Source organism: Hydrogenophaga laconesensis, from assembly GCF_031457235.1.
Taxonomy (GTDB): Bacteria; Pseudomonadota; Gammaproteobacteria; order Burkholderiales; family Burkholderiaceae_C; genus Hydrogenophaga; species Hydrogenophaga laconesensis.
This window is the reverse complement of the sequence record NZ_JAVDWE010000014.1, coordinates 1-172,642: the sequence shown is the minus strand read 5'-3', so window position 1 is coordinate 172,642 and position 172,642 is coordinate 1. Positions and strand designations below refer to the sequence as shown.

General features: G+C 63.5%; 157 protein-coding genes and 5 pseudogenes. 93 read left to right on the top strand and 69 right to left on the bottom strand.

The window, feature by feature from the left end; translation table 11 throughout:
- Positions 1 to 519: 519 nt before the first annotated feature.
- Positions 520 to 1,974 (top strand): tyrosine-type recombinase/integrase, encoded by a 1,455-nt coding sequence (locus tag J2X09_RS21405; protein ID WP_204734751.1) that lies wholly within the window; start codon positions 520 to 522, stop codon positions 1,972 to 1,974.
- A gap of 385 nt (positions 1,975 to 2,359) precedes the next feature.
- On the top strand, positions 2,360 to 2,809 hold the full coding sequence (locus J2X09_RS21400) for a helix-turn-helix domain-containing protein (RefSeq protein WP_310309289.1): 450 nt from the start codon (positions 2,360 to 2,362) through the stop codon (positions 2,807 to 2,809).
- 247 nt (positions 2,810 to 3,056) lie between these two features.
- Here the strand turns inward: J2X09_RS21400 and J2X09_RS21395 are convergent, their stop codons facing one another.
- Positions 3,057 to 4,727 (bottom strand): sensor histidine kinase, encoded by a 1,671-nt coding sequence (locus J2X09_RS21395; RefSeq protein WP_204734752.1) that lies wholly within the window; start codon positions 4,725 to 4,727, stop codon positions 3,057 to 3,059.
- Positions 4,728 to 5,226: 499 nt separating this feature from the next.
- Between J2X09_RS21395 and J2X09_RS21390 the strand changes: the two genes are divergently transcribed.
- From J2X09_RS21390 to J2X09_RS21380, 3 genes are all read left to right on the top strand, one after another.
- The gene (locus J2X09_RS21390) at positions 5,227 to 6,057 is read left to right on the top strand and encodes a hypothetical protein (protein WP_204734753.1); all 831 of its coding nucleotides are present in this window, start codon (positions 5,227 to 5,229) and stop codon (positions 6,055 to 6,057) included.
- A gap of 398 nt (positions 6,058 to 6,455) precedes the next feature.
- Entirely contained in the window at positions 6,456 to 6,752 is a 297-nt protein-coding gene (locus J2X09_RS21385; RefSeq protein ID WP_204734754.1) for a hypothetical protein, read from the top strand.
- Positions 6,753 to 6,897: 145 nt separating this feature from the next.
- A complete protein-coding gene (locus J2X09_RS21380; protein WP_204734755.1) occupies positions 6,898 to 7,176 on the top strand; it encodes a hypothetical protein in 279 nt (92 codons plus the stop codon).
- 92 nt (positions 7,177 to 7,268) lie between these two features.
- On the opposite strand, the gene J2X09_RS21375 is transcribed toward J2X09_RS21380, so the two are convergent.
- Positions 7,269 to 7,637, bottom strand: a complete 369-nt coding sequence (locus J2X09_RS21375) for a hypothetical protein (RefSeq protein ID WP_310309286.1) — start codon at positions 7,635 to 7,637, stop codon at positions 7,269 to 7,271.
- A gap of 111 nt (positions 7,638 to 7,748) precedes the next feature.
- On the opposite strand from J2X09_RS21375, the gene J2X09_RS21370 reads away from it, so the two are divergent.
- The gene (locus J2X09_RS21370; protein ID WP_204734756.1) at positions 7,749 to 7,967 is read left to right on the top strand and encodes a hypothetical protein; all 219 of its coding nucleotides are present in this window, start codon (positions 7,749 to 7,751) and stop codon (positions 7,965 to 7,967) included.
- A 27-nt stretch (positions 7,968 to 7,994) separates the two neighbouring features.
- On the opposite strand, the gene J2X09_RS21365 is transcribed toward J2X09_RS21370, so the two are convergent.
- Complete coding sequence (locus J2X09_RS21365; RefSeq protein ID WP_204734757.1) at positions 7,995 to 8,366, bottom strand: phage integrase central domain-containing protein; 372 nt, start codon at positions 8,364 to 8,366, stop codon at positions 7,995 to 7,997.
- A gap of 51 nt (positions 8,367 to 8,417) precedes the next feature.
- Here J2X09_RS21365 and J2X09_RS21360 point away from each other — a divergent pair, with 51 nt between their 5' ends.
- Entirely contained in the window at positions 8,418 to 9,065 is a 648-nt protein-coding gene (locus J2X09_RS21360; protein ID WP_204734758.1) for a hypothetical protein, read from the top strand.
- Positions 9,066 to 9,357: 292 nt separating this feature from the next.
- On the opposite strand, the pseudogene J2X09_RS21355 reads toward J2X09_RS21360, so the two are convergent.
- Positions 9,358 to 10,041 (bottom strand): annotated as a pseudogene (locus J2X09_RS21355) (DUF2130 domain-containing protein); the annotation flags it as partial.
- Positions 10,042 to 10,223: 182 nt separating this feature from the next.
- Here J2X09_RS21355 and J2X09_RS21350 point away from each other — a divergent pair.
- Entirely contained in the window at positions 10,224 to 11,198 is a 975-nt protein-coding gene (locus J2X09_RS21350) for a nucleotidyl transferase AbiEii/AbiGii toxin family protein (RefSeq protein WP_310309284.1), read from the top strand.
- Here J2X09_RS21350 and J2X09_RS21345 read toward each other — a convergent pair.
- From J2X09_RS21345 to J2X09_RS21325, 5 genes are all read right to left on the bottom strand, one after another.
- Complete coding sequence (locus tag J2X09_RS21345; protein WP_204734759.1) at positions 11,175 to 12,065, bottom strand: hypothetical protein; 891 nt, start codon at positions 12,063 to 12,065, stop codon at positions 11,175 to 11,177. The two genes, J2X09_RS21350 and J2X09_RS21345, sit on opposite strands and share 24 nt — an antisense overlap.
- A 1,430-nt stretch (positions 12,066 to 13,495) precedes the next feature.
- Complete coding sequence (locus J2X09_RS21340) at positions 13,496 to 13,714, bottom strand: hypothetical protein (RefSeq protein WP_204734760.1); 219 nt, start codon at positions 13,712 to 13,714, stop codon at positions 13,496 to 13,498.
- On the bottom strand, positions 13,711 to 14,514 hold the full coding sequence (gene istB, locus J2X09_RS21335; RefSeq protein WP_204734761.1) for an IS21-like element helper ATPase IstB: 804 nt from the start codon (positions 14,512 to 14,514) through the stop codon (positions 13,711 to 13,713). Before istB ends, J2X09_RS21340 begins: the two co-directional genes overlap by 4 nt.
- Complete coding sequence (gene istA / locus J2X09_RS21330; protein WP_204734762.1) at positions 14,507 to 16,021, bottom strand: IS21 family transposase; 1,515 nt, start codon at positions 16,019 to 16,021, stop codon at positions 14,507 to 14,509. The genes istB and istA overlap by 8 nt, the downstream gene beginning before the upstream one ends.
- Positions 16,005 to 16,472, bottom strand: coding sequence for a hypothetical protein (locus J2X09_RS21325; protein ID WP_204734763.1), 468 nt, complete (start codon positions 16,470 to 16,472; stop codon positions 16,005 to 16,007). The genes istA and J2X09_RS21325 overlap by 17 nt, the downstream gene beginning before the upstream one ends.
- A gap of 625 nt (positions 16,473 to 17,097) precedes the next feature.
- Here J2X09_RS21325 and J2X09_RS21320 point away from each other — a divergent pair.
- From J2X09_RS21320 to J2X09_RS21310, 3 genes and pseudogenes are all read left to right on the top strand, one after another.
- Positions 17,098 to 17,946: pseudogene (locus J2X09_RS21320) on the top strand (IS701 family transposase); the annotation flags it as partial.
- Positions 17,947 to 18,153: 207 nt separating this feature from the next.
- Positions 18,154 to 18,597, top strand: coding sequence for a helix-turn-helix domain-containing protein (locus tag J2X09_RS21315; protein ID WP_204734764.1), 444 nt, complete (start codon positions 18,154 to 18,156; stop codon positions 18,595 to 18,597).
- Complete coding sequence (locus J2X09_RS21310) at positions 18,480 to 19,268, top strand: IS630 family transposase (protein WP_310309280.1); 789 nt, start codon at positions 18,480 to 18,482, stop codon at positions 19,266 to 19,268. Before J2X09_RS21315 ends, J2X09_RS21310 begins: the two co-directional genes overlap by 118 nt.
- A gap of 94 nt (positions 19,269 to 19,362) precedes the next feature.
- On the opposite strand, the gene J2X09_RS21305 is transcribed toward J2X09_RS21310, so the two are convergent.
- On the bottom strand, positions 19,363 to 20,610 hold the full coding sequence (locus tag J2X09_RS21305; protein ID WP_204734766.1) for a CaiB/BaiF CoA transferase family protein: 1,248 nt from the start codon (positions 20,608 to 20,610) through the stop codon (positions 19,363 to 19,365).
- A 143-nt stretch (positions 20,611 to 20,753) separates the two neighbouring features.
- On the opposite strand from J2X09_RS21305, the gene J2X09_RS21300 reads away from it, so the two are divergent.
- From J2X09_RS21300 to J2X09_RS21290, 3 genes are read left to right on the top strand one after another with little or no spacing between them, the layout of a single operon-like run.
- Complete coding sequence (locus J2X09_RS21300) at positions 20,754 to 21,629, top strand: IclR family transcriptional regulator (RefSeq protein WP_310309277.1); 876 nt, start codon at positions 20,754 to 20,756, stop codon at positions 21,627 to 21,629.
- Positions 21,630 to 21,659: 30 nt separating this feature from the next.
- Positions 21,660 to 22,421 carry an enoyl-CoA hydratase-related protein gene (locus J2X09_RS21295; RefSeq protein ID WP_056272141.1) on the top strand — a complete coding sequence of 254 codons (762 nt, stop codon included), beginning with the start codon at positions 21,660 to 21,662 and terminating at the stop codon, positions 22,419 to 22,421.
- A 7-nt stretch (positions 22,422 to 22,428) separates the two neighbouring features.
- Positions 22,429 to 23,835, top strand: a complete 1,407-nt coding sequence (locus J2X09_RS21290; RefSeq protein WP_204734767.1) for an MmgE/PrpD family protein — start codon at positions 22,429 to 22,431, stop codon at positions 23,833 to 23,835.
- Positions 23,836 to 23,894: 59 nt separating this feature from the next.
- Here the strand turns inward: J2X09_RS21290 and J2X09_RS21285 are convergent, their stop codons facing one another.
- The 5 genes from J2X09_RS21285 to J2X09_RS21265 all read right to left on the bottom strand — a co-directional run bounded on the left by J2X09_RS21285 (position 23,895) and on the right by J2X09_RS21265 (position 28,197).
- The gene (locus J2X09_RS21285) at positions 23,895 to 24,722 is read right to left on the bottom strand and encodes an alpha/beta fold hydrolase (protein ID WP_204734768.1); all 828 of its coding nucleotides are present in this window, start codon (positions 24,720 to 24,722) and stop codon (positions 23,895 to 23,897) included.
- 44 nt (positions 24,723 to 24,766) lie between these two features.
- Complete coding sequence (locus J2X09_RS21280) at positions 24,767 to 25,999, bottom strand: acyl-CoA dehydrogenase family protein (protein ID WP_204734769.1); 1,233 nt, start codon at positions 25,997 to 25,999, stop codon at positions 24,767 to 24,769.
- Positions 26,000 to 26,015: 16 nt separating this feature from the next.
- A complete protein-coding gene (locus J2X09_RS21275; RefSeq protein ID WP_204734770.1) occupies positions 26,016 to 26,417 on the bottom strand; it encodes a Zn-ribbon domain-containing OB-fold protein in 402 nt (133 codons plus the stop codon).
- Positions 26,418 to 26,422: 5 nt separating this feature from the next.
- Entirely contained in the window at positions 26,423 to 27,592 is a 1,170-nt protein-coding gene (locus tag J2X09_RS21270) for an acetyl-CoA acetyltransferase (protein ID WP_204734771.1), read from the bottom strand.
- A gap of 122 nt (positions 27,593 to 27,714) precedes the next feature.
- Positions 27,715 to 28,197, bottom strand: coding sequence for a MaoC family dehydratase (locus J2X09_RS21265; RefSeq protein ID WP_008905492.1), 483 nt, complete (start codon positions 28,195 to 28,197; stop codon positions 27,715 to 27,717).
- A 128-nt stretch (positions 28,198 to 28,325) separates the two neighbouring features.
- Here J2X09_RS21265 and J2X09_RS21260 point away from each other — a divergent pair, with 128 nt between their 5' ends.
- Positions 28,326 to 29,135, top strand: coding sequence for an SDR family NAD(P)-dependent oxidoreductase (locus J2X09_RS21260; RefSeq protein ID WP_204734772.1), 810 nt, complete (start codon positions 28,326 to 28,328; stop codon positions 29,133 to 29,135).
- A gap of 8 nt (positions 29,136 to 29,143) precedes the next feature.
- On the opposite strand, the gene J2X09_RS21255 is transcribed toward J2X09_RS21260, so the two are convergent.
- The 19 genes from J2X09_RS21255 to J2X09_RS21165 form a co-directional block, all read right to left on the bottom strand.
- The gene (locus J2X09_RS21255) at positions 29,144 to 30,649 is read right to left on the bottom strand and encodes an AMP-binding protein (RefSeq protein ID WP_204734773.1); all 1,506 of its coding nucleotides are present in this window, start codon (positions 30,647 to 30,649) and stop codon (positions 29,144 to 29,146) included.
- 20 nt (positions 30,650 to 30,669) lie between these two features.
- A complete protein-coding gene (locus J2X09_RS21250; RefSeq protein WP_008905489.1) occupies positions 30,670 to 31,542 on the bottom strand; it encodes an alpha/beta fold hydrolase in 873 nt (290 codons plus the stop codon).
- A gap of 22 nt (positions 31,543 to 31,564) precedes the next feature.
- Complete coding sequence (locus J2X09_RS21245) at positions 31,565 to 32,791, bottom strand: ABC transporter substrate-binding protein (protein WP_204734774.1); 1,227 nt, start codon at positions 32,789 to 32,791, stop codon at positions 31,565 to 31,567.
- A 51-nt stretch (positions 32,792 to 32,842) separates the two neighbouring features.
- Complete coding sequence (locus J2X09_RS21240) at positions 32,843 to 33,544, bottom strand: transglutaminase-like domain-containing protein (RefSeq protein WP_008905487.1); 702 nt, start codon at positions 33,542 to 33,544, stop codon at positions 32,843 to 32,845.
- Position 33,545: 1 nt separating this feature from the next.
- Positions 33,546 to 34,427, bottom strand: coding sequence for an SDR family oxidoreductase (locus J2X09_RS21235; RefSeq protein ID WP_008905486.1), 882 nt, complete (start codon positions 34,425 to 34,427; stop codon positions 33,546 to 33,548).
- A gap of 24 nt (positions 34,428 to 34,451) precedes the next feature.
- A complete protein-coding gene (locus tag J2X09_RS21230) occupies positions 34,452 to 34,886 on the bottom strand; it encodes a PaaI family thioesterase (protein ID WP_008905485.1) in 435 nt (144 codons plus the stop codon).
- On the bottom strand, positions 34,883 to 35,359 hold the full coding sequence (locus J2X09_RS21225; RefSeq protein WP_204734775.1) for a PaaI family thioesterase: 477 nt from the start codon (positions 35,357 to 35,359) through the stop codon (positions 34,883 to 34,885). The genes J2X09_RS21230 and J2X09_RS21225 overlap by 4 nt, the downstream gene beginning before the upstream one ends.
- Entirely contained in the window at positions 35,356 to 36,417 is a 1,062-nt protein-coding gene (locus tag J2X09_RS21220; RefSeq protein WP_204734776.1) for an MBL fold metallo-hydrolase, read from the bottom strand. Before J2X09_RS21220 ends, J2X09_RS21225 begins: the two co-directional genes overlap by 4 nt.
- Before the next feature lie 2 nt (positions 36,418 to 36,419).
- Positions 36,420 to 37,565: an acyl-CoA dehydrogenase family protein gene (locus J2X09_RS21215; RefSeq protein WP_056278176.1), complete on the bottom strand. Its 1,146-nt coding sequence runs from the start codon at positions 37,563 to 37,565 to the stop codon at positions 36,420 to 36,422.
- The gene (locus tag J2X09_RS21210) at positions 37,562 to 39,586 is read right to left on the bottom strand and encodes an ATP-binding protein (protein ID WP_204734777.1); all 2,025 of its coding nucleotides are present in this window, start codon (positions 39,584 to 39,586) and stop codon (positions 37,562 to 37,564) included. The genes J2X09_RS21215 and J2X09_RS21210 overlap by 4 nt, the downstream gene beginning before the upstream one ends.
- A 25-nt stretch (positions 39,587 to 39,611) precedes the next feature.
- On the bottom strand, positions 39,612 to 40,409 hold the full coding sequence (locus tag J2X09_RS21205) for a crotonase/enoyl-CoA hydratase family protein (RefSeq protein ID WP_069047281.1): 798 nt from the start codon (positions 40,407 to 40,409) through the stop codon (positions 39,612 to 39,614).
- A 10-nt stretch (positions 40,410 to 40,419) separates the two neighbouring features.
- Positions 40,420 to 42,015 carry an acyl-CoA carboxylase subunit beta gene (locus tag J2X09_RS21200; protein ID WP_204734778.1) on the bottom strand — a complete coding sequence of 532 codons (1,596 nt, stop codon included), beginning with the start codon at positions 42,013 to 42,015 and terminating at the stop codon, positions 40,420 to 40,422.
- 82 nt (positions 42,016 to 42,097) lie between these two features.
- Entirely contained in the window at positions 42,098 to 42,295 is a 198-nt protein-coding gene (locus J2X09_RS21195; RefSeq protein WP_056278186.1) for an SDR family oxidoreductase, read from the bottom strand.
- Positions 42,296 to 42,345: 50 nt separating this feature from the next.
- Positions 42,346 to 42,459, bottom strand: coding sequence for a hypothetical protein (locus J2X09_RS21190; protein WP_291470069.1), 114 nt, complete (start codon positions 42,457 to 42,459; stop codon positions 42,346 to 42,348).
- A gap of 173 nt (positions 42,460 to 42,632) precedes the next feature.
- Entirely contained in the window at positions 42,633 to 43,622 is a 990-nt protein-coding gene (locus J2X09_RS21185) for a hydroxymethylglutaryl-CoA lyase (RefSeq protein ID WP_182118929.1), read from the bottom strand.
- Positions 43,623 to 43,640: 18 nt separating this feature from the next.
- Positions 43,641 to 45,638: an acetyl/propionyl/methylcrotonyl-CoA carboxylase subunit alpha gene (locus J2X09_RS21180; protein WP_204734779.1), complete on the bottom strand. Its 1,998-nt coding sequence runs from the start codon at positions 45,636 to 45,638 to the stop codon at positions 43,641 to 43,643.
- A 66-nt stretch (positions 45,639 to 45,704) separates the two neighbouring features.
- Complete coding sequence (locus tag J2X09_RS21175; RefSeq protein ID WP_056278196.1) at positions 45,705 to 47,312, bottom strand: carboxyl transferase domain-containing protein; 1,608 nt, start codon at positions 47,310 to 47,312, stop codon at positions 45,705 to 45,707.
- A 40-nt stretch (positions 47,313 to 47,352) separates the two neighbouring features.
- Positions 47,353 to 48,141 (bottom strand): enoyl-CoA hydratase/isomerase family protein, encoded by a 789-nt coding sequence (locus J2X09_RS21170; protein WP_056278198.1) that lies wholly within the window; start codon positions 48,139 to 48,141, stop codon positions 47,353 to 47,355.
- Positions 48,138 to 49,304 carry an acyl-CoA dehydrogenase family protein gene (locus J2X09_RS21165; protein WP_204734780.1) on the bottom strand — a complete coding sequence of 389 codons (1,167 nt, stop codon included), beginning with the start codon at positions 49,302 to 49,304 and terminating at the stop codon, positions 48,138 to 48,140. Before J2X09_RS21165 ends, J2X09_RS21170 begins: the two co-directional genes overlap by 4 nt.
- A gap of 156 nt (positions 49,305 to 49,460) precedes the next feature.
- Between J2X09_RS21165 and J2X09_RS21160 the strand changes: the two genes are divergently transcribed.
- The 23 genes from J2X09_RS21160 to J2X09_RS21050 all read left to right on the top strand — a co-directional run bounded on the left by J2X09_RS21160 (position 49,461) and on the right by J2X09_RS21050 (position 75,410).
- Positions 49,461 to 51,515: an NADPH-dependent 2,4-dienoyl-CoA reductase gene (locus J2X09_RS21160; protein ID WP_204734781.1), complete on the top strand. Its 2,055-nt coding sequence runs from the start codon at positions 49,461 to 49,463 to the stop codon at positions 51,513 to 51,515.
- A gap of 18 nt (positions 51,516 to 51,533) precedes the next feature.
- Entirely contained in the window at positions 51,534 to 52,700 is a 1,167-nt protein-coding gene (locus tag J2X09_RS21155) for an acyl-CoA dehydrogenase family protein (RefSeq protein WP_056278207.1), read from the top strand.
- 81 nt (positions 52,701 to 52,781) lie between these two features.
- Positions 52,782 to 53,948 carry an acyl-CoA dehydrogenase family protein gene (locus J2X09_RS21150; protein ID WP_204734782.1) on the top strand — a complete coding sequence of 389 codons (1,167 nt, stop codon included), beginning with the start codon at positions 52,782 to 52,784 and terminating at the stop codon, positions 53,946 to 53,948.
- A complete protein-coding gene (locus J2X09_RS21145) occupies positions 53,945 to 55,114 on the top strand; it encodes an acyl-CoA dehydrogenase family protein (protein ID WP_204734783.1) in 1,170 nt (389 codons plus the stop codon). Before J2X09_RS21150 ends, J2X09_RS21145 begins: the two co-directional genes overlap by 4 nt.
- Positions 55,111 to 55,518, top strand: a complete 408-nt coding sequence (locus tag J2X09_RS21140; RefSeq protein ID WP_204734784.1) for a Zn-ribbon domain-containing OB-fold protein — start codon at positions 55,111 to 55,113, stop codon at positions 55,516 to 55,518. The genes J2X09_RS21145 and J2X09_RS21140 overlap by 4 nt, the downstream gene beginning before the upstream one ends.
- A gap of 61 nt (positions 55,519 to 55,579) precedes the next feature.
- On the top strand, positions 55,580 to 56,737 hold the full coding sequence (locus J2X09_RS21135) for a thiolase family protein (RefSeq protein WP_204734785.1): 1,158 nt from the start codon (positions 55,580 to 55,582) through the stop codon (positions 56,735 to 56,737).
- A gap of 30 nt (positions 56,738 to 56,767) precedes the next feature.
- A complete protein-coding gene (locus J2X09_RS21130) occupies positions 56,768 to 57,688 on the top strand; it encodes an SDR family oxidoreductase (protein WP_204734786.1) in 921 nt (306 codons plus the stop codon).
- An 11-nt stretch (positions 57,689 to 57,699) separates the two neighbouring features.
- Positions 57,700 to 58,557, top strand: coding sequence for a MaoC/PaaZ C-terminal domain-containing protein (locus J2X09_RS21125; protein WP_008905466.1), 858 nt, complete (start codon positions 57,700 to 57,702; stop codon positions 58,555 to 58,557).
- A gap of 57 nt (positions 58,558 to 58,614) precedes the next feature.
- The gene (locus J2X09_RS21120; RefSeq protein ID WP_069047288.1) at positions 58,615 to 59,418 is read left to right on the top strand and encodes an enoyl-CoA hydratase/isomerase family protein; all 804 of its coding nucleotides are present in this window, start codon (positions 58,615 to 58,617) and stop codon (positions 59,416 to 59,418) included.
- A 67-nt stretch (positions 59,419 to 59,485) separates the two neighbouring features.
- Positions 59,486 to 60,652 (top strand): acyl-CoA dehydrogenase family protein, encoded by a 1,167-nt coding sequence (locus J2X09_RS21115; protein WP_204734787.1) that lies wholly within the window; start codon positions 59,486 to 59,488, stop codon positions 60,650 to 60,652.
- Between the two features lie 9 nt (positions 60,653 to 60,661).
- Positions 60,662 to 61,879: a CaiB/BaiF CoA transferase family protein gene (locus J2X09_RS21110; RefSeq protein ID WP_204734788.1), complete on the top strand. Its 1,218-nt coding sequence runs from the start codon at positions 60,662 to 60,664 to the stop codon at positions 61,877 to 61,879.
- A 190-nt stretch (positions 61,880 to 62,069) separates the two neighbouring features.
- Entirely contained in the window at positions 62,070 to 62,867 is a 798-nt protein-coding gene (locus J2X09_RS21105) for an ABC transporter ATP-binding protein (protein ID WP_204734789.1), read from the top strand.
- Positions 62,854 to 64,797, top strand: coding sequence for an AMP-dependent synthetase/ligase (locus tag J2X09_RS21100; protein ID WP_204734790.1), 1,944 nt, complete (start codon positions 62,854 to 62,856; stop codon positions 64,795 to 64,797). Before J2X09_RS21105 ends, J2X09_RS21100 begins: the two co-directional genes overlap by 14 nt.
- A 3-nt stretch (positions 64,798 to 64,800) precedes the next feature.
- Complete coding sequence (locus J2X09_RS21095; RefSeq protein ID WP_204734791.1) at positions 64,801 to 65,688, top strand: branched-chain amino acid ABC transporter permease; 888 nt, start codon at positions 64,801 to 64,803, stop codon at positions 65,686 to 65,688.
- Positions 65,689 to 65,819: 131 nt separating this feature from the next.
- Complete coding sequence (locus J2X09_RS21090) at positions 65,820 to 66,767, top strand: branched-chain amino acid ABC transporter permease (RefSeq protein WP_310309253.1); 948 nt, start codon at positions 65,820 to 65,822, stop codon at positions 66,765 to 66,767.
- Positions 66,768 to 66,777: 10 nt separating this feature from the next.
- Entirely contained in the window at positions 66,778 to 67,629 is an 852-nt protein-coding gene (locus J2X09_RS21085; protein WP_374726524.1) for an ABC transporter ATP-binding protein, read from the top strand.
- A gap of 126 nt (positions 67,630 to 67,755) precedes the next feature.
- Positions 67,756 to 69,012, top strand: a complete 1,257-nt coding sequence (locus J2X09_RS21080) for an ABC transporter substrate-binding protein (RefSeq protein WP_008905457.1) — start codon at positions 67,756 to 67,758, stop codon at positions 69,010 to 69,012.
- A gap of 93 nt (positions 69,013 to 69,105) precedes the next feature.
- Positions 69,106 to 70,362 carry an ABC transporter substrate-binding protein gene (locus J2X09_RS21075; protein WP_204734793.1) on the top strand — a complete coding sequence of 419 codons (1,257 nt, stop codon included), beginning with the start codon at positions 69,106 to 69,108 and terminating at the stop codon, positions 70,360 to 70,362.
- A gap of 248 nt (positions 70,363 to 70,610) precedes the next feature.
- Positions 70,611 to 71,408, top strand: coding sequence for an SDR family NAD(P)-dependent oxidoreductase (locus J2X09_RS21070; protein WP_204734794.1), 798 nt, complete (start codon positions 70,611 to 70,613; stop codon positions 71,406 to 71,408).
- A gap of 59 nt (positions 71,409 to 71,467) precedes the next feature.
- On the top strand, positions 71,468 to 72,259 hold the full coding sequence (badI, locus tag J2X09_RS21065; RefSeq protein WP_127806045.1) for a 2-ketocyclohexanecarboxyl-CoA hydrolase: 792 nt from the start codon (positions 71,468 to 71,470) through the stop codon (positions 72,257 to 72,259).
- A 96-nt stretch (positions 72,260 to 72,355) separates the two neighbouring features.
- Positions 72,356 to 72,988, top strand: coding sequence for a TetR/AcrR family transcriptional regulator (locus J2X09_RS21060; protein ID WP_204734795.1), 633 nt, complete (start codon positions 72,356 to 72,358; stop codon positions 72,986 to 72,988).
- 144 nt (positions 72,989 to 73,132) lie between these two features.
- Positions 73,133 to 73,642, top strand: a complete 510-nt coding sequence (locus tag J2X09_RS21055) for a MaoC family dehydratase (RefSeq protein WP_127806047.1) — start codon at positions 73,133 to 73,135, stop codon at positions 73,640 to 73,642.
- A gap of 61 nt (positions 73,643 to 73,703) precedes the next feature.
- Complete coding sequence (locus tag J2X09_RS21050) at positions 73,704 to 75,410, top strand: electron transfer flavoprotein-ubiquinone oxidoreductase (protein WP_204734796.1); 1,707 nt, start codon at positions 73,704 to 73,706, stop codon at positions 75,408 to 75,410.
- Positions 75,411 to 75,530: 120 nt separating this feature from the next.
- Here the strand turns inward: J2X09_RS21050 and J2X09_RS21045 are convergent.
- Positions 75,531 to 75,996, bottom strand: a pseudogene (locus J2X09_RS21045) (IS30 family transposase); the annotation flags it as partial.
- Positions 75,997 to 76,623: 627 nt separating this feature from the next.
- Here J2X09_RS21045 and J2X09_RS21040 point away from each other — a divergent pair.
- From J2X09_RS21040 to J2X09_RS20980, 13 genes are read left to right on the top strand one after another with little or no spacing between them, the layout of a single operon-like run.
- Positions 76,624 to 77,415 carry an ABC transporter ATP-binding protein gene (locus J2X09_RS21040; RefSeq protein WP_008905448.1) on the top strand — a complete coding sequence of 264 codons (792 nt, stop codon included), beginning with the start codon at positions 76,624 to 76,626 and terminating at the stop codon, positions 77,413 to 77,415.
- An 8-nt stretch (positions 77,416 to 77,423) separates the two neighbouring features.
- On the top strand, positions 77,424 to 78,206 hold the full coding sequence (locus tag J2X09_RS21035) for an ABC transporter ATP-binding protein (RefSeq protein WP_182118915.1): 783 nt from the start codon (positions 77,424 to 77,426) through the stop codon (positions 78,204 to 78,206).
- Positions 78,203 to 80,071, top strand: a complete 1,869-nt coding sequence (locus J2X09_RS21030; RefSeq protein WP_204734798.1) for an AMP-dependent synthetase/ligase — start codon at positions 78,203 to 78,205, stop codon at positions 80,069 to 80,071. The genes J2X09_RS21035 and J2X09_RS21030 overlap by 4 nt, the downstream gene beginning before the upstream one ends.
- Entirely contained in the window at positions 80,071 to 80,943 is an 873-nt protein-coding gene (locus tag J2X09_RS21025) for a branched-chain amino acid ABC transporter permease (RefSeq protein WP_182118913.1), read from the top strand. The genes J2X09_RS21030 and J2X09_RS21025 overlap by 1 nt, the downstream gene beginning before the upstream one ends.
- Positions 80,943 to 81,989, top strand: coding sequence for a branched-chain amino acid ABC transporter permease (locus J2X09_RS21020; RefSeq protein WP_204734799.1), 1,047 nt, complete (start codon positions 80,943 to 80,945; stop codon positions 81,987 to 81,989). Before J2X09_RS21025 ends, J2X09_RS21020 begins: the two co-directional genes overlap by 1 nt.
- A 41-nt stretch (positions 81,990 to 82,030) precedes the next feature.
- Positions 82,031 to 83,233, top strand: coding sequence for an ABC transporter substrate-binding protein (locus J2X09_RS21015; protein WP_204734800.1), 1,203 nt, complete (start codon positions 82,031 to 82,033; stop codon positions 83,231 to 83,233).
- A 55-nt stretch (positions 83,234 to 83,288) separates the two neighbouring features.
- Positions 83,289 to 84,497 carry an ABC transporter substrate-binding protein gene (locus tag J2X09_RS21010; RefSeq protein ID WP_204734801.1) on the top strand — a complete coding sequence of 403 codons (1,209 nt, stop codon included), beginning with the start codon at positions 83,289 to 83,291 and terminating at the stop codon, positions 84,495 to 84,497.
- Between the two features lie 43 nt (positions 84,498 to 84,540).
- Positions 84,541 to 86,010: an acetyl-CoA carboxylase biotin carboxylase subunit gene (locus J2X09_RS21005; RefSeq protein WP_182118910.1), complete on the top strand. Its 1,470-nt coding sequence runs from the start codon at positions 84,541 to 84,543 to the stop codon at positions 86,008 to 86,010.
- Positions 86,011 to 86,012: 2 nt separating this feature from the next.
- Positions 86,013 to 86,513, top strand: a complete 501-nt coding sequence (locus tag J2X09_RS21000; protein ID WP_204734802.1) for a biotin/lipoyl-containing protein — start codon at positions 86,013 to 86,015, stop codon at positions 86,511 to 86,513.
- Positions 86,514 to 86,523: 10 nt separating this feature from the next.
- Positions 86,524 to 88,122 (top strand): acyl-CoA carboxylase subunit beta, encoded by a 1,599-nt coding sequence (locus J2X09_RS20995; protein WP_182118909.1) that lies wholly within the window; start codon positions 86,524 to 86,526, stop codon positions 88,120 to 88,122.
- A gap of 9 nt (positions 88,123 to 88,131) precedes the next feature.
- Positions 88,132 to 88,995 carry an SDR family oxidoreductase gene (locus J2X09_RS20990; protein ID WP_008905438.1) on the top strand — a complete coding sequence of 288 codons (864 nt, stop codon included), beginning with the start codon at positions 88,132 to 88,134 and terminating at the stop codon, positions 88,993 to 88,995.
- Entirely contained in the window at positions 88,992 to 89,870 is an 879-nt protein-coding gene (locus tag J2X09_RS20985) for an SDR family oxidoreductase (RefSeq protein ID WP_008905437.1), read from the top strand. Before J2X09_RS20990 ends, J2X09_RS20985 begins: the two co-directional genes overlap by 4 nt.
- Positions 89,867 to 90,310: a PaaI family thioesterase gene (locus tag J2X09_RS20980; RefSeq protein ID WP_182118908.1), complete on the top strand. Its 444-nt coding sequence runs from the start codon at positions 89,867 to 89,869 to the stop codon at positions 90,308 to 90,310. The genes J2X09_RS20985 and J2X09_RS20980 overlap by 4 nt, the downstream gene beginning before the upstream one ends.
- Positions 90,311 to 90,474: 164 nt before the next feature.
- Here J2X09_RS20980 and J2X09_RS20975 read toward each other — a convergent pair whose 3' ends face one another.
- From J2X09_RS20975 to J2X09_RS20920, 12 genes are all read right to left on the bottom strand, one after another.
- On the bottom strand, positions 90,475 to 91,575 hold the full coding sequence (locus tag J2X09_RS20975; protein WP_204734803.1) for a CaiB/BaiF CoA transferase family protein: 1,101 nt from the start codon (positions 91,573 to 91,575) through the stop codon (positions 90,475 to 90,477).
- A gap of 47 nt (positions 91,576 to 91,622) precedes the next feature.
- On the bottom strand, positions 91,623 to 92,483 hold the full coding sequence (locus J2X09_RS20970; RefSeq protein WP_204734804.1) for an ABC transporter ATP-binding protein: 861 nt from the start codon (positions 92,481 to 92,483) through the stop codon (positions 91,623 to 91,625).
- Positions 92,477 to 93,706, bottom strand: a complete 1,230-nt coding sequence (locus J2X09_RS20965; RefSeq protein WP_182118907.1) for an ABC transporter substrate-binding protein — start codon at positions 93,704 to 93,706, stop codon at positions 92,477 to 92,479. The genes J2X09_RS20970 and J2X09_RS20965 overlap by 7 nt, the downstream gene beginning before the upstream one ends.
- A gap of 71 nt (positions 93,707 to 93,777) precedes the next feature.
- Positions 93,778 to 94,830, bottom strand: coding sequence for a branched-chain amino acid ABC transporter permease (locus tag J2X09_RS20960; RefSeq protein WP_008905432.1), 1,053 nt, complete (start codon positions 94,828 to 94,830; stop codon positions 93,778 to 93,780).
- 3 nt (positions 94,831 to 94,833) lie between these two features.
- Positions 94,834 to 95,721 carry a branched-chain amino acid ABC transporter permease gene (locus tag J2X09_RS20955; RefSeq protein WP_204734805.1) on the bottom strand — a complete coding sequence of 296 codons (888 nt, stop codon included), beginning with the start codon at positions 95,719 to 95,721 and terminating at the stop codon, positions 94,834 to 94,836.
- A complete protein-coding gene (locus tag J2X09_RS20950) occupies positions 95,718 to 97,670 on the bottom strand; it encodes an AMP-dependent synthetase/ligase (RefSeq protein ID WP_310309232.1) in 1,953 nt (650 codons plus the stop codon). The genes J2X09_RS20955 and J2X09_RS20950 overlap by 4 nt, the downstream gene beginning before the upstream one ends.
- On the bottom strand, positions 97,667 to 98,467 hold the full coding sequence (locus tag J2X09_RS20945; RefSeq protein WP_182118906.1) for an ABC transporter ATP-binding protein: 801 nt from the start codon (positions 98,465 to 98,467) through the stop codon (positions 97,667 to 97,669). Before J2X09_RS20945 ends, J2X09_RS20950 begins: the two co-directional genes overlap by 4 nt.
- Before the next feature lie 3 nt (positions 98,468 to 98,470).
- The gene (locus tag J2X09_RS20940) at positions 98,471 to 99,631 is read right to left on the bottom strand and encodes an acyl-CoA dehydrogenase family protein (protein WP_204734806.1); all 1,161 of its coding nucleotides are present in this window, start codon (positions 99,629 to 99,631) and stop codon (positions 98,471 to 98,473) included.
- 31 nt (positions 99,632 to 99,662) lie between these two features.
- Positions 99,663 to 100,430, bottom strand: coding sequence for an SDR family NAD(P)-dependent oxidoreductase (locus J2X09_RS20935; protein ID WP_204734807.1), 768 nt, complete (start codon positions 100,428 to 100,430; stop codon positions 99,663 to 99,665).
- A gap of 9 nt (positions 100,431 to 100,439) precedes the next feature.
- Positions 100,440 to 101,687, bottom strand: a complete 1,248-nt coding sequence (locus tag J2X09_RS20930; protein WP_204734842.1) for a thiolase family protein — start codon at positions 101,685 to 101,687, stop codon at positions 100,440 to 100,442.
- Positions 101,688 to 101,721: 34 nt separating this feature from the next.
- Positions 101,722 to 102,567 (bottom strand): enoyl-CoA hydratase/isomerase family protein, encoded by an 846-nt coding sequence (locus J2X09_RS20925; protein ID WP_374726523.1) that lies wholly within the window; start codon positions 102,565 to 102,567, stop codon positions 101,722 to 101,724.
- A 14-nt stretch (positions 102,568 to 102,581) separates the two neighbouring features.
- Positions 102,582 to 103,760, bottom strand: coding sequence for an acyl-CoA dehydrogenase family protein (locus tag J2X09_RS20920; RefSeq protein WP_204734808.1), 1,179 nt, complete (start codon positions 103,758 to 103,760; stop codon positions 102,582 to 102,584).
- A 179-nt stretch (positions 103,761 to 103,939) separates the two neighbouring features.
- Here J2X09_RS20920 and J2X09_RS20915 point away from each other — a divergent pair, with 179 nt between their 5' ends.
- The 16 genes from J2X09_RS20915 (at position 103,940) to can (ending at position 119,174) form a co-directional block, all read left to right on the top strand.
- Positions 103,940 to 104,104: a hypothetical protein gene (locus tag J2X09_RS20915; protein WP_204734809.1), complete on the top strand. Its 165-nt coding sequence runs from the start codon at positions 103,940 to 103,942 to the stop codon at positions 104,102 to 104,104.
- Entirely contained in the window at positions 104,101 to 104,343 is a 243-nt protein-coding gene (locus J2X09_RS20910) for a hypothetical protein (protein WP_008905422.1), read from the top strand. The genes J2X09_RS20915 and J2X09_RS20910 overlap by 4 nt, the downstream gene beginning before the upstream one ends.
- A 71-nt stretch (positions 104,344 to 104,414) precedes the next feature.
- Positions 104,415 to 105,599 carry a lipid-transfer protein gene (locus tag J2X09_RS20905; RefSeq protein WP_008905421.1) on the top strand — a complete coding sequence of 395 codons (1,185 nt, stop codon included), beginning with the start codon at positions 104,415 to 104,417 and terminating at the stop codon, positions 105,597 to 105,599.
- A gap of 33 nt (positions 105,600 to 105,632) precedes the next feature.
- Positions 105,633 to 106,076 (top strand): MaoC family dehydratase N-terminal domain-containing protein, encoded by a 444-nt coding sequence (locus tag J2X09_RS20900; protein WP_008905420.1) that lies wholly within the window; start codon positions 105,633 to 105,635, stop codon positions 106,074 to 106,076.
- A 10-nt stretch (positions 106,077 to 106,086) separates the two neighbouring features.
- Positions 106,087 to 106,503 carry a MaoC family dehydratase gene (locus tag J2X09_RS20895; protein ID WP_204734810.1) on the top strand — a complete coding sequence of 139 codons (417 nt, stop codon included), beginning with the start codon at positions 106,087 to 106,089 and terminating at the stop codon, positions 106,501 to 106,503.
- A gap of 62 nt (positions 106,504 to 106,565) precedes the next feature.
- Entirely contained in the window at positions 106,566 to 107,393 is an 828-nt protein-coding gene (locus J2X09_RS20890; protein ID WP_204734811.1) for an SDR family NAD(P)-dependent oxidoreductase, read from the top strand.
- A gap of 29 nt (positions 107,394 to 107,422) precedes the next feature.
- Positions 107,423 to 108,604: an acyl-CoA dehydrogenase family protein gene (locus J2X09_RS20885; protein ID WP_204734812.1), complete on the top strand. Its 1,182-nt coding sequence runs from the start codon at positions 107,423 to 107,425 to the stop codon at positions 108,602 to 108,604.
- Positions 108,605 to 108,612: 8 nt separating this feature from the next.
- Complete coding sequence (locus J2X09_RS20880; RefSeq protein WP_008905416.1) at positions 108,613 to 109,752, top strand: acyl-CoA dehydrogenase family protein; 1,140 nt, start codon at positions 108,613 to 108,615, stop codon at positions 109,750 to 109,752.
- A 46-nt stretch (positions 109,753 to 109,798) separates the two neighbouring features.
- Positions 109,799 to 111,406: a carboxyl transferase domain-containing protein gene (locus J2X09_RS20875; protein WP_204734813.1), complete on the top strand. Its 1,608-nt coding sequence runs from the start codon at positions 109,799 to 109,801 to the stop codon at positions 111,404 to 111,406.
- Between the two features lie 23 nt (positions 111,407 to 111,429).
- The gene (locus tag J2X09_RS20870; protein WP_204734814.1) at positions 111,430 to 112,623 is read left to right on the top strand and encodes a CaiB/BaiF CoA transferase family protein; all 1,194 of its coding nucleotides are present in this window, start codon (positions 111,430 to 111,432) and stop codon (positions 112,621 to 112,623) included.
- A gap of 20 nt (positions 112,624 to 112,643) precedes the next feature.
- On the top strand, positions 112,644 to 113,804 hold the full coding sequence (locus tag J2X09_RS20865) for an acyl-CoA dehydrogenase family protein (RefSeq protein ID WP_204734815.1): 1,161 nt from the start codon (positions 112,644 to 112,646) through the stop codon (positions 113,802 to 113,804).
- Positions 113,804 to 114,613: an enoyl-CoA hydratase/isomerase family protein gene (locus J2X09_RS20860; RefSeq protein WP_182118899.1), complete on the top strand. Its 810-nt coding sequence runs from the start codon at positions 113,804 to 113,806 to the stop codon at positions 114,611 to 114,613. The genes J2X09_RS20865 and J2X09_RS20860 overlap by 1 nt, the downstream gene beginning before the upstream one ends.
- 1 nt (position 114,614) lies before the next feature.
- Positions 114,615 to 116,618, top strand: coding sequence for an acetyl/propionyl/methylcrotonyl-CoA carboxylase subunit alpha (locus J2X09_RS20855; protein WP_204734816.1), 2,004 nt, complete (start codon positions 114,615 to 114,617; stop codon positions 116,616 to 116,618).
- 82 nt (positions 116,619 to 116,700) lie between these two features.
- The gene (locus J2X09_RS20850) at positions 116,701 to 117,621 is read left to right on the top strand and encodes an MBL fold metallo-hydrolase (protein ID WP_008905410.1); all 921 of its coding nucleotides are present in this window, start codon (positions 116,701 to 116,703) and stop codon (positions 117,619 to 117,621) included.
- A 93-nt stretch (positions 117,622 to 117,714) separates the two neighbouring features.
- Positions 117,715 to 118,503 (top strand): enoyl-CoA hydratase/isomerase family protein, encoded by a 789-nt coding sequence (locus J2X09_RS20845; protein ID WP_182118897.1) that lies wholly within the window; start codon positions 117,715 to 117,717, stop codon positions 118,501 to 118,503.
- Between the two features lie 20 nt (positions 118,504 to 118,523).
- Complete coding sequence (gene can / locus J2X09_RS20840; RefSeq protein ID WP_182118896.1) at positions 118,524 to 119,174, top strand: carbonate dehydratase; 651 nt, start codon at positions 118,524 to 118,526, stop codon at positions 119,172 to 119,174.
- 14 nt (positions 119,175 to 119,188) lie between these two features.
- On the opposite strand, the gene J2X09_RS20835 is transcribed toward can, so the two are convergent.
- Positions 119,189 to 120,050 (bottom strand): IS5 family transposase gene (locus tag J2X09_RS20835; RefSeq protein WP_108605374.1). Its coding sequence is split into 2 segments (ribosomal slippage): positions 119,189 to 119,636 and positions 119,635 to 120,050, totalling 864 coding nucleotides; the frame shifts between segments, so codons are not numbered across the junction.
- Between the two features lie 92 nt (positions 120,051 to 120,142).
- Between J2X09_RS20835 and J2X09_RS20830 the strand changes: the two genes are divergently transcribed.
- Genes J2X09_RS20830 through J2X09_RS20815 form a run of 4 tightly spaced genes read left to right on the top strand, consistent with a single transcriptional unit; the run spans position 120,143 to position 124,959 of the window.
- Positions 120,143 to 121,567: an MmgE/PrpD family protein gene (locus tag J2X09_RS20830; RefSeq protein WP_008905407.1), complete on the top strand. Its 1,425-nt coding sequence runs from the start codon at positions 120,143 to 120,145 to the stop codon at positions 121,565 to 121,567.
- Positions 121,567 to 122,736, top strand: a complete 1,170-nt coding sequence (locus tag J2X09_RS20825; protein WP_204734818.1) for an acyl-CoA dehydrogenase family protein — start codon at positions 121,567 to 121,569, stop codon at positions 122,734 to 122,736. The genes J2X09_RS20830 and J2X09_RS20825 overlap by 1 nt, the downstream gene beginning before the upstream one ends.
- A 60-nt stretch (positions 122,737 to 122,796) precedes the next feature.
- Positions 122,797 to 123,966: an acyl-CoA dehydrogenase family protein gene (locus tag J2X09_RS20820; RefSeq protein ID WP_182118894.1), complete on the top strand. Its 1,170-nt coding sequence runs from the start codon at positions 122,797 to 122,799 to the stop codon at positions 123,964 to 123,966.
- Between the two features lie 15 nt (positions 123,967 to 123,981).
- Positions 123,982 to 124,959, top strand: coding sequence for an acyl-CoA dehydrogenase family protein (locus J2X09_RS20815; protein ID WP_008905404.1), 978 nt, complete (start codon positions 123,982 to 123,984; stop codon positions 124,957 to 124,959).
- A gap of 66 nt (positions 124,960 to 125,025) precedes the next feature.
- Here the strand turns inward: J2X09_RS20815 and J2X09_RS20810 are convergent, their stop codons facing one another.
- A complete protein-coding gene (locus J2X09_RS20810) occupies positions 125,026 to 125,937 on the bottom strand; it encodes a LysR family transcriptional regulator (protein ID WP_008905403.1) in 912 nt (303 codons plus the stop codon).
- A 189-nt stretch (positions 125,938 to 126,126) separates the two neighbouring features.
- On the opposite strand from J2X09_RS20810, the gene J2X09_RS20805 reads away from it, so the two are divergent.
- The 3 genes from J2X09_RS20805 to J2X09_RS20795 all read left to right on the top strand — a co-directional run bounded on the left by J2X09_RS20805 (position 126,127) and on the right by J2X09_RS20795 (position 127,785).
- Complete coding sequence (locus J2X09_RS20805) at positions 126,127 to 126,366, top strand: CDGSH iron-sulfur domain-containing protein (RefSeq protein WP_008905402.1); 240 nt, start codon at positions 126,127 to 126,129, stop codon at positions 126,364 to 126,366.
- Positions 126,367 to 126,375: 9 nt separating this feature from the next.
- Positions 126,376 to 127,203, top strand: a complete 828-nt coding sequence (locus tag J2X09_RS20800; RefSeq protein WP_204734819.1) for a DODA-type extradiol aromatic ring-opening family dioxygenase — start codon at positions 126,376 to 126,378, stop codon at positions 127,201 to 127,203.
- Between the two features lie 111 nt (positions 127,204 to 127,314).
- Complete coding sequence (locus J2X09_RS20795; RefSeq protein ID WP_204734820.1) at positions 127,315 to 127,785, top strand: luciferase domain-containing protein; 471 nt, start codon at positions 127,315 to 127,317, stop codon at positions 127,783 to 127,785.
- 54 nt (positions 127,786 to 127,839) lie between these two features.
- On the opposite strand, the gene J2X09_RS20790 is transcribed toward J2X09_RS20795, so the two are convergent.
- A complete protein-coding gene (locus J2X09_RS20790; protein ID WP_008905399.1) occupies positions 127,840 to 129,810 on the bottom strand; it encodes an AMP-binding protein in 1,971 nt (656 codons plus the stop codon).
- Between J2X09_RS20790 and J2X09_RS20785 the strand changes: the two genes are divergently transcribed.
- The 5 genes from J2X09_RS20785 to J2X09_RS20765 all read left to right on the top strand — a co-directional run bounded on the left by J2X09_RS20785 (position 129,809) and on the right by J2X09_RS20765 (position 134,781).
- Positions 129,809 to 130,594, top strand: a complete 786-nt coding sequence (locus J2X09_RS20785; protein WP_164868400.1) for a nitroreductase — start codon at positions 129,809 to 129,811, stop codon at positions 130,592 to 130,594. The two genes, J2X09_RS20790 and J2X09_RS20785, sit on opposite strands and share 2 nt — an antisense overlap.
- Before the next feature lie 47 nt (positions 130,595 to 130,641).
- Positions 130,642 to 132,279: a class I adenylate-forming enzyme family protein gene (locus tag J2X09_RS20780; protein WP_204734821.1), complete on the top strand. Its 1,638-nt coding sequence runs from the start codon at positions 130,642 to 130,644 to the stop codon at positions 132,277 to 132,279.
- A 23-nt stretch (positions 132,280 to 132,302) separates the two neighbouring features.
- Positions 132,303 to 133,502 carry a thiolase C-terminal domain-containing protein gene (locus J2X09_RS20775; RefSeq protein ID WP_008905396.1) on the top strand — a complete coding sequence of 400 codons (1,200 nt, stop codon included), beginning with the start codon at positions 132,303 to 132,305 and terminating at the stop codon, positions 133,500 to 133,502.
- On the top strand, positions 133,499 to 133,930 hold the full coding sequence (locus J2X09_RS20770) for a Zn-ribbon domain-containing OB-fold protein (RefSeq protein WP_008905395.1): 432 nt from the start codon (positions 133,499 to 133,501) through the stop codon (positions 133,928 to 133,930). The genes J2X09_RS20775 and J2X09_RS20770 overlap by 4 nt, the downstream gene beginning before the upstream one ends.
- Before the next feature lie 575 nt (positions 133,931 to 134,505).
- Positions 134,506 to 134,781 (top strand): hypothetical protein, encoded by a 276-nt coding sequence (locus J2X09_RS20765; protein WP_008905394.1) that lies wholly within the window; start codon positions 134,506 to 134,508, stop codon positions 134,779 to 134,781.
- Between the two features lie 32 nt (positions 134,782 to 134,813).
- On the opposite strand, the pseudogene J2X09_RS20760 reads toward J2X09_RS20765, so the two are convergent.
- The 16 genes and pseudogenes from J2X09_RS20760 to J2X09_RS20685 form a co-directional block, all read right to left on the bottom strand.
- Positions 134,814 to 135,889 (bottom strand): annotated as a pseudogene (locus tag J2X09_RS20760) (aminotransferase class III-fold pyridoxal phosphate-dependent enzyme); the annotation flags it as partial.
- Between the two features lie 41 nt (positions 135,890 to 135,930).
- Complete coding sequence (gene panD / locus J2X09_RS20755; protein WP_008905393.1) at positions 135,931 to 136,347, bottom strand: aspartate 1-decarboxylase; 417 nt, start codon at positions 136,345 to 136,347, stop codon at positions 135,931 to 135,933.
- 49 nt (positions 136,348 to 136,396) lie between these two features.
- Positions 136,397 to 137,443 carry a biotin synthase BioB gene (gene bioB / locus J2X09_RS20750; RefSeq protein ID WP_310309208.1) on the bottom strand — a complete coding sequence of 349 codons (1,047 nt, stop codon included), beginning with the start codon at positions 137,441 to 137,443 and terminating at the stop codon, positions 136,397 to 136,399.
- Between the two features lie 85 nt (positions 137,444 to 137,528).
- A complete protein-coding gene (locus J2X09_RS20745; protein WP_008905391.1) occupies positions 137,529 to 138,317 on the bottom strand; it encodes a citryl-CoA lyase in 789 nt (262 codons plus the stop codon).
- 34 nt (positions 138,318 to 138,351) lie between these two features.
- Positions 138,352 to 139,191 carry an HpcH/HpaI aldolase/citrate lyase family protein gene (locus J2X09_RS20740; protein ID WP_204734822.1) on the bottom strand — a complete coding sequence of 280 codons (840 nt, stop codon included), beginning with the start codon at positions 139,189 to 139,191 and terminating at the stop codon, positions 138,352 to 138,354.
- Entirely contained in the window at positions 139,188 to 140,558 is a 1,371-nt protein-coding gene (locus J2X09_RS20735) for an MmgE/PrpD family protein (RefSeq protein ID WP_008905389.1), read from the bottom strand. Before J2X09_RS20735 ends, J2X09_RS20740 begins: the two co-directional genes overlap by 4 nt.
- 16 nt (positions 140,559 to 140,574) lie before the next feature.
- Positions 140,575 to 141,735 (bottom strand): CaiB/BaiF CoA transferase family protein, encoded by a 1,161-nt coding sequence (locus tag J2X09_RS20730; protein WP_127806081.1) that lies wholly within the window; start codon positions 141,733 to 141,735, stop codon positions 140,575 to 140,577.
- Positions 141,736 to 141,764: 29 nt separating this feature from the next.
- The gene (locus J2X09_RS20725) at positions 141,765 to 142,922 is read right to left on the bottom strand and encodes an acyl-CoA dehydrogenase family protein (protein ID WP_008905387.1); all 1,158 of its coding nucleotides are present in this window, start codon (positions 142,920 to 142,922) and stop codon (positions 141,765 to 141,767) included.
- A gap of 52 nt (positions 142,923 to 142,974) precedes the next feature.
- The gene (locus tag J2X09_RS20720; protein ID WP_008905386.1) at positions 142,975 to 143,760 is read right to left on the bottom strand and encodes an enoyl-CoA hydratase-related protein; all 786 of its coding nucleotides are present in this window, start codon (positions 143,758 to 143,760) and stop codon (positions 142,975 to 142,977) included.
- 32 nt (positions 143,761 to 143,792) lie between these two features.
- Positions 143,793 to 145,775 carry an acetoacetate--CoA ligase gene (locus tag J2X09_RS20715; RefSeq protein ID WP_204734823.1) on the bottom strand — a complete coding sequence of 661 codons (1,983 nt, stop codon included), beginning with the start codon at positions 145,773 to 145,775 and terminating at the stop codon, positions 143,793 to 143,795.
- Positions 145,772 to 146,995 carry a CaiB/BaiF CoA transferase family protein gene (locus tag J2X09_RS20710; protein ID WP_085942575.1) on the bottom strand — a complete coding sequence of 408 codons (1,224 nt, stop codon included), beginning with the start codon at positions 146,993 to 146,995 and terminating at the stop codon, positions 145,772 to 145,774. Before J2X09_RS20710 ends, J2X09_RS20715 begins: the two co-directional genes overlap by 4 nt.
- Positions 146,996 to 147,009: 14 nt before the next feature.
- Positions 147,010 to 147,798 carry an enoyl-CoA hydratase/isomerase family protein gene (locus J2X09_RS20705; RefSeq protein ID WP_008905383.1) on the bottom strand — a complete coding sequence of 263 codons (789 nt, stop codon included), beginning with the start codon at positions 147,796 to 147,798 and terminating at the stop codon, positions 147,010 to 147,012.
- Between the two features lie 229 nt (positions 147,799 to 148,027).
- Positions 148,028 to 149,620 carry an AMP-binding protein gene (locus tag J2X09_RS20700; RefSeq protein ID WP_246330766.1) on the bottom strand — a complete coding sequence of 531 codons (1,593 nt, stop codon included), beginning with the start codon at positions 149,618 to 149,620 and terminating at the stop codon, positions 148,028 to 148,030.
- Positions 149,621 to 149,719: 99 nt separating this feature from the next.
- Positions 149,720 to 150,658 (bottom strand): electron transfer flavoprotein subunit alpha/FixB family protein, encoded by a 939-nt coding sequence (locus J2X09_RS20695; RefSeq protein WP_008905381.1) that lies wholly within the window; start codon positions 150,656 to 150,658, stop codon positions 149,720 to 149,722.
- Positions 150,658 to 151,407, bottom strand: coding sequence for an electron transfer flavoprotein subunit beta/FixA family protein (locus J2X09_RS20690; protein ID WP_008905380.1), 750 nt, complete (start codon positions 151,405 to 151,407; stop codon positions 150,658 to 150,660). Before J2X09_RS20690 ends, J2X09_RS20695 begins: the two co-directional genes overlap by 1 nt.
- Positions 151,408 to 151,471: 64 nt before the next feature.
- Entirely contained in the window at positions 151,472 to 152,077 is a 606-nt protein-coding gene (locus tag J2X09_RS20685; RefSeq protein WP_310309198.1) for a TetR/AcrR family transcriptional regulator, read from the bottom strand.
- 145 nt (positions 152,078 to 152,222) lie between these two features.
- On the opposite strand from J2X09_RS20685, the gene J2X09_RS20680 reads away from it, so the two are divergent.
- From J2X09_RS20680 to J2X09_RS20615, 14 genes are all read left to right on the top strand, one after another.
- Positions 152,223 to 153,359, top strand: coding sequence for an acyl-CoA dehydrogenase family protein (locus tag J2X09_RS20680; RefSeq protein WP_204734825.1), 1,137 nt, complete (start codon positions 152,223 to 152,225; stop codon positions 153,357 to 153,359).
- 70 nt (positions 153,360 to 153,429) lie between these two features.
- Positions 153,430 to 154,638 (top strand): acetyl-CoA C-acetyltransferase, encoded by a 1,209-nt coding sequence (locus J2X09_RS20675; RefSeq protein WP_008905376.1) that lies wholly within the window; start codon positions 153,430 to 153,432, stop codon positions 154,636 to 154,638.
- A gap of 45 nt (positions 154,639 to 154,683) precedes the next feature.
- Positions 154,684 to 156,816 (top strand): 3-hydroxyacyl-CoA dehydrogenase NAD-binding domain-containing protein, encoded by a 2,133-nt coding sequence (locus J2X09_RS20670; protein WP_204734826.1) that lies wholly within the window; start codon positions 154,684 to 154,686, stop codon positions 156,814 to 156,816.
- A gap of 51 nt (positions 156,817 to 156,867) precedes the next feature.
- Positions 156,868 to 158,487 carry an acyl-CoA carboxylase subunit beta gene (locus J2X09_RS20665; protein WP_008905374.1) on the top strand — a complete coding sequence of 540 codons (1,620 nt, stop codon included), beginning with the start codon at positions 156,868 to 156,870 and terminating at the stop codon, positions 158,485 to 158,487.
- A gap of 8 nt (positions 158,488 to 158,495) precedes the next feature.
- Positions 158,496 to 160,457 carry an acetyl-CoA carboxylase biotin carboxylase subunit gene (locus tag J2X09_RS20660; RefSeq protein ID WP_310309195.1) on the top strand — a complete coding sequence of 654 codons (1,962 nt, stop codon included), beginning with the start codon at positions 158,496 to 158,498 and terminating at the stop codon, positions 160,455 to 160,457.
- A 55-nt stretch (positions 160,458 to 160,512) separates the two neighbouring features.
- Positions 160,513 to 161,676, top strand: coding sequence for an acyl-CoA dehydrogenase family protein (locus tag J2X09_RS20655; protein WP_204734827.1), 1,164 nt, complete (start codon positions 160,513 to 160,515; stop codon positions 161,674 to 161,676).
- Positions 161,677 to 161,689: 13 nt separating this feature from the next.
- Positions 161,690 to 162,850, top strand: coding sequence for an acyl-CoA dehydrogenase family protein (locus J2X09_RS20650; protein WP_204734828.1), 1,161 nt, complete (start codon positions 161,690 to 161,692; stop codon positions 162,848 to 162,850).
- Positions 162,822 to 163,790, top strand: coding sequence for an AAA family ATPase (locus J2X09_RS20645; RefSeq protein WP_204734829.1), 969 nt, complete (start codon positions 162,822 to 162,824; stop codon positions 163,788 to 163,790). The genes J2X09_RS20650 and J2X09_RS20645 overlap by 29 nt, the downstream gene beginning before the upstream one ends.
- A complete protein-coding gene (locus tag J2X09_RS20640) occupies positions 163,774 to 165,204 on the top strand; it encodes a vWA domain-containing protein (protein ID WP_204734830.1) in 1,431 nt (476 codons plus the stop codon). The genes J2X09_RS20645 and J2X09_RS20640 overlap by 17 nt, the downstream gene beginning before the upstream one ends.
- 31 nt (positions 165,205 to 165,235) lie before the next feature.
- Positions 165,236 to 166,861 (top strand): MBL fold metallo-hydrolase, encoded by a 1,626-nt coding sequence (locus J2X09_RS20635; protein WP_204734831.1) that lies wholly within the window; start codon positions 165,236 to 165,238, stop codon positions 166,859 to 166,861.
- 38 nt (positions 166,862 to 166,899) lie between these two features.
- Positions 166,900 to 167,391 (top strand): PaaI family thioesterase, encoded by a 492-nt coding sequence (locus J2X09_RS20630; RefSeq protein ID WP_204734832.1) that lies wholly within the window; start codon positions 166,900 to 166,902, stop codon positions 167,389 to 167,391.
- A 30-nt stretch (positions 167,392 to 167,421) separates the two neighbouring features.
- Positions 167,422 to 169,203 (top strand): acyclic terpene utilization AtuA family protein, encoded by a 1,782-nt coding sequence (locus tag J2X09_RS20625; RefSeq protein ID WP_204734833.1) that lies wholly within the window; start codon positions 167,422 to 167,424, stop codon positions 169,201 to 169,203.
- 38 nt (positions 169,204 to 169,241) lie between these two features.
- Positions 169,242 to 170,435 carry an acyl-CoA dehydrogenase family protein gene (locus J2X09_RS20620; protein WP_204734834.1) on the top strand — a complete coding sequence of 398 codons (1,194 nt, stop codon included), beginning with the start codon at positions 169,242 to 169,244 and terminating at the stop codon, positions 170,433 to 170,435.
- 108 nt (positions 170,436 to 170,543) lie between these two features.
- Entirely contained in the window at positions 170,544 to 171,233 is a 690-nt protein-coding gene (locus J2X09_RS20615) for a TetR/AcrR family transcriptional regulator (protein ID WP_310309189.1), read from the top strand.
- A 39-nt stretch (positions 171,234 to 171,272) separates the two neighbouring features.
- Here the strand turns inward: J2X09_RS20615 and J2X09_RS27105 are convergent, their stop codons facing one another.
- The 3 genes and pseudogenes from J2X09_RS27105 to J2X09_RS20605 form a co-directional block, all read right to left on the bottom strand.
- A complete protein-coding gene (locus J2X09_RS27105; protein ID WP_204734835.1) occupies positions 171,273 to 171,434 on the bottom strand; it encodes an integrase core domain-containing protein in 162 nt (53 codons plus the stop codon).
- 1 nt (position 171,435) lies between these two features.
- Positions 171,436 to 171,597: pseudogene (locus J2X09_RS20610) on the bottom strand (IS6 family transposase); the annotation flags it as partial.
- Between the two features lie 520 nt (positions 171,598 to 172,117).
- Entirely contained in the window at positions 172,118 to 172,525 is a 408-nt protein-coding gene (locus tag J2X09_RS20605; protein ID WP_204734836.1) for a PIN domain-containing protein, read from the bottom strand.
- Positions 172,526 to 172,642 lie beyond the last annotated feature (117 nt).

The window sequence follows — 172,642 nt, the reverse complement described above, 5'->3', positions numbered from 1 at the left end:
GGGCGGTCACGTTACCGAAACGGCGCTGAGAACATCGCTCAGCCCACCGGTCACGATGCGCCGAAATGACCGGTCACATTCGCCGAAATACGCAGGTGGACACAAGGGAGAAGGAGACGCCGCAGAAAAGTCATGCAGTGAAGTAGGTCAACTTGGGCAGTCACGAACTGCCTCGGCCTGGCCACCCACCTCATTTGGCTCTGTCTGAGACCCAGACAGTAACCCCCCCGGCGATCAATGAGGTCTCCGGGGTGCCCATCCATCAAGGATGGTGGTCACACAGTCTCCCGCTGTGCCGACAGGAAAGCTTGCTAACGAACCGGGATCTGAAGACTTGATGGCCGTGCGCAGGGCCTTGTACTGGCGAGAGGTAGCTGTGAAGGTGCTGGCGCGAGCTGGCACGAAAGCGCTTGGGATTGGCTGAAGCCGCTATCCGGTGTGGGTGTTCGAAACGCCCACACCGGATAGCGGCTTAGGTGGTGATCTCTGGAATTGAAAGTTGCAACCGACAGGAGTTTTATGGACAAGCAGATTGGGTATGGCCGTTGGAAGGCACCGGCCGACGTTATGGCCAGGGCGATGGCGCGGATGCGCGAGCGTGAGCGCGCGGGTGGGCCACGCAAGGCCGTGATCGGTAGCGGGAAGGAAGCCTTGGCCGAGGCAATCCGCCGGTATCCGAACGATCCGCTCCGGCAGTTGGCGATGTTCCTTGACGCATCGCCCTTGCCGGCATTGATCGGGCGAGCGCGGGAGGTTTCGGCCAAGACGCGCACGAACCATGGCGACATGCTGCGTGGAGCGATCGGCGACCTGAAGGCGATCAACATGAAGGTTCAAAGGCTGGATCAATTGAACCGGCGTCAGGTGATGGCCCTTGCAGCGTACTGGACCCACGAGAAAGGCCAGACGCCAGGAACGGTGGCGAACAAGCTGAGTGCGCTGCGCAAGTTTTTTACACAGGTGGGTCGCCAGGATGTGGTTCCGAAACGTGAAGCGCTGTACGAGGCGCTGGCTGTCACCGGTGTCAGCCAGCAGATGGTGACACGCCAGCAGGTTGCCTTGGATACCAAGGCGTGGACACCCAAGGGGGTGGTGCCGCTGGAGGTGATTGAGGAAGTCCGCGAGACCTACCCGCATGAGGCGCTGCTGATGGAATTGATGCTGGCGTGGGGACTGCGAGTTTCAGAGGCACTCGGCCTTCGTCCGCACTCGTCGGACACCCCGAACTTTCTGCTGGTACACCGGGAGACGAAAGGTGGTCGGTGGCGCAAGGTCCCCTACATGAAAGATGCGCAGAAAGCCGCGTACCAGCGTGACGTACTGAACAGATGCCGCCAGTGGGCCGAGAAGTCACGCCGGCTGGAGATGGGGTATCCGAAGTTGACGCTCCAGCAAGCGAGAAGTCGCCTGTACAACGTCATGGCAGAGATTGGCGTAACTCTGGAACAACGGGGGGTGGTGTGCCATGGCCTGCGGCATGAATTCGCCGGGGACATGTTCTTCGACATCACGAGGCATCGTCCTCCGAGCGAGAACGGTGCAGACTCGGACTGGTACAAGCAGAACAAGACGTTGGTGGCAGATGCCTACCAGCAAGTGTCAGAGGCCCTGGGTCACTGGCGGCGCGAAATATCCTCGGCCTACCTGGGCTCGCCCACCAAGATGAGCAAGGCACAGCGAGAGCGTATGGAGCAGTCGATGCAGCTGATTGCGGGCAATCCTGACGTGAAGCAAGGACTGGTAGCTGCAGGTGTCGAACAGTTCTGGATCACGGGGCCGGCCGCGGACGGAGTACTGCTGCGCGCTGGAGAGGCGATGCAGGTCGCGGGGCGATTTCAAGAAGGCTGGACGGCGGAGAACCTCAAGCAGGTTCACGAGGTCCTGCGCGCAGGGGTGGCCAGGCCGATCCAGTTCGTGGTGTCCCTGGAGGCGCAGCCGCAGGGTGAGACGCTTGAGATCTTCCTGGACAGGTGAGCAGATGCACAGTGCAGCAATGCCAGTAGAGCAACCCCGGCCCAGTGCGGAACTAAGCTTCATAGATGGATAAATGACACGCCCGGAACGTGCGGAATCGGAGGCTCGAACGAAGAGAGCAGGGGGGTGGCCGTCGTAGAGTCATTTGCGCGACAGATCGATTGCAGGCGCAGATTCGACAACATATGTTTCTTATTGGCATGGCTGAAACCTTGCCGACCACAACGCGCTTTGCACTCGTTCCGAGGCCACACGGCTCAGGGCGGCTTCTTTTCCTGGGCCGTGGATCGCAGCACGCACAGGCCATAGACTCGACGCGCCCCTAGAATGCCCATGTGTTCACGCAAAACGAAAGAGTTCTCTGATGGCGTCATTTGCAGAATCCATGAAGCGCGAGATCGCCCGCGTTGCGCGCAAGGAAATCAAGGGCGAGATTTCAGCGCTGCGCAAGGCAAGCGCATCGCACCGCAATGACATCGCCGCCCTGAAGAAAATCGTCAAGGCACAGGACACGCTATTGCGCCAGTTCGTGCGAATGGCCAATCGGGCTGATCGGGCAAGCACAGCCCACCACGGCACGTCCGAAGCTGCCGCACCGAGCGCGCCACGCGCACCGCGAGTCGAAGCAGCAGCGTTTGACCACCAGGCGTTCGCTGCCCACCGCAAACACCTGGGCCTGACCCAAGGGCAAATGGCAAAACTGGTCGGTGTCTCCGCCCTGTCGATCTACAAGTGGGAGAGCGGTAAGGTCATGCCGCGCGCCGCCCAACGCGAGGGCGTTGCCCAAGCACTCAAGCTCGGCAAGCGCAAGGCTCTGGCCATCGCCACAAGTTGACTTTCCGCCCTGGAAGGGCCGATACGCCTTCTGGGCAGATCAAGGCCGCTGCGCAGGCAGGCAGGCAGGCAGGCTGCGTTTGGCGTGACCACCAGGAAGGCTCATCTGCAGCTGCGCGCGCACGCCGAGGCCAACTCGAGCTTCGAGCTTCGAGCTTCGAGCTTCGAGCTTCGAGCTTCGAGCTTCGAGCTTCGAGCTTCGAGCAACGGGCCGGGCCGGCCGCAGTCTGCGTCATCCCCGCGCTCGTTCAACCAGCCAGCCCAAGCGGCAGATCTGCGAGCGCGCCCGGTGCTGAAGTGGATTGGGCCCTATCCACCGGGAGCGTGAAGTACACCGTGCAGCCCGTATTGGGCGAGCTGTCAGCCCAGATCCGGCCGTTGTGCCGCTGAACGATGCGTTGCGCAATGGCCAATCCTGTCCCGTCGCCAGCGAAGTCGATGGAATGATGCTGGCGTGCGAACATCACGAACAGATTGCTCGCTTTGCTCACGTCGAAGCCGACGCCGTTGTCGACCACGAAGAACTGCCCGAGGCCATTGCCCTCAGGGCTCCAGCCGACCTGCACCTCGGGTGAGCGCGCTAGGGCGCTGAACTTCACCGCGTTGTCGATCACGTTGAACATCAGCTGGCTCAGCATCTTGGGATCCCCGATGGCCACAGGCAGATCACCTTGCACGACGAAGCTCACAGCCACGTTCGGATGAGCGCAGCGCACGCGCTCAATGGCGCTGTGCACAAGGGCAGACACCGCAAGCGTGGCGGGTTGCAAGTCGATGCGCCCCAGGCGGGCATAGTTCAGCAGCGACTCCACCATGTTGTCCAGGCGCCTCGTACCCGTGCGCAGTCCTTCTCGAAAGCGCTCCAGTTCCGCGTGAGACGACAGGTCATTGCTCCCCTCGATGATCAGGCCCGCAAAGGTGTTGATGTGCTGAAGCGGCGCGCGCAGATCGTGCGTGATGTGATGGGTGAAGACATCCAGATCGCGGTTGGGCATCAGGTACTGGCGCACCCGCTCGGACACGCGCCGCTCGAGCTCCGCATTGAGGTCATTCATGACCCGGTCCAGGTCACGGGCAACCGTCATGTCGCGTGTGATGCAAGACAGGCCCTCGATCGTGCCGTCCTCGCCCCGCAAGGCGGTCAGGAGGGTGTGACCCCAGAAGGGCTCGCCGATCGCGCGTCGCCGCCAACCATGCACTTCCCACTGCCCCCGTTCTGCAGCCAGGCGCAATGCGTCGTGACTGGAGACTTCTTCTTCCTCACCATGCAGACCCACGTGCAGCACGCTCAAAGGCATGCCCTGGATCTGATCGCGGGTGAAGCCATGCAAGCGGTGCGCACTCGCGCTCCATTCGCTGATCTTGCCCTGCACATCGACAAAGAAGATGCAGGAATCCTGTAGCGCGTCGGCCATCAGCCGAAAGCGCCGTTCCGCCTTGAACAAGGCTTCGTCGGCCTGCACGCCTTGGGCGCCGAGTAAGCTATCTGCGACCGGTTCGGCAACTGGAATCAGACTGACGTAGGCGCCGGCCAGCGAGCCCGACGGCGTCTGCAATGCGCCTACCGTGGCGCTGACGTGCACCGGCGCTCGCGGATTGCGCAACAGGACCAGAGTCAGCGTTGGCGAGACCTCGCCGGCAAGCGCTCGTCCGATGCGCATGCGCAATGCCTGGGCACTGGCCTCATCACGAACATCCAGCACCTTCACTGGATCAGTACCGTTGGCAAGGCCTTCGTCGGTAGGTGCGCCAATTTCCTGAAAAGCCCGGTTGTACTTGACTACCTTCCCTTGCGCATCGAGCAGCAACGCGGGATAGGGCGCTGCGTCAAAGAAAGGCTGTTGCTCCCAGGTGGAGCTTGTTGTGTGGAGGAGCGAGGAGTGAGCCGCTGAGGTAAGAAAGGGCGGGGCAGGATCCATGTGCGAGAGGTCTCGATCTTGGGTGGGGATGCGCGATAGGCCGCAGCGCCAAGAAAGAGGCGAGACATCGAACTATTGGCAGCGAGCCGCGATTCTGTCTTGGATCGAGCAGGCTTTTGGCGCCAATTCGGAAAAAAACTGTGCAGCGCGCAGCTTGAACTGCTCGTATCCTGATGGCCGCACCCCTCACAGCCCAACACTGCCCAATAGGAAAAACGGCAGGCCCTTTCCTTTTGGGTGCAAACCGGTTTGCGCATCGATGCTATGGTGACGTAGCGCCAAAGCAGTACGCGATCGGGCTCTTCCCGATTCAACAGGTGAAAACGGCTTCGATGGCGGGAGATCAACACGCTGTGGTGGTCCAACAATTCACGCCACGCGCACGGGACTGCGACTTTTGCGTACCGGGAAGCGGCGCATACCGCCCCGTCTGATCGTCGTCGCCAAAACCACCAAAACAGCAGGGGACACCGATTCGAAATGCGCGACCTGTGAGGCTGTGCAGCAGTTGCGCCACGAGCAAGCGTCACAGCAGTTGCCCGCGGCACTGCAGCAGGGCCAGGAAAGCGCAGAGCAAGCCGCCCCGAGTGACCAGCTCACCACCCTGGCCAAACGCGCCGAGGTCGAAGCCGCTCAGACGCCGCTTGCTCCCTTGAATGTGCCGCTTCCACCGGCTCCCGGAGCTGTCCCCGAACAGGTTAGCGACGAGTGCGCAGAGTACGCTGACGTCGATGCCAGCCTGGACAGCATCGATATCGAAGATTTCCTCACGCACCCGCATTGGGAGCGGATGGACGAGGAGCTACATCGCCTGGTCGAGCACGTCCCGCAGACAAGCCAGCGCTGCGAGAGGACCACCATCCTGTCCTGGCTGTACCAGCGCGAAGGCGTGAGCACCTTCACGATGCTCGCCGACCGCATCAGGGGCATTGAATCCCAAATCATGCGCAAGCGCGCAATGCGCCGCACGTTGCGCACGATGGAACGCCTCAACCTCGTCTCGGTCATCACGTTTGCCGAGTCCAATAAACTCACGGACAAGCAGAATGAAGAGCTCGGACGCAACAGCATGATCACCCTCACCTGGACGGGAATGGTGTGGATGCGCCGCGCATGGCAAGCACGCGCCAACCTCGCGCGCAATCAGCATTCCATCCTGCAAGCCCACGAGATGCTGGTCGCGGAGGAGGAAGAGGGCCGGGGCGACGAGCCGATCTGGGTCGAGGGCCTTGCAGGCGTCACGCCTGAGGAGGCCAAGACCAGTGTGAGGGCAATCACGATCGGTCGTGGGCACATAACATCGGTCTTCGATCTGGGAATGAAGCGATAGCAGTACCGCAAAAGCCTCTGTACACCTCGCCAACAAGGCCGTTTCGGTCGTTCGAGCAGAACTCAAGAGGACAAGTTTGCAGAGCGCCAGCGCAAATCGATTTGCATGTGATCGGCCTGTACCAAGTGGCTCGTACAGAGGGAAAAGAAGTCGCGATCCGGTTCATGTGGCGGCTGAACCAAGTGCAAACCAGTTTGCGCTGTTCACGTTTGGCGAAGCACCCCAAGTGAACCATGTGAGCTGACACCAATCCAGCGGGGTGCTCCAATCGCTTCACCTTTGGAGTTCACTCCAATTCGTCGGCAAACGCCGAACTTCACCCACCCGGACGGGAACCACGGTTCCCTCATGGGGCGTATGTGGAACTCGTCTCCTTTCCCTTTAACGGAGATTGAGAAATGATGAACGCCGCATACGAATCGGACTACGCTTCCGCCCTTGACCACATGGACTTCATCGTGACGTCCCTGGCCGAAAAGCCTGGTCGCGCAATCGCTCTTGCCGTCGAACACGGTGGTGAGAACGCGGTGCAGGCCTTGTTCGACGCCGTGATGGACAAAGGCCACCGCATGGTGCTGGTCCATGCGCTCGGCGCTCCGTCCCTGCCGGATTGGGTCCGCGAAAAGCTCGGAGTCTTTCTGTACGGCCAGAACCGCCAAGTTGCGGCGCTGTTCAGCAGGAAGGTTTTGCACTAAACGCAAATCAAAAAATTGGGCCACTCCTTCGCGGGTGGCCCTTTTGCTATGTTTGACCGCACTTGAAACTCGCGAACCCAGCGCTACCATGCAGACAGGAGCAACGCCCGCAACAAGGGCGGTACCAGCTCACCAGGAGAGAAAGATGATCGTTTCCAACGGACACCGTGCCTGGCGGGTGCTTCATGAGGGCGAACGAGACATCCATGGCGGCTTCGAAGTACAGGGTGTACGAAACGAGCTCCTCGTCGCTCGTGTGTTCCGGAAGATCTACCCCGCCTATTTCCACGCCCCATCCGTTGGCCTTGGCCAGTTGGAACATGGTGGCGAGGTAGGGACCCTTGGCATATTTGTGGCGCATTTGAGCGATTCCTTTCTGTGCTTCCAAGCTACAGGAGGTCCGCCCAGTGTCAAGGCGACGTGATGAATATTCTTGCGCGCGCGCCCACGCGATGCTTCACGTCTCGTGTCCACATCCTGAGCCTGGTAGAAAGGCTCAGGGCGGGGCAGCATTGATCAGTTGCTCTTCTTGCCAACAAGGTAGCGGGCCACGCCGGTGAAGAGGGCGCATCTTTTTGATGACGTGTTCGCAGTTTCCGCACGCTGCAGTGCTTTGGCTTTTTGCTCATGCTCAGGACTCCCATTGTTGAAGAAGTCAATGCATACACCTGCGCTCATTGCCACCTGTTGTGGCTGGAGGTGGGGTAGCATGGGCACTGCCATGCAGCCACGGAGCAAGTTCCAGATGCAGCGGTGGGCCTCCCGGTTTGCCAATACGCCTCTCGGGTTAAGGGAGGAATGGCCGGCGTGCACAAGCACCATTGCTACGCTGTCGATGGCCGGCAATTTACATCCCGATTTCGCGGCGCGGTGGTGAAGTGCCAAGGGAATGCAACGCAATTGTGCTCCAGACCTTGAGGGAGGTTTGTTGACGAAGCCTGGTAGCGTTTCAAAGCATCTTCACAACCGTTTCCCTGCGTACCCAGGAGTGTGGCCATGACAGAGGATCAACCAGTCCACCGATTCATAGCGCTGTTCGAGCAAAAGGCGCAAGTGCTCGATGCTGCGTGCGTGTCCCCGGATCCAGACGCAGCCATTGTGATGCTCGCCCAGTGGCTCGATATTCGACACGAAAACCTGACAGAAGACGATCTGATCGTCCTCTCAGACATTGGGGCACTCCTCTATCGCGACGGCTTGATTCGGCGTCTATGACGCCGGAGTGAACCATATCTCTCATTCTCACCAGGAACTTCTGGCTGCCGCCTTGCGCCCTGCAGTCTTGCTCCTTAGTCGGACCGCCTCTGCTGACAAGCGCCAGGTCGGGGCAGGGTGGTTCGTCTGCTTGCGCCTTTTCATGACGCGCAGGGGCGGCACGGGATTGTTCTCCATCAACCCGGAATCGATTGCGTACTCAAACATGCCCCAGAGATGGTTCCGAAGGTAGCGGGCCACCTCGGGAGCGCGTTTCTCGACATCCTTCAGCAGCGCGGTCAGCTTCAGGCGGGTGATGCTGTCCATCGGGTGGTTCTTCAGCTTCGGCATCAGATCGTTGTCGATCTCGCGCTGAAACACGCTAAAGCGATGGACGATGCCGATGATGAGGGGAAACACCTGGCTACCCCGAACAACCGAGAGAGAGCCCATCTCCATTAGACTGCCACGATGACCGATCGTGATCCGCCCAAAACAAAGTTGGAGCCGCTCCAAGGCGAAAGCGTCTGGGCGGCGATGGCACGTGAGCTGGCCAGCAACCCGGACAGCCCTGCTTCATTGAACATCATGTCGGCCGTGGGCCAGGCCATGAGGCCGCGCACTCAGGCGGTGGACCAGGTTGTGGCGGCACTTGAAGAGCAACTGCGTGAAGATGGTGAGCCGGCGCGTGCTGCGCTTCAAGCCGCTATCCAATACTGGGAACGCGAGTGCGGCACGCAAATGGACAGCCCACTTCTGGAGGATCTCCAAAAAATCGCGCGTGAGCGCATCGAACGCAAGCTTCGGCAGCCCCCGTCGATGGAAAGCATCCTGTCGAGTCGACCGACGACGACGGATACCGGGTACCAGCTGGGCATTCACCTCGAAGGCCTGGAAGGGACCTGGCATCGTCTTTGGGGAATCATCAGTCTGGTGTTTGGCTTCGGCGACGACATTGAAACGGACGAGGGCGTTGCAGCGGTACGGATCCAATTCGAAGAGCTGCTGGGCCGCACAATGACGTCGCCGGAATGGGCCACCCTGGTAGCGCATGCAAAGAATCACCACGAAACGGTTGTCAAACCATCTATGGCCAAGGGCGATACCGGCAAATCGTAGCCCCTCCGGACTGCTCTACGGACGCTACCTAGTCTGTGACGTCCAGACCACTCACCTCAACAGCCTGATGCAAAAAAACGGCCACAGACGCCTGTTGACACTGAGCTTTGATCTCGCGAAATCCAGTCTTGGTGCCCCTTGATTGGGTATACCGTACAAAAAGACGGCTCCACCACTGATTTCACGCCACATGACCGAGCGTGTCAGGCAAATGCAGCTGTAGCCGCGGCATTGAGCTGCATCTGTGCCGGCCTGTTAGCCAATGTCTCGCTACATGCCGCCGCACCCCTTGTCAGTTTGACTCAGCAGGGCCCCCGTTCTTCAATTCAGCAAACTTTTTGGCCATGGTTGGGTTGCCACGAGTCAGCTTCTTGACGGTGAGATCTTCGGCCTTGTCGTTGGCCAGTCGCAGATTGTTGGCGGACTTGTAGAGGGCGTCCTTGGTCTTTTCCAAGTCCTTGATGGCGTCGTCGATGCGCTTGACGGCTTCCTCGAACCCTTCGGAGGCAAGACGCCAGTTGCGACCAAACGAGGTCTTGAAGTCTTCCAGCTGGGTCTCGAAACGAGTGATGTCTACGTTCTGCGCTTTCACTAGGGCCAGCTCGGACTTGTACTGCAGCGAGTTCAAGGCCGCATTGCGCAGCAGTGTGATCATGGGAATGAAAAACTGCGGCCGCACCACATACATCTTCGGGTAACGGTGCGACACATCGACGATGCCGCTGTTGTACAGCTCGTTGTCAGGTTCCAGCAGTGACACCAACACCGCGTACTCACAAGCTTTTTCCGAACGGTCCTTGTCCAGTTCCTTGAAGAAGTCCTCGTTCTTCTTCTTCGTGGCCGTCTGGTCGTTCTCGTTCTTCATCTCGAACATGATGGAGACGATCTCGGTCTGGGCATCGTCCACGTCGCGGAAAATGAAGTCTCCCTTGCTGCCACTGCTGGCGTCGCTGTCCTTCTCGAAGTAGGCACGGGGAGGGGCGTTCAAGGCCCCAGGGAAATGTGGGCAGAAGAATTTTGGCGCACAGTTTGACACGGCGCAGGGCTGGCCGAAGACGACCTAATCGTCTTCTCAGAAATTGGGGAACTCCTCTATCGCGACGGCATGAGTGGGCGTCTATGACGCCCGTTTGCTGCGTTGGCACTAGTTCCGACGGGATGGAGGCCTTCGCCAAGTGGCTGACTGCTTCGGCGATCAGCTTCGATAGCGGCTGTGCTACTGTTCTTGTCATGAAGAAAGCTGATGTGAAAGCGTCCGAGGCTGCCGCGTTGCTGGACAGGATAAAGATCCTTGCAGTTCAGGCGATGTTTTCGGATGATGAGCTGCTGGAGCAACTGGTCCTCAAGGGTGGCAACGCCATGGCCCTGGTACATCAAGTGAGCGCGCGCGCCTCAGTTGATCTGGACTTTTCGTTGAAGCAGGACTTCGGCGATGACGTGGCAGGTGCCGAGACTCGTATCCACAAGGCTTTGACGGAGACCTTTCGCGCAAGTGGGTACGAGGTGTTCGACTTCCGCATGCTTGAGAAGCCGCAGGCGATCTCTGAGGACATGCGCCATTTCTGGGGCGGCTACGCCGTCGAATTCAAACTGGCGAACGTCGAGGTATTCGCGGAGCATCGCGGCGACTTGGAAGTCTTGCGCCGGCGTGCGGTCAACCTCGGTCTGGGCACCAAGTTCCTGATTGACATCAGCCGCTTTGAGTACGTCGAAGACAAGCAGCCAGTCGACTTCGAGGGCTACATGATCTACGTGTACTCGCCCGTCATGATCGTCTGTGAAAAGCTCCGGGCGATTTGCCAACAGATGCCTGGATACGGTCCTTTCATCAAGCGGGATCGCGCCGGCAGCGCTCGCCCACGAGACTTCGTTGACATCTTCGTGCTGATGGATACGTTGAAGTTGGACCTGACGACAGACAAGACGGTCCAGATCTTGAAGTCGATGTTCGAGGTCAAGAAGGTGCCACTGGCCTTCCTCGGCAAGGTGCCGGAGGTGTACGAGTTCCATCGGGCTGGTTTCGCCGCAGTGGAGGCGACCGTCACACCGGGGTTCGACCTCAAGGACTTTCGCTTCTACTTTGACTATGCGGTGGCTCTGATCGACAAACTAAAACCCGCTTGGGACGTGTAGTCGCCAATCGCTGTCGTAGCGCGTATCGTTCATCTCGTGCGTCAGATAGAAGTCCTGCGCGATGGGCAGGCGCCGCACCAGGTCAATCTGGCTAGATTTGTAGCCCGCGCGCTGCAGGTAATAGCCGACGGCCTGGTGGTAGGGATAGACAAACTTCAACTTGTGCAGCATCGCCACCAGCTTGTTGATGGACGCGCGCTCCTTTGCGAGCTCGTACGCTTTGGCCACTTCAAAGACGCCGCCCGCATAGACCGGCCGCACTGTGATGTCGATCAAGGTTCGTTCGAGATTTGTCACCCGAGCTTGGACCTCGGCCCCGCTTTCGTCGGTCATCAGTTCGGTGACGACGCCCAGGTGGCCGGTGTCGGCACCGTTCAGCAAGTAGATCTTCTTGTCGTCGTACTCCACCCAATTGCTGGAGGCGCGTGCCGGTTTTTTGAAAGCGCTGTCAATGTCTGCCTGGCTGATCTTGCTGTCGCGTTCGCTTGCATGCGAGGTGGTTCGCTCGTCGGTGAGATAGATGGACTTGGGAGACTGTTCGGTCAAAGCGAGTGCGCGCATTGCCGTGTAGTGGCTGAAGTGCAGGTCCTTTCTGAGGCCCAGCAAGATGGCGAGCAAAGGGGCCTGGTCCCAGACATAGCACGTCTCGGCTCGTTGAGGGAAGAGAAACTCATACTGTTTGAGCTTCGAGTGCTTCTGCAGAAACTCGATAAATCGCTCCGCCGTTGTGGCTTGTGCGAGCCGCCAGAAATTTCGCTGTTCCGCGAGGATTGCGTAGATCTCTTTCGGCTTCAGGACACGATCGGGAAGCGCGTCAAAGTGCCGAACGATGTCGGGCTTTGCGATCTGGATTCGAGTGCGGTTCATCTGACTGAGTCGGCACGCGGATTGACGCAATCTTCGTACTTGGCAGCATATATGCTGCCAAGTATAAAAACGACAAAGCAAGGCCGCAAGCCACTTGCTTTGAAGTCGATAGGGGAAATGCAGCTCTTTGTCATAGTGCTATGCAGCGATATCGCTGCATAGCATAACATTGATATTCTGAATCGTCAAATCGCACTCGCCTATGAACCTGGTCGACGTAGCGTTTACTGGGGACTCGCTGGCTGTAGGCTCGAGCATGCATGCCCTGGCCTACAGCCAGCTCGCCACTCTGTGCTTGCAATTTCTCTCCGTATATATTACGCTACGAAGCGCTAGCGCTTCGTAGCGCCATATTTTAATTACGCGCATCTGGTCAGCGAATCTAGGAAATAGTCATGACCTTGGCGAGACGGTAGCCGGCTGGAGGCTCGCTTTCAGCCAGCCGTGTCGCCGCTCAAAGACTGAAAAGGTACACCGCCCATGCCTACGATGACCACCGCCGACGCATTGCGACTTGCGATCAATGTCCTCAGAGATTGTGCTGAGTCGGGCCGAATGCCCTGCGGGATTGATCTCGATGCGAACGCTATCACTCTCCATGCGGAGGCAGCAGAGACCTTGGAAGAAGCGCTCGATGCTCTCCGGGGCCGAGAATAGCGCCGTCGCGCCTGGCCCGGGCAAGTGTCGACAGTCACTTTGACCGACAACTATGGTCGAAACTCACGACGTGCCGCCCGCGCTTCGGAAGCGAACTTCACTTGCTGTATCACGGCAGCGATCCCGATGCGGGGTCGATCGAATTGGCAGCGAAGTCGGCCTGGAACCCCAGGGAACTGGTCGCAAAAGGCGCACGAAGTCACCATCACTGCCGCGAAACCGAACAATGTTGCTACCGTCGTGCACGCATACGTCTAATTCCAAGAATTTGTTCCCGCGCACGCGTCCAACTTATTGATTCAATTGACACCCAGCAGTCATAGGTTCAGTATTGGTGGCGGACCGTGTCTCAGAAAGACGGTCCGCTCTTGACGCGGATCTAAAATTGTTCCCGACTCGACGGCGCGTGTGGCAGGCGCTTCGCACCTGCGGCAGGGCCGAGCGGTGTGAAGAGCAAATTTGTGAAGAAACCGCGAACAAATTTCAGGAGTTGATCGCTGAGAGTGCTGCGCGCAAGCTCGCAGGCATTAACTATACATAAGGTAAATCGTGGAATATATGAACTTCAAAATCTGTCAACGCACCCGGAAAAATCATAATCCACAGGCCTGCGGTTCGAGTCATGGACGCGCCACCAAATCAAAGGCTGGGCTGTTGACGCCGGCGTAGATCCGCCTCTATTCGCTGGTGAGGTGGCGGTTTTGTATTTCGTGGCGCCCACGAATGCCGAAGGCCCCGCGAGGGGCCTTCGGCTTGTGGATCACGCGGTCTGCTCAGAACGGCTCGTCCGGATCGAACTCAGGTGGCATGCCCGGCATGAGTTGCTCGCGCCAGGCCTGCTGCACCTGCGGGCCGTAGGCCTGCCACAGGGCCTCGCGCAGCGCTTGCAGGCACTCGAACACCGCCAGGGCCTGCTCGGGCGTCCAATGCTGTGGGATGGGCGGTGCCGGTGGTGCCGTGACGCGCCCACCCGGCGGGATCGGCGCGCTCATGGGGCCTCCTTGCGCACCCGTGCGGCCGGCGTCTTGACGGCCCGCTCGGCCTGGCGCAGCGCACTGCGCTGCGCGGCCTCCTTGGCCCGGTAGGAATCGCCCTCGATGCGGATCACCTCGGCGCGGTGCATCAGCCGGTCGATCAACGAGACCACGCAAGCCGCATTGGGGAACACCTCGCCCCATTCGGCAAACGCCCGGTTGGTGGTCACTACCGTGCTCTTGTGCTGGTAACGCCGACTGACCAGCTCGAACAAGAGATCGGCGTGGCGGTTGGAGTACGACAGGTAGCCCACCTCGTCGATCAGCAGCAGGTCGGGCGCGGCGTACTTGCGCAGCCGGCTGCGCAGGGCCGAGTCACTGTCCAGCGCGGCCCGCTCGCCCAACAGATTGCCCGCCGTGATGAACAGCGCCGTGTGCCCGGCCAGCACCGCCTGGTAGCCCAGGTTGCAGGCGCACATCGTCTTGCCCACCCCGTTGGGGCCGACCAGCACCACGTTGGCGGCCTCCTTGAGGAAGTCCAGCGTCATCAGTTCCTCCACGGCGGCGCGCTCGATGCTCTTGGGCCAGGTCCAGTCGAAGTCGGCCAGCGGCTTGAAGCGCCCGATGTGCGCATCGCGCAGACGGCGCTCCAGGCTGCGCCGGCCGCGTTCGGCGCCCTCCCAGGTCAGCAGCTGCGCCACCCAGCGCGCCTGCTCGGGCTGCGCGGCCACCTCGGCCCAGTGGGCCAGCAGGCCGTGCAGGCGCAGTGCGCCGGCCTGCGCGCGCAGTTCGGCCTGGGAGGGATCGGGGTCATGCATCAGAGTTCTCCGGTGGCGACGACAGCGACGGCGGCGTGCGGTCGTAGGAATCCAGGGCGTGGGGCCGCACCGGTGCATCACGGCGGGCCACGTGCTCGGGCAGCACCAGCGCCACCGGCGGCGGCTGGCCGGCGGCCTCGCGGGCGCGCTCCAGTGCCAGCCGCACGGCGTTGGGATGCGGCACCCCGCGCGCCAGCGCGTCCAGGACGGCCAACTGCAGCGCGCCGGCCCCGTAGCGCTCCAGCAGGCGCGCCAGCGCCGCCGTGATCGAGCCCAGGTTCTCGCCGCGCGCTGCAGCGCGCTCCAGCAAGGTGGCGCTGGCTGGCGCGGCCTGCGCCAGGCGGTCACACGCCCGGTGCGCGCGGGCCGCACGCTTGTGCTCGACCAGCTGCTCCACGTGCGCGGCATCCTCCACCTGCTGGCCCCGGTCCCAACAGCGGGCGTGGCGGGCCACTTCGCTGGCACCCATCAGGATACGCACCGTGTGCTCGTCGGCCAGCACGGCCAACGTGCGCCGCACTTGGGTGTGGGGCACCGAGTAGTCGTTCAGGTCGAAGCGCACGTAGGGCGTCTTGCCCACCGTCACGGCCACGCGCTCGCCCAGCGCGAAGGCGTGCTCGGGCAGCGCCCGAAGGCGGCCCCGCTCGGCTTCGAAGGCCTGGCGCACGGTCCATGCGCCGTCCTCGGGCCAGCGCCGATCAGCGGCCGTGCCCAGGCACCAAGCCTGGGCCTGCGCGTTCAGATCATCCAGATCGGTGAAGCTGCGCCCAGCGAAGAAGCTGTCGCGCGCGTAGCGGATGGCACGCTCCACGCGGCCCTTCTCGTTGCCCCTTGCCGGCGCCACCGGGCGGGGCTCGAAGCGGTAGTGCGCGGCCAGCGCCAGCAGCGCCGGGTTGAAGCGGATGGCGTCAGCGTGACGCTGGAGCACGGCGCTCTTGAGGTTGTCGTACAGCACGACGCGGGTGACCCCGCCGAACCCGGCAAACGCCTCCAAGTGGCCACGCAGGAAGGCATCGATGCGGGCATCCAGGAAGAAGCGCAGGAAGACCATGCGACAGTGGCTGAGCACCATCACGAAGGCCATCAGCGGGCGGCGCGCGCGCCCGATCTGCAGGTGGCGGAAGTGGGCCCAGTCGACCTGCGCCTGCTCGCCGGGCAGGGTGCGTAGGCGCAGGTAGGCCTCGGGGATCGGGCGCGGACGCAAGGTGGAGACCAGGTGGCGGAAGTGCGAGGCCCCGCCCACGTAGCCGCGCTCGGCGACCATGGCGTGCAGCCGCGCGGCGGTGAGCGTGGGGAACTTGGCCAGCGTGGCTTCGATGAAGGGCCGGTACGGGTCGATGCGGCTGGCCCGCAGGGGCCAGGCGTGCACCGGTGCATGGTTGCCGGCCAGCACGCGCCGCACGGCGTCGCGATGCACGTGCAACTGCCGTGCGATGGTGCCCACGCGCCACTTCTCCACCGTGTGCAGGCGCACGATCTGCGCCACCAGGTCAGGGGCCAGGGTCATGGCGGCGCCCCAGCGGCAAGCCGTGCCGCACGAAGCCTTGGCGCAGCGCTGGCGGTTGTGGGGCGCCGCAGCGTCGGCACCTCCAGCAGGGGGCTGCGTCGACGGATGGCGGCGCGCTCACCACCGTTGTGGCGGGCAGTTCACTGCAGGTGCTCTGGGGTGTCCATGCTGCCAGTGGAGCAGCCACCCCAGGCGCCGGGGAACCCTGATGCGTCACTTTGTGCGCGCCGCAGCCCGCGTCGGCACCGGCACGACGTTGGCGCCAGCGCTGCGCGCGCTGTGCGTGGGCCATGCGACCACGCCATGATCGCTGGTAGCGCTGCGCGGCCGCATGCTGGGCCTGGCGCCCGCAGGCGCGGCCACAGTAGCGGTTGCCGCGGTCACAGCGGCTGCACAGCACGACCTGCGCGTGGCAGCGGGCGCACAGGTACAGGCGGGCGTGTTGTTCCATGCGCACCCCGGTACGGCCGAAGTGCTGGACGGATGCGTCCCAGCGCGCCACACTGACGTGGCACCGCCTTCATCGCACGGTGTCGGGCGCGCAACGGTCCTCAAGCTTGCCGGCGTTCAGACCGATGTTGCGCCCACCTTCTTCGGCTTCGATCCGCGTTGTACCGCGGCCGGCCATCGGCCACTCCAGGCGCCAGCACACAGGCGCAGCGTGTCCAGCCACCTTAAACGCCGCGCCGGCCCGGCCGCCCTGCAGGGCGGCCGGGCCGGCGCGAACACCGCTTCATGCAAACACCCTTGCTCCCTGAGCAAACCTCCCCATCTACAAAACCGCCACCTCACCGGCGAATAGTGGCGGTTCTTGGTCAGCGTTCACACTGGGCGGCTGGTGGGACACGCATCATGCGTGAACCATGGGATACGTGTGCCCGAAACGGGCACAACGGCCTGCAAACAGGCCGTGATGGCCGCTGCAATCGCTGCGCAGACCAGTTTGGGCGACCCGTTTCTTCAAAATCCACGACTCTGGTGCGTTCGATGAGCATTTTTTCAACGGCCTGCTAGTCTTACTGTGTCATAAAAAGTAAGGCATGATATGTCCATCTTTTCCCTGTGATGGGGGTGCGATGGACATACCCAAAGAGTTTGGTCTCTACATGGCCCACCTAGCCGACGGACTGGGTCATGCCGACCGTCACGCAGGATTGGCCGGGTATTGCACCGGTCTGATGCTGCCGCTGTCGCGCAAGAGCGTCGAGCCCATGGCCGCCCGCGTCGATCCGCTGCGCGCCAGCGCCCGGCACCAGGCCCTGCATCACTTTGTCGCCAAGGCCCAATGGAGCGACCAGCAACTGCTCAATCGCGTGGCGCAGTGGGTGGTCCCGCACATGGACTTCAGCGCTGGCGGCTGGTGGATCGTCGATGACACGGGCTTTCCCAAGAAGGGCGTCCACTCGGTGGGCGTGACACGCCAATACTGCGGTGTGCTGGGCAAGCAGGACAACTGCCAAGTGGCCGTCAGCGTCTCGCTGGCCTGCGAACAAGGCAGCCTGCCGGTGGCCTGGCAGCTGTACTTGCCCCGCAACTGGGCCGAAGACGCCGAGCGCAGACTCAAGGCCGGGATTCCCGAAGACATCGAGTTTGCGACCAAGCCTCACATTGCCCTGCAACAGTTACGGGGCCTGCTCTCTGAAGGAGCACCCAGGCACTGCGTGCTGGCCGACGCCGGCTACGGGATCGACTACGCGTTTCGTCAGGGGCTGACCGATCTGGGCTTGCCCTACGTGGTCGGGATCACCTCGGCCGTGGTGGTCTGGCCACCCGGAGTGGAGCCCCTGCCACCGAAGCCCTACAGCGGCATGGGCCGTCCACCGGTGATGCCACGACGCACCGCCAAGAGACAGCCGGTGAGCGTCAAGGCATTGGCGCAGTCCTTGCCCGACAGCGCATTCCAGAACATCAGTTGGCGCGAAGGCATCACGCCAGCCTGAGCATCGCCGCGTATGGCTTCCTGATGGCCCAGCGGCTGAAAGTCGGCAGCGATGCCGGCGGTAAAAAAAACTTCGTCGAACCAGTACACGTTCGACTGCGTTTATGACACAGTAAGACTAGTATATTGACACGAAAGTAACGGAACATGAATTCACTCTCGTCATCACTGCTTGATGCTCGGAGGTATTGCCATGCGCCAGACGGAATTGCATTTGACCGACGAGGACCGCGCGCTCGTGGACGAGATTCGCAGCAAGGGGCAGCACCAAGCGCGGGAAGTCAATCGGGCTCATGTCCTGTCCTCGCTGGACCGGGGCGTGCCAGAGGCCCAGATCATGGCGGTGCTGGGAGTGGGGCGCACGGCCGTATGGCGCACACGGGCCGCGTATCTGCAGGGCGGTGTGGAGTTGGCGGTCTTCGACGTGGCACGCTCGGGGCGCCCTCGCCAGTATGGGACGGACGACGAAGCGCGAGTGACGGCGTTGGCCTGTTTGAAGCCGCCTGCGGGCCGGCAGCGATGGACCATGGTGGAGCTCGAGCGGGTCGCACGCCAGGAACCTGGCATGGCCAACGTGAGTCGGGAAACAGTGCGGCGCATGCTCAAAAAAACGATCTCAAGCCCTGGCGCAAGCTGATGTGGTGCATTGGCGAACTGACTGAAGAGTACTGCAGTCGCATGTACGCCTTGCTTGAGTTGTATGCACGGCCGATGTCGTGTGCAGAGCCGGTCATCTGCATCGACGAAAAGAGCTTGCAACTAATCGGACACAGCCGTGCACCGCTGCCGATCAACTCGCGCAATCCAGAAAAAGTGGACTACGAGTACGTGCGCAACGGCACGACCAACCTGTTCGTGGCTGTCGAGCCCAAAGCCGGACGGCGGACTGTCTCGGTCACAGAGCGCCGGGGCAAGGCCGACTTCGTTGCCTTCGTCGGCGACTTGCTGACCCGCACGTATGCCAAGGCACGGTGCGTTCATCTGGTTCTGGACAATCTGAACATCCACTTCAGAAAGTGCTTCGACGACGTGTTGGGCAAACGCGCTGCGACCAAACTTTTGCGCCGGGTGCAATTCCACTACACGCCCAAACACGCGAGTTGGCTGAACATGGCGGAGATCGAAATCGGCATCCTCAGTCGCCAGAGTCTGGACCGGCGCATTGAAAGCCGACACCGTCTGCAATGCGAGGTTGACGCGTGGCAGCAGGCTCGAAATGCCTCTCAGCGAACCATCGAGTGGACGTTTACTCGCCAGGATGCGGACATGAAGCTCGGTCAGCATTTCGTTTCGAAACTTGCGTGTTGACGTACTAGGGCCTATTAACACATCCTCAGTCCATCAGCGACGAGTGCGAAGCTGATGAAACCCAGGAACATTAGTCGATTCAATGCCGGAACCCTCATTCTGACACCTCCGCATCGGCGAGGACCGGAACCGCTGCGCCACTGACCAGCAAGGAGGCCAGCGCACCTGCATCAAAGCCGCATTCGCGCAGCACCGATTCGGTGTGCTCCCCCAATCGCGGCGCGGGCGCCAGCTTACTGACGTCGTAACCCACCCAGCGCGCCGGAGCGCCAAAGGTACGCATCGCTCCTTCGCTCGGGTGCTCGACCTGACGAAAGAAGCCCACCGCCGCCAAGTGCGGGTCATCCAACAGTGATTCAACGGTGTTCAGAGGCGCCGCCGGCACGTCGATGTCTTCGAACAGCGCCAACCAGTGCGCGGTGCTTTGCACGCATAGTGTCTGGCCCAGAAAGCCGTACACCTCGTCAATGTGGCGGGTGCGGCTGGCCAGGTCGGTGAAGCGCGGATCGACCCGCAAATCGTCGCGCTCGATGGCATGCAGAAAACGCTGCCAGTGGCCGTCGTTGTATACCAGCGCGCAGATGTAGCCGTCGCTGGTTTCGTATGGCCGGCGCCCGGGCGACAACAGCCGCACGTAGCCAGCGTCACCACTGGGCGGCTCGAAGGTGTGCCCATATAGGTGGTCCGAAAGCACCACGCTGGCCATGGTTTCGAACATCGGCACATCGATGCGGCAGCCGCGTCCGGTGCGCTCGCGCCCGTACAGCGCCATGGCCACGCTGTGCGCTGCATGCAGGCCGACCATGCGGTCGGCAATCGTCAGCGGCACGTAGTGCGGCTCGCTCGCCCCGCTTTGCTGCTGTAAGGCGGCGATGCCGACCGCGCCCTGGATCAGGTCGTCATAGGCCGGGCGGCCGGCGTAGGGACCGTCCTCGCCGTAACCGTACACGCCGCACCAGATGATGCGTGGATTGATCATCGAGATGCTCTCGTAGTCCAGCCCGAGCCGGGCGATGGAGGCCGGGCGGAGGTTGTGCACGAAGACATCGGCGCCTTCGATCAGGCGCCGCATCGCAGCCGCGCCCTCCGGCGATTTGAGGTCAAGCGCCACGCTGCGCTTGTTGCGGTTCAGGTGCAGGAACAGCGGACCCATGCCGGGATGGCGTCCGGGGCCGATCCAGCGTGTCGAGTCGCCCTCAGGGGATTCAATCTTGATCACGTCCGCGCCATGGTCGCCAAAGATCTGGGTGGCGTAGGGCCCCATCAGCACCGCGCTGAGGTCGATCACCCGCACGCCCTCGAGTGGCCCGGCGGGTGCTGCCTGCTTGTGTTGGCTTGTCATCTGTGTCCCCTCTGATTTCTAGATGCCAGGCTGCCTCAGCGCCGAGTGCTGAGGAAAAACCGGATTGACGGCCGTCCATCCTAACGATATTCTGATTTCCAAACAAATGTTCCCATATCAGAACACAAGAAAGCTTCGATTCTATGAACATGCCCACGGCCAGCTTGCGCGAATGCACGGGCATCAATACCCGCGCGGAGGCTTCTCCCATGGCCGTGACCCGCGTGCTGCGGCTGCTGCGGATACTGGCCGACCGCCCTGCTGGCTTGGCCCTGACCCCGTTGTGCTTGGCGTTGAATGCACCAAAAACCAGCGTACTCTCGCTGTTGCGCGGCCTCACGGCGCATGGCTACCTGCAGCGCAGCAATGACCTGTATGAACTGGGCCCCGAGGCGTTCTCACTAGGGGCATCTCTGGTGTCGGCCCGCTCGCTCGACGTTGTGACCCTGCCCTTCCTGCGGGAGGCAGTGGCGCGATCCGGCGAGACCGCCCTGATCGCCAGAATCGACCGCACCGCAGATCGGCTCGTCTACAACCCGATCTTCGAGAGCACCCGGACGATTCGATACGCCGTGCCAGTCGGCACGACACGGCCGCTGTTTGCCTCGTCCGCCGGGCGCGTGCTGCTCGCGTTTCAGGAAGAGGCATGGCGGCGTGACTACCTGCGCCGGGCCGATCTGCGGGCCATGACCGAGCACTCGGTCACCGACCCGGCGCAACTGGCGCGGATCATCGACGAAGCCCGGGTGAGAGGGGTGGCGGTCACATTCGGAGAAGTGACACCTGACGTTGCCGGCTTTTCGGCCCCGATCTTCGAACCTGACGGGCGCGTGAACGCAGCGCTGATCATCGCCGCGCCGATCGAGCGCGGTCGCGCCGTCGCCGATGCGCTGCAGCACCTGGTGATGGAACTCGCCGCAAGCATCTCGGGGGCGCTCGGCTACCGTGCGGGACCGGAATCGCGTGAGGTGGCAACGAATCAAACCAGACCAATGCCCCAGACCCGCCGCTCGCGGTAATAGGCACAAACTTCAAAAGGAGACACCCCCATGAACAATGAACTGCTTTACGAAGTGAACGACGGCATTGCCGTCATCACCATCAACCGGCCCGAGCGCCGCAATGCGCTGAATCGCGCCGTGCGCGAAGGCTTTTTTGAGGTCTGGCGCCGCTTCGAAGCTGACGGGCAGGCGCAGGTGGCCATCCTCACCGGCGCCGGTGACAATTTCTGCGCCGGCATGGACCTGGTGGAAGCTGCAGACACTCAACTGCGCATCCCGCCAGCGGGCTTCATCGCCGTGCTCGGCGACAACATCGAGGTCACCAAGCCCGTCATCGCTGCCGTGCAGGGCTATGCCTATGCAGGCGGTTGGCTGCTCTCGCAGATGTGCGACCTGTGCGTGGCCGACGAAACCGCCAAATTCGCCATCACGGAGGCCAAGGTCGGGCGCGGCATGCCGTGGGCCTCGCCGGTCATCCACATGCTGCCGCAGCGCATTCTGATGGAAGTCGCGATGACCGGCGACCCGCTGACAGCGCAGCGCGCCTACGAACTCGGCTACATCAACCGCCTGATGCCCAAGGGGCAAGCATTGCAAGGGGCCAAAGAGCTGGCGACCCGGCTCATGGCCAATGCGCCACTGACGGTGCGCGCGGCCAAAGAAATGGTGCGCCTGTCCACCGAGATGGGCCGCACCGCTGCGCTGCGCGCCTCCAACCGAGCGTTTGATGCCGTCTACCTCAGTGAAGATGCCCTGGAAGGCCCGCAATCTTTCCGGGAAAAGCGCAAACCGGTCTGGAAGGGGCACTGAAATGAGCATGACCACAACCAGAAAACCCGCACCGTCGTCCGCTATCCAAACCGCTGACATCACGGGGGAACTGGCCGCGCGCTGCGCTGCCCTGTGCTACACCGATCTCCCGGAGGACGTGCGCCTGCGGGTCCGGCAATGCCTGCTCGACTGGATCGGGGTGACGCTGGCTGGCGCGTGCGAGCCACTGGTTCACATGCTGGCCGAAGAAGCCCGTGAACAGGGTGGGCATGCCCAGGCCACCGTCGTCGGGCACGCCATGATGACCTCCAGCCGGCAGGCGGCATTGATCAATGGCTCGGCCTCGCACGCACTCGACTATGACGACGTCAACATGGCCTGCACCGGCCACCCCTCGGTGGTCCTGATCCCGGCCTTGCTCGCCCTGGCCGAATCGCGCGGCGCCAGCGGACGCGACTTCATGACGGCCTTCGCCGCCGGCTACGAAACCATGTGCCAGTTGGGGTTGGTGTGCGGCGACGCACATTATTCCAACGGCTTCCACACCACAGCCACGCTAGGCACGCTCGGTGCGGCCGCCGCCTGCGCACGCTTACTGCAACTCGATGCCGACGACACCGCGACCGCGCTGGGCATCGCCAGCACCATGGCGGCTGGGCTGAAATCGATGTTCGGCACCATGTGCAAACCCTTGCATGCCGGGCGGGCGAGTGCCGACGGCCTGCAGGCGGCCCAGTTGGCCGCACGCGGCTTCACCAGCCGTGCCGATGCGATTGAATGTCCGCAAGGCCTCATCGCCACGCACGGTGGCACCGCATCGCTGGGAGCTGCGGTGGCCACGCCGAACGGCGGCTGGCATCTGCGCCACAACCTGTTCAAGTTCCACGCCGCCTGTTATGGCACACATGCCGCCATTGAGGCCGCGAGCCACTTGCGCCTGCAACACGCACTGCGGGTTGATGGCGTATGCCGCGTGACGGTGCGTGCCAGTTCCGCATGCGAGGGTGTATGCAACATCGCGGAGCCGCGCACCGGGCTGGAGGCCAAGTTCAGTCTCCGTCACACGGTGGCGATGGCGCTGGCCGGGGTCGACACCGCCGGATTGAACGCGTTCAGTGACGAAGCCGTATCCGCGCCCGAGGTGGTGGCGCTGCGTGATCGGGTGCAGGTTTTGCTCGCACCTCAATGCCCGGACCTCACCCTCAGCGAGGTGGTGATCGAGACTCAGAGCGGCACAGTGCTGCGCCAACGCTACGACAGTGGGCGCCCAGCCAGCGACCTGCTGGAGCAGCAGCAGCGCCTGGAGGAAAAGTTTCGCCTGCTGGTCAAGTCTGTGCTCATACCTGACGAGTGCGACGAGCTGATAGACTTGGTGGCACGGCTCGACGAACTGACCGACCTCTCGCCGCTGGCAGGCATGCTGGCTAGCCAAGCGTGTGCTGATCGATACTAACAGCGTTTATTGGTGCGGGCAGGCTGGCGGGCGGAAAAAAAGGAGACGTGCAATACCCCTCACTGGTCGGCGGTTTTGCTCTCCGCGGAAGGGCTGCGCCCAATGCGGCAAACCAAGCGCTGCAACATGCTCCTGGTCTCCCCACGGGCCCGCTGCTGCGGATGGTGACCAACTCCAGGTAGCGCCGTCACTTCAAGCGGCATCAGACCGTGGCGAACCAAGGCAATCGCGCTGGGCCGCCAGCCATATTCATCGTCATTGCCGAACAACACGGAGACCGGACAACGCACTGCGGCAAGCTCGACGCTCATGTCCCATTGAAGTGCTTGCGGGCTGGCCCAGGGCTCGTACCAGCCCCAGAACATGGTGTCGGTGTTGTCGCCATGGTGGCGCCGAAGTTTTTCACGCAGGCCGTCTTGCTCAAACGCGCGCCGCGCGACGGCCATTGCATCCACCATGAACTGATCCACAGCCATGGTTGGCGAGCAAGCCAGAACGCCGCATACCAGCTCAGGATGCGCCGCCGCAGCCAGCACCGACATGGCTCCTCCATCACTGTGGCCGAACATCAACGCCTCTTGGATTCCGAAGTGGCGCAACACCTCGCCAAGCACCGGCCCGGCCTCTTCACGCCGGTAACTGGGCTCGCGCCCACCCACCAGACGCTCGGATCGCCCATAACCATACCGGTCATAGGCCAGCACCGGCCAGCCGCTGGCTTCGGCCAACCCCTGAGGCAGATCTTTCCAGGTGGTGATGCAGTCCAGCCCGCCATGCATCATCACGATGCTCGGCTGCCCGTTGCCCACATCACCCCAGGTGGTGGCTGCCAGCCGATGGCCTCCCGCAAACAGTTCGTGTTCCTTCATTTCGTGCTTTTTCATCATGTCAATCTGCCTCCGGGTTGGGCATTGCAGAGGATCCACACAGCCTACAGGTCGGCCTGTCCAGTCAGCAACTGGCGCGCGACGGTGCGGCGCTGGATTTCGCCCGTACCGTCGGGTATGCGCATCACGCGGGCGAAGCGGTAGCCCTCTTCCAGGCGCAGTTCGTTGGCCAGGCCCATGCCGCCGTGGATCTGGATGCTGCGGTCCATCACGCGCCCCAGCATCTCGGTCGAAAATGCCTTGACCATGCTGACCTGCGCGGTGACGGCGCGGCCGCTGTCCAGGCGCCAGGCACAGTTCTGGATCATGGTCTTGGCGGCGTAGATGTCCATGGCGCTGTCGGCCAGCATGAGCTGGATGGCCTGGTGCTCGGCAATGGGCACGCCAAAGGTATTTCGCACCTTGGCATAGTCCACAGCTTGGTCCAGCGCCCATCGGGCCAGGCCCAGGCAAGATGCCGCCATGCCCATGCGCCCGGCGTTGACGCCGTCCATGGCCACCGCCAGTCCGCGCCCGACTTCGCCGAGTCGGTGGTCGTCGCGCACACGCACGCCGTCGAGCACGATGACGCCGGTGTCGCCGCCCAGGTGGCCCATGGTGTTGATGATGCGCGGCACGGAAAAACCGGGCACGCGCGTGTCGACGAAGAAACCGGTGACGCCGCCCTTGTGGCGCGCCGCGGCTTCGGGGTCGGTCAGCGCGAACACCATGGCGTAATCGGCGTAGGGCGAGTTGGTGATCCACTGCTTGGTGCCGGTGAGCACCCATTCGTCACCGTCGCGCACGGCGCGGGTTCGCATGCCGAATACATCGGAGCCTGCATCGGGCTCGCTCAGACCAAAGCACAGGGTCTTGTCGCCGCTGGCGATGCGATCGCGGTATTGCGCGAAGATGTCCGGCTTCAGGTGCCGCAGCACCGGCGACAGACCGTTGGTGAAGGGCGATGGCAGCACCACCGTCTGCACAAGAGGCTGGGCCGGACCCACGCGGTGGTTGAGCACCTCCTGCACATGGGCCATGACCTGCGCGCCCTGCCCGCCGCCGCCCAGTGTTTCGTCGCCAAACAGAGTGTAAAAACCCAACTCGGCCGAGCGCCTGCGCACCTGCTGGCGCAGCGCCAGCGCCTCGGGCACATAACGACCGCTGGCATCGAACAAGCTGCGTTCGCTGCCCAGCAGGTCGTGGTGGCGCTGCTGCAGCGGCAGCACTTCGCGTTCCACGAAGCGCAGCACTGCCTCGGCAATCGCCACGGTATCGGGATCGATGGTGAAGTCCATATGGGAAACCTCGGCGCTACAACTGCCGGAACTTCGGCAGCGTGACCTCGTCGGTCACATCGTCGTACTGCACCGTCACACGCTGGCCGATGCGCACCGCCTCCACATCGTCGGTGACGATGTTGGTCATCATGCGCGCGCCCTCGTCGAGGTCGATCACCGCCACCACGTAGGGGGTGTCGGCCTTGAAGGCCGGACCGGCCGGCCGACGCGCGATGGTGTAGCTGTAAATGGTGCCGGTGCCGCGCGCATCGACCCATTCGACGGCGTCGGAATGGCAGTGCGGGCACAGGACGCGCGGATAGAAATGGTGCTTGCCACAGTCATGGCAGCGCTTGAGTGTCAGGCGATGTTGTTTCAGGGCGTCCCAATAGGAGCGGCTCTCGCCATCGATGACGGGCAGGGGTTTGTCGTACATGGTGTTCACCGGGTGGAGAGAATGCAAGTGGCACCGCTGGAGAGCGTGCCGCCGGTGCCGTGGACCAGGGCGGTCACGGCGTCCTGAATCTGGCGCGGGCCGCATTCACCGCGCAACTGGCGCACCGCCTCGATCAGCAGGAAGATGCCGTACATGCCTGGGTGTGCGTAAGACAGACCGCCGCCGTTGGTGTTAAGCGGGAATACACCGCCCGGCGCGGTGCGCTGGTTGGCGACAAAGGCTCCACCCTCGCCACGCTTGCAAAAGCCCAGCGCTTCGAGCGTCAGCAGCACGGTGATGGTGAACGAGTCATAGACCTCAACCACGTCAATGGCGTCATGCCGGATGCCCGCCATGGCAAAGGCGTCCCGACCGGCCACTTCGGCGGCCGTCAGGCGCGCTAGGTCGGCCATGGCGGCGATGGTCCAGTGGGTGTGTGATTCGCCGTAACCGCGCACGAACACCGGCTTGCGACCGAGCGCCTTGGCGTGCTCGGCGGTGGTCATGACCACCGCGCCACCACCGTCGGTGACCAGACAGATATCGAGCAGGTGCAGCGGGTCGGAGATCATCGTGCTCTGGAGCACATCCTCGATCGACAGCGGCTCGCGCATGGTGGCCGCCGGATTGAGCGCCGCCCACTTGCGCGTGGCCACCGCGATCTCGGCCAGCTGCTCGGAGGTGGTGCCATATTCGTGCATGTGGCGCTTGGCCGCCATCGCATAGCCGCCCACCGGCGTGGGCATGCCCCAGGGGGTTTCGTACTGCATGGTCAGCACCGCCGAGCGCCCGGCGAGGTTTCGGCTCATCTCGCTCTTCTGCAGGCTACCGTAAGTGATCAGCGCCACCTCGCAGCGGCCAGCCTCGATGGCGGTGGCGGCATGCGCCACATGCGCCTCGAAGGCCGAGCCGCCGATGTTGGTGCCGTCGACGAAGCGCGGCGTAATCCCCAGGTACTCCGACAGCGTCACGGTCGGCAACTGGCCCGGGCCGGGCACCCCCCACATACCGGCGGTCAGCAACCCATCGACTTCGTGCATGGCGATGCCGGCGTCCTTCAAGGCGTCGCGGGCGACCAGCGCCTGGGCCTGCAGGACCGACATGGGCGCAAGGACCTTGCCGTCCTTCAGTGGCAGGTCGGCAACGCCGACGATCACAGCTTCTCGTTTTGTCATATGTAGAAATCTCCTGGTGTTGGATATCCCGGTCTGTGCGGTCTGTACTATTGATCCGGCCATTTGACGTCGCGAGTCGTGGACGGGCTGCCACAGGCAAACGACTCACGAAAGTTCAAAATTCATGGAGCCGGAGCAGCAGGCAAAAAAGTAATGGTTTCAGTGAAGTCGGCAATGGTTTCGCCACGCTGATTGATCACCAAATGTTGCAACTCCATCAGGGTATAGCCGCGCGAGGTCGTGGGGAGCAGTCGGGCCTCCCCTTCGACATGAATGGTGTCGCCCGGAAACAGCGCACCGCGCAGGCGTGCCTGTACGCCGGTCATACCGCCGAACGGGCCAACCTCGCGCCCTTCTAGCACCTGCTTGATGATTTCGGACACATAGGTTGCCAGCAGCCCCATGCCGAGCGAAATGACCATCGGGCCGGGCGCAAAGCGGCTGCGATGCGATCCGGTCATGTTCTCCCGGATGTACTCCATGTCGATAAAAAATGGTTCATGCAAGCCGACCACATTGACGAAGGTGACGATGTCGGTTTCGGTGATGGTGCGTCGGTGCGTCTTGAAATGATGCGACTTGGCGCTGTCGGTCAGGTTGGCCATTTTGAAGTCCGGTGATTGATGGGTGGTGATGGATGAAAGTGGTTCTCTGCGGGCAATCCTTCTATCGGCCTGGCCCGCTGTTTTGACATAATTGGGTTTTTATGTCGTCTAGCGCAGGAGAACAGCGGATGAACCCAGCACCCTTGCTTGGCGGTCAACTTCAGGGCCAGATCGCCCTCGTCACCGGTGCCACGGCCTTCATCGGTCGTGCCATTGCGCTGGAGTTGGCGCGGCGCGGCGCGCACGTGATCGTCAACGGCCGCAATCCCGAAGCCGGACAGGCAGTGATCAACGAGATCGCTGCGAACGGCTACTGCGCCGCGTTTGAACAAGCCGACCTGACCCATAGCGACGCGGTTCGTGCCATGGTGGATCGAGTTGCCGAGCGCCACGGTCGCCTTGACATCCTGGTGGCCAGCGGCGCAGGCGCCAGTGCCGACTCGCCGTCCTTTCGCCTTTTCAAGGAAATGAGCAACGGCGACTTCGACAACTACATCCGCGCCCACTGGCTCACCCGCGCATTTGCGATCCAGGCTGCCGCCCGCGTCATGGCACTGCACGGCCGCGGCAAGATCGTCGCGGTTGGCACCGACGCGGGCCGCGTGGCCACGGTCGGCGAATCCTTCATTGGCGGCGCCACCGCCGGCATGATGCAGATGTGCCGCGTGCTGGCGCGTGAACTGGGGCGCGACGGCATTCGGGTCAACGCGGTGGCGATGAGCTACATCTGGGATGCCGAGCCGCGCTGGGGCCCGGGCTCGCCAGCGCTCGAAGGCGGTCACGGCAAGGGCATGATCGAGAACCTGCGCAAGCGCATGCTGTTCCCCGTGCACTGCCAGGACATCGCCAACGCGGCGGCGTTCTTGGCCGGACCGGAGTCCGATGCCATCACCGGCCAGACCCTGAGCGTCAACGGCGGTTTGAGTACACCGGGCTGACATGGCCATCAGGCGCCACCGTGCGCGGCCTTGACGGCCGCGCGGTCAATGCTATCGGCACCGCCCAAGGGGAGTGCCGGTACAAACACCACGTGCTTGGGTTTTTTGTAGCGTGCGATGCGACCGCCCACAAACTCGATCAACTCCTCGGCACTCAGCGTGCACCCTGCCTTCAGCACGCAGACCGCCTTGACCGCCTCGCCCCACTGAACGTCCGGCACACCGAGGACCACCACCTGCGCCAGCGCCGGGTGCTCCAGAATGGCCCGCTCGACTTCAGCCGGATAGACGTTCTCGCCCCCCGGCTTGATCAACTCCTTGGCCGGTGAACGCCCGCTGTACCAAAGGTAGCCCTCGGCATCGATGCGCCCCATGTCGCCCGTGTGGTGCCAGCCGTTGCGCAGCGCGAAAGCGTTGTCTGCTTCGCAGCGCCAGTAGCCCTGGAACACCATCGGACCCCGCACCACGATCTCGCCGGTGGCGCCGGTGGGCAACGGGCGGTCCAGTTCGTCCACCACTGCGACCGTGTTCAGCGCGGTGGGCCGCCCGGCGCTGCCGGGGCGCTCGTCAAATGGCGCCAGACTGACCGAGCCCGAGGTCTCGGTCTGGCCGTAGGCACTCCAGAAAGTCGCCTGGGGGCAGGTGGTGCGCAAGCGCGCGATGGTCTCGGGCACGTCGATTCCCGACACCACGCGCAGGCTGTCCAGTGCCGAGCCCTGGGCCGCTGCGGCGTCCAGCAGGGCGCCCAGCATCGGCGGGAAGGTGCCGATCAGGCTGCCGCCGTCCTCGTCGATATGCTTGACCAGGCTGGGCGGATCGAAACGTGTCAGCAGCAGCGTCGCCCCGCCCGCCTGCTGCGTGGCCAGCATGAAGCCGATGGCGGCCACGTGAAACAGCGGCAAGACGCCCAGATTGACATCTGAAGTGGTCAACTGCCAGGCCAGTTGCGTCTGCAGGCTGGCGGCGATCAGGCCGCGGTGCGAGAGCAGCGCGCCGCGCGGCCGCCCGCCCACGGCGGCGGTGTGGATGATGACGAGCCCCTCATCGTCATTCAGATCGGCGGGCGGCACGGTGCGATCGAGATACAAGGCGCTGACGGGTTGCAAGGGCGCTGGCGCGACGCCCAGCGTGTAGCGCAGCTTGTCGTCCAGGCCGCTCTGCGGCAGCAGGGCCTGGAACTCATCGGCGACGATCAGCACCCGCGGCGCCACGTCCTCGATGACATAGGCCACCTCCTCGGCCGACAGCCGCCAGTTGATCGGCACCACGATCACGCCCAACTGGGCGGCTGCGCCGAACAGGTCGACATATTCCAGGCAGTTGGGGGCCAGTATCGCCAGCCGGTCACCCTGGCCCACGCCTGCGGCCGCCAGACCAGCCGCCAGGCGCGCCGTGCGCTCGGCATACTGGGCGTGCGTGACCCGCTGATCGCCGAACACCAGGGCGGTGTTCGATCCGTACAAACGCGCGTTGCGCTTGATGAGATCGTGCAGCGTAAAAGATCGCAAACTCATTCCATGCTCCTCGTTCAGATTCAGCTTCGACTCGCCGGAGGTGGCGCCGGCGGCATTACTTCGTGCAGAAACGCCGCCACGCTGGCGGCGAAGGCGTCGTTGGCATCACCGGCGATCATGTGGCCGGCGCCCTTGAGGTCGACAAAGCGCGCCCGCGGCAGGGTTTGCACCAGGGCGCGCGCATCTTCTTCGCTGATCACGTCGCTGCGTTGGCCGCGCAGCAGCAGGGTGGGCGCCTGCAGACCGCGCAAGGCGCGCTCGTAGCCCTCCGCGTCGCGCCGGTGGTTGTGGTTGGCCTCGCTCATCAGTTGCGGGTCCCAATGCCAATTCCAGCGGCCTTGCACATTCATACGCAGGTTCTTCTTCAGGCCCTCGATCGGTCCTTCCATTGGCCGCCCACGGTAGTCAGCGATGTGTTGCGCGGCTTCTTCCAGCGACGCAAAACCATCGGGCCGCGCCCGCATGAAACTGACGATGCGCTCGACACCGGCTTCTTCCATGCGCGGCGCAATGTCCACCAGCACCAGCGCGTTGATCGGCGGCGCATCGACGCGGCCGACTGCGGCCATGCTGATGAGGCCGCCCAGTGAAGCGCCGACCACCGCCAGCGGCGTGCCCAGTTCGCGCCAGATGCAGCACATGGTGTCGGCCAGCGTCTCGATGCGGTAGTCGCCATCCGTGGCCCAGGCACTGTCGCCGTGGCCCGGCAAGTCCAGCGCCACGGTGTACCAGCCGGCATCGCCCAGCACCTGCGCCGCCTTGCCCCAGGCATGGCGGGTTTGCCCGCCACCGTGCAGCAGCAACACCGCTGGAGCGCCGACCGGGCCATACACCTCAGCGACGAGGGCTCCCCCGTCGAAAGCAAAAAACTCTCGCCGCTCAGTAACGCTCATGTGGAAGGTTTGTTTCTTCATTTCAGTAGACAAATAGCGAGCCGCCGGGCTTGATCATGGTCATCTCGACATAGGTCGAACCATGATGCTTTTCCGGACCAAAACGCAAGACATAGCCCCCAAGATCCATGTTTTTTGCACTTTCGATGGCGCTCATGAACTTCTCACGGGTCAAGTCCGGCCCTGTGAGCCGGAGCGCTTCAACGAAGGCTTTGGCCGAAACAAACCCCGTCATGGATGCATAGCCGACGTGCTTGTCCTTGCCGTTGGAATTCATCAGTTTGTTGAATTCGCGCGACACGCCGAGCTTGTTGGAGAACGGCGCCGGCATCGTCTGGGTGACGATGATGCCAGTCGCGTCCTTGCCGAACTGATTGACCAGGAGATTGGTGTCCGCCACCGACAGCAGCAGCAGTTGTGCTGCTACTCCGGTCTTCTTAAACTCGCGAATGAATTCGATCGTCGCCTTGCCGGCCGTCGTCAAAATGACCGCTTGCGGTCGCGCGAGAGCAATTGTTTGCGCCGCAACTGCGGCGTCCCGAGCGTCCGTCGCAATCGCCGCACTCGCTATCGGGGCTACTTGTCGGTCCTTCATAGCCGCCTGCACGCCCGCAAGCCCCTCCTGTCCGAAAGCGTTGTTCAGGTATGCGACGGCGATGGACTTGATCCCTGTCGTCGTCAAATGCTGAACCATTTTTTCTGTTTCACTACCGTACGAAGCCATCACGGTGAACAGATACCGGTTCGGCGTGCGGCGCAGGCTGTCTGCTCCCGTGAACGGCGCAAACAATGGCACACGGTGTTGCTCCAGTAGCGGCAGCACACCGGTGACATTGGCCGTTCCCAGGTTCCCGACCAGCGCGAATACCTTGTCCTCACCAATCAATTTTTCGGTATTGGCCAGTGATCGTTGGGGAACATACCCGTCGTCCATTAGCACGAGCTTCAACCGGCGGCCGAAGACCCCGCCACGGCGGTTCACCTCGTCGATGTACGCCTTGAAACCTTCGCTGAAATCGTTGCCGATTTCTGCAAGCGGCCCGGTCAGCGACACACTCTGACCGATCAGGACGGTCTGTGCTGTTACGCCAGTCTCTGCTCGCGCAAGCCCGGTCCCCAACAGCGTCACACAAAGCGCGGCAATAACCTGCACAGTTTGCAGGGTTGCCCGCACGTTTGGCAGCCGAAGCTGAAGCCCCGACCGAGGATCGCTCAACGCGTTTGCGAATTTCGATTTGCTCAGGTTCATGGCTATCTCTTTTTGGCTGTTTAAAAATTTTGTCAACTCACTTCATGGTGATCACGATCCCGAGCCCACTTCTTGTTCAAAGTCGGCACCATTGCCTGCAACCTGACCCCAGTCGGCGAAGCTCTTGTAGTGCTCGCGCCACGTGGCCAGCAGTTCCTCGCGCGGCAGATCGGCGTAGGCGCCGCGGTCCTGCACATACTCCATGTGACGTCGGCCGCTGACATCAAATTCATGAAAGACCGAATCGGCGCTGCCGTCGAACTCCAACGGGTGGATACCGGCTTTCTCGCACAAGGAGCGGTTGAAAGCGGGCGTTGCCTTGAGCCACTGGCCGTCGACCCACAGCTCGGTGTAGCCATGAAAGACAAACAAGTCGGTGCCCATCAGGTCTTGCAGGCGTTTGCTGGTCAGGTGGTTGCGAACGTCGGCATAGCCCACCCGTGCCGGCACGCCCAGCACACGGGCAGCCGCTGCCAGCAACGCCGCCTTGGGCACGCAAAAGCCACGCCCAGCCTCGATCACGTGGCTGCCCTTCAAGCCCTCGACCGTGGTGTCAAAGTAGTAGGGGTCGTAGAGAAACTCGTCGCGCACGGCGTAATAGAGCTTGACCGCGATCTCGCGCGGCGTCAGGCCGGGGTCGGCCACCCGGCGCGCGAACGCGATCACCGCCGGGTGATCGCTGTCCACGTAGCGGCCGGGCGCGAGATAAGCCGACGGATCGTTCGTGTTTGTGGTTTGCGTCGTCGCGTCCATGTCATTCATCCTTGGCGCTCAGGCACTTCGGCGGCTTGGCCAGGGCAAAGCCGTTGAAGGGTTTGGAGCGATCCGTCGGCTTCAGCTTCCAGGTCTGACGGGCATTGGGCACACCGCCATCGACGCGGATGAAGGAGCCGGTGATGTAGGCCGCCGCCTCGGACAGCAGGAACACGATGGCCGCCGATACTTCGGCCTCGGTGCCATAGCGCTGCAGCGGCACACTCTTCATCAAAATGCGGAACTTGGCCTGCATCTCGGGTTCGTAGGTGTCAAAGCCGCTGCTGGCCACAAAGCCCGGCGCCACCGCGTTGACGCGCACGCCCGACTCGCCCCATTCGCAGGCCGCCGTTTCGGTGAACGACAGCATGCCGGCGCGCGCGGCGCCGCTGTGTCCCATGGTGGGCATGCCCATCCACATGTCGGCGATGATGTTGACGATGGAGCCGCCGTGCGCCTCCATCCACTGCGTGTAGACCTCGCGGGAGACTAGAAAGCCTCCGGTCAGGTTGCTGCGCACCACCGCCTCCCAGCCCTTGAGGCTGATGTCCTTGACCGGCTGCGGGTACTGGCCGCCGGCGTTGTTGACCAGGCCATCGATCCGGCCGTGCTGCGCAATCACGTCGGCAACCAGGTCCTTGACGCCCGGCTCGTCGCGGATGTCGCAGACATGGATGCTGGCTTTGCCACCCGCCGCTTCGATCTCGGCCTGCACCGCCTGCAGCTTCTCGATCTTGCGGCCCACCAGCGCCACGCTGGCGCCCAGGTTGGACAACTCGTGCGCAGTGCAGCGGCCGATGCCGCTGCCACCGCCGGTGACGATCACCGTCTGACCGGCAAAGAGGCCGGGGCGAAACACGGATTTGTAAACAGATTGGCTCATGGATTTGTCTCCTTCGTAATGAGCTCAGGCACGCAGCATGAAATTGCCGTGGCCAAGGGCGATGGGCTTATCGGGGCTGGATTGCCATGCCTGGATGCGCAGATTCGCCACACGCTGGCCCAGCTTGACCATCACGACGTTGGCATAGGTGTCCTGCGGACGGCCCGAGCGCAGGTAATCAATGTTGAAATCGATGGTCTTGGGCAAGTCCCGGCTGTCCATGTGCCACAGCAGGTAGAACAATCCGGCGCACTCCAGAAACCCCCCGGTGGCTCCGCCATGCAGAGCCGGCAGGATGGGGTTGCCTATCAGTTTTTCCTGGAATGGTAGGACGCAGGTGAACTCCTCGCCCTTGACATCGATGCGCAAGTCCAGAAAACGCGCAAAGGGCACCGCCCGGATCACTTCGCTCCAGTCACCCTGGGCGCGCGCATGGTCAATTTGTTCGGTCCATTTCATCGTGGCACATCCTCGTTGCGCAATACCGGTCGCCCGGAAGTAAACATGTAAATGCCGACGGCGGTGGCAATTGGGTCGTCCGGCGTGTCGTGGTAAGCAGCGCCTCGGACGAACGCCAGTTCTGCAGTCAGCTTGTAGCAAACGGCCCCTCCCAGAATCGCACGCCCGGGCGTGGCGGGCTTGAGGTAGTCGATGCGCAAGTCCAGCGTGGCCATCGGCCGTATCTCCGGCAGCTTGACGAAGATCGCGAATCCGAGCGCGGCGTCGAGCAGCGCAGTGATGACTCCGCCATGCAAAACCCTGGTCTGCGGATCGCCCACCAGTGCTTCCTGGTACTCGACTTTGAGCACGCACCAGTCGGTGTGCACCGCGTGCGGCAGGAAGCCCAGTTCGCGGTTATACGGCGACACATGGGCGAACTTTTGCCATCGCTTGGCGATTTCTTCTTCTTTGATGATGTGTGTTTCTGTCATCTCGACATGTCTCCAGACAAGGTGAGGGTGGGCTCTTCGCTGGCCGCCGTCACCGGATACCAGCGGGTCGCGGCTGGCGTTTCTTCATGGCGCACATGGCCGGCACGCTGCAGCCACAGCAGGTGCGCCAGGGTTTCGCCCATGGCCAGGTAAGCATGCAGCGGGTCGCTCTGCGCGCCATAAACGGCGTAGCCGAGTTCGGTGGCATTCATGCCCCCCTCGCCCAGACGCGCCAAGAACTTGCGCAGTGCCCTCTGGTGGTGCGCCACCAGTCCATGCGCGCGCTCGACCCCGGCGTGGTAGACGCCGTGGTGGGCTGGCAAGACGTACTCGATGTCCAGTCCCGCAATGGTGCGCAGGCTATCCAGGTAACGTGGCAGCGGATCGGTTTCGCCATAGGGCCAGACACCAATGTTGGGTGTGATGCGCTCGAGCAACTGGTCGCCCGTGAGCAGCAATTTCAGCTTGGGCTCGTACAAGCAGATTTGGGCAATGCTGTGTCCACCAAGCACCAGCACGTCGAAAGCATGATCGCCGATGTGCAAGGTCTGGCCGGCTTCGAGCGGCTCGACGCGAGTCGGCACGGCACAGGCCATATTGCTTTGCAACACCCCGCCCACCACCTGATGCGCATCTTCCGGCGCCACCCCATGGCGGCACATGAAGTCGATACAGTAAGCGCGGTCATCGATGCTGACCACGTGCGTCTGCCGCGCCACCGCCACCTCCTCCTCGCGGATCAGGATCGGAGCCCCGGTGCGCTCGTGCAGCCACACCGCCAGCCCGAGGTGGTCGGGGTGGTGGTGCGAGACGATGATGCGCGTCAAGCCAGCCGCCAGCGGGCCTTCCAATGCGCGCAGCCACAAGGCCCGCGCCGCCTCGCAATCGGCACCCGTGTCGAATAGGCACCAACCCTCGCTGTCGCGAATCAGGTAGATGTTGACGTGGTCGATGCCATAATCCACCGGCAGCGTGAACATCAGGATGCCGGGCAGGACCTCCTTCAGAGGCAGCTCGACCAACCCGTCAATGACTGAAGTAGCTCGAGAGGTGCTCATGTTCACAACCGTTTCGCCACTTCTTCGAGCATGACCTCGGTGGCACCGCCACCGATAGCTTGGACGCGTGCGTCGCGCACCATACGCTCGATCGCGGCCTCGCGCATGTAGCCGAAGCCGCCGTGGAACTGCTGGCAGTCATAGACCACATCGTTGACCAGCTCGCCGCACAGCGCCTTGACCATCGACACCTCCTTGACGCAGTCGCGCCCCTGCGCGTCCAGCCAGGCCGCGTGGTAAACCAACTGGCGGGCCGCCGCCACCTGCGCTGCCCGCATGGCCATGCGCTGGCGAATCGCCTGCTTGTCCCACAGCGTGGCGCCGAAGGCCTTGCGCTCGCGCACATAGGCCAGCGTCAGCTCGATCGCGCGTGCGGCCTCGCCCATCACCTGCGCACCTAGCACCATGCGCTCGTTCTGGAAGTTGCGCATGATCTGGTAGAAGCCCTTGTTCTCTTCGCCCAGCAGGTTGGCGGACGGCACGCGGCAGTCCTCGAACACCAGCTCGGCGGTGTCGCTGCACAGCCAGCCGCTCTTGTTGAGCGCACGCCCGACCCGAAAACCCGGGGTGCCCTTCTCGACGATGAAGATCGAGATACCGCGCGAACCCTTGGCGCTCGGATCGGTCTTGGCGGCGACAAAGTACACGTCGCCATGCACGCCGTTGGTGATGAACATCTTGCTTCCGTTGATGACCCAGTGCTCACCGTCGCGCACCGCGCGTGTGCGGATGCCGGCCACGTCGGAGCCGGCATCGGGCTCGGTGACAGCCACAGCGCAGATCTTCTCGCCACCGATGATGGGCGGCAGGTAGCGTGCGAGCTGCTCTGGCGTGCCAAAGTTGGCCAGGTGCGGCGAGGCCATGTCGGTGTGCACCATCACCGTCACGGCGAAGCCGCCGTAAGTGGAACGGCCGAGTTCTTCGGCCAGGATGGCGCTGTACACGGTGTCGAGTTTCGAGCCGCCGTACTTTTCGTCGTAGCGTATGCCCAGATAGCCCAGTTCGCCCATCTTGCGCAGCAGCGCGCGCGGCACCATGCCCTGATCTTCCCAGAGCGCGGCGTGCGGCACTACTTCCTGCTCGACAAAGCGGCGCAGGTTGTCCCGGAACTGCCGGTGTTGCTCGTCAAAATAAATCGGCTCGTTCATTGCTTTTCCTCGGATTCGATTGTTTCCATGATCGCCAGCACATCACCACCGCGCACCGCGTCGCCGACGCGGCAACGCAGCTCGGCCACACGTCCCGGCGCTACCGCGCTCAGCGTATGCACCATCTTCATAGCTTCCATCTGCACCAGCGTGTCGCCCGCGTTCACACTCATGCCTACACTGACCTGCACCTGCGTCACCAGACCGGGCATGGGGGCGAGCAGGAGATTGCCGCCCAGCTCATCGGCACCCGCCGCGCCCTTGAGTGCGCGCTGCCAGCGATCGAGCCGGCGCCAGGCCCACGTGCCGCTCGGGCCAGAGAGCCACACGCGTTCGCCTTGCTTGGCGTGCTGCTCCACCGCCACCGTGAAGCGAACCGTCAGGCCGTCGCGCTGCAACGCCAGGGTGTCGCCGGCCAACACCGCCGCCAGGGTCAACTCCCGATCGCCGACGCACACACGCCAGCTGTCACCCTGCGGCGAGACGCTGACTTCATGCACGCAGCGCTGCTCGTCTTCGAGCAGCACCTGTGTGCTGCCAGTGCCACTCCCAGCGCCGGCCGCGCGCCAGGCCCCGAGCGACTGCCAGGCCGAGCGCCCGGCCGTCGCCTGTTTGATCAGCACGCCGTGCAAGGCGGCAGCCGCGATGGCCAGCCCATCGTCCGTGCGCGGCTGCCAGCCTGTGGGAAAGGCGCGTTCGATGTAATGTGTGGTGAGTACTTGCGCGAAGTGGTCATGGCGCAGCAGATCGGCCAGAAAACCGAGGTTGCTGTGCACGCCGAGCAGCACCGTGTCGTCCAATGCCGTGGCGAGCCGCCGTGCGGCGGTCGGCCGGTCGTCGGCATGGGCAATTACCTTGGCCAGCATCGAGTCGTAATAAAGCGTAACGTAACTGCCGTTGCGCACGCCGCTGTCGACCCGAACGCCCTCGCCGCGCGGCTCGCGGTAGTCGATCAGGGCGCCGATCTCGGGCGCAAAACCCGCCGCCGGATTCTCCGCGCAGACACGCGCCTCGATCGCGCAGCCGCGCTGCGTCAGGTCCGGCTGGGCGAAGCCGAGCGGCTCACCAGTGGCCACCCGCAGCTGCCATTCGACCAAATCGATACCGACCGTCAACTCGGTCACCGGGTGCTCGACCTGCAGCCGGGTGTTCATTTCCAGGAAGAAGGTGTCGCCGCTGCGGCTGTCGTGGATGAACTCGATGGTGCCGGTGCTGTCGTAGCCGATGGCGTGCCCGATCGTCAGCGCGTGCGAAAACAGGGCCTCGCGCACGGCGGGAGGCAGGTGTGGCGCGGGCGCTTCCTCAATCACTTTCTGGTGGTTGCGCTGGATCGAACATTCGCGCTCGAACAAATGGACCAGATGCCCGTGCTTGTCGCCCAGCAACTGCACTTCGAGGTGGCGTGGCTCGTCGAGGTAGCGTTCCAGCAGCACGCGGTCGTCGCCGAACGAAGCCTTCGCTTCGCGTCGCACGGTATCCAGCGCGGCCGAGAAGTCAGCCGCGCTGCGCACCACCCGCATGCCCTTGCCGCCGCCGCCGGCCGAGGCCTTGATCAGCACCGGGTAGCCGATGCCCCCGGCCGCCGCCTGCAAGACCGCAGAGTCCTGGTCGTCGGCGTGGTAGCCCGGCACCACCGGCACGCCGGCTCCGAGCGCGATGCGCTTGGATTCGATCTTCGAGCCCATGCGCCGGATCGCTTCGCGCGAGGGGCCCACAAAAATGAGCCCGACGGCTTCGCAGGCGTCAATCAGGGCCAGGCTTTCCGACAAAAAGCCGTAGCCCGGATGGATGGCCTGCGCACCGGCGGCACGCGCCGCGGCCACGATGGCAGCGGCATCAAGGTAGCTGCGCGCGGCCTCCGGCGCTCCGATGCGCACGGCCGTATCGCACAGGGCCACGTGCAGCGCCTCGCGGTCGGCGTCGGAATAGACCGCCACCGTGCGCAAGCCCATGCGGCGCGCGGTGCGGGCGATGCGGCAGGCGATCTCCCCGCGATTGGCAATCAGGAGGGTGTTAAACATCAGTCGCACGCCTTCATGCCAACACTCAGACCTGCCGCCACACCGGCAGCCGCTTGCCAAAAAAGGCTGCAATGCCGTCGCGCCCTTCTTCGGTTTCCCAGGCGTCGGCCAGCTTGTCAGCGGTGTAGATCATGTTGGTGGGCAGATCGTGCGCCTGCACATAGGCCACCAGCTTCTTGGTGGCCGCCACCGCGCCGGGCGCGCACTGCAGCAGGTCGGCGAGTTCGCGTTCAATGGCCGCGTCGAGCTGATCGGCCGCCACCACTTCTGAGAGCAGGCCCAGGCGCTGCGCCTCTGCCGCGCTCATGCGGCGCGCCGTCAGAAAGGTGCGCCGGGCGTTGGCTTCACCCATGCGCGCCACAACGTAGGGCGCGATGTTGGCAGGCAGCAGGCCCAGGCGCACCTCGGTCAGCGAGTAGATGCCGGTATCGACCGCGATCGTGATGTCACAGACCGAGATCATGCCGACGCCGCCGCCATACGCGGGGCCATTGATGCGGCCAATGACGGGCATAGGCAGCTCGTTCAAGGCGCGCAGCATGAGCGCCAGATCGCCGCTTTCGCCCACGCGCTCGGTCCGGCTCTTTTTCATGTTGTCCTGCATCCAGCCCAGGTCACCACCGGCGCAAAAGGTCTTGCCGGTGCCGGTGAGCACCACCGCGCGCACGCCCGGCGCTACGGCCAGCCAATCGACGGCACGGCGCAGCTCGCTGATCAGGGTGGCGTTGAGCGCGTTATGAGTGTCGGGGCGGTTGAGCGTGAGGCGGGCTACGCCGCGCGCGTCGACGACCAGTTGCAGGGTCTCGTAGGTGGGGGTGTTCATAGAGGTTCTCTTACATGCGGTAAACAGGGGTTGCCGTACTCGGCAACGCACGGCGCGCCGCCAGCGCCAGCGCCAGGCCCAGCACGTCGCGCGAGGCCGAGGGTTCGATCAGACCGTCGTCCCACAGCCGGGAGGTGGCGTAATAGGGATCGCTCTGGCGCGCGTACTGCTCGCGTACCTTGCGTTCGATATCCAGCAGCCGCGCCTCATCAGCCGGGCCGCGCAGGTTGGAACGCGCCAGCTCGACCATCACGTTGCTAGCAATGTCGGCGCTCATCGTGGCAACTCTGGCACTGGGCCAGGCGAACAGGAATTCGGGCTCAAAGCCGCGGCCGCACATGCCGTAGTTGCCGGCGCCATAAGAGCCGCCAACCACCAACGTGAGCTTGGGCACGCGCGCGCAGGCCATGGCATACACCATCTTGGCGCTGTGCTTTGCAATACCGCCACGCTCGGCCTCGGTGCCAACCATGAAGCCGGGGATGTTCTGCAAAAACAGCAGCGGTACTCCGCGCTGGTTGGCCAGTTCGATGAAATGCGCGCCCTTCAGAGCCGACTCGGCCAGTAGCGCGCCGTTGTTGGCGAGGATGGCGACCGGCTGGCCGTGGATCGCGCCAAAGCCGGTCACCAGCGTATCTCCCCACAACGGTTTGAACTCGTGGAAAGCGCTGCCGTCGAGCAGCCGCGCAATGATTTCGCGCGCGTCGTAGGGCTGTTTGGGGTCGACCGGTACGACGCCATCGAGCTCAATCGGGTCGTAACGTGGTGCGCTGGGCGGCAGCGGCGGCACCATGGGCGGCTCGCGCGGCAGGCTGGCGACGATCTGACGCAGCATGGCCAGCGCCTGATGCTCGTCCTCGGCCAGGTGGTCGCTGACACCGGAGACACGGCTGTGCATCTCCGCGCCGCCCAGGGTTTCGCCGTCGACCACTTCGTTGATCGCGATCTTGACGATGGACGGGCCACCCAGATGAATGCGTGCGTTACCGCGCACCATCACCACTTCGTCCGACAGCGCGGGAATGTAGGCGCCGCCCGCGGTGCAACCGCCGAACACGGCCGAGAGCTGCGGCAGGCCAGCCTGCGACATGCGGCACTGGCGGTGGAAGCTGTTGCCGAAGTGGTCCTTGTCGGGAAACACGCGGTCCTGCTCCGGCAAAAAGGCGCCGCCGCAATCCACCAGGTACAGGCAGGGCACGCGCAGGCGCTGGGCAATCTCCTGCGCCCGTATGTGTTTTTTGACGGTTTCATGGAAGAACGAGCCGCCCTTGACGGTGGCATCGTTGGCAATGAACATGCAGGGCCGCCCGGCCACCATCCCGACGCCGGTGACGATGCCCGCACCCGGCACCTCGTTGCCATACTGATCCCAGGCCGCCAGCGGCGAGAGTTCCAGGAAGGCGCTACCGTCATCGACGATGAAGTCGATGCGCTCGCGCACCAGCAGCTTGCCGCGCTCGCGGTGGCGCTGGATGTGCGCGTCGCGCCCGCCGGTGGCCACCTCGGCCAGGCGTGCGCGCAGAAGAGCGATCTGGCCCGCGTGGTGTGCAAGGTTGTCGCGGAAGCCCGGACCTTGCACATCGACCAGCGTTTGAATCACGGACATCCTGTTTCGTCCTTTGAAGCGCGGTCAGACCGCGGCGTAGCCACCATCGACCACCAACTCGGCACCCATGACGGTGGACGACTCATCGGAGGCCCCGGAACAGCACCACCGCCGACACTTCCTGATGCTGCACCGCCCGCCCAATTGGAGTGGTGCCGAGCAGCGATTTGTGATCGGCCGGATCGCTCAACAAGTCCTTGGTCATCGGCGTCTCGATGGCGCCAAGGTGAACCGAATTGACACGAATATTGAAAGGGGCGAGATAGGGCGCGCTGGCCATACTGAACAGCCGTACCTCGCCCTTGGAAGCCCCATAGGCACAGGGTGCGCCTAACGGCCGTAGATAGACTGGATGTTGATGATCGAGCCACCACCTGCCTGCTTCATCGTCGGCACCCCCGTCCGCGTGCCGAAAAAGGGGTAGCGCACGTCGACGTTGAACATGCGGTCCCACTCCGCCGCGCTGACGAACGCCCGCCGCGACGGTTTCGCCAATCCCGGCGTTCATGTCCGCGACAGGCAGCTCGCAGTGGACCTGGCCCATGCCCATCGCACTGCCCGTCACCAGAATGACCTTGTCCTGTACTCGACCAATGACCTTCTCCTTGTCATGTGATTCAGCGCACCGCCCCACAAATCTCTTGCATTCGCTGGCCGGCGCGAAATCCCTTGAGCGAGCCGCTGTGCATCACACGGCCCGACAGGGTGCGGCCGATGACGCGTTCGGCCAGAAGGGACGCCTCGATCAGCGCCTCTAAATCGATGCCGGTCTCGATGCCCAGTTCCTGGCACATGAACACCATGTCTTCGGTGCAGATATTGCCGGCCGCGCCACCGTGCGTGTGACCCGCGAACGGACAGCCGCCCAGACCGGCGACCGAACTGTCGAACAGCCGCACGCCCATTTGCAAGGCGGCATAAACGTTGGCACCGCCGACGCCGCGCGTGTCGTGCAGGTGCAGGCCGATCTGAGCCTCCGGCACGATCGCGCGCACCGCGCCGACGCGGCGCTTGATCTCCTCGGGATTTGCCCAGCCCATGGTGTCGGCCAAGTAGACCGCCGGCAGCGGCACACGCCGGTCGGCGCAGGCATCGACCAGCCAGCGGACCTGATCGGTGAGGACCGACAGCGGCACGGCGCCACCGAGATTGCAGCCAAAGGCCGTGATCACGTAGGCCTTTTCCACCGGAATGCCCAGGGCGATGTAGCGGTCCAGCCAGCCGAGCTGGCGTTCACGCATCTCGGCCACGCTGCAATTGTTGTTGCGCTGCGAAAACGGCTCGGTCGTGTAGAACATCAGCTTGCCGTCCAGATCCACCTGTTCACAGGCGCGCGCCCGCTCGAAGCCGTTGTCGTTGAGCCAAAGCGCCGTGTAGCGGGTTCCAGGGCGCTTGATGATGGCGGCGAACAATTCGGACGTGTCGGCCATCTGCGGCACCGCGCGCGCACTGACAAAGGACGCAACCTGGATCTGCCTCAGACCCGAGAGGCTCAAAGCGTCAATCAGCGCGGCGCGGTCCGCCCGCGGATAGGTTTTTGGCTCCATCTGGAAGCCCTCGCGCGGTCCCTCCTCATGGAACTCGACGGAGGTAGGCAAGTTGCTCATCGCTTGTACTTCCTTCGATCAAGCTGGGCTGACTTCGGCCAGCACTTGGTGGCGCTCAACCATGTCGCCGACCCGGCAGCGCAGGCTGCTCAGGCTGCCTTCGAATGGCGCCATGACGTGCAGCTCCATCTTCATCGATTCGAGCACGATCACGGTCTGGCCGATGGAAACCTTCTCACCGACCGCCGACTTGACCGCCACCACCTTGCCCATCATTGGCGCGCCCAATTGACCGCTGGCGGCAGCGTCACCGGCGCCCCCCCCCAGATAGGGTCGTGCCGTGAACAAGCTGCTGCCCAACGCGCTGGCGAGCTCGGCCTGCCACGCGTCGCCCCGGATCGTCAGTTCCAGCGCCCGCCCACCACATTGCAGCAGGAAGCGTCCGCCCGCGAGCGGCTGCAGCGTAGCGCGCACCTTTTGCTCGCCAATGACCAGCGCACTGCTGCCCTGGTCATCGCGCATCGAAAACCGCACGGGCCACTCCGCCGCGCCCGCCTTCAACACAAGGACCGGCTGGGGTGCGGCCTGAATCGGCCCACTGCTCAGGCGCCAGCCCGTGAAACCGTCCCAGAGGGTCCAGCAGCCCAGCGCGGACGACTCGGCACGCCGTTGCGCCAGCCAGTGCAGCGCGGCAGCAGCCAGATGCTCAAGAGGCGGCGCGGCGGGAGCCACCACGCCGCGCTGCGCGTGGCGCTCGTCGATCAGGCGGGTGTGAAATGTGGCATCGCGGGTCTCCGGCCATTCCAGCAGTTCATGCAGAAATTCCAGGTTGGTGACCAGGCCGATCACCGTGCTTTCGCGCAATCCGGCCACCAGCGCCCGGCGCGCCGACTCGCGGTCGGGCCCGTGCGCGATGAGCTTGGCGATCATCGAGTCGTAGTGCGGCGAGATTTCGTCGCCACTGTCTACCCCGGACTCGACGCGCACGCCCGCGCGCGAAAAATCGACCACCTGCAACCGCCCGGTAGCCGGCAAAAATCCCGCAGCGGCGTCTTCAGCGCACAGCCTGGCCTCGAAGGCGTGACCGGTGCACCGCACGTCGGCTTGCGCCAGCGGCAGGCTGTCCGTGTCGGCAATGCGCAGTTGCAGTTCGACCAGATCGAGGCCGGTGACTTCTTCGGTCACCGGGTGTTCGACCTGCAAGCGAGGATTGACCTCCAGGAAATAATATTCTTCACCCGTGACGACAAACTCAACCGTGCCCAGGCCGCGGTAATTCACGCCAGAGGCCAGCTTGACCGCATCGGCCAGGATAGCTTCACGCAGACGCGGGCTCAGTCCGCTTGACGGCGCTTCTTCGATCACTTTTTGATGGCGTCGCTGCAAGGTGCACTCGCGCTCGAACAGGTGAATGGCGTGGCCCTGGCCGTCACCGGCCACCTGCACCTCCAGGTGGCGCACATGCGGCAGGTAGCGCTCGACGATCAGTTCGCCGTTGCCGAAGGCTTTTTCGGCCTCACGCATGGCACTCTCGATGCGCGACTCCAGCCCCTCCAGCGTCTCGACCACCGCCATGCCACGGCCACCGCCACCAGCCACGGCCTTGAGCAGCACGGGCAGCTTCATACCGCGCACCAGATTCAACACCTCGGCTGGGTCGGTCATGCCGCTTTCGCTGCCGGGAATGACCGGCACGCCGAGACGGGCTGCCTCGCGCTTGGCACTGGCTTTGCCGCCGACGCGCTCGATGGTGTCGGCCCGGGGTCCGATGAAGGTCAAGCCAGCCGCATCCAGTGCGCGCACAAAGGCCGGATTTTCCGAGACAAAACCGTAGCCCGGATGAACGGCGTCGGCGCCCACACGCCGGGCCGCCGCGATGATGGCATCGATGTTCAGATAACTCTCGCTGGGCGCTGCACCCCCGAGTTCGACCGATTCACCGATCTCACGCACATGGCGGGCAAACCGGTCGGCACTGGAGTGCACGGTGGCCACTTCCAGGCCGAGCTTGCGGCAGGTGCGGGCAATGCGGCAGACGATCTCGCCGCGGTTGGCAATGAGGACTTTCTTAAGCATGCCCAACTCCTGCGGCGAAGTGGGTCATCAATACGGTGTGGATGCATTGCATGGCTGGCGTCCTGGTTAAAAACGGAAGACACCGAACGGCGTCGGTTTGGCGGCAGTCCGGGATGCGAGGTCGAGCAGCAGTCCCATGGCGTCGCGTGTTTCCACCGGATCGATGATGCCGTCCACCCACAAATTCGAGGAGAAGTTCGCAGCAGGCTGGAAGTCTTCGTAAATCTTGCGTACCGGCGCCTTGAACGCCTCTTCTTCCTCGGGCGTCCACTCTTTTCCCTCGGTCTTGTTGATCTGTCTGCGCACCAGTGCCATCACCGTGGCGGCCTGATCCGGACCCATGATGGCCGCGCGGCCGGTCGGCCAAGCAAACATCGCGGTCGGGTTGAACGGGCGGCCACACATCGCCAGGTAACCTGCACCGTAAGAGGCGCCCATGATGATGGTGTACTTGGGCACGTTGGCCGAGGCCATCGCCGTGATCATCTTGGCCCCGGCTTTGGCAATGCCAGCCTGCTCGGCGGCGCGCCCGACCATGAAGCCGGTCACGTCGGCCATGAACAGCAGAGGGATGTCTCGCTGGCAGCACAGATCGATGAAGTGCGCCGCCTTCATCGCGCTTTCCGGGAACAGCACGCCCTGGTTGGCCAGGATGCCGACCTCGTGGCCATGGATGCGAGCAAAGCCGGTCAGCAGGGTGTCGCCGTACATCGGCTTGAATTCCTGGAACCGGCTGTCATCGACGAAACGCGCCAGAATCTCGCGCGTGTCGGTCGGGATTTTGGTGTCGCGGCTGATGATGCCGTAAATCTCGCGCGGATCGAAGCGCGGAGGCACCGACGGCTGACGCGTCCAGCGTGGCTTGGGCTGCTCACCCAGGTCCCGTACGATTTCACGCGTGATGGCCAGCGCGTGGCGGTCATCTTCGGCAATATGATCAGTGACACCGCTGACGCTGCAGTGCATCTTGGCGCCGCCCAGCGACTCTGCATCCACCGTCTCGCCGGTGGCGGCAAAGGTCAACTCGGGGCCACCGAGGTACATATAGCCTTGTTCCTTGACAATCACCGCCTCGTCGCACAGCGCCGGGATGTAGGCGCCACCCGCCGTGCAAGGCCCCATCACCACGGCAATCTGCTGGATACCCTCGGCCGACATGCGTACCTGGTTGTTGAAAATGCTGCCGAACTGCCCCACATCGGGAAAGATGTTGGCCATCTCAGGCAGGAAGGCGCCACCGCTGTCCACCAGCGTGATGCAGGGCAAGCGGTGTGCCCAGGCAATTTGCTGCGCCCGCACATGCTTCTTGCAGGTCATGCCGTAGTAGGTGCCACCCTTCACGGTGGCATCGTTGGCAATGATCATGCACGGACGGCCCTGCACCAGACCGATGCCGGTGATGATGCTGGCACCCGGCGGCACGCCGTCGTACATGCCCTCGCCGGCAAGCATGCCGACCTCTAGGAAAGGCGAACCTGGATCGAGCAGCACTTCGACGCGATGGCGCGGCAGGATCTTGTTGCGCGCCAAGTGTTTTTCCCGCGCTTTCGGGGGGCCTCCGGCCAGCGCCAGTTGGCGACGGCTTTGCAGGTCCGCAATCACGGCCTGGTAGGCTTTTTGGTTGAGCCGAAATTCGTCGTCGGAAGTCGATATGCGGGAGGAAAGGATGGTCATATGTGATTGCGCCTATTCGCGAGACAAAGCATTCAGCCGCTCAGGCCTTGAACACCGGTGTACGGCGTGCCTCGAAGGCCGCCAGACCTTCGCTGACGTCGTCATCGAGCAGAGCCGCGCTGGCCAGGTCTTCCTCAAGCTGCAGACCGACCTCCGACGAACCCTCCATGCCTTGCCGTGCCAAACGTTTCATGGTGGCCATGCCGATGCGGCTGCGCGTGGCGATCTTGCTGCAATACGCCAGCGCCGCTTCACCCAACTGCTCAGGCTCGACCACATAGTTCACCAGCCCCCACTGCTCGGCGGTGGCGGCATCGATCCAGCGCGCCGAAAAGAACAGGTCCAGGCCACGGCGCAGACCCGCAATGCGTGGCATGCGCTGGCTGCCGCCCCACCCGGGAATCAGGCCGAACTGGGCATGCTGGTCGCCAAAGCGCGCGTCCTTGGCCGCAAAGATGATGTCGCAGGCCAGCATCAGTTCGCTACCACCGGCCAGGGTCAGACCCTGGCAGGCCGCCACCACCGGCAAATCGCTGCGTTCCAGGCGCTTGAGCACGCTGTGACCATAGCTGATGAAGTGCTTGAGCCTGGCTGGATCGCCACGCAGCGACTTCACCTCATCCAGATCGGCGCCGGTGCAGAAGTGCTTGCCTTGCGCCCGGATCAGAATGGCGCGCACACCGGAGTCGGATTTCTCGAATCCGTCGATGGCGGCCTCGATGGCCGCATGAACGGACATCGACAGGCAATTGAATTTTTCGGGGCGGGCTAACTCGATAATTCCAACGGCGCCGGCACGGCTGATCTCCACTGGGGATGTCTGAATCATTTCTTGCTCTCCTTGGCGTACTGCACGGCGGCGCGTCCCACGCGCTCGCGGGCAACGATCAGCTTCATGATTTGCGCCGTTCCGTCGCCGATTTCCAGGCCCATCACATCGCGCAGGCGCTGCTGGTGAGGCAGGTCCATCGACCAGCCATAGTGCCCAAAGGTCAGCAGGCACTGGTGAATCGCGTCAAAAGCGGTCTTGGGGCCCATCCACTTGACCATGGCCGCTTCCGCGGTGTGCGGCTGACCGGCATCGCGCAGGGCCAGGCCGTGGTAGCAGAGCTGGCGGCAAGCGGCGATCAGGGTCTCGAACTCGACAAGGGGAAAGCTCACGCCCTGGTACTGCGCCAGCGGCGCGCCAAAGGTCTGGCGTTCCTTCACGTATTCCCAGGCTTCGTCGATCGAGGCCTGCGCGGCGGCCACGCACTGCAGCGCGATCAGGATGCGGCTGAAGTCAAAGCCCTGCATCACCTGCGTGAAGCCTTTGCCCTCCTCGCCCAGCCGGTTCTCGACCGGCACCCGCACATCGTCGAAAAACACCGAACCACGGCCGATGATCTTGCTACCAACATCGTTGAAGCGCGTGCGTTGCACGCCGGGCTGAGTCAGATCGACCAGGAAGGCGCTGATGCCTCGTGCGACATCCTCGGGCTTTCCGGTGCGTGCGAACAACACCATGGCATCGGCCTGGTCGGCAAAAGTGATGGAGGTTTTCTCGCCGGAAAGCACGTACTCGTCGCCCACGCGACGCGCCTTGAGTTGCAGATTGGCGGCATCCGAGCCGCCCCGTGGTTCGGTCAGACCCAGCGCGACGATTGCCTCGCCCGCCACGATCCGGCTGTTCCAGGTGCGCGCCAGCTCGGGGGACGCATTGGCATGGATGATGGCGCCCATCAGCGAACTGAGCAGCTGCATGTAGCTGACGTTGAAGTCACCATAGGCAATTTCCTCGGTGATCATGCCGGCAGTGACGCCACTGAGGCCCAAGCCGCCATATTCCTCGGGCAGATCAACACCGATCAGACCGAGCGAACCCATTTCCTTGAACAAGGCCCGGTCGATGCCAGGTTGCGATTCGCGCTTCTGGTAATCGGGCCTGAGCTTCTCTCGTGCAAAGCGGCGCGCCACGTCACGCAGCGCAATCTGGTCATCGTCGAACATCATGGGTAAATCTCCTGACTGACTGTTGTCGAAATCGCCGCCTGCATCACACCGTCAATCCGGACGAAGAATTTGAGGTGCTCGCCAATTGCATGGCTGGTCGTTGTCGCATGATATCATCGAACAGGTGTTAGTTAGATTTTTAAAGAGGCGTTCCCCATGTCCACCGAAGCCACTGTTTTCTTTCCGACGCTACTCTCCGTCCTGAAGGTAGGCGCGCACACCCTTCGCAACCGAACGCTGATGGGATCGATGCACACACGTCTGGAGTCGCTGGACCGGTCGATCGACCGGCTGTCCCTGTTCTATGCCGAGCGCGCACGCGGCGGCGCGGGCCTGATTGTCACGGGCGGCTATGCCCCCTGCCAGGATGGCCTGCTGGATGAAACGGGTCCCCTGCTTATCACGACGGCACAAGCCGATGTGCTCAGACCGATCCCTCAGGCGGTGCACGCCGAGGGCGGCAAGATCATTCTGCAAATCCTGCACACAGGGCGCTACGCAAAAGTCGCCAGGCCAGTGGGCGCTTCTGACATCCCCTCCCCGATCAACTCCCGCGCGCCTCGCGCCTTGAGCACGGCCGAAGTCTGGCAAACGGTGGAAGACTATGTACGCTGTGCCGAACTGGCGCAACGCGCCGGCTTCGACGGCGTCGAGATCATGGGCTCGGAGGGCTACCTGCTCAACCAGTTCACCGTCACGCGCACGAACAACCGCAGCGACGAATTTGGCGGCAGCATGGAAAATCGTCATCGCCTGCCGGTGGAGATCGTGCGGCGCACGCGCGAACGCCTGGGGTCGCAGTTTCTGCTCATGTATCGGGTTTCGGCGCTCGATCTGGTCGAGGGCGGTGCCCCGGCTGACGACATCATCCAGCTCGCCCAGGCGGTGCAGGCCGCAGGCGCTGACATCCTCAATACAGGCATCGGCTGGCACGAAGCGCGCATCCCGACCATTGCCTACGTGGTGCCGCGCGCGGCGTGGCGCTTTGCGGCGGCCCGCATCAAACAAGCAGTGACGATTCCTGTCATCGTCTCCAACCGGATCAACACGCCCGATCTGGCCGAAGAAATCCTGGCCAGCGGTGACGCCGATATGGTGTCGATGGCGCGCCCCTTCCTGGCCGATGCCGACTTCGTACGCAAGGCGGCGCAGGGCCGCGCCGATGAGATCAACACCTGCATCGCCTGCAACCAAGCCTGTCTCGACTACATCTTCGCCGACCGCCCCGCCACCTGTCTGGTCAATCCACGCGCCGGGCGCGAGCTGGAGTTCTCGCTGATGCCGTCACGGGCCATGCAGCGCAAGGTGGCGGTGATCGGTGCCGGCGCGGCCGGACTGGCCTGCGCGCTGACTGCGGCGGAACGCGGTCATGCGGTCACCCTGTTCGAGGCTGGACCCGAGATTGGCGGCCAGTTAAACCTGGCCCGGGCCGTGCCGGGCAAGCAGGAGTTCAACGAACTGTTGCGCTATTTCAGGCAAGGCGTGGCTCGGCATGGCGTGACGCTCAGGCTCAACAGCCGGGCGGATGCCCCATCTCTCGCTGCCGGTCACTACGACCGCATCGTGATAGCCACCGGCGTGCGCCCGCGCCTGCCGCAGCTCCTGGGCATGGCTCACCCGAAAGTGATGAGCTATGCCGATCTGCTGTCGGGTCGGGTGCAGGCAGGCCGCCGGGTCGCGGTGATCGGCGCCGGTGGCATCGGTTTCGATGTAGCCACCTTCCTGCTGCATGACGAGCATGAGGGTAACGCTGCCAACGTGCCTCAGGCGCTTGAGCAGTTTTACGCTGAATGGGGCGTCGATACCTCGCCCGCAGCTGCGGGTGGCCTCAAACCGGCACAGCCAATCAGCGCGCCACGCGAAGTCACCCTGTTGCAGAGAAAACCTGAAAAGCCTGGACGCAGTCTGGGTATGTCCACTGGCTGGGCACTCAAGGCCGAGCTGGCGCGGCGCGGCCTGCGCACGCTGCCAGGATGCGTCTATGAACACATCGATGACGCCGGGCTGCACCTGCGCGTCAACGGTGTACCGCAGACGCTGAACGTGGACACCATCGTGATTTGCGCCGGCCAGGACAGCGAGAACGCGCTGGTCGCCGAATTGCGCGCGCTCGGCCTGGCGCCCGATGTCATCGGCGGCGCCGAGCTGGCCGCCGAACTCGACGCCTTGCGCGCCATTGACCAAGGCACACGCCTCGGTCTGGCGATTTGAGTCCACTGGAACACCACCATGGATTTCGCCCACAACCAGGAACATGAAGCGATACGCGAAGCAATCGGCAAAATCTGCGCTCGCTTTGACGACAGCTACTGGCTCGAACGGGACCGGCTGGGCGGCTTTCCGCATGAGCTGCACCGCGCTCTAGCCGACGGCGGCTGGCTCGGCGTTTGTCTGCCACAGGAATATGGCGGCGTCGGACTGGGCATCAGTGAAGCGACCGTGATGATGCAGACCATCTCACAGTCGGGTGCGGGGCTGTCTGGCGCATCGGCGGTGCACATGAACATTTTCGGCTTGCAGCCCGTGGCGGTGTTTGGCAACGAGGAGCAGAAACGCCGCATGCTGCCTCCGCTGATCCAGGGCAAGGAGAAGGCCTGCTTCGCCGTCACCGAGCCCAACACCGGCCTGAACACCACCCGTCTGAAAACCCGCGCCGAACGGGCAGGCGACCACTATGTGCTGTCTGGCCAGAAGGTCTGGATATCGACCGCCCAGGTGGCAGAGAAGATGCTCATTCTGGCGCGCACCACTCCGATCGAGGACTGCAAGAAACCGACCTTCGGCCTGAGCCTGTTCTACACCGACCTCGACCGCAGTTTTGTCGAGGTGCGCGAAATCGAAAAGATGGGACGCAAATCGGTCGACTCGAACGAACTCTTCATCGACGGCTTGCGCGTGCCGGTAGGAGACCGCATCGGCGAAGAAGGCCGCGGCTTTGAGTACATCCTGCATGGCATGAACCCGGAGCGGGTGCTGATCGCGGGCGAGGCCGTCGGCCTGGGTCGGGCGGCGCTGCAGGTAGCCGTCAAGTACGCCCGCGAGCGCGTGGTCTTTGACCGGCCGATCGGGCAGAACCAGTCTATCCAGCATCCGCTGGCGCAATCATGGATGGAGCTTGAGGCCGCTGAAATGATGGCGATGCGCGCGGCCTGGAAATACGACAACAGCCTGCCCTGCGGCGCCGACGCAAATGCTGCCAAGTACATGGCGGCCGAGGCTGGTTTCAACGCCTGCCAGCGCGCCATGGCCACGCTGGGCGGCTATGGCTATGCCAAGGAATACCACGTCGAGCGTTATCTGCGCGAAATGATGATTCCGCGCATCGCGCCGATCAGCCCGCAACTCATCCTGTGCTTCATCGCTGAGAAGGTGCTGGGCCTGCCTAAATCCTATTGACATTCACGAGCTCGCGACCGATTTTCTTCCCGCTGAGGCCAGCAATACCCAATTTTTACCCAGGCCAGCACCCACCCCATCATGACTACCACCCACGACAGCGAACGCGCTGAACAACTGACCATGCTGCGCGAAAGCGCGCTAAGTTTCGTCACCAAAGAATCACCACTCAACCGTGCCCGCGCCCTGCGCCAACAGTTGCCGGGCTACGACCGCCGCTTCTGGAGCGCCCTGGCCGAGCAGGGCTGGACCGGGCTGCTGGTGCCCGAACAATTGGGCGGCTACGCCCAGGGTTTCGCTGAGATGGCCGAGGTGGCGGCCGCCCTGGCTTCTCAGGTCGCGCCCGAACCGGTGGTGCCGGTGCTGGTGTTTGCCGGCCGGCTGCTGTCCCATGTGGGTGCCACCGAGCTATCGATGCGTCTCTTGACCGAACTCGCCGAGGGTCGCACGCTACCCGCCGTGGCCTGGCAGGAAGATGTAACCGGCGCGAAAGACCAGCCCGGTCTGGCCGCGACCCGGCTGGAGCGCCAGGGCGACTCCCTGCTGATACATGGCTACAAGCGCCATGTACGCCCCGGTGCCGGGGCCGACGGCTACATCGTCAGCGCCACCAACCCACAAGGTCTGGTCCTGGTGTGGGTGCCGGCAGATGCATCCGGCCTTACCCTGTCGAGCCAGCCGCTGGCCGACGGCAGCTATGCAGCACAGCTCAACTTGAACAGCGTTCGCCTGCCCGCCAGCCACCTGCTGGCCGAAGGGGCCGCCGCCGCGGCCGCGCTGACCCGCGCCTACGACGAAACCCTGGTACTGGCCAGCGTTGAACTGCTGGCCCTTGTGCGCAGCATGCTGACCATGACACAAGACTACCTGCGAACGCGGATCCAGTTCGGCAAGCCGATAGGCAGCTTCCAGTCACTGCAGCACCGCACTGTGGACCTGTTGATTCAGCAGGAACTGACTGCCAGCGTGGTGACGCAGGCTCTGGCCCTGCTAGATGACCCGGCCGCCGACGCCAGCGCGCGCTCTGCCCTGGCAAGCCGCGTCAAGTCGCGCGCGTCGGATGCGGGGCTGCAGGTGGCGCGGGAGGCAGTGCAACTGCACGGCGCCATCGGCGTCACCGACGAATACGACCTGGGCCTGTATCTGCAGCGTGCTCTGGTGTTGGCCGCCTGGCTGGGCAATGGCAACCAGCAGCGCCGCCGCTACGCCAACCTCACCCAAAACGCCACCGCGCAGGAGCACGCATGAACACCACCGCCTCCACTTCCACTGACTGGAATGCGTTCGACAACGCCAGCTTTCGCGCCACACTGCGCGAATTCTTTGAAGAACATTTCCCCAGCGAATGGCGCTACCCGCAACGGCGCCTGCGCTGGTCCGAAATCGGCCCTTGGTACCTGAGGCTTTCAGAAAAAGGCTGGGTCGCGCCGAGTTGGCCCACGCAGTACGGCGGCATGGGACTCTCACCCGAGAAACTCATCATCTTCATTGAAGAGCAGGAGCGCTGGGGCGTGGCGCGCGCGCCCGACATGGGCATCACCATGGTCGGCCCGCTGCTGATCAACCATGGCAACGACGCCCAGCGCGCCTACTACCTGCCCAAGATCATTTCCGGTGAGCACATCTGGTGCCAGGGTTACTCGGAACCCAATTCGGGCTCCGACCTGGCCAGTCTGCGCACCGAGGCGGTGGTCGATGGCAGCGATTTTATCGTCAACGGGCAAAAGACCTGGACCACGCTGGCACAGGACGCCACCCACATTTTCCTGCTGGTGCGCACCGACAAATCGGCCAAGAAGCAGGAAGGCATCAGCTTTTTGCTGGTCGACATGAACACGCCGGGCATCACGGTGCGCCCCATCCGCAACATCGCGGGCAGCGAAGACTTCTGCGAGGTCTTCCTGGAAAACGTGCGCGTGCCGCGCACCAGCATTGTCGGCGAGCTTAACAAGGGCTGGACCATCGCCAAGGCGCTGCTCGGATTCGAGCGCATCTTCCTGGGCAGCCCCAAACAAAGCCAGTACGCGCTGGCGCGCGTGCAGGAAGCCGCGCAGCGCCTCGGCCTGTTCGAAGACACCGGCTTCGTGGACCGCTACACGAAGCTGGCGCTGGACGTGTCCGACCTGGGCGCGCTCTATGGCCGTTTCATCGATCAAGTCAAGCGCGGCGAAACCCTGGGGCCCGATGTCTCCATGCTCAAGCTGTTCGCCACCGAAACCTATTCGCGGCTGGCCGACCTGCTGGTCGATGTCATGGGATCGAGTGGCGGCACGCCCGGCTCCACAGCCCTGCCCGGTGGCAAAACCGATGCGTTGACCAGCTTCTACAACGCGCGCCCAGCCACCATCTACGGCGGCAGCAACGAGGTGCAACGCAACATCCTGGCTGCCAGCGTGCTGAAGCTACCGTCATGAGCGCATCGGGCTATCCGGCATTTGACGGCCCCGGCCCGGACGCTCAGTTCGTGCAGGAGCTGGCGCAAGGCCGCTTTCAGATCCAGCACTGCACGGCCTGCGGCCAGCATGTGTTTTATCCGCGCGCGCTGTGCACCCATTGCGGCTCGGCCCAGCTCGACTGGATTGAACCCAGCGGGGTCGGCTGCGTCTATTCCAGCACCACGGTGCGCCGCAAACCGCAAGCCGGTGGCGACTACAACGTGGCGCTGGTGGACCTAGCCGAAGGGCCGCGGCTGATGTCGCGCATCGATGGCATTGCACCCGACCAGGTGCGCATCGGCATGCGGGTGCAGGCGCGCGTGATCGACGATCCTGCCAAGGGCAAGTTGCTGGTCTTCATCCCCGAGGGCGCCACACCATGAGCGCCGCGTCGGGCCGTTCCCAAGCAAGCTCGCACCGCAGTGCGCAGCGCGAAGGTCCTCCATGAGCACCATCTCTCCCCTGCGCGGCGCGGCCGCCATCGTGGGTGCCAGCCTGGGCGGCGTGCCCATGGCCCCCGGTCGCAGCGCGCTCGAAATTCTGGGCGAAGCGGTGCACGGCGCGCTGGCCGATGCCGGCTTGAAGCTGTCCGATGTCGATGGCCTGTTCACCGGCTCGTCCTACCACTTCCTCGCCGGTCTATCGGTGGCCGAATATCTGGGCATCCATCCCAAGTTCTGCGAAGCCACGATGGTTGGCGGCTCGTCTTATGTGGGCCACCTGCTTACCGCCGCCATGGCGCTGCACACCGGCCAGTGCGAAGTGGCGCTCATTTGCTACGGCAGCAACCAGGGCTCGGGCTTTGGCAAACTCAAGTCGATGGCCGAAACGCCCTTGTACGAGGCGCCCTACGAGCCGCGCTACCCGATCTCCAGCTACGCGCTGGCGGCCGCGCGCCACATGCACCAGTACGGCACCACGCGCGAAGACCTGGCGCACATCGCGGTGGCGGCGCGCCAGTGGGCGCAACTCAATCCGCTGGCCCATGCACGCGATCCGCTCAGCATCGAGCAGGTGCTGGCTTCGCGTCTGGTGAGCGATCCGCTGTCGGTGCTCGATTGCTGCCTGGTCACCGACGGCGGCGGCGCCCTGGTGCTGGTGCGCAGCGAGCGGGCGAAAGACTTTCCCAAGCCACCGGTCTATGTGCTGGGCGCGGCTGCGGCCACCTGGCACCGCCAGATCGGCTGCATGCCCGACCTGACGGTCACCGCCGCCGCCGAGTCCGGGCCGCGCGCCTTCGCTATGGCCGGGCTGGCCCCGAAGGACGTGGACGTGCTGGAGTTGTACGACGCCTTCACCATCAACACGCTGCTGTTCCTCGAAGACCTGGGCTTTTGCGCCAAGGGCGAAGGCGGCGCTTTCGTGCGCAACGGGCGCATCGCACCGGGGGGCGCGTTGCCGGTCAACACCAATGGCGGCGGCCTGTCGTGCTGCCACCCGGGCATGTACGGCATGTTCCTGCTGATCGAGGCCATGCAGCAACTGCGCGCCGAGGCCGGCGACCGCCAGGTGCCGAATGCGGAGATCGCCCTGTGCCACGGCAACGGCGGCGTTCTTTCCAGCCAGGTGACGGCCCTGCTGGGCACGGCCGCCACTGTCTGATTTTTCAAATCAACAACCAGGAGTCATTTCATGAGCAAGGGCAACATGCTGCAAGACAAAGTCGCCGTAGTCACCGGCGCGGGCCGGGGCATCGGCCGCGACATCGCACTGATGATGGCGGCGCAAGGCGCCAAGGTGGTGGTCAACGACATCGGCGCCTCGGTCGGCGGCGAAGGCAATGACGCCAGCCACGGCCAGCAGGTGGTCAACGAGATCAAGGCCGCTGGCGGCCAGGCCGTTCTCAGCACCGACAGCGTCTCGACCTGGCCCACGGCCAACCGCATCATCGAATGCGCGGCCGACACCTTCGGGCGCATCGACATCGTCGTCAACAACGCCGGTATCCTGCGCGACCGCCTGTTCTTCAACATGTCGCCCGAGGATTGGAGCGCCGTCATCGACGTGCACCTCAACGGCAGCTTCTTCACTTCGCGAGCCGCCGCCCCGCACTTCAAGACGCAGAAGTCGGGTGCCTATGTGCACATGACTTCCACGTCCGGCCTGATCGGCAACCTGGGCCAGGCCAACTACGCCGCTGCCAAGCTGGGCATCGTGGCCATGTCGCGCCACATCGCCGGCGACATGCAACGCTACAACGTGCGTTCCAACTGCATCTCGCCGTTCGCCTGGAGCCGCATGATCGGCGCCATCCCCACCGACACACCCGAGCAGCAGGCACGCGTGGAAAAACTAAAAAAACTCGGTACCAAGCAAATTGCGCCCATGGCCACCTTCCTGGCCAGCGATGCCGCAGCCGACGTCACGGCCCAGATCTTCGCCGTGCGCGGCAACGAGATTTTCCTCATGAGCCAGTCGCGCCCGATCCGCGGCATGCACACCGCCGAGGGCTGGACACCCGAGACCATCGCCGAGCGCGTGTTGCCCGCCATGAAGCAGAACTTCTATCCGCTGGAGAGCTCGAACATCGTGTTCTCCTGGGATCCCGTCTGACGTCATCTGCCATGGCGATCAACTACGAGAAACTGATGGCATGGCCGTTCGAGGACGTTCGCCATCGCTACACCCAGCGCGACACCATGCTCTACGCATTGGGCGTGGGCCTGGGCACCGACCCGACCAACGAGACCGAGCTGCGCTTTGTCTATGAAAAGAACCTGCTGGCGCTGCCCACTCTGCCGGTGGTGCTGGGCTATCCCGGCATGTGGCTCAAGGACCCGGCCACCGGCGTTGACTGGGTGCGGCTGGTGCATGGCGAACAGGGCTTGCGCCTGCACCGGCCGGTGCCGCCCGAGGGTGAAGTGATCGGGCGCACGCGGGTGAGCCAGATCATCGACAAGGGGCCGGACAAGGGGGCTCTGATCTACACCGAGCGCACGGTGACGGACGCCACCAGCGGCGAACTGCTGGCCACGCTGACCTCGACCACCTTCTGCCGCGCCGACGGTGGTTTTGGCGGCCCGGCCGGGCCGGTCAAAACCGTGCATGAGCTGCCCACGCGCGCGCCTGATCACAGCGACGATTTCGCCACCCAGCCGCGTGCCGCGCTGATCTACCGCCTCTCGGGCGACTACAACCCGCTGCACGCCGAACCCGCGGTGGCAAGCGCCGCTGGTTTCAAGCAGCCCATCCTGCACGGCCTGGCCACCTACGGCATCGCCGGCTGGGCACTCACCCAGCGCGTCTGCGGCGGCGACCCGAGCGCCCTGCAGTCGCTGGATGTGCGTTTTTCGTCACCCGTTTACCCCGGCGAAACGATACGCACCGAGCTCTGGGTGGATGGCAAGGTCGTTTCCTTTCGCGCCCGCGCCGTCGAACGCGACATCGTCGTGCTGAACAACGGACGCGCCGAGCTGCGCTGACCGTCCTTTGCCTTTCATTTTCGTTTTCGTTTTCAATTTTTTTCAAGGAGCCTCAACATGAACTACGCTGACTTTCAATTCCTCAAGTTCGACCACAAGCCCAACGGCGTGCTGGTCATCACCATCAACCGCCCCGAGGTCATGAATGCCACCAATGGCCGGCTGCACTGGGAGCTGACCAAGATCTGGGGCGTGGTCACTGACGATGCCAAGACCAAGGTGGCGGTCATCACCGGCGCGGGCGACCAGGCCTTCTCGGCCGGCGGCGACCTGGAATGGGTGGCCGGCATGGTCGGCAACCCGAAGGAAATCGCCAACACCATGACCGAGGCTTCGGACGTGGTCTACAACATGATGGCCTGCGACAAGCCCATCATCTCGGCCATCAACGGCGTGGCCGTCGGTGCCGGTCTGGCAGTCGCCTTCCTGGCCGACATCAGCATCATGGCCGAGGAGGCCAAGATTACCGACGGCCATGTCAAGATCGGCGTCGCCGCCGGCGACCACGCTGCCATTCTGTGGCCGCTGCTGTGCGGCATGGCCAAGGCCAAGTACTACCTGATGACGGCCGAGTTCGTGAACGGCAAGGAAGCCGAGCGCATCGGTCTGGTCAGCCTGTGCGTGCCGCGCGCCGAGCTGATGGACAAGGCCATGGCCGTGGCCAACAAACTGGCCAATGGCAGCCAGCAGGCGATCCGCTTCACCAAGCGCTCGCTCAACGGCTGGATGAACGTGGCGCGCCCGATCTTCGAGAGCTCGCTGGCGATGGAAATGCTGTGCTTCCTGGGCGAAGACGCCAAGGAGGGCGTGGCCTCAGTGCGCGAGAAGCGCGCGCCCGAGTTCCCCTCGGCCCAGAACTGATTGAGTTCGCTCCTTCTCCCTCTCGGGGAAGGAGCCTGAATTTCCCAAGTACACAGGAGAACACCCCATGGATTTCGCGCTGACCCAAGAACAACGGATGATCTACGAGTACGGCGACCGTATCTCGAAGCAGTTCGACCACAATTACTGGCGCGGCTACGCCAACAAGAACGAACGCCCCACCGAGTTGTACGAGCAGATCACCAACGACGGTTTTCTCGGCATCATGGTGCCCGAAGCCTATGGCGGTGCCGGCCAGGGCATGACCGAGATGCTGCTGTTCATGGAGGGACTGGCCAACAACGGCATTCCGCTGCTGAACCTGGTGGTCGGACCGACCATGACCATGGGTCTGCTGGCCAAGCACGCCAGCGAGGACATGAAGCGCCGCTTTCTGCCGGGCGGCTGCACCGGCGACATCAAGTTCTGCTTCGCCATCACCGAACCGAACGCCGGCTCGAACTCGATCGAGATCACCAGCATCGCCAAGTCCGACGGCAAGGGCGGCTTCAAGCTCAACGGCCAGAAGGTCTTCATCACCGACGCCAACTGCGCCGACTACGCCATGGTCGTGACCCGCACCACAGCGCGCGCTGACGTGAAAAAGAAGACCGACGGCTTCACCATCTTCATGGTCGACATGACGAAAAAAGGCATCAGCAAGACGCTGATTGAAGTTGCCTTCCCGGTGCCCGAAACACAATGGCAACTGTTCTTCGACAACGTGGAGCTCACCGAGGCCGATGTGCTGGGCGAAGTCGGCAAAGGCTTCAACATCCTGTTCGACACGCTCAACCCCGAGCGCATCATCCTGTCGGGCTTGTGTACCGGTGTCGGGCGCTTCGCCTTGAAGAAGGCGGTGGCCTACGCCAACGACCGTAAGGTGTTCAACAACACCCCCATCGGCGCCTACCAGGGCGTTCAGCACCCGCTCGCGATAGCCCGCAGCGAGATCGAGATGGCCTCGCTGATGGCGCTCAAGGCCGCCTGGGCCTTCGACCAGGGTCTGCCTGCCGGGGAGTTTGCCAACATCGCCAAGTACGCGGGTGCCGAAGCCGGCATCCATGCCGTTGACGCGGCCATCCAGACCCATGGCGGCAACGGTTTCACCAAGGAATACGGCATTTACGACTTGTACGGTCTGGTGCGGCTGCTGCGCACGGCTCCGTTGAACCGCGAGTTGGTGTTGAACTACATCGCGGAGCATGTGATGGGCCTGCCGCGCTCCTATTGACAGGCAACCATGGGTAACAACGCTCCCCTGCCAGCCTTTGGTGCCCTGGCCGGCCTGAAGGTGATTGACCTCTCACGCGTGCTCGGTGGCCCGTACTGCGGACAGATTTTGGCCGACCACGGCGCGCAGGTCATCAAGGTCGAGCCGCCCGCTGGCGATGAGACCCGCGCCTGGGGCCCACCCTTTGCCGACGACGGCACGGCGGCCTACTACAACGGCCTGAACCGCAACAAGCGCGACATCGTGATCGACCTGTCCAAGCCCGAAGGGCGCGAGATCGTTCTCAAGCTGCTGGCGGACGCCGACGTGCTGATCGAGAACTTCAAGATCGGCACGCTGGAGCGCTGGGGGATCGGCTATGAACAGACGCTGCGCGAGCGCTTCCCGCGCCTGATCCACTGCCGGGTCAGCGGCTTCGGCGCCGATGGGCCGCTCGGCGGCGCGCCTGGCTACGACGCGGTGGCACAGGCACTGGGCGGCCTGATGAGCGTCAACGGCACGCCGGACACCGGCCCGCTGCGGGTCGGTGTCCCGGTGGTCGACATCACCACCGGCCTGTCGGCCGTGATAGGCGTGCTACTGGCGGTGATCGAGCGGCAGCGCTCCGGGCGAGGGCAGTTCGTCGAGGCCACGCTGTACGACACCGCCGTGTCGCTGCTGCATCCGCAAAGTGCAAACTGGTTGCAGTCGGGCCAGACACCCAGGCTCAGCGGCAATGCGCACTCCAACATCGTGCCCTACGACAAGTTGCCGACCCGGACCTGCGAGGTCTTCCTGGGCATCGGCAACAACGGGCAGTGGGAAAAACTGTGCGAGTTCCTCGGCCATCCCGACATGGCCAGCGAGCCGCGCTTTGCCACCAACGCCGAGCGTTTTCGCCATCGCGACGAACTGCGCGCCTTGCTAGAGGCGCAGTTGCAAGAGGTGGATGGCGAACAGCTGTGCCGTGACCTGCTGGCCGCCGGTATTCCGGCCGGCGCAGTCAGGGCCATTCCGCAGGTATTGACCGACCTCCACACCCTGCATCGGGACATGGTGGTGCAGGTCGAGGGTGTGCCTGGCATCGGCATCCCGGTCAAGCTGTCACGCACACCGGGGCGCGCCCACAGCGCGCCGCCGCGCTTCGGCCAACACACACGCGAACTGCTCACGGAGCACGGCTACGGCGCCGCCACCATTGATGCCCTGATCGCACGGGGAAGCATCGTAGAACACGTTGCGAAATGAACTCTGCCTGCCAGAGACTAGGGGAACCCCCTATGTGCCTAACTATTGTTAGGTACCATAATGAAAAACCTTTATGCAGAAAAGAAAATCGGCTCGGCAAACTGCGCACAGGCAGGTGGTCGACCGTGCTATGTCATAGGCACCCTCAGTGATAAACACCATCAGTACCAAAGAGCAGCGGCCAACTCCGATGAAAGCCAGCAACGCGGCGGCAGTGCCCGCCCTCGAATGCCGAGGGCTGGAGCGGCGATTCGGCGGCCTCGTCGCGTTGAAGGATGCCAATTTGCGCATTGAGCGTGGGGAGATCTTCGGCTTGGTTGGCCCCAACGGCAGCGGCAAGACGACCATGACTAACGCCATCACCGGCTTCTTTCCACCCCAGGTCGGCAGCATATGGCTCAATGGCCGCGACATCACCGGCATGGCGCCGCACAAGGTCGCAGCTCTGGGCGTCGCGCGCACGTTCCAGAACCTGGCGCTCTTCAACGGCATGAGCGTGCTTGACAACATCCTGCTGGGGCGTCACATCCACATGAAGCCCGGCGTGGCAAAAACCGCCCTCTACTGGTGGCTGGGTCGCAAGGATGAGATGGCGAGCCGGCTCAAGGTCGAAGAGATTATCGATTTCCTGCAGCTGCAGAGCGTGCGCGACGAGCTGGTGGACAGCATTCCGATCGGGCTGAAAAAGCGCGTCGAACTGGCACGCGCGTTGGTGGCCGAACCCAGCTTTCTGGTTCTTGACGAACCGATGGCTGGCATGAACCAGGAGGAAAAGGAATACATGGCCCGTTTTATCCTCGATGCGCGTGCCGAGCGCAATGTCACTGTGCTGCTGATCGAGCACCACATGGATGTGATCATCGGTATCTGCGACCGCATGATGGTGCTCAGCTATGGTGAAACCATCGGAACCGGTATTCCTGCCGACGTGATGAAGGATGAACGTGTGATCAAGGCCTACCTGGGGGGTGCGCATGCAAAGCACTGAAACCAATGCTGCCAAGGGCAGCAACACCACATGGGATATGGGCACCGACACCACCCTCATCCACATTCTGGCTCGCAACGCCGAGTTGCTGGGCAATCGCGTGGCCATGCGCGAAAAGCACCTGGGAATATGGCAGGAGATCACCTGGTCGCAGATGCTGGATACCACGCTCGCCTGCGCGGCCGGCATGGAAAGCCTGGGTTTTAGCGCAGAGGATGCCTTGCTGGTCCTGGGCGACAACCGACCCCGGCTCTACATGGGCATGCTCGCGGCCGGCGTGCTGGGCGGCTACGCGATGCCCGTCTACTCTACTGCAACACCCGACGAAATCCGTCACTTCATGCATGAGACGCATGTCCGCTTTGTCCTGGCAGAAGACCAGGAGCAAGTCGACAAGGTGCTTGATCTGGGCGATCAGGGTGCAACGATCAAGAACATCATTTACGACGAGCCACGCGGCTTGACCAACTATTCGAATCCCGGACTGATTTCGTGGGAAAAGTTGCAGGCCATCGGTGCAGATCGCTTGCGTGCCGAGCCGAAACTGCGAAATGCCTTGATCGAACGGGCGCTGCCCGACGGACCGGCGGTGTTCGTGCACTCGTCGGGGACCACGGGCAAGCCGAAGGGCGTGGTACTGAGCCACCGCAATTTCCTCGCGGGGGTGCGCAACGCCCATCGCGGGGGCGCCTTCACATTTGGCGAGACCATCCTCGCCTATCTGCCCATGGCCTGGGTGGGCGACTTTGCCATCACGGTCGGCGCCGGTGTTGCGCTGCACTTCACCATCAATATCCCCGAACGCCAGGAAACGGTGCTGCACGACCTGCGCGAGGTGGCTCCCACTTTCTATCTGGCGGCACCGCGCAGCTGGGACAACATGCTGACCACCATCCAGGTTCGCATGGAGGATTCGACGCCGCTCAAGAAATGGCTCTACGATGTTTTCATGAACTCGGCGCTGGCGTCCGAACGACGCAAGCTCGAGGGAAAACAGCCCAGCCTGACAGAGCGTCTGATGCGGCAACTGGGAGAGTGGTTGATCTTCGGACCGATCAAGGACCAGTTGGGCCTCACCCGCCTGCGAGGTGCTTTCACCGGCGGCGAGGCCATTGGCGAAGACACTTTTGTTTTTTACCGCGCACTGGGCGTGAAATTGCGACAGTTTTATGGTCAAACTGAAAGCAGCGCCTTCACTGCCTTGCAGGACACCGAAGAAGTACGCCTGCACACGGTCGGCAAACCGCTGCCCGGTGTGGAAGTCAAGATCGGCGACAACGGAGAGGTCTTGATTCGCTCCGGGAGCGTGTTTTCCGGTTACTACAAACTTGAAAATGCCACCCGTGAAGCACTTGAGGACGGCTGGCTGCACACGGGCGATGCAGGTTATATCGAGCCTGATGGACACATGGTGGTGCTCGGACGGTTGTCGGAGGTGGTGTATACCTCCAAAGGCGAACGCTACATTCCGAACTACATTGAGAACCGCCTCAAATTCAGTCCGTACATCAAGGATGTGGCCGTGCTCGGGAGCGGCCGCGACACGCTGGCGGCCATCATCTGCATCGACATGGAGCCGGTGGGCCATTGGGCTGAGGTACGGGGCATTTCCTACATGTCCTATGCCGACCTGTCGCAAAAACCCGAGGTGATCGAACTGGTCACGGCAGCGGTCAAGCGCGTCAACAGCATCCTGCCAGACGGGTTGAAACTGCATCACTTCGTGTCCTTACACAAGGAGTTCGACCCCGACGACGGAGAGGTCACGCGAACCCGCAAGCTGCGCCGCAACGTGGTCGAGGAGCGTTATGCGCCCATCATAGATGCGATCTACGGCGGCCAGCAGACGGTCACGATGAAGGCGCAGATCACGTATGAATCCGGTGAAGTCGGCACCATCGAGCGCCAACTCTCGGTGCAGGAGATTTAAATTATGGATTTTTCACTGTTTGCCGAATTGGCCATCAATGGCGCGCTGTCGGGGCTCATGTATTCACTGGTCGCCATGGGCATCGTGATCATCTACAAGTCATCCTCGGTGCCTAACCTGGCGCAAGGTGCGATGACCATGCTGGGTGCCTATGTCGTGCTGGCCATCGCCAATGGATTGGGCGTGTCGATGTGGGTCGCCATCCCGCTGGCCATGGGAACGATGTTCTTTGTCGGAATGGGCATCGAGCGGGTGGCGTTGCGCCGGCTGGCGGGCCGCCCCATCATCATGATCCTGATGATGACACTGGGGCTGGACATCTTTATACGCGCGACAACAATGGCCATCTGGGGCGGCTCTGGCCTTCCGCTGTCCATTGGCATCAGCGACGACCCGCTGTTTCTGGGGCCGGTGCTGCTCAGTCGGGCTTATGTGGTGAGCGCCGTGGTGGCCATCGCGCTGTTTTTGGTCTTGATGTTCTTCTTTCGCACGCGCAGGGGCATTGTTCTGCGCGCCATCTCCGACGATTACATCGCATCGTGGTCGATCGGTATTTCGGTTGAACGCGGGGTGGCGTTTTCCTGGGCCATGTCCTCGGTTCTAGCCACCACGGCCGGCGTGTTGTGGGGCTCGGTTCAAGGGGTCAGCCAGGCGCTGGCGCTGCTTTTGCTCAAGGGCTTGACCGTCGCCGTATTGGGCGGTCTTGACAGCATCGGCGGCGCCATTCTGGCCGGCTTGCTGCTGGGCCTTATTGAAGGCGTTGCATCTGGCTATCTCGACCCCTTGGTTGGCGGTGGTAGCCGCGACCTGGTGGTTGCCACAATACTGATTCTGACCATCCTGATTCGGCCGCATGGCCTGTTCGGGCGCCACGACATTGAAAGGATCTGAAGCTCATGCTATTTCGTCAATCAGGAATTTTCCATACCAATTACGCCAACGCGCGCTCGCTTTTTCCGCTCCCCGCGGATCGCTGGATGATCGGCTTGTTGCTGGCCTTTGCGTTAACTGCGCCATTCACCATGAGCACGCTCGTCCTCAGCACCCAGTTGTTACCGTGGCTGGTGTGGACTGCGGCCGTGCTCGGCTTGAACCTGATCCTGGGCTGGACCGGACAGTTCCACTTCGGCTATGCCGCCATCATGGGCATCGGCGCCTACACGGCGGTGCACGGCGTACGCAACGGCATTCCCTGGGAGATCGCGATGGTGCTCGGCGGCGTGATGGCCGCTGTGATCGGCATCGTTTTCGCTTTCGCGGCGCTGCGCGTGAAAGGCCTGTATCTGGCGCTCAGCACGCTGGCCCTGCAGTTCGTGATGGACTGGGTGATCTCCCACGTGCCGGCCATCAGCGGCGGCACCCAGGCCACACTGCAGGCACCTGACATCAGCCTGCTCGGCCAGGCCATCACCTCGGATACCGGACTCTATTACGTGGCGCTGGGCTGGTGCCTGATCGTCACCGTGTTCATGCTCAACTTGCGCCGCACCGGGCTTGGCCGCGCGCTCATTGCGGTGCGTGAAAAGGACTTCGCTGCGGCGGTCATTGGCGTGCACAGCCTGTATTACAAGCTGGTGGCGTTCGCCACCTCGTCCTTCGTTGGCGGCATCAGCGGCGCCATCCTGATCTTCACCTTCTACCGAGCAGCCACACCGGAGCAATTTGCCGTCAATGTCTCCATCGAGTTGCTGGCCATGGTGATCGTCGGCGGACTGGGCAGCATCATCGGCAGCTATTTTGGGGCCGCCTTCATTCTGTTGATGCCCGGCCTGATGAACAGTCTGATCGGCTGGCTGGCGCAGCTCCTGGGCATCTCGCTCGGGATCGAAACGCTGGCCCACATTCCACATGCGGTTTATGGCGCGCTGATCATTATTTTCCTGCTGGTTGAGCCTATGGGGCTGGGCAAGATGTACACCAATCTGCGCAACTACCTGCTGGTCTGGCCCTTCGGCTACGCCCGAAAGTAAAAACGACATCATGGCGACTGACAACTTGACTTCCACCCCAACGCTGATGCAAAACCAGACTGCGGAACCTGCCTTGATATTGTCACTGAACAATGTCGAGGTCATCTACGATCATGTATCGCTCGCCATCAAGGGCGTTTCGATCGATGTGCCGCAAGGCGCCATGGTGGCACTGCTGGGCGCCAACGGCGCTGGCAAAAGCACGACGCTGAAGTCGATCAGCGGCCTGCTGCGCCCTGAGCGCGGCCTGGTAACCCGCGGTGAGGTGCAATTCCTGGGTCAGAACATCGATGCACTGGCGCCGCAGGAGCGCGTCAAGCTCGGTATCGTGCATGTGCTGGAAGGGCGGCGTGTGTTCGAACACATGACGCCTGACGAAAACCTGGTGGCGGCCTCGGCTGTTCGTGGCACCCGCCAAGACATGCTGCGTAACAAGGATATGGTTTACAGCTACTTCCCGCGCTTGCATCAGCGGCGCACCGCGCAGTCCGGCTACCTGTCAGGCGGCGAGCAGCAGATGCTGGCCATTGGCCGTGCCTTGATGACGCAACCCAAGCTGCTGATGCTTGACGAGCCGAGTCTTGGTCTCGCGCCTTTTCTGGTGGCCGAGATTTTCGACATTGTTCGGCGCATCAACAAGGAAGAAGGCCTGTCCGTTCTGCTGGTGGAACAAAACGCAATTGCAGCTTTAGAGGTCGTCTCGCATGGCTATCTGATCGAGAACGGACGCGTGGTGATGCATGACAGCGCAGAAGCCATGAAGAAAAACCCGGACATCCAGGAGTTCTATCTAGGAGGCACCGAAGGGCGAAGCTTCCATGACATCAAACACTATAGTCGGCGCAAACGCTGGCTCACCTGAAACAAGCTTCTCGTAGCATGGACACCTCCACATCGCGTCGAGCTCTCGCATTAAGTCTTGGGCACGACCGGCATGCCTACTACAGACTGCATTTCACCCCGTGCTAGCTAAACAGGAGACATCACCATGAAAATCAAACTGCTTTCAATTCTTGCTGGCGTGGGGATGGCGATGTCCAACGTCCAGCCCGCGCTGGCCCAGGCCCAGACCGAACCGATTAAATTTGCGCTATGTTACGACCTGAGCAAGGTTTACGCCTTCGCCGTACCGCAAGTTGCCCAGGCCGCGCGCGACTATGCGCAGATACTCAACCAGAAAGGCGGCATCGAAGGCCATCCGGTCGAGATTCTGGTTCAAGACCATGGCAACGAACCGCAGCGGGGCATCGAGTGCTATGAAAAGATGAAACGCGAGGGTGCGATCACCTTCGACTTCTTTTCCACGCCGGTCGGGCGCGCGCTGCTGCCGCGCGCAATGCAGGACAACAATGTGATGATTTCATCCTTTACTGGCCGCAGCGATGCAGTCGACGGCGATGTGTTCAAGTGGATATTCCCGATCGGGCCCACCTATTGGAGCCAAGCAGCCAATAACATCCAGTACATCAAGTCCAAGTCGAACAACAACCTGAAGGGGGTGAAGATCGCATTCTTTTACCTGGACACCGCGTTTGGGTTGGAGCCCATCGGCGTGTTGAAGACACTCGCGGCAAAGGAAGGCTTCGACCTCCAATTGTTCCCGAACCCGCTGCCTGGTAACAATCAGTCAGGGGCGTGGTCCCAGATCCGCCGCTTCAACCCCGATTGGGTCATCAGCTGGAATCTGGGCAACATGCACGTTGTTGCCTCGCGCGAAATGAAACGCAACGCCATGCCGATGGACAAGTACATCGCCGTCAATTGGTTCAACGAAGTGGACATCGCGAACATTGGCGCCGACGCAGCCAAGGGCATCAAGCGCGGCACTAATGTGGTGGGCGGTCAGGAGCACCCTCTGATCCAGCAGATCCTGAAGGATCTGTATGACAAGGGAAAGGGCAACGGCGACCGCAAGCATACCAATGACATCTTCTACAACACTGGGCTGGCCACCTACGCTCCTGTTTTCGAAGGCGCGCGTCTAGCAATCAAGCAGTATGGCTGGCCTCTGACATCCGACAAGATGAAGCGCGGGCTGGAGAGCCTGCGCAACTTCGACGCTAACGGCCTCATCGCCCCAGTAACTGTGACGGCCAAGGACCATGGCGGCGGCGGCAAGACGCGCATCGACATGTGGGATGGCGCGAAGTGGGTGCCAGAGACTGGCTGGTTCTCCGCATACGACGATGTAGTCCAGGAAAGCGCCAAGAAGGAATCGGCGGAGTTCGCCAAGTCGAAGCAGTAGCGATACGCCTCGGTCAGGCCTCGGGCACGACTGTACGGCGTGCCTTCTGCAGACTGCATTTCACCCCGTACTAACCAAACAGGAAACATCATCATGAAAATCAAACAGCTTTCCATTCTTGCTGGCCTGGGATTGGCGCTGGCCGGTCTGCAGTCCGCGCAGGCGCAGGCACCAGCCCAGCCCCTCAAATTCGCGCTTTGTTATGACCTGAGTAAATCCTACGGCTTTGTGACGCCACAAATTGCCCAGGCGGCGAATGACTATGCCAAGATATTGAATCAGAAAGGCGGCATTGAAGGCCACCCCATCGAGATACTGGTTCAAGACCATGGCAACGAGCCGCAGCGTGGCATTGAGTGCTACGAAAAGATGAAACGCGAAGGCGCCGTTGCCTTTGATTTCCTGTCCACGCCGGTTTCCCGCGCCGTTCTGCCGCGCGCCATGGCGGATGGCAATGTGATGGTGCAATCCTTTGTAGGTCGTGGCGATGCGGTCGATGGTGATGTGTTCAAGTGGATTTTCCCCATTGGGCCCACCTACTGGGGTCAAATGGCCAACAATATCCACTACATCAAAACCAAGTCCAACAACAACCTCAAGGGCGTGAAGATTTCGTTCATCTACCCCGACTATCCGTTCGGGCAGGAACCGATCGGCGTGTTGAAGACACTTGCGGCCAAAGAGGACTTTGACCTGCAGTTGGTTCCCAACCCGATGCCGGGCAATGACCAGGCCGCCGCTTGGTCCCAGATCCGCCGCAACAACCCCGACTGGGTGATCAGCTGGAACCTGGCCGGCATGCACGTCGTCGCCTCGCGCGAAATGAAGCGCAACGGCATCCCGATGGACAAGTACATTTCCGTCAATTGGCTCAACGAAGTTGACCTCGCCAACATTGGTCTGGAAAACGCAAAAGGTCTCAAGCGCGGCACCAACGTGACGGGTGGACAGAGCCACCCGCTGATGCAGCAGATCATCAAGGACCTGTATGAGAAAAACAAGGGCAGCGGTGACCGCAAGCATCTCAACGATGTTTACTACAACACCGGTCTGGCCATCTATGCCAGCGTTTTCGAAGGCGCTCGCCTAGCCATCAAGCAAAGTGGATGGCCCCTCAACCCTGACAAAATGAAGCGCGGACTGGAAAGCTTGAAAAACTTTGATGCCGAAGGCCTGATCGCCCCCGTGACGGTGACCGCCAAAGACCATGGCGGCGGCGGCAAAACCCGCATCGACATGTGGGACGGCGCCAAGTGGGTGCCCCAGACTGACTGGTTCTCGGCGTATGACGACGTGGTCCAGGACATCGTGAAGAAAGAATCTGGCGAGTTCGCCAAGAACAAACAGTAATTGCCTTCCCATGGGATGGTTCACGGTCAGGCGCGTTGCGCACTGATAGTGAACCATCCCGTCTTGTTTCTCGGATTTTCATCCCTCTCTTGAATCGACAGGTGGCAGCCTATGCCACAGTGGATTGCAGTGGTAGCTGCCAGGCGCACCATCCAACACAGGAAATCTCGCCCGCCATCTAACTATCGTTAGATAGTTATAATTTCATCCTCACCAATGTGGCGCCTAAAGCGCAAGGAGCAATCAGTATGGATCTCGAACTAAAAGGAAAATCGGTCATCGTCACGGGTGGCGGCTCGAACATTGGCCGCGGCATCGTGCTCGGCTTCGCCGCGGAAGGCGCCAACATCACCATCGGCGACATCGACGAAAGTCAGGCGCAAAAGACGGCAGAACTCGCGCTGGCGAGCGGCGCGGCGTCGGCGCAGGTTGTCAAGACCGATGTCACCCAACTTGACCAGGTGCAAGCCATGTTCAAGGCAGCCTCGGACAAGTTCGGCGGCGTCGATGTCCTCGTCAACAACGTCGGCTGGGACCAGTTGATGTTCTTCACGCAGACGACCCCCGATCTGTGGCAAAAGATCATCAACATCAACTACCTCGGCGTTCTCAACTGCACCAAGACCGCGCTTGAAGTCATGGTTCCTCGCAACGCCGGCTCAATCGTCTCCATCAGCTCTGATGCCAGTCGGCAAGGTGAGCCACGTGAAGCGGTGTATGGCGGCGTCAAGGCTGCCATCAACAGTTTCATGAAAACGATCGCCAAGGAAAACGGGCGTTACGGCATCCGCTGCAACGTGGTATGCCCCGGCGTCACTATCCCCAGTACCACCGACGAAGTGGGCGGAAGCAGCATGTGGATTGATGCCGACAGTATGTTCACGCCGGAGCAACTGGAAAAAGTCGCCAAGGCGCTGCCGTTGCGCAAGGTGGGACGGCCGCGGGATATTGCCAATGCCGTCGTCTTCCTGTCTTCAGCGAAGGCTGCGGGCCATGTCACCGGGCAGGTTCTTTCAGTGTCTGGTGGTTACAGCATGATTGGGTAAACGCCCGGGCACGGTCGAAAGACATGCGGCATTGAAACAACAGACAAAAAGGAAAACCCATGGAATTCAAGGACATCCTCTACGAAGAACTCGACTCGGTGGCCTACATCGCGATCAACCGCCCCGAAGTGATGAATGCGTTTCGCGGCCAGACCGTCGAGGAACTGCTGCAGGCATTCATGAAAGCAGGCTGGGACAAGCGAATCGCCGCCATTGTGCTCACCGGGACGGGTGACCGTGCTTTCTGCACCGGCGGCGATCAGTCGGCTCATGCCGGCCAGTACGACGGCCGGGGCACCATCGGTATCCCGGTGGAAGAGTTTCACAGTGCCATTCGTGACGTGCCCAAGCCCGTGATCGCCCGCGTGCAGGGTTACGCCATTGGCGGCGGCAATGTCCTGGCCACCTTGTGCGACATGACCATTGCCTCGGAAAAGGCCGTGTTTGGCCAAGTCGGCCCGAAAGTAGGCTCGGTCGACCCTGGCTGGGGCACGGCTTACCTGAGCCATGTGGTTGGCGAAAAGAAAGCCCGCGAGATCTGGTACATGTGCCGCCGCTACAGTGCACAGGAGGCCTTGGCCATGGGTCTGTGCAACACCGTCGTGCCCCACGACCAGCTCGACGCCGAAGTCGCCCGCTGGTGCAAGGAAATTGTCGAAAAAAGTCCGACGGCTCTGGCGATCGCGAAACGTTCGTTCAATGCATCCACCGAGCACATTCGCGGGATCGGCAGCCTGGGACTTCAAGCGCTGAGCCTGTACTACGACACGGCAGAGTCCAAAGAAGGCGTGAGCGCGTTCCTGGAAAAACGCCGGCCTGATTTCAGGCAGTGGACCAACGGGAGCAAGTGAGCAACTACTTGCGACGCGCCAATGCACGAGTCTGCCCCTTCGACCAAAGCCAAGTTTGATACGATTTGCTTTTTTTGGATCTAACTATCAGTCATTATGAAGCCAAGTACAGAAGCAAAGCTCAGCAAAGATAACGCAGATGGCCCCGCTACACGTGAACGGGTGCTGCTCGAAGCTGCGCGGCTGTTCAGGCATCATGGCTATGCGGCAACTACTTTGCGCGAGGTTGCGGATGCTGCCGGCGTCAAAGCCGGCAGCATCTACTATCACTTCGAATCGAAAGAGCAGATCCTGGGCGAGGTACTGGACAAAGGTATCACCATCGTCGCCGATGCCGTGCGCACCCGTGTTGCGGCTCTTCCCGAAAGTGCACCCTGGCGAGACCGAATCGCCGCTGGCATTGAAGGCCATCTCTGGGGAATGCTGCATTATGGCGACTTTACGTCAGCCAACATCCGCATCTACGGCCAAATCCCGATCAGCGCAAAAAATCGCCACCGGATCGTGCGGCGGGCTTACGCAGACTATTGGGATCGGCTGTTCGAATCAGCGCTCGCCAGCGGCGAGTTGCGCCAGGACACCAGCACGGCCATGATTCGGCTTTTCGTGATTGGGGCATTGAACTGGACCGTTGAATGGTACAACCCCCAACGCGGCTCTTTTCAGGACTTCTCACGGCAAATCACAGCGATCGTGTTCGATGGAATCCTCATGCATGACAAAGCATAGCCGCAATGCATTGCCGGCAACTTCAATAGGCCGGGCAGAGAGACGGACAACCATGGTCCCCATGTCGCCTACGTGGCTCAGTGGCACGCCAACCGACTGCATCTTGGAAATCGCAAATTGAACAACACGCCGAAGGATCAAAAAATGACTGTCAAGGAAGGGTGGCGCGGCCGGTTCTATGAAGACTTCGAGGTCGGCGACGAGTATCGGCATGCCCTCGGCCGCACCCTGACCCAGAACGACAACATCTGGTTCACGTTGCTGACGCAAAACACGGCTCCGCTGCACTTCGATGCCCACTACGCCGCGCAGACGGAGTTCGGCCGTCCGCTCATCAATTCCTGCCTCACGCTGGCCCTCGTGACGGGGCAGACGGTGAGCGATGTCTCGCAAAACGTCATGGCCAACCTGGGGTGGGACGAAGTTCGACTTCCGCATCCAGTGTTTGAAGGCGACACGATTTACTCCCGCACCACGGTACTGGATAGGCGCGAGTCGCGGTCGCGAACCAATGTCGGCGTCGTCACGGTGCGCACCGAAGGCTATAACCAGAGCGGCGTGATTGTCTGCACCTTCAAACGCACGGTGATGGTCTACAAACGTGACGGCGCACCGCGCACCGCACCGCCGCTGCCGGTCGACAGCCGACCCTGACCTCCCCTTTTTATTTCGTCAACTTCGGCCCCAGGATCGCCAACTTTTTGACTCTCTCCGCATGAAGCCCACCTCCCTGCTCGAACAATACGGCCCGCGCGAGGCGATGGAATACGACGTGGTAGTGGTGGGTGCCGGCCCCGGCGGTTTGGCCACAGCCATCCGCCTCAAGCAGCTCGCGGCAGCAAAGGGCGCGGACGTCTCCGTGGTGCTGCTGGAGAAAGGCTCCGCGCCCGGTGCTCACATCCTCTCCGGCGCGGTCATGGACCCCATCGCGCTGAACGAACTCTTCCCCAACTGGAAGGAGCTGGGCGCACCGCTGAACCAACCCGTCACCGGTGACGACGTGCTTTTCCTGAGCGAAACCGGCTCCAGGCGCACGCCCAACTTCCTGGTGCCCGACTGCTTCCACAACGAGGGCAATTACGTCATCAGCCTGGGCGCCCTGACCCAGTGGCTGGGCGAGCAGGCGGAAGCCCTGGGCGTGGAAATCTTCCCCGGCTTCACAGCCGCCGAGGTGCTGTACAACGACAACGGTTCGGAGATCGGGAATTTACCTTCCGTAAAGGGTGTCGCCACCGGCAACCTTGGCATTGGCAAGGACGGCCTGCCGCACGACGGCTTCCAGCTCGGCATGGAGTTGCATGCCAAATACACTATCTTTGCCGAAGGCGCGCGCGGCCATCTGGGCAAACAGCTCATCACGAAATACAAGCTCGACGAAGGCCGCGATCCACAAAGCCATGCCATCGGCATCAAGGAACTGTGGGAGATCGACCCGGCCCGCGCCCAACCTGGTCGGGTGGTGCACACGGCCGGCTGGCCGATGGACAGCCAGACCTACGGCGGCGGTTTTCTCTACCACTTGGAAGGCAACAAGGTCACGCTGGGCTTCGTCACCGGGCTCGACTACAAGAACCCATGGCTCAGCCCCTTTGAGGAAATGCAGCGCTGGAAGGCCCACCCCGCCATTCGCGCCCACATCGAAGGTGGCAAGCGCATCGGCTACGGCGCGCGCGCCATCACCGCCGGTGGCCTGCTCAGCCTGCCCAAGACCGTGTTCCCGGGCGGCGCGCTGGTCGGCTGTGATGCCGGCTACCTGAACGCCGCACGCATCAAAGGCAGCCACGCCGCCATCAAGAGCGGCATGCTGGCCGCCGAAGCCGCGTTTGAAGCCCTGGCCGCCGGACGCAGCGGCGACGAACTCAGCGCCTACCCCGCTGCGTTCAAAAACAGCTGGCTGCACACCGAACTCGACCAGTCGCGCAACTTCAAACAGTGGTTCAAGAAGGGCAGCCTCGTCGGAGCCCTGATGACCGGCATTGAACAGTGGCTGCTGCCCAGGCTTGGCATCAAGCGTCCGCCCTGGACGATCCACCGCACCCAGGCCGACCACGCCAGCCTGCGCCCGGCCGCCGAGATGCCGCAGATCAGCTACCCCAAGCCCGACGGCAAGCTCACCTTCGACCGGCTCTCCAGCGTGTTCGTCAGCAACACCAACCACGAAGAAAACCAGCCCGCGCACCTGACGCTCAAGGACGCCAGCGTGCCGGTGCAGATCAATCTGGCGAAATACGCCGGCCCCGAGAGCCGTTACTGCCCGGCCGGCGTTTACGAATTCGTAAAGAACGACGACGGCTCGGACCGGCTGCAGATCAACGCGCAGAACTGCGTGCACTGCAAGACCTGCGACATCAAGGATCCGACTCAGAACATCGTCTGGTTCACGCCCGAAGGCGGCGGCGGGCCGAACTACGCGGGAATGTAGCCGAGAGTGATTCAAATCTAAAGTGCAATACCCTGGGTTTCAATGAACGAGGGTGGGTGTTGCGTGCTATTGAGCAGGAGGTCCCGATAGACTGCCAGAGGGGGATCGTGCGCCCTACCCCTTCCAGGGCGGGTTGTTGATCTGATCGGCAATCGCATCGAGCTGCTCCTGGCTGTACCCTGAGAGGTCCGAGCCCTTGGGCTGGTACTGGCGCACCAGCTCGTTGGAGTTCTCGTTAGAGCCTCGCTGCCAAGGGCTGTGGGGGTAACAGAAGTACACCGCAATGTCCGTGCGTCGGCTCAGTTCCCTGTACATCGCCTTCTCCCGGCACTGGTCGTACGTCATGCTCTGGCACATAGGCTCGGCGAGCCTCAGCAGCTTGTCAGAGAAGGCCTGCAGGACATTGACCGCGCTGGCGGGCTTGAACCCGTGCAGCTTGATGAGCATGAGCAGCCCGACTGGTGCACTCCACCAGGGTGCCCACCGCGCTGGCGTTCGCAGCACCCTCGATCAGGTCACCCTCCCCGTGCCCGGGCAACTGCCGGTCTTCAATCTCGGGCGGACGCACATGGATGCTCACCATGTCCATCTATTGATCCGGCCCTTTGAAGTCGCGAGTCGTGGACGGACTGCCACAGGCAAACGATCCACGGAAGTTCAAGATTCATGGGGCCGGAGCAATAGTATCTGAGCTCTTCGGCCTTTTCCTTTGTTGCGAGGTAGTCGTTTGCGCTTGGGTGGGCTGCTTTGTATCTGCGGACCGTACTCGGGGGCAGTTGTTGCACTTCAGTCTTGAATCCGCCGAGGGTGAATCACCGGCATTCATGCTGTAGCGAGCCTGGCCAGAAGTTGCCGCCCGCACTTGCACCCGGACTTGATGGCACCTGCATAGGGATTTCCCGAGTTGACGTCAGCCTAACTACCGTTAGATTACCATCATGCAAACAAGGCATGGCGCCTACCGAACGGTAAGGCACATGGCAGGCACGCTGCCCAACACGGCCAACACGGGACAACCTTTGAGAAAATTAACTGCCCCCTCGACCGGCACCCTGGCAACCAGAGACCATGGTCGCGCCCATGCACCCGGCCCATCCGATCCGAAGGTCTGCACAACTGCGGCTGCCATCCTGGCGCACCCCTCCACTACGCTCGACCAGCAAACCCGTTCAATGGTTAAGTCGCCGCAGCACAGCGCAAGTAGCGGCCTGTCATGCTGAATCTCACCAATGTCCAGATCGTTTACGACAACACCATCGAGGCGGTGCGAGAGGCCTCATTGGCCGTCGGCAAAGGTCGCATAGTCGCCCTGCTCGGTTCCAACGGGGCCGGGAAATCTACCACGCTCAAAGGCATTTCGGGCGTTCTGTATCCGGAAGACGGTGAGATCAAGGGTGGCCAGATCACGTTTGAAAACCGCCAGCTGACCGGCCTGGCGCCGGACGAAATCGTGCGCGCCGGCGTGGTCATGGTGCCCGAGGGGCGCCGCCTGTTCGACCAGTTGACGGTCGAGGAAAACCTCGTGATGGGCGGCTACACACGCAGTTTGACCGACGCCAGACGCCAGATGGAGATGGTGTATGGGCTGTTCCCGCGTCTGGTGCAAAAACGCAGCACGGTGTCGGGCTACCTGTCGGGCGGCGAACAGCAGATGGTGGCTATCGGCCGCGCGCTGATGTCGTCCCCGAAACTGCTGATGCTCGACGAGCCCACGCTCGGTCTGGCGCCACAGATCAGCGAAGAGATTTTCGACATCATCACCCGCCTGTGCCGCCAGGAAGGCATGGGCATTCTCCTGGTGGAGCAGAACGCACAGATGGCGCTGGCCATTGCCGACTATGGCTACATCATGGAAAACGGCCGCGTGGTGCTCGACGGTGAGGCCGACAAGATGCTGCGCAACGACGACGTGCGAGAGTTCTACCTAGGCTTCGGCGAAGGTGGATCGCGCAAGAACATGCGCGACGTGAAGCATTACAAGCGGCGCAAACGCTGGCTGTCCTGAGAAAAAACATGAACGACACATTGTTAAGGGTCGAAACCCTGTCCAAGCGCTTCGGCGGCGTCGAAGCCGTTGCCGGTGTCAGTTTTCACGTTCGGCGCGGTGAAATCTATTCCCTGATCGGCCCCAACGGGGCCGGCAAGACGACCACCTTCAACATGATCAGCGGCGTCGTCAAGCCCAGCAGCGGCACCGTGCATTTCGATGGCAGCGACATCACCGGCATGCCGGCACACCGCCTGGCCGCCATCGGCATCGGTCGGACCTTCCAGAACCTGGCGGTGTTCAAACATGCCAGCGTGGTGGACAACCTGCTGGTCGGCCGCCACTGCCACATGGCCACCAACGTGCTGGATGCCTCGTGGTTCTTCGGACGGGCGCGGCGCGAGGAGCTCGAACACCGTCGCAAGGTGGAAGAGATCATCGATTTTCTCGAAATCGAGGAAATTCGCGACATGCCGGTGGGCACCCTGTCCTATGGCCTGCAAAAGCGGGTCGAGTTGGGGCGCGCACTGGCCACCGAGCCCAAGTTGCTGCTGCTGGACGAAATGGTGTCGGGCATGAACAGCGAGGAGACCGAAGACATTGCCCGCTTCGTGCTGGACATCCGCGACGAACTCGGCATTTCGGTCCTCATGGTCGAGCATGACATGGGCATCGTGATGGACATCTCCGACCGCGTCTGCGTGCTCAACTTCGGCCGCAAGATCGGCGAGGGCACGCCGGTCGAGATATCGGCCAACCCGGCCGTGATCGACGCCTACCTGGGCAGCAAAACCAAGGAGGCCGCGTGATCGACAACCTGGACGCGTTGCTGCGCGACGGTAACACCACATTCCCCAAGCTGCTCCAGCACTGGGCACAGCGCTTTCCGGATGCGCTCGCGTTTCGCGAGAAAGATTACGGCATCTGGAACCGGATGACCTGGCAGCACTATTTCGAAACGGCGCGCCGCTTCGCCCTCGGTCTCAAGTCTCTGGGCTTCGACAAGGGCAACCGGCTGGCGATTGCCAGCGAGGACAGTCCGCAGTGGATGTTCACCGACCTGGCCACGCAAGCCATCGGCGGTGTCGTGGTGGGCATCTACCCCACCAACCCGTGGCCGGAACTGCAGTACATCGTGCACCACTCGAACAGCAAGTTCGTGGTCTGCGGCGATCAGGAACAGGTCGACAAGGTGCTCGACGCCATGGCCAAGCACGACACCGGCCTGCCCGACCTGGTGAAGATCATCTGCGTCGACATGAAGGGGATGCGCAGCTACAAACACGACAAGCTGATGTCGTTCGAGGACGTGCTTGAGCTAGGAGACCAATACGCCGCGGCATCGCCTCAGCACGCGGGAACCTTTGATCGCGCCATCGAGGACACCCAACCCGACGACACCTGCATGCTGGTCTACACCTCGGGCACCACCGGGCCGCCCAAGGGCGCGATGCTGTCGCACCGCAACTTGATCGTCACCGTTGACAAGCTCAAAACCCATTTCAAGCTCGACCGGCACAACTACGAAGTGGTCTGCTACCTGCCGTTGTGCCACGTAGCCGAGCGTGCCTTCTCGACGGTCATGCACCTGCTCACCGGTGGCGTGGTCAATTACGCCGAATCGATCGACACGGTAGCCGTCAATCTGCGCGAGATCGCACCCACGGTGTTTTTGGGCGTGCCGCGCATCTGGGAGAAGCTGCAGCAAGGCATTTTGATCCGCATGCAGGACGCCTCGCGCTTTCAGCGCTGGGCTTTCCAGCGCTGCTTCGATGCCGGGCGCCGTCTGTTCGAAAAGGTCGAGGCGCAAGGGGGCCAGCGCAGTCTGTCGGATCGCCTGCACTTCTTCGTTCTGTGGTTGCTGATGTTTCGCAATCTGCAGAAATTCGTCGGCCTGGACCGCATGCAGTGCGGCTTCTGTGGCGGCGCCAGCGTCTCGCCCGAGGTACTGAAGTTCTTCCGCATCCTCGGCATTCCGGTGTACCAGGTCTACGGCATGACCGAGTCCGGCGGGGTGATCTTCTTCCAGCATGAAAAAGCGATCAAACTGGGCGCCACCGGCCTGCCCATCGACGGCCTGAACTGGAAGATCGCGGAGGACGGCGAGCTCGTCGTCAAGCACCCCGCCGTGTTCAAGGGCTACATCCACGACGAAGGCGCCACCGCCAAGACCGTGGTGGACGGCTGGCTGCACACGGGCGACATCGTGGCGCTGGCTGACAACGGCGAGCTGATGATCGTTGACCGCAAGAAGGCCATCATCATCACCAGCGGCGGCAAGAACATCGCGCCCTCGGAGATCGAAAACGCGCTCAAGGACAGCCTGTATGTGCGCGAGGCGATCATCCTGGGCGACGGACGCCACTATTTGGCGGCGCTGATCCAGGTCGACTACGAAACGGTCGGCAAGTGGGCACAAGAACGCAAACTGGCCTACACCACCTACAAGAGCCTGGCCGCGCTGCCCGAGGTGCGCGAACTGATCGACGAGGACGTCAAGCGTGTGAACAAGCTGTTTGCCCGGGTCGAGAACATCCGCAAGTTCCTGATCCTGGAAAAAGAACTCGACCACGACGACGGCGAACTCACCGCCACCCAGAAGGTGCGCCGCAACGTCATCGAAAAAACCTTCGCGAAAGAGATCGCGATCATCTACGGCGCAGGAGCGGGCTGATGGACTATTTTCTGCAACTGGTCATTTCCGGCATCGCCGTGGGCCTGCTCTACGGCTTCATCGGCATGGGCTTTGCGATGATTTACCGCGCCACCGGCGTGGTGAACTTCGCCCAGGGCGAGCTGATGATGCTGGTGTCCTACATCGCCTTCACCCTGGCCGGCACCTTCCAATTTGGCTTCTGGCTCATGCTGGCAGCAACTGTCGCGGCCTCGGTGCTGATTGGCCTGCTGATCGAGGTCTTGCTGATCCGTCCGATGCTTGGTCAGCCGGTGTTTTCCACGGTGATGGTGACCATTGGCCTGGCCGTGATCCTACGCTCGGTGGTGGTGCTGATCTGGGGCGCAGACCCCATGCCGCTCAATGCCGGCCTGCCAACGGAGGTCATCAAGATCGGCCCGGCCGGCCTGTACCCGGCGCAGCTGTATTCCGTTGGGCTGATGGCGGCCGTACTGCTCGGCCTGTGGACCTTCTTTCGCTATTCGCGGGTCGGTATCGCCATGCGTGCCACCGCCAACGTGCAAACTGCAGCCCTGCTGATGGGCATCAATGTCAAGCGCATTTTCGCCTTGTCCTGGGCCCTGTCGGCGGGGCTCGCCGCCATTGCGGGCGTGTTGATCGGCGTGGTCTACGACGTCAATCCCGGCATGTGGACGACAGGTCTGCGCAGCTTTCCCGCGGTCATCTTGGGCGGGCTGGACTCGGTGTTCGGCGCCGCACTCGGCGGCATCCTGATCGGGGTGGTCGAGAATCTGTCGGAAGGCTATATCGGCCGCGGCATGAAGGAGATCGCCGGTTTTGTTTTGATCCTCGTCGTCCTTATGGTCAGACCCTATGGCCTGTTCGGCAAACCTGAAATCGAGCGTGTCTGATGCGAAGCGGAAACTTCAAACAAAACTATCGTCAGCTGCTGGCACTGACCGACTCGGTTCCTGTCATCGTCTGGTCGTGTCTGCTGGTGGCGCTGCTGGCGGCCGCGCCACTGCTGCTGGCCAAGTACTATGTCTCCGTCATTCTGCTGCTGCTGATCACAGCGGTGGGGGTGTTGGGCCTGAACCTGCTGACCGGGACCACCGGGCTGATCTCGCTCGGGCACTCGGGGTTTCTGGCGGTCGGCGCCTACACGGCCGGCATCGTGGCCAGCAAACTTGGTTGGCCAATGCTGGCGTCCATCTTCGCCGGTGGCGTGAGCGCGGCCATCGCCGGGATCATCGTGGGCATACCCTCGCTGCGTCTCAAAGGGCTGTACCTGGCCATCACGACGATGGCATTTGCCGTGATCATCAACCACCTGATCCTCAACGGTGGCGACCTGACCGGAGGCTCGGAAGGCTTGACGGTGCCGCAACCCTCGCTGTTCGGTCAGGCGCTGGGGGCAGAACGTGGCTACTACTACGTGGTGCTGTGCTTTGTGGTGGTGTTCACCTTCATCACCCTGAACATCCTGCGCAGCCGCATTGGCCGGGCGTTCCTGGCGATTCGGGAGCACGACATCGCAGCCAAGGCCATGGGCGTCAACCTGGTGCGCTACAAGTTGCTGGCGTTCATGGTCAGCGCCTTCTACACCGGCATCGCCGGAGGCTTGCTGGCCTACTACACACGTTACCTGAATGTCGACAGCTTCAGCCTGCTGATATCGATCGAGGTGCTCTCCATGCTCATCGTCGGCGGCCTGGGTTCTGTAGCCGGCGCCTTGCTCGGAACGGCTTTCATCGTCCTGCTCAACGAAAGCCTGGGCTTCGTGTTCGGCATGATCGGCGCCAGCTTCGGCGGGTCGGGCTCCACTGCCGCCTATGAGATCAAAGGCGTCATTTATGGACTCGCGATTGTGTTGTTCCTGCGTTTTGAGCCCGATGGCCTGATGGGGCGATGGCGCGACATCAAGCATTACTGGACCCATTGGCCCTTCCGATTCTGACCCCGCAACACACGCGCTGCTTATTCCATAGGAGACCTGCGATGCGAACACTACAGAAGCTGACCCAGCGCTTTTGCCTCGGCGCCCTCGCCGCACTGACCTTCGACAGCGCACTGGCGGCAGATCCCGGGGTCACGAACGAGAAACTCGTGCTTGGCGCGGTCATTCCGCTGAGCGGCCCGCCCAGCATCATTGGCAAGGCCATTGCCACGACCCTGAAAGTTTGGGAGCAGGACGTCAATTCGCGCGGCGGCATCGGCGGACGCAAAATCGACATTCGCATCGAGGACGACGGCTATGTGCCGCAGCGCACCGTTCAGGGTCTCAAAAAACTGATCGATGTCGAACAGATCTTTGCATTGATCGGCACCTCCGGCTCGTCGCAGTTGCTGGCCATGCTGCCCATCATCGACGAGCAGAAAATTCCCGCCATCAACCATATCGCCGTCAACAGCGCCCACTTCAACCCACCGCACAAGACGCTGTTCAATATCGGGGCAACTTACTGCCAGGAGGTCTCTGCCAGCATGAAGCATCTGGTCACATCCCAGAAGCTGCAGGGATCGAAGTTCGGCCTGATCTTCCAGGAAGACGATTACGGCACCGACGTCAAATGCGGCTACGAACAGGCCCTGAAAGAGCTCGGCTTGAAAAGCAGCATCGAAGTTGCCTACAAACGCGGGGCGAAGGATTTTTCCGCCGAGGTGTTGAGCGTGCAGCGCGCCGGCGCCACCTTCGTGCTGACCGGCGGCATCATCACCGAAACCGCCGCCATGCTCAAAGAGATCGCGAAGAACCAGATGCAAGCCGTGCGCCTGGCCGCTCACCCTTCGCATCTGCCTGCGGTACTGGCCCTGGCCGGCCCGGCAGCAGACGGCGTGTACGTCGCCGAGTATGTGCCTCCAGTGACCGACACACAAACACAGGGCATTGGCAAACTCACCGCACTGACCTACAAATATTTCTCAGCCAATGAGGTCAAGGACATGAACCGGTATTCATTGACCGCCTATGTGGGTGTCCAGTTGCTCGAATCAGCGCTCAACGCCTGTGCCAAAAACCTCACGCGTGCCTGCGTGGTTGAAAAGCTCGAGCAGACCAACAATTTCACCAGCGACGGCATCATGGCCCCCTTGACCTTCGGGCCCAATATTCGACAGTCGGGGACCCGCCCCATTTTGCTCAAGGCGAATGCCAGCGCCGGGAAATTCGAGCGAGCCTCTGAATTTCTGAGTTCCAAGTAATCAAGACGACGTGCCACCAGCCCCTCCCCCATTACTCAACCAGGAGTGCCTTTTCATGACACGCAAATACTTTCGATATGCCGCCGCCAGTCTGCTCAGCATGGTTATCAGCCTGACGGCCACGACCGCCGCTGCTGCCGACCCCGGCGTGACCGACGCCAAAATCGTCCTCGGCTCGGTGACGCCCGTCAGCGGCCCCCCTAGCCTGCTGGGCAAGGCCCACATGCTTGCCTTGCGGGTATGGGAGCAGGATGTCAACGCCCGCGGTGGCATCAACGGCCGCAAGGTGGAAATTCGCCAGGAAGATGACGGCTATGTGCCTCAGCGTGCTGTGCAAGGCGTCAAGCGACTGGTCGACGTGGAAGGCATCTTCGGCCTCATCGGCACCTCGGGCTCAGCGATGCTGCAAGCCATGCTGCCCTACATCAACGAGCAAGGCTTGCCAACCATCAACGCGATGGCCGTGGCAGCAGCGCACTTCACTCCACCGAACAAAACGGTATTTGTGATCGGGCCAACCTATTGTCAGGAGTTGAGCTCCGCCATGAAAAACATGGTCGCTAGCAAGAAGTTGCAAAAGGAGAAGTTTGCGCTGGTCTATCAGGATGACGAGTTTGGCAGCGACGTGCGTTGCGGCTACCAGAAGGCGATCAAGGATCTGGGGCTTAACAGCGTGTCCGAGATCTCCTTCAAGCGTGGCACCAAGGACTTCTCGGCTGAGATGCTGAGTCTGAAGCAGGTGGGAGCGACCTTTCTCGCGTCGGGCGGCGTGGTAGCCGAGCATTCGATGCTGATGAAGGAAGCCGCTAAAAACCAGATGTCGCTGACCTTCCTTGCCGTGCACTCGGCCCACCTGACCCCTGTTCAGGCGCTCGCCGGTGCCGCGGGCGACGGCTACTTCGTCGCAGACTATGTCCCGCCTCTGACCGACCTGTCGGTGCCAGGCATGGCCAAGTTCATGGGGTTGGCACAGAAATATCTGTCAGCCGACGAGTTGAAGTCGCTCAACCGCTATTCGATCACAGCCTACGTCGGTGCGCTGCTGATGGAAGACGCGATCCGCCGCTGTGGCAAGGCGCTGACCCGCGCCTGTGTCGTCGAGAAGCTGGAGACAACCAAGAACTTCAACACCGATGGGCTGGCTTCTCCCATCAGTTTCGGCCCCAATGACCGGCACTCGCCGAGCAGCGTGCTCGTGTTGCGCTCGGACGCCAAAAACTCCCGCTTCGAGCGCGTGTCCGAACCCATCCCCGTGCTCGATTGACACCAGACGCCGTTCGTCACCCGCCGTACAACTGGTTCCGCCCGTGTTTCAAAAAGTTCTGATCGCCAACCGTGGCGAGATCGCGCTGCGGATCCTGCACACACTCAAGGGCATGGGGCTCGCCACCGTGGTGGCCCACCACGCGGTGGACGCCGATAGCCCGGCCGTGCTGGAGGCTGACGAGTCGGTCGAATTGCACGCCTTGACGCCCGTGGCGGCCTACCTCGATATCGCGCAGTTGGTTGAAGCGTGTCGGCGCAGTGGGGCACAGGCGCTGCATCCCGGTTACGGCTTCCTGTCTGAAAACACGGCGTTTGCGCGTGCGCTGGAAGCTGCTGGCATCGTCTTCATTGGCCCGCGTCCGGACAGCATCGAACTGATGGGCGACAAAGTGCGCGCGCGCAGCTTCGTCGCCCAACGCGGCTTTCCGGTGGCACCGAGCGCCATCGAGGACGATGACCCGGCCAGCTTCGTCGAGCGCGCCAGGGCGCTCGGCGCGCCGCTGCTGATCAAGCCTTCAGCCGGCGGTGGCGGCAAGGGCATGCGAATCGTGCGTGACCTCGCCGTGTTGGATCGCGAGATCGAGACCGCACGGCGCGAAGGTGAGCGCTATTTTGGCGACGGTCGGCTGTTTGTCGAGCGCTATGTGGAGCGCCCACGCCACATCGAGGTGCAGGTGATGGGCGACGCGCATGGCCAGTTGGTGCATTTCTGGGAGCGTGAATGTTCAGTGCAGCGACGCTTCCAGAAAATCATTGAAGAAACCCCCTCCCCGGCCCTTTCACCGGTGCAGCGCCACGATATTTGCGAAGCCGCAGCCGGCATTGCCCGCGCCGCCAACTATCGCGGCGCCGGCACCGTGGAGTTCATCTACGGCGCCGGTGGCGAGTTTTACTTTCTTGAGATGAACACGCGTCTGCAGGTCGAACACCCGGTCACCGAAATGGTGACGGGCTTTGACCTCGTTCGCGAACAGGTACGCGTCGCCCAGGGTGAGCCGCTCGGCTACACCCAGGCGGACATCGTGCAGCTTGGTCACGCCATCGAATGCAGGCTTTACGCCGAAGACGCCGAGCATGATTTTCGCCCCTCCACCGGTGACATCCTGTGCTGGCGACCACCCTCTGGTCCCGGCGTGCGGGTTGATGCCGGCGTGCGCGAAGGACAGGCGGTAACTGCCGCATTTGACCCCATGATCGCCAAAATTATTTGCCATGCAAACACGCGTGCACAGGCTATCGAACGCTCCATCCTGGCGCTTGAGCAATCGGTGCTGTTGGGTCTGACCACCAACGCACGCTACCTCACGCGGGTACTGCGCCATGCCGAGTTCCGTGCTGGGCAGGCCGACACCGGCATGCTGGCACGCTGCGCCGACGAGCTGCGCGAGTCTCTCACCCCCGATGACATCGACCTGGTACTGGCATCGGCGGTGCTCGCCGACCGCGAACTGTTGCGCGCCGTTCACTCCATTCCCGCGATGCACGCCGCCATGGGACCCTGGAGGAATTGACGATGCGCCGCCGCTATGTCATCAATGGCAAGGTCCATGACCTCGTGGTAACACGTGGAGCGAATGGCGTGTTCCACGTCAGCCATGGCGAACGCAAATTCGAGATGCAGGGGAAGACGCTGCCTGATGGCCGTTGGCGGGTCACCGTGGATCAGCGCCCGCAAGCCGTCAGGATCGCCGCGCAAGGCGACAGTCGATTCGTGCACAGTGCGGCCACCGGTGCCCTTGAAGTCGAGGTGATCGATCTCAGCGCAGCCTCCGGCGGCGACCGGGCCGGTGCCGCTTCCGACTTGCTGCAGGCGCCAATGCCCGGCACGGTGATCGCGGTTCATGTAGCAGCCGGCGATGCCGTGCACACGGGCCAACCGCTCATCGTGATCGAAAGCATGAAGCTGGAAACCACGCTGACGGCACCGCGCGACGCCCGGGTCAAGACTGTGCACTTTGCCGTTGGCAACACCTTCGCTCTCAAGTCCACCCTCGTGACGCTGCAAGACCCCTGAGAACCGATTGATGAAACGCATCGACTCCCGCATCGACACCGCATCCGAAGCGTTCCGGCGAAACCATCAAGCCATGAGCGCCATCGTCACGAGTTTTCGCGAGCGCATGGAAATCACGCGCCACCAACGTCCGCCGCATGAGATCAAGCGCGTGCGCGCGCAGGGCAAATTACTGGTACGTGAACGGCTGGACCTGCTACTAGATCCCGGTACGCCCTTTCTTGAGTTCTCGGCGCTGGCTGCCTGCGAGGACTACAACGGCGAGGTCCCGGGTGCCAATGTGGTCACTGGCCTGGGCGTGGTCAGTGGCCGCGAGGTGCTGATCCACGCCGACGATTCCAGCGTCAAGGGCGGTGTCTGGTACACGCTCACGCCACGCAAGCTGGCACGACTGCTGGACATCGCGCTGGAGAACCAGTTGCCGGTCCTGCATTTGTGCGACAGCGGCGGCGCCTTCCTTGAAGAACTGTCAGGCGTGTACATCGAGGGTGGCCGGGTGTTCCGCAACCAATGCCTGCTGTCCAAGGCCGGCGTGCCGCAGGTCGCGATGGTGTTCGGCCACTGCACCGCCGGCGGTGCCTACATCCCGGCGCTGTGCGATTACAGCATCATTGTGCGTGGCACCGGCGGCGTGTTCCTCGGCGGGCCACCGCTCGTGAAGGCCGCCACCGGTGAGGAGCACACCGCCGACGAGATCGGAGGCTGTGATTTACACACGCGGGTATCCGGCACGGTCGACTACCCCGCTGACAATGAGGCCCACGCCATCGCGATTTGCCGCGAGATCGTTGCGCAGTTCAAGCCCGCGACGAAAAGCTACCTGCCAGAACGCGATGCCGAGCCACCCTACTACGACCCCGACGAAATGCTGGGCATCGTCTCGCCCGACCACCGGGTGCAGTTTGACCAGCGCGAACTCATTGCCCGCATCGTCGACGGCAGCCGCTTCCACGAATACCAACCCGCTTATGGCACCACGCTGATCTGCGGCTACGCCTACATCTGGGGGTACCGCGTGGGCATCCTCGCCAACAACGGCGTGTTGTTCAGCGACAGTTCCAAGAAAGCGGCGCACTTCATCTCGCTGTGCAATCAGAACCGTACACCGCTCGTGTTTCTACAAAACACCACCGGCTACATGATCGGCCGCAACTACGAAATGGAAGGCATCACCAAGGACGGCGCCAAGATGTTGATGGCGCAGGCTGGCAGCGAGGTGCCCAAGTTCACCGTCATCACCAGCGCAGCTTTCGGTGCGGGCTATTACGGCATGTGCGGACGGGCGTGGGATCCACGGATGATCTGGGCCTGGCCGAACGTGCACATGGGGGTGATGGGCCCCGATCAGGCCGCCAACACCCTCGCCGACGTGAAAATCGCCCAGTTGCGCCGCAAGGGCCACACGCCCGATGAGGCCGAGATGGCGCAATTGCGCCAGCGCGTGTACGAAAAGGCCGAACGCGAATCCAACGCCTACTTTGCCACCTCGCGCTTGTGGGACGACGGTCTGCTGGCGCCCACTGACACCCGCAACGCACTGGGCATGGCACTCTCAGCCGCCGCACACGCCCCGATCGCCGACCCGCACTACGGAATTTTCCGATTCTGAAGGGACAACATGACAGAAGACACCACCTTCGGCTTCGACGATGAAGCCCTCGCAACCCGCCCCACCGTCTACCAGAGCGGACTCTTCGAAGGCCAGGTGGTGATGGTCAGCGGCGCCGGCAGCGGCATCGGCAAAGCCATCGCCTTCCTGTACGCGCGCCTGGGCGCCAAGCTGGTCATCTGCGGGCGCGACCCAGCCAAGCTAGAGAGCTGCGCCGAATGGCTGCGCCGGCTCGGCAGCCCTGATGTGCTGGTGCACCCCATGACGATCCGTGATCCCGAGCAGGTGGAACAGTTGATCGACGTGGCCTGGCTGCACTTCGGACGCATCGACGTGCTCGTCAACAACGCCGGCGGGCAATTCCCGCAGCGGGCGCTGGACTACAGCGTCAAGGGCTGGAAGGCGGTGATCGACACCAACCTGAACGGAACCTGGTACATGATGCATGCGATGGCGCGCCGCTGGCAGGGCACCGGCACGCGGGGCAACATCGTCAACATAGTCGCCACGTTCCAGCGGGGCATGCCGGGCGTGGCGCACACCTGCGCTGCGCGCGCCGCGGTGACTCACCTGTCTAAAACTGTTGCAGTGGAGTGGGCGCAGCATGGCATCCGCGTCAATTGCATAGCGCCTGGAGCGATCGCCAGCACCGGCTTTCGTCAGTACTCCCCCGAGGCGGTGAAGGCCTTCGCCGGAGCCAACCCGATGAAACATGTCGGTGACGTGCAGGACGTGGCCGAGGCCGCGGTCTACCTCAGCGCGCCCAGCGGCAAGTTCGTCACCGGCGAACTGCTCACGGTGGATGGCGGCGGCGTGCTCTGGGGCGAAGTCTGGACCATCGCCAAACCCGATTACTTCAAGGTGAACACATGAATTCGGCTGACTCGCAACACCCCAAGTTCGGCCCGGGCGACGAGGCCCTGGCCGCACTCCCGACGGTCTATCGCGACGACCTTTTCGCCGGCAAAGTGGTGCTGGTGTCGGGCGCCGGCAGTGGCATCGGCAAGGCGATTGCCTTCCTGTTCGCGCGGCTGGGTGCCACGCTCGCCATCTGCGGGCGCAAGGCCGACAAACTCGAGGACTGCGCCGAAAAACTGCGCGCGCTGTCGGGCCGTGAGGTATTCACCTACCCGATGACCATCCGCGACCCCGAGCAGGTGGACGCCATGCTCAGTGCCGTGTGGGAACGTTTGGGCGGCGTCGACGTGCTGGTCAACAACGCTGGCGGCCAGTTTGCCGCCCATGCGATGGACTTCAACGTCAAGGGCTGGAACGCGGTGATCGACACCAACCTCAATGGCAGCTGGTACATGATGCAGGGCGCGGCCAGGCGCTGGGTGGAGCAAGGCCGGCCCGGCAACATCGTCAACATCACCGCCGCCATCGACCGCGGCCTCACGGGCATGGCGCACACCACCGCCTCGCGCGCGGGCGTCATCGCGCTGTCGCGCACGCTGGCCATCGAGTGGGCAGAGCACGGCATCCGCCTGAACTGCATTGGCGCCGGCGCCATCGAGAGCAACGGTTTCAACAACTACCGCGAAGAAAACGTTTCCACTTTCTACTCGTGCAATCCGATGAAACGGGCCGGCGACGTGCAGGACATCGCGGAGGCGGTGGTCTACCTCGCCGCACCCTCGGGCAAGTTCATCACCGGCGAGGTACTCAACGTCGAAGGCGGGATGCTGCTGTGGGGCGAGTTCTGGCCAGCCGGAAAACCCGACTACTTCAAGGTCGATCAAGAGTGACCTCACAGCCCCCTCTTCCGTCGGCAACATACTCCCACGGGCCTTTTCAGCAGCTCGTCGGGTACGACATCCTGCACAACGAGCGCGGCCTGTATTTCCGGCTGCCGATCCGGCGCGACCACCTCAACCCCCACGGCGTGCTCCACGGCGGCGTGCCCCTGACCTTGCTCGATGCGGTCGGGGGCAGAACCCTGATCGACCGGCCGATCCCGGGCAGCGGCCAGCTCATCCAGTCGTCGGTAACGGTCACGCTCACCGTGGATTTCATGCGTGCGGTCGGCACAGGAATCCTGTTTGCATCGGCAACGCCTGACCACATCGGCAAGACGCTGGCCTATGTGTCGGTGAAGGTCACGCTCGACGCACTCGACGGAGACATCGTGTCGCGCGGCATCGGCACCTACCGCATCTACACCAAGTCACTGGTCAAAGCGGTCTGATCGGTGCTCGGCGGAGACCGCCCGGCAAAGCACTGCCGCTCAATGCAAATGATCATCGGGCGGCGGAAGGATTTTCAGCTCGCGGTTGATGCGTTCGATTTGGTCGGGCTGAAACTGCGTCGAATGCCTGTGGTCCGTTTTCCCCAGCCCCCACCATTCTTCGACTACAAGAGTTCGTCGTCGTGTTCGCCAATGAACGGTGCGGGGCCTGGGCGATCAGTCACCGTCCGGCTGAACCTTGGTGCCGGCGAAGGTTGGAGCACGCCGTCTCGCTCAAAGAAAGTGCCGCGCGCGCTGTTGTGTGGATGATGTGCAGCCTCTTCCAGAGTCAGCACCGGCGCAAAGCACACGTCGGTCCCTTCCAGCAACGCACACCAGTGCGTGCTCGGCTGGGAGCGGAAGATGTCGGTGACCTGGCGTTTGAGTGTCGGCCAGACGGCCGGATCGCGTTGCCGTTGAAACTCGGGATCGCTGATGCCCAGCTTCTCCAGCAGCAGCACATAGAATTGGGGTTCCAGTGATGCGATCGAGATCCATTTCCCGTCAGCGCACTCATAGGTGTCGTAGAAATGCGATCCGCCATCCAACAGGTTGGCCTGCCGCTCATTCTTCCACATTCCCAGCGCCTTGAGGTCGCAGACGATGGAGGTCAGCAGCGCAGCGCCGTCGGTGATCGCAGCATCGACCACCTGACCATGGCCAGAGGAGCGCGCTTCAAGCAAAGCGCAAACGATGCCAAAGGCTAGAATCATGCCGCCGCCGCCCAGGTCGCCAACCATCGCCGGCGGCGCTACTGGCCCGCCGTCCGAGCGGCCAATCATGCTAAGCGCGCCCGACAGCGCAATGTAGTTGATGTCATGCCCGGCGGCCTGCGCGAGCGGGCCGTCCTGACCCCAGCCGGTCATGCGTCCGTAGACGAGTCGCGGGTGGCGTGCCAGCAGCACGTCCGGGCCCAATCCCAGCCGCTCCATCACGCCCGGGCGAAAACCCTCGATGATTGCGTCGGCCCCGTCGACCAGCTCCAGCACCCGCTGTACGTCTGCGGGTGACTTCAGATCGACCGCCACCGAACGCCGGCCGCGGTGCAGCACGCTGCGCCGACCACTGGCCAGGAAGGCGCCTTCCCCGCGGTCTTTGCCCTTGTCGGCCTTGCGGTCCAGGCGGATCACATCCGCACCCATGTCGGACAGCATCATCGCGCAGAACGGTCCGGGGCCGATGCCGCCGAACTCGATAACTTTCAACCCCTGCAAGGGACCACTCATTTGTCGTTACTCCTGAAACTGAATTTGAACCACAAGCCAGCCGTTTGTTACCCCAGCCAGCGCTTGCGCCGCTTGTAGTGCTTGACCTCTCGGAAACTCTTGCGCACCCCCTCGCGGTCCAGGCCGAGATAAAACTCGCGCACATCCTCGTTGTCGCGGAGTTCCTGGGCCTGCCCCTCCAGCACGATGCGACCGCTCTCCATGACATAACCATAGTCGGCGATCTCCAGGGCCACGCGTGTGTTTTGTTCGACGATGAGCAGCGACAGCCCCTGCTCACGCAGGTGGCGCAGCACGCTGAAGACTTCCTCGACCATGCGCGGCGCCAGCCCGAGTGACGGCTCGTCGATCAGCATGAGTTTCGGCTCGGCCATGATCGCGCGCCCGATCACCAGCATTTGCTGCTCGCCGCCCGACAGATAACCGGCCGTGCGTTTTCGCAGGTCGGCCAGGCGCGGAATCGCTTCGTACACGCTGTCCATCGCCCGGCGCATCGCCTGCGCCGATGGAAACATGTGGCCGCCGATGATGAGGTTTTGCTCGACCGTCATGTGCTGCAGCACGCGCCGGCCTTCCATCACATGAACCAGACCACCGCGCACCACGGTCGCCGGGTCGTGCCCCTGAATCGGTCGGCCGTCGAAGGTGATCGTCCCCCCTGAGACGCGGCCATCTTCCGAGTCAATGACGCCGGAGATGGCCTTGAGGGTGGTGCTCTTGCCTGCGCCGTTGGCGCCCAGCAGCGCCACACATCCGCCTTCGGGGACCTGCATCGACATGCCCTTGAGCGCCAGGATCACCTCGGCATACAGCACCTCGACGTTGGACAGCGTCAGCACCGCCGGATTGGCGGCCGCATCGGGCGTGGTCCGTTGATCCGGTGCTGCAGCAAGGGCTGAATTCACCATTTGGGCACCATTGGGACGGCCACATCGCCCGCCGCCCGAACGACCTTGCCGTCCTTCATGGTCACGATGTTGACCTTGGCGGTGCCGGTGGGGAAGGGGTTGTCGTTGCTGAAGTCCGCGCCTGGCAGTATGCCCATCAGGTCGTTGCTGGTGAACTGGCTGTTCATCAAGGTCTCGCGCACGGATTCACCGGTGACTTTGCCGGCGCCCTTGGCCTTGATGGTGGCTTCAATCGCGCGCACGGCCACGATGGTTTGTCCAAGACCCATGATGGTCATGGCATTCCAGGTCGATTTCAGGCCGTGCTTTTCCTGCAACATGCTGTAGAACTCGCGTGCGGTCGAGTCACTTTCGCTGGCATCGGCGATGGCACCCACCTCGAAATCACCGGCAAAGCCGTTCGGGTCGCCCAGTGCCTTGGATGATCCCACCAAGCTGTTGTGCAGCGAGAGCATGATCGGGACGTTTTTACCCAACGCCTGCAGCGCACGCTTGGTGGCCACGGCCTGCGCGGTGTTGGTCTGGATCACGATCACGTCGGTGCCAGCGTTGACCAAGCGACGCACTGCCAGGGTCACGTCGGCCGGTTGCACTTCGGTCCAGACCGCCTCGACGAAGGTGGCTTTGTCCGGGTTGGCCTTGGTGTAGCTTTGCAGGCCCTTGGCCATGTCGGCATAAGCGGGGGTGGCTTCGGAGGTGATGATCGCAACCTTGACAGGGCGCTTGCCATCGAGTTTGGTGGTGCGGAACCATTCCAGGAATCCGCCCGCCTCATGGGCGTAGGTGGGGCGCAGGTTCAGGGCCCATTGGTTGGGTTTCCAGCCGAAGCCGTAGGTGGCGGTGCTCATGAGCATGGGGATCTTGTCTTCCGGCAAGCGTTGCTGCAGCGCGGCGGCATCCGGGCCGCCGAGGCCGAGCAGGAGCGCGGGTTTGACTTCGGCCTTGATGCCGGGCCACAGGCTGGCGGTTTGAGCCACGTCGTAGCGCGTGTCGAAGGTTTTGACGACGATCTGCACGTTGAGCTTGCTACCGACTTCCTTGTTCCACCACTCGATCACGGCGAGTCGCCCGCCTTGCATCTGTGGCATGACGTTGGCGTAGGGGCCGGCGAAGTCGGCAAAGGCGGCCACGTTGATCGTCGTCGTTTGCGCGTGGGCGGGCGCGTTCAGCAGCAGGCCAGTGGCCAGGGCGGTCGTGAGTTTCAGAAAGGTTTTGCGTTGCATGCTTGTCTCCAGTTGTGGTGGTGGTGAGGAAAAGGGGCGGGGGGAATTGCGACTCGCTGTGCCGGGCGGGCTCAGTGGTGAAACGGCCAGAGCCGGTAGTTGGCTTTCAGGATGTTCCAGCGGTGCATCAGGCCTTTCGGTTCAAGCAGCAGGAACAGCGTGATGATGAGGCCGAGAAACACATTCATGCTGGCGAAGATCAGGTCGCTGCTCAGGCTGGGAATTCGCTCGACCAGGTCGGGGCCCAGACTGGTGATGACTTCTTGGACGCCCCGGATGAGCACGGTGCCGATCAGTGCCCCGACGATCGAACCGAGCCCGCCGACGATCATCATGGCAATGAACCAGATCGAGTTGAACAGCGTGAACTGGTCGACCGAGACGAAGCGCACCTGGTAGGCCCACAGGGCACCGCCGATGCCAGCGTAAAAAGCGCCGAGCACAAAGGCGCGCGACTTGGCGCCGGCCACGTCGATGCCCATCATGCCGGCGGCCACATCGTCGTCGCGCACGGCGACGAAGGCGCGCCCGTGGCGGCTGCGCAGGATGCCGAAAGCGCCGAATACCATCACCATGGTGACGACAAGAAACAGGTAATACAGAGAACGGTCGGTGTTGAACAAAAATGTGCCCAGCCTCGCAGGCTCCAGGCTGAAACCATTGACGCCGCCGAGCCAGGATGAGGGCAGGTTCAGGACAACGAAGTGGAAGATGAACTGGGCCGCGATGGTGGTCAGTGCGAGGTAGAAACCCTTGATGCGTTTCGCTGTCATGCCGAACAGCCAACCGGCCAGCGCAGCCACCAGGCCGGCAACCGGCACTGCCACCCAAAACGGCAGCCCGGCCTTGACCTCGACCACACTGGCGGCGTAGGCACCGACCCCCATGAAGGCAGCCTGGCCCAGGTTGATCTGCCCGGCGTAGCCGGTGGTGATTTGCAGCCCGACCACCACGATGGACGTGACCAGCATCAGGTTGGCTACGGCTACCAGACGCTCCGAGGCGAACCAGGGGAGGATCAGCAGAATGACAATGAACAGCGCCAGGGTGACCCACTGGGCGCGCGTGCGGATCAGCGCGCGGTCGCGCGCATAGCTGGTGGAAAAAATGCCGGATGGATCCATGGGTCAGACTCTTTCAATGCGTTTCCAGCCGAACATGCCGGTCGGACGAATAACCAGCACCACCAGCATGAAGATATAGGGGACGACGGCAGCGGCACTGCCACCGATCAGCGGGTCGATGTAGGCGGCGGTCAGTCCCTGCACGACCCCGACGATGATGCCCGCCAGCAGCAGGCCGCCGATGGATTCGAGCCCTGCCAGCAGGGCCACCGGCAGGGCGGCGAAGCCGATTTCGGAGGACAGGAATGTCAGCGACTTGCCGCTCAGGTAGACCATCGAGGTGATGACCGACAGCACACCGCTTAGCGCCCAGGCGAAGGCGATGGAGCGGCGCACGCTAATGCCCATGGCCAGAGCGATCTGGTGATCCTCGGCCACCGCCGCCATCGCCAGCCCGGTGCGGCTGCGGTTGAAGAACCAGTGCAGCGCCACAGCCGCCACCACCGCGATGAGGCCACCGATGGCAAGCGAGCGCGGGATGATCATCTCGCCCAGGATGATGGGCGTGAGGGGAAAGATGGCGGGGAACTGGCGCTCCTGCGGGCCCCAGATCACCAGCACCAGTCCGCGCATCAGGATCAGCAACCCGATGGTGACCATGATCATCGAGAACACCGACTCGCCAATCAGCCGCCTGAACAACAGGCGTTCAATCGCCAGCCCGATGAGCACCGAAATGCCCAGTGCAACGGCGATGCCCAGCGCCGGATGCATGCCGCGCGACTGGATCGCCCACCACAGCAGGAAGGCGCCCAGCACGATCATCTCGCCGATCGCCATGTTGAAGACCTTGCTGGCGCGGTAGATGACGACAAAGCCCATTGCCACCAGCGAATACAGCAGGCCGAGCAGCGCGCCGTTGATGGTGTAGTTGATGAATTCGATGATCATGGGGTGTGTGTTCCTTCAATGTCGGTGGCCACCACGGTTGCGCGCAACGCGCCTTGGCGGCCGTCCTGGTAGGTCACGGCTATTTCGCAGGCAATGTCGGCGACACCTGCATACAGTCCGTCAATCAGAGCTCCATAGCGCACCTCGAGAAACTCTCGGCGCAGCTTGCGCGTGCGGGTGAGTTCGCCTTCGTCGGGATCGAGCTCCTTCGGAAAATTGGCGAAGCGCACCACCCGCGAGCTTTCTGGCAGCAGTTTGTTGATGCGGCGGATTTCGCCCTGCACCAGTTGCCGCACCTCGGGCCGTTGCGACAGGTCGGTGAAGGTGGAGAATGCGATGCGCCGCTCCTCGGCCCAGCGGCTGGTCACCGCCATGTCGATGTTGATCAGCGCGCCAACCCAGGGCCGGGTGGCGTCGCCCAGCACCATCACGTCCTTGATGAAGGGCGAAAAGCGCAACCGCGTCTCGATGAACTGCGGGGGATACGAGTGACCGCTGGCGAGTTTGACCAGGTGTTCCACGCGGTCGAGGTACACGAGTTCTCCGCTCTCGGTCTTGCGCACTGCGTCACCGCTGACGTACCAGCCGTCGCGCTGGATGCTGGCGGTCTTGTCGAGCTTGCCCCAGTAGCCGAGAAAGCCGGTACCGCCGCGCAGCAGCAGCTCGCCGTTGTCCTCGATGCGCGATTCCAGCGGTGCGCCGAAGGCTGGGTCCACATCCAGCAGCGGGCCCACGGTTTCGAGGTCGTAGCGCTCGCCGCGGTGGCCAGCAATCAGACCAAACTCCGAGCAGCCATAAATATTGCGCAAATGGACGCCCATGGCGTGAAACAAACGAAACACGTCGGGCGCCATGGCGGTGCCGCCTGAAACCGCGACGTCGCTGCGAACAAAGCCGAACTGATCGCGCACCGGACGCAGGGCCAGCGCTTCGGCCACCGGCAGCAGCAGGCGCGACAGCCACGGTGCCGTGCGCCCTTCGAGCCGCGCCACATGCACGTCGTGGCCGATGCGGATGCCCCAGCGGTAGATGCCGCGCGCCATCCAACTCGCTGCGAGCATGCGCGCCTCGATGGTGGCGGCGATGTTCTCCCATTGGCGCGGGCCGAACAGCACGATGTGTGGCGCGAGTTCGCGCAAGTTCGGCAAGACCTGGTCGGGGCCCTCCGGGAAGTTGACCACCAGGGGCGTGATCAGCCCGAGGGTCACACCCAGCAACTGCTCGGTGATCCAGGCCAGCGGCGTGTAAGACAAATATTCCATGCCGGATTGCAGCGGCAACGCGCTCCTCATCCGAACCGCGTTGTCCATCAGCCAACGGTGGCTGATCATCACGCCCTTGGGCTTGCTGGTGGTGCCGGAGGTGTAGGTCAGTAGCGCCAGATCGTCCGCCTGGCCGGCGTTGACTTCACGTTCGAAGCGCAGCGGGTGCTTCTCGTGCTGACGCCGACCTTCAGCGGTCAGGTCATCAAAGGATTGCAGCAGCGGATGCCGGTACGACCACATGCCCGAGTTGTCCCAGTAGGCGATGCCCTGGATATCAGGCAGTCGCTCCAGCAGCGCGAGCGCCTTGTCAACCTGCTCCTGATCCTGCGCGAAGATGAAACGGGCCTTTGAATCCTCGCACAGGTAATGCAATTCGTCGACGGTGGCATCCGGGTAAACCGACACGGTTTTGGCGCCCAGTGACTGGGCCGCAAACAGCGCCCAGTAATGCTCGGGTTCGTTCTCGCCGATCACGATCACGGTTTCGCCGCGCTGCAGGCCCTGCGCCGCCGCGCCAAGCGCAATGCTGCGCGTTCGATCAAACACGTCGGCCCATGTATGGCAGCGCCACATACCTTTGCGCTTGACGCGCTGCGCCAGCAACTGGGGATGTTCCCGGGCGTGGGCGAACAACTTCTGCGGCAGGGTCATGACGACTTCCGGGGCGGGGTCGTTCGCACTCATGCCGCAGCTCCCAAGTAGGCCTGGATCACGGCCGGGTCGGCCTGCACTTGTGCTGGCGTGCCGTCGGCGATCTTGCGGCCAAAGTCGAGCACCGCCACGCGGTCTGCCAGATCCATGACCACCCCCATGTCGTGCTCCACCAGCACAACCGGGATGCGCTTGGCCTCGCGCACGTCTATGATGAAACGGGCCAAATCTTCTTTTTCTTCGGTGTTCATGCCGGCCATGGGTTCATCCATTAACAGAACCTTGGGTTTCATCGCCAACGCACGGCCCAGGTCAACGCGCTTGCGAAGACCGTAGCCGAGTGCGCCTACCGGCTGGTGGCGGATATTCTCAATTTCAAGGAAGTCGATGATTTCCTCGACTGCTTCCCGATGCAGCGTTTCTTCACGCTGGGTCCAGGGAAAGTAGAGAAATGCCTGCGCCAGATTTGATCGCATCTGGCTGTAGCGGCCGACCAGGATGTTGTCGATCACGCTCATGTTGGAGAACAAATGGGTGCCCTGAAAAGTGCGCACCACACCATCGCGCGCGATCTCATGCACCGCGCGGCCTTTGATGTCTTGACCACGGTAGTGCACGCTGCCTTGTTGCGGCAGGTAAAAGCCGCTGAGCACATTCATCAGCGAGCTCTTGCCTGCGCCGTTGGGTCCAATGATGGCCAGCAGCTCGTTGTCACGCACATCGATGGCGACCTCGGCCAGCGCGGTGACACCGCCAAAGCGCAAGGTGATGTCCCGCGCCTGCAGCACCGAAGCCTCGCTGGACGGGCTATTCAAGGAGTTAGAGGTCATGGGTTAGGAGAAGGCGTTGATACCGGTCAGGGCGCGGCCAATGATGAGTTTCTGGATTTCGGTGGTGCCGTCGGGAATCGGCATCATGCGGGCGTTTCTGAACAACAGTTCAACGCCGAAGTCTTTGGTGATGCCGTTGCCGCCATGAATCTGCAATGCTTTCGACGCGACGTTGACCGCTATCTCGGTCGCGTACCACTTGGCCATGGCGCTTTGCACCTCGCTGCGCACGCCATGGTCGATCAGGTTGAACGCGCGGTAGACCAGCAATCGCGCGGCGTCGAGTTCGGTGGCCGCCTCGGCCAGCATGCCCTGGATCAATTGATGACCACCGATCGGCTTGCCATGCTGGCGGCGTTCCTTCGAATAGGCCACCGCCTTGTCGAGTGCCGCCTGGGCGATACCGATCGAAGTCATGCCGACCATGGGACGCGCCTTCTCGAACAGCACCATGGTGTTCTTCAGACCGGTGCCGGGTTCAATCATCATGTTCTCGGCCGGTACGCGAGCGCCGTCGAAGAACAGTTGTGCGGTTGACGTGCTGTTGAGCCCCAGCTTGTCGATGTTGCGGCTTTCGTAGCCGTGTTCGGCGCGGTCCACCAGGATCATCGAGATGGCGCCCGAACCTTCTTGTGAGGTGCGCACGATGACCATGCAAAAGTCGGAGTAGTGGCCGTTGGATATCCAGGTTTTCTCCCCGGTGACAATGTAGTGGTCGCCATCGCGCTGGGCACGGCAGGTGACTTCAGCCACGTTGGAGCCGACCCCGGGCTCGCTGATGCCGCTGCAGGCAATGATTTCGGCGCGTACCATGCGTGGCAAATATTTCTCACGCATGGCCACGTTCGTGCAGACCTCCAGCGAATAGGCGCCGAGCTGCTGAATCAACAGCGAGATTGCCACGTCGCCGGAAATGCGCGCGAGTTGCTCATACATCAGTGCATAGGTGAGCCAGGGCATGCCCAGACCACCATGTTCCTCGGCAATGATGCCGTTGCCGCCCATGCCGTAGGGCAGCATCTTCTGGAAGATCTCCAGCATCACCTCTTTTTCAATTAGCTTGTCGGGCTGGTAGCGTTCGACAATCGGACGCAGTTCGGTCTCCAGGAAGCGAGTGAAGCCTTCCACGGCCATGCGCTGTTCTTCGGTGGGGAGGAAATTCATGGTGCTGGTCTCGGTGTGTTGTCGGTCTCGTTCAGCGAGTGCTCATGCGTGCACCGGCATCAATGTGCAAACAGGTCGCGTTGATATAGGGGTTCTCGACGATGGAACGCACCAGGTGGGCCAGCTCGCCGGCTTGACCCATGCGGCGCGGGAACAGAATCATGCGGTCAACGATGGCCTGTGCGACCTTCTTTGGCAGGCCCGCGACCATTGGCGTTTCGAACAAGCCCGGCGCAACCGCTACGCAGCGGATGCCCAGACCGGCCAGGTCCCGTGCCACCGGCAGCGTGAGGCCGATCACCCCGGCCTTGCTGGCGGCGTAGGCCGCCTGTCCCATCTGGCCGTCCTGTGCGGCACCGGACGACAGGTTAATGATGACGCCGCGCTCATCACCCTCAGGCTCATTGCGCGCCATCGCCACGGCTGCCAGGCGCAGCACGTTGAAAGTGCCGGTCAGGTTGACGGCAATCACCTTGTCCCACAGTGCCAGGGGAAAGGGTTTTCCATCGGCCACGGTCTTGGCTGCGTCGGGCACGCCAGCGCAGTTGATGCAAATGTGAATGGCGCCAAAACGGGCCAGGGTTGCGTCGATGCCCGCCTGCACCTGTGACTCACTGGTGACATCTACCTGCTCGAACATGGCGGCAGAACCCAGTTCGGTGGCTGCCTGTACACCACGCTCGCTGTCGCGGTCGAACAATGACACCCGTGCGCCGCCTGCGGCGAGCGCATCAACCACCGCGCGCCCCAAGCCTGAAGCACCACCTGTGATGATGGCCACCTTGTCATGCAGAATCATTTTTGTCCTTCAGCGACCGAGGATGGTGATGGCGGCCACGGCTTCTTCAATTCCGAACAGGCCCCCACCGTTTTCTGCGATGGCAAGGCGGGCCCCTTGCACCTGGCGAGCCCCCGCTTCGCCGCGCAACTGCACGACCAGTTCATGCAACTGACCCAGCCCGGTGGCGCCGATCGGGTGCCCCTTGGACTCCAGACCACCCGAGGTGTTGATCGGGATGCGGCCGCCAATCGTGGTGTCACCGCGCTCGGCGAGTGGCCCGCCTTCGCCGAACGCACAGAAGCCAAGGTTTTCACTCTGCACGATTTCGCCGATGGCGGTGGCATCGTGGACCTCGGCCAGCGAAATGTCTTGCGGGCCAACGGCTGCGAGTTCGTAGGCTTGTTTGGCAGCCTTGACGGTGATGTGTTGATCCAGGTCTTCAGAGCGGCGGGTGCTGCCAGTGGCAATGACCGATGCCAGCACCTTGATGGCGCGCTCACGCTTTGCCATGCGCGCCAATGCTGCCTCGGAACACACGACGACCGCGGCAGCGCCGTCGCTGATGGGTGCGCACATCGGCAGCGTCAACGGGTAGGTGATGGGGGGCGCGGCCAGTACCTCGTCAATGGTGTATGCATTGCGGTATTGCGCCAGCGGGTTGTGCACCGAATGGCCATGATTCTTGGCCGACACGGCGGCAATTTGTCGCTGCGTGGTGCCGAACTCGCGCATGTGAAAGCGACCAAAGGCGGCGTAAATGTCCATGAACAGGCTGTAGGGCGCCTTGGACATGGACCCTTCCGGCGGCTCAATACCGTGCCCCATTTGAAGCAGCCTGCGTTTATTCTCCTCGACCGTGGCCACGTCCCAGGCACCGTCGAAGACGCTGAACATTTTGGCTTTGTCGGCGCAGAACATTTTCTCGGCACCAATGGCCAGCGCGATCTCGCCTGCCCCCGAGCGCACGTACTGCACCGCCAGGTTGAAAGCCGAGCTGGCACTGGCGCAGGCGTTCTCAATGTTGAAAATCGGGATGGACTCGAAGCCCATCGAACGCAACACAACCTGGCCACGGATCATGGTCTGGCCTTCGAGTGCGCCCTGTGTTGCGTTGGAAAAGTATGCCGACTGGATTTCGCTGATGGACAGTCCGGCATCGGCCAGCGCGGCGTTCACGGCAGCGGCGGTCAGTTGCTTGATATCGCGGTCAAGAAACTTGCCGGTCGGCGTCATGCCGACGCCGACTATGTAAACGGCGGCTTGCGGGTTGGTCATGGTAATGCGTCCATTCAGAAGAAGCGGTGTGAAATCAGTAGCCCTTGAAATCGGGTGTGCGCTTGCCGACGAAAGCCGCGAGGCCCTCTTGTATGTCGTGCGAATGGCGGTGCGCGTCGAGCACCAGGCGCTCCAGCCGCAGTGCCGAAGCCTGTGGCTGCTCCAGCCCATCGGCCACGACCTGTTTCATGCGGCGCAGCACCAACGGGCTCTTGCTGGCGATACGCAAGGCGATTTTTTCGACCTCGGACGCCAGCTCGGCATCCGGCACCACGCGGTTCACCAGGCCAAGCGGAACCAGTTCGCGCGCGGGCATGGTGTCGCCGGTGAACAGCAGGTATTTGGCGGCGGTGGCGCCGATGCGCCGTGGCAGGATCGCCGCGCCGCCCGCGCCCGGAAACACGCCGAAGTTGGCATGCGCATCGCCGATGCGGGCACTTTCGGCGGCGACGATGAGGTCGCAGGCCATGGCCAATTCCAGCCCGCCGGCCATCGTCAGGCCGTTCAGCGCGGCGATGGTGGGTTTGGGGCAAACGCGCAGCCGATCCATCATGCCGCCGACAAGATCGAGAAACTCGCCCATCGGGTCGCTTGGGCCGGGGTCGCCAGCGCTGCTCTCGAACACACCTTTGAGGTCGGCGCCTGCGCAGAAGGCTCGGCCCGCACCGGTCAGCACGATGACGCGGATGGCCGGGTCACGCTCGCAACGCTCGGTCGCATTGCGCAATTCGGCGCACATTGACTCCGACAGGGCATTCATCGCATCGGGCCGGTTCAGCGTGATCCACGCCACGGCGCCACGTTGCTCAAAGCGGATGGTCAACGAGGGTTGCATCTTCAAGGCCTGCTTGTTTGTGTGGTGGTCAGCTGCGCTTGCCATGCGGGTTTGGGGAATCAACCGCGCAGCAGCTCTTCGGCGATGATCATCTTGCGCACCTCGGATGTGCCTGCACCGATTTCGAGGATCTTGATGCAACGGAACAGCCGGTTGATCTCGGACTCCCAGATGTAGCCGCTACCGCCATGCACTTGTACGGCCTTGTTGAGCACCCGGTTGCAGGCTTCGCCAGCGTAGAGGATGGACGCTGCGGTGAGCTTGTGCACATCGCCGCGGCCTCCGCCGCCCACCTCCAGATCATTGACCTCGGCCAGGGTGCGCCAGACCAGGGTTTTCATGGCTTCGATCTCGGTGTACATCTCGGCCAGCATGGCCTGCACCATCTGGAAGCTGCCGATGGGTTTGCCGAACTGCACGCGCGTCCTGGCGTACTCGACGCTCAATTCGAGCGCACGTTCGCAGATGCCCACGCACAAGCCAGCCACCAGCGCGCGCTCCAGATCGAGCCCGCTCATGACGATTTTGACGCCTTCGTTTTCCTTGCCCACCAGGTTGGCTGCCGGCACGCGGCAGTTGTCGAACACCAGCTCGCCGGTCTGGCTGCCGCGAAAACCCATCTTGATGAGCTTTTGAGCCACCTTGAAGCCGGGAAAATTCTTCTCGACGATGAAGGCCGAAATGCCCTTGGCACCCAACTCCGGCGCGGTCTTGGCGTAAACCAGCAGCACGTCGGCCACCGGGCCGTTGGTGATGTAGATCTTGGTGCCGTTGAGGATGTAGTGGTCGCCCTCGCGGCGCGCGCTAGTGCGCATCGCGCCCAGCGCATCCGAGCCGGCGCCGGGTTCGGTCAGGCCGAGCGCGCCGATTTTTGTGCCGTTGCACAGATCGGGCAGGTATTGGCGGCGCTGCGCCTCGTTGGCGTTGCGGTAGATGTTGTTGACGCACAGGTTGTCGTGCGCCGCCCAGGACAAGGCGATGGCGGGGTTCCAGCGCGCAAAGGCCTGGCAGATCAGGCCCGAGCTGAACAGGTCCATGCCCGCGCCACCATGCTCGGCAGGCACGGTGGCCCCCATGAAGCCAGCCGCTCCAATTCTCTGAAAGATATCAGATGGCCACCACTCCTCGTCGTCCATGCGGCGCGCGAGTGGCACGAATTCCTTGCGCGCGAACTTGTCGGCGGCTTCGAGCACGGCACGGTCGTCGGCGGAGAGGGCAAAACTGCGAGGCGTGGACATAAAGGATGCCTATCAATGCGTGGGCTGCGGGCAAGGTGTCACGGCGCGCGCCCAAGCTGCGGGGACGAGGTCTCTTTGGGTTTGCGCGAATTTAATGAGGGATTGCCAAACTGTCAAGCGTTAGGTAGGATTCGTTGCAGGCGCTCACCTGAAGTGCCAGAGATCTGGAGACTTCGGCCATGGGAGGCGGAATCAGTGCGGATTCATTGGCGGGGGCCGACCTGTTGCTCAAGCAGGTGGTCACCCGTGCCGCATTCACCCGTGACACCTATCGGATCACGCCGCTCGCGGCGCGACCCTTCATCAGTGACAAACGACGCTTCGACCTAAGGAAACAGCCTTGACCCACGAACGCGGGATGAACCTGCTGCGCCGCCAAAACGTGGGCGACAACTTGCGCCGCGCGGTGAAGGCAACCGGAGAAAAACATACGGTCATCTTCGAGTTCTGTCGTGGCCGCCTGCCCGGCTTCGAGGCGCCGAAGCGGATTCACTTCCGAAGCTCGCTGCCAATCAGTGCGGCCAACAAGATCCTCAAGAAGGACCTCAAAACCGAGTATGCCAACGCGGACAAGGGCGGCTGAGGCCGTCGGCCTCCCGGTGTCCGAGTCCAAAACGTTTCGATCGAAACATTTCAACCCAAGGAGTCAGTGCGATGAACCAGAAAGTTATTGTTGCCGGTGTGGGCATGATCCCGTTCACCAAACCGGGCGCCAGCGAGCCCTATCACGTGATGGGAGAAAAGGCGGTGCGCCAGGCCATGGCCGATGCCCGCGTCGAATACCCCATGATCCAGCAAGCCTATGTGGGCTATGTGTATGGCGATTCCACCTGCGGCCAGCGGGCGCTCTACCCGGTGGGCATGAGTGGCATCCCCATCGTCAACGTCAACAACAATTGCTCCACCGGCTCGTCGGCGCTGTTCCTGGCGCGCCAGGCGGTCGAAAGCGGTGCCGCCGAGTGCGTGCTGGCCCTGGGCTTCGAGCAGATGGCCGCCGGAGCCATCAAGGCCCAGTTCGAGGACCGGCCGACACCGTTCGAGGAGTTTGACCGGGCCACCGCCGAGCTTGTGGGTCATCCGGAAATCCCGCTGGCCATTCGCTACTTCGGCGGTGCCGGCAAGGCGCACATGGACAAGTACGGCACCCAACTGGCGACCTTTGCCAGCATTCGCGCCAAGGCCAGCCGCCATGCCGCCAACAACCCGCTGGCGCTGTTTCGCAAGGAGGTCTCGGTCGATGACGTGATGAACGCACCGATGCTGTGGGAGGGCGTGATGACCCGCCTGATGGCTTGCCCGCCGACCTGCGGCGCCGCTGCTGCGGTGATTTGCTCCGAAGCCTTCGCCAAAAAGCATGGGCTCGACACCCGCGTGTCGATTACCGCCCAGGCAATGACGACCGATTTCCCCAGCACCTTCGAGTCGCACGACATGATGCGCGTGGTCGGCTTCGACATGGCGCGCGATGCGGCGCAAAAGGTCTACAAGCAGGCCGGCATCGGGCCGCAGGACGTGAACGTGGTTGAGCTGCACGACTGCTTCGCGCAGAACGAACTGATCACCTACGAGGCGTTGGGCCTGTGCCCGGAGGGCGGCGCGGAGAAGTTCGTGCTCGATGGCGACAACACCTATGGCGGCAAGGTGGTGACCAACCCGTCGGGCGGCCTGTTGTCGAAAGGTCATCCGCTGGGCGCGACCGGCCTGGCGCAATGTTTCGAGCTGACCCATCAACTGCGCGGCACGGCGGAGCAACGCCAGGTCAAGGGTGCGCGTGTGGCCTTGCAGCACAACCTCGGGCTGGGCGGCGCTTGCGTCGTCACGCTTTACCAAGCCGGCTGAGCGCAGGCGCAGCAAACCAGAAGCTGGAGTCCCATGATTGACAAGCAATTCATCGGTTACGAGGTGCCGCCCACGCTGTGGGATGTGGAGAAGGGGCGCATCCGCTTTTTCGCCGAGGTGATCGGTGCCACCGACCCGATCTACTTCGACGCGAGCGCCGCCCAGGCCGCTGGCTACCGCAACGTCGTGGCACCACCGACCTTCATCTTTGGCGCCGAGAGCGATTCGGGGGTGTTGATGACGTTGCTCGACACGCTCAAGATCGACTTGCGCAAGGTCTTGCACGGCGAGCAACGCATTGACTACCACGCCCCGGTGTGCGCTGGCGACACGCTGCGCTTCCAGACCCGCGTCACCGACATCTACGACAAGAAGGGCGGCGCGCTCGAGTTTGTCGTCAACGACACGAAAGTCACCAATCAGCTCGGCGAGCATGTCTCTGACCTGCATTCGGTGGTCGTCGTGCGCCACGCCTGAAGGACTATTCATGAACACTCAAGTAAAAATCCTGGATGTTGGTGACGAAATGCCTGTACTGGAATTGCCACCGATCAGCCGCACCACACTGGCACTGTTCGCCGGTGCGTCGGGTGACCACAACCCGATCCACATCGACATCGACTTCGCCCGCAGCGCGGGTATGAAGGATGTGTTCGCGCAGGGTATGTTGTCGATGGCCTACCTCGGGCGTGCGCTCACCGAATGGGTGCCGCAGCGCCAGCTCCTCAGCTATGGCGTTCGCTTCGCGGCCATGACCCACCTCGGCGACCGCATACGCTGCACGGGCAAGGTGCTTGAAAAGATTGAGCATGCAGGTCGGCCCTGCGTGCGCGTTCAAATCAGCGCGGCGAAGGCGACAGGCGAAATCACGCTGGCCGGCGAGGCACTGGTTGCCTTGAACTGAGGCCTCCGTTTGGCGGCCCGACTTTTTATTTATTTCCTTTTAATCACAAGCAAGGACACACCATGAAAACACTTGAAGGCAAAGTTGCCATCGTCTCCGGATCGGGTCGCGGCATCGGCCGCGCCATCGCCATGAAACTCGCCCGCGAAGGCGCCAAGGTGGTCGTCAATGACCTGGACGCCGGCCCGGCCGAGCAGACCGTGGCCGACATCAAGGCCGCTGGCGGCATGGCGCTGGCTTGTGCCGGCAGCGTCACTGCCGACGGCTTCGCTGAAAAGTTCGTCAAGACCGCGATCGACGGCTTCGGCGGCCTGGACATCATCATCAACAACGCCGGCTACACCTGGGACAACGTGGTTCAGAAGATGACGGACGAGCAATGGAACGCGATCATCGACGTGCATCTGACCGCGCCGTTCAAGATTTTGCGCGCTGCTTCGGAGTTCATCCGCGTCGCCTCGCGCAAGGAAGCCGAAGCGGGGCAGGAGGTGTTTCGCAAGGTGGTCAACATTTCGTCCATCGCCGGCACCGGTGGCAACGCCGGTCAGGCCAACTACTCGGCGGGCAAGGCCGGCATCATTGGTCTGACCAAGGCGCTGTCCAAGGAGTGGGGTCGCTACAAGGTGAACGTCAACGCCGTTGCTTTTGGCATGATCAAGACGCGGCTGACCGAGGCACCAGCCAGTGGCGATGCCTCCATCGACGTCGGGGGTCGCAAGATCAAGGTCGGCGTCAACTCCGAGCTGCTGGAAATGATGGAGCGCACCATTCCGTTGGGTCGCGGCGGCACGCCCGAGGAGGCAGCCGGGTCGGTCTACCTGCTGTGCATTCCCGAGTCGAACTACGTCAGCGGACAGACGCTGATCTGCGGCGGCGGCATCTCGATCTAAAGCGCAAGCCGAACGCAGAAAGGCCCACGATGGACATCGATTTCAGCCCGGAAGACATGGCGTTCCAGCAAGAGGTTCGCACCTGGTTCAAAGCCCACACACCGTCCGATCTCAAGCGCAAGGCCGTCACCGGAGAGATGCTGCAGAAGAACGACATCGTTCAATGGCAGCGCCGACTCGATGGCCAGGGCTGGCTGGTCACCGGCTGGCCCAAGGAGCATGGAGGGCCGGGCTGGACGCCGACGCAGCGCTACATTTTCGACCTGGAGCGCGCGGCGGCCAGCGCGCCGGTGGGGCTGTCGATGGGCGTCATCATGCTCGGACCGGTGCTGATTGCCTTCGGCACGCCAGAGCAAAAGGCGCAGTACCTGCCGCGCATCCGCCGCTGCGAGGACTGGTGGTGCCAGGGCTATTCCGAGCCCGGCGCCGGCTCCGACCTGGCCAGCCTGAAGACCACGGCCGTGGCCGATGGCGATGATTACGTCATCAACGGCTCCAAGATCTGGACCACCTACGCGCACTGGGCCACGCACATGTTCTGCCTGGTGCGCACCGCCAACAGCGGCAAAAAGCAAGAGGGCATTTCCTTCCTGTTGATCGAGATGGACCGCCCCGGCATCGATGTCAAACCTATTGTATCGATCGACGGCGAACACCACCTGAACCAGGTTTTTCTGACCGATGTGCGCGTGCCCAAGAGTAATCTGGTGGGTCGCGAAGGTCAGGGCTGGGACATTGCCAAGTACCTGCTCACACACGAGCGCACCAGCATTGCCGGCGTGGCCGACTGCAAGGCGCACCTGTCCAACCTGCGCGTGGCCGCCGCCGAGCGCCGCTCGGGTGGCCAACCGCTGATGGAGGACGCGGCGATGCGGCTCAAGCTGGCGCGCGCCGAGATCGAACTGATGGCGCTCGAATACGCCAACTTCCGCGTGCTGGCCGCCACCGCCTCGGGCAAGGCGCCGGGGCCGGAATCCTCGCTGCTCAAGACCATGGGCACTGCGGTGCAACAGACCTTGGCCGAGTTGGGCGTCGAGATCGCCGCCGAGCAAGCCTGGCCCTGGCATGACGGCGGCGAGTTTGGCAGCGGACGCCATGCCCATGCAATGCCGCACTACTGTTTCTCGCGCGCTGCCACGATTTACGGCGGCAGCGACGAGGTGCAAAAGAATGTATTGGCCAAGATGCTGCTGGCCGGCGGCACGCGCTAAGGATCGTCATGAACTTTGATCTCTCCGAAGAACAAAAGATGCTGCGCGACGCGGCACAGAAATTTCTGCGCACCGAATACCGGTTCGATGCCCGCAACCAGATCGTTGCGTCAGCGTCCGGCATGAGCCGGGAGCACTGGCAGCGATTCGGCGAATTCGGCTGGCTTGGGCTCGGGCTGCCCGAGGCGCATGGCGGCTTTGGCGGCGTAGTCGAGTTGATCCAGATCGCCGAGGCGATGGGGGCTGCGCTGGTGGTCGAGCCCTACCTGGCCAGCACGGTGCTGGGCGCGCAGGCGCTGACGCGCGCGGGCAGTGCTGCGCAGCAGGCGGCCTGGCTGCCCGGGCTCGCGTCCGGCCAGCGGATACTCGCATTGGCGCACGGCGAGGCCGATGCCCGTCATGAACTCAGCTATGTGATCACGCGTGCCACGGCCAAGGACGGTGGCTGGCTGCTGTCGGGTCGCAAGAGCGGCGTGCTGGGCGCCCCTTGGGCCGATGGCTTCGTGGTCGTCGCCAGAACCTCGGGCGCAGCGGACGAGCGCCAGGGCATCAGCCTGTTTCTAGTGAGTGCCAAAACGCCGGGCGTGCAGGTGGCGGGCTACCGGTCCTACGACGGCAGTCGCGCCGGTGATCTGATACTGGAACAGGTCGTGCTCGGGGCCGACGCACTGCTGGGCACGGAAGGCGAGGGCCTGGGGCTGCTTGAGCACCTGGTTGATCTTGGCATTGTTGCCGCCTGCGCCGACGCCCTGGGTGCCATGGGCGCGCTGTTGCGCAAAACTGGCGAATACGTCAGCACGCGCAAACAATTTGACGTGCCGATTGCCAGCTTCCAGGTCATCCAGCACCGGCTGGTCGACATGTTCGCCGCGGTCGAGGCCAGCCGCTCCCTGGTGCTGATGGCGGCCCTGCATGCCGATCATGCTGATGCGGCCACCCGCTCGCGTGCCGTGTCGGCGGCCAAGTCGGCCATCGGCGAACGCGCACGGTATGTGGCGCAGCAAGCGGTGCAGCTGCACGGCGGCGTGGGCATGACCGATGAGCTGGACATCGGCCATTACTTTCGCCGCCTCACGCTCTTTTGCAACCTGTTGGGCAGCACCGACCACCACCTGCAGCGCTTTGCGGCGCTGCGTGCGGAGGCCTGATCGCCTGATGACCGACCCACACTGAGCCACTTTAGGGGCTGCCAAAATGAGCTTGATGACATCCACCGCCGCGCCGAACTCGCCCGCGTTCCAGCGCAACCGTGAAGCCTACGAGGCGCGCATTGTTGATCTGCATGAACGCCGCACGCGTGCCCTGGTCGGCGGCCCCGAAAAGGCGCGCCTGCTGCACAAGAAGCGCAAGCAATTGCTGCCGCGCGAGCGCCTGGCTGCCGTACTCGACCCCGGCTCGCCCTTCCTCGAGTTCGGGCAGCTTGCCGGCGACGGCCTGTACGAGGGCGTGCCGCCGGGCGGCAGCATCATCACCGGCGTGGGGCTGGTGTGCGGGCGCGCCTGCATGCTGATGATCCACGATGCCACGGTCAAGGGCGGCACCTACTACGGCATCACCGCTAAAAAGCATGTGCGGGCCCAGATGTTCGCCTGGCAGCACCGGCTGCCGTGCATCACCATGGTCCAGTCGGGCGGCGCCAACCTGCCGGAGCAGGCGCATATTTTCCCCGACGACGGCCAGTTCGGCTCCATTTTCTACAACCAGATCCGCATGTCGGCCGAGGGCATCACCCAGATCGCGACCGTGCACGGGCCGTCTACCGCCGGCGGCGCCTATCTCCCGGCGCTGTGCGACGAAGCGGTGATCGTGCGCAACCAGGGTGCGATGTTCCTCGCCGGGCCCGAGCTGGTGTACGCCGCCACCAAGGAAGAGGTTGACATTGAAACCCTGGGCGGCGGCGAGATGCACAGCCGCATCAGCGGCGTCACTGACCACCTGGCCGAGAACGATGGCCATGCCATCGCCATCGTGCGCGGCATCGTGGCCAACCTCGGTACCGCAGCCAAGCAGCGCTGGGACGTGGTGCCGCCGCTGCCGCCGCGCCATGACCCGCGCGAGATCTACGGCATTGTCAGCGCCGACAACCGGCATCCGACCGACAACCGCGAAGTGCTGCTGCGGTTGATCGACGACAGTGACCTGCAGGAGTTCAAACCCCTGTACGGCGACACCATGATCTGCGGCTTTGCTCGCATCAAGGGCTTTCAGATCGGCATTCTAGCCAACAACGGCGTGATCTTCTCCGAGAGCGCGCTCAAGGGCGCGCACTTCATTGAGTTGTGCTGCCAGCGCGACATTCCGCTGCTGTTCATGGCCGATGTGTCGGGCTTCATGGTCGGCAAAGCCGTGGAGCAGCAGGGCATTGCCAAGCACGGCGCCAAGTTCATGACGGCCATGGCCTCGGCCAACGTGCCGCGCTACACGCTGATCACCGGAGGCTCGTACGCGGCGGCCTACCTGGCGATGTGCGGGCGCCCGTTCAAGCCCAACGTGATGATGATGTGGCCTACCGGCCGCGCCGCGCTGATGGGCCCAGAGCAGGCCGCCACCACCCTGGGCCTGGTGCGCGAGAACATCCACCGGCGCGAGGGCACTAGCTGGAGCGACGAAGAACGCGAGCAATTCAAGCAACCGATACGCGAGCAGTTCGAGAGCTTTTCCAGTCCCTACAACTACGCCTCCAACCTGTGGTGCGACATGGTGATTGACCCGCTGGAAACACGCGACACCATGGCTTTGCTGCTGGAGCTGGCGGGCCGCGTGCCGGCGCGCGACACGCACTTCGGCGTGTTCCGCATGTAATCCTTTGGCCCACCGAATTGAACATGCTCGACGCCATTCTCTCCGGTTGCCGCGTGCTCGACCTGACCCAAAACGTGGCCGGCCCGTTTTGTACCCAGACCCTCGGCGACCTCGGCGCCGAGGTTATCAAGATCGAACGCCCCGGCAGCGGCGACGATGCGCGCCAGTGGAAACCGCCCGAAGTGGCCGGCGTCTCGACCGGCTTCGCGGCGCTGAACCGCAACAAGAAGAGCGTCTGCATCGACCTCGACAGCGCGGCCGGCCAGCAGCTGGTTGCGCGCCTGGCGGCCGGTACCGACGTGCTGGTGCATTCGCTCAAGCCCGGCAGCGCCGAAGCGCGCGGCCTCGGCGACGAACACCTGCGACCGACCAATCCTCGCCTCGTGTACTGCGCGATCAGCGCCTTCGGCGAGGTCGGCCCGATGCGCGCGCTGCCCGGCTACGACCCGCTGATGCAGGCCTTCACCGGCATCATGAGCGTCAGCGGCCACGAAGGTGACGAGCCGGCGCGCGTCGGCGTGTCGCTCATCGACATGGGCACCGGCATGTGGGCCACGATGGCCATCCTGGCCGCGCTGCTGCGCCGCGCCACCACGGGCGAAGGCATGCCCGTGCACGCCAGCCTGCTCGAGACCGGGCTGTCGTGGATGACGGTGCCGGTGGCGAACTACCTGGCCACCCAGCGCCTACCGCGCAAGATGGGTTCGGCCATGGCGATGATGGCGCCCTACGAGCTCTTCGACAGTGCCGACGGCAAGGTCTTCATCGCCGCGGCCAACGACCGGCTGTTCGGCCGCATCTGCAGCGCGCTGGCTTGCCCAGAGCTGGCGCAGGACCCGCGCTTCATCGACATGTCGGCGCGCATCGGCCACCGCGAGGCGCTGCACGACGCGCTGGAAGCGCGCACCCGGCAGCGCAGCACCGCCGACTGCGTGGCGGCGCTGCGCGCGGCCGGTGCGCCCTGCAGCGAGATGCACGACGTGGCCCAGATGCTGGCGCACGAACAGGTGCAAGCGATCGGCATGCTGGGCGCGCTGCCGCTGCCGGGCGCACCGCAACACCAGACGATGGGCCTGCCCATCAGTTCGCAGGGCCGTCGCGGGCGCACCGGCCCGCCGCCGCCAGTGCTGGGCGGGAACACCGACGAGGTGTTGACGGCACTGGGCCTGCATGCCGATGAACTGGCGGCGCTGCGACAGCAACGCGTCGTCGATTGAATGACAAGGCCGACATCCCCATGAACTTCGACTACACCGAGACCCAGGGCCAGATCCGCGCCGCCGTCAAGGAGTTGTGCAAGGGCTTCGGCCCCGAATACTGGCGCCAGTGCGCGCAGGACGGCGCCTATCCGGAAGCCTTCGTCGACGCGATGGCCAATGCCGGCTGGCTGGCTGCGCTGATTCCCGAGGAATACGGCGGTGCCGGGTTGCCGCTGCTCGACGCCTGCCTGATCCTGCAGGAGATCAACCAGAACGGCGGCAGCGCGGTGCACTGCCATGCGCAGATGTACACGATGGCGTCAATCATGCGCCACGGCTCCGAGGCACAGAAGCGCCGCACGCTGCCGCGCATCGCTGACGGCAGCCTGCGGCTGCAGGCCTTCGGCGTGACCGAGCCCGACGCTGGCTCCAACACGCTGGCGATCAAGACCTTCGCGCGCAAGGTGCCGGGCGGCTACGTCGTCAATGGCCAGAAGATCTGGACCTCGCGCTACAGCCACTCGCACATGTATCTGCTGATCGCGCGCACCACGCCGATCGACGCGGTGAAGAAGAAGACCGATGGCCTGAGCCTGTTCCTGATCGACATCAAGAAGGCGGGCGCGTCGCTCAAGGCCACGCCGATCCGCACGATGATCAATCACCACACCTTCCAGGTCTTCATCGACAACCTCGAACTGAGCGACGACGACCGCATCGGCGAGGAAGGCAAGGGCTTTTACTACCTGCTGGATTCGCTGCATTCCGAGCGGCTGCTGGTGGCCAGCGAGGCCATCGGCGACGGCCACTGGTTCGTCGGCAAGGCCGCGCGCTACGGCAGCGAGCGTGTCGTCTTCGACCGCCCGATCGGCGCCAACCAGGGCGTGCAGTTTCCGATCGCGCGCGCCCACATGAACATCGAGGCCGCCGAACTGATGCGCAACAAAGCCGCGACGCTGTTCGACGCCGGCCTGCCCTGCGGGCGCGAGGCGACCATGGTCAAGTACCTGGCCAGCGAAGCCGCCTGGGAGGCAGCCGAGGCGGCCATGACCACCTTCGGCGGCTATGGCGTGGCCTGCGAGTACGACATCGAGCGCAAATGGAAAGAGAGCCGGCTGTTCCGCACCGCGCCGATCTCCAACAACCTGGTGCTGGCGCAGGTGGCCGAGCATCTGCTGGGTATGCCCCGCTCTTACTGATGGCCCAGATGCACCACGAAACCCTGCTGATCCACCCCGCGCCGGGCACCGCAACGGAGGACGGCATCCGCTGCCTGGTGCTCAACCGCCCCGAGGTGATGAACGCGATGAACACGCAGATGTTCGTCGACCTGCGCAACGCCCTGCACGAACTGGCCTTCGACGACGGCCTGCGTGTGCTGATCATCACCGGCGCCGGTGAACGAGCTTTCTCGGCCGGCGGCGACCTCAAGCAGCGCGACGGCATGACCGACGGTCAATGGCGGCGCCAACACCAGCTCGCCGAAGAGGTGTTGCTGGCGGTCAAGGATTTCCCGCAACCGGTGATCGCCGCCGTCGAAGGCCACGCACATGGCGGCGGCTGCGAACTGGCGTTGATGTGTGACTACATCGTCGCTTCGCGCGCTGCGGTATTTTCGCTGCCCGAGCTGCGGCGCGGCATCATGCCCGGCGGCGGGGGTATCCAGAACCTCGTGCGCGCCATCGGTGCGCGGCGCGCCAAGAAGTTGCTGTTCACCGCGCGCCGCTTCTCGGCCGAAGAAGCCGCCGAATGGGGCATGGTCACCGACCTGGCCGAGCCGGGTACGGCGCTGGCCGCCGCAGTCGCCGACGCGCGCGACATCGTGCTGGCCGCACCGATGGCCACCCACTACGCCAAACTCGCCGCCTCGCGCGGCGGCGAGATTGACTTCCACAGCGGCTACATGCTCGACATCGCCGCCTACAACGTGCTGGTGTCCTCGGCCGACAGGCTGGAGGGCGTGAAGGCCTTCAATGAAAAGCGCCCACCGCGCTGGAGCGGACTCTGACATGTTCAAAAAAATCCTGATCGCCAACCGCGGCGAAATCGCCTGCCGCATTGCACACACCTGCCGACGCCTCGGTATTGCAGTGGCCGGTGTGCATTCGAGTGCTGATCGCGATGCGCTGCACGTTGACCTGATCGGCGAGTCGATCGAAATCGGTGGGGCAACGCCAGCCGAGAGCTACCTGCGCATCGATGCGGTGATCGATGCGGCCCGGCGGACCGGGTCGCAGGCCATTCATCCTGGTTTTGGCTTTCTGGCCGAAAACGCGGTCTTCGCGCGCACGGTCGAGGCAGCCGGCCTCGTCTTCGTCGGCCCGACGCCCGAGGTCATTGAGCGCCTGGGCGACAAGGCGTCGGCCAAGCGCGAGGCCCGCGCCGCTGGCGTGGCCGTGCTCGGCGGCAGCGAGCTGCCCAGCCGCGACGCGGCTGAAGTGGCGGCCACCGTACGCGGCCTGCCACTGCCGGTGATTCTGAAAGCGGCCGCCGGTGGCGGCGGCAAGGGCATGCGGGTGGTGCAGCAATTGGACGGGCTGATGGAGGCCATCGAGTCGGCCATGCGCGAAGCCAAAAGTTCCTTTGGCGACGCGGCGTTGATCGTCGAAGCCTTTGTCGAGCGCGGGCGCCACATCGAGGTGCAGATCGTTGGCGATGGCCATGGCGAAGTGATTCACCTGTTCGAGCGCGAATGCACGCTGCAGCGGCGTCATCAGAAAGTCATCGAAGAGGCGCCAGCGGTGAATCTCGCCCCGGCGCTGCGCGAGGCGATGCTCGGTGACGCGGTGCGCCTGGGGCAGCGACTGCGCTATCGCGGTGTCGGCACGGTGGAATTCATCGTGCAGGGCGACCGTCACCATTTTCTCGAAGTCAACCCGCGGCTGCAAGTTGAGCATCCGGTGACCGAGGAGGTGACCGGGCTGGATGTGGTCGAGATCATGCTGCGCATTGCCGCCGGCGAGGGCTTGCCCTTGCGTCAGAGCGAAGTGCAGGTGCGCGGCCACGCGATTGAGGCGCGAGTCTGCGCTGAAGACGCAGCGCAAAATTTCCTGCCATCCACCGGCGAACTGATCGCGGTGCGGTTCCCGACTTCGGGTGTGCGGGTTGAATCGGGGGTGCGGGCCGGCATGGTGGTCACGCCCTACTACGAATCGATGCTGGCCAAGCTGATCGTTCATGCGCCCACGCGCGAGGCTGCGCTGGACCGTCTGAGTGGGGCGCTGGGCGAAACCCAGGTGCACGGCGTCGAAACCAATTGCGCTTTTCTGCAGCGTCTGCTGGCCCTGCCTGCAACGCGGGACGCCAGCTTCCACACCCGTCTGATTGACGAGGTGCTGGCAGAGGGGGGTCAGGGCACGGGTAGCGCGCCGCTGGAGCGGCTGGCTGCAGCGGCGGCTTGGTGGTTGCTCGATGCGCGGCACAGCAGCAAGCCATTCGGAGCCTGGTCGGCCTTGGACGTGACGGGTTGGCAGATGCACGCTGGCGACGATCGGCTCACGCCGGTTCCGGCGCTGTTGCTGCGCTCAGGAGGAACAACACACGAAGCCCGGTTCGGCGCCGTCTCGCCCGAGTCCGAAGTAACGGTGCAAATCGGCACCGAACGGGTTCGCCTGGCGCTGACCGCCAGCGCCGGGAGCGATTGGCGTTTGCGCATAGGGGATTGTCATGAGGTACTGACCATCGTGCGCAGCGACGATACCGTGTTTGTGCAGAGCGGCGGCACCGCCCACGCCATCGGCGTGACCTCCTACCTCAGCCAGGTCGCCACTGGCCGCCAGGCCAGCGGACAGTTGCGCACGCCGATGATGGGAATGATCCTGAAGACCCATGTGGAGGTTGGCGTGCGGGTACGTGCCGGCGACGTGGTGGCGACGATGGAGTCGATGAAGATGGAGATGCGCATCAACGCCGATCACGATGGCGTGGTGCGCTCGCTGTCGGTGCAGCCCGGGCAGATGGTCGAGCGCGGCCTGGTGGTGGCCGTGGTTGAGTCCGAGGGCGCCGCGGAATGAGCGGCAGCAAATCCAGCATGCGCGCCCCTCTTTGCAAACCTGGTGTTATCCACTGCTCAAAATGACGTGCCCGAGACGGCCCATGACCGGCATCCAACTTCCGAACGGTATTCAGGTTTTTGAGCGCGGCTGGCTGTCCTCGAACAATATTTTGTTCATCGGAGCACAGTCCAGCGCACTCGTTGACAGTGGCTACAGCACGCACGCGGAACTAACGACCGGGCTGGTCAGCGCCGCTTTGCAGCAGGGTCCGCTGGACTTGCTGCTCAACACGCATCTACACAGCGACCACTGCGGCGGCAATGCCGTCCTCCAGGGCAATTACCCAGAACTTCAAACCCTCATTCCGCCAGGCCATGCATCACTTGTCTCGTCATGGGACCCCGTCGCCCTGAACTATGTGCCATCCGGGCAACACTGCCCCCGGTTCAAGTTCGATGGTCTTCTTTTACCTGGCACGGAAATTCAGCTGGCCGACACGGCGTGGCAAATTCATGCGGCGCCGGGCCACGATCCCCATTCAGTCATTCTGTTTGAGCCGCAGTCCCAAACCCTGATCTCGGCAGATGCCTTGTGGGAAAAAGGCTTCGGCGTGGTGTTTCCGGAGCTTGAGGGCGACGCCGCATTCGACGAAGTGGCCGCCACCTTCGACCTGATCGAGCGGCTTGACCCGTGCTGGGTCATTCCTGGCCACGGCCCGGTATTCCGCTACCGCGCCGAGGTGCTGGCCTACGCGCGCGCGCGCCTCAACGCCTTTGTCAAGAGCCCTGACCGACATGCGCACCACGCAGTCAAGGTGTTGCTGAAGTTCAAATTGCTGGATCAGCAGCAACTGCCTTTTGCCGATTTTGTCGACTGGGCCGCCAACACCCGCTACTTCCAGCTCATTCACCAGAGGTTTGTTCCTTCTGTTCCCATCGACCGCTGGATGGAGCAGTTGACGCAAGAGCTTGTGCGTTCAGCAGCCGCACGAAGAGAAGGTGACATGGTCTACAACGCGTGAAATCGGTCACGGAGTGAATCATGCGACGAAGGCGCTGACGAATCAGCGTTCGTATGTGCAGAGCAAGCAATTTTTTTAATAGGAGATCAGGATATGAGTGAAGCAGAAACGGTTTTGTACGAAGTGCGCGATGGCATTGCCACCGTGGAGATCAACCGCCCCGAGATGCGTAACGCGCTGTCACCGGCCGCCGCCAACCGGCTGCACGATCTGTGGGGTGAAGTCGATGCCGACAAAAACGTACGCGTGGCAATCCTGACTTCTGCCGACTGCGGCACCTTCTGCGCCGGGCTCGACCTGCGTGAGGCTTCGCGTGTCAAGAAGGAAGAAGGCGTGGACATCCTGACCAAGATGAAGGACCCGTTCCATGGCCGCCAGCGCCGTGTGGCCAAGCCCATCATCGCGGCCATGACCGGGCACCTGATTGCCGGCGGCATGATGCTGAGCCTGAACTCGGATTTGCGCGTCGGCCTCAAGGGCACGCAGGTCGGCATCACCGAAACCCGCATCGCCGGGCGCGGTAGCCCGTGGGCCATTCCCCTGCTGTGGATGCTGCCGCAGCCGCTGCTGATGGAGATGGTGCTGACCGGCGACCTGTATCCGATCGAAACCTTTCATGGGCTCGGTTTCATCAACTACCTGGAAGACACGCCGGATGCCGTGCGCGCTCGCGCCACCGCATTGGCCGAACGCATCCGCGACAACGCGCCGCTGTCGGTGATGGCGGGCAAGGAATCGATCATGACGGCGATGAGCGCCGGCTGCGAGGCCGGTATGGCGCTGGCCCACAACATCTACCGTGCCGCTTACGCCAGCGAGGACGCGCAGGAAGGTCCGCGTGCCTTCGCCGAGAAGCGCAAGCCGGTGTGGAAGGGGCGTTGATGTCGCTCCGTGGAGATGCCATGTCCAGCCTGGCCCCTCTGCTGGAGAACAACCGTGCCTGGTCGGCGCGCTGCGCTGCGGAAGATCCGCAGTACTTCGAGCGGCTGGCGCACCAGCAGATGCCGCGCTACCTGTGGATCGGCTGTTCCGACAGCCGGGTGCCGGCCAACGAAATTCTGGGCCTGCGGCCTGGCGAGGTGTTCGTGCACCGCAACGTCGGCAACCTGGTGGTGCACTCCGATCTGAACTGCCTGACGGTTCTGCAGTATGCGGTCGAGGTGTTGAAGGTCGAGCATGTTCTCGTGGTGGGCCACTACGGCTGCGGCGGCGTGCAGGCGGTGATAGAACAGCGCCGCACCGGTCTGGCCGAGAACTGGCTGCGCCATCTGGAGGACGTGGCGCGCAAACACGCTGATCGGTTCGACGGCATTACCAGCGTTGACGAGCGCGCAGCGCGGCTTTGCGAGATGAACGTGATCGAGCAGGTCAGCAACGTGTGCCGCACCACCATCCTGCGCCGCGCCTGGGAGTGCGGGCAGCAAGTCGAGGTGCACGGGTTGGTCTACGGCCTGCGCGACGGCTTGCTGCGGCCGGTCGGGGGCAGCGTCAACCGCGGTCAGGACCAGCAGAAGCAATACGCCCAGTCTCTTGCTGCGCTTGGCACACTCTGAGTGATACGAAGAATCTATCCGTAAATTATGTTGACACTCAAAGGCACCTTGCGAAACGCGATGATCGCCGCCGCGAGATGGTTGAGTGCGAGGAAGCTGCGCTCGAGCTTCTCGTAGCGCACGAGCAGTTTTCGGAAACGGTTGAACCAGCTATGGCAAACCTCAACAACCCAGCGCCTGGCCTTCTTCTCCGGGGTGCGCCTCTTGATTGCTGCCTCCGTTCGGCGACTGACGACGTGAGGGATGTAGCCGTGGCCTTCGATGGTGCGCAGATGCTCGGCACCACGGTAGCCTGCGTCGGCGCAAAGGTGTTTGTTTCGCCTGTGGGGTGGATTCTTGCGTTTGATGACAACGGCGCTGAGCACCGCATCAAGCCTCTTGCAGTCGTGGACGTTGGCCCCGCTCACGACGAGCGACAACGGGACGCCACGGCCGTCCACCAGCAGGTGGCGTTTGCTTCCCTTTTTTCCCCCGGTCCGTCGGGTTCGGGCCGACAGCTTCTTGTGCCAAGGGTGCCTTCATCATCGCGCCATCGACGCTTTGCCATCGCCACGCGATGCCTTGCATGTCGTCGTATTCCGCCAAACCGGCTTTCCAGACGGCTTCAAAGAAGCCCGCCTTCTCCCATTCGAGAAAGCGTTTGTGGATGGCGCTGGCGCTGCCAAAGCGCTCAGCGGGCAGCGCCTTCCACTGGCAGCCTGTGCGCAGCACAAACACGATGGCCTCGAACACTTGGCGTGCCGGCTTGGCCGGTCGACCTGCTCCAGGCTTGCGAACGTACTGCTTGTCCGGCACCAGCGCACGTTGAGGGATCAGCGGTTCAACACGCTGCCAGAACTCGTCCGTTACCAACCAGGAATCAACTCGTTTGCTCAACGCATCACTCCGACACCGCGTTCGATACGGTTCGGATTGATATTTTACCTATTTACGGATAAGTTCGAAGAATACAAGTAAGGTTATTCCACATGCCAGCCGACACGACAACCCTCCCTGCCCCCAGCATCGCCGCCCAACTGGCCGCCTTCGCGCACGGCCTGACGCCAGACATGCTGCCCGCAGCCGTGGTCGAACAGGCCAAGCTGCTGATGCTCGACGCACTGGGCATCGCCTTGGCTTCGTCCCAGCACGACTTCGCGCACTGCGCTTACCGCGGCTTGCACGCCCTGGGCGGTGCGGGTGACAGCGCCGTCATGGGTGCCTTTGCCCCCCTGCCGCTGCGCGATGCGGTGCTGATGAATGGCATCCTGGTCCACGGGCTGGATTTCGACGACACCCACCCCGGCGCGATCACCCACCCCAGCGCCAGCGCCTTTCCGCTGGCGCTGGGTCTGGCGGCGCAGCGGCATGCCAGCGGGGCCGAGATGATCATGACCTATGTGCTGGCGATCGAGGTGGCGGCACGTCTGGGTGCAGCGGCCCAGGGACGCTTCCACGACGTGGGCTTTCACCCGACTGGCCTGGTGGGGGCTTTTGGGTGCGCACTGGCGGCCGGCAAGCTGATGGGACTGGATCAGGCGGGCCTTGAGCACGCGCAAGGCGTGGTGCTGTCGATGGCATCAGGCAGCATGGAATTTCTGAGCGACGGCGCCTGGACCAAGCGCATGCACTCGGGCTGGGCCGGTGTCAGCGGGCTGACCGCCACGGCGTTGGCCGGTGCCGGATTCCGCGGCCCGTCGCAGCCCTATGAAGGCCGCTTTGGTCTGTACGCCAGTCACCTGGCCGCGCGCGGCCTAAACGCCGATTTGTCCTTGTGCGCGCGCGGCCTGGGCGAGCGCTGGGAACTGATGGATGTGGCGGTCAAGTTGTATCCAACCTGCCACTTCACGCACGCCAGCATCGATGCCGCGCTGGCGCTGCGCGCGGCCGGTCTGCGCACTGACGAGATCGCTTCGGTACAGGTGCTGCTGCCGCAAGGGGTGCACCCGGTGGTGTGCGAGCCGGTGGCGGCCAAGCGGCGACCGGCCAACGTCTATGAATCGCAGTTCAGCATTCACCATCTGGTCGCGCTGGCCCTGCTGCGCGGCGAGCTGGGGCTGGCCGAACTGGATGCCGCCAACCTGAGCGACCCGCAGGTGCAGGCGCTGGCTGACCGCATCGAACACGCGGCCGACCCCGATGCCGATTACCCCACCTTCTTTTCCGGCGAGCTGCGCGTGCGCACGCACGATGGGCGCGAGCTGCGCCACCGCGAGGCCGCGCACCGCGGCGCGCCGGGGCGCCCCATCACGGCCGCTGACATCGAAGCCAAATTCATGGGCAATGCGCTACTGACCTTGCCGCGCGAGCAGGCGCTACGCCTGCTCGACGCGCTGCTGACAGCCGACCGCGCCCCAGATGCCGCCGTCCTGGCGCAGACCCTGACCCATTCCAACACTTCCGGAACCCTCTGATGACGACCAGCCAGTCCGTGGCCTTTGATGCCGAAAAAGAAAATATGGTGCTCGACGCCGTCGAACGCTTTGTGGACCGCGAGATCAAGCCGGTGGCGCAGCGGCTCGAGCATGCCGACGAATGGCCGGCCGACATTGTGGCCGGCATGCGCGAGATGGGCCTGTTCGGCTGCATCATCCGCGAGGAGTACGGCGGCCTGGGCCTGTCGGCCAGCACCTATTCCAAGGTGGTGGAGCGCATCGCGCGGGTCTGGATGTCGGTGTCGGGCATCATCAACTCGCACCTCATAATGGCCGCCTGTGTGCAGCGCAACGGCACCGTGGCGCAGCGCCAGCATTTTTTGCCGCGCTTTGCCAGCGGCGAACTGAGCGGCGGGTTGGCGCTGACCGAGCCCGATTGCGGCACCGACTTGCAGGCGGTGCGCACGGTGGCGCGCCGCGACGGCGACCATTACGTTATCAACGGCACCAAGACCTGGATATCCAACGGCATCCATGGCCAGGTCTTTGCCGTGCTGGTCAAGACCGACCCCGAAGCGCAACCGCGCCATCGCGGCATGAGCCTGTTCATCTGCGAGAAGGGCCCGGGCTTCACGTCCACCAAGAAGCTGGAAAAGCTCGGCTACAAGGGCATCGACAGCGCCGAGCTGGTGTTCGACAACTTTCGCGTGCCGGCCGCCAACTTGGTCGGTGGCGTGGAGGGACAGGGTTTCAAGCACGTGATGGGCGGACTGGAACTTGGGCGCATCAATGTGGCTGCGCGCGGCGTGGGTGTGGCGCGCGCCTGCCTGGAGGAGTCGGTAGCCTATGCCCAACTGCGTCGCACCTTCGGCAAGCCGATCTGCGACCACCAGGCGATCCAACTCAAGCTGGCCGACATGGCCACCCGGGCGGAGGCGGCGCGTCTGCTGGTTGAACAGGCCGCGCGGGCTTATGACGCCGGCCAGCGTTGCGACATGGAAGCCGGCATGGCCAAGCTGTTCGCCAGCGAGGCGGCGGTCGAGAACTCGATGGAGGCCTTGCGCATCCACGGGGCTTATGGCTACTCGAAGGAAATGAATGTCGAGCGCTACTACCGCGATGCGCCGCTGCTGTGCATCGGCGAGGGCACCAACGAATTGCAGCGCCTGATCATTTCCGCCCAGCTGGTGGAGCGCAGCCCGATCTGATGTATCGCCTGGGGCGGCGCCTCAACTCGGCGGTGAATGAACCCCTCGGAGGAAAATTTCTTGAACAACCTGCTGTCCGCTTTCCGGTTCGCCGCCCTGCCCGCCAGGACGAATTCATTTCGCGCCGAGGTGAAGGCCTTTCTCCAATCCAGTTTTGAGCCAATGCCCGCCGACATCCGGGCCCGTTCATGGATGGGTTTCAATGCCGCTTTCAGCAAGAAGCTGGCCGCACGGGGCTGGGTCGGCGTGACCTTGCCGGCGCAATACGGTGGCGCCAGCCTGGACGCCTTCTCGCGCTTCGTGCTGGTGGAAGAACTGCTGGCCGCCGGCGCCCCGGTTTCCGCGCACTGGATCGCCGACCGCCAGAGCGGGCCCTTGATCCTCAAGTTCGGCACGGAGGCGCAACGCCAGTTCTACCTGCCGAAAATCTGCGCCGCCGAGGCGTTTTTCTGCATCGGCATGAGTGAGCCCAATGCAGGCTCCGACCTCGCCAGCGTCGGCACGCGGGCCACGCGCTGCCAAATTGACGGTTCAAGCGGCTGGCGGCTGAACGGCCGCAAGATATGGACCACCAACGCGCAGCACTGCCACTACATGATCGCGCTGGTGCGCTCGTCGGGCGAGCCGCAGGACCGGCAAAAAGGCTTGTCGCAGTTCATTGTCGATCTGGCATTGCCCGGCGTGACGGTGCGCCCGATCCGTGACCTGGCGGGTGATGCACATTTTTCCGAAGTGTTCTTCGACAACGTGCTGCTGACCGACGACGCGTTGATCGGCCATGAAGGCAGCGGCTGGGCGCAAGTCAATGCCGAACTGGCCTTCGAGCGCAGCGGCCCGGAGCGGGTGTACTCCAGCATCGTGCTGCTGGAGCACTGGATCACCTGCCTGCGCAAGACACCGGCGGTCTCGGTCCATGCCGCCACCATCGGGCGTTTCGCCACGCACCTGGCCACGCTGCGCAACATGTCGATCGCCGTCACGGCCAAGCTCGTCAACGGGGACAGCCCGTTGGTCGAAGCGGCCCTGGTCAAGGACATTGGCACCGAATTCGAGCAGAGCATTCCCTCTGTGATCGAAGCCGCCCTCGCCATGGACCCGGACGCCCTGGTCGATGCCGAGTTGTACCGCGCCGTGGCTTATGTGAGCCAGATGGCGCCCACCTATTCCCTGCGCGGCGGCACGCGCGAGATCCTGCGCGGCATGATCGCGCGCGGTCTGGGTCTGCGCTGAAAAAGAAAGCATTCCATGTTTGCACAAGCGATTGAAGATATCCTCCAGGACCAGTGCACGCCCGCCGTGGTGCGCGCGATTGAAGCGGGCGGCTCGCCGCTTAAGCTGTGGCAGGCGCTGCAAGGTGCCGGCTTCCTCGAACTGCTGGCGTCCGAGGACGCTGGCGGTGCCGGCCTCCCGCTGGCCGATCTGTTCCCGATACTGTGCAGCTTCGGCCGCTACACGGTGCCGGTGCCGGTGGCGCAGACGATTGTGGCGCGAGCGCTGCTGGGGTCGCAGTTTGCGATGCCCAGCGGCATGATTACGCTGGGCGCTGCGTTGCGGCGCGAGGCCGGTGGCGCTATCGTGTGCTCTTTCACACCTTACGGCATGCTGGCGGATTTCGTGCTGGCCCAAGATGGTGATGCCTTGTTGCTGCTGCACTGCGCAGCGGCGCAGCGTGAAGCAAGCGGCGTGCACGGGAGCCTGACGGCCACCCTGCGCTGGTCCGATGCGCGCGTCGCGACGCACGTGCCCGGCGCTGGCCCGCTGCTGCCGACGTTCGCGGCGGCCTTGCACGCCGCCGTGCTCAGCGGGGCCATGACCCGTGTGTTCGAAATGACACTGAAACACTGCAATGACCGCATCCAGTTCGGCAAAACCCTGGGCAAGTTCCAGGCGGTGCAGCACCAGTTGAGCGTCATGGCCGAACATGTGGCTGCTGCCTCGATGGCAGCCGAAGCGGCCTTCCACACCGACGCTGCGGCACCGTCCCTGCTCGCCGCAGCGATGGCCAAGTCCCGCACCAGTGAGGCGGCGGTTCTGGTCGCCTCCATCGCGCATGCACTGCACGGCGCTATCGGTATTGCGGAAGAATACGACCTGCAATTGCTGACCCGGCGCCTGCACGAGTGGCGCATGGCGCATGGCTCGGAGGCGCACTGGAATGTGTTGATCGGCCAGCGCGTGCTTTCTGCCGATGTGTCCATCGTTGATTTTGTGCGGTCTGTTTAGCCGCCGCTTTTGTGCCCACGATCAGCGGCGAAGTGATCGACACCCGGGGCTTGCAACAGTTTCGGTTCATCGATCCGGCTGTTGCGCTAACGACTTGCCCCCGCCAAGCGCTTCACTGAAGAAGTCGATGAAGGTTCTCAGCTTGGGTGTCACGTACTGCCGATTCGTGTAAACCGCATACAGCGTGAAAGGGGGCACCGTGTAGGTCGGCAGCACGCGCGCGAGGCAGCCCGCGGCCAGATCGTCGTCGACCGTCCATTCGGGGAGGAACGCCATGCCCATGCCGGCGTGCATCGCGTGATAGGTGAGCGTGCTGTCGTCCGAGCGCATCACCGCATTCAGCTTGATCCGCGCCTTGCCGGCAGGTCCCTGCATTTCGAGGCCATCGAGGTTCACGTAGTTGGGTACCACGGCGCTGCACCTGACCAGATCGGAGGGTCTGCGCGGAGAGCCTTCGCGCTTCAGGTAAGCCGGGGTTGCGACCAGGTGGAACTGCACGGGACAAATCGGCCGTGCAATCAGCGCCGGGGACAGTTCGCGCGTGGCGCGCAGCGCGAGGTCGTAGCCGTCGGCGACCAGGTCGATCTTGCGGTTCTCCAGTCGCATGTCGACCAGCACCTCCGGATAGGTGTTGCGGTAGGCCGCCAGTACGCTGGCGAAATGCCGGTTTGCACACCAGACGGGCGCGCTGATTTTCAATTGTCCGCGTGGTGCCTGCGCGCTTTGCCGAAGCGCCGCTTCGGCAGCCTGCAGCGTGTCGAGCGCCTCGCGGCATTGTGCGTAGTACATCGCGCCGGCCTCCGTCAGGCTGAGCTTGCGGCTGGTCCTGTGCAGCAACCTCGCACCGAGGTCTCGTTCGAGCTGGGCGACATGCTTGCTGGCCATCGGAGCGGACATGGTGAGGCGCGCCGCGGCGCGGGAAAAGCTGCCAGCCTCGACCACTTCCCTGAAAACGCGAAGGCTGGTCAGACGATCCATTTATGGTTTCTTGTGAGGAAATGATGTTTTAATAATACAGCTATTGATTAACCAAAATTAAACATTAAGCTATTCCTCATGGTCAGTCGGGTAGACATCCAGTCTCAAAGAGGCTGCCCATCAGCCGCGCTTTCGTTGATGCCTTCAACCAATGCCGTATCACTTCTTAATCATCCTCAGGAGCTCAACATGAGTAAGCCGCATATCGCCGCCACCACGCCGTTCGCAATCGACGTGGAAAAAGGCAAGGACTACTACTGGTGTGCCTGCGGTCTCAGCAAATCGCAGCCGTTCTGCGACGGCAGCCACAAGGGCGGCGAGTTCGTGCCGACCAACTACAGCGCCGACGAAAGCAAGACTGTCTATTTTTGCGGCTGCAAGCAAAGCAAGAACGGCGCGCTTTGCGACGGCACGCATAAAGCTCTGTAAGAGCGGACCATGCCCGTGACAACGGAGCGATTGCCGACCTACTTCATCTCACACGGCGGTGGGCCCTGGCGATACATGATGGCGCAGTCCAACGGCATGTACGACCGTCTGGCGCAGTCCCTGCGGGACATGCCGCGCCAGCTCGGCGAGCGACCGAAGGCGGTGCTCGTGATCTCCGCCCATTGGGAGGAGCGCGAGTTCACCGTGATGGCCGCCGAACGGCCTCCCATGGTTTACGACTACGCTGGCTTCCCCGAGCATACCTACCATGTCCAGTACCTGGCTCCGGGCCTGCCAGCGCTGGCCGAGCAGGCGCGGCAGTTGATCCAGAGCGCAGGGTTCTCGGCGCGGCTCGATGCCCAGCGCGGGTTCGATCACGGCAGCTTCGCGCCGCTGGTGGTGATGTACCCGCTGGCCGATGTGCCGGTCGTGCAACTGTCACTGCGCGCGGGCTATGACCCGGCAGAGCATTTGGCCGTCGGCCGTGCCCTGGCGCCGCTGCGCGAGCAGGGCGTGCTGATCGTCGGCAGCGGGCTGAGCTACGACAACACGCGCCGCGTGGGGCCGTCCGCCGCAGGGCCGTCAATGCAATTCGACGACTGGCTGCAGCAGACCTTGATCACCACCGAGCCGCACCAGCGTGAGCAGCGGCTGATCGACTGGCAAGACGCGCCGGCCGCCCGCGTGGCCCATCCGCAAGAAGACCATCTGCTGCCCCTGATGGTGGCGGTGGGTGCCGCCGGGCATGATGAAACCGTGTGCGTGTACCACGAGGAAGGCTTCTTTGGCGGCGTCACCGTCTCCAGCTTCAGGTTCGGCCAGGAAGGCGGGGTCTGAGTGGCGGTGGCTTGCTGGGCCGGTAGGCGCTTGTCGCCGGAGGGGTGTTGCCGGTTACCCTCGCGGCAGGTGTACAGCAACAAACGATGAAGTGCGAAGACGGAGAACCGCATGACAAGTTATCTCAGCCATCAGCGCCGTGGCGCTCGCCCACAAACGACGCCAAGCGACCCGCACACGCAGCTTGAACAGAATGCGCCGGTAGAACTGCAAGAGCTGGTTTTCGAGAGGGGGCAGTCCCTGGGCAGCGTGGAAGTTGTTCCGAGCCAGGTGTCTGTTCCCGGAGCGCGTGCCTTTTATTTACCGCGATGCGGATGCCAGTCCTTCGGCGCCTTCATGTTCGGCAAGGAGTTCGCCCACATCCACCCGCCCAGTGACGGCAGTCTGCACATGACCTTGCCGCCCGAGATCGTTCCCCAGGTCATCGAAAACGGCTGGGCGGAGTTGCATCCGCTGGCGGGTCAATATGACCTGCCCGGGAACATCGTGATGGTCTATGGGCCGCGTGACGACGAGGAACTGCAGGTGGTTTGCGATTTGCTGACGGCGTCGCATACTGCGGCGACATCGTCAGATGCGTGAAAAATCCGGGGCCACATCCTGCCCGTCAGGGCAGGATATGGCGCACAACCAGGCTCAAGCTTTTGCAAGTTTGCCCTGCAGCTCGGCCACCGTTTCCGGGTTGACCAGCGACGACAAGTCGCCCGGACTGTCGCCCTTGTACAACGCCCGCACCACGCGGCGCATGATCTTCATGTTGCGCGTCTTGGGCAGGTCGCTGACCAGCAGCACCTGCCGGGGGCGGTAGGAGGCGCCCATGCCATGGACGACCGCCTGCGACAGTTCGGCCTTCAGCGCCGCGTCCGCCGCCACGCCGGGCATCGGCACGCAGACGCAGACGATGGCCGAGCCCTTGATCTCGTCGGGCACGCCGATCACCGCCGCCTCTGACACCTTGCCGGTGCCGGTGAGCAGGGTTTCGATCTCCGACGGGCCGGTGCGCTTGCCTGAGACCTTAATCGTGTCGTCGCTGCGTCCGAGGATGTAGAACAGGCCGTCCGCATCGCGCATCGCAAAGTCGCCATGCACCCAGACGCCCGCAATGGTGCGCCAGTAGCTGTCGAGGTAGCGTTCGTCGTCGCGCCACAGGCTCTTGGTGAAGCCGATGTTGGGGTTGCGCAGCACCAGCTCGCCGACCTGGCCCGCGCCGACCGGCTCGCCGCTTTCATCGACGATGTCAACCCCGGCGCCGAGCCCGCGCGCGCCGAACGAGCCTGGCCGCAAGGGATGGTGCAGGGTGCCGGTGAAGTTGCAGCCGCCCACCTCGGTGCCGCCGACGATGTTGAGGAACGGCAATTTCTCTTTGCAGATGTGCTTGAAGAACCAGCGCCAGGGCGCCTCGGTCCAGGCCTCGCCGCCGGAGCAGGTGATGCGCAGCGAAGACAAGTCGTAGCGCTGGACTTCTTCGTCGCCGTAGCGCATCAGGCTGCGGATCAGCGTGGGCGCGACACCCAGGTAGGTGACTTTGTGATCTTGCACCAGGCGCCAGAAGCGGCCCGTGTCGGGGAAGTCGGGCGTGCCTTCGGCCACCAGCAGGCTGCCGCCGAAATAGCTCGGAATGCAGGCGCACATGGCGCCCACCATCCAGCCCATGTCGCTCATGAAGAAGAAACGGTCGCTCGACTTGAAATCGGCACAGATGTGCATGTCGCGCGTGACCATCGAGCCCAGGAAGCCGACGTGCGTCCAGACGCAGCCCTTGGGCTTGCCGGTGGTGCCAGAGGTGTAGAGCAGCACGGCGGGCGCGTCGGCGGCCATCTCGGCGGTCGGCATGTCGTGAGGCTGGCCGGCGACCAGGCTGGCCCAGTCGTGGTCGCGTCCCGGCGTCATCGGGCAGGGGGCGGCGTCGCCCAGGTGGCGCAGCACCACCACGTGCTGCACGCTGGGCACCTCGGCAAGTGCTTCGTCCAGCACCGACTTCATTACGCCGGGCGTGCCGCGCCGCCAGGTGCCGTCCACCGTCAGCACCGCCTTGGCCTCGCCGTCGTTCAGGCGGGCGACAATGGGCTGCGGCCCGAAGCCGGAGAACAGCGGCATCAACACGGCGCCAATTTTCAGTACGGCAAAGAATGCGACAAAGGTCTCCGGCAGATTGGGCAGGTACAGGCCGACCCGGTCGCCCTGGCCGATGCCCAGCGACTGCAGCGCTCCGGCCAGGCGGCAGACTTCGGCGTCAAATTCGCGGTAGCTCAAGGACTTGCGGTTTTTCGGGTCTTCGCCCTCCCACACCAGGAAAGGCTGGTCCCACACCGGCGTTCCGCGGTGCCGTTCCAGGCAGTTCAGCACGATGTTGGTGGTGCCGCCGATGCACCAGCGTGCCCATTCGATGCCGCGCGAGGTGTCAAGCATCTGCGTGTAGGGCTGGTAGAAGCGGAAGTCGCAGAACTCGAACACCTCTTGCATCAGCCAGGCCGGATCGGCGTCGGCACGGGCACTCAAGTTTTCGAAGTCGGACTCGCCCACTTTGTGCAAAAAAGCGGTCAGGTTGGACTGCGCCATCAGTTCAGGGGAAGGCGCCCAATCAAACGGTTGTTTGGTAGAATTCATGTGGCAATCCTATCCGAACGTCGTATTGGAGTCCAGCGGTGCAGTCTCACCGCGTCGTTTCTTCTCCGCAGCTCTACGTAGTCAGAAAGGCGGTCTATCCGTGCATGTCGACGAAGCGATTCGCAGCCGAAAATCGGTCAGGCGGTTTCTACCTGCCTCCGTTCCTTCCTCGGTGGTGCAGCACATTCTGAGCGTGGCGGCGCGTGCCCCGAGTGGCAACAACGTGCAGCCGTGGAAGGTGTATGCGGTGGCGGGTGAGGCCCGGCAGCGCCTGTGTGATGCCTTCATTGAGGCGGCCACGCACGAGCCTGACCGGCATCAGCCCGAGTACGCGTATTACCCCACGACCTGGGTCGAGCCTTATCTGGAGCGCCGGCGTCGCTGCGGTTTCGGTTTGTATGCCAGCCTGGGCATCGCCCGCGACGACGCGGCGGCACGCGAGCGCCAGATGCTGCGCAACTACACGTTCTTCGACGCGCCGGTGGGGCTGCTCGTCACGCTCGACCGCCGTTTGAACACTGGCAGCTTCATGGACCTGGGCATGTTCATCCAGAACATTCTGGTGGCCGCGCGCGCGCAGGGACTGCACACCTGTGCGCAGGCCGCGTTTGCCTGGTTCCACAAGGTGGCGCGCGCCCAGTTGCCGATCAGTGACCACGAAATCCTCGCCTGCGGCATCGCCCTCGGGCACGAGGATCTGTCGGCCCCGGAGAATGCCTTCATTACCGAACGAACCGATGTGGAGGCGTTTGCCAGCTTCCATGGTTTCGATCCCCAGAGCTGACCAAAGCTTTTCGTTGATTTAATCAAAATTTTCTGAAGAAACTACTCATGATCCTGCATTCGCCTTCTACGATTGAACACTACACTGCCGCCAAACTTTGGGGGGGCCGCACCCTGCTTGATGTGGTTGCGGCACATGTTGTCGATGTTCCGCAACGAGTGGCCATCGTCGATACACCAGACCGTGAGGCGCTCATCGGCACGCCCGCCACCTCGGTAACTTGGAGCGAGTTCGGCAAAGCCGTCGACGCGATTGCCACCGGGCTGATTCGCCGTGGACTTAAAAAAGACGATGTTGTGGTTGCGCAGTTACCCAATGTCTGGGAGTTGATTGCGTTGTACTTTGCTGTGTCCCGCGCCGGAGGCGTGCTGTCTCCGGTGGCCATGCAGTGGCGCGAAACCGAGTTGCGCAACGTCGCAGAGGCCAGTCAGGCGCAGCTCTACATCGGCGTAAAAAATTTCAAGGGCTTCGACCACATTTCGATGGCTGCCAAGCTAGGCTACGCCACCGTGGCGATTGAAGACGTCACCGCTTTGGCCGCACAGGCACCAGACCAGGCCCTGCTGGACGCTGTCAGCGTCAGTGCCAACGATATTTTCAGCCTGTGCTGGTCCTCGGGTACTGAATCACATGCCAAGGGCTGTCCGATGTCGCACAACAACTGGCTTTACCAGATGCGGCTGGTGCCCAATACGGCGGGCATTCAAGAGGGTGACCGTGTACTGGCACCAGCACCGATGGTCAACATGACGGGTGCCGTGGCTTGGCTGAGCTGGCTGGCAGCGCGTGGCACGCTGCTGCTGCACCATCCGCTCAATGTCGAACTGTTCCTCAAGCAAATACTCACGGAAAAGGTTCAGTTCACGATTCTGGTGCCTGCAATCCTGAACATGATCCTCAAGCTGCCCAATGTCGACAGCCTCGATTTGTCATCCATCCGCTCAATCGCCACAGGCTCAGCGCCGCCCTCGCGCTGGAGCATGGAGGAGTTCAAGCGCCGCTGGAACATCGAGATCTGCAACCTGTGGGGGCAGACCGAGGGCACAGGCTTGGTTGGCGGCCCGGTTGACGTGCCGGACTTCGCTATGCGATCGGAACATTTTCCCTGGTGGGGCAAGCCGGGACTTGAATGGCCGTCGACAATGGAAGGCGTACAAGCCAAGCTGCTTGACGAGCAAGACCAAGAATGCACGCGGCCAGGCGAGGTGGGCGAGTTGGTCTATCGCGGACCCAACGTGTTTGCCGGCTACTACCGGCGGCCAGACCTCGCGCAGAATTCGTTCACGGCCGACGGTTTCTTTCGTACCGGTGATTTTTTCATCGTGCGCGATGAACGCCACATCGGCTTTTTTGACCGCAAGAAGGACATCATCATTCGTGGTGGTTTCAATATAAGCGCCGCCGAGGTCGAGAACCTGGTACTCACCCACCCCGGTGTGCAAGAGGTAGCAGCGGTGGCGGTGCCCGACGAAATCATGGGCGAGAAGACCTGTATCTACGTCGTGCCCAAGGACAAGGCCCGGCTGCCGACGCTGGAAGATATCGTTGACCACTTGAAACAAATTGGCGTGGCGGTCTACAAGCTGCCCGAGCATATTGAGTACCTTGACATCATCCCGCGCAACCCGGTGGGGAAAATTTTGAAGGCGCAATTGCGACAACGCGTGCATGCTTCGGGGGCGTGACCTCCAACTCTGGACACTCAATCATGACCCCTCAAACGAACTCATCGCCGCGCAGTCTCCGCGGTGAAACCGCGATCATCGGCGCCGGCATTTCGGCCGTCGGCCGCGTGCCGGGCAAGAGCGCGCTCGCGCTGGCCGCCGACGCAGCAGGCAAGGCGCTTGCCGATGCCGGCATCGGCAAGCACGAGGTCGATGGCGTGCTTTCCAGCTCCGCCTTCGCCTCGCCGTTTCACCGATTCAGCGTAGCCTTCAGTGAGTACCTCGGCATCCAGCCGACGTTCTCCAACACGATGCAGGTCTCCGGCGCCACGGCGGCCACCCTGTTCAACATCGCCGCCGCCGCCATTGCTGGCGGCCTGGCCGAGACCGTTCTGGTGGTGGGCGGCGACAGCTTGCTGACTGGTCTGTCGCCCGACCTGGCCCTGCGCTCGATGACCGAAAGCCGGGACCAGCAATACGAAATGCCATTCGGCATTCCCGTGGCCAACACCTTCGCCATGACAGCGCATCGCCACATGAAGGAGTTCGGCACCACCTCCGAGCAATTTGCCAAGGTGGCGGTGATCCACCGCGAACACGCACGCCGCACGCCGGGGGCGCAGATGACCGATCCGCTGAGCGTCGATGACGTGCTGAATTCCGGCTGGGTGACAACGCCCTACCACAAGCTCGACTGCTCGCTCATCTCCGACGGCGCAGCAGCTTTCATCGTCACCTCGACCGAGCGCGCCAGGGCGCTGGGAATTGCCAAGCCCATCTACATCCTCGGCGGCGGCGAATGCTACACGCACGAGCACATCTTCTTGATGCCCTCGCTGACCACCACGGGCGCGGTGCAGTCGAGCGCCAAGGCCTACGCCATGGCCGGCTGCGGGCCCAAGGACATCGACGTGGCCGGGATCTATGACTGCTTCACCGGCACGGTGATCATGATGCTGGAGGACCTCGGCTTCTGCCCCAAGGGCGAAGGTGGGCGCTTCGTCGAAGACGGGCAGATCACCTACGGCGGCGCCATCCCCTGCAACACCCATGGAGGCCTGCTGTCGTTTGCGCACTCGGGCATGCCGGGTTCGCTGTTTCATTTCTACGAGGTCGTCAACCAGCTGCGCGGAAGCTGCGGTGAACGCCAGGTCGCGGGCGCTGAACTTGGCCTGGTGCACAGCCTGGGCGCCGGTTTTGCGACCAACGCCACCACCATCCTGGGAACGGAGGCCACGCTGTGATCAACCTCAAAGACGCCCACCTCAAGCCACAGCCGATGCCAGATGCAGATTCGGACATCTATTGGCGCGGCATTCAGGAGGGCAAGCTGCTGCTGCAGCACTGCCCAGCGTGCGGCCACGTGCAGCTCTACCAACAGGCGATCTGCCGTGAGTGCGGTAGCGAGCGCCTAGAGCACCGGGCCGCCAGCGGTCGCGCCAAGGTGCATTCGTTCAGCGTGGTTCACCGGGCGCCCGGCCCGGCTTTCAAACAGGACACGCCCTATGCGGTGCTGCTGGTCGAACTCGAAGAAGGTCCGCGGATGATCAGCTCCTTCATCGGCGCAGACCCTTCAGCAGTCACTTTCGACATGGCTGTCGAGTTGGTTTGCGAACCCGTCGGTGGTGGTGTGTCGCTGCCGCGATTCCGGGCGGCCGGACCTCCAGCGTGAGGCAGCGTCGTCGTGCGCCTTCTGAGTGTCTGAGGACATGACCCAACCCAACGCGGGATTTCGGTGGCCGCAGCTTGTTGCTGCGCCGTCCTCCCAGGCGGCAGTCGAGGGGGCTCCTCCTGACCTGACGACGGCCACAGTGGCGCGGCGGGCGATTGCGCCCTTGTCCATGCATGAACGGATCGTGGCCATCGTTGCGCCGGTCGGCTATGGCAAGACGACATTGATGGGCGGATGGTTTCGCGCTTGCAAAGACGCAGACCCCGTGTGGGTGGGACTCGATGCTTCCTGGCGCGACCAGGTGTTCTTTGTTCGCTCCTTGTTGAATGCGATCGGAGGCCCGTCGGAGCCGGTCGCGATGGGGGCCATTGACGCGGCGGCGGTGGTCGAGAGCGGCTTGCTGGCGTTGTTGCAGGCCCTTGGACAACGTCGTCGTCCCATGATGCTTTTTTGCGCCGCTATGCCAGGTCTTTGTGCGCCAGTGGCCGGCAGGACCACAAGATCAGGACCCATTCCACTATGGCGCCGCACAAACGGTTCTGGCCTATGCGCACAAATGCAATTGACGTTTCACCGTGGCCCCCCAGTCCTTGCGCGAGGTGCAAGTGAAGTTCGGGGAGGCTCCTTCGCCTTTCGGCCACATGTGGGTGCGGGTGATCTTTTCCGCCTTGCTGTTCAAGGCGGGGCGGCATCGTGAGGCCCTGGCAGACAGCACCTCGGCGCTGACCGAAGAGCTGGCTTTTGCTCCCGACGCCTCGTGCCTGGCGGTCAGGCTGCGCGCGATCCGCGCGTTGCTGCTGTACGAACGCAACCTGTGCATCGAGGCGATGGTGGATTTGGAGGTGGCGTGACCACTACTGTCGCACCAGGGCATCGTCGATAAGATGGCGTAGATCGTGTGGCCGATGGGGTGCAGCAGCAGCCCCTGCGCCAGCGCGCGGCAGGCATAGCGGCGGCCGAAGTCGGGCAGGCGTGCTGAGCACGTGCCACGCGAAGACCATGCCCTTGCGTCGATCGAAGCGCACACGCGGGTGCTTGGAGATCGGCGCGAACTGCGCGGCCAGCCGCTCGCTGGTGCCCAGGTTCTGGCGCAGCGCGTCGGTCTGCGCGAAGAGGTCCAGCGTGGCCAGCGCGGCGCGGCAGGCCAGCGGGTTGCAGGTGTAGCTGTGCGAATGCAGGAAGCCGCGCGCCACCTCGTCGTCGTAGAAGGCGGCATAGACCGCGTCGGTGGTGAGCACCACCGACAGTGGCAGCGTGCCGCCGGTCAGGCCCTTGGAGAGGCAGAGAAAGTCGGGGCGGATGCCCGCCTGCTCGTGCGCGAACAGTGTGCCGGTGCGGCCGAAGCCGACCGCGATTTCGTCGAGCACCAGGTGCACCTGGTGCCGGTCGCAAAGCTCACGCGCGCGTTTCACATTTCAGGTACAGCGGGTCGTGCATGGCCTTGCCGGCGGCGCACTGGATCAGCGGCTCGATGATCACCGCAGCGGTCTCGTGCGCGTGTTCGGCCAGCCAGTCGCCCAGTGAGGCGGCGGCCCCCTCGGCCACGTCGGCCGGGGTGTCGCCGGGCGCGGCCTGCCTGGCGTCGGGGCTGGGCACGGTGGCGGCCATGCGCACCAGCGGCGCGTAGGCTTCACGGAACAGCGCGATGTCGGTCACGGCCAGCGCGCCCACCGTCTCTCCGTGGTAGCCCCCGGCGACACTGACAAACCGGCACTTGCCTGCCCGGCCCGCATTGCGCCAGTGGTGGGCGCTCATCTTCAGCGCGAACTCCGTGGCACTAGCACCGTCGCTGCCGTAGAAGGCGTGGCCAAGGCCGGTGCGCGCGGCCAGGCGTTCGGAGAGTTCAACCACTTGCCCGTGGGTGAAGCCTGCAAGCATCACGTGGCCCAGTGTGTGCAGCTGGTCGATCAGCGCGGCGCGGATCGTGGGGTGGTTGTGGCCGAACAGGTTGACCCACCAGGGCTGCGCTGGCGCCACGGCGTTGGCCGACACGGGCTGCGTCAAAGCTCGGCGCCCAGGGGCAGGATGACCGGGTCGCCGGCCTGCGGACCTGCGGGCTCGCTGCGGATCTCGACGATGCGGTTGGCAGCGTCGGGGAACACCAGCTGGGGCACGGCCTCGTCGAGCTTGTCTTCGTGCACCATGCCGAAGGCCGCGATGATCACCAGGTCGCCCACGCTGGCGCGCCGGGCGGCCGAGCCGTTGAGCGAAATGATGCCGCTGCCGCGCGGCGACCTGATGGCGTAGGTGATGAACCGTTCGCCGTTGTTGACGTTCCAGATGTGAACCTGTTCGTTGGGGCGGATGTTGCTCGCCTCCAGCAGGTCTTCGTCGATGCCGCAAGAGCCTTCGTAGTGCAGCTCGCAGTGGGTGACGATGGCGCGGTGGATTTTGGATTTCAGCAGGGTGCGGAACATAGGGGATTTGCTTGAACGGAGGGAGCCTCGGCCATCGACAGGGCCAAGGTCAGGCGTGCGCCCGCGTGGTGTGCATGCCCGTGCGGGCCAGCAGGTCCTGGTCGGCTTCCACGTCGGGATTGCCGGTCACCAGCAGCTTGTCACCGTAGAAGATGGAGTTGGCGCCGGCCAGGAAGCACAGCACCTGGGTCGATTCGTCCATCTGCCGGCGCCCGGCCGACAGGCGCACCTTGGCCCTGGGCATGGTGATGCGGGCCACCGCCACGGTGCGCACGAACTCCAGCGGGTCGAGGTCGGGCTCGTCGGCCAGCGGCGTGCCGGGCACCTTGACCAGGTGGTTGATCGGCACCGACTCGGGGTACGGTGCCAGGTTGGCCAGTTGCGCGATCAGGCCGGCGCGCCCGGCGCGGGACTCGCCCATGCCCACGATGCCGCCGCTGCAGACGTGGATGCCGGCCCCGCGCACGTGGCCCAGCGTGTCCAGCCGGTCCTGGTAGTCGCGGGTGGTGATGATGTCGCCGTACAGCTCGGGCGCGGTGTCCAGGTTGTGGTTGTAGTAGTCCAGACCAGCACCCTTGAGGCGTTGCGCCTGGTCGCCCGTGAGCATGCCCAGGGTGCAGCAGGCCTCCAGGCCCTCGTCCTTGATCACGCGCACCAACTCCTCGACCTTTTCCAGGTCGCGGTCGTTGGGCGCTCGCCAGGCGGCACCCATGCAGAAGCGCGAGGCGCCGGCCGCCTTGGCGCCGAGCACGGCCTCGCGCACTTCCTCGGACGTCATCATCTTGGTGGCGGGCACGCCGGTCTCGTAGTGCACCGACTGCGGGCAGTAGCCGCAGTCCTCCGGGCAGCCGCCGGTCTTGATGGACAGCAGCGTGGCCAGCTCCATCTCGGTGGGGTCGTGGTGCTCGCGGTGCACGGTCTGCGCGCGGTGCATCAGCTCAGGGAATGACAGGTCCAGCAGGGCCTGCACCTCGGCCACCGGCCAGGCCTGCTGGCGGGCCTCGACCGACAAGGTTCCCACGCTCGATGCCTCGGCAGGCTGCGGGGGTGATTGCACCCAGTGGATGGGTTCTTCTCTCAGGATCGTGTCATTCATTGCGCAATACTCCAGTGGTGTCCAGCAAAATTCAATCGATAGGTCGACGCGGGCGCATCGTGCCTGCAAGGCCAGCCACAGCGCTTCAGGCGCCTTGTGGTCTGATGTGCTGGGTGGCCTCGTCTTCGACCCGCTGCCAGATCTCGACCGCCATCGGGTTCTTGCTCTCTTCCAGGATGTGTCCCACCAGCCCTATGGCACGCGCCAGGACGCCGATGCCGCGCACAATTTTCCATGGTAGCCCGAGCTCGCAGCTGATGGCGCCGATGGCGCCGGTCGCGTTGACGGGAAGCGACTTGCCAGCGACGCGCTCGGCCTCGGCGCAGATCAGTTGTTCGAGCCGGATGTAGTCGCCGGAAAAGCCATTGTCCTTGGCGATCTGGAACAGGCGCGGGGCGCGCGGATCGACCGGCTTGTGCAGCGGATGTCCCAGGCCGGGGATGATCTGGCCGCGGGCACGAAAGGCTGCCACGGTGTCGATGGCGATGCGCTCCAGGTCAGCCCCTTTCGTTCCGGGTGGCAGGGCCTCGTAGAGCATTTTGGCGGTGCCTTCGGTGCTGCCGACGAACACGCTGCCCAGGCCGCACAATCCGGCCGCCACTGCGGCCTGCAACGACTCGGGCGCACCGGCGTAGGTCAGTCGCGCGACCAGCGCACTGGGCGTGATGCCGTGCTCGACCAGCGTCACCGCGATGGCGTTGAAGACGTTGGACTCCTGCTGCGTTGGCATGCGCCCGACGATCTGCAAGAAGGCCATATCACCCAGGTTGAGATGGCCGAGGATTTCGTCAGGCAGACTCTTGCCGTGCACCTCGATGCGGTCGGGGGTACTCCAGGCAATGTCGGAGCGGATGGGTTTGGCTTTGCGAGTCATAAGGAATTCCAGTCGATTGGAGTGGGTTAAAAAATCAGGCGCTCAGACCCGCGTCGCGCAGCACGGCGCGCGCGCGCTGCACCACCGGCAGGTCGACCATCTGGCCGTCCACGGCCACGGCGGAACCACCCGCCGTTTCAAATGCTTTGCAGACGCGGCGCGCCCAGTCAAGCCGTTCAGGGCTCGGCGTGAACACCGCCTGGACGGTGGCCAGCTGCTTCGGGTGGATGCACAGCTTGGCACCAAAGCCGAGTCGACGTGAGCGTTCGGTGTCGGCCTGCAAGCGTTGCAGGTCGTCGATGGCGGTGCTGACACCATCCACCGGCGCCGCCAGCCCGGCCAGCCGCGAAGCCAGCACCAGTTGGGAGCGGAAGGCCAGCAGCTCGATTTCCGTGCCATCGGGCGCACACTCAATGCCCAGATCCAGCGCCAGATCGACGCTGCCAAAGGCCAGCCGGATCACGCCCGGCACGCGTGCGATGCAGTCCATCTCATGCAGGCCGCGCGCCGACTCGATGATGGGCAGCACGTCCTGGTAGGTGGTCTCGACCACGGTGCAAACGGCGTCGATGCCTTCGGCCTTGGGCAGCATGATGGCGGCCACGCCGGGGTGGCGGCACAGTTCCAGGTCATCGTCAAACCAGGGCGTGCCGGCGGCGTTGATGCGCACCACCAGCGGCGCGGCCTCGTCCAGCAGCGCCGCCAGCGCCTCGCGCGTGCGCACTTTGGCCTCGGGGGCCACTGCGTCTTCCAGGTCAACAATCACCGCGTCGGCACCGCTGGCGCGCGCCTTGGCAATGCGCTCGGGCCGGTCGGCGGGCACAAAAAGATAGGCATGCAGCAAAGCCTTTGGGCCAGAGGTATGGGCTGTCATGCGCGTGCCTCCAACCAGCGGTCCATGCGCGGCGCCTCGGCCACCGCCCAGACGCGCGCGATCAGCGCCTGAACCTCGGCAGGCGTAGCCCCCTTGCCGTAGGCTGCCAGGCGCTGCGCCTTGTCTTCGATCTCGGCGCGCGTCAGTGTGTTGCCGGGGTCGCCTTTGGGCTCATCGACCCGCGCGCTCAAGCTGCGGCCATCGCGCGTCGTCACCGTCACCTTGCCGATCCAGCGCTGCGGGTAGGCCTGATCGACCTCGGCGTCGAGCTGCATGGTCACGCGGTCGCGCAAGGCGGCCACGCGCGGCGCGAGGTAATGCGCTTCAAATTCATTCAGCCCGGCAAAGCCGTATTCGGCCGCCAGCGCCAGCACCGTGCCCATCGAGAACTTGGCCTGGTGCACGGTGGCCGGCACGGTGACGCGGCCCAGCACGTCGATGGCGCCCTGGTGCACCTGGGTGGTGACGCTTTCGATGTCGTCGGCTTTCACGCCGTGCGTCTGCATCAGCGTCAGCAGCGCATCGGCGCTGGGGTGGGTGTGGCGGCACGAGGCGTGGTATTTGAACGAGGTTTCCGCCGTGGCCCAGCGCTGGCCCAGGCGGTCGGTCAGGCGCGCCGGATCGGCGTCGCTCGACATGCCCGCGGCCATGCCCTGCGCGCCTTCCAGAATCTGGCGCGCGCCGGTAAAACCGCTTCGCGCCAGGTAGGCCGAGGTCAGACCGCAGGATGCCGCGTGCGCGGTGTGCAGCTGCTTGGAGTCGGCGGCGTCGCGCAAAAACTCCCACAGTCCGGCGGCTTGTGTGCCGGCGCTGCCGAAGGCATGCAGCATGGTGGCGGCATCGAGCTTGAGCAGCCGTCCGGCCGCTGCGGCGGCGGCCAGCGTGCCGGCGGTGGCCGTGGTGTGAAAGATGCGGTAGTGCGAGCGGCCCAGGAACTCGCCCACACGAATGCCGACTTCATAGCCCGCCACCACGGCGGCCAGGAACTCGCGGCCGCTGGCACCGATGTCCTGCGCGATGGCCAGCGCCACCGGGAACACGACGGCCGCGGGATGAAACACCGAGCCGTTGTGGACGTCATCCTGCTCGGCGAAGTGCGAGGCGGCCGCGTTGACCATCGCGGCGAAATGGGGCGAGGTGGTGCGGCGCGAGATCAGCACCTCGGCGCGGCCCGAGTCCGGCCCCATGGTGCGGGCATAGGCTTCGATGGCCTCGACCGGCCGGGCGCCCTTGCCCGCCAGCGCGGAGGCGTACCAGTCGAGGAACAGGTCTTCGGTGCGGCGCAGCACCGGCGCCGGAATGGTGTCGAATGACAGATCGGCGGCAAAGGCAGCCAGCGTCGCGCTCGGGTTTGTATCCAGGGTCATGGCATCGATCTCGCAGTCAGATGGCTTTGTCCGCACGCAGCCGGGCAATGTCAGTCTCGCCGTAGCCGAGCTCGGTCAGGATGGCTTCGGTGTGCTGGCCCAGCGCAGGCACCGGCCCCATGGGCGGCGGCGGCTCGCTGCCATTGACGTGGTGCGGCGGGTACAGCGCCGGCAACGTGCCGCCGGGCGAGCCGATCTCGGTCCAGCGCCCGCGCGCCGCGAGTTGCGGGTGCTTCCACAGGTCGGCCATCTCGTTGAGCTGGCCATTGGCGATTTGCGCCGCATCCAGCCGCGCCACCAGTTGCGCCGCGGTCAGGGTGGCGCAGACGCCTTCGATGATGCCGCGCAGTTTCTCGCGCTGGGCCAGCCGGTTGGCGTTGCCCAGGTACTGTGCGGTCAGCTCGGGCAATTGCAACACCTGGTTGCAGAAGGTGGCCCATTCGCGGTCGTGCTGCACCGCCAGCACCACTTGCTTGCCGTCGCCGCAGGCAAAGGGGCCGTAGGGGTAAATGGCGGCGTGCGAGGCGCCGGCACGCGGCGGCGGCGGCTGGCCGTCCAGCGTGTAATAGAGCGGGAAGCCCATCCATTCGGACATGGCTTCGAGCATCGAGATTTCGAGCCGCTGGCCGCGCCCGGTGCGCCCACGCTCCAGCAAGGCGGCCAGCACGCTGCTGTAAGCGTACATGCCGGCGGCGATGTCGGCAATCGACAGGCCGGCCTTGGAGGGCTGTTCGGGCGTGCCCGTGACGGAGACAAAACCGGCCTCGCTCTGGATCAGCAGGTCATAGGCTTTTTTCTCGGTGTAGGGGCCGCCGTCGCCGTAGCCCGAGATGTCGCACACCACGATGCGCGGATTGACCGGCGCCAGGCTGGCGTGGTCCAGTCCCATGCGCGCGGCAGCACCGGGCGCCAGATTCTGCACCAGCACGTCGGCGCGCTCCACCAGCTTTTGCAGCACGGCGCGGGCATCTGGGTGCTTGAGGTCGAGCGTCAGGCTTTCCTTGGAGCGGTTGCACCAGACGAAGTGGGAAGCCGAGCCGTGGGCCCGGCTGTCGTAGGCGCGGGCGAAGTCGCCCTCACCCGGGCGCTCGACCTTGATGACGCGCGCGCCGAGGTCGGCCAGTTGGCGGGTGCAGAACGGCGCGGCAATCGCGTGCTCCAGCGTAACGATCAGCATTCCTTCCAATGGACGCATGGCAATTTCTTTCAGAATGAACGGGGCAGATCCAGCACGTGTTCGGCCACGTAGCTCAGGATCAGGTTGGTGGAGATCGGCGCCACCTGGTACAGCCGGGTTTCGCGGAACTTGCGCTCGATGTCGTATTCGCAGGCGAAACCAAAGCCGCCATGGGTCTGAATGGCGGTGTTGGCCGCCTCCCAGGAGGCTTTGGCGGCCAGGTACTTGGCCATATTGGCCTCTGCGCCACACGGTTGGTGGGCGTCAAACAGCTCGCAGGCACGCCAGCGCATCAGGTCAGCGGCCTCGGTCTCGATGTGTGCCTCGGCCAGGGGAAATTGCACGCCCTGGTTCTGCCCGATCGGGCGGTCAAACACGCGGCGCTCACTGGCATAGCGGGCGCTGCGCTCGACGAACCAGCGGGCGTCGCCAATGCACTCGGCGGCAATCAGCGTGCGCTCAGCGTTCAGTCCGTCCAGGATGTACTTGAAACCTTTGCCCTCCTCGCCGATCAGGTTCTCGGCCGGGATTTCGAGGTTGTCAAAAAACAGCTCATTGGTCTCGTGGTTAACCATGTTGCGGATCGGGTTCACCGTCATGCCCTGGCCAATGGCCTGGTGCAGGTCAACGATGAAGATCGACATGCCCTCTGACTTGCGCTTCACATCTTTGAGCGGGGTGGTGCGTGCCAGCAAAATCATGAGGTCGGAGTGCTGAATCCGCGAGATCCAGACCTTCTGGCCATTGACCACATAGCGGTCGCCCTGCTTGACCGCGGTGGTCTTGATTTTGGTGGTGTCGGTGCCTGTGGTTGGCTCGGTCACGCCCATGGACTGCAGGCGCAGATCGCCGCTGGCAATTTTGGGCAGGTAGAGGCGCTTCTGCTCATCCGAGCCATGGCGCAGCAAGGTGCCCATGTTGTACATCTGGCCGTGACAGGCGCCGGCATTGCCGCCGCAGCGGTTGACCTCTTCCATCACCACCGAGGCTTCGGCCAGACCCAAGCCAGCTCCGCCGTACTCCTGCGGAATCATCACCGCCAGCCAGCCGGCCCTGGTCAGCGCGTCCACACACGCCTCGGGGTAAGCACGGGCATCGTCAATCTTGCGAAAGTACTCGTCGGGGAAGCGTTTGAAAAGATCGCGCAGGGCGGCGCGCAACTCGGGGTAACGTTCTTGGTTCATCATTTTTCAGTCTCTAAAAGTTCCCCGCTGAGCCGCGCAGGACAAAGATTACCGGTTAGCGGAATTTGCTGAAGTCGGGCTTGCGTTTTTCAAGAAAGGCGCTGGCCCCTTCCTGCTGCTCGCCGGTACTGAAATAGTTGGGTGCCACTTCCTGGATCAGGTCGTTCATGTCCTTGCCCATGATCGGGGCCATGTGGTGGTAGAACGAACACTTGACGATCTTCAGGCAGGTCGGCGACAGCGACAGCAATTCGTCGCAGTACTTCTGCACTTCTTCGTCGAGCTGGGCCATGGGCACCACCGAATTGGCCAGACCCCAGTCGAACGCCTGCTTCGCGCTGTAGCGGCGGCACAGCATCCACAGCTCGCGCGCACGCTTGTGGCCAAGCACATTGGCCGAATGCGAGACGATGTAACCACCCGCCGGTGAACCGACGCGCGGGCCGTTCTGGCCAAAGATCGCGTGCTCGGCGGCAATCGTGAAGTCACAGAAATAGGCAATGTGGTGACCGGCGCCAATCGCGTAGCCGTTGACGCGCGCGATCACGGGCTTTGGGCATTCGGCGATCTGGCGGTTGAAGTTGAATTCCAGGTCCTGCAGGCCGCTCTTGCCGCTGCTGTCGCCCTTTTCCCAGTTGACATCACCGCCGACGCAAAAGGCGCGCTCGCCCGTACCGGTCAGCACGATCACGCCGACCTTCGGATCATTGCCGGCCTGGGCCAGCAGCCGCTCCATCTCTTTGATCGTATCGCCGGTGAACGCGTTGAGCGTCTTGGGTCGGTTGATGGTGATGGTGGCGACAAAGTTCTTGACTTCGTAAATGACTTCCTGATCGCTCATGGTGTTTCCTCGTGAAAAAAAGTTGGGGAAAATCAGCGGCTCTGCGTGGCATGCCCGCGTGCAAATTCAAGAAACCAGTCCAGGCTGGCGGGGTTGGTCAGTGCATCGCGGTTGACCACTTTGTCGATGGGCTGGCCGAGCAGCAGCTTCTTGATCGGCAGTTCGAGCTTCTTGCCGGTGAGCGTGCGCGGCACCTCGGCCACGGCAAACACCGCGTCCGGCACATGGCGCGGCGACGCGGCCGCGCGGATGGCGCTCTGGATGCGCCCGATCAGCGGCGCGTCCAGCACCACGCCCGGACGCAGCACGACGAACATCGGCATGTAGCTTTCGCGCCCCAGATATTCAAGGTCGACCACCAGGCTGTCGAGCACTTCGGGCAGCGCCTCGACCACGCTGTAGATGTCGCTCGTGCCCATGCGCACGCCGTGGCGGTTGATGGTGGTGTCGCTGCGACCGTAGATGATTGCGCCGCCGCGCGGTGTGATGCGAAGCCAGTCGCCATGCCGCCAGACGCCGGGGTACATGTCGAAATAACTGTCCAGATAGCGCCGGTTGCCGGGGTCGTTCCAGAAGTAGAGGGGCATGGACGGCATGGGCGCGGTGCAGACCAACTCACCCACCTCGTCCACGACCAGCTGGCCCTGCTCGCTGAAGGCCTCGACGCGCGCCCCAAGGCAGCGCCCCTGCATTTCTCCCACGACAACGGGCAGGGTCGGCACGCCGCCGACGAAGGCCCCGGCGAAGTCGGTGCCGCCGGAGATCGGGTTGATCCAGACATCGCGCCCGACATGCTTGGCAATCCACTGGTAGCTTTCCGGGGACAGTGGCGAGCCGGTCGAACCCACGGTGCGCAGCGGCCCCAGCGCGCCCACCTCGCGCGGCTCGACACCGGCTTTCTGGCAGGCCGCATAAAACGCCGCACCGGCACCCAGAAACGTCACGCCGACTTCCCCAGCGAAACGCCACAGCGTGGTGTAGTCGGGCCAGGCCGGGTTGCCGTCGTACAGGCAGGCCGTCGCCCCCACCAGCAAACCGCCCACCTGGCAGTTCCACATGATCCAGCCGGTGGTGGAAAACCAGTGGAAGCGGTCTTCGGGACCGAGGTCGTTGTGCAGGCGCATCAGCTTGACCTGCTCCAGCACAATGCCGCCATGGCCGTGCACGATGGGTTTGGGCAAGCCGGTGGTGCCCGACGAATACACCACCCACAGCGGGTGGTCGAAAGGCAGTGACTCGATGCGCAGTTCAGCCGGGGCGCTGACCACCTCGCTCCAGAGCACGCCACCGCGCAGCGCGTCCGCGCTGGCGCTGCGCTCCAGGCAGGGCAAGAGCACGCAGCGCTCGACGCTGGGCAGCCCGTCGAGCAGCGTGGCCACGGCTTCGCGCCGGTCGAAGCGCTTGCCACCCCAGTGGTAGCCATCGACCGCGATCAACACCTTCGGATCGATCTGCCGGAAACGGTCCAGCACCGTGGGCGCCCCCATGTCGGGCGAGCACACCGACCAGACCGCCCCCACCGAAACCGTGGCCAGAAAAGCCACGATGGTCTGCGGAATATTGGGCAGGTAGGCCACCACGCGGTCGCCCGGCCCCACGCCCGCCGCGCGCAGCCACTGGGCCAGCGCCGCCACCTGGTCTTGCAGCGTGCGCCAGGACATGTCCGCCCGCTCGCCCGCTTCATTGCGGAAGACGATGGCCGGTCTGGCGTCCGTGGCGTGCCGGAACACCTGCCGCGCATAGTTGGTGCGCGCGCCCACAAACCATTGCGCGCCTGGCATCCGGCGATCGCTCAGAACCGGGCCATTCCAGTCGTCGAGCGGCAACTCGAAATACTCGACGATGGCGCGCCAGAAGCCCTCCAGGTCATCCACGGACCATTGCCACAAGGCCTCGTAGTCGGCAAAGCGCAGGCCTTTTTCGCGTTCCAGCCATTGTTGGAAACGGGTCACCTCGGCACCCGCGATGCGATCCGCGCGGGGGGTCCACAAGATGTCGGTGGAAGACGGGCTCATGGCTTCCCTCCTGCTGTGCTTGCCATGGCGGTTTCTTGCAGGCGCACGACCCCGTCGCGCACCAGTTGGGCAATCTCCGGCGCACCGTAGCCCAATTCGCCCAGCACCTGCCCGGTATGCTGCCCCAGCGCAGGAGGCGCCGGCATCTCACCGATCTTGCGCATGCCTGCAGCCAGCTGCGCCGGAAAAGGGATCAGCGGCAGCCCCGGCATCTCGGGGTGCTCCACGAAACGGGCGGCCAGCACCGGGTCGGCCATGGCCTCGGACACCGTGTTCACCGGACCACAGGGAATATCGGCGGCCTCGAAGGCTGCCACCCAGGTAGCCGCCGAACGGGTGATGAAAATCGCCTCCAGTTCAGCCAGCAGCGCCGGCCGGTTGGCAATGCGCACCGCATTGCGCTGGTAACGCGGATCGGTGAGCCACTCCAGCCGCTCGATGACGGCGCAAAACCGCTTGAACGCACCTTCATTCACCACCGACACGCTGAACCAGGCACCGTCGGAGCCTCGAAAGTGACGGCTCGGCACAGCAATCGGCAGGTTCACCGCACGAACCGGCTCGCGCTGCTCAACCGCATATTCACCCACCTTGCTGGCAAGAAAATTGAACATGGTGTCCACCAGGGACAACTCCACGCGCTGCCCCTGGCCGGTCTGCTGCCAATGCATCACCGCGGCCAGCACGCCCAACGCGCCGCACATGCCGGACGCCACATCGATGATCGGCAAGCCGATACGAACCGGTGGATTGCCCTCTTCCCCGCTGGCGTAGAAGGCCCCCGTCATGCCCTGCACCACGCTGTCGACCGAGGGCCTGAGCCGGTAATCGCCCTGCTCACCGAAGGCGCTGACCATGTAGTACACCAGCGTCGGGTTGATGCGCCGCACCGCGTCGTAGGTCAGCGCATGTGTCTCGGCAAAGTCGGGGCGAAAGTTGTGCACCAGAACCTGGGCTTTTGAAATCAGCCGCTCCAGCACCGAGCGCCCGGCAGGGGTGCGTATGTCCAGCGCGATCGACTCTTTGCCCCGGTTGCAGGTCATGAAAGCGACGCTGGAGTCGCCATAAAACGGCGGGCCGAAATGCCGCCCCTCCTCGCCTGTCATGGCTTCGACCTTGATGACGCGGGCGCCCAGGTCGGCCAGCACCATGGCCGCGTAAGGCCCGGCTATCAAGCGAGACAGATCGACGACGGTGATGCCACTCAGAATACCTTGCACGGCAACGCCCTTTTCTACTTGCTGGCGCGTGAGCGGGTGCGGAAGGCCGCAATGCCGGCGCGATGCTCGGGCGTGTCTTCGAGCACCGCCATGTGCGAGGACACCATGTCCAGGTGTGTGGCGAGCGCCATGGTCTGGCTTTGGTAGACGGCGCGGCGAAAGAAGCGCACCGCCTGCTGCGGCTTGGCGGCAATGGTGCGCGCCATATCGTAGGTGGCGGTCATCAGTTCGGCATCGGGCACCACGCGATTGACCATGCCAATGCGGTCGGCCTCTTCCGCCCCCACCACGCGACCGGTCCAGAACAACTCGAGCGCGCGCGCCGTGCCTATCAGGCGCGGCAAGTACCAGGCACCGGCATCACCGGCCATCAGTCCGATGTTGATATAACTCTCGGCCAGCGTGGCCGAGCTGGCCATCAAGCGGATATCGCACATCAAGGCCATGTCGCAGCCAGCGCCTCGCGCAGCGCCGTTGACAGCGGCAATGACCGGTTTTTCCATCCGCTCCAGCGTGAGCGCAATGCGATGCACGTGGCGGTACAGAAAATCCTTGCGTCCCATGCTGTCCATTTCACTGAACTTAGCCATTTCCTCGAAGTCGCCACCCGCACAGAAGGCGCGTCCGGCACCGGTGACCACGATCACCTTGACTCGCTCATCAGCTTCGGCCTGCTCAAGTGCTGCGCGCCAAGCATCCACCATCTCAAGATCGAAGGCATTGAGCTGATCGGGCCGGTTGAGGGTCAGGGTCGCAATGCCGTCGGCATCAACCGCAAGCAAGATGGCAGGAACGACGGACATGGAAAACCTTTCTGACGGTGGGATGAACAAGGATCAAGGATCAAGGATCAAGGATCAAGGATCAAGGGCGACTGTCCGCGCCTGCCGGAAACCGGCTGGTTTCGATAAACGTCATGCGAACATATTGATAGAACGGTGGTTAGTTAGGACCGCAAGCCGAAGCACGCCTTGCAAGCAGCCTGGTCACAGGCGCGGGCGTGTGTTGCACACCCCATGACCTTCCCGACACCTATCGTTCAATGTCCTCGTACAGGGCGCGATAGCTGTCACGCAGCGGATGCTTTTGAATCTTGCCGGTGGAGGTCATCGGCAAGGCATCGACGATGCGGATCGCCTTGGGCACCTCAAAGCCACCGAGATGCTCCTTGCAGTGGTTGATCAACTCGGCCTCGTCGGCCTGCGCCCCTGGCTTGAGCACCACGAAGGCGGTGACCGCCTCGATCCAGCGCGGGTGCGGCAAACCAACCGCCGCCACATTGGCCACCGCCGGGTGGCGCAGCAACGTGGCCTCGACCTTGATGGACGGCACGTTTTCGCCGCCGGTCTTGATCATGTCCTTCTTGCGGTCCCTGAACATCATCTGGCCATCGACCCACATGCCTAGGTCACCGGTGTGGTGCCAGCCGAAAGCGCGTGCCTCAGCGGTGGCTTCGGGATTTTTGTAGTAGCCCTCCATCACGTTCGGACCGCGGTGCACGATCTCGCCGACCTCGCCGGGGCCGAGCAGCTGGCCCGCGTCGTCCATCACCGCCGTGTCGTTGATCAATGCACTGACGCCCCAGTAGGAACCAAAGCGTTTAAGCTGCTCTTCCGGCCGGAAGGCCATGGTGAGCGGGTACATCTCGGTCTGACCGGTGGCCAATGAGTAATTCGGGCAGAACTCGGCGATCAGGCGGCGCAGCAGGGTCTCGGCCATGGGCGCCATGGCGTACACGCACATGCGCAGGCTCGACAGGTCTCGCCCCGGGCGCGAGGGATGATCGAGCATGGCCTGGTGCATCAGCGGCAAGCCCACCAGCAAGGTCACCCGTTCACGCTCGATGGCGTCGAGCATGGCGGCGGGTTCGAAAGCGCGCATCACAATCACCGTGCCGCCGCCCGCCAGCACACCGCACATCAGCGTGTGCTGGGCGCAATGAAAGAGGGGCAGCACGGCAATGTTCACGGCATCGCGCCACACCCCCAACTCAAGCGCGTTGTTCATCGCTGCCATCACCACCGACAAATGGCTTTGCATCACCCCCTTAGGGCGGCCGGTGGTTCCGCTGGTGTACATGATCTGGGCTACGTCGCGGTCATGAATTTCAACCTCGGACTCAGTGGCAGACTGCGCAGCAATCGCTGCAGCGAAGCTGCTGAAAGCCCCAGCCCCCTCGCCTTCCAGCACCCATCCGCGACCGGGCTGCGCCTCGATGGCTGCACGCAACTCCGGGCGCACCAGCAGAGCGGCATCCACAAGCAGGAAGCGCGCCTCAGAGTGGTCGATGATGTAGCGAACGTCATCCAGCCCCAGGCCGGTGTTGATCGGCACCCAGATCAGGCCGGCGCGATGGATGCCGAACATGGCCACCAGGAACTCAAGCGAGTTATTGCATAGCGTGGTCACGCGGTCACCTCGCACCAAGCCAGCGGCCAGCAAGGCATTGGCGCAGCGGGTCACGCGCTCATCGAGCTCACCGTAGCTCATGCGCTGATCGCCGAGCACGAACGCCGTCTTGGCGCGGTCTCGAGCTGCCGAGCGGCGCAGGAAGTCGCCGATGGCCACGCGGGCAATTGCGCCAGGGGATGGCACACCAGCGATGACGGAGGTTGATGGGTTCATGATCGATGTCTCCTGCATTTTGAATTGTTTGACCGGTGCCGCCGACCATCCTGCCAGGAACAAGCCTGGCCTCTGCTTTACCTCGGCATCCGCTGCGACCTATAACGCAGTCACCAATTCGGGCACCGCTGTGAACAGATCCGCCACCAGCCCATAGTCGGCCACCTGGAAGATCGGCGCTTCGGCGTCCTTGTTGATCGCAACGATCACCTTGCTGTCCTTCATGCCGGCCAGGTGCTGGATGGCGCCCGAGATGCCGACCGCCACGTACAACTGGGGTGCCACGATCTTGCCGGTCTGGCCGACCTGGTAGTCGTTGGGCGCGTAGCCGGCGTCGACGGCGGCGCGCGAGGCGCCGATCGCCGCGCCAAGCTTGTCGGCCAGCGGCTCCAGCACGGCGTGAAACTTGTCGGCCGCGCCCAGTCCGCGTCCGCCCGATACGATGACCGTTGCAGCGGCGAGTTCCGGGCGCTCCAGCTTCACCACCTCACGCCCGACCAGGGTGGTCAAGCCGAGATCGCCAGCCGCGTCCAGCGTCTCGACCGCTGCCGTGCCGCCCGAACCGACCGGGTCGAAGGCGGTGGTGCGAATGCTCAGCACCTTGATGGCATCCTTTGATTGCACGCGGGCCAGCGCGTTGCCGGCATAGAACGGGCGCAGGAAGGTGTCGGGCGACTCGATCGCGATCACGTCCGACACCTGGGAGGCGTCCAGCAAGGCCGCCACGCGCGGCAGCACGTTCTTGCCAAAGGCCGTCGCCGGTGCCAGCACATGGGTGTAGCCCGCATCGGCGCGCACGCGTGAGCGCACCAGCTCGGCCAGGCTCTCGGCCATATGGGCCTCGTAGTGCGCCGCGTCGGCGTGCAGCACCTTGCTCACGCCCGCAACCGCCGCCGCAGTCTGGGCCACGGCAGCGCAGTTGCGGCCCGCCACCAGCACATGGATGTCGCCGCCGATGCGCGTGGCCGCGGCAATCGTGTTCAGCGTGGCCGCTTTGAGTACGGCGTTGTCGTGTTCCGCAATGATCAGGGTTGTCATCAGATCACCTTCGCTTCTTCTTTGAGTCGTTTGACGAGTTCGGCCGTGTCGGCCACCTTGATGCCGGCCTTGCGGGTCGGCGGCTCGCTGACGTGCAGGGTCACGGTGCGCGGCGCGATGTCGATGCCGAGCTCGGCCGCCTTGATCACCTCCATCGGCTTTTTCTTGGCCTTCATGATGTTGGGCAGCGTGATGAAGCGCGGCTCGTTCAGGCGCAGGTCGGTCGTGATCACGGCCGGCAGCTTCATGGCCAGGGTTTCCAGGCCGCCGTCGATCTCGCGCGTGATGGTGGCGGTGTCGCCGCCGATCTGCACCTTGGAGGCGAAGCTGGCTTGGGCCCAGCCCATCAGCGCGCCAAACATTTGGCCAGTCTGGCCAGCGTCGTCATCAATCGCCTGCTTGCCGAAGATGGCGAACTGAACGCCCTCTTTTTGGGCCACATGCTGCATCAGCTTGGCCACCGCGAGCGGTTCGAGCGCGGCGTCGGTTTCAACCAGCACGGCGCGATCGGCGCCGATGGCCATCGCGCTGCGCAGCGTCTCCTGGCAAGCGGTCGGGCCACAGGACACGACGATCACTTCAGAAGCGACACCGGCCTCCCTGAGGCGCACCGCCTCTTCGCAGGCGATCTCGTCGAACGGGTTCATGGACAATTTCTGGTTCGCGAGATCGACTCCCGAACCGTCGGACTTGACGCGGGCCTTGACGTTGTAGTCCAGCACCCGCTTGACAGCGACCAATATCTTCACTTTATCTCCATGTGACTAATATAAACAATTGAAAACGGTAAGATGGAAGCCGAATCCGGCCCGTTCAATCACTGCTCACTCCCGATGCGGCCACACGAGGAAACAGCATCGCGTACATGCGCTGCGCCAACGCATCGATGTCCAGACGCCCGCCAGGCTGGTACCACTGCGCCGTCCAGTTGAGGGCACCGAGAACTGTCTGGCGCACCAACACGACATCTGTATCGACCAGGCCCAGCGCCGCAGCCTCGCTGATCGGCGTCATCCACAAGGTCTCGTAGGCGTCGCGCGATGCCATCACCCGGGTCTGGGCGGCCGGCGAAAGGCTGCGCCACTCATAGAGCAGCACGGTCATGGCGTCGAGCCTCGTACCCAGCAAAGCCTTCAGGTGGCTGCGCACCATCGACAGCAGCCGCTCGGGCAAGCGAACTTCGCCAGCCAGCCCGTCGCGCACCGACCGCATGATGTCGCGAACACCCTCCTCCATGATCGCCACCAGCAGATCCTCCTTGGTCGCGAAATGGTAGAAGAGCGAGCCTGAAGTCATGCCCATGGCCTGGGCAATCTCGCGCACCGAGGTGCGCTCGAAACCCTGGCGCCGGAACCGACTCGCCGCAGCCGCCAGGATCGCATCTCTGCGCGGGAGTGGGTTGTCTTGCTCCTTTGTCATGCCATATACTATATCATCTAACAAGCGTTTGGTCGATAGCCTTGTGCATCGCGCATTGGGCGCTTCCGGCGCCTTCCCGTGTGGACGAGCAACTCTTCGCGACCGTCGGCCACGCCAGCGTCAATCAGATTTCAAGGACAGACCCATGCTCAACCGCACCCTCTTCGGTGAAGAACACGAACTCTTCCGGGACCAGGCCCGCCGCTTTCTGGAAGAAGAGGTCATCCCCCATCACGCTGGCTGGGAAACCTATGGCATCGTGCCGCGCGCCGTCTGGCGCAAGGCCGGCGCCGCAGGCCTGCTGTGTCCGGCCATTCCCGAAGCCTACGGCGGCGGCGGCGGTACGCGCCTGCACAGTGCCGTGCTGATTGAAGAAGTCGCGCGCGCCGGCACCACCGGCATCGGCTTCGGACTGCATTCCGACATCGTGGCACCTTACATCCTGGCCTACGGCACCGAGGAGCAAAAGCACAGCTGGCTGCCAAAGATGGCCACCGGCGAGGTGATTGGCGCCATCGCCATGACCGAGCCGGGCGCGGGCAGCGACCTGCAAAACGTGCGCACCAGCGCCGTGCGCGACGGCGACGAACTGGTGATCAATGGTCAAAAGACCTTCATCACCAACGGCCAGAACGCCGACCTGGTGATCGTTGTCGTCAAGACCGACCCGAAGCAAGGCGCCAAAGGAACCTCACTGGTGCTGGTCGAGACCAATCGCCCCGGATTCAAGCGCGGACGCAACCTCGAAAAGATAGGCATGAAGGCGCAGGACACCTCGGAACTCTTCTTTGAAGACGTGCGCGTGCCGGTCAGCAACATTCTCGGCGGCGAGGGCAAGGGCTTTTTCTTGCTGATGCAGGAACTAGCCTGGGAACGCATGCAGATCGCCGTCGGCGCGGTCGCAGGTGCCGAGGCCGCGCTCGAATGGACGCTAGCCTACACCAAGGATCGCAAGGCCTTCGGCCAGCGCGTGATCGATTTCCAGCACAACCGCTTCAAGCTCGCCGAAATGAAAACCGAGGTGCAGATCGCACAGGTCTTTGTCGACCGCCTGCTCGGCCTGCTGATGGATGGTCAGCTTGATGCCGCCACCGCCGCGATGGCCAAGTACTGGACCACCGACCTGCACTGCAAGGTGATCGACCAATGCCTGCAGATGTTCGGCGGCTTCGGCTACATGTGGGAGTACCCGATTGCCCGCGCCTATGCGGATGCGCGCGTCGCGCGCATCTACGGTGGCGCCAACGAAATCATGAAGGAAATCATCAGCCGTACGCTGTAGCACACGCCGCCAGCCGCTTTCCGCCATCTTGCCTATCGCTTCCACAGATTCAGAAAGAAGGAAACCCACCATGACCGAAACATTCATTTTTGATGCCGTGCGCACGCCGCGCGGCAAGGGCCGCAGCTCGGGTGCGCTGCACGGCAGCACGCCCATCAGTCTGGCCATCACCGCGCTGCAGGCGCTGCGCGACCGCAACACCCTGGACACCGCCTTCGTGGACGACATCATCCTCGGCTGCGTCGAACCCGCCGGCGAGCAAGGCGCCAACATCGCCCGCGTTGCGGCCATCGCCGCCGGGTACCACGAAAGCGCTGCCGGTGTGCAGATCAATCGCTTTTGCGCCTCGGGCCTGGAGGCCTGCAACATGGCCGCCGCCAAGGTGATGTCGGGCCAGTCGCCACTGGTCATCGGCGGCGGCGTCGAGAGCATGAGCCGTGTGCCCATGGGCACCAGCGGCGGCGCTTGGGCGGCTGACCCCGCGGTAGCGATTCCGACCTATTTTGTGCCGCAGGGCATTTCAGCCGATCTGATTGCCACCCTTTACGGCCACAGCCGCAACGATGTTGACAGCTACGCGGTCGAAAGCCAGCGCCGCGCGGCACTCGCATGGGCCGAAGGCCGCTTCGCCAAGTCGATTGTTCCCGTCAAGGACGTGAACGGTTGCGTCGTACTGGATCGCGACGAACACATGCGCGCCGAAACCACGCTGGAGTCGCTGGCCAAGCTGGAGCCTGCGTTCAAGGTGCAGGGCGAGAAATACGGCTTCGACGCGGTGGCCATGCAGCGCTATCCGGAGATCGAGCGCATGGCGCACGTGCACCACGCCGGCAACTCGTCGGGCATTGTTGACGGCGCGGCCGCGGTGCTGATCGGCAACGCCGAGGCCGGCAAGCTGCTGGGCCTGAAAGCCCGTGCACGCATCCGCTCGTTCGCCTCCATCGGCAGCGAACCCACCATCATGCTGACCGGCCCCTCCTACTCGGCGGAAAAGGCGCTCAAGCTCGCCGGCATGAGGGCCAGCGACATCGACCTATATGAACTGAACGAAGCCTTCGCCTCGGTCGTGCTGCGTTTCATGGAAGTGATGAACGTCCCGCACGACAAGATGAACGTCAACGGCGGTGCCATTGCCATGGGGCACCCGCTGGGCGCGACCGGCGCCATGATACTGGGCACCGTGCTCGACGAACTCGAGCGGCGCAACCTGTCCACTGGCCTGATCACGCTGTGCGTGGGCGCCGGCATGGGCACCGCCACCATCATCGAGCGCGTCTGAAGCCCCGGCACGACGCGATCCTCATCACAGACCTGGACCACCACCATGACTATTGACTACAAGGTTGATGCCGACGGCATCGCCACCATCACCTGGGCCATGCAGGACGTGCCGATGAACGTCCTCAACGGGCAATCCATTCCCGCCTTCGCCGACGCCGTGAAGCGTGCCCAAGCGGATTCTGCCGTCAAGGGCGTGGTCGTCACATCCTCCAAGCCCGAATTCATCGCCGGCGCCGACCTCAACATGATGCTCGCCATCACCGACGTGGCCGGCATGATGGACTTTGTCACCCAGTTGCACGCCCTGATGCGCGGCATTGAGAAAAGCGGCAAGCCCTTCGTCGCGGCCCTCAACGGCACCACGCTTGGCGGCGGCTACGAGGTCGCGCTGGCCTGCCACCGACGCATTGCCGCCGACAACCCTAAGGCCCTCATCGGCCTGCCCGAGGTGGGCCTTGGCCTACTGCCGGGCGGAGGCGGCACGCAGCGTCTGCCGCGCATGATCGGCGTGCGCAACGCGCTGCCCTTCCTGCTCGAAGGCAAAAAGCTCGCCCCGAAAAAAGCCCTGGAAGCGGGTCTGGTCGATGAAGTCGTGCCGGCCGACCAACTGCTGGCCCGCGCCAAGCAGTGGCTGCTGACCGACGGTGCCGCTGCCGCTGTTCAGCCCTGGGACCGCAAGGGTTTCAAGCTGCCGGGCGGCGCCGTGCAAAGCCCCATGGGCTACGAAACCTTCACCGCAGGCAACGCCATGCTGCGCGCCAAGACCTTTGGCAACTATCCCGCGCCCGAGGCGATCTTGAACTGCGTCTACAACGGCTGCCAGGTCGACATCGACACCGGCTGCAAGGTCGAGATGCGCGAGTTCGTCAAGCTGACGACCGGCAAAGAGGCCAAGAACATGATTCACTCGCTGTTCTTTGGCATTCCCGCCGCCAGCAAGCTGGCCTCCCGGCCCAAGGGCGTGCCTCAGGCCAGCTACCGCAAGGTCGGCATTCTGGGGGCTGGCATGATGGGCGCGGGCATTGCCTTCGCCGCCGCCGAGGTCGGCATGGAAGTGGTGCTGCTCGACAGCAGCACCGACAGCGCGGCCAAGGGCAAGGCCTACAGCGAGAACCTGTGGAACAAGCGCGTGGCCGCCAAGCGCATGACCGAGGCCGAGCGTGATGCCAAGCTCACCCTGATCAAACCGACCACCGACTTCGCCGACCTGGCAGGCTGTGACATCGTGGTCGAAGCGGTGTTTGAAGACCGCGCCATCAAGGCCGACGTGACGCGCAAGGCCGAGGCGGTGATCGCCCCCGGCGCCATCTTCGCCTCCAACACCTCCACCCTGCCCATCAGCGGGCTGGCCGAGGCGTCCGCACGTCCGGCCAATTTCATCGGCCTGCATTTCTTCTCGCCAGTCGACAAGATGCCGCTGGTGGAGATCATTCGCGGCCAGGCCACCAGTGATGAATGCCTGGCCCGTGCCATGGACTTCGTCAAGGCGATCCTCAAGACGCCCATCGTCGTCAATGACAGCCGCGGCTTCTACACCAGCCGGGTGTTCTCGACCTACGTCGGCGAAGGCCTGGCGCTGCTGGCCGAAGGCGTGAAGCCGGCGCTGATCGACAACGCCGGGCGCATGGCCGGCATGCCGGTGGGGCCGCTGGCGCTGGCCGACGAAGTCTCGCTCGAATTGATGGCGCGCATCCGGAAACAGACCGCCGCCGACCTCGGCAAGGCCTACCAGCGCAGCGCCATCGACGACGTCTGCGACCGCATGGTGGACAAGTTGGGACGACTGGGTAAAAAGACCGGTAAGGGTTTCTACGACTACCCGCAAGATGGCCAGAAGCAACTGTGGGCAGGCCTGGCGCAGGCGTTCCCGCTGGCGGCCACGCAACCCACGGTCGAAGAGGTCAAGCAACGCCTGATGTTCATCCAATCGGTCGAAACCGCGCGCTGCCTCGAAGAAAAAGTGCTGCTGGCGCCGATCGATGCCGATGTCGGCGCGATCCTGGGCTGGGGTTTCCCGGCCTACCTGGGCGGCCCGATCGGCCAGATCCACAGCCTGGGGCTGGCCGCTTTTGTCAAGGCCTGCGAGACCCTGGCCGAGCGGCACGGTGCGCGCTTTGCGCCGCCGCAACTGCTGCGCCGCATGGCCGATCAGGGTGAGCGTTTTTACGACCTGTAAGCAGGCCTGTGACCCCATTCGTTCACTGCGACCTTTCAGCGAGAACCACCCATGCCCGCCATTCAAAGTCAAGTCGACCCGCAGTCAGAGAGCTTCCTGCGCGAGCGCGCACAGATGCTCGCGCTGATCGACAGTTTCCGCACGCTCGAAGACCGTGTGCGCAACACGTCGAACAGCCAAGAAGCCAAGTTCCGCGCCCGCAAGCAGCTGCTGCCGCGTGAGCGCATCGCGCTGCTGCTCGATCGCGGCTCGTCGTGGCTGGAGTTTTCGACCCTGGCCGGCTTCAGGATGCACGACGACGACGGCGAGAAGAACGTGCTGGGGGGCGGGATCATCTGCGGCACCGGGGTGGTGTCGGGCATTCGTTGCGTGGTGATCGCCTCCGACAGCGCGATCAAGGGCGGCACCATCACACCGATGGGCATGAAGAAGAGCCTGCGCGCCGAAGCCATCGCACTGGAGAACAAACTGCCAGTGGTGCGACTGGTCGAGTCCGGCGGCGCCAACCTGATGCATGTGGGCGAGGTGTTCATTGAAGGCGGCCGCGGCTTCGCCAACCAGGCGCGGCTATCGGCCAGGGGCATTCCGCAGGTCTGCGTGATGCACGGCCACTCAACTGCCGGCGGCGCCTACCTTCCGGGCATGTCCGACTATGTGATCATGGTGCGCGGCCGTGCAAAGGCTTTCCTGGCCGGCCCACCCTTGCTAAAAGCCGCCACCGGCGAGATCGCCACCGACGAAGAGCTGGGCGGCGCCGAGATGCACTGTTCGATGTCGGGCGTGGCCGAGTACCTGGCCGAGGACGACGCCGACGGCATCCGCATCGCACGCGACATCTTGGCGCGGCTGCCGTGGAACGACCGCTTGCCGATGCGCGCGGTGAAGATCTGGAAAGAGCCGCGTTATCCGGTCGAGCAACTGGCGGGCGTGGTGCCCGTTGACTTTCGCCAGCCCTACGACATGCGCGAAGTGCTGGCGCGGGTGATCGACGACTCCGACTTCCTCGAATTCAAACCGCTGTACGGCTCCGGCACCGTGTGCGGCCATGGTGCCATCGAGGGATACCCTTGCGGCTTCATCGGCAACAACGGGCCCATTGATCCGCAAGGCGCCACCAAGGCAACCCAGTTCATCCAGTTGTGCTGCCAGTCGGGCACCCCGATCGTCTATCTGCAGAACACCACCGGCTTCATGGTCGGCAAGGATGTGGAGCAGGTCGGAATGATCAAGCATGGCGCCAAGATGATCCAGGCCGTGGCCAATGCCACCGTGCCGCAAATCACCGTGATGACAGGTGCCTCCTTCGGTGCCGGCAACTACGGCATGTGCGGCCGCGCCTACGATCCGCGCTTCGTGTTCGCCTGGCCCAACGCGCGGGTGGCTGTGATGGGCGGCGAGCAGGCCGCCACCGTGATGCGCATCGTCACCGAAGAAAAATTTGCCCGCACTGGCAAGGAGCCACCCGCCGAAACCATGGCCACCATGAAAAGCGAGATCCTGGCACGTTTTGACCTCGAATCGCATTCGCTGTTTGCCACCGCGCGCCTGTGGGACGACGGCATCATCGACCCGCGCGACACCCGCCGCGCGCTCGCCACCACCCTGGCGGTGTGTCGGGAAGCCGGGTTGAGGCCCTTGCTTTCGAACACTTTTGGCGTGGCACGGATGTGAGAACCCTGATGAACTTCACCAAAATCCTGATCGCCAACCGCGGAGAAATCGCCTGCCGGATCATCCGCACAGCCCAGGCCCTGGGCTACCGCACGGTGGCCGTTTACAGCGAAGCCGATGCGCGGGCGCTGCATGTCGCCCTGGCCGACGAGGCCGTGTGCATCGGCCCGGCGCCGGTACGCGAGAGCTACCTCAACGTTGCGGCGCTGCTGGCGGCGGCGCGCAGCACAGGCGCCGACGCGGTACACCCCGGCTACGGCTTCCTGTCCGAGAACGACGGCTTTGCGCAGGCTTGCCTGGACGCCGGGCTGGTGTTCATCGGCCCGGACCCGCAGGCCATCCTGAAAATGGGCAACAAGGCCGGCGCCAAACGCCTGATGCTGGCGGCGGGCGTGCCCTGCGTGCCGGGATATCAGGGCACCGACCAATCCGATGCCACGCTGCTCACGAAAGCTGCCGAGATCGGTTTCCCGATCATGGTCAAGGCGGCGGCGGGCGGCGGCGGGCGCGGCATGCGGCTGGTCGAACACCCGCAAGACCTGGCGGTCGCCCTGGTCAGCGCCCGCTCGGAAGCCGGCAACGCCTTCGGCAGCGAAGAGCTCATCCTGGAGCGCGCGGTGATGGAGCCGCGCCACGTCGAAATCCAGGTCTTCGGCGACCAGCACGGCCACATCATCCACCTGGGCGAACGCGACTGCTCGATCCAGCGCCGGCACCAGAAGGTGTTCGAAGAAGCGCCCTCCCCGGCGGTCACGCCCGAGCTGCGCGCGCAAATGGGCGCGGCGGCGGTGGCGGCGGCGCGCACCGTGAACTACGTCGGCGCCGGCACGGTCGAGTTTCTGCTCGACCGCGAAGGGCGTTTCTACTTTCTGGAGATGAACACACGGCTGCAGGTCGAACACCCGGTGACCGAGTGCATCACCGGACTGGACCTGGTGGCCTGGCAGATCGCCGTGGCCCGTGGCGAGCCCTTGCCGCTGGCGCAGGAGCAAGTGCAATTGAACGGGCACGCGATCGAAGTGCGCCTGTATGCCGAAGACCCGTACGCGGGCTTCCTGCCGCAAAGTGGCGATGTTGCGCTCTGGAGCCCGCCCACGGGCGAAGGCGTGCGCGTTGACCACGGCCTGGCATCGGGTCAGACCGTGAGCCCTCACTACGATCCGATGATCGCCAAGATCATTGCACACGGCGCCACCCGCGACGAAGCCCGGCGACGCCTGATCGGTGCGCTGCAACGCACCCGCCTGCTCGGTCTGCCCCACAACCGTGCCTTCCTCGAAGCCGTGGCCAGCCACCCGGCCTTCGCCGCTGGCGAAACGACCACGGCCTTCATCGCCCAGCACTTCGGCGCTGCGGCGCTGGTGCGGCCCCAGCCCGACTCGCTGGCGCTGGCGCTGGCCGGCACGCTGTGGTTTGAAGCCAGCGCCACGCCGGTCGCAGCCGCGCCCTGGCGCTCCAGCGGACCGGCACGCTGGCCGATGCTGATCGGCGAGGGCGAACACCGACATGCCGTGCATATCACGGTCACTGGCGCCCACCGCTACACGCTCGAAGTGGGCGCGGCGCTGCACCACGTCACCCTCAGCGGGCGTCAAGGCGAGTGCCTGCACCTGATCGCCGATGGCGTGCAACAGCACGCGGCTGCGGTGTTTGCCGGCGGCGTGTTGCACCTGGAACTGGGCGACCTGAGCGCCAGCTTTGAAGACCTGACCTATGACCCACCGGCCGCAGCTGCAGGCAGCGCGGAGTCACGTGTGCTCGCCCCCATGAATGGACGGGTACTGGCCGTTGACGTCCAACCTGGCGACACCGTCACCAAGGGGCAACGCCTTGTGGTGCTCGAAGCCATGAAGATGGAGCACCAACTGCTGGCCCGTCGCGACGGCGTGGTGGACCAAGTGGCGGTGCGCGCTGGCGACCAGGTGGCCACGCGCGCCTTGTTGGTGTCGCTGGTCGAGCAGCCTGATTGAGGCGCGCACCGCCCTGCACGCACGACACCCGCCACACCCACGAGGAGTAATACCCATGCCTGCCGAAACCCTGCCTGCCAAGAGTCCCTTCTATACGCCCGAGCACCTGGCGTTCCGCGACGCGATGCGCCGCTTCGTCGCCCGAGAAATCAGTCCGCACGTGGATGCCTGGGACGAAGCCGAGTCCTTTCCTGTCGATCTGTACCGCAAGGCGGCCGAAATCGGCCTGCTGGGCCTGGGTTTTCCGCAAAGCCATGGCGGCAACGACGGCGACCTGTTCATGACCATCATCGCCGCGCAGGAACTGGCGCGTTGCGGTGCTGGCGGTGTGCTGGCGAGTCTGCTGTCGCACACCATCGGCTGCCCGCCCATCGTCAACGTGGGCAGCGAGGCGCTCCAGCAGCGCGTCTTGCCGCCGGTGCTGCGGGGCGAGAAGATCAGCGCACTCGGCATCACCGAACCCTCCGGCGGTTCGGACGTGGCCAACCTCAAGACCACGGCGCGCCGGGATGGTGACCACTACGTCGTCAACGGCTCGAAAACCTTCATCACCTCCGGCATGCGCGCCGACTTCTACACCGTGGCGGTGCGCACCGGCGGGCCGGGGCCGGGCGGCGTGTCGCTGCTGCTGATCGAGAAAGGCACGCCCGGCTTTACGCAAACGCCCTTGAGAAAAATGGGCTGGTGGTGCTCCGACACCGCCGACCTGTATTTCGACAACTGCCGCGTGCCGGTGGAGAACCTGGTGGGGGTGGAAAACCAGGGCTTCAAAGCCATCATGAAGAATTTCAACCGCGAGCGCATCTTTCTCGCCGCCGGCGCCAACGGTTTTGCCCGTGTCTGCCTGGACGAGGCGCTGGTCTGGTCGCGTGAGCGCGAGATGTTTGGCGGCAAGTTGATCGACCAGCAGGTCACCCGCCACAAACTCGCCGACATGGCCATGCGCGTCGAGGCGACCCAGGCCATGCTGGAATTGCTCGCCTGGCGCGTCGAACAGGGCGACACGCCGGTGGGCGAAATCTGCCTGCTGAAAAACCAGGCCACCCAGACCATGGCCTATTGCGCCAGCGAGGCGGTGCAACTGCACGGCGGCGCCGGTTTCATGCGCGGCGTCAAGGTGGAGCGCATTTACCGCGAAGTCAAGGTCAACGCCATCGGTGGCGGCGCCGAAGAAGTGATGCGCGACCTGGCGGCGCGACAGCTCGGGTTTTACGCCTGATCTGGATGGACCTATGAGCGGCTCTCAATCCCCTGAGCAACCCAAGTCGGACCCGGCGCTGCCCGAGGCCATGCGCTTGGCCCTGGCGAACGCGCCAGCGTCTGACTGCACGCACGGCTTCCCCCGCGCCTGGTGGCGCCACCTCGGCGCCAGTGGCCTGCTCGGCGTGGGCTTCGACAGCGACGGTGGGGCGCCCGTAGCGGACTCCGCGCTGGTCAGCGCGCTGGCCGGCATCGTCGCCCGGGAATCCGCCAGTCTGGGGCTGGGCATGGCGTGGATGATGCACCAAATGCTGGCGCGCTTCGTGCTGTCGCCGAATCTGCGCAGCGACCGGCATCGTGCGCTGCTGCAATCCATGGCGGTCGGCGACACCCTGCTGGCACTCGCGATCTCCGAGCCCGGCACCGGCGCACACCCCAAACACCTGAGCTGCCGGGCGGTACGGGACGGCGACGACTGGCTTCTTGACGGCCACAAGGCCTTCGTCAGCAACGGTCCGGCCGCCGATGCCATCATCGTGCTGGCCGTCAGCGGCGAAAAAGAAGGGCGCAAGCGCTTCGATGCTTTCGTCATTGAGGCCAACACACCGGGCCTGACCCGCGAACTGGACGACAAAGTGCGCGGACTGGCGCCGCTGGGCCATTGCGGCCTGCGCCTGGTCGGCTGCCGGGTGCCGGAAAGCCAGCGCCTGGGCGAGCCTGGACAGGCTTTCGACACCATCGCTCGGCCGCTGCGCGCGATCGAAGACGCGCTGCTGCTGGGCCCGATGCTCGGCGCCATGCAAGCCGAGCTGGATACCCTGGCACGCTGGTTTCGCCATGCAGCCCGCACGCCGGCTTTGACCCGGGAGCTGGGTGGCTTGCAACTCGAACTCGACGCCCTCTCGCCCGTGGCACGCCATGCCGCCCAGCACCTGGACCAGCACGGGCCCGACGAGGCGCTGGCGGCGTTCAACCTGGGCGCGCGCCGCCTGTTTGATCGCTGGCAAGGCGCCTGTGAATCCTTTGCCGCAGCCCTGGACGACCATGAACCGGCCCTGCTCACCCTGGCGCGCGACCTGCGCCTGGTGCAGGGCATCGCCCGCAGCATCGCCGAATCCCGGCAATTCCAGGCCGGAGAAACCCTTTTGGAATCAACGACAACCCATGAAAACACTGCACCAAGCCCACTTTGATTCCTTTGACCGAGTCTCCAAAGCCTTCGCCTCGGTCGACTACATCGCCAGCCGCGAAATCGCCACCTCGGTCTACCTGGGCTTCAACCTGGAAAAGCCGATCCTGGTCGAAGGCCCGGCCGGCGTCGGCAAGACCGAACTGGCCAAGGGCATGGCCGAGATTCTCGACGTGCCCCTGATCCGCATGCAGTGTTACGAAGGCCTGGACGAATCCAAGGCTTTGTACGAGTGGAAATACGGCAAGCAATTGCTCTACACGCAACTGCTCAAGGACAAGCTGGGCGAGATGATGCAGGGCGCCGTCGGCCTGGCCGCCTCCATGGACAAGCTGCATGCGCACGACGACCTGTTTTTCAGCGAGCATTTCCTCGAACCGCGCCCTCTCTACCAGGCCTTGCACCAAGAGCGCGGCTGCGTGCTGCTGATCGACGAGATCGACAAGTCCGACCCCGAATTCGAGGCCTTCCTGCTCGAAGTGCTGTCCGACTTCCAGGTCTCGGTACCCGAACTCGGCACCATCAAGGCCAAGGTCAAGCCCCTCGTCTTTCTCACCAGCAACAACACGCGCGAAATGAGCGACGCGCTCAAGCGCCGCTGCCTGCACCTGCACATCTCCTTCCCCGAAGCCGCGCTGGAGCGGCGCATCCTGGAGCGGCGCGTGCCCGGCCTGTCGGCAACACTGAACCGGGAGCTGGTGGCCTTCATCCAGGCAGTGCGCCAGTTGGACCTGAAAAAACTGCCCTCGGTCAGCGAAACCATCGACTGGGCCAAGACGCTGCTGCTGCTGCACGCCGAACACCTGAACCTGGACGTGGTGCGCGACACGCTCAATGTCTTCCTCAAGTTCGAGCAAGACATCGCCACCGCCAACGCGCAGATGTCCACCCTGCTGCAACAAGCGCGCAAGGATGCGGAGAGTCCCCGTGCAAGCCACGCTTGAAGACTTTTTCAAGGCGCTGCGCGGCAGCGACCTTGAAATCCATCTCAACGCCCAGGTCGAGGCGGCGCGTGCCGTCGAACTGGTGGGTTGGAGCGACCGCGCCCTGCTCAAAATCGCGCTGGGCACCACGCTGGCCAAGACCACGGTCGACCGCGCCCTGTTCGACGAGGCCTTTGACCATTTCTTTCGTTTCAGCTCTTTTGAAAACCTGGCAGCCCCTGGCGGCGCGGTCCGGCCCGGCGTCCAACCCGGCGCCGACGCCACACCAGCGCAGGACCCGCCCGAGCAAAGCCCCAAAAACCAGACAGCCACCGGCTCCGGCGGGCCGGGCGGTTGCCAGGGCAGCGGCGGCCAGGCCTTGTCGCAGTTGTTGCTGTCGGGCGACTCGGCGGCGCTGGCCAAGCGCATGCAGGAGGCCGCGCGCGAGGTGGGCCTGACCGACATCTGGTTCTTCACGCAAAAGGGTTTTTACACCCAGAAGATCCAGCAGGCCATGGGCCTGGAACTATTGGACCGCGAAATCTCTGACGCCAAACGCCAGACGCTGGCGCCCGAGCGCGCCAAGGAGCTTGAACTGGCGCGCAAGAAATTGTTCGAGGAGGTTCGCAATTTTGTCGAACGCAAACTCGCGCTCTTCGGCACGGCCCCGACGCGCCAGTTGCACGACGACTTCCTGCAAACGCAAAAGCTCTCCAACATCGAAAAGCGCGATTTCGCGCGCATGCACGTCATCGTCAGCAAAATCGCCAAGCGGCTGGCTGATCGCCACTCGCGGCGCAAGAAGCAGCGGGTGCGCGGCCAGCTCGACTTCCGCAAGACCCTGCGCAAGAACGCGGCCTACGACGGCGTGATGTTCGAGACCTTCTGGCGGTCCAAGGTGGTGGACCGGCCACGCGTGGTGGCCATTTGCGACGTCAGCGGCTCGGTGCGCCAGTACGCGCGCTTTCTGCTGCTGTTCCTGCACAGCCTGGGCGAGCAGGTCAGCGACGTGCGCAGTTTCGCCTTCACCAACCACCTGGTGGACGTGAGCGACACCTTCGAGCTGCTGCCGGTCGAGCAAGCGGTCGACAAAGTGATGCAGGCCGTGGGCGGCAGCGGCACCGACTACGGTCAAACCCTGCTCGATATTGAAGAACAATTGCTGGGCGACATCGACCGCCGCACCACGGTGCTGATCCTGGGCGACGCGCGCAACAACCGCGGCGAGGCGCATGTCGAGGTCATGAAGCAGCTTTATGAGCGCGCGCGCCGGGTGATCTGGCTCAATCCCGAGCCCACCTCGTTCTGGGGCCTGGGCGATTCGGAGATGAAGCGCTACGCGCCCTATTGCCACATCGCGCGCGAATGCAATTCCCTCACCCACCTGGAAAGCACACTCGACGCCTTGCTGCGCACCCATTCGGCCAGCGCGTAGAGCCCCCATCCCCCGCGCAAGGAACACCGCCATGGCCCGCCCCACCCTGCAACTGCACCCCCACAAAGAACCGGCCGTGGCGCACCCAGCGGCCACCCTGCTGCTGCTGCGTGACGGACCGCTGGGCGTCGAAGTGCTGATGACCCGGCGCTCGCCAAACGCCAGCTTCTTGCCCGGCGCCTATGTGTTCCCCGGCGGGCGAGTGGACGCCGACGACCACCAGACACACACGCTGGCGGGCGGACGCTACCGCACGGCGGCGCTGGCGGCGCTGCGGGAAACCTTCGAGGAACTGGGCATCCTGCTGGCCGTGCAGGCCGATGGCAGGCCCATCACCCGCACCCACCTTCAAGTGCTGGACCGCAGCCGGGCGCTGTACCCGCAACTGCAAGCCCAGGGCTGGTCACTGGCGGTCGATCAGGCGCGCATGCTGGCCTGCTGGACCACCGACCGCAGCGTGCCCAAGCGTTTCGACACCGTCTTCTTCGCTGCGCTGATGCCCGACCAGCAGGAACCGGTGGCCGACGAAATGGAGCAGTTCGAGCCGGTCTGGGTCCGGCCCCAGGATGCGCTGGCGCAGCACCAGGCCGGCAACTTTTTCATGATCTTCCCCACCATCCGCACCCTGCACTGGCTGTCGGCCTTCGAACAGGCCGGGCAGGCCCTGGCGGCCTGCACCGAGGACGAACCACTGTGGAACTCCACCCCCCGTGGTGGTCTGGTCGGCGGTCAACCGCAGCGCTTCATGGAACAGGACCTGCCCTACGCCGAGCTCGCGCTGGTGTGCCCATCCGGACAACTGGAACATGCGCTGGACTGGCAGCACGAACGGCCGGTGCCCCTGCTGCGGCACCTGCATCGCCTCACCGCCCCCAACGCCAGCGTCATGACCGGCCCCGGCACCAACAGCTACATCGTGGGTGACGCGGCCAGTGGCTACATCGTCATCGATCCGGGCCCCTTGCTGAACGACCATATCGAGCGCCTGCTGGCGTTCACAGCGGGCCAGATCACGGCCATCGTCTGCACCCACTCGCACGCCGACCACTCCCCCGCCGCACGGCCGCTGGCCCAGGCCTGCGCCCGCCTGACGGGCCGTACGCCGCCCGTGCTGGGTCTGGCCAGCGCCGCCACCGCCCGCTCCACGGCAGCCTTCGCCCCCGACCGCGCGCTGGCCGACGGCGAGCGCCTGATGCTGCACGATGGCGAGCACCACAGCACCCTGCGCGTGGTCCATACCCCAGGGCACGCCGCCAACCACCTCTGCCTCATCCTCGAAGAAGACGGTCTGCTGTTCTCGGGCGACCACATTCTCAGCGGCAGCACCACCATCATCGACCCGCCCGACGGCGACATGAGCGCCTACCTCGATTCGCTGGACCGCTTGGCGCAGGCCTGCGAAGAGGACGGTATCGAATTCATCCTGCCGGCGCACGGCCACGTCATCGGCTGGGCGGCGCAGTCCATTGCGCAGCTCAGGGCGCACCGCCTGCGTCGCGAGGCCACGGTGCTGGCGGCCATGCGCGCCGTCCCGCAAGGCAGCCTGGACGACTGGCTGCCACTCGCCTATGACGACACGCCCGCAGCGCTCTGGCCACTGGCGCGCCGTTCGTTGGCGGCCCACGTGCAACGCATCGAACAACTGGCGATGCTTTGAATCCCCTACGATTTTTAAACAAGCCTCAGGAACCCCATATGAATGCCAACGCCCCCCACCTTGACCGCATCGCCGCTTACAAGAAAAGCTGGAACGACAACCCCTTTCTGAAGGCGCAAGGGCTGGAAGTGGAAGAAACAGGCGTGGGCAGAGCCATTGTGCGACTGCCCAAAGCCCTCCCCACCCAACGCGGCGGCGGCGGTTCGGACACCGTGATCAATGGCGGCGTCATCTCCTATATGTTTGACGGCGCGCTGGGCTGGGCGATCATCTCCTCGCTGCTGGACATGCCTGAGGTGGCCGACATTGACCCCTTCGAGCTGCGCCAGTTCACGATCAACCTCGACATCACCTTCCTCAACGCTGCCTTGGGCGATAGCTTTGAGGCGCGCGGCAAGGTGGTGCGCATCAGCCGCACGACGGCATTTGCCGAAGGGGAGTTCCTGGATGCCCATGGCACCGTCTGCGCCACAGCCAAAGGTATCTGGCGTGTATTCTGGCCACGCAGTCTTGCCACCACCCCGCGCTGACCCCACTCCCCCAATCAACTGGAGACATTCATGAAAAAAGACACCCTTCGCATTGGCAGCGCCTCGGGCTTCTGGGGCGACTCTGAGTTCGCCGCCGCCCAACTGGTGCAGCACGGCAACATCGACGTCCTGGTGTTCGACTACCTGGCCGAAATCACCATGTCGCTGCTCAGCCGCGCCAAGGTCAAAGACCCGGCACTGGGCTATGCACCGGATTTCGTGACCGCCCTCCAGCCCCTGATGAAGGAACTGAAGTCGCGCGGCATCAAGGTCATTGCCAACGCGGGCGGCGTCAACCCATCGGCCTGCCGCGCCGCGCTGGTGGCGGCAGCCCAGGCCGAAGGTGTCGATCTGAAAATCGCCGCCGTACTGGGCGACGACCTGATGCCTCAGGTAGAGGCACTGCGCTCGGCCAACACCCAGGAGATGTTCGCGGGCAGCCCCTTTCCACAAAAGGTCATGAGCGCCAACGCCTATCTGGGCGCCTTCCCGATCGCCGCGGCGCTCGATGCCGGCGCCGACATCGTGGTCACGGGCCGCTGCGTCGACAGCGCGGTCACGCTGGCGCCGCTGATCCATGCCTTTGGCTGGGCCGCCACCGACCACGATCTGCTCGCGCAGGGCAGCTTGGCCGGCCACCTGATCGAGTGCGGCACACAGACCACCGGCGGCAACTACACCGACTGGGAGTCGGTACCGGGCTGGGACGACATGGGTTTTCCCGTCGCCGAGTGCCGCGCCGACGGCAGCTTCATCATCACCAAGCCCGAAGGCACGGGCGGGCTGGTCTGCCCCTCCACGGTAGGCGAGCAGATGCTCTATGAAATCGGCGACCCGCGCGCCTACATCCTGCCCGATGTGGTGTGCGACTTTACCGGCGTGACACTGACGCAGGTCGGCCCCGACCGCGTCGAGGTCAAGGGCGCGCGCGGCCTGCCGCCGACCGACCAGGCCAAGGCCAGCATCACCTACGCCGACGGCTTTCGGGCCATGAGCCTGTTCATGATCGGCGGCATCGATGCCGGCGCCAAGGCGCAGCGCGTGGGCGCCGCCATGCTGGCGCGCGTGCGGCGCCACTATGCGCAGCGCGGTTGGCCCGACTTCACCGAAACCTGTGTCGAGGCCATCGGCGCCGAAGACACCTACGGCCCCCACGCGCGGCCCGATGCGCGCGAAGTGATGCTCAAGGTCGGCGTGCGCCACCCGGTCAAGGACGCGCTCGAACTGTTTTCGCGCGAAGTGGCGCCGCTGGCCCTGATGTCGGCACCGGCCATCACCGGTTTCACCGGCGGCCGGCCCAAGGTGCAGCCGGTGGTGCGGCTGTTCTCCTGCCTGGTACCCAAGGCACAGGTGGCCGCCAGCATCGACATGGGCGACCAGACCGTGGCGGCACCGCCATGGCACGGCCAGGCGTTTGATCCGGCGACCCTGCCCCAGGTCGACGGCCCGCTGCCTGACGCCGACGCCTATGCGCGCGGCACGCGGATAGTGCCGCTGGTGAAGCTGGCCTGGGGCCGCAGTGGCGACAAGGGCGACGCCGCCAACATCGGCATCTTGGCGCGCAAGCCCGCTTACCTGCCCTTCATCCGCGCCGCCCTGAGCGAGCAGGCGGTGGCGGCCTGGTTCGCCCACCTCGTCAAGGGCAGCGTGCAGCGCTTTGATCTGCCTGGCACGCACGCGCTGAATTTTCTGATGCACGAAGCCCTGGGCGGCGGCGGCATCGCTTCGGTTCGCATGGACTCGCAGGGCAAGGCCTTTGCCCAGATGCTGCTCGATTTTCCGGTACCCATTCCAGCCGACATGGCTCTTTGAGAACGTTCAACCACTAACCCAAGACGGAGTCACAAACCATGAACACCCCGGCCACCACCGCCATTGCCAACACCGCTTCCGCAGCCCTGCGTGATCGCATCCGCGACGTGCAGGAAGCCGCCCGCGGCGTCACCACCCTGTACCCACGCAGCTACATCCTGCAGTGCATCAAGGAAGACCGCTTCCCCGACGAGCTGTGGCTAAAGCTCGGCGAATTCGGCCTGCTAGGCCTGTCGGTTCCGGAAGAGTACGGCGGCTCAGGCGGCGGCGTACTGGAGATCACCGCGCTCAATGAAGCCCTGGCGCTGGCCGGCGTTCCCACGCTGTTTCTGGTCGTCACCGGCCTGGGCCGGGTGCCAATCATGCGCAACGGCACACCCGAGCAAATCCGCAAGTTCGTCACGCCCACCTGCACCGGAGAGAAGAAACTGTGCTTTGCCATCACCGAACCCAATGCCGGCACCAACAGCTTTGCCATGACCACACTGGCAACACCGGACGGCGATGGCTGGGTGCTCAATGGCCAGAAGGTCTTCATTTCTGGCGCGCGCGATGCCGACTACATGCTGGTGATTGCCCGCACCACCAAGGCAGGCGAGGTGAAAAACCGCACCGAAGGCATCTCGCTGTTCGTGCTCGACATGAAAACGCCCGGCATCCAGCTCACGCAACTCAACATCCAGGTCGAGACCGCCGAGCGCCAGTACATGGTGTTCTTTGACAACGTCAAACTGCCCGCCGACGCGCTGATCGGCGAAGCCGGCAAGGGCGCCAAGCTGATGTTCGAAGGCCTGAACTCCGAGCGCCTGCTGGCCGCCGGCGCCGCCATCGGCCTGGGTGACTATGCGCTGGCCAAGGCGGTGGCCTACTCGAAAGATCGCAAGCCATTCGGCAAGCCGATCGGCTCCTACCAGGCGCTACAGCACCGCATGGCGCAGGCCAAGGCGCAAATCGAGGCGGCGCGCCTGATGACCTACAACGCCGCCGAGCACTTCGACGCCGGCGAGGACGCCGGTGCGCATGCCAACATGGCCAAGCTGTTAGGCTCGCAAGCGGCAGTAGCCGCCGTCGAGGCCGCGATGCAAACCCACGGCGGTTACGGGTTCGACCGCGACTACGACATCGTTACGCTGTGGCCCATGGTGCGCCTGCTGGAAATCGCGCCCATCAACAACGAGATGCTGCTCAACTACATCGGCGAACATGTGCTGGGCTTGCCGAAGTCGTACTGAGCCGATGGCCGTCATCCCCGGCGCCGACCAGCCGGACCAAGGTTCGCAACACGGTCGAGGCCTCCGTCCGCCGCTTTCGGGCTGGCCTGAGCTTACGAACCGGCACCTTTGGCAGGCGTCGCTACTCGTTTGCGGATGATGTGTGCCGCGCGCTCCCTTCCCACTTTCGCAGCAACCAAGCGGCCGCGAGGCCGCCCACGCAAGACGCCGCAAGAGCGAAATGAAGGCAACCGCCGCCAAGATATCGTCAAGGCTGCGGCCAAACTGTTTCGACGCAACGGCTTCAACGGCACGAGCACGCGCGACATCGCCTGCGCCGTTGGCATGCATTCCGGATCACTGTTTTGTCACTTCAAAAGCAAGGATGCGCTGTTGTATGAGGTGATGCAGGAAGGCATGCGTAGCGCGCTGGCGCGCCAGACGATCGTGCTCCTTGCCGAACATGACGCTGCGACTACGCTGCGGCAATTGATCCGATCGCATTTCGATACGCTACTGGGGCCGAGCAGAGACTTCATGCATGCGGTGCTCTACGAGTCCCGCTCTCTCAACAGAAGGCAGCAGAATGTCATCGCGAAGCTGCAAGGTGACTACGAAGCGACATGGACGCCCGTGCTCCAAGAACTCGCGTCGACCGGCTGCTTGCAAGGCGAGGTGTCGCTTGCGCGCCATTTGATGTTCGGACTATTGAACGGGTCAGCGCTGTGGTTCAATCCTAAAAAGGGAATCTCGATTGATGCCCTGACCGACGCAGTGGTAGCCCTGTGCATACAAGCCCCCCCGGCAATCCGGACTTGATTTTGTTAGCCTTGAAGTCCCCTCGAATTTCTGAGCCAGTCAGAAGTAGAGGTTGGGAAACTGTTTTATACGGTACTCGACCGGTGGAACACGGCCCAAGGATTCATGGGGTCGATGATGGTTATATCGGTGCAGCCAATCGGCCGGGTTCTGTCGCGATAGCGGATGGGGGGCGTGCTGACTTGTGCAACGACCTCTCAATTCAAATGGTCAAGCTATAGAACTGTTGTGCGACCGACGTGGTTGACCCTTTGGGGCAGTTCATCTGCCCCTTGCGAATCATGTGCATGGTCTCGATATCCGTGATCAGTCGACGGGCCGTGTGGAATGTCTTGAACCCCATCATGTGCCTGCCCCGCACCTTCGCTGGCTGACGGCGCCACCGCAGTTGGTCGGCTCGGACTTGTATCGGACCGTGAATCGGCGTAATCTGGTGTTCAACTGGCGTTTGGACTCGCCAGGCTTGGTGCATCAGCGGCAACCAAGCCCACAGGCTGCATAGAACACAACTTCTCTTGCAGTTTGAGTACAACTTCTCTTGTGTAAGCGCAGTGCGTTCGCGCAAGACATTTTGACCCTAGATCTGGGGTCAAATAGCAGCTGAATCCCCTCCTTTCGTGCCAGTTTCAGGGGCCGCTGTGCAAGAGAAACTGGCCCCTAATGGCGATTTCAAGAAATTTTCGCCCGTGATTGCCTTCAGTGCTGGGGTCAGCAATGACACAACGGCAACTGATCGGAGTGCGCACGGCAGCCAGTGCCTTCACTGCGCTGCCTCCAGCAAACGGGAAGGAGAGTGATCCAAACCTTGGGAGGCCTTACGCGACCTGACAAATTGGGATGCGTTCGCGCAGATCACCCTGAATGAGCATGGTTTGCCGACGTGGCTACGGGTTCGCCCAGGCATCTAATCGCATACGTACTTCGGCGTGAGGAAGACGGCAGCGGCGATCGGACGATATGCGTGTCAGGCCCTCATGGAGCGCAGCCATCGAGATTCCCCCGGATGCAACCATCTGATCCAGTATCCAGAGTAGTCCATAAACGGTCCTTCGACGCGCGGTGGCCTCACTGCGAAGAATCCTGTCGCCCGTCACGAGAGCGTGATCGGCGCGGGTCGCGCAGCTCAGCGCGAAGCAATCCGGCAACGAGAGCGCTTTGCGCTCGGTGCGAAGTTGCTGCGCAAAAGCCACCTCCTCAGAGGTCAGCGCGACCACGCCCAAGCCCAGCTTTCGCAGGAATGGGCCGTTTTCCGGTTCCAGTTCCCTCTCATACAAGAGATCTGGAACAACCATCGTCAATCCACAGGAAAAAGCAGTAAGCCGTCTATGAACCACGCCCTTGCACTTGGAGTCGCAACGATGTGCGCAGGGCAGCCTACAGTCCGTCGAGCGCGATGTTCCAAGGCAGCA

Excerpts from the sequence above, each read along its gene's own strand:
- J2X09_RS21405 (WP_204734751.1), top strand. The coding sequence starts at position 520 with ATGGACAAGCAGATTGGGTATGGCCGTTGGAAGGCACCGGCCGACGTT.
- J2X09_RS21400 (WP_310309289.1), top strand. The coding sequence starts at position 2,360 with ATGAAGCGCGAGATCGCCCGCGTTGCGCGCAAGGAAATCAAGGGCGAG.
- J2X09_RS21395 (WP_204734752.1), bottom strand. The coding sequence starts at position 4,727 with ATGGATCCTGCCCCGCCCTTTCTTACCTCAGCGGCTCACTCCTCGCTC.
- J2X09_RS21385 (WP_204734754.1), top strand. The coding sequence starts at position 6,456 with ATGATGAACGCCGCATACGAATCGGACTACGCTTCCGCCCTTGACCAC.
- J2X09_RS21380 (WP_204734755.1), top strand. The coding sequence starts at position 6,898 with ATGATCGTTTCCAACGGACACCGTGCCTGGCGGGTGCTTCATGAGGGC.
- J2X09_RS21370 (WP_204734756.1), top strand. The coding sequence starts at position 7,749 with ATGACAGAGGATCAACCAGTCCACCGATTCATAGCGCTGTTCGAGCAA.
- J2X09_RS21360 (WP_204734758.1), top strand. The coding sequence starts at position 8,418 with ATGACCGATCGTGATCCGCCCAAAACAAAGTTGGAGCCGCTCCAAGGC.
- J2X09_RS21350 (WP_310309284.1), top strand. The coding sequence starts at position 10,224 with ATGGAGGCCTTCGCCAAGTGGCTGACTGCTTCGGCGATCAGCTTCGAT.
- J2X09_RS21345 (WP_204734759.1), bottom strand. The coding sequence starts at position 12,065 with ATGAACCGCACTCGAATCCAGATCGCAAAGCCCGACATCGTTCGGCAC.
- J2X09_RS21340 (WP_204734760.1), bottom strand. The coding sequence starts at position 13,714 with ATGAGCGCGCCGATCCCGCCGGGTGGGCGCGTCACGGCACCACCGGCA.
- istB (WP_204734761.1), bottom strand. The coding sequence starts at position 14,514 with ATGCATGACCCCGATCCCTCCCAGGCCGAACTGCGCGCGCAGGCCGGC.
- istA (WP_204734762.1), bottom strand. The coding sequence starts at position 16,021 with ATGACCCTGGCCCCTGACCTGGTGGCGCAGATCGTGCGCCTGCACACG.
- J2X09_RS21325 (WP_204734763.1), bottom strand. The coding sequence starts at position 16,472 with ATGGAACAACACGCCCGCCTGTACCTGTGCGCCCGCTGCCACGCGCAG.
- J2X09_RS21315 (WP_204734764.1), top strand. The coding sequence starts at position 18,154 with ATGCGCCAGACGGAATTGCATTTGACCGACGAGGACCGCGCGCTCGTG.
- J2X09_RS21310 (WP_310309280.1), top strand. The coding sequence starts at position 18,480 with ATGGACCATGGTGGAGCTCGAGCGGGTCGCACGCCAGGAACCTGGCAT.
- J2X09_RS21305 (WP_204734766.1), bottom strand. The coding sequence starts at position 20,610 with ATGACAAGCCAACACAAGCAGGCAGCACCCGCCGGGCCACTCGAGGGC.
- J2X09_RS21300 (WP_310309277.1), top strand. The coding sequence starts at position 20,754 with ATGAACATGCCCACGGCCAGCTTGCGCGAATGCACGGGCATCAATACC.
- J2X09_RS21295 (WP_056272141.1), top strand. The coding sequence starts at position 21,660 with ATGAACAATGAACTGCTTTACGAAGTGAACGACGGCATTGCCGTCATC.
- J2X09_RS21290 (WP_204734767.1), top strand. The coding sequence starts at position 22,429 with ATGACCACAACCAGAAAACCCGCACCGTCGTCCGCTATCCAAACCGCT.
- J2X09_RS21285 (WP_204734768.1), bottom strand. The coding sequence starts at position 24,722 with ATGATGAAAAAGCACGAAATGAAGGAACACGAACTGTTTGCGGGAGGC.
- J2X09_RS21280 (WP_204734769.1), bottom strand. The coding sequence starts at position 25,999 with ATGGACTTCACCATCGATCCCGATACCGTGGCGATTGCCGAGGCAGTG.
- J2X09_RS21275 (WP_204734770.1), bottom strand. The coding sequence starts at position 26,417 with ATGTACGACAAACCCCTGCCCGTCATCGATGGCGAGAGCCGCTCCTAT.
- J2X09_RS21270 (WP_204734771.1), bottom strand. The coding sequence starts at position 27,592 with ATGACAAAACGAGAAGCTGTGATCGTCGGCGTTGCCGACCTGCCACTG.
- J2X09_RS21265 (WP_008905492.1), bottom strand. The coding sequence starts at position 28,197 with ATGGCCAACCTGACCGACAGCGCCAAGTCGCATCATTTCAAGACGCAC.
- J2X09_RS21260 (WP_204734772.1), top strand. The coding sequence starts at position 28,326 with ATGAACCCAGCACCCTTGCTTGGCGGTCAACTTCAGGGCCAGATCGCC.
- J2X09_RS21255 (WP_204734773.1), bottom strand. The coding sequence starts at position 30,649 with ATGAGTTTGCGATCTTTTACGCTGCACGATCTCATCAAGCGCAACGCG.
- J2X09_RS21250 (WP_008905489.1), bottom strand. The coding sequence starts at position 31,542 with ATGAGCGTTACTGAGCGGCGAGAGTTTTTTGCTTTCGACGGGGGAGCC.
- J2X09_RS21245 (WP_204734774.1), bottom strand. The coding sequence starts at position 32,791 with ATGAACCTGAGCAAATCGAAATTCGCAAACGCGTTGAGCGATCCTCGG.
- J2X09_RS21240 (WP_008905487.1), bottom strand. The coding sequence starts at position 33,544 with ATGGACGCGACGACGCAAACCACAAACACGAACGATCCGTCGGCTTAT.
- J2X09_RS21235 (WP_008905486.1), bottom strand. The coding sequence starts at position 34,427 with ATGAGCCAATCTGTTTACAAATCCGTGTTTCGCCCCGGCCTCTTTGCC.
- J2X09_RS21230 (WP_008905485.1), bottom strand. The coding sequence starts at position 34,886 with ATGAAATGGACCGAACAAATTGACCATGCGCGCGCCCAGGGTGACTGG.
- J2X09_RS21225 (WP_204734775.1), bottom strand. The coding sequence starts at position 35,359 with ATGACAGAAACACACATCATCAAAGAAGAAGAAATCGCCAAGCGATGG.
- J2X09_RS21220 (WP_204734776.1), bottom strand. The coding sequence starts at position 36,417 with ATGAGCACCTCTCGAGCTACTTCAGTCATTGACGGGTTGGTCGAGCTG.
- J2X09_RS21215 (WP_056278176.1), bottom strand. The coding sequence starts at position 37,565 with ATGAACGAGCCGATTTATTTTGACGAGCAACACCGGCAGTTCCGGGAC.
- J2X09_RS21210 (WP_204734777.1), bottom strand. The coding sequence starts at position 39,586 with ATGTTTAACACCCTCCTGATTGCCAATCGCGGGGAGATCGCCTGCCGC.
- J2X09_RS21205 (WP_069047281.1), bottom strand. The coding sequence starts at position 40,409 with ATGAACACCCCCACCTACGAGACCCTGCAACTGGTCGTCGACGCGCGC.
- J2X09_RS21200 (WP_204734778.1), bottom strand. The coding sequence starts at position 42,015 with ATGTCCGTGATTCAAACGCTGGTCGATGTGCAAGGTCCGGGCTTCCGC.
- J2X09_RS21195 (WP_056278186.1), bottom strand. The coding sequence starts at position 42,295 with ATGGCCAGCGCGCCCTATCTCGCCCCTTTCAATATTCGTGTCAATTCG.
- J2X09_RS21190 (WP_291470069.1), bottom strand. The coding sequence starts at position 42,459 with ATGTTCAACGTCGACGTGCGCTACCCCTTTTTCGGCACGCGGACGGGG.
- J2X09_RS21185 (WP_182118929.1), bottom strand. The coding sequence starts at position 43,622 with ATGAGCAACTTGCCTACCTCCGTCGAGTTCCATGAGGAGGGACCGCGC.
- J2X09_RS21180 (WP_204734779.1), bottom strand. The coding sequence starts at position 45,638 with ATGCTTAAGAAAGTCCTCATTGCCAACCGCGGCGAGATCGTCTGCCGC.
- J2X09_RS21175 (WP_056278196.1), bottom strand. The coding sequence starts at position 47,312 with ATGACCATCCTTTCCTCCCGCATATCGACTTCCGACGACGAATTTCGG.
- J2X09_RS21170 (WP_056278198.1), bottom strand. The coding sequence starts at position 48,141 with ATGATTCAGACATCCCCAGTGGAGATCAGCCGTGCCGGCGCCGTTGGA.
- J2X09_RS21165 (WP_204734780.1), bottom strand. The coding sequence starts at position 49,304 with ATGATGTTCGACGATGACCAGATTGCGCTGCGTGACGTGGCGCGCCGC.
- J2X09_RS21160 (WP_204734781.1), top strand. The coding sequence starts at position 49,461 with ATGTCCACCGAAGCCACTGTTTTCTTTCCGACGCTACTCTCCGTCCTG.
- J2X09_RS21155 (WP_056278207.1), top strand. The coding sequence starts at position 51,534 with ATGGATTTCGCCCACAACCAGGAACATGAAGCGATACGCGAAGCAATC.
- J2X09_RS21150 (WP_204734782.1), top strand. The coding sequence starts at position 52,782 with ATGACTACCACCCACGACAGCGAACGCGCTGAACAACTGACCATGCTG.
- J2X09_RS21145 (WP_204734783.1), top strand. The coding sequence starts at position 53,945 with ATGAACACCACCGCCTCCACTTCCACTGACTGGAATGCGTTCGACAAC.
- J2X09_RS21140 (WP_204734784.1), top strand. The coding sequence starts at position 55,111 with ATGAGCGCATCGGGCTATCCGGCATTTGACGGCCCCGGCCCGGACGCT.
- J2X09_RS21135 (WP_204734785.1), top strand. The coding sequence starts at position 55,580 with ATGAGCACCATCTCTCCCCTGCGCGGCGCGGCCGCCATCGTGGGTGCC.
- J2X09_RS21130 (WP_204734786.1), top strand. The coding sequence starts at position 56,768 with ATGAGCAAGGGCAACATGCTGCAAGACAAAGTCGCCGTAGTCACCGGC.
- J2X09_RS21125 (WP_008905466.1), top strand. The coding sequence starts at position 57,700 with ATGGCGATCAACTACGAGAAACTGATGGCATGGCCGTTCGAGGACGTT.
- J2X09_RS21120 (WP_069047288.1), top strand. The coding sequence starts at position 58,615 with ATGAACTACGCTGACTTTCAATTCCTCAAGTTCGACCACAAGCCCAAC.
- J2X09_RS21115 (WP_204734787.1), top strand. The coding sequence starts at position 59,486 with ATGGATTTCGCGCTGACCCAAGAACAACGGATGATCTACGAGTACGGC.
- J2X09_RS21110 (WP_204734788.1), top strand. The coding sequence starts at position 60,662 with ATGGGTAACAACGCTCCCCTGCCAGCCTTTGGTGCCCTGGCCGGCCTG.
- J2X09_RS21105 (WP_204734789.1), top strand. The coding sequence starts at position 62,070 with ATGAAAGCCAGCAACGCGGCGGCAGTGCCCGCCCTCGAATGCCGAGGG.
- J2X09_RS21100 (WP_204734790.1), top strand. The coding sequence starts at position 62,854 with ATGCAAAGCACTGAAACCAATGCTGCCAAGGGCAGCAACACCACATGG.
- J2X09_RS21095 (WP_204734791.1), top strand. The coding sequence starts at position 64,801 with ATGGATTTTTCACTGTTTGCCGAATTGGCCATCAATGGCGCGCTGTCG.
- J2X09_RS21090 (WP_310309253.1), top strand. The coding sequence starts at position 65,820 with ATGAGCACGCTCGTCCTCAGCACCCAGTTGTTACCGTGGCTGGTGTGG.
- J2X09_RS21085 (WP_374726524.1), top strand. The coding sequence starts at position 66,778 with ATGGCGACTGACAACTTGACTTCCACCCCAACGCTGATGCAAAACCAG.
- J2X09_RS21080 (WP_008905457.1), top strand. The coding sequence starts at position 67,756 with ATGAAAATCAAACTGCTTTCAATTCTTGCTGGCGTGGGGATGGCGATG.
- J2X09_RS21075 (WP_204734793.1), top strand. The coding sequence starts at position 69,106 with ATGAAAATCAAACAGCTTTCCATTCTTGCTGGCCTGGGATTGGCGCTG.
- J2X09_RS21070 (WP_204734794.1), top strand. The coding sequence starts at position 70,611 with ATGGATCTCGAACTAAAAGGAAAATCGGTCATCGTCACGGGTGGCGGC.
- badI (WP_127806045.1), top strand. The coding sequence starts at position 71,468 with ATGGAATTCAAGGACATCCTCTACGAAGAACTCGACTCGGTGGCCTAC.
- J2X09_RS21060 (WP_204734795.1), top strand. The coding sequence starts at position 72,356 with ATGAAGCCAAGTACAGAAGCAAAGCTCAGCAAAGATAACGCAGATGGC.
- J2X09_RS21055 (WP_127806047.1), top strand. The coding sequence starts at position 73,133 with ATGACTGTCAAGGAAGGGTGGCGCGGCCGGTTCTATGAAGACTTCGAG.
- J2X09_RS21050 (WP_204734796.1), top strand. The coding sequence starts at position 73,704 with ATGAAGCCCACCTCCCTGCTCGAACAATACGGCCCGCGCGAGGCGATG.
- J2X09_RS21040 (WP_008905448.1), top strand. The coding sequence starts at position 76,624 with ATGCTGAATCTCACCAATGTCCAGATCGTTTACGACAACACCATCGAG.
- J2X09_RS21035 (WP_182118915.1), top strand. The coding sequence starts at position 77,424 with ATGAACGACACATTGTTAAGGGTCGAAACCCTGTCCAAGCGCTTCGGC.
- J2X09_RS21025 (WP_182118913.1), top strand. The coding sequence starts at position 80,071 with ATGGACTATTTTCTGCAACTGGTCATTTCCGGCATCGCCGTGGGCCTG.
- J2X09_RS21020 (WP_204734799.1), top strand. The coding sequence starts at position 80,943 with ATGCGAAGCGGAAACTTCAAACAAAACTATCGTCAGCTGCTGGCACTG.
- J2X09_RS21015 (WP_204734800.1), top strand. The coding sequence starts at position 82,031 with ATGCGAACACTACAGAAGCTGACCCAGCGCTTTTGCCTCGGCGCCCTC.
- J2X09_RS21010 (WP_204734801.1), top strand. The coding sequence starts at position 83,289 with ATGACACGCAAATACTTTCGATATGCCGCCGCCAGTCTGCTCAGCATG.
- J2X09_RS21000 (WP_204734802.1), top strand. The coding sequence starts at position 86,013 with ATGCGCCGCCGCTATGTCATCAATGGCAAGGTCCATGACCTCGTGGTA.
- J2X09_RS20995 (WP_182118909.1), top strand. The coding sequence starts at position 86,524 with ATGAAACGCATCGACTCCCGCATCGACACCGCATCCGAAGCGTTCCGG.
- J2X09_RS20990 (WP_008905438.1), top strand. The coding sequence starts at position 88,132 with ATGACAGAAGACACCACCTTCGGCTTCGACGATGAAGCCCTCGCAACC.
- J2X09_RS20985 (WP_008905437.1), top strand. The coding sequence starts at position 88,992 with ATGAATTCGGCTGACTCGCAACACCCCAAGTTCGGCCCGGGCGACGAG.
- J2X09_RS20975 (WP_204734803.1), bottom strand. The coding sequence starts at position 91,575 with ATGAGTGGTCCCTTGCAGGGGTTGAAAGTTATCGAGTTCGGCGGCATC.
- J2X09_RS20970 (WP_204734804.1), bottom strand. The coding sequence starts at position 92,483 with ATGGTGAATTCAGCCCTTGCTGCAGCACCGGATCAACGGACCACGCCC.
- J2X09_RS20965 (WP_182118907.1), bottom strand. The coding sequence starts at position 93,706 with ATGCAACGCAAAACCTTTCTGAAACTCACGACCGCCCTGGCCACTGGC.
- J2X09_RS20960 (WP_008905432.1), bottom strand. The coding sequence starts at position 94,830 with ATGGATCCATCCGGCATTTTTTCCACCAGCTATGCGCGCGACCGCGCG.
- J2X09_RS20955 (WP_204734805.1), bottom strand. The coding sequence starts at position 95,721 with ATGATCATCGAATTCATCAACTACACCATCAACGGCGCGCTGCTCGGC.
- J2X09_RS20950 (WP_310309232.1), bottom strand. The coding sequence starts at position 97,670 with ATGAGTGCGAACGACCCCGCCCCGGAAGTCGTCATGACCCTGCCGCAG.
- J2X09_RS20945 (WP_182118906.1), bottom strand. The coding sequence starts at position 98,467 with ATGACCTCTAACTCCTTGAATAGCCCGTCCAGCGAGGCTTCGGTGCTG.
- J2X09_RS20940 (WP_204734806.1), bottom strand. The coding sequence starts at position 99,631 with ATGAATTTCCTCCCCACCGAAGAACAGCGCATGGCCGTGGAAGGCTTC.
- J2X09_RS20935 (WP_204734807.1), bottom strand. The coding sequence starts at position 100,430 with ATGATTCTGCATGACAAGGTGGCCATCATCACAGGTGGTGCTTCAGGC.
- J2X09_RS20930 (WP_204734842.1), bottom strand. The coding sequence starts at position 101,687 with ATGACCAACCCGCAAGCCGCCGTTTACATAGTCGGCGTCGGCATGACG.
- J2X09_RS20925 (WP_374726523.1), bottom strand. The coding sequence starts at position 102,567 with ATGGCAAGCGCAGCTGACCACCACACAAACAAGCAGGCCTTGAAGATG.
- J2X09_RS20920 (WP_204734808.1), bottom strand. The coding sequence starts at position 103,760 with ATGTCCACGCCTCGCAGTTTTGCCCTCTCCGCCGACGACCGTGCCGTG.
- J2X09_RS20915 (WP_204734809.1), top strand. The coding sequence starts at position 103,940 with ATGGGAGGCGGAATCAGTGCGGATTCATTGGCGGGGGCCGACCTGTTG.
- J2X09_RS20905 (WP_008905421.1), top strand. The coding sequence starts at position 104,415 with ATGAACCAGAAAGTTATTGTTGCCGGTGTGGGCATGATCCCGTTCACC.
- J2X09_RS20900 (WP_008905420.1), top strand. The coding sequence starts at position 105,633 with ATGATTGACAAGCAATTCATCGGTTACGAGGTGCCGCCCACGCTGTGG.
- J2X09_RS20895 (WP_204734810.1), top strand. The coding sequence starts at position 106,087 with ATGAACACTCAAGTAAAAATCCTGGATGTTGGTGACGAAATGCCTGTA.
- J2X09_RS20890 (WP_204734811.1), top strand. The coding sequence starts at position 106,566 with ATGAAAACACTTGAAGGCAAAGTTGCCATCGTCTCCGGATCGGGTCGC.
- J2X09_RS20885 (WP_204734812.1), top strand. The coding sequence starts at position 107,423 with ATGGACATCGATTTCAGCCCGGAAGACATGGCGTTCCAGCAAGAGGTT.
- J2X09_RS20880 (WP_008905416.1), top strand. The coding sequence starts at position 108,613 with ATGAACTTTGATCTCTCCGAAGAACAAAAGATGCTGCGCGACGCGGCA.
- J2X09_RS20875 (WP_204734813.1), top strand. The coding sequence starts at position 109,799 with ATGAGCTTGATGACATCCACCGCCGCGCCGAACTCGCCCGCGTTCCAG.
- J2X09_RS20870 (WP_204734814.1), top strand. The coding sequence starts at position 111,430 with ATGCTCGACGCCATTCTCTCCGGTTGCCGCGTGCTCGACCTGACCCAA.
- J2X09_RS20865 (WP_204734815.1), top strand. The coding sequence starts at position 112,644 with ATGAACTTCGACTACACCGAGACCCAGGGCCAGATCCGCGCCGCCGTC.
- J2X09_RS20860 (WP_182118899.1), top strand. The coding sequence starts at position 113,804 with ATGGCCCAGATGCACCACGAAACCCTGCTGATCCACCCCGCGCCGGGC.
- J2X09_RS20855 (WP_204734816.1), top strand. The coding sequence starts at position 114,615 with ATGTTCAAAAAAATCCTGATCGCCAACCGCGGCGAAATCGCCTGCCGC.
- J2X09_RS20850 (WP_008905410.1), top strand. The coding sequence starts at position 116,701 with ATGACCGGCATCCAACTTCCGAACGGTATTCAGGTTTTTGAGCGCGGC.
- J2X09_RS20845 (WP_182118897.1), top strand. The coding sequence starts at position 117,715 with ATGAGTGAAGCAGAAACGGTTTTGTACGAAGTGCGCGATGGCATTGCC.
- can (WP_182118896.1), top strand. The coding sequence starts at position 118,524 with ATGTCCAGCCTGGCCCCTCTGCTGGAGAACAACCGTGCCTGGTCGGCG.
- J2X09_RS20830 (WP_008905407.1), top strand. The coding sequence starts at position 120,143 with ATGCCAGCCGACACGACAACCCTCCCTGCCCCCAGCATCGCCGCCCAA.
- J2X09_RS20825 (WP_204734818.1), top strand. The coding sequence starts at position 121,567 with ATGACGACCAGCCAGTCCGTGGCCTTTGATGCCGAAAAAGAAAATATG.
- J2X09_RS20815 (WP_008905404.1), top strand. The coding sequence starts at position 123,982 with ATGTTTGCACAAGCGATTGAAGATATCCTCCAGGACCAGTGCACGCCC.
- J2X09_RS20810 (WP_008905403.1), bottom strand. The coding sequence starts at position 125,937 with ATGGATCGTCTGACCAGCCTTCGCGTTTTCAGGGAAGTGGTCGAGGCT.
- J2X09_RS20805 (WP_008905402.1), top strand. The coding sequence starts at position 126,127 with ATGAGTAAGCCGCATATCGCCGCCACCACGCCGTTCGCAATCGACGTG.
- J2X09_RS20800 (WP_204734819.1), top strand. The coding sequence starts at position 126,376 with ATGCCCGTGACAACGGAGCGATTGCCGACCTACTTCATCTCACACGGC.
- J2X09_RS20795 (WP_204734820.1), top strand. The coding sequence starts at position 127,315 with ATGACAAGTTATCTCAGCCATCAGCGCCGTGGCGCTCGCCCACAAACG.
- J2X09_RS20785 (WP_164868400.1), top strand. The coding sequence starts at position 129,809 with ATGTGGCAATCCTATCCGAACGTCGTATTGGAGTCCAGCGGTGCAGTC.
- J2X09_RS20790 (WP_008905399.1), bottom strand. The coding sequence starts at position 129,810 with ATGAATTCTACCAAACAACCGTTTGATTGGGCGCCTTCCCCTGAACTG.
- J2X09_RS20780 (WP_204734821.1), top strand. The coding sequence starts at position 130,642 with ATGATCCTGCATTCGCCTTCTACGATTGAACACTACACTGCCGCCAAA.
- J2X09_RS20775 (WP_008905396.1), top strand. The coding sequence starts at position 132,303 with ATGACCCCTCAAACGAACTCATCGCCGCGCAGTCTCCGCGGTGAAACC.
- panD (WP_008905393.1), bottom strand. The coding sequence starts at position 136,347 with ATGTTCCGCACCCTGCTGAAATCCAAAATCCACCGCGCCATCGTCACC.
- bioB (WP_310309208.1), bottom strand. The coding sequence starts at position 137,443 with ATGAATGACACGATCCTGAGAGAAGAACCCATCCACTGGGTGCAATCA.
- J2X09_RS20745 (WP_008905391.1), bottom strand. The coding sequence starts at position 138,317 with ATGACTCGCAAAGCCAAACCCATCCGCTCCGACATTGCCTGGAGTACC.
- J2X09_RS20740 (WP_204734822.1), bottom strand. The coding sequence starts at position 139,191 with ATGACAGCCCATACCTCTGGCCCAAAGGCTTTGCTGCATGCCTATCTT.
- J2X09_RS20735 (WP_008905389.1), bottom strand. The coding sequence starts at position 140,558 with ATGACCCTGGATACAAACCCGAGCGCGACGCTGGCTGCCTTTGCCGCC.
- J2X09_RS20730 (WP_127806081.1), bottom strand. The coding sequence starts at position 141,735 with ATGCTGATCGTTACGCTGGAGCACGCGATTGCCGCGCCGTTCTGCACC.
- J2X09_RS20725 (WP_008905387.1), bottom strand. The coding sequence starts at position 142,922 with ATGATGAACCAAGAACGTTACCCCGAGTTGCGCGCCGCCCTGCGCGAT.
- J2X09_RS20720 (WP_008905386.1), bottom strand. The coding sequence starts at position 143,760 with ATGAGCGATCAGGAAGTCATTTACGAAGTCAAGAACTTTGTCGCCACC.
- J2X09_RS20715 (WP_204734823.1), bottom strand. The coding sequence starts at position 145,775 with ATGAGCCCGTCTTCCACCGACATCTTGTGGACCCCCCGCGCGGATCGC.
- J2X09_RS20705 (WP_008905383.1), bottom strand. The coding sequence starts at position 147,798 with ATGTCCGTCGTTCCTGCCATCTTGCTTGCGGTTGATGCCGACGGCATT.
- J2X09_RS20700 (WP_246330766.1), bottom strand. The coding sequence starts at position 149,620 with ATGAACCCATCAACCTCCGTCATCGCTGGTGTGCCATCCCCTGGCGCA.
- J2X09_RS20695 (WP_008905381.1), bottom strand. The coding sequence starts at position 150,658 with ATGACAACCCTGATCATTGCGGAACACGACAACGCCGTACTCAAAGCG.
- J2X09_RS20685 (WP_310309198.1), bottom strand. The coding sequence starts at position 152,077 with ATGACAAAGGAGCAAGACAACCCACTCCCGCGCAGAGATGCGATCCTG.
- J2X09_RS20680 (WP_204734825.1), top strand. The coding sequence starts at position 152,223 with ATGCTCAACCGCACCCTCTTCGGTGAAGAACACGAACTCTTCCGGGAC.
- J2X09_RS20675 (WP_008905376.1), top strand. The coding sequence starts at position 153,430 with ATGACCGAAACATTCATTTTTGATGCCGTGCGCACGCCGCGCGGCAAG.
- J2X09_RS20670 (WP_204734826.1), top strand. The coding sequence starts at position 154,684 with ATGACTATTGACTACAAGGTTGATGCCGACGGCATCGCCACCATCACC.
- J2X09_RS20665 (WP_008905374.1), top strand. The coding sequence starts at position 156,868 with ATGCCCGCCATTCAAAGTCAAGTCGACCCGCAGTCAGAGAGCTTCCTG.
- J2X09_RS20660 (WP_310309195.1), top strand. The coding sequence starts at position 158,496 with ATGAACTTCACCAAAATCCTGATCGCCAACCGCGGAGAAATCGCCTGC.
- J2X09_RS20655 (WP_204734827.1), top strand. The coding sequence starts at position 160,513 with ATGCCTGCCGAAACCCTGCCTGCCAAGAGTCCCTTCTATACGCCCGAG.
- J2X09_RS20650 (WP_204734828.1), top strand. The coding sequence starts at position 161,690 with ATGAGCGGCTCTCAATCCCCTGAGCAACCCAAGTCGGACCCGGCGCTG.
- J2X09_RS20645 (WP_204734829.1), top strand. The coding sequence starts at position 162,822 with ATGAAAACACTGCACCAAGCCCACTTTGATTCCTTTGACCGAGTCTCC.
- J2X09_RS20635 (WP_204734831.1), top strand. The coding sequence starts at position 165,236 with ATGGCCCGCCCCACCCTGCAACTGCACCCCCACAAAGAACCGGCCGTG.
- J2X09_RS20630 (WP_204734832.1), top strand. The coding sequence starts at position 166,900 with ATGAATGCCAACGCCCCCCACCTTGACCGCATCGCCGCTTACAAGAAA.
- J2X09_RS20625 (WP_204734833.1), top strand. The coding sequence starts at position 167,422 with ATGAAAAAAGACACCCTTCGCATTGGCAGCGCCTCGGGCTTCTGGGGC.
- J2X09_RS20620 (WP_204734834.1), top strand. The coding sequence starts at position 169,242 with ATGAACACCCCGGCCACCACCGCCATTGCCAACACCGCTTCCGCAGCC.
- J2X09_RS20605 (WP_204734836.1), bottom strand. The coding sequence starts at position 172,525 with ATGGTTGTTCCAGATCTCTTGTATGAGAGGGAACTGGAACCGGAAAAC.